Origin of the sequence: Pseudomonas alcaligenes, from assembly GCF_014490745.1 — a bacterium.
In the GTDB taxonomy this organism is placed as follows: Bacteria; Pseudomonadota; Gammaproteobacteria; order Pseudomonadales; family Pseudomonadaceae; genus Aquipseudomonas; species Aquipseudomonas alcaligenes_C.
In genome coordinates, this window is sequence record NZ_LZEU01000001.1 from 56364 (window position 1) to 282029 (window position 225666).

Here is a 225666-nt window from a genome sequence, read left to right on the forward strand (position 1 = left end):
GACCCTGGCCGAGCTGGGGGTGATCTTCCTGATGTTCTGCCTGGGCCTGGAGTTTTCCCTGCGCAAGCTGTTCAGCGTCGGCGCCACGGCCTTTATCGCCGCCGGCCTGGAGATCGGCCTGATGCTCTGGCTTGGTTACCAGATTGGCCAGTTCTTCGGCTGGAGCAGCATGGACTCGCTGTTCCTCGGCGGCATCCTGGCGATCAGCTCGACCACCATCATCATCAAGGCTCTCGGCGACCTGAAGATGAAGCACGAGCGCTTCGCCCAGCTGATCTTCGGTGTGCTGATCGTCGAGGATATCCTCGGCATCGGCATCATCGCCCTGCTCTCGGGCATCGCCCTGAGCGGCACGGTGGAGACCGGCCAGGTGTTCTCCACGGTCGGCAAGCTCAGCCTGTTCATGATCGTCGCGCTGGTCATCGGCATCCTCCTGGTGCCGCGTATCCTCGCCTACGTGGCGCGCTTCGAGAGCAACGAGATGCTGCTGATCACCGTGCTCGGCCTGTGTTTCGGCTTCTGTCTGCTGGTGGCCAAGCTGGAATACAGCATGGTGCTGGGCGCCTTCCTGATCGGCGCAATCATGGCCGAGTCGCGCCAGCTGCTGCAGATCGAGCGCCTCATGGAGCCTGTGCGCGACCTGTTCAGCGCGATCTTCTTCGTCACCATCGGCCTGCTGATCGACCCCAGCGTGCTGGTCGAATATGCCGTGCCGATCCTGGTCATCACCGCTGCGGTGATCATCGGCAAGGTGCTGTCCTGCAGCCTCGGCGCCTTTATCGCCGGCAACGACGGGCGCACCTCGCTGCGCGTCGGCATGGGCCTGTCGCAGATCGGCGAGTTCTCTTTCATCATCGCCGCGCTGGGCATCAGCCTGAAGGTCACCAGCGACTTCCTCTACCCGGTGGCGGTGGCCGTGTCTGCGCTGACCACCCTGTCCACGCCCTACCTGATCCGTGTCGCCGACCCGCTGGCGCAGCGCCTGGCCGGCTGGATGCCGGGGCGCCTGGCGCGGGTCTTCGGCCTGTATGGCGACTGGCTGCGCAGCATCCAGCCACAGGGCCAGAGTGCGCTGCTGATGGCGATGATCCGCAAGATCCTGCTGCAGGTGCTGATCAACCTGGCGCTGGTGATCGGCATCTTCTTCAGTATGGCCTGGTTCGCCGGCAGCCTGGCCGGCTACCTGGCGCCGTGGCTGGCCCAGGTCAACCTGCAGAAGGCGTTGATCTGGGGCGCCGCGCTGCTGCTCTCGCTGCCCTTCCTGATCGCCGCCTACCGCAAGCTCAAGGCCCTGGCCATGCTCCTGGCGGAAATGGCGGTGACTCCGGAAAAGGCCGGCCGGCACACGGTGCGCGCGCGGCGGGTGATCGCCGAGCTGATCCCGCTGCTGGCGCTGGTGCTGATCATGCTGCTGCTGATGGCGCTGTCGGCCAGCATCCTGCCCACCAGCGAGCTGCTGCTGGTGATCGGCCTGGTTGCCGCGGTGGTCATCGTGCTGCTGCGGCGCTGGCTGATCCGCCTGCACTCGCGGCTGCAGATCGCCCTGCTGGAGACCCTCGAACAGGGCCAGGATCAGCCGCACCCGTGAACCCTGTGCCCTGTCGTCGGCAGTGGCGCCATGGGTAATTATCCGGATCGACGACAGTGGCGGTTCCTGTCTTACACTCAATCAGTCCCTTCCCGGCCCGAGGAGTGTCCGATGGCGGACTACGGCAACACGCGCTTCCTGATCGTCGACGATTTCTCCGACTTCCGCAGCTCGGTCAAGGCCATGCTGCGCGACCTCGGCGCGCGCGACGTGGACACGGTCGACCGCGGCGAGGAAGCCCTGGCCATGTGCCGGCAGAAGCGCTACGACATCATCCTCCACGACTACAACCTGGGCAGCGGCAAGAACGGCCAGCAGGTGCTGGAGGAGCTGCTCGCCGGCAAGCTGATCAGCCACCAGTGCATCTTCGTCATGGTCACCGCCGAGAGCAGCCAGGCCATGGTGCTCAGCGCCCTGGAGCACGAGCCGGATGCCTACCTGACCAAGCCGTTCAACCGTGCCAGCCTGGCTCAGCGCCTGGACAAGCTGGTGGAGCGCAAGACTGCGCTGAAGCCGATTCTGCAGGCCCTGGACAAGCAGGATCCGGCCGCCGTGCTGGTCGCCTGCGACAGCCTCAGCCGCCAGGATCGACGTCTGGGGCCACTGTGCCAGCGCTACCAGGCCGGCGCCCTGCGCGACCTCGGCCGGCATGCCGAGCTGGAGAAACTGCTGACCGCGGTGCTCGCCGAACGACCGCTGCCCTGGGCCTACCTGGCCCTGGGCAGCCACCTGCTGGCGCGCAATGAACTGCCGCGGGCACGTGAGCTGTATGAACAGGCGCTGCAGGCCTTCCCCATGCTGCCCGGGCTGTACGACGGCCTGGCTGCGGTGCTGACAGCCCAAGGTGAAAGTCAGCGCGCCCAGGCGGTGCTGGAGGATGCAGTGAAGCTGTCGCCGCTGGCCATCCGCCGGCAGATGCAGCTGGGCAAGCTGGCCCTGGCCAACGAAGACTTCTCCAGCTCCTCCAAGGCCTACCGGCAGGCCATGGAGCAGGGCCGCAACTCGCGCTTCAAGACCCCGGAAAGCTACCTGGGGCTGGCCCAGGCGCTGATCGCCGAGTCTGGTGAGGCGACCCTGGACAAGCGCGTGCAGAGCGAGATCGGCCAGGCCCTGGGCGAGCTGGGCAAGCTCTACGCCGACGACCCGGCCCTGCAGGTGCGCGCCAGCCTGATGCAGGCCAAGAGCCTGCAGCACTCCGGCGATCCGCAGCAGGCCGCGCGCATCGCCGAGCAGGCGGCGGCGCGGATGGCCGAGCTGCCGCAGTTCTTCTCCGCCGAGGCGGCGCTGCTGGTGGCCGGGCAGTTGCGCGAGCTGGGCCAGGCGGCGGCCAGCGACGGCCTGCTGAAGAGCTGCGTGGAAATCTACGGCGACGACCCGGCGGTGATGCAGGGCATCGCCAAGCAGACCTCCGACCCGGCGATCCTGGCCGGCGGCCAGGAGGCTGTCGACCTCAACCGCCAGGGCGTGCGCAGCTATCAGCTGGGCCGCTTTGGCGATGCCCTGGAGCTGTTCCGCCGTGCCCTGGCGCAGCAGCCGAAGAACATCAGCATCGCCCTCAACACGGCGCAGTCGCTGCTGCGCCTGGCTGGGGAGAAAGCCGACCCGGCATTGCTTGAGGAGTGCCGCCAGTGCCTGCGCGCGGTGAGCATGATTCCCGCCAGCGACCCGCGCTACGAGCGCTACCAGCAGCTGCGCCAGCGGGTGGCCGAGTGATGGCGGGCCCCCGTGGTGGGTTGGATTTCTCCACGGTGATCGCCTCCACCGTGCACGACATGAAGAACTCCCTGGCCCTGCTGGTACAGGCGCACAGCCAGTGGCTGGCGCAGTTGCCGGCGGAGCTGGTGGCCGGGCGCGAGCACGGTGTGATCGAGTACGAGTTCGCCCGTCTCAACGGCATGCTGGTGCAGCTGCTCGGCCTGTACAAGCTGGGGGTCAACCAGCTGCCGGTGTGCCCGGCCTACCACGAGCTGGACGACTTCATCGGCGCCCAGCTGGCGCGTCACCAGGAGATCCTCGACAGCCGCGGCATCCAGGCCCGTGGCGAGGTGGCGGAATTCGACCTGATGGGCTTCTTCGACCAGGAGCTGCTCGGCTCGGTGGTGGCCAATGTCATCGCCAACTCCATCCGCTACGCGCGCAGCGCCCTGCTGGTCAGCGCCCGCGAGGAGAATGGCGGCGTGCTGCTGTGTATCAACGACGACGGCGCCGGCTACCCGGCGGCGATGCTCGAGCAGCAGGGTGACTATGTGCTGGGGCTCAACCAGAGCAGCGGCAGCACCGGCCTGGGGCTGTACTTCGCCGCGCGTATCGCCGAGTTGCACGAGCGCAATGGGGTGCGCGGGCGCATCGAGCTGGGCAATGGCGGGCCACTGGGGGGCGGCGAGTTCCGTATCTACCTGCCTTGAACAGATGGCCGCCGATGGCGGCGTTATCGCACCAGTTTGCTTCTTTTACTACCTCTATCCCGAATCAATATAAGGGCGCTTTGGGCCTGGCGGGCGCCATGTACTAGCGTGCCTCTTGTGCCTGTCGTCCCGCTTGGGCGGGAGCACCACGCAGCATGGAGGCGTTCGGCAGTAGCCCGTGCTCGTTACAACAAGAACAAGACGAGGACATGCCGATGAAACCTAACTTTCTGCTTGGCTGTGCTGCCGTGGCGGCACTGCTCCTGGCCACTCCGGCACACGCCGAGCTGGGTGACTACAGTGCCTGGAAGACCCTGCTCAACCTGACTGCGCCGCCGCCGGCGGACAACAAGGTCACCCCTGAACAGGGCCTTGGCCCCTACCCGCTGCTGAACAACCCGAGCGGCTTCAACTCCGGCTTCAAGCCAGGCAACTACTACGGCTGGCAGACCGTGCAGCTGGCCCCGCAGACCGGCGCGGTGTGCGGCAACGGCTCGCCCTACAAGTTCTTCGTCAACCGCGTGCCCAATACCAGCAACACCATCATCTACCTGGAAGGTGGCGGCGCCTGCTGGGACTACGCCAGTTGCACCGGGCAGACCGGCATCCGCGGCGCGCGCAACCCCGACGGCATCCCCGACGACTACATGAGCCTGCTCAACCCCGGCGCCAGCCTGGTCAGCCCGCTGGTGGTGCGTCTGCATCCCTGGACGCGCACCAAGCCGCAGAACTGGAACATGGTCTACGTGCCCTACTGCACCGGCGACATCTACTCCGGCGACAAGGTGGCGGTGTACAACGACCCGCAGAACCAGAAGCCGCCGCTGGTCTGGCACCACAACGGCCTGCGCAACACCCGTGCGGTGGTGGCCTGGCTGAAGAACAACCTGCAGCGCCCGGCCCAGCTGCTCACCACCGGCTGCAGTGCCGGCGGCGCCGGCAGCCTGACCAACTACGTGGGCATCCGCCAGGACATGGCGCCGAGCCGCGGCTTCCTGCTCGACGACTCCGGCCCGGTGTTCAGCGCCCCGCTGGGCAGCGACAGCGCGCAGTACCCGTCGCGTCCGCTGCAGGATCACATCCGTGCCGCCTGGGGCCTCAACGAGGGGCCGCTGCCCTACCTGCAGAGCCGCCTGCCGGGGCTCAATGCGGCTGACCTGGGCAGCCTGTATCCGGCGCTGGCCAGCAACCTGCCGGGCGACCGCCTGGGCCATACCCACTTCTGGGAAGACCTCAACTACTCGTCCTATTCCTACGAGCGCTTCTACCCGGAAATCGCCAATGCGCCGGACGCCGCCACCAAGGAGGCGCTGATCCATGCCAAATGGGATGTGGATACCGAGCGCCTGCGCGGCCAACTGGCCAACCTGGGCAACTTCGGCGGCTATTTCCCGCAGTACCGGGCGGTCAACGAGAGCCACTGCACCAGCATCATCGAGTTCGCCAACTCGGATATCCAGGAGCAGAACCTGGAGCTCGACCACTTCGTCAACAACCTGCTGGATGGCAGCGGCACGGTGCTGTCGGCCTCGGAGAGCAGTGATGCGGCGGATCGGGCCAAGCCGTTCAACCTGCTCTACTACGTGCTCGACCAGCTGCTCTAGTTACTGATAGGCCTGCTCCCGCGCCTCCTGCAGGCGCTGGCGCAGGTACTGGTCGCGGCTCAGGCCGTCGGGAATGCTGTCCATGGCCATGACTTCCTCGGCGATGCGCTTCTCCTCGACCTTGTACTGGGTGAAGCGCGGGTCGGGCGCCTTGGCCTTGGCTTCGCGCTGCTGGCTGAGGGCCTGGTAGCGGGCCACCAGGGCATCGCCGCGGGCCTTCTGTGCTTCCTCGTCGCCACCCTCGGCCTGGCTCAGGCCGACCTGCAGCAGCAACGCCTCGCTCAATGCCAGCTCGCCGGCCGCTTCGCGGCGGTCGATCTCCTTGGCCAGGGCGGCGGCGCGCTGCCGGCGCTGCGCCTCGTCCAGGCTGGCGGCGGCCTTGAGAAAGCCCTGGTAGTCGGCGGCGAACTGCAGGCGGGCCTGGTAGTTCTGCACGGCCGGATCGTTGCGCGCGGGGGCCTGATCCGCCGCTGCAGTGGCCGTTGCATCAGCGCGCGGCATGGCGGGGGCAGCTGTAGCGGGCGGGGTAGTGGCGTCCGGTTCGGCACTGCCAAGGCCGAGCCATAGGCCACTCGCGGCGGCGAGGCCGGCGAGCGTGGTGATCAGCAGGAGAGCAGTTGGCTTGGCCATGACCCGGAGTCCGTGAGGGGCAGCGCTTGCCAGTTAAGCCCATGGGCCGCGTGGCTTCCAGCATCGGGCGGGCTTCAGTCCGGCTTGCCGGGTACCTCTGCAGGCCAGTCCGTGCGCTGCAGACCCAGGTGTGGCAGCCAGTCCGCCGGTTGCTGGGGCACGGTTTGTCCCGGCCAGTTGGCGGGGCCGCAGTCCTTGTCGAAGCTGCGTGCCAGGCGCAGCCAGCTACGGTAGGCATCCTCGCCGGCCATGCCATGGCTGTTTTCCAGGCGCACCCACTGCAGGGCAGCCTGATGCAGCTCCTCGGCATCGCGCAGGCAGCGGCTGAAGTAGCGGTCGTCGATGGCCGCATAGGGCGAGGGCACTTCGCGCAGCCATTCCACCGTGCGCATCACGCCACCGATCAGCAGGACGCCGAGGAAGAACACCAGCAGGAAGCTGCCGAAGAAGGCGAGCATGGCCAGTTTCACCAGACGTTCCACGATGTCGGGTGACAGGTTGGCGAGCAAGCCCGCCCTCGGGCGCAAGGACAGGGCTCAGCTCTCCAGCCAGACGTCGCGGCACCAGTGCCACACCGAGTCCCAGCTTTCGTCGGTCAGCTCGCCTTCGTCGCCATCCCACAGCCAGACCTGGCCCTCCACATCCACCGCGTAGTAGTCGCGGCCGTCCTGGCATAGAGGCACCAGGTCGCGCGGCAGGCCGAGATCCCAGGCCACCGAGGCGACTTCCGGCAGGTAGGTGTGCGAGTGCGGGTCTGCTGCAGTCACTGGCTCCAGGCGGCCGTAGACCACGTCGCTGACCTTGAGCAGGAACTCGCGCAGCTCGAAGGGCAGGTGGATGAGGATCTGCTCCTGGATTTCCACCAGGGTTTCCTCTTCCGGCAGCTCCAGCGGTACCGGCACCGGCTCGTTGAGTTCGCGCAGTTGTTCGATGACTTCTTCCATGGCGGGCTCACCATCTGATGGGGCTGGGCTTTATACAGTAGCCGCTGGGTGGAGGAAAAAACTATTGTGGCGCCTGCCGCCGTGCGGCAGAAAAAAGCCCGGGCAGGCCCGGGCTTGTGGTGTGTCGGCAACCGCGACGAATTACTCGCTGACCACCGGCGTGCCGCTTGGCGCATTGCTGGCGAAGGTGATGGTCACCGTCGGGTCGAGCAGGCGCTGCACGGCGGTCTTCAGCGACCACAGCAGCACCAGCACGCAACCGGCTACGGCCAGTACATTGCCGAGGAAGTAGTACAGTGCGCCGGCGCTGATCAGGGCGACGATCAGCGAGAAGCGCGCGGCCTGCAGGCGGGTGAGTTTTTCCACGCTCATCCGCAGGCTGGCCGGCAGGGCGCGGGCGATCTGCTTGAGGGCGTGTTCCTTGACCGTGGCGTTGAGGAATTCCAGGCTCTCGCTGCTCTCCTTGCCGTCCACGCTGAAGGTCAGGTAGATGGTGTCGCGGAAGTGATCGCTAGTGACCTTGCTCACCGTGTTCAGGTCGATGACCTTCTGCTTGCACGCTACCTGGGCAACTATGGCCGCCAGGCCGGCGCCGCTCTGGTAGAGCTCCTGCACGTTGTCGGTGTGCTTGCTGTCGAAGCTGACCGACACCAGGTTGTGGCCATCCAGTGCCACCAGGCGGTCGTCCTCGATATCCAGCCAGCTGTTCTCGGTGTAGAAGCCTTCCGGCAGCTTGCCCTTGGGCTCGCGGCCGAACAGCAGGGTCAGGACGATGTTCAGCAGCAGTGCCAGGCCGATGACATAGGGCGCGGCATCGATGACCCGCTCCACCGCCGACTCATGAGCCTGGTGTTCGACCACGATCTGCGGCACGGCTTCTTCGGGCTTCTGCTCGGCAAACCAGACCTGCAGGCTTTCCTTGCCGCTCAGATCTTCGTACTCGCCATAGCTCAGGCTGTGCTCCTGCTGGTACTGGGTGCCACCTACCGCGTATTGGTAGCTGACCGAATAGACCTCACGGGTCTTCTTGCGGCCCTTGCGACCCCGGTATTCCTCTTCCTTGACGTCGAGGGAGGTGATGGTCGCCTCGGCGGCGACGTGGTGCTTGGTGCGTTCGATGGCCGCGACTTGCGCCGGGCCCTTGATAAAGTAGGCGAGGGTGAGACCCAGCAAGGCCAGCACGACCATGCTGCTGCGGATCCACAGTTTGCGTTTCTGCCCCGGGCTTCTGAGAGTTTTCGCCATGACTCATTCCTTTTTTAGTTATGTGTAGCGTCCGTGTACGGCGGGCAGGTTGGCGCTGCCCGGGGCGAGTATCAGAGGAAACATTCGCTTACGACAAGTCGCGGATGCCCAGAAACGCAAAAGCCCGGGCATGCCCGGGCTTTTTCACAGCAGGTTCGCCGACGATCAGCCGTTCTGGCGGATACCGGCCACCAGCCAGGGCTGGTTGTCGCCATTGCTGCGTTCCATGCGCCAGCTTTCGCTGAAGGCTTCGCCCTGGTCGAAGCGCGAGGTCTTGGCCACGCCACGGAAGGTCAGGGTGGCGACGGTCTTGTCGGCCAGTTCGTCGATGCCGTCCAGCTGTACCTCGAGGTCATCGATGTAGGTGGACTGGAAGCCGTCGCCCATGCTGGCGCGCTCGGTTTTGAGGAAACTGAGCATCTGCGGGGTGACGAACTCGGCGATCTTGTCCATCTCGGCCGCGTCCCAGTGCTGTTGCAGGGCCATGAAGTGCTCGCGGCCGGCTTCGACGAAGCGCTGTTCGTTGAACCAGCTCGGCGCGTTGAAGGCCGGGCGCGGGGCTGCGCCAGCGCTGCCGAAGATCGGCGCCTGGCCCTGCGGCATCTCGCGCTGGAACGGCGCCCCGGCGGCAGCCGGCTGGCCGTGCTGCTGGGCCTTGCGGGCGGCGATGAAGCGGAAGATGACGAAGGCGATCAGGCCGATGATCAGGAAGTCGAAGATCTGCATGCCCTGGAAGCCGTCACCCATGAACATCGAGGCGAGCAGGCCGCCGGCGGCCAGGCCGGCCAGCGGGCCGAGCCAGCGCGAAGCGCCACTGGTGGCAGGGCGTGCGCCTGCAGTGGCACCCGGCGCGGCGCTGGGCTGGGTGGCCTTGGGGGCTTCGGCCTGGCGGGTCTGGTGGGTCGGCGCGGAGCCGAAGGTCTTGCCGCCGCCCATGCGCCGGGCGCTGGCGTCGAGGCTGAGGGTCAGGCCCAGGCAGAGGCACAGGGCGATGCTGAGAAAGCGTTTCATGAGGAGATCCACTGGTGGGTATACGCGCGGTCATGCTGCCCAGTCAGGCAGGCAAAGGCCAGTTGCAGAGTGTTTCCGGATTTATGCGGGGGTGTTCGAGCCGGCGCCCGGCCCGGCTCAGACGCCGGGCGCAGGGGCGCTGGAGCCGGGCGGTGCGACACCGGGAGGCGCCGCGCCAGGCCCGTGGGGATCAGAAGTGGTAGGACGCGCCCAGGCGCACGCTCTGTTCGGTCAGGCGCTGGTTGTACTCTTCGTTCCACATGTCGACGCCGATGTCCTTTTGCGTGCCGTAGTCGGCGTAGCGGTATTCCACGCGCGCGGACAGGGCCTCGCTCAGCAGGTACTCGGCGCCGGCGCCGACCGTCTAGCCGCCCTGGCCATCGCTGTGGGATTCGCTGCGGTTGAGGAACTGCTTGTCGTTCCATTCGCGGTCGACCTGGGCGTAGGCGTAGCCGGCGGTGGCGAACAGCAGCAGGTCGGCACTCGGCAGGTAGCCGAAGCGAGCCCGCAGGGAGCCGGCGGCGGTGATCTCGCTGCTGGTGCTGTAGCCCGTGTCGGTGACGCCGTGGAATTCCTGGTAGGCGCTGTCTTCGCCGTCGATGCGGCCTTCGTAGTCCGCTTCCACGCCTACCAGCCAGTTGTTCTGCAGCAGCCAGTTGTAGCCGCCGAGAGCACCGTACTGCGCGCCGCTGGGGTTGGTTTCCTGGGTCCAGCCGGATTTCGTGTCGGTGGGCTGGTTGTAGCTGGTGCCTTCGTCCTGGGCCCAGGCATAGCCGGTGTAGAGGCCGGCATAGGCGCCTTCGAAGCCGGCGGCCAGGACGGGGAGCGGGGCCAGCAGGCTGGCCAGGAGAACAATGCGCTTCATCGATGATCCTTGTTTTTATAGGTGTGCCCGACTGTTCGGGCCGGGGTGGAGCGGGGTTAGAGGGCTTCCAGCTTGGCGTAGGCGAGCATCAGCCACTTGCTGCCCTCGGCCTCGAAGTTGACCTGCACCCGCGCCTGGGCGCCGCTGCCTTCGAAGTTGAGGATCACGCCGTCGCCGAACAGCGCGTGGCGCACGTGCTGGCCGAGGCGGAAGCCGGTATCCGGCACTTCGGCGTTGGCGAACATGCTGCCGCTGGGCTTGCTGGCGCCGGCGCCGCTGTAGGGGCGGCTGACGCTGTTGCTCAGGCGTACTTCCTGGATCAGCGCCGGGGGAATCTCGCGGACGAAGCGCGAGACCTTGTTGTAGGTCTCGCTGCCGTACAGGCGGCGGGTCTCGGCGTAGGTCAGCACCAGGTGCTGCATGGCGCGGGTCACGCCGACATAGGCCAGGCGGCGCTCTTCCTCGAGGCGGCCGGGCTCTTCCAGGCTCATCTTGTGCGGGAACAGGCCTTCTTCCATGCCGACCAGGAACACCATGGGGAATTCCAGGCCCTTGGCGCTGTGCAGGGTCATCAGCTGGATGCTGGCTTCGTGTTCGTCGGCCTGGGTGTCGCCGGCCTCCAGCGAGGCGTGGGTGAGGAAGGCGGCCAGCGGCGACAGGTCGTCGTCTTCGTCGTTCTCGAAGTTGCGCGCGGCGCTGACCAGTTCCTCGAGGTTTTCCACCCGCGCCTGGGCCTTCTCGCCTTTTTCAGCCTGGTGCCAGGCGATCAGCCCGCTCTGCTCGATGACGGTCTGGGTCATCAGGTGCAGCGGCATATCCAGCACTTTGGCGGCGAGGTTCTCGATCAGCTCGACGAAGGCGGCCAGGGCGCCGGCGGCGCGGCCGGGCAGAGCCTTGGCGGCGAGCAACTGCTGCATCGCTGTCCACATCGACAGGTCAGCGTGGCGCGCGTGCTCGCGGATCGCCTCGACGGTCTTCTCGCCGACGCCGCGGGTCGGCACGTTGATCACCCGTTCCAGGGCGGCGTCGTTATGCCGGCCGTCGAGCAGGCGCAGGTAGGCCACTGCGTTCTTGATCTCGGCGCGCTCGAAGAAGCGTTGGCCGCCATAGATGCGGTAGGGAATCTTCTCGCGCAGCAGGGCTTCTTCGAGCACCCGCGACTGGGCGTTGGAGCGGTAGAGGATGGCGATCTCGTTGCGCGCCAGGCCGTTCTTCAGCGCCCGCTCGATGCTCTCGACCACGTAGCGCGCTTCGTCATGCTCGTTGAAGGCGGCGTACAGGCACAGCGGTTCGCCGTCGCTGCCGTCGGTCCACAGTTCCTTGCCCAGGCGCCCGTTGTTGTTGGCGATCAGGGCGTTGGCGGCCTTGAGGATGCCGGCGGTGGAGCGGTAGTTCTGCTCCAGGCGGATCATCTGCGCGTCGGGGAAGTCGCTGCTGTACTGCTGGATGTTCTCGATCTTGGCGCCGCGCCAGCCGTAGATCGACTGGTCGTCGTCGCCCACCACCATCAGGCTCTCGCCGCCCTTGGCCAGCAGGCGCAGCCAGGCGTACTGCACGGCGTTGGTGTCCTGGAACTCGTCGACCAGGATGTGCTTGAAGCGCTGCTGGTAGTGCGCCAGCAGGCCCGGATGGTCGCGCCACAGGTCGAGGGCACGCAGCAGCAGCTCGGCGAAGTCGATCACCCCGGTGCGTGCGCAGGCTGCTTCGTAGGCCTCGTAGATCTTCAGCATGGTGGCGAGGAACAGGTCGCCGCCGGCCTGGATGTTCTTCGGCCTTAACCCCTCATCTTTCTGCCCGTTGATAAACCACTGCGCCTGCTTGGCCGGCCAGCGCTGCTCGTCCAGGCCCAGCTCGCGGATCACCCGCTTGACCAGGCGCTGCTGGTCGTCGGAATCGAGGATCTGGAAGTTCTCGGCCAGCCCGGCTTCCTGCCAGTGCGCACGGAGGATGCGGTGCGCCAGGCCGTGGAAGGTGCCGACCCACATGCCGTTGGGGTTCAGGCCGAGCATCTGCTCGATGCGGTGGCGCATCTCGGCCGCTGCCTTGTTGGTGAAGGTCACCGACAGGATGCTGTAGGGCGAGGCATTGACGATCTGGATCAGCCAGGCGATGCGATGCACCAGCACGCGGGTCTTGCCCGAGCCGGCACCGGCCAGCACCAGCTGGCGGCCGAGCGGGGCGGCCACGGCCTGGCACTGCGCGTCGTTGAGGGAGGCGAGGAGAAGTTCGGGGTCGAAACGGGCGGGATCATTTTGCATCGCGGCATTCTACGGGCCGGGGTAGGGAGCGGCAAACCGTGACCAGATCGATATGGATAGTCAGCGTACAGTTGTGCTGCCATTTGTCGATCCATGCTGCCAAAAAGCCTGCATAAGGCTTGGGCGAGCGCTCTAGCTCGGGTATGCTCGGGAAAATTTAGGCAAACCATTACAAGAAAATCGCCTATGACCAATCCCCCCAAGGGCTCCACGGCAGCCGTGCCGTCGGATGATGCGCGCGCCATTCGTCGCCAGTTCGCCACCGAGTTTGCGGTCGAGCGAACCCGTCTGCTTTATCAGGGCTCCCAGGTTCCCACCTTTTTCATGCTGCTCAGTGCCCTGGCCTGTGCCGGTCTGCTCTGGCAACCGCAGGGCGGCTTGCTGCTGGCCGGCTGGCTGGTGTGGGTGGTGCTGCTGGCGGTGCTGCGGCTGATCCAGATGGCCGCCTTCAATGCGGCCCTGCCGTCGCGCCAGGCCAATCCACAGTGGCAGCGCATGTTCCTGATCGGCGCCGGGGTGTCCGGCCTGACCCTGGCCTTCGCCGCGATCTTTCTGGTGCCGGCCGACCAGTTTCTGCAGCAGGCACTGGTCTACGGCCTGATCGCCGCCGCGATTCTGTCCGCCAGCATGGCCTACGCGGTCAGCCGTGCGGCGTTTCTGGTGTTTTCCCTGCCCTGTCTGCTGCCGGCGATCGGCTACCTGCTGTTCAGTGATACGCGCCAGCAGGTCTGGGGCGTGCTCGGCCTGATCCTGCTGCTGAGCCTGTGGGTGGTGGCCTGGCAGGTCAACCGCCTGATCCAGCACAGCCTGCTGCAGCGCTTCCAGAATCAGGCGCTGATCGAGCGCCTGCAGCATGCCCGCGAGAGTGCCGAAGGCCTCAACCAGGAGCTGGCCCGCGAAGTGGAGCAGCGTCGCCGTGCCGAGCGCGAGCTGCGCAAGGCCCACGGCGAGCTGGAAATCCGCGTGGCCCAGCGCACCCTGGAGCTGGACGACGCCAGCCACGCCCTGGGCAAGAGCGAGGCGCGCCTGGCCCTGGCCCTGGAGGCCAGCGAGCTGGGCCTGTGGGACTGGAACCTGCAGACCGACGAAGTGCACCACAGCCACCTGGAAGAGATCTTCGGCATCCACCAGGAGGAAGTGAAGGGCGTGCTGACCCACCTCAAGCCGCGCCTGCACCCGGATGACCTGTCCGTGCTGCGCCGGGCCCTGGTCGAGCACCTCAAGGGGCGCACCGACGGTTACTGCGTGGAGTACCGCGTGCGCCATGCCGACGGGCGCTGGCGCTGGGTCGAGGATCGCGGCCGGGCGGTGGAGCGCGATGAGCAGGGCCAGGTGCTGCGCATGCTCGGCACCCGCCGCGATATTACCGGGCGCAAGCTGCGCGACGAACAACAACGGCTGGCCGCTACGGTGTTCGAGGCGGCCAGCGAAGGCATCGTCATCCTCGATGCCGACTACCTGCTGCTGTCGGTCAACGAGGCGTTCAGCGAAGTCACCGGCTACCGCAAGGAAGAAGTGCTGGGCCGTAGCGTGGCGACCCTGATCAGCAGCCGCGATGCGCGCCGCCAGTACCAGTTGATCCGCCAGGAGCTGGAGCGCCACGATAGCTGGCGTGGCGAGTTGATCGAGACGCGCAAGAACGGCGAACTGTACCCGCAGTGGTTGCAGCTCAACGTGGTGCGCGATGCTCGCGGCAAGGTCAGCCATATCGTCGGCTTCTTCTCCGACCTGTCGTCGCGGCGGCAGACCGAGGAGCGCCTGCGTTACCTGTCGCACTACGACGAACTCACCGGCCTGGCCAACCGCAGCCTGTTCCGCGAGCGCCTGCACGAGGCCTGCGAGCGGGCGCGCCAGGATGACGGCCAGCTGGCCCTGCTGCACATCGATCTGGATCGCTTCAAGCTGCTCAACGACAGCCTCGGCCATGAAGTGGCCGATCAGCTGCTGCGGCAGATGGCCCGCCGCCTGACCCAGGCCGCGTCCGAGGCCAACACCATCGCGCGGCTGTCCGGCGACGAGTTCGCCATCCTTCTCGACGGCTTCGGCAGCCTGTCCGGCCTGGCGCGTACCGCCAGTCGCCTGCTGGCCAAGCTGCGCACGCCGATGGACGTGGGCGGTCACGAGCTGGTGGTCAGCGCTTCCATCGGCATCAGCCTGCTGCCGGACAACGCGCGGGAAATTTCCGCGCTGATCAGCCAGGCCGGCATGGCCATGCAGCACGCCAAACACCTGGGCGGCAACACCTTCCAGTTCTATACCGACAACCTGCAGGCCTGCACCCTGGAGCGCCTGCAGCTGGAGAACCAGCTGCGCAAGGCTATCGCCGACGGCCAGCTGGAAGTGTTCTACCAGCCCAAGCTGTGCCTGGCCGACGACAGCCTGAATGCCGCCGAGGCGCTGGTGCGCTGGCGGCATCCGGAGCTGGGCCTGGTGCCGCCCGGCGATTTCATCCCGCTGGCCGAGGAGACCGGGCTGATCGCGCCGATCGGCGAATTCGTCCTGCGCCAGGCCTGCCTGCAGGCCCGCGAGTGGCAGCGCCAGGGCCTGGTCGACCTGCGTGTGTCGGTCAACCTGTCGGTGCACCAGCTGCGCCAGGGCAACCTGATCAGCCTGGTACACCAGGTGCTCGACGAAACCGGCCTGCCGTCGCGCCTGCTCGAGCTGGAGCTGACCGAGAGCCACCTGCTGGACAACGTCGAGAACGTCATCAGTACTTTCCAGCAGCTGCGTGAGCTGGGGGTGAAGCTGGCAATCGACGACTTCGGCACCGGCTACTCCTCGCTCAGCTACCTCAAGCGCTTCCCGGTGGACTACGTGAAGATCGACCAGACCTTCGTCCGTGACCTGGCCGCCGGCGGCGAGGATGCGGCGATCACCCGCGCGATCATCGCCATGGCCCACGGCCTGGAGCTGAAAGTGGTGGCCGAAGGGGTGGAAACCCAGGCGCAGATGGATTTCCTCAAGGCCCAGCGCTGCGACGAGATCCAGGGCTACCTGATCAGCCCGCCGGTGCCGGCCGAGCAGTTTGCCCAGCTGCTGCGCGAGCAGGCGGAGCTGTGTTGAAGCGCAGCAGCAGGGCGTGATCCAGGTCGATATCCGCCGGTAGCGGCAGGTACACGATGTGGCCGTCGCCCGGCGCCACCGTGGTGGCCGTGCCATCGGCCTTCTCCAGCGCGCCGAGCAGGAAGTTCAGGTTGCCGCGTGGCGTCATCAGCTGCAGGTGGTCGCCAACGGCGAAGCGATTCTTCACCCGCACTTCGGCCAGTTCGCCACGCCGCTGGCCGGTGAATTCACCGACGAACTGCTGGTACTCGGCCAACGAGCTGCCGCGTTCATAGTTCTGGTACTCGTCGTGCACATGGCGACGCAGGAAGCCCTCGGTGTAGCCACGGTTGGCCAGGGATTCGAGATCGTCCATCAGGCGCAGGTCGAAGGGGCGCCCGGCCACGGCATCGTCGATGGCCCGGCGATAGGCCTGGGCGGTGCGCGCCACGTAGAAGTGGCTCTTGGTGCGCCCCTCGATCTTCAGTGAGTGCACGCCCATGGCCAGCAGCCGCCCGACATGCTGCACGGCGCGCAGATCCTTGGAGTTCATGATGTAGCTGCCGTGTTCGTCCTCGTAGGCTTCCATCAGCTCGCCCGGGCGAGTGGCATCCTCCAGCAGGAAGGTGCGCTCGGTCGGCAGGCCCGCGCCGAGGGTCGGCTGGCAGCTGGGGACGATGCCACCCAGTTCGTTCTCCTGGCCCTCATGGGCCTGGTACTGCCAGCGACAGGCATTGGTGCAGCTGCCCTGGTTGGGGTCGCGCTTGTTGAGGTAGCCGGACAGCAGGCAGCGCCCGGAATAGGCCATGCACAGGGCGCCGTGGACGAACACTTCCAGCTCCATCTGCGGCACCTGCTGGCGGATCTCGGCGATCTCCTCCAGAGCCAGCTCGCGGGACAGGATCACCCGGCTCAGCCCCTGGCGGCGCCAGAATTCCACGCTGGCCCAGTTCACCGCATTGGCCTGCACCGACAGGTGCACCGGCATCTCGGGGAAATGCTCGCGTACCAGCATGATCAGCCCCGGGTCGGACATGATCAGCGCATCCGGCCCCATGGCTAACACTGGCTCGAGATCCTTGAGAAAGGTCTTCAGCTTGGCATTGTGCGGCGCGATGTTGACCACCACGTAGAAGCGCTTGCCCTGGGCATGGGCCTCGGCGATGCCGATGGCCAGGTTGGCGTGGTCGAATTCGTTGTTGCGCACCCGCAGGCTGTAGCGCGGCTGCCCGGCGTACACCGCATCGGCGCCATAGGCGAAGGCATGGCGCATGGCCTTGAGGGTACCGGCGGGGCAGAGCAGTTCGGGGGTATGGATCGGCGACATGGCTGGGCCTGCATGGAAGCGGGCGCAGATAGTGCCCGGCGCGCCAGCACCGGGTTTTGATCCAGGGCAGTCTTCAGCGCGATGGCGCGCGGATCAGCCAGAGCACCCCGAGCACCACGGTCACGCCCAGCAGCAACTTGGCCAGGAAGAACATGCCGTCGACAGCGCCACCGGCCTGCCCGCCACCGGTAACGGCGCCAGCCAGGCCGGCCCCGCCGAGCAGGAAACAGAGGATGGAGAGGGCGAGTACGACCAGTGAGCCAATCAGCAGAGGGTTTTTCATGGATTCCATTCCTTGAAAAGAGTGGGTCGGTAATCAGAGTTCGAAACGGCGATTCGGGTGTTCGGCATCCAGACCCTGCTCAGGATGAGGGGGCAGCGGATGCTCCTTAGCCAGAGCGGGGAAGCGCAGCTCCGGGTTTTCCTCAACCTCGTACATGCGCGCCTTGTAGAAGTCGGCGAGTGGCTTGTTGGATTGGTAACCCCTTGTAAAAGCCGGGTCTGATTGCGGATTGAAGACTTCATAAAGCTGCATGAAGGCTTTTGTGCTTCCAAGCGCAGCGGCCCGCTGGTAGTAGAAGAGTGCCCGCGGTTGGTTGTTCTTGCTGATCTCATAGAACTGAGCGGTTTCGATGATGGCCTCGGGTACATCCTGGGCGCCCGCGCATTGGAAGTACTGCTCAGCCATTGGGCCGTCCTGCTTTTCCCGCGGTAGGGAGAAGGCGAAGTAGTTGCCCAGGGCGACCTGGGCCTGCGGGCTGCCTAGCTGAGCAGCTTGGAACATGTAGGAGCTGGCCATGTGTTCGTCGCGCAGCATGCCCTTGCCCCGCTCTGCAGAGACGGCCCAGTTGTAGTAGCCCAGCGGCACCTTGAGTTCGACCATGCGTTCGTAGAGGTCGAGCATCTTCTGGGTATCTTTCTCTACCCCTGGGCGCCCCGGCCAGCCAGTGCGATAGAGGCGAGCCAGGTTGTGCATGGCTTTCCAGTGATTCTTGGCAATGGCCTTTTCATACAGTTCGACGACGCGAGGCCAGTCGCGCAGATCCTTTTCCAGGCTCCGGGCTTCTTGAAACCAGACATCGGCCTCGGCATCCAGTGGAGGATTATGGTCTTTCTCGTAGGCGCAGGTGAAGGTGGGATAGGCCATAGCCGGTACTCCATGTATGGCGGCAAGAATGAAGAAGACAGTGCTTAGGGTTTTAGTCAGCCGCAGTCGCATAGGGCGTCTCCACATCCCAGAAGCGGGTTAGATGAGCGATCAGAGGTTGGTTGCTCGCTTTGTACTTCCAGTTCTTATTCATCACGGTGTCCCATCTTTCGAAGTTCAGCTTGGCGCTGCAAACGCCATCGCTACCATCGAAGGTTTCTTTGGCATGGAGATTCCAGAGCTCCTCACGGAAATGCCTAGCCAGTTTGGGATCAGGCGAGCACACTCCCAGTTCCGAATCGGTATGCATGCTGCGGGCGTTGATATTGGCAGAGCTGACCAGGCTGAACACGTCGTCTACCACCAGCAGCTTGGAGTGGATGTAGATATCGCGGAAACGGGCCTGCTGGTCTTGTTGCAGGCGACTACCCGGTTCTGGTGAGCAGGCGGTCAGGGTGCCGATGACCACTTTCAGGCCCGGTATATCTTCAAGGTCATAGGGTTTGGCATCCTCGTCTTCACCTTCCTTGGGCTTGGACAGTTCCTCGATCTCACTCTTTTTCAGCCCGCCCAGGCGTTCTTCCACCTCGGGGGTAACTCCTTGGGCCTCCAGCTCGGCTATTTCACGCTCCAGTTGAGCTATCTGTGCCTCTTCGCCAGCCCGGCCAGTGGGATGGGCTTTGATCGCCGCGAGGCGGCTGCGTTTGCGCAGCATCTTCTCGGCCAGGTCGCGCTGGGCCTGGGGCATCAACTGTTCCTGGCCGAGCCCCTGCATCATGCTGTAGGTGGAGCTGGAGTAGAAACCGCCGTTGGGGTTGTTGGTGGTCACGAACAGGTAGAGGTCGTCCTTGCGCCCGCGTTCCTTGTAGGCGGCGGCCAGGGTGCGTAGCTGCTGGGCGAACTCCGGGTAGCGAAAGTACTGGTTCTCCATGTAGATGTAATTGCGCGCGTTGCCGATGGCCTTGTGGTAAGCCTCGAGAATCGAGGTTTCGGCATTCTCCTGCGGCTGGGTACGGATGATCTGCGCCAGGTTGGCGCCGGGGTTTGCAAAGGCATCAGGCAGGATGGCTTTGCGCTGCTCCTTGAGTCCGTCGCTGAACCAGCGTTTGACCCAGAAGGTTTCCCTGTCCCAGGCACTGCTGAAGTTGTCGTTCAGATCATGCAGCAGCGATCCGCGCACCCGAGTGGAGATGTCCTGCCAGGGGCCAAAGCCTGGCGTGCGTCGGGCGCTGTGGTCATCGAACAGGTGGGCGCTGGTATCCCAGTAGTTGCGATGCATGTTGTGGCCCATGACGAAGCCCACGGCGGTGGCCGGGTCTTCGTAGTCCACCAGCACCATCTTCTGGTGGTGGCTGGCGAAGAAGGTCAAGGCGAGGATCTGCTTGTAGTTGAGATCTGGGGCTTCGCCAGACAACAGGCGGGTGAGGATGCTGAAGCGATCCGATTCCATGCGAAAGGTGGAGCCGCCAAAGAGTGGGATCAGGCCCTCGACGAAGCTGAAGTCGCGGGTACGGAATTCGACGTTCTGCATCCAGCCCTTGTGCACACGGCGGAACCAGTTGCGGGTGAACTCCTGATCCTGCGGGTTGAGCTTGGGGCCGCCGGAGCCGGACATGCCGCCATAACCCGTGGTGGCATCGGTGACTTCCTCGATGCGCTTGTCGATGGCTCGGTTTTCTCCTTCCAGTTGCGCGATGCGCCCTTGGGTATCGCGCTCCATGGCGGAGTCGTAGCTGGAGATCTCACCCCGTTGGCGACGTTGCCGAGAGCTCTCCAGTGTTGCCTGGAGACGCTCGATGGTGGCTTGGTTGTGCTGGTGCTGCATCTGCAGCCGGGTAATTTCTTCTGGCTGCTTGGCTGGCCTTCCGGCTGTCACCCCCGAGCCAGCGGCAGTGCCGCCGGAGCCCATCAGGCCATCACCGATCACGGTGTTTTCCATGATGTTGGCCAATGGGTTTTTCCAGATCAGCACCCGGCTTTTGACGCCAAAGCGGCCGCGCAGATCAAGCAGTTCGCCGATACGATCGCCCTCAGGCCTGAAGCGCATGGCCGGGTCGAAGCCCCAGCAGATGATCTCGACGCTCTTTTGAGCGGCCTGGATGGCGTCATGCACCGCACCAAAGGCGGTCTCGCCATTGATCAGTGGAGTGATCTCGATACCGGCGCGCGGCGGATAGAGGGCTTTGCGCGCGAACCAGTCCATGGTGGTGTTGCCGTCTTTGTACTGCTTGATATTGAGTTTCAGGGCCTGAGCGCTGTAGTCCGTAGTCATGTGGCTTCCTTGCGTGCACTCACGCCTTGGTTTCACCCGTGGGGTTCCATGAGGCGAGGCGATAGTCTTCTGCCGATTGCAGTGGTTCCAGTTGCTCGACCTGCGCCTGATAGTCGCGGTAACCGCGGCGAGCGAGGTTTTCTGCCAGCGGTGTGGCGGTCTCTTGGGCTTCTTCGTCGACCTCGATATCGAAGCGGTGGCCGTTGACCAGTTCGACCGAGTACTGGCGAGTACCCGGCAGGTGGTCGAAGACCAGCAGGCCGTCCTTGCCGGTCAGACCTTCCTGGATCTGCCGACCATCGGCATACAGGGTGTAGGGCTCGTTTTTGTAGCCGCGGTGTCCCGGCAGCGGGCTGATCAGCAGACTGAGCTTGTGGATAACGTCCGGGGCTGGCTGCGAGAGGGCTTGCTTGAGCAGTTTGCCGGCCTTGTCGGCGGCTGCCGGCAGCGGAATGATCGGCAGCATGCTGGTATTGCCGCTGCCCGCCCCCGGCGCCCCGCCCGAGTTGATCTTCACTGTCGCGCCGCTGAGGGTGATACCGCTGGCATCCAGTTTGACGAAGCTGCCGCCGGCCTTGAGGGTCAGTTCGCTGCCGGCTTCGAGGACAATCTTCAGGCCGGCGTTGAGGTGGATCTCGTTGCCGGCCTCGACGAACTGGCCGGTGCCGATCTTCACGTGCTGGTTGTTGGCCACGGTCAGGTGGTCGTCGGCGCGCAGTTCCACCTTGCGGTCGCGGTGGGTGGTGCGGTGCTCCTCGGCCTTCAGCTCGGTGTAGCTGTTGGCTTCCACCGTGTCGTGGCGTTCGTGGCCGATGCGGATCTTCTGGTCGTGCTCGACGTTCTCGTCCCAGTCCTTCTGCGCATGGATATAGATCTGTTCCTGGCCTTTGCGATCCTCGATGCGCAGCTCGTTGTAGCCGCCACCGCCGGGGCTGCTGAGGGTCTTGAACACGCTGCGGGTCTTGTTGGCCGGCAGGTCGTAGGGCACCACATGCTCGGCGTGGTACAGGCAGCCGGTGACCAGCGGCTGGTCGGGGTCACCTTCGAGAAAGGTCACCAGCACTTCCATGCCGACTCGCGGGATGGCGATGCCGCCGTAGCGATCGCCGGCCCAGCTGGAGGCCACGCGCAGCCAGCAGCTGGTCTTGTCGTCGGCCTGGCCGTGGCGATCCCAGTGGAACTGCACCTTGACCCGGCCGTACTGGTCGCAGTGGATTTCCTCGCCCTTGGGCCCGGTGACCACGGCGGTCTGGCTGCCGAGGATGCGCGCCTTCGGGTGTTGCAGGGGAGGGCGATAGGGGGTGTCCCAGGGGGTGGCGCTGAAGCGGTTGCGGTAGCCCTGATGGAAGTCGTCCGGGTTGCTGGATAGACCCTCACCCCCGGCCCCTCTCCCGGTGGGAGAGGGGAGAAAGCTGGTGATCGACTCTTCCAGTACCTGTGGCTGTTTGCCCTGGTGGTGGATCTCGTTGAGCAGCCACAGCTGGTTCCAGTCGGCACGTGGGTGGCCACTCAGGCCCAGAAAGTGGCCGCTGAGCAGCAGGGGCTGATCGCTTTCGCCTTCGGCCAGCTGGTAGTCGCTGCGGTGGCGCTCCAGGTTGCGCTGGGCCAGGTGCTTGCCGCGCGGGCGTTCAGTGAAGCGGCCGGGGTAGTCGTAGTCCTCCAGGTCGGGCTGGGCATCGCCCTTGTAGGCTGCCTCGAGCAGCAGGCGCGGCTTCTCGAAGTCGTAGTCGCGGCGGGTCACCCGGCTGGTGCGGGTGGCCAGGCGCAGGGCGAAGCGCTTGATCACCGGCTGGTCGGCGACCAGGCCGGAGTCCTGCTGATAGGTCTGCGCCGGCAGGCGTGGGAAGACCGTCTGGTCGTCGCCGAACACCAGCACATGGCCGTCCTGGCTGTGCTGGAAGTGATAGTGGATGCCTTCTTCCTCGCACAGGCGCTGGACGAAGTGCAGGTCGCTCTCGTCGTACTGCACGCAGTAGTCGCGCGCGGGGTAGCTGGCGCCGAGCTGGAAGCGGTAGGCGCCCTGGGCGATGCCGTGGTCTTCCAGCACCTGGGCGATGATCTCGGCCACGCTGAGTTGCTGGAAGATGCGCTGGTTGCTGCGATGGGCGAGGTAGGCCAGTTGCGGGCGCAGCACCAGCTGGTAGCGGGTCAGGCGCTGACCGGATTCACCGCGCCCGGCCTGGTGGATATAGGCATGGATGCCGTTGCCCTGGCTGGACAGGGCGAGGAAGGCGCGCTGGTGCAGCAGGCCTTGCAGATCGAGATCGGCCTGTTCGCTGACCAGTTCCAGGGTGAAGGCGAAGGGCTGGCTGAGCGCCTCGTGCCCGCTGAATTCGAGCACCTGCAGGTCGTGCGCGACGCCTTCGATGCTCAGGCTGAAATGGGTCTGGTTGGCTGGGGCGAACATCCTTGTTCCTCTTGCCGAAATGGCAGCGGCCAGGAGGCCTGGCCGCTGCGGTACTGCCCGAGTCCTTCGGGCCCGGGCATTCTCGACTATCACGTTGCCGCGTGCCTTGACCCAAGGCGCAAAACACTCGGCGACTGATCTCGATCAGCTGGCGATCGGCGAGCGCCAGTCGTCGGAGCCGGAAGTGCCGGACACTTCGTGAGTCCAGACGATCTTGCGGTAGGTGAAGTAGACGTCTTCCAGGTGGGTGAAGTGGGCCATGCCAGGATCCTGGCAGTTGGGCATGCGCGACTGCACGTCGACGATCACCGCGTCTTCCAGCTCGATGGTGTAGTAGTGCTCCTGGGTGCCGGTGGCGGAGGTGCGGTACCACTCGATGCGGCACTTGGAGAGGCGCTCGCCGGAGGTCAGCGAGTTGAAGATCAGCGGCGAGGATTTGTCGAACACCTTGGTGATCATCAGCGGCTTGTGCACGCGCTGGCCAGTCGGCTGGCCGGACTGCGGGTCGCGCGGGATGATCACCTGGTGGTTGAAGGCCTGTACCAGCACCTGGTCTTCATGACCTTCCTGGAAAATGTTGCCGACCGAGTCCTCGGTGAAGGTGCCTGCGGTGATCAGGCCCTGCTTGGTTCCTTCGAGGGTCATATACGCGGGTGTTGGCATGAGTGCTCTCCTTGCCTGGGTCATGGATCGTGTCTGATCCGGGAGCCGGGGCTATCTCAAGAGCTGTGCCAGGAAATATTTTTCCTTTTAGAACATATGGTTACGAGCTGGCTGGCGTGGCCGTGCGAGGACTCTGCCAAGCGCCGCACAAAAAGCTGTGCAAGGGCCTGCGCAGGCCTGTGCAGGAAGCTGCGCAGGCACCTGTTGCGCCTTGTGCGGCGGGGCTTGCAGGGTTGGCGATGGTGGCAGGTGCGGAGCGGGCTGCGCAGCAACTGGCGCAGTCAGTCCTGCCAGCTGCGCCCCTGCAGTTCCAGCAGGCTCTGTGCCTGTTCCGGGCCGTTGCTGCCGGCGGGGTAGGGGCGCGGGTTCTGGTAGTACTCCAGCCAGCCTTCGAGGATCGGGTCGACCCAGGCCCAGGCTGCCTCGACTTCGTCCCTGCGCATGAACAGGGTCGAGTCGCCTTCGATCACGTCCAACAGCAGGCGTTCGTAGGCGTCCCAGCGGCGCTTCTGCGGAAACACCTGGGCCAGGTTGAGATCCAGCTCCATCGGCGTCAGGCGCATGCCCTTGCCCGGGCTCTTGCCCATCAGCTGCAGGCTGATGCGTTCCTCCGGCTGCAGGCGGATCACCAGGCGGTTGGCCTGGCTGGCGTCGAACAGGCGGTGCGGCACCGGCTTGAACTGGATGACGATCTCCGAACACTTCTTGGCCATGCGCTTGCCAGTGCGCAGGTAGAACGGCACGCCGGCCCAGCGCCAGTTGTCGATTTCCACCTGCAGGGCGACGAAGGTCTCGGTATCGCTGTCGTTGTCGACCTGTTTCTCGAAGTAGTAGGCCGGCACTTCCTGCCCGCCGATCTTGCCGGCGGCATACTGGCCGCGCACGGTCTTGTCCTGCACGTCGAGGCCGGAGATGGGTTTGAGCGCCTCGAGGATCTTCACCTTCTCGTTGCGCACCGCCTCGGCATCGAAGCGTACCGGCGCTTCCATGGCCACCAGGCAGAGCAGCTGCAGCAGATGGTTCTGCACCATGTCGCGCATGGCGCCGGCGTGATCGTAGTAGGCGCCGCGATTCTCCACGCCGAGGGTCTCGTTGACGCTGATCTGCACGTGGTCGATCTGCCCGGCGCGCCATACCGGCTCGAACAGGGCGTTGGCGAAGCGCAGCGCCATCAGGTTCTGCACCGTTTCCTTGCCCAGGTAGTGGTCGATGCGGAACACCTGGGCTTCGCTGAACACCGCGCCGATGGCCGCGTTGATCTCGCGGGCCGACTCCAGCGAATGGCCGATGGGTTTTTCCAGGACGATGCGTGTGTTGTCGCCGGCCAGGCGGGCGATGGCCAGGTTCTCGGCGATGGCCTCGAACAGGTCGGGGGCGGTGGCCAGGTAGTAGATGCGTCCGCGCTGGCAGGCGCTGGCACCGAGGAACTTGCTCAGGCGGCCGAATTCGGCGCTCTGCGAGACGTCCATGGCCAGGTAGTCGAGGCGCTCGGCGAAGCTGGCCCAGGTGGCGTTGTCGAAGTCGCTGCGGGCCACCAGGGCGCGGCAGCGGCGTTCGGCCAGGGCCTGGAACTCGCTGCGGCTGAGGATGTTGCGGGCCACCGCGAGGATGCGCATGTCGGCGCTCAGGCGGCCATCGCGATGCAGGTGGTAGAGCGCCGGCAACAGCTTGTGCAGGGCCAGGTCACCGGTGCCGCCGAAGACCAGCATGTCGCAGGGGGTGTTCAAAGGGAGACTCCGACCGGGTTTGCCCGTGCGGGCAGGGCGCTCATGTAGTATAACTACAAGATCACTACAGCCCGATCATAACCCGAGTCCCGCCTGTGAATCTGCTGCAGCACATCGCCCAGTCCCGTCACCTGCTTCGCAAGTCCGAACTCAAGGTCGCCGATCATGTTCTGCAGGATCCGTCGGCGGTGATGCACAGCTCCATGGCCGACCTGGCCCACGAGGTCGGCATCAGCGAGCCGACCATCGTGCGCTTCTGCCGCGCCATCGGTTGCGGCGGCTTCCAGGATCTCAAGCTGAAGCTGGCGCAGAGCCTGGCGGCGGGGGCCAGCTTCGGCCAGTTCGCGATCCACGAGGACGACTCGGTCACCGATTTCAGCCTGAAGATCTTCGACACCACCCTGCACACCCTGATGGAGGTGCGCGAGCGCCTCGATACCCAGGCCCTGCAGAAGGCCATCAACGCCATCGCCAATGCCCAGCGCATCGAGTTCTACGGTTTCGGTGCGTCCGGCGCGGTGGCGGCGGATGCCCAGCACAAGTTCTTCCGCCTGCTGCTGACCGCGGCGGCCTACTCCGACCCGCATATGCAGGCGATGAGCGCGGTGACCCTCAAGCCCACCGACGTGGCCATCTGCATTTCCCAGTCGGGGCGCTCCAAGGATCTGCTGATCACCGCCAACCTGGTGCGCGAGTCCGGCGCCACCCTGATCACCCTGTGCCCGGGGCAGACGCCGCTGGCCGACCTGGCCGACGTCAACCTGGCCATCGATGTGCAGGAAGACACCGAGATCTACACCCCGCTGACCTCGCGCATCGCCCACCTGGTGGTGATCGACGTGCTGGCCATGGGCGTGGCCATGGCCCGCGGGCCGAGCCTGGTCAACCACCTCAAGAGCGTCAAGCGCAGCCTGCGTAGCCTCCGGTTGTCGCCCAAGTCGGTGCGTGCCGCAGAAGATTAAGCGCGGCTTCATCCGATCTTCACGCCGCTGTCGGCAAACCGTCATGGCCTGCTTCCATGCTGATGCTCCCCGCATTCGCACTGGAGCCGTGCCATGTCCCGCCATCACGCAGACCAGCAGCATTCCGCCAGCCGCAACCGCCGTCAGCAGGAAGACCTGCGCCGCATGCAGTTTCGCCGGGCGATCGAGGATTACTCCGAGAACCGTCGGCTTAACCAGGAGATCGCTGATTTTCCTGAGATGATCGCCGCCAGTTTCCCCTTCACGAATTCCCCTGCGCCGCTGCGAAGCGCTCGCCCAGTGCACTGATCTGCGCCCGTTCGGCGCGGATGAACTCGAGGAAGGCCTGGGCTACCGGCGACAGGCGTTTGCCGCGGTTGTGCACCACGCACCAGCTGCGCTGCAGCGGCAACTCCTCCACCGGCAACTCGCGCAGCAGCCCGGCGGCCAGCTCCAGGCGCACCGCATGGCGCGGCAGCAGGGCCAGACCGAGGCCGGCGATCACCGCCTCCACCTGGGACTCGGTGGAACCCACCTCCAGGGTCTGGGCGAAGTGTGCGCGCTTCTGGTGGCAGTACTCCTCGCAGGCCTTGCGGGTGCCCGAGCCGGGCTCGCGCACCAGCAGCGGGAAGGCGCTGAGATCGCTAAGGCGCAGGCGCTCCACCGAGCACAGCGGGTGGCTCGGCGGCGCCACGGCGACTATCGGGTTGGTGAAGAAGGGAAAGAAATCCAGCGCCAGCTCGCTGGGCACCTGCGACATGATCAGCAGGTCGTCGCGGCTCACCGACAGGCGCTTGACCGCTTGCGCATGGTTGACCACCACCAGCTGCAGGCTGACTTCCGGGTGTTGGGCGCGGAAGGCGGCGAACAGGTGCGGTACCAGGTACTTGGCGCTGGACTCCACCGCCAGCGAGAGCTGGCCCTGCAGTGAGCCCTGCAGGTCGGAGAGCTGCATGTCGAGGCTTTCCAGGCGGCCGAAGATGTCCTCGCTGGCCTTCAGCAGCGCCTCGGCGGCGGGGGTCAGGTAGAGCTTCTTGGCCACGTAGTCGAACAGCGGCTGGTCGATCAGCTCTTCCAGCTGGCGAATCTGCAGGCTCACGGCCGGCTGGGTGAGGGCCATTTCTTCCGCTGCGCGGCTGTAGGAGCGGCTTTCGCAGACTGCGCGGAATACTTGCAGTTGACGGAAAGTCATCCGCATCAATGACTTGCGCATTTTTCTCGACCGCCTGGCTGGGTTTCGAGGCTTAACTATAAGTCTTGGCTAATGGCTAACCCAACAAATATTGATTTTGGTTAATCACCACGTCGGCGTAGGGTAAATACAAGACCGCTACAAGCCGTACGGTCACCCGCCGACCGCTCTGCGGCGGTCGATTGTTCACGTGATCGAGGAACCAGGCTCGTGATCAAGAAAATCCTCATTGCCAACCGCGGCGAGATTGCCGTCCGCATCGTGCGCGCCTGCGCCGAGATGGGCATCCGCTCGGTGGCGGTCTACGCCGAAGCGGATCGCATGGCGCTGCACGTCAAGCGCGCCGACGAGGCTCACAGCATCGGCGACGACCCGCTGGCCGGCTACCTCAACCCGCGCAAGCTGGTGAACCTGGCGGTGGAGACCGGCTGCGACGCCCTCCACCCGGGCTACGGCTTCCTCTCGGAGAACGCCGAGCTGGCCGATATCTGCGCCGAGCGCGGGATCAAATTTATCGGCCCCAGCGCCGAGGTGATTCGCCGCATGGGCGACAAGACCGAGGCGCGGCGCAGCATGATCGCCGCCGGCGTGCCTTGCACCCCCGGCACCGAGGGCAACGTGGCGGATATCCACGAAGCCCTGCGCGAAGGCGACCGCATCGGCTACCCGGTGATGCTCAAGGCCACCAACGGCGGCGGCGGTCGTGGCATCCGCCGCTGCAATAGCCGCGAGGAGCTGGAGCAGGCCTACCCGCGGGTGATCTCCGAGGCGAGCAAGGCCTTCGGCCGCGCCGAAGTGTTCCTCGAGAAATGCATCGTCAATCCCAAGCACATCGAGGCGCAGATCCTTGCCGACAGTTTCGGCAATACCGTGCACCTGTACGAGCGCGACTGCTCGATCCAGCGCCGCAACCAGAAGCTGATCGAGATCGCCCCCAGCCCGCAGTTGACCCCCGAGCAGCGCGCCTATATCGGCGACCTCGCCGTGCGCGCGGCCAAGGCAGTGGGCTACGAGAACGCCGGCACCGTGGAGTTCCTGCTCGCCGAGGGCGAGGTGTACTTCATGGAGATGAACACCCGGGTGCAGGTGGAGCACACCATTACCGAGGAAATCACCGGCATCGACATCGTCCGCGAGCAGATCCGCATCGCCTCGGGCCTGGAGCTGTCGGTCAAGCAGGAAGACATCCAGTACCGCGGCTTCGCCCTGCAGTTCCGCATCAACGCCGAGGATCCGAAGAACAACTTCCTGCCCTCGTTCGGCAAGATCACCCGCTATTACGCGCCTGGCGGCCCCGGCGTGCGTACCGACACGGCGATCTACACCGGCTACACCATTCCGCCGTACTACGACTCCATGTGCCTCAAGCTGATCGTCTGGGCCCTGACCTGGGAAGAGGCGATGGATCGCGGCCTGCGCGCGCTGGACGACATGCGCCTGCAGGGGGTGAAGACCACCGCCGCCTACTACCAGGAAATCCTGCGCAACCCCGAGTTCCGCAGCGGCCAGTTCAACACCAGCTTCGTCGAAGCCCACCCGGAACTGACCAACTACTCGATCAAACGCAAACCGGACGAGCTGGCCCTGGCCATCGCCGCCGCCATCGCCGCCCACGCCGGCCTGTGAGGAACTGAACCATGGCTAAGAAAATCACGGTTACCGACACCATCCTGCGCGACGCCCACCAGTCGATCATCGCCACCCGGATGCGCACCGAGGACATGCTGCCCATCTGCGACAAGCTCGACAAGGTCGGTTACTGGTCGCTGGAAGTCTGGGGCGGCGCCACCTTCGACGCCTGCGTGCGCTTCCTCAAGGAAGACCCCTGGGAGCGCCTGCGCAAGCTGAAGGCCGCGCTGCCCAACACCCGCCTGCAGATGCTCCTGCGCGGGCAGAACCTGCTCGGCTACCGCCACTACAGCGACGACGTGGTGCGCGCCTTCGTGGCCAAAGCTGCGGTGAACGGCATCGACGTGTTCCGCATCTTCGACGCGATGAACGACGTGCGTAACCTGCGCGTGTCCATCGAGGCGGTGAAGGCTGCCGGCAAGCACGCCCAGGGCACCTTGAGCTACACCACCAGCCCGGTGCACACGGTCGACGCCTATGTCGCCCAGGCCAAGGCCATGCAGGCCATGGGCATCGATTCCATCGCGATCAAGGACATGGCCGGCCTGCTCACGCCGTTCGCCACCGCCGAGCTGGTCAAGGCGCTGAAGGCCGAGGTCGACCTGCCGGTGTTCGTGCACAGCCACGACACTGCCGGCATGGGCTCGATGTGCCAGCTGAAAGCCATCGAGGCCGGGGCCGACCACATCGACACCGCCATCTCCAGCTTCGCCTGGGGCACCAGCCACCCGGGTACCGAGTCGATGGTCGCCGCCCTGCGTGGCAGCGAATACGACACCGGCCTGGATCTGGCGCTGATCCAGGAAATCGGCATGTACTTCCACGCCGTGCGCAAGAAGTACCACCAGTTCGAGAGCGAGTTCACCGCCGTCGATACCCGCGTGCAGGTCAACCAGGTGCCGGGCGGCATGATGTCCAACCTGGCCAACCAGCTGAAGGAGCAGGGCGCGCTCAACCGCATCAACGAAGTGTTCGCCGAGATCCCGAAAGTCCGCGAAGACCTCGGCTTCCCGCCCCTGGTGACGCCGACCTCGCAGATCGTCGGCACCCAGGCAGTGTTCAACGTGCTGGCCGGCGAGCGCTACAAGACCATCACCAACGAGGTGAAGCTGTACCTGCAGGGCCGCTACGGCCAGGCGCCGGGCAAGGTCAACGAGAAGCTGCGCAAGCAGGCGATCGGCAGCGAGGAAGTCATCGACGTGCGCCCGGCCGACCTGATTCCGCCGGAGCTGGCCAAGCTGCGCGCCGAGGTCGGCGCCCTGGCCAAGTCCGAAGAGGACGTGCTGACCTATGCCATGTTCCCCGACATCGGCCGCAAGTTCCTCGAAGAGCGCGCCGCCGGCACCCTGACTCCGGAAGTGCTGCTGCCGATCCCCGAAGCCGGTGGCGTGGCCCCGGCCGGCGGCGAAGGTGTGCCGACCGAGTTCGTCATCGACGTGCACGGCGAGAGCTACCGCGTGGATATCACCGGCGTGGGCGTGAAGGGCGACGGCAAGCGCCACTTCTACCTGTCCATCGACGGCATGCCGGAAGAAGTGGTGTTCGAGCCGCTCAACGACTTCGTCGGCGGTGGCGGCAGCAAGCGCAAGCACGCCAGCGCTCCGGGCGACGTCAGCACCACCATGCCGGGTAATATCGTCGACGTGCTGGTGAAAGAAGGCGACGTGGTCAAGACCGGCCAGGCCGTGCTGATCACCGAAGCGATGAAAATGGAAACCGAGGTTCAGGCGCCGATCGCCGGTACCGTCAAGGCCATCCACGTGGCCAAGGGCGACCGCGTCACCCCCGGCGAAGTGCTGGTGGAAATCGAGGCCTGATCGGTCACGAGCAAGTCCCTGTGGGGAGCCGCGAGGCTCCCCTTTTTTATGCGCGGATTCCGCGCTGGGGCGGGCACAAAAAAGGGAAGCACTCGGCTTCCCTTTGGGCGGTGACGCGTTCGACTCAGCGCCAGAACGGCTTGCGGATTTCCGCTTCGCGCTGGTACAGGCTGATGCCGGCGTCGCTCAGCAGGCGCTCGTCCAGCTTGGCCAGTTCGCGGCGGCTGATGATACGGCGCTGCCAGAGCAGCAGGGTATCGAGCAGGTTGGTGGCCGAATGTTGGTGGATCAGGTCGGAACCGAGGGTACGTTCCATGGTGGACTTCCTTCCGCTTGTGGCGGGATCAGAGGGTGTTCTACTTGGAGCCTATTTTCCTGTCTTTGCGGTTAACTTTTTAGGCACAGCTGGGTGAAATTGCGCGGCTATTTATTAGCCTGCTTGCTAACTGTTCTGTTTTTATGCGCACAGCTGTACTGGTCACCAGTGAAATCTGGCGAGCGCCGTATTTGTGCAGGATTAAGTCCTGACTCAGGTTTGGTTGGCGGGATATTCGTTGCGGTACAGTTTTTTATTGCACTGGTTTGAGGCATATCTGTTTCTGTCGCAAAGTGCGGTGTGCCTGTCGCCGTTCTGGCAGTGGTCGGCCTACTGTCTGGCTTACAGTAGGCTGATCCAATCAGCCCCCGGTGCGCACAAGGAAAGCCCATGACCGACTCGACCCAGCAATTCGCCAGCGACAACTATTCCGGCATTTGCCCGGAGGCCTGGGCGGCCATGGCCGAGGCCAATAGCGGACACCAGCGCGCCTATGGCGAAGACCAGTGGACGGCGCGTGCCTCCGACCAGTTTCGCCAGCTGTTCGAGACCGACTGCGAGGTGTTCTTCGCCTTCAACGGCACGGCGGCCAACTCCCTGGCCCTGGCCTCGCTGTGTCAGAGCTACCACAGCGTGATCTGCTCGGAGACCGCCCACGTCGAGACCGACGAGTGCGGCGCCCCGGAGTTCTTCTCCAACGGCTCCAAGCTGCTTACCGCCAAGACGCTGAGCGGTAAATTGACCCCCGAATCGATCCGCGAGATCGCCCTCAAGCGCCAGGACATCCACTACCCCAAGCCGCGGGTGGTGACCCTGACCCAGGCCACCGAGGTTGGCACCGTCTACCGCCCCGAGGAAGTCCGCGCGATCAGCCAGGTGTGCAAGGAACTCGGCCTCAACCTGCACATGGACGGCGCGCGCTTCGCCAATGCCTGCGCCTCGCTCGGCTGCAGCCCGGCCGAGCTGACCCGGCAGGCCGGCGTCGACGTGCTGTGCTTCGGCGGCACCAAGAACGGCATGGCGGTGGGCGAGGCCATCCTGTTCTTCAACAAGGCCCTGGCCGAGGACTTCGATTACCGCTGCAAGCAGGCCGGCCAGCTGGCCTCGAAGATGCGTTTTCTCTCCGCGCCCTGGGTTGGCCTGTTGCAGAACGATGCCTGGCTGCACTACGCCAACCACGCCAACCGCTGCGCGCGCCTGCTGGCCGAGCTGGTGGCGGATGTGCCGGGGGTGAGCCTGATGTTCCCGGTCGAGGCCAACGGCGTGTTCCTGCAGCTCTCCGAGCCGGCGCTGGAGCGCCTGCGCGACTGGGGCTGGCGCTTCTACACCTTCATCGGCGCCGGTGGCGCGCGCTTCATGTGCAGCTGGGATACCGAGGAAGCGCGGGTGCGCGAGCTGGCGGCGGATATCCGTCGGGCGATGGCCTGATGACCGACGGCCACCTGCGCCACCTGCCGGTGCTGGAGGGCGAGCAACTGCTGGGCCTGCTGTCGATCGGCGACCTGGTCAAGGCCACCGTCGCCGAGCAGGACGGCCTGATCCAGCACCTGGAGCAGTACATCCGCGGCGCCTGAGGCGCCTATTCCTGCGCTGCTGCCTCGGTGGCCGGGGCGTCTTCGGCCTCCTTGGTCACTTCGCAAATGCCATTGGCGCCCTTTTTCCCGGTGTAGGACACGGTGGGCGTGCCTTTGCCATCCAGGCTGACGGAGATGGTCACGCCTTCGCCCTTGGCTTCGAAGTACTGCTCGCTGAACTTGTGCAGGGTGGCCTGCTTGTCGTTGATGGTCACCGGCCCGCCGGCCTTGGCCTGCACGCGGATATCGCTGGGGCAGGTGAAGTCGAGCTCGGGCAGGTTCTGGGCGCTGGCGGCAGTGGCAACAACCAGCAGGGGCAGGGCAGTCAGCAATCTATCCATGGCGGTGGCTCCTGGCAGTGGGCGCGGCGGGACGCACCCTAGATTGCTCACCTAAGCAGCCGCCCACGACCTTGTCCAACCCGTGCGACGCGGGCCGATGAGCTGCAGGCAGAAAAGCAAAACCGGCCCGCAGGCCGGTTTCGTCACGCGGCTCAGGCGGCTCAGTTGCCGGTCTTGACCTTGCTCCAGGCGCGGGTACGTGCACGCTCGGCGGCACGCGGCAGCGGCTCGAGGGTGTACAGGGTCTTCATCGCCTCGGCGCTGGGGTAGAGGTTGGGGTTGGTGCGGATCGCCTCGGCGACCAGGGCGGTGGCGTCCTTGTTCGGGTTGGGGTAGCCAACGAAGTCGGAGATCGGCGCGATCACCTGCGGCTGCAGGAGGAAGTTGATGAAGGCGTGGGCCTCGTCGATGTTCTTCGCGTCTTTCGGGATCGCCATCATGTCGAACCAGATCGGCGCGCCTTCTTTGGGCAGGCGCATGTCCACGGTCACGCCGTTCTTTGCCTGCTTGGCGTTGTTGGCGGCCTGGGAGAAGCTGCCGGAGTAGCCGACGGCCACGCAGATTTCGCCGTTGGCGATGTCGCTCATGTACTTGGAGCTGTGGAAGTAGCGCACGTACGGGCGGATCTTGCTCAGCAGTGCCTCGGCCTTGGCGTAGTCGGCCGGCTCCGTGCTGTTGGGCGGCAGGCCCAGGTAGTGCAGGGCGATCGGCAGGATCTCCGACGGCGAGTCGAGCAGGGTCACGCCGCAGTCCTTGAGCTTGCTGATGTTCTCTTCCTTGAACAGCAGATCCCAGCTGTTCACCGGCGCATTGTCACCGAGGGCGGCCTTGACCTTGTCCGGGTTGAAGCCGAGCAGCACGGTGCCGTACATGTAGGGCACGGCGTACTGGTTGCCCGGGTCGTTGGCCTCGATCAGCTTCATCAGCTGCGGGTCGAGGTGCTGCCAGTTGGGCAGCTTGCTACGGTCGAGCTTCTGGAACACGCCGGCCTCGACCTGCTTGGCGAGGAACACGTTGGACGGCACCACCAGGTCATAGCCGGAGTTGCCGGTGAGCAGCTTGGCTTCCAGTGCCTCGTTGGTGTCGAAGATGTCGTAGGTCAGCTTGATGCCGCTGTCCTGCTTGAACTTGGTCAGGGTTTCCGGGGTGATGTAGTCGAACCAGTTGTAGACCTTGAGTTCACGGTCGGCAGCCTGGACGGTTGCGGTGAGGGTGAGGCCGCAGATGGCGGCAGCGAGCAGTTTCTTCATCTTGTTGTTCTCCTCTGCGGGCTCAGGCGCCCTGGAAACCTTCGAGCACATTGACGGCGTTGATGCCGATTTCGGCCACTGCGTAGCCCCCCTCCATGACGAACAGGGTGGGCTTGCCCAGCGCGGCGATGCGCTGGCCCATGCGCAGGTAGTCCGGGCTGTCGAGCTTGAAGCTGGAGATCGGGTCGTTCTGGTAGGTATCCACGCCGAGCGATACCAGCACCACGTCCGCGTCATAGGCGGCGATGCGCTTGCAGGCGGTGTCCAGGGCGGCGCCCCAGACATCCCAGGCGCTGCCGGCGGCCAGTGGCAGGTTGAGGTTGTAGCCCTCGCCCGCGCCGGCCCCGGTCTCGTCGGCGTAGCCGAGGAAGTGCGGGTACTCGAAGCTCGGGCTGCCGTGGATGTTGGCGACGAACACGTCAGCGCGCTCGTAGAAAATCGACTGGGTGCCGTTGCCGTGGTGGTAGTCGACGTCGAGGATGGCCACGCGCTTGGCGCCCTGGTCGAGAAAGGCCTGGGCGGCGATGGCGACGTTGTTCAGGTAGCAGTAGCCGCCCATCACGTCGGCGCTGGCGTGGTGGCCCGGTGGACGGCACAGGGCGAAGGCGCTGCGTGCACCGGCGGCGACTTCACGCTGGGCGGTGAGGGCGACCTGGGCCGAGGTGTAGACGGCCTGCCAGGTGCCGGCGGTGATCGGCGCGAAGCAGTCGAAGCTGTGGAAGCCGTACTGGCCGTAGAGATCGTCCGGGCGCTTGGCGCGCAGATGGCGGGCCGGGAACACGCCGGGCAGGAAGTCGGCCGTGTTGCCCTGGGCGGCCCAGCCGGCCCAGGCCTTCTGCAGGAAATCCAGGTAATCGGCGCTGTGGATGCGCGCGATCGGGGTCAGGCCGAAATCCTCTGGCTCGCGAATCGCGCCGAGCTGCTGGGCCTTGACCCGGGCCAGCACATGGTCGGCGCGCGCCGGCATCTCGAAACAGGGCTGGAATTCACCGCCGACCATTTCGCCCTGGGCGTGGTGCAGGCGGTGGTCGTCGCTGTAGATGGTCAGCATGGTTGTTGTTCTCCTGACATGACGTCTGCCTGCATTGTTGGCAGGCCCGAGCGCCCGGGAAAACGACAGGAATGGCCAAGATGGGATAGATGTGGCCAATTTATGCTGGGCATAGCGGCCATATTTCTCTCATTTATCACGTGGTATCCGAGTCCTATGCGTTCTTTCCCGAACCTGCCCTCACAGCAAACCGCCATTCCCGCGTAGGCGGGGCAGCGGCTTTATCGCTGAACAGCGCTTGCGCTGGCCCGAAGGGGAATAATCCAGAGAGCGGTGGCACCTGGGCTCCCGTCTGCGCGGGAGCGACGGTAGATGGAGCGCGAGCCTGGCGCCAGATTACTAGCTGCGAAAGCGACTCGGTGGCAGGCCGCTCCAGCGCTGGAAGGCATGGCGGAAGCTGGCGGTCTCGCTGTAGCCCATGGCTTCGGCGATGCGGTGGATCGGCAGTTCCTGCTGCTCCAGCAGTTGCCGGGCCCGTTCGAAGCGTAGTTCGTCGAGCAGGCGCTGGTAGCTGCTGCCGGCTTCCTGCAGGTGGCGGCGCAGGCTGCGCGCCGAGCAGTTGAGCTGCTGCGCCAGTCCTTCCAGCCCCGGCGGATTGTGCAGTTGCGCGGCCAGGGCCTGGCGGCAGCGGCCGAGCAGGGTCTGGCGACTGACGAACTCGCTATTCAGGCGTTGGCAGCGTTCGCGCATGTCGCGCTGGGTCACCGTATCGGCCAGCGGCAGGCGCCGTTGCAGCCAGCTGGCGTCGAAGGCGAAGGCGTTGCGTTCGGCGTTGAAGCTGCAGGGGTTGGGGAAGCTGGGGCGGTAGTCGCGCTCGTAGGCCGGCGCGGCATGGCGGAAGTGGGCGGCGCGCAGCAACAGCGGGCGGCCGAGCAGGTCGTCGCAGACCAGCTTCATCGAGGCCAGGCAGAACTCGACGTTGAAGGTCAGCAGCTCCGGCAGGTCGCGGTAGCCGTCGGCGCACAGCCAGACCAGATCGCCTTCGCGCTGCAGGCTCAGCTCGAAGTAGGTGCCGAGCAGGGCCGGAAACTGCAGCGCCAGCTCCAGCGCATCGCCGAGGGTGGCACTGGACAGCAGGGCGTAGCCGAGCGGGCCGTAGGACGACACGTGCATGCGCCGGCCCAGTACCAGGCCGAGCTCGCGGCAGTGGGCCAGGGCGTTGGCGCAGACGCGCATTTCCTGGGCAGTGGTGATGCGGATGTCCGGGCGCTGCAGGTCGGCCGGGCGGATGCCGCTGCCCTGCAACAGCAGATCGGCGGGCACGCCACGTTCCTGGCCGATGCAGTCGAGCACCAGGACGATGGTGTGCAGGGTGGTCAGGTGCGAATGCAGCATGGTGCCAACGGTGTCAGCAAAATCCGCGCTGGGCAAGCTGTCACCCAGGGCAGTGCATGACGGGCATAAAAAAGCCCGCTCGATGAGCGGGCTTTTGCAGGGCAGCGGCAGCGGCAGCGGCGATCAGAACGCCGGCACTACGGCGCCTTTGTACTTGTCTTCGATGAACTTCTTCACTTCCGGGCTGTGCAGGGCCTTGGCCAGTTTCTGCAGGGCCGGCTTGTCCTTGTTGGCCGCGGCGACCACCAGGATGTTGACGTAGGGCGAGTCGCTGCCTTCGATCACCAGGGCGTCCTTGGTCGGGTTGAGGCCGGCTTCCAGGGCGTAGTTGGTGTTGATCAGGGCCAGGTCGACCTGGGCCAGCACGCGCGGCAGGGTGGCCGCTTCAAGTTCACGTACCTTGATGCCTTTCGGGTTCTCGGCGATGTCCTTGACGGTGGCGGTGATGCCGGCGTCGGCCTTGAGCTTGATCACCCCAGCCTTCTGCAGCAGCAGCAGGGCGCGGCCGCCGTTGGTGGCGTCGTTGGGGATGACCACGTTGGCGCCTTGCGGCAGGTCGGCGAGGTTCTTGATCTTGCTGGAGTAGGCGCCGAAGGGCTCCACGTGCACGCCGGCGATGCTCACCAGCTTAGTGCCGCGCGAGGCGTTGAATTCATCCAGGTACGGCTGGTGCTGGAAGAAGTTGGCGTCCAGGCGGCCTTCGGCAACCTGCACGTTGGGCTGCACGTAGTCGGTGAAGACCTTGACCTTGAGGTCGACGCCTTCCTTGGCCAGGGCCGGTTTGACGAATTCGAGGATCTCCGCGTGCGGCACGGCGGTGGCGGCAACGCTGATCGAGTCGGCGGCCTGGGCGGCAGCGGAGGTGAGGGCCGCAGCGGCGGCCAGGGCAGTCAGCAGTTTCTTCATGGTTCAACTCCTTGTGGGATTTTGGCGCGGGGTCCGACGGGTGGCCGGTCGCCCGCTGTTCTAGGTGTTGCGAATCCGGGGTTACTTGCGCGAGCTTTTTATTTCCTAGAAAAATGCACCACCAGCTTGTCACCGACGCTCTGCAGCACCTGCACCAGGATCAGCAGGAGGATCACGGTGACCGCCATCACGTCCGGCTGGTAGCGCTGGTAGCCGTAGCGCACGGCCAGGTCGCCAAGACCGCCGCCGCCGATCAGACCGCTCATGGCGGTGTAGGACACCAGGGTGATGGCGGTGACCGTGGTGGCGGCGATCAGCCCCGGCAGCGCTTCCGGCAGCAGGGCGCGGAAGATGATCTGCAGGGTGGTCGCGCCCATGGCCTGGGTCGCCTCGATGATGCCGCGATCCACCTCTCTCAAGGCGGTCTCCACCAGGCGGGCGAAGAACGGTGTGGCGCCGACCACCAGTGGCGGGATGGCGCCGGCCACGCCCAGCGAGGTGCCGGTGATCAGCACGGTCAGCGGAATCATCAGGATCAGCAGGATCACGAACGGCACCGAGCGCAGCACGTTGACCACCAGCGACAGCACGGCGTACAGCGCGCGCTGTTCGAACATCTGCCGCGGCCCGGTGAGAAACAGCAGCACGCCGAGCGGCAGGCCGAGCAGCACGGTGAACAGGGTGGCACCGCCAAGCATATTGAGGGTGTCGAGGCTGGCGTAGCCGATTTCCGGCCAGTCGACGTTGGGTAGCCAGTTGGCCAACAGTTGTTCGAGCATCAGCGCAGTACCTCCAGATGCACGTCGGCCGCCTGGAAGCGCGCCAGCGCGGCGTCGATGTCGCCGCCGGTCAGGGCCAGGGTCAGCTGGCCGTAGGGACTGTCCTTGATGCGGTCGATGCGCCCGGCGAGGATGCTGTAATCCACCCCGGTCTCGCGCGCCACGGTGCCCAGCAGCGGCGCGTAGGTGGCCTCGCCCTGGAAGGTCAGACGCAGGATCTTGCCACTGACATGGGCGAAGTCGTCGCGCTGCTCGTCTTCATCGATGTGCTCGTCTTCCTGGACGAAGCGGCGGGTGGTCGGGTGCTGCGGATGGAGGAACACCTGGGCCACCGGGCCCTGCTCGACTATGGTGCCGGCGTCCATCACCGCCACCTGGTCGCAGACCCGGCGGATCACGTCCATCTCGTGGGTGATCAGGACGATGGTCAGGCCCAGTTCGCGGTTGATCTCGGCCAGCAGTTGCAGCACCTGGGCGGTGGTCTGCGGGTCGAGGGCGCTGGTGGCCTCGTCGCAAAGCAGGATCTTCGGCCGGGTGGCCAGGGCGCGGGCGATGCCGACCCGCTGCTTCTGCCCACCGGACAGCTGCGCCGGGTACTTGCCGGCGTGCTCGCTGAGGCCGACGCGGGCCAGCAGCTCGGCGACGCGCTGGTCGATCTCGGCGCGGCTCAGTTCACCGGCCAGCTGCAGGGGCATGGCGACGTTGGCGGCGACGGTCTTCGACGACAGCAGGTTGAAGTGCTGGAAGATCATCCCGACCTGCTGGCGGAAGCGGCGCAGGCCGTTGGCGTCGAGGGCGGTGACGTCTTCGCCATCGATCTCGATGCGCCCGCCCGAAGGCTCTTCCAGGCGGTTGATCAGGCGCAGCAGGGTGCTCTTGCCGGCGCCGGAATGGCCGATCAGGCCGAACACCTGGCCGCGCTCGACGCGCAGGCTGGTGGGCTGCAAAGCGGGCACATCGCGCCCGGCGACCCGATAGGTCTTGTTGACGTGGTGAAACTCGATCACGGAGCGAACCTTGTGGGTACGGGGGAGTGAGAGCCGCAATCCGGTGGGCGCGGCGACTCCATCTAGCCTAGGCGGTTAGCCGAAAGCCGCGCATTTTAGCCGGTTTGTTTATGCGTTCTTAGTCTTTCTTGGCCGGAGTTGCTTCGGCAAAGGCATAAGCGCGCAGGGCGGGTGCAACCCGCGTGTCTGCCTCGCGGGTTACACCCGCCCTACAAGATGCTGCGGAGCTCGCGAGCTAGAGCCAGGCCAGGCGGGCGAGGCTCTTGCCCAACGACGCATGGCCGACGCGCAGCAGCTCCGGGAGGTCAGCCGTTGCTTTGCGGGCTCAGGACGAGGCGCGGCTCCTGATCCGGCTTGAGCACCGGGGAGAACTGCGGGGTGAAGCCGGGCTCGAGCTTCTTGATCCGCGCCGAGAGCAGGGCGGCGACGAAGGGGTAGTCCTTGGCCTCGCGCACTTCCAGGCGCACCGCACAGTCGAAGGCGACCACGTCGGCGGCGACCACGTCGAGCAGCTTGCGCAGGCCTTCGCGATCCTGGGCATCGAGCATCGGCATCGGCACGCTGCTGCTGGCGGCCTTGGGGTCGATCAGCTGGGCACGCGGCTTGGCCGCTTCTGCCAGCGCGGCGGCCTTGTCCGCCGCGGCCTGGCGGGCAGCCTGGGCGGCGGCTTCGCGCTCGGCGGCAGCTTTCTGCGCGGCGAGTTTCTGCTGCTGGGCGCGCTCGGCATCCTGCTTGGCCTTGGCCGCCAGCTCGGCGGCACTCGGTACCACTTTGGCCGGTGCCGGCGGCGTTACCGGGGCAGCCGGAGCGGCCTTTTGCGCCACGGCGGCCAGGCTCTGTTCGTATTGGCCCTTCAGGCCCGGGGCCTTGGCCATGTACGGCTTGGCCTTGGCCAGCGAGGCAGCGGCGGCAGTGGTGTCCTGGGCGGCGAGCTGGCGCTGGCCCTGCTTGAGGTAGGCGCCGGCCAGCTCGCGCTGGTACTGCTCGATGCGCACGTCGCTCTTGTCGACGTTCTGCTGCAGGGTGCTGAGGGCCTGCTCGGCGGCCTGCAGCTCGCCGCGATCGATCTGCGCGGAGACGCCGTTGAAGCCTTTGACCAGCTCATCGGTCGTCCAGTACTCGGCATGGGCCTGGCCCAGCAGCAAGCTCAGGGCGAATGTGGCGAGAGCTTGCTTCTTGCTGAAATTCATTTTGTGACCCGCTGGTTTTGTGTCGTTTCTGGTTGGGCAAAAAACGCCCAATCCTAGCGGGCCCGGCGGGGCAGGGCAAAGCCTACGAGGAAAATTGCTGCGGCTGATACCACGATAGAAGGCCCGGCGGGCGTGTCCTGGTACCAGGAAAGGCTCAAGCCCGCGCCTACCGCGAGCATGCCGAGGATGCTGGCGCCGATCGCCATCTGCTCCGGGGTACGGGCATGGCGCTGGGCGGCGGCGGCCGGAATGATCAGCAGCGAAGTGATCAGCAGCACCCCGACTATCTTCATCGCCACCGCGATCACCACCGCGATCAGCAGCATCAGTGCCAGGCGCAGGGCCGCCACCGGCAGGCCTTCGACCCGCGCCAGCTCCTCGTGCACGGTGATCGCCAGCAGCTGGCGCCACAGCGGCAGCAGCAGGGTCAGCACCAGCGCGCAGCCACCGAGGATCCAGGCCAGGTCGCTGCCGCTGACCGCCAGCAGGTCGCCGAACAGATAGCCCATCAGGTCGATGCGCACATTGTCCATAAAGCTCAGTACCACTAGGCCCAGCGACAGGGTGGTCGGCGCGAGGATGCCGAGCAGGGTGTCCGAAGCCAGTGGCTGGCGCTGCTGCAGGGTTACCAGCAGCACGGCCAGCAGCAGGCAGCCAGCGGTTACCGCCAGGGTCGGGCTGATGTCGAGCAGGAAGCCCAGGGCCACGCCGAGCAGCGCGGCATGCGACAGGGTGTCGCCGAAATAGGCCATGCGCCGCCACACCACGAAGGAGCCGAGCGGGCCGGCGACCAAAGCCAGGGCCAGGCCGGCGAGCAGGGCGTTGAGGAGGAAGTCAGGCATCAGTGTTTGCATCCCGGGCCGTGGACATGGGCCGGGCCGTGGATGGTCAGGCCGGGCTGGGCGACCACCGCGCCATGCAGGTCGTGGCTGTGGTCGTGGTGGTGGTGGTAGATCGCCAGGCTCTTGGCGTCCTGGCCGAACAGCTCGACGAAGGCCGGGTCGTTGCTGACCTGTTCCGGGTGGCCGGAGCAGCACACATGGCGATTCAGGCAGACCACCTGGTCGGTGGTGCTCATCACCAGGTGCAGGTCGTGGGAGACCATCAGCACGCCGCACTGGTGGCGGTCGCGCAGGCGGGTGATCAGGCGGTACAGCTCGGCCTGGCCGGCCACGTCGACGCCCTGTACCGGCTCGTCGAGCACCAGCAGCTGCGGTTCGCGCAGCAGGGCGCGGGCCAGCAGCACGCGCTGCAGCTCGCCGCCGGAAATGCTTTGCAGCGGGCTGTCGAGCACCTGCTCGGCGCCGACTTCGGCCAGCGCCGCCTGCACCGCGGCGCGGTCGACGCCGGGCACCAGGCGCAGGAAGCGCAGCACCGACAGCGGCAGGGTGGCGTCCACCTGCAGCTTCTGCGGCATGTAGCCGATGCGCAGGCGCGGCAGGCGCTGCACCGTGCCGCGGTCAGGCTTGAGCAGGCCGAGCACGGTGCGCACCAGGGTGGTTTTGCCGGCGCCGTTGGGGCCGATCAGGGTGACGATCTCGCCGGCGCGTACGGCCAGCTGCACCTCGTTGAGTACGGCCTGGCCGGCGAAGTCGACGCCCACGCCGTCGAGCTGGATCAGCGCCTGGCTCATTGCGGCTCCCGGCAGCCGGCGCACAGGCCGACGATTTCCACGGTCTGGCTCTCCACGGCGAAGCCGACTTCGCTGGCACTTTGCACTATGGCGTCCCTGATCGCCGCCTGCTCCAGCTCGATGGCCGTGTGGCAGGTCTTGCAGATGAGGAACTGGCCCTGGTGCAGCTCGCCAGGGTGGATGCAGCCGATAAAGGCGTTGAGCGAGGCGATGCGGTGCACCAGGCCGTTTTCCAGGAGGAAATCCAGCGCCCGATAGACGGTCGGCGGCGCGGCGCGACGGCCGTCTTCCTCGCTGAGCACGCCGAGGATGTCGTAGGCGCCCAGTGGCTTGTGGCTCTGCCAGACCAGCTCCAGCACGCGTTTGCGCAGGGCGGTCAGGCGCGTGCCCTGCTTGGCGCACAGCGCTTCGGCCTCGGCCAGGGCGCTGCTGACGCAGTGCGAGTGGTCGTGCGGCAGACAGGCCAGGGGCGTGTTGCTGGTCAGTGGCTTGAACATGACGAGGACGTCCGGGTGAAGAGACGTTATTCTATAACTCTTTGCCCGCCGAGTCTTGCCGTCGTGTCGCGTCTTTCCGCTCTTGTCCTGTTGTGCCTGTTTTCCCTCTCCGCCCGCGCCGAAGTGCAGGTGCTGACCAGCATCAAGCCGCTGCAGCTGATTGCCGCTGCCGTGCAGGAAGGCGTCGGCACGCCGGGCGTGCTGCTGCCGCCGGGCGCCTCGCCGCACCAGTTCGCCCTGCGTCCGTCCGATGTGCGCCGGGTGCAGAGCGCAGACCTGCTGTACTGGATCGGCCCGGACATGGAAACCTTCCTGCCGCGTGTCCTGAAAGGTCGCGAGGCTCCGGCGGTCGCCGTGCAGGGCTTGCCGGGCCTGACGCTGCGTCACTTCGGTGAAGGCGAGCACGAGCATGAGCACGACAGTGGCGAGGCCGATCACGACGAGCATGACCACGCCCACCAGCCCGGCAGCCTCGACGCCCACCTGTGGCTGCTGCCGGCCAATGCGCGGGTGATCGCCGCGCAGATGGCTGCCGACCTGGCCGCTGCCGACCCGGCCAATGCCGCGCGCTACCAGGCCAACCTGCAGGCCTTCGGCCAACGCCTGGATGCCCTGGATGCTCAGCTGAAGACGCGCCTGGCGCCACTGGCCGGCAAGCCGTTCTTCGTCTTCCACGAGGCCTTCGACTACTTCGAGGCGGCCTATGGCCTGCGCCATGCCGGGGTGTTCAGCGTGGCCAGCGAAGTGCAGCCCGGCGCCCGCCATGTCGCCGTCATGCGCGAACGCCTGCAGGCAGCCGGGCCGAGTTGCGTATTCAGCGAACCGCCGCTGCGCCCGCGTTTGGCGGAAACTCTCAGCGCCGGCCTGCCAGTACAGCTGGCCGAACTGGATGCCCTGGGCGCCCAGGCACAGAGCTACGAGCAGCTGCTGGATGGCCTGGCCGCGGGCATGGCGGCCTGCCTGCAACCGCTCTGACAAGGAGTCATGAATGCGCAGCAAGGGATGGCTGGGGCTGGCGGCGGCAGTGCTGCTGGCTGGCGTGAGCGCGGGGCTGGGTTACCAGGCCGCCCGCTGGCAGGCGGGGACGCTGGATATCCTCTGCCCCGGCGACTTTCGTGAATACCGCAGCGCAGTGGCGCTGGGCGATGCCGGCGGCATCCAGCTGCCGGCGGGCACCCGCCTGCGTGTGCGCTTCTGCGAATACAACGCGCAAGCGCAGCTGGAAGTGCTGATCGACAAGCGCGAGTTCAGCCAGCTGCAGCTGCAGGCCAATCCGCGCGGCGAGCGCTGGCTGTACAACCTGCAGCCAGCCTCAGAGGGCGAGCGGTAGGAGCTGGCTGACCTGCTGGCGCTGCGCCAGGCGGCGCTGGAACTCGTTGGGGTCCTTGACCAGCACGTCGCGGCCCTGGAAGCGTCGCACGGCGATCAGGCGTGACAGCCAGAAACGCAGGCAGGCGATGCGCAGCATGGCCGGCCACAGCTCGGCCTCGGCGCGCGTGAAGGGGCGCAGGGCGGCATAGGCGCCGAGCAGGGCGCGGGTGCGCGGCCCGTCGAGGCTGTCGTCGGCCTGCGAGCACCAGTCGTTCACCGTGATCGCCAGGTCGTAGAGCATCGGCCCCGAGCAGGCGTTGTAGAAGTCGATCACTCCGGCCAGCTGGTTGCCGTCGAACAGCGCGTTGTCGCGGAACAGGTCGGCGTGCAGGTTGGCTCGCGGCAGCGCCAGCAGGCGCGCTTTCAGCTCGGCCACTTCGTGCAGGCTGGCGCGCAGCAGCGGCAGCTGTTCGTCGTGCAGCTCCAGGGCCAGTACCGGGCCTTCCTCGAGCATCCAGTCGAGGCCACGGTCGCTGCGGCGTTCGAGGATCTCGCCCTGGGTCGCCAGGTGCAGGCGCGCCAGCCAGCTGCCAATCTCGGCGCAGTGGTGGGCGTTGGGCTGGCTGATGTGCTTGCCGGCCAGGCGCGGCTGCAGGATCGCCGGCTTCTCCGCCAGTTCGCGCAGGGTCTCGCCCTGCTGCGTCGGTACCGCGTAGGGTACCGGCAGGCCGGCCTGGTGCAGGCGTTCGAGCAGGGCGATGAAGAACGGCATGTCGGCCCGTGGCCCGCGCTCGACCAGGGTCAGCACATATTCACCGCCTTCCAGGCTGATGAAGAAATTGCTGTTCTCGGTACCGGCGCTGATGCCCTGGAAATCCTTCAGCCGCCCCAGCCCGTAGGGTTCGAGAAAGGCTTCCAGTTCGTGGCGTTCCAGGGGGGTGAAGACCGACATGATGGGGGTGTCCGTTAGTGAGCGATGAGCGGGGCGGTGCCCGCCCGGCGGGTCACCACTTAAAGATTTCCCAGGCCGGGATCAGCATGTCCGGGTCATCCGAGCGGATGAAATTGCCGTCGCTGCCATCGGCGCGCACCAGGAAGTAGGGCTTGCCGTTCTTCGGGGTGACCTTGATGGCGTAGAGAAAGCCGTTCTGCCGGTATTCCTGGATGGTCTTGTCGCCCTCCTGGCGGATCGTCACTTCCGGGTCGGCATCCGGTGCGTCGTCGGCGGCGATGGCATAGAGCGGGCTGACAGCCAGCAGGCTGGCGAGCAACAGGCGGTTGAGTACGCGCATGGTAACCTTGTCCCTTTGTCGTCAATGGTCGGTTCAGTTTACCCCCGGCCCTCAGGAAAAGGTTGATCCTGCGCATGTCTAACGCCCCTCTGGTTCTGGTCGACGGTTCCTCCTATCTCTACCGCGCCTTCCATGCCCTGCCGCCGCTGGCCAACTCCAAGGGCCTGCAGACCGGCGCGGTGAAGGGCGTGCTGAACATGCTCAAGAGCCTGCGCAAACAGTACCCGGACAGCCCCTTCGCGGTGGTGTTCGACGCCAAGGGCGGCACCTTCCGCGATGCCATCTTCGCCGAGTACAAGGCCAACCGCCCGCCGATGCCGGACGAGCTGCGCGGCCAGGTCGAGCCGCTGCATGCCAGCGTCCGCGCCCTTGGCTACCCGCTGCTGTGCGTCGAGGGCGTGGAGGCCGACGACGTGATCGGCACCCTGGCCCGGCAGACCGCGGCCCTGGGCCGCGACGTGGTGATCTCCACCGGCGACAAGGACATGGCGCAGCTGGTCTGCCCGCACGTTACTCTGGTCAACACCATGACCGGAAGCGTCTACGACGTGGATGGCGTGAAAGGGAAATTCGGTGTCGGCCCTGAGCTCATCATCGACTACCTGGCGCTGATGGGTGACAAGGTGGACAACATTCCCGGGGTGCCCGGCGTCGGCGAAAAGACCGCGCTGGGCCTGCTGGTCGGCGTCGGTGGCGGCCTCGATGTGCTCTACGCCAACCTCGACAAGGTGGCCGAGCTGCCGATCCGCGGTGCCAAGACCCTGCCGGCCAAGCTCGCCGAGCACAAGGAGATGGCCTACCTGTCCTACGAGCTGGCGACCATCAAGCTGGATGTCGCGCTGGATGTCGGAGTCGATGACCTTTATCCCGGTGAGCCCAACCGCGCGGCCCTGGTCGAGCTGTACAGCGAGCTGGAGTTCAAGGGCTGGCTGGACGAACTGCAGCGCGAGAAGCCCAAGGCCCGCCCGGCCACGGTGCCGGCGCCCAGTGGCGGCCTGTTCGATCAGCCCGAACCGGTGGCGGCCGAGGTGGGCGAGCCGGACGCAGAGCAACCGGCCGCCAGCGAATCGCGCTACGAAACCGTGCTGGAGCAGGCGCAGTTCGATGCCTGGCTGAAGAAACTGCAGGCGGCCGAGCTGATCGCCTTCGATACCGAGACCACCAGCCTCGACCCGCAGCAGGCGCAGGTGGTCGGCGTATCCTTCGCCGTCACTGCTGGCGAGGCGGCCTATGTGCCGCTGGCCCACTCCTATATGGGCGTGCCGGCGCAGCTGGATCGCGACGCGGTGCTGCGCGCGCTCAAGCCGATTCTCGAAGATCCGGCCAAGGCCAAGGTCGGCCAGCACGCCAAGTACGACATGAACGTGCTGGCCAATGCCTCGACGCCGATCATGGTGCAGGGCGTAGCCTTCGACACCATGCTCGAATCCTATGTGCTGGACTCCACGGCCACCCGTCACGACATGGACAGCCTGGCCATGAAGTACCTCGACCACAGCACCATCCGCTTCGAGGACATCGCCGGCAAGGGCGCCAAGCAGCTGACCTTCGACCAGATCGCCCTGGAACAGGCCGGGCCCTACGCGGCGGAAGACGCCGACATAACCCTGCGCCTGCACCAGTGCCTGTGGCAGAAGCTCGAAGCCACCCCGAGCCTGGCCAAGGTGCTGCGCGAGATCGAGATGCCGCTGGTGCCGGTGCTGGCGCGTATCGAGCGCCAGGGCGCGCTGGTCGATGCCAAGCTGCTCGGCGAGCACAGCGTCGAACTGGGCGAGCGCCTGGTCGAGCTGGAGCGCCAGGCCTTTGCCATCGCCGGCGAGGAATTCAACCTGGGTTCGCCCAAGCAGCTCGGTGCGATCCTCTACGAGAAACTCGGTCTGCCGGTGATCAGCAAGACCGCCACCGGCCAGGCTTCGACCGCCGAAGCGGTGCTGGCCGAACTGGCCGAGCAGGACTACGAACTACCCAAGGTGCTGATGCAGTACCGCAGCCTGAGCAAGCTGAAGAGCACCTACACCGACCGCCTGCCGGAGCAGATCAACCCGCGCACCGGGCGCATCCACACCAGCTACCACCAGGCGGTGGCGGCGACCGGGCGGCTGTCGTCGACCGATCCGAATCTGCAGAACATCCCGATCCGCACCGCCGAAGGCCGGCGTATTCGCCAGGCGTTCGTCGCGCCCCAGGGCTACAAGCTGCTGGCGGCGGACTACTCGCAGATCGAGCTGCGCATCATGGCCCACCTGGCCAAGGACGAGAGCCTGCTGGACGCTTTCCGCCATGGCCGCGATGTGCACCGCGCCACCGCCGCCGAGGTGTTCGGCGTGGCCCTGGATGAAGTCACCAGCGACCAGCGCCGCAGCGCCAAGGCGATCAACTTCGGCCTGATCTACGGCATGAGCGCCTTCGGCCTGGCCAAGCAGATCGGCTGCGACCGCAAGCAGGCGCAGGCCTATATCGATGTGTACTTCCACCGCTATCCCGGTGTGCTGGCCTACATGGAGCGTACTCGTGAGCAGGCCACCCAGCAGGGCTACGTCGAGACCCTGTTCGGTCGCCGCCTGTACCTGCCGGATATCCATGCGAAGAACCCGGCGCTGCGCAAAGGCGCCGAGCGCACCGCGATCAACGCGCCGATGCAGGGCACCGCGGCGGACATCATGAAGCGCGCGATGATCGCCGTGGATGCCTGGCTGCCGCAGTCCGGGCTGGATGCCAAGGTGATCCTGCAGGTACACGACGAACTGGTGCTGGAGGTTCGCGAAGACCAGATCGAGGCGCTCAAGGCCGGCCTGCTGCCGCTGATGAGCGGTGCCGCCGAGCTGGATGTGCCGCTGCTGGTCGAGGCGGGAGTCGGCAACAACTGGGATGAGGCGCACTAAGTGTGCCGCCGGCTGCGGCATAGGGTCGCAGTCGGCCTGGTTTTAGAAGCGTTTACGCATTAGCAATCGGCTGTTTATCGCAATGCGGTTTAAAAAAATCTGAACTATCTGCCAGGAACGCCGGTCAGAGTTTACGAATGGCACGAAGCCCTTCGATGCTCCTATGTGTGTTTAGTGTTGGCAGATCTCTGAACCCCGCCCTAGCGGTTCAGAATTGAACCCCGGTCTTCTCCCTCCCCATACGAAGCCCGGGGTTTTTTTTGCTCACGATTTGCTGCGCGTCGGCCATGCGGCGTTGAAATTGAGCTCGGGCTGCTCATTTACAGCCCGTAAACTCCGCGCCCTCGCTCAATTTCGCCTTGCCTGACCTTAGCTCGCGAAATCGTGATCGCCACCTTCCTCGGCTTCTTCAAGCAGCCCCATCCAGCCGGCCAGCACGGCCTGCGCTTCCTCGACGCCCTGGCGCTTGGGCGCCGAGAACAGCTGGATGCTGACACCCTCACCCCAGCCCTTGCGAATGTCCTGGCGCACCTTGAGCAGGGCGTTCTTCGCCGCGCCAAAGGTCAGCTTGTCGGCCTTGGTCAGCAGGATATGCAAACGCATGCCGCTGGCCTGCGACCAGTCGAGCATCATGCGGTCGAACTCGGTCAGCGGATGGCGGATGTCCATCATCAGGATCAGCCCGGCCAGGCTCTCGCGGCTGCTCAGGTAGGCTTCCAGGTGGCGCTGCCAGTGCTGCTTGAGCGGGATCGGCACCTTGGCGTAGCCATAACCGGGCAGGTCGACCAGGCGGCGCTCTTCGTCCAGCGTGAAGAAGTTGAGCAGTTGGGTGCGCCCCGGGGTCTTCGACGTACGCGCCAGGCTGGCGTGGGTCAGGGTGTTCAGTGCGCTGGACTTGCCGGCGTTGGAGCGCCCGGCGAAGGCCACTTCAAAGCCCTCATCGGGCGGGCACTGGTCGACCTTGGCCGCACTGATCATGAAGGTAGCCTGTTGGCACAGACCAATGATGGGATTCTTGGGTTGCATGGGAGGTTCCGGTTGGGGCGGGCGCCGCGTGAGGCGCGGCATGGTGTCGCTTCCGTTTCAGCGACGCCAGTATATAATGCCGCAGATTTTGTGTGCGCTTTGTCCCGTCCGTTGTCTCGGGAACGACCAAACCAGCTGCGCGATAGAACGCAGTTCGTTCCCGCCCCTGATGAGGTTGGCCCATGAAAAGAGCATTGGTTGGTGCGGTTGTCCTGTGTGCCCTGTCCGGTACGTTGCAGGCAGCGCAGGATGCCGAAGCGGTGTATGCCAAGGCCTGTTCGGCCTGCCACAATGGACAATTGCCGATGGCGCCCAAGCGGGGCGACAAGGCAGCTTGGGAGCCGCGGCTGGCCAAGGGCACCGATGCCCTGGTACAGAGCGTGACCAACGGTTTGAATGCCATGCCACCCCGTGGCCTGTGCATGGATTGCAGTGCCGAGGACTACCAGGCCGTCATCAAGTTGATGAGCGAGTAGTCCCGTAAAAAACTCTTTATACCTCTAGCCGTTATTGGATTAGCTGATGAACAAAGTACTCGTGAGCCTGCTGTTGACCCTGGGTGTCTCCGCTGCCGCGCATGCCGCCGACGCCATCGTCGGCGATGCCAAGGCTGGCCAGGCCAAGACCGCCGTGTGCGGCGCCTGTCACGGTCCGGACGGCAACAGCGCCGCACCGAACTTCCCGAAACTGGCTGGCCAGGGCGAGCGCTACCTGCGCAAGCAGATCCATGACATCAAGGGCGGCAAGCGCCAGGTGCTGGAAATGACCGGCATCCTGAACAACCTCAGCGAGCAGGATATCGCCGACATCGCCGCCTACTTCGCCAGCCAGAAGATGGGTGTCGGCGCTGCCGACCCGAAACTGGTCGATGCCGGTGAAGCGCTGTTCCGCGGTGGCAAGGTCGAAGAAGGCATGCCGGCCTGCACCGGTTGCCACTCGCCGAATGGCGCCGGCAACGCCGCTGCCGGCTTCCCGCACTTGGGTGGCCAGCATGCGACCTACGTGGCCAAGCAGCTGACCAACTTCCGCGAAGGCGAGCGCACCAACGATGGCGACACCATGGTCATGCGTTCCATCGCTGCCAAGCTGAGCAACAAGGATATCGCTGCGGTTTCCAGCTATATCCAGGGCCTGCACTGATCGCTGCGCGGGTGTGAAAAAGGGTGGCTGCGGCCACCCTTTTTTGTGCCCGCAAAACGCCCAGGCGCTGTGCTCTACACGGCGTCGGCAGCGTCTATTCCGGCATGTGCGGGCATATCGCCCGGGATCGCGCTGGGTACCAAGATGCAGGCATTGCTGGACGACATTCTCGAACAGGTTCGCCCCCTGCTGGGGCAGGGTAAGCTGGCCGACTACATTCCGGCCCTGGCCGAGGTGCCGGCCGAGCGCCTGGGCATCGCCGTGTGCGGGGTGGATGGCAGCCTGTACACCGCCGGCGATGCCAGCGAGGCGTTCTCGATCCAGAGCATCTCCAAGGTGTTCAGCCTGGTGCAGGCCATCCAGTATTCCGGCGAGGATATCTGGCAGCGTCTCGGCCACGAGCCGTCCGGCCAGCCGTTCAACTCGCTGGTGCAGCTGGAGTTCGAGCGTGGTCGCCCGCGCAATCCCTTCATCAATGCCGGCGCCCTGGTGATCTGCGACATCAACCAGTCGCGCTTCGCCGCGCCGGCCTTGTCCATGCGCGATTTCGTCCGGCGCCTGGCGGGCAACGCCCAGCTGGTGGCGGATGCCAAGGTGGCCGAGTCGGAGTACCAGCACCGCGCGCGCAATGCCGCCGCTGCCTACCTGATGCAGTCCTTCGGCAACTTCCACAACGAGGTGGAGGCGGTGCTGCGCAGTTATTTCCATCACTGCGCCCTGGCCATGAGCTGCGTCGACCTGGCCCGCGCTTGCGGCTTTCTGGCCAATCAGGGACGTTGCCCGCAGAGCGGCGAGGCGATCCTCACGCCGCGGCAGACCCAACAGGTCAACGCCATCATGGCCACCAGCGGGCTGTACGACGAGGCCGGCAACTTCGCCTACCGGGTCGGCCTGCCGGGCAAGAGCGGGGTGGGTGGCGGGATAGTCGCGGTGGTGCCGGGGCGCTTCAGCGTCTGCGTGTGGTCGCCGGAGCTGAACGCCGCCGGCAACTCGCTGGCCGGCCTGCGCGCGCTGGAGCTGCTCAGCGAGCGCATCGGCTGGTCGGTGTTCGCGCCGCTGGGGTGACGAGCCGCCCCCTTTCCCTAGGGAGAGGGGGGATCAGTCCGCCAGTTCGCCGCACAGGTCGAGGGGCAGCAGGCGCTCCACCTCGGCCAGGGGCAGGCCGGCGCCGAGCAGGCTGAACAGCTTGCCCAGCGCCGCTTCGCGGCCCATGCCGGCGCCGCTGACCAGGCCGCAGCCGGCCAGGGCGCTGCCGGCGGCGTACACGCCGAACTCGACATGGCCCTGCGGGCACTGGCTGATCGCCGCCAGCAGCACGCCACGGGCGCGGGCCTCGCGCAGGGCGGCGAGGATCTCCGGGTTGTCCGCGGGGCCGGTGCCGCTGCCGTAGCATTCCAGCAGCACGGCCTGCACGCCGCTGGCGAGCAGGGCGCGCAGCTGCTCGGCGGCCAGGCCGGGGAACAGCGGTTGCACGGCCAGGCGTACCGGCTGGCGTGGCTGGCGGTAGTGCAGCGCCGCCGGCAGCGCGGCCAGACGCTGGCCGTGGCGCGGCCGCTGGTGGTCGGCGAAGGCGTCGAACGCCTCGCTCTTCAGCTTGCTGGCGCGGGCGCCGTGCAGCAGCTGGCCGTTGAAATACAGGTGCACGCCAGGCGCCACGCCGCGGGCGAGCAGGGCCAGGGCGCCGAACAGGTTGGCCCAGGCATCGCTGCCGGCCACCCCGGCCGGCTGCATCGAGCCGGTCAGCAGCAGCGGTACCGGCAGGCCCAGCAGCAGGAAGCTCAGCGCCGCCGCGCTGTAGGCCAGGGTGTCGGTGCCATGCAGCAGCAGCACGGCATCGCAGCCGTCCGCGTCCACGGCCTGGACGATGGCGTCGCGCATGGCCAGCCAGTGGGCCTGGGTCATGTTGGCGCTGTCCAGTGGCGGGCTCAGCTCGCGAAAGCGCCAGCTCGGTACCGGGCGCTCGGGGTGTGCCGCCTGTTCGGCGCGCAGACGGGCTTCGAAGCCGGAGGCCGGGGCCAGGCCGGACTCACTCATCTGCATGCCGATGGTGCCGCCGGTGTAGAGCACCAGCAGGTTCTGCGATGGGGTCATGCGGATATCCGATCAGATAACGGCGGAGCGATTCTGCCCGAGTGTAACGGCGAACCGCCGGCCTTTGGGCAAGAAAAAGGGGGCTGTGCGCCCCCTTCTCTTGGTGCTGCCGAGAATCAGCGCTGGTGCAGGCTGTGGGCCAGGGCCACGCGCTCGTCGGCGGCTGCCGGCTGCGGGTTGGCCGGCCAGGCGCCAGGATCCAGCTCGAGGTCGGCGAAGCCTTGCGGGTCGAACACCGGGGTCTTCACGCCGGCGGCGCGCTGGCGGTCGTAGTCGCGCATCAGGCGCAGGCCGACTTTCAGCAGCATGGCCAGGGCGGCCAGGTTGACGAAGGCCAGGCAGGTCATGGTGATGTCGGCGAAGGCGAACACGGTGCCGAGGTTCTGCGCCGAACCCCACAGTATTAGCGCCAGCACCAGGCCGCGGTAGGTCAGCAGTACCGCGCGGCCACGGCCGAAGAGGAACTGCAGGCTGTTCTCGCCGAGGTAGTAGTTGTAGAGGATGCAGGTGAACACGAACAGGCTCAGCGCTACGCTGACGAAGATCCGCCCCCAGTCACCGACCACGGCGGCCAGCGAGTTCTGGGTCAGGACGATGCCGTCGCCTTCGAAGCCCGGGGTGTAGAAGCCCGACAGCAGGATCAGCAGGGCGGTGCAGGTGCAGATGACGAAGGTGTCGAGGAACACGCTGAACGCCTGTACCACGCCCTGCGCTACCGGATGGCGCACGGCGGCCACGGCGGCGACGTTCGGCGCACTGCCCAGGCCCGCTTCGTTGGCGAACACGCCGCGCTTGACGCCCATCACGATGGCGCTGCCGAGCAGGCCGGCGAAGGCCGGTTCGAGGCCGAAGGCGCTCTTCACGATGGTCACCAGCATGCCCGGCACCAGTTCGATCTGGGTGGCGATCACGTACAGGGTGACGGCGATGTAGGCCAGGGTCTTGACCGGCACCAGCAGGTCGGAGACGGCGGCGATGCGCTTGATCCCGCCGAGGAACACCAGGCCCAGCAGCACGGCCAGGGCGATGCCGGTGTACTGCACCGGGAAGCCGAAGGCGTTCTCCAGCGAGTGGGTGACGGTGAACGATTGCAGGCCGTTGAAGGCGAAGCCGTAGGTGACCAGCAGCAGGGCGGCGAAGGTCAGCGCCATCCAGCGCAGCTTGAGACCGTGCTGGATGTAGTAGGCCGGGCCGCCGCGGTACAGGCCGTCGCCGTCAGCGCGCTTGTACAGCTGGGCCAGGGAGCACTCGAAGAAGCTGCTGGACATGCCGACCAGGGCGGTCACCCACATCCAGAACACCGCGCCCGGACCGCCCAGGGTCACGGCGATGCCGACCCCGGCGATGTTGCCGGCACCGACGCGGCCGGCGAGGCTGAGCATCAGGGCCTGGAAGGAACTCAGCTGGCCGGCGCTGCCGCGGATGGATTCCTTGAACACGCTGAACATGTGGCCGAAATGGCGGAACTGGACGAAGCGCGAGCGCAGGGTGAAGTAGCTGCCCAAACCGACGATCAGCACGATCAGCAGTTTTCCGGACAGGAAATCGTTGAGCATTTCCAGCATGGCGAGGACCTCGATTCTTATTGTTCGAGTGGATAAGTGCGGCACAGCAAAAGCCGTGGGGGCGCATGGTCGACCCGCTGCCCGGTGGGGGCAATTTCGCGGGTCGCGGCGAATTGACGCGAGTTGATGCTATAGTGGCGTCACTTGCATCAGTCTGGTGGCCGCCATGTCCGAGCACCTCGGTGACAATCTCAAGCTGCTGTGCAGCCACTACCGCTCGATCGCCGAGGTTTGCCGCAAGCTGGCGATCAATCGCGCCCAGTTCAACAAGTACCTCAGCGGGCAGAGCCGGCCGACGGCCTACAACCTCAAGCGCATCTGCGATTTCTTCGGCGTCGAGGACTACGAGCTGGGCCAGCCGCCGGAGCAGTTCGCCCGCCTGATCGGCGCCCGTGGCGCCACGCCGGGCAAGGTTGCCGAAGGCGATCCGCTGCTGGAGCTGCTGCAGCCGCTGCGTGACAACGCCGGCAACCTCGGGCGCTATTGCGGCTATTACTTCGAATACTCCAACTGCATGTCGGTGCCGGGCTACATCCTGCTGTCGCTGGTGCACCTGCGCGAGGAGCGCGGCACCTTCCTGTTCGAGCGCCAGGAACGCCAGGAGCGCAGCCGCGCCGGCGAGGCCGAGGACTGGGTGCGCTGCCGCTACCTGGGCGCGGCCTTCCAGCTGCAGGATCGGCTGTTCCTGATGGACTACGAGTCGCTGACCATCAACGAGATGAGTCAGACCATCCTGATCCCCAGCTTCAAGAGCCGCATCAGTCGTCTCAATGGCCTGAAGACCGGGGTATCCAGCGGCGACGGGCGCAACCCGGCCTGCACCCGGGTGGTGTGGGAGTTCCTCGGCACCGAGATCAACCGGGTCAACGCCTACCGGCAGATCATGCTGTACCGCCCGGACGACCCGCGCATCGACCTCGACATTCGCCAGCGCCTGGCCGGGCCGCCGCTGTCCAACGGCCTGTTCGAGCTGGAATGACGGGCAAAAAAAGACCCGCCGAGAGGGCGGGTCAGAAGGGAAGACGTCTGGCCTGGTGAGCCTCAGACGTTTCGTTATCGCCTCGGGTGGTGGAGCCAGCCCGGGGTGAGCGATAAAACGGGATGGCCGAGGCCATCCCTAAAAGAGGCGTGGGGGTGCCTCTCGGTCGATGAAGGGTCAGCCCTGCAGCGGCACCAGACGCGGTGCGATCATGTTCTCCGGGCGCAGGATGTCGGCCAGGGTGGCTTCGTCCAGCAGCTTTTCCTCGCGCACCAGTTCCAGCACGCCGCGGCCGGTGTCCAGCGCGGTCTTGGCGATACGGGTGGCGTTCTCGTAGCCGATGTAGGGGTTCAGCGCGGTGACCAGGCCGATGGAGTTCTCCATCAGCTCGCGGCAGCGCTGCTCGTTGGCCGTGATGCCGTCGATGCACAGTTCGCGCAGCATATCCATGGCGCGGGTCAGCAGGCGGATCGAGTCGAGGATCTTGTAGGCGATCAGCGGCTCCATCACGTTCAGCTGCAGCTGGCCGCCTTCGGCGGCGAGGGTCAGCGCCAGGTCGTTGCCGATCACTTCGAAGGCCACCATGTTGACCGCCTCCGGAATCACCGGGTTGACCTTGCCCGGCATGATCGAGCTGCCCGGCTGGCGTGCCGGCAGGTTGATCTCGTTGATCCCGGTGCGCGGGCCGCTGGAGAGCAGGCGCAGGTCGTTGCAGATCTTCGACAGCTTGACCGCGGTGCGCTTGAGCATGCCGGAGAACAGCACAAAGGCGCCCATGTCCGAGGTGGCCTCGATCAGGTCGGCTGCCGGCACCACCGGATGGCCGCTGATGATCGCCAGGCGCTCGACGGCCAGCTTCTGGTAGGCCGGGTCGGCGTTGATCCCGGTGCCGATGGCGGTGCCGCCCAGGTTCACTTCGGTGAGCAGGGCCGGGGCCAGGCGCTTGAGGTGCTGCAGGTCTTCGCCGAGGGTGGTGGCGAAGGCGCGGAATTCCTGACCGAGGGTCATCGGCACGGCGTCCTGCAGCTGGGTGCGACCCATCTTCAGTACATGGCCGAACTCCAGGCCCTTGGAGGCCAGCGCCTGGATCAGCTTGTCCAGGGCGTTGAGCAGGCTGTCGTGGCCGAGCAGCAGGCCGACGCGGATGGCGCTCGGGTAGGCGTCGTTGGTCGACTGCGCCATGTTCACGTCGTTGTTCGGGTGCAGGTGCTGATACTCGCCCTTCTCGTGCCCCATGGCTTCCAGGGCGATGTTGGCGATCACCTCGTTGGCGTTCATGTTGGTCGAGGTGCCGGCACCGCCCTGGATCATGTCGACCACGAACTGCTCGTGGAACTCGCCCTGGATGATGCGTGCACAGGCGGTGCTGATCGCGGTGTGCTTGGCGGCGGACAGGTGGCCCAGCTCGCGGTTGGCATCGGCGGCGGCCTGCTTGACCATGGCCAGGCCGATCACCAGTTTCGGGTAGTGCGACAGCGGTACACCGGACAGTCGAAAATTCTGCACGGCACGCAGGGTCTGGATGCCGTAATAGGCCTCGGAAGGCACTTCAAGTTTGCCGAGCAGATCTTTTTCGATGCGGGTGGATGCAGCAGCGGACATGATGAGATTCATCTCTGATGGATACGGCGATTGCCGCGATGCCCAATAGAATGGGGCTTAACCCGTTTGTCGGCTAATGCTGTTAGAGGCTATGGTATGCACAAACGGCATAATGTCGCAGTGACCCAGCAGAAATGTCGCGCGTGCATAATATCGAACGCTTGTTGGGGTGCTGTTCCCCTTAGGCACACCTCTCCTAACGCAGCCAAGTCGCTGAAAGCCAAGCCGAGGAAGCAATGAACCTGGAAACCAAGTGGCTGGAAGACTTCGTCAGCCTGGCCGCCACCCGCAGCTTTTCCCAGGCGGCGGAAAAGCGCTTCGTCACCCAGCCGGCCTTCAGCCGGCGCATCCGCAGCCTGGAGGCGGCGCTGGGCCTGACCCTGGTCAACCGCTCGCGCACGCCGGTGGAGCTGACCGAGTCCGGCCAGCTGTTCCTGGTCACTGCGCGCAACATGGTCGAGCAGCTCGGCGAGGTGGTGCGTCACCTGCACAATGTCGAAGGCCAGCAGGGCGAGGTGCTGCAGATCGCCGCCGCGCACTCGCTGACCCTCGGTTTCTTCCCGGAATGGATCGCCCGCCTGCGCCGCGAGGGCCTGCCGCTGAATACCCGGTTGGTGGCGAGCAACGTCGGCGAGGCGATCCACGCCCTGCGCGAAGGTGCCTGCGACCTGATCCTCGCCTACTACGACCCGGACGCCGCGCTGCAGCTGGCGCCGGAGATCTTCCCCTCGCTGCACCTGGGCGCCACCTCGATGCTGCCGGTATGTGCGGTGGGCGACGACGGTGTGCCGCTGTTCGACCTCGACAGCGGGCAGAGCGTGCCGCTGCTGGCCTACAGCGCCGGCGCCTTCCTCGGTCGCTCGGTCAACCAGCTGCTACGCCAGCGCGCCCTGCGCTCCAGCACGGTGTACGAGACGGCGATGGCCGACAGTCTGAAGAGCATGGCCATGCAGGGCCTCGGTGTGGCCTGGGTGCCGCGCCTATCGGTCACCGCCGAACTGGCCCGCGGCGAGCTGGCCATCTGTGGCAGCGAACACTGGCAGGTGCCGCTGGAGATCCGCCTGTACCGCTGCGTGCTGTCGCGCAAGGCGGCGATCCGCCTGCTCTGGCGCAAGCTGGAAGGCGGTCTGGGGCAGGGCGCGTGACCGCCAGCTGACAAATGGTCACGGCGGGGGCGCGACGTCCGCCGCTTTCCGGTATACTGCGCCGCCTCCAGGCCCCATGCGGCCTGGCCCGCACATAACAAGCCACGCCGAATGCGTGGCTTGTTGGTTTTTGTCGCGCCGCAAGGCGCCCGAGCTAGAGGCAAAACGATGAGCGCACTGGTTGGCGTGATCATGGGCTCCAAGTCCGATTGGAGCACCCTCAGTCACACCGCAGAGATGCTGGAAAAGCTGGGCATCCCCTATGAAGTGCAGGTGGTGTCGGCCCATCGCACTCCCGATCTGCTGTTCCAGTACGCCGAGCAGGCCGACGGTCGTGGCATCCAGGTGATCATCGCCGGTGCCGGCGGCGCCGCCCATCTGCCGGGCATGTGCGCGGCCAAGACCCACCTGCCGGTGCTGGGTGTGCCGGTGCAGTCGGCCGTGCTGTCGGGCGTCGACTCGCTGCTGTCGATCGTGCAGATGCCGGCCGGCATTCCGGTCGCCACCCTGGCCATCGGCAAGGCCGGTGCGGTCAACGCTGCCCTGCTGGCGGCCAGCATCCTCGGCCACCAGCACCCGCAATTCCATGAGCGTCTGAAGCAGTTCCGCGACGAGCAGACCCAGACCGTGCTGGACAACCCGGATCCGCGTTCCTGAGCGAGGCCCAACAGATGAAGATCGGCGTAATCGGTGGCGGCCAGCTGGGCCGCATGATGGCTCTGGCGGGCACCCCGCTGGGCATGAGCTTCGCCTTCCTCGACCCGGCGCCGGATGCCTGCGCCCAGGCCCTCGGCGAGCATATCCGCGCCGACTACGGCGACCAGGAGCACCTGCGCCAGCTGGCCGACCAGGTCGACCTGGTGACCTTCGAGTTCGAGAGCGTGCCGGCCGAGACCGTGGCCTTCCTCTCCCAGTTCGTGCCGGTGTACCCGAGCGCCGAGGCCTTGCGCATCGCCCGTGACCGCTGGTTCGAGAAGTCGATGTTCAAGGATCTCGGCATCCCCACCCCGGAATTCGCCGATATCCAGTCGCAGGCCGACCTGGATGCCGCGGTAGCCGCCATCGGCCTGCCGGCAGTGCTGAAGACCCGCACCCTGGGCTACGACGGCAAGGGCCAGAAAGTCCTGCGCAAGGCGGAAGACGTGGTCGGTGCCTTTGCCGAGCTGGGCAGCGTGCCGTGCATCCTCGAAGGCTTCGTGCCGTTCACCGGCGAAGTGTCGCTGGTGGCCGTACGTGCCCGTGACGGCGAGACGCGCTTCTACCCGCTGGTGCACAACCGTCACGACAGCGGCGTGCTGGCCCTGTCCATCGCCAGCACCGCGCACCCACTGCAGGCGCTGGCCGAGGATTACGTCGGCCGTGTGCTGACCAAGCTGGATTACGTCGGCGTGCTGGCCTTCGAGTTCTTCGAAGTCGACGGTGGCCTCAAGGCCAACGAGATCGCCCCGCGGGTGCACAACTCCGGGCACTGGACCATCGAAGGCGCCGAGTGCAGCCAGTTCGAGAACCACTTGCGCGCCGTTGCCGGCCTGCCGCTGGGCTCCACCGCCAAGGTGGGCGAGAGCGCCATGCTCAACTTCCTCGGCAGCGTGCCGGAGGTGAGCAAGGTCGCGGCCATCGCCGACTGCCACCTGCACCACTACGGCAAGGCCTTCAAGGCCGGGCGCAAGGTCGGTCATGCCACCCTGCGCAGCAAGGACATGGCAACCCTCAAGGCGCGCATCGCCGAGGTCGAGGCGCTGATCCAGGGTTGAACCCTGCCGCTGTGCTCCGGTCACAACAAGGCGTGCCTCGCGGCGCGCCTTGTTCGTTTCAGGCCTCTCAAAAGGAGCACACCATGAGCATTATCGGCACTATTCTGATCGGCCTGATCGTAGGCCTGGTGGCCCGCTTCCTCAAACCCGGCGATGACAGCATGGGCTGGATCATGACCATCCTGCTCGGTATCGGTGGCTCGCTGGCGGCCACCTACGGCGGCCAGGCGCTGGGCATCTATGCGGCGGGGCAGGCGGCCGGCTTTATCGGCGCGGTGGTCGGCGCCATCGTCCTGCTGCTGCTCTACGGCGTGCTGAAAAAGAGCTGAGGCGGCTGGGAACCGGCCCGCGGCAGGGTTAGTCTTAGCCGCTTTGCCGAGCCGAGACCCGCGTATGCGCCGCCTTCTTCTGACCCTGCTGTTGCTGCCGCTGCTGGCCCATGCCGAACTGCCCGAAACCGACTGGCTGGAGCTGATGCCGGCCGAAGACCAGCAGGCCCTGGAGGCCATGCCGGAGATCAGCCACGACACGCCCGAAGCGGATGGCACCTTCGGCAGCCAGGGCGGGCTGAAGCAGCAGGACAAGGACATGCCGGCAGTGATGTATTCGGCCAAGACCGTGGCCGCGCTGAACGGCAAGGCGATCCGCCTGGGTGGCTACCCGGTGCCGCTGGAGAGTGACGCCAAGGGCCGCAGCACCCTGTTCTTCCTGGTGCCCTATCCGGGCGCCTGCATCCATGTGCCACCGCCGCCACCGAACCAGATCGTGCTGGTGCGCTATCCCCAGGGCATCGCCCTCGACGACATCTATGCGCCGCTGTGGGTCGAGGGGCCGCTGCACATCGAGACGGTCAGCAACGACCTTGCCGATGCCGCCTATGCCCTCGATGCCAGCCTGGTGCGGGTGGTGACCGACGACGATCTATAGGGGTTACCGCGGGTAGCGCGGGTTTTCCCGCCCTACGCCGGCTCGCTCCACAGGCTCAGGCCAAGGCTGTGGCTGGCGCCCGGTGCCAGCTCCAGGCAGTCGTCCCAGACATTCGCCGTCTCGATGCACAGCATGCGTTGCCAGGCGTCGTCGGCGAACTGCGACAGGCGCTTGGCCTTGTCGATCCACGGATTCCACAGCACTGCCGAGCGCGACTGGCTGGCCTGCAGGTGGATGCGGCGGCGCCAGCCGGCGTCGAACAGGCTCAGCTGCGGCGGTACGTCGAGGTAGATGCGGTCGGTCTCGCCGGCGAAGCTCAGCTCGCCCTGCTGGCGGCGTTCCTGCCAGCCGTCCAGGGTCTCGATGTAGCGGCAGCCGTCGAGGCCGGCGACGCTGACCTGACGGATGTCGCTGACGCCGAGGTAGGTGTGCAGCGCCTGGCTCAGGGCCAGCGGCTGGTCGCCATGGTTGCGGCTGCTCAGTTCCAGGTGCAGACGCTGGTCGAGGCGGATGCGCAGCTCCAGGCTGGCTGCCTGGGCCCAGTCGGCCAGCGGCTGCTGGCGGCTGTCGAAGGCGAAGCGCAGCTCCACCGCGTCGTCCTGGCTGTCGATGCCCAGCAGCTGCCAGTCGAGTCCGCGCACCCCGCCATGGGCTGCCGCCTGGGCCGGATTGGCGTGCTGCGCCTGCAGCGCCGCCGGGTTGCGCTGCAGGTCGCCGAACCACGGCCAGCACACCGGTACGCCACCGCGTACCGACTGGCCGCGGCGGTAGGCGGCCTCTTCGCTGAGCCAGATCAGTGGCGGCTGTTCGCCCTGCTGGAAGCGCAGCACCTGGGCGCCCTGTTGCGCCACCAGCAGCTCGCTGCGGCCCTGGCGTACGCGCCAGCAGACCAGCTCGTCGAGCTCCACCCGTTCAACCTGTGCCTGGCTCATGTGCCTGTTCTCCAAAGGGACTGCCTGCATTTGACCGCAGTGGCGGGCAAAGGCCAAGCGCGCAGAAAAACGCCGACTTGAAGTCGGCGTTGTCTATTCCGGGCTTATCCGCGTCGTGGCGGAACGGGGCGGGTGCGCCCGCTGCCGTCGATGGCGACGAACACGAACACCGCTTCGGTGACCTTGCGCCACTCGCTGGACAGCGGATCGTCGCTCCATACCTCGACCAGCATCTGGATCGAGCTGCGCCCGACCTCCAGAGCCTGGGTGTAGAAGGACAGCTGGGCGCCCACCGCTACCGGAACCAGGAAGGCCATGCGGTCGATGGCCACGGTGGCAACACGCCCGCCGGCCACCTTGCTGGCCATGGCGGTGCCGGCCAGATCCATCTGCGACACCAGCCAGCCGCCGTAGATATCGCCGAAACCGTTGGTTTCGCGCGGCAAGGCGGTGATCTGCAAGGCCAGATCGCCCTGAGGGATGGGGTCTTCCTGTTCGAGTTCGATCATGCTGCTGGGCCCCGCGGGTCGATTCTTATCGTTGGCTGTGTCGGTGGCAGGCTGCGACCCGCGCTGAGCGGGCCGTGCGCAGTATATAGAGGTGCGCGTCAAAGGACGACCGTGCAGTCCCGCTTTTGCCGGGGAAGCTGCAGCCTGGAGCCAAATTTGCTAGGGTGCGGCGCAGCCTTGCCACCTCATAAGAACGACGCCCTATGCCCAGCGAACTCGCCAGCGCCGCCCCCGTGGCGCGTCCCCTGATCCGCAGCGACTACAAGACCCTTTCGCTCTCCGCCCTGGGCGGCGCGCTGGAGTTCTACGACTTCGTCATCTTCGTGTTCTTCACCGCGGTGGTTGGCAAGCTGTTCTTCCCGGCCGACATGCCCGAGTGGCTGCGCCTGATGCAGACCTTCGGCATCTTCGCCGCCGGCTACCTGGCACGCCCGCTGGGCGGGGTGATCATGGCCCACTTCGGCGACCTGCTCGGGCGCAAGCGCATGTTCACCCTGAGCATCTTCATGATGGCGGTGCCGACCCTGCTGATGGGCCTGCTGCCGACCTACGCGCAGATCGGCATGGCCGCGCCGCTGCTGCTGCTGTTGCTGCGCCTGATCCAGGGCGCGGCGATCGGCGGTGAAGTGCCGGGCGCCTGGGTATTCGTCGCCGAGCACGTGCCGGCGCGGCATATCGGCTTCGCCTGCGGCACCCTGACTTCCGGGCTGACCTTCGGCATCCTGCTCGGTTCGCTGATGGCGACCCTGATCAACAGCCTGTACAGCCCCGAAGAGGTGCTGGACTGGGCCTGGCGCGTGCCGTTCCTGGTCGGCGGGGTATTCGGCCTGTTCTCCGTGTACCTGCGCCAGTGGCTGCACGAGACCCCGGTATTCGCCGAGCTGCAGCAGCGCAAAGCGCTGGCCGCCGAGCTGCCGCTCAAGGCCGTGCTGCGCGAACACCGCGCGGCAGTGCTGCTGTCGATGCTGCTGACCTGGGTGCTCACCGCCGGCATCGTGGTGGTGATCCTGATGACCCCGACCCTGCTGCAGAGCCAGTACGGCTTTGCCGCCGCTACGGCGCTGAAGGCCAACAGCCTGGCCATCGTCTGCCTCACCTTCGGTTGTATCGCCTCCGGCCTGCTGGCGGATCGCTTTGGCGCCGGGCGCACCTTCATCGGCGGCAGCCTGCTGCTGGCCGTGCTGTCGTGGACGCTCTACAGCAGCCTCAAGGCCCATCCGGACTGGCTGTTCCCGCTGTACGCCCTGACCGGCCTGGCGGTGGGGGTGATCGGCGCGGTGCCCTATGTGATGGTCAAGGCCTTCCCGCCGGTGGTGCGTTTCTCCGGGCTGTCGTTCTCCTACAACCTGGCTTACGCCATCTTCGGCGGCCTTACCCCGATGCTGGTGACCCTGCTGCTCAAGGCCAACCCGCTGGGCCCGGCCTATTACGTGCTGGCCCTGTGCGGCCTGGGGCTGGCCGTGGGTATCTACCTGGCCAGCCAGCGCCGCTGAGTTTGGGTAAGCGTAGGGCGGGTGAAGCCCGCGATGGTGCCACCGCGGGTTTCACCCGCCCTACCTAAAGCGCTGGCGCGCCGGTCAGGGCTTGGGTGTAACCCGCCAGACCTTGTTGCCGACATCGTCGGTTACCAGCAGGGCTCCCTGGCTGTCCTCGATCACGTCCACCGGGCGGCCCAGCGCCTCGCCGTCGGCGCTGAGGAAGCCGCTCAGCACGTCCACCGGCATGCCGTTCGGCTTGCCGTCCTTGAACGGTACGAAGATCACCTTGTAGCCGCTGTGCGGCTTGCGGTTCCACGAGCCGTGCTGGCCGACGAACAGGCCTTCGTCCATGCCCGGCAGGGCGCTGTGGCGAACGAAGGCGATCCCCAGCGAGGCGGTATGCGGGCCGAGGGCGTAGTCGGGCACCAGGGCCTTGGCCACCAGGTCGGGGCGCTGCGGCTGTACCCGCTCATCCACATGCTGGCCGTAGTAGCTGTAGGGCCAGCCGTAGAAGCCGCCGTCCCTGACCGAGGTGATGTAGTCCGGCACCAGGTCGCTGCCAATCTCGTCGCGTTCGTTGACTGCCGTCCACAGCGCGCCGCTGCGTGGCTCCCAGTCCAGGCCATTGGGGTTGCGCAGGCCGCTGGCGAACAGGCGCTTGGCGCCGCTGGCGCGGTCGACCTCCCAGATCGCCGCGCGCCCTTCCTCGATCTCCAGGCCGTTCTCGCCGACATTGCTGTTGGAGCCGACGGTCACGTAGAGCTTGCTGCCGTTGGGGCTGGCGATGACGTTCTTGGTCCAGTGGTGGTTGATCCCCGCGGGCAGTTCGGTGACCAGCGTTGGCGCGCCGCTGATCCGCGTCTGCCCTGCTTGGTAGGGAAAGCGCACCAGGGAGTCGGCGTTGGCCACATAGAAGTCATTGCCGACCAGGGCCATGCCGAAGGGCGAATGCAGGTTCTCCAGGAACGCCGTGCGCAGGTCGACCACGCCATCGTGGTCGCTGTCGCGCAGCAGGGTGATGCGGTCGGCGCTGGCCACCCCGGCACCGGCACGCTGCATGATCTTGCCGGCGATCCAGTCCTTGACGTTGAAGCCTTCGCCGCGCTGCGGCGCATTGCTCTCGGCCACCAGCACGTCGCCGTTGGGCAGCAGGTACAGCCAGCGCGGGTGGTCGAGGCCCTCGGCGAAGGCGTTGACCTGGGTGCCGGCCACCGCCGTGGGCTTGCCGCCGGCCGGCCAGCCCACGGCGGGGGCGATGTTCACCGTTGGCAGCAGGCCCGGGTTCGGCGGCGGCAGCTGCGGGTTGGGGCCGGTGCCGGCCTCCACGCTCAGCGTGGCTTCTTCGGCATGGGCCAGGCAGGCCAGGGCCAGCAGGCAGAACGGCAGCAGGCGAGGGCGTGGCATGGGCATGCTCCTGACGGTATTGGCCTGCAGCATACAAAATTGCACGGACCTGCCGGCCTTCATCCAATTGTCACAATCCAGTCATAGAGTGTTCATGCGGCCTGCGGATACTTGGGCCCGTTCCATCACAACCCCTTCCTGCTAGGAGCAAGGCATGAAACTCAAGCGTTTGATGGCGGCCCTGACTTTCGTCGCCGCTGGCGTAAGCGCCGCATCGGCGGTGGCTGCTATCGACCCGGCTCTGCCGACCTACGAAAAGACTTCCGGTGTATCGGGTAACCTGTCCAGCGTCGGCTCCGACACCCTGGCCAACCTGATGACCCTGTGGGCAGAGGACTACAAGAAGCTCTACCCGAACGTGAACATCCAGATCCAGGCCGCCGGCTCCTCCACCGCGCCGCCCGCCCTGACCGAAGGCACCGCCAACCTCGGCCCGATGTCGCGCACCATGAAAGACAACGAACTGCAGGCCTTCGAAGAGAAGTACGGCTACAAGCCGACCGCCATCCCGGTCGCGATCGACGCCCTGGCCGTGTTCGTGCACAAGGATAACCCGATCAAGCAGCTGACCATGCAGCAGGTCGACGGCATCTTCTCCGCCACCCACCTGTGCGGCGGTAGCGGCATCAAGACCTGGGGCGACGTCGGTCTGACCGGCGAGTGGGCCGACAAGCCGATCCAGCTGTTCGGGCGCAACTCGGTATCCGGCACCTACGGCTACTTCAAGGAAGAAGCCCTGTGCAAAGGCGACTTCAAGCCTAACGTCAACGAGCAGCCGGGTTCGGCTTCCGTGGTGCAGTCGATCAGCTCCTCGCTGAACGGCATCGGCTACTCCGGTATCGGCTACAAGACTGCCAGCGTGCGCGCCGTACCGCTGGTCAACAAGAAGGGCGAGACCGAAGAAGCCAACGAAACCAACGCCCTGTCCGGCAAATACCCGCTGGCGCGTTTCCTCTACGTCTACGTGAACAAGGCACCGAACAAGCCGCTGTCGCCGCTGGAAGCCGAATTCGTCAAGATGGTGCTGTCCAAGCAGGGTCAGGAAGTGGTGGTCAAGGATGGTTACATCCCGCTGCCGTCCAAAGTGGTTGAGAAAGCCTTGAAAGAAGCCGGCCTGTAATCCCCAGGCCCAGTGGCGCCGCGCCCATCCGTCGCGGCTGCCATGCGCTGACGCCCGCCCTCCTCTGGAGCGGCGGGCGTTGTCGCGTCACCACGCTGTAATCTTTCTGTCACACAAGACGGCTAGATTGAAGACCCTGCAAAACAAGCGGCCTTCGCCCGCGAGAATTCCTCATGAACGACCTGGCCAACAACAGCATGAGCGCTTCCTCGAACAGCCACCGGCTGGACTTCAATACCCCGGCCTTGCAACGCAAGCGCCGCATCCGCGCCCTCAAGGATCGCCTGGCGCGCTGGTACGTTTCCGTCGGCGGCCTGGCCGTGCTGGCCTGTATCACCCTGATCTTCTTCTACCTGGCCTACGTGGTCATGCCGATCTTCGCCGGTGCCGAGATCACCGCGCGCCCGGCCCAGCAGCCCAGCTGGCTGGCCGGCAAGGGCGAGGCCCTGCTGCTCGCCGTGGAAGAACAGAACAAGGTGGCCATGCGCCTGGAGCGCAGCGGCCAGGTGCAGTTCTTCGACCTGAAGAGCGGTGACGCCCTCAAGGATTACCAGCTGCCGCTGCCGGCCGGCGTCAGCGTGGTTTCGGTCAGCCAGGATCAGCCGGGCAGCCATCGCGTTGCCCTGGGTTTGTCCAACGGCCAGGTGCTGGTGTTCCAGCACGAGTACAAGGTCAGCTACCCGAACAACGTCAAGACCATCACTCCGGTGTTGCGCTATCCGTTCGGCGAGGCGCCCATCGCCCTCAACGCCGAGGGCCTGCCGCTCGAGCACGTGGCGGTCAGCGACAACGGCGACAGCCTGATGCTGGCCGGCTCCAACGGTGCCCAGCTGCAGCTGCTGGCGATCAGCCGTGAAGAGAACATGATGACCGGCGAAGTCAGCCTGGAGCAGGAGCAGATCGCCCTGCCGCAGATCGCCGACCCGGTCAAAGCGCTGGTCATCGACCCGCGCCAGCAGTGGCTCTACGTGCTCAACGGCAAGGCCACCGCGGATGTCTTCGACCTGCGCAGCAAGAGCCTCAACGGCCGCTACACCCTGCTCCACGGTGATGCCGCGGTGACCAGCGTGAGCCCGCTGCTCGGTGGCATCTCGCTGCTGATCGGCGACAGCCAGGGCGGCATCGGCCAGTGGTTCATGGTGCGTGATGCCGACGGCAAGTCCGCGCTGACGCCGATCCGCAGCTTCCAGCTGGATAACGCGGCGATCACCCAGATCCTCCCCGAGGAGCGCCGCAAGGGCTTTGTCGCCCTGGACGCGCAAGGTCAGGTGGGCATCTTCCACAGTACCGCGCACCGCACCCTGCTGACCGAGAAGGTTGCCGACGGTAGCGTCCTGGGCGCCCTGTCGCCGCGCGCCAACCGCCTGCTGCTGGCCAATGGCGCGCAGCTGCAGCGCTGGGTGATCCACAACCCGCACCCGGAAGTGTCGTGGAGTGCGCTGTGGGGCAAGGTCTGGTACGAGAGCTACGACGAGCCCAAGTACGTCTGGCAGTCGACCTCGGCCAACAGCGACTTCGAACCGAAGATGAGCCTGGCGCCGCTGACCTTCGGCACCTTGAAAGCAGCTTTCTACGCCATGCTGCTGGCCGCCCCGCTGGCCATCTGCGCGGCGATCTACACCGCCTACTTCATGGCCCCGGCGATGCGTCGCAAGGTCAAGCCGGTGATCGAGCTGATGGAAGCGCTGCCGACGGTGATCCTTGGCTTCTTCGCCGGTCTGTTCCTCGCGCCCTATGTTGAAGGTCACCTGCCGGGCATCTTCAGCCTGCTGTTGCTCACTCCGCTCGGTGTGCTGTTCGCCGCCTACGCCTGGAGCCGCCTGCCGGAGCGCATCCGCCTGCTGATTCCGGATGGCTGGGAGTCGGCGCTGCTGATTCCGGTGATCCTGCTGGTCGGTGCCGGTTCGCTGGGCATGAGCGGCCACCTGGAGAACTGGTTCTTTGGCGGCGACATGCGCCTGTGGATCAGCAACGACCTGGGTATCGCCTTCGACCAGCGCAATGCCCTGGTGGTCGGCCTGGCCATGGGCTTTGCGGTGATCCCGAACATCTACTCGATCGCCGAAGACGCCGTGTTCAGTGTGCCCAAGAGCCTGACTCAGGGTTCCCTGGCCCTCGGCGCCACGCCCTGGCAGACCCTCACCCGGGTCGTCATCCTCACCGCCAGCCCGGGCATCTTCTCGGCGCTGATGATCGGCCTCGGCCGCGCGGTCGGCGAAACCATGATCGTGCTGATGGCCACCGGTAACACGCCGATCATGGACATGAACATCTTCGAAGGCCTGCGCACCCTGGCCGCCAACGTGGCGGTGGAGATGCCCGAGTCTGAGGTCAACAGTACCCACTACCGCGTGCTGTTCCTCGCCGCGCTGGTGCTGCTGAGCTTCACCTTCGTGATGAACACCCTGGCGGAAATGATCCGTACCCGCCTGCGCAAGAAATACGCGTCGCTCTGAGAACTGGGAAGGTAGACGTCCGTGAAAAGCAAAGAGCAGAACCTCAAATCCTGGTTCAAGAGCGGTGCCCCCTGGGTCTGGATGACCGCCAGCGGCGTGTCCATCGCCGTGATCATGACCATCGGCCTGCTGTCGGTGATCGCCGTGCGCGGTCTAGGCCACTTCTGGCCGGCCGACGTGATCGAGGCCGACTACCAGGTGCCCGGCGAAGCCGCGCGAGTGATCGCCGGCGAGCTGGTGCAGAAGGAAGAAGTGCCGCGTGCACGCCTGGCCTCGGCCGGCATGCCGGTTGACACCAAGGGCGGCGAGTTCATGACCCGCGAGCTGTTCAAGGTCGGCAACCGCGAAGTGTTTGGCGCCGACTTCAGCTGGGTGGTCGCCGAGTGGCTGAGCAACGTGCGCCAGCCCGAGCAGCTGCTGACCCTGGAACGCCGCGAGTGGGGCAACTTCTATGGCTACCTGGTCAACGTCAAACAGGACGGCAAGGTGGTGGCCGATGGCGATGCTGCCTGGAACGAGCTGCAAGAGCGCCTGAAGCGCAGCGACGAGCTGTTCAAGCAGATCAGTCGCCTGCAGAAGAGCGACATCGGCCACATCAACTACGGCCTCGAACAGCTGCGCCTGCAGAGCCGCAAGCTGGAGTTGGAGAAGCGCCTGGACGCCACCGCCCAGGCTGACCTGGATGCCCGCCGCGCCGAACTGGATGCCCAGTACAAGGTGCTCGAGGCCCAGCTGGTCGAGCTTCACCAGCAGTTCAACCGCGACAGCGTGACGGTGCGTACGGTCGACGGTCGCGAGCAGGAAATCGGCCTGGGCAAGGTGGTGCACGCCTACCAGCCGAACGCCATGGGCGTCGCCACCAAGCTGAGCTTCTACTTCAGCAAGCTGTGGGAATTCCTCAGCGACGACCCGCGCGAGGCCAACACCGAGGGCGGCGTGTTCCCGGCGATCTTCGGCACCGTGATGATGACCCTGATCATGGCCGTGATCGTCACCCCGTTCGGCGTGCTGGCGGCCATCTACCTGCGCGAGTACGCCAAGCAGGGCCCGCTGACCCGCATCATCCGCATCGCGGTGAACAACCTGGCCGGCGTCCCGGCGATCGTCTACGGCGTGTTCGGCCTGGGCTTCTTCGTCTATGTGCTGGGCGGCTCGATCGACCGCCTGTTCTTCCCCGAGTCCGCCCCGGCGCCGACCTTCGGTACCCCGGGCCTGCTGTGGGCCTCGCTGACCCTGGCGCTGCTCGCCGTGCCGGTGGTGATCGTCGCCACCGAGGAAGGCCTGGCGCGCATCCCGCGGGCCCTGCGCGAAGGTTCCCTGGCCCTTGGTGCGACCAAGGCCGAGACCCTGTGGAAGGTGGTACTGCCGATGGCCAGCCCGGCCATGATGACCGGCATGATCCTCGCCGTGGCCCGCGCCGCCGGCGAAGTGGCACCGCTGATGCTGGTCGGCGTGGTCAAGCTGGCGCCGAGCCTGCCGGTGGACGGCAACTACCCGTTCCTGCACCTCGACCAGAAGATCATGCACCTGGGCTTCCACATCTACGACGTCGGCTTCCAGAGCCCCAACGTCGAAGCCGCCCGCCCGCTGGTGTACGCCACCGCGCTGCTGCTGGTGCTGGTGATCGCCCTGCTCAACCTGAGCGCGGTGTTCATCCGCAACCACCTGCGCGAGAAGTACAAGGCGCTGGATCATTGATGACTTGCGTCGCCGCGGCACCGGCCGCGGCGGCTTGAACGAATTGTTAGCGTAGGGAGCCTCCCATGCAGCACGAAGTACACACCCACGGTATCGACCTGGCCGCCCTTGGCCGGCAGAAGCAGGGCCTCAACCTGGCGCAGGAAACTGTCGCCCTGGAAGTGCCCGCCCTCAACCTGTTCTACGGCGACAAGCAGGCGCTGTTCGACGTGTCGATGAACATCCCGAAACAGCGGGTGACCGCCTTCATCGGCCCGTCCGGCTGCGGCAAGTCGACCCTGCTGCGCACCTTCAACCGGATGAACGATCTGGTCGACGGCTGCCGCGTACAGGGCGAGATCCGCCTCGACGGCCACGACATCTACAAGAAGGGCGTGGACGTCGCCGAGCTGCGTCGCCGCGTCGGCATGGTGTTCCAGAAGCCCAACCCGTTCCCCAAGAGCATCTACGAGAACGTGGTCTACGGCCTGCGCATCCAGGGCATCAACCAGAAGCGCGTGCTCGACGAGACCGTCGAATGGGCGCTGAAGAGCGCCGCCCTGTGGGACGAAGTGAAGGATCGCCTGCATGACTCCGCCCTCGGCCTCTCCGGCGGCCAGCAGCAGCGCCTGGTAATCGCCCGTACCGTGGCGGTGCAGCCGGAAGTGCTGCTGCTCGACGAACCCTGCTCGGCCCTCGACCCGATCTCCACCCTCAAGGTCGAAGAGCTGATCTACGAGCTGAAGAGCAAGTACACCATCGTCATCGTCACCCACAACATGCAGCAGGCCGCGCGGGTCTCCGACTACACCGCGTTCATGTACATGGGCAAGCTGATCGAGTTCGGCGACACCGACACCCTGTTCACCAACCCGGCGAAGAAGCAGACCGAGGATTACATCACCGGTCGCTACGGCTAACGCAGGACAGTCCCCTCTCCCTCAGGGAGAGGGTTAGGGTGAGGGAGTTCCAGATGGCTGGGCCTCCCACATCCGAACGCGGCCCGCCCCACCCCCTCTCCCGCGAGTGGGGGAGAAGATGCAAATCCCGGCTCAGGACTCTCACATGATCAACAAAGACAGCCTCACCCATCACATCTCCCAGCAGTTCAACGCCGAGCTGGAGGAGGTGCGCAGCCATCTTCTGGCAATGGGCGGCCTGGTCGAGAAGCAGGTCAACGACGCGGTCACCGCGCTGATCGACGCCGACTCCGGTCTGGCCCAGCAGGTGCGGGAGATCGACGACCAGATCAACCAGATGGAGCGCAACATCGACGAGGAATGCCTGCGCATCCTCGCCCGCCGCCAGCCGGCCGCCTCCGACCTGCGCCTGATCATCAGCATCTCCAAGTCGGTGATCGACCTCGAGCGCATCGGCGACGAGTCGTCGAAGATCGCCAAGCGCGCCATCCTGCTGTGCGAGGAAGGTGAGTCGCCGCGCGGTTACGTCGAGGTGCGCCACATCGGTGACCAGGTACGCAAGATGGTGCAGGAGGCGCTGGACGCTTTCGCCCGTTTCGATGCCGACCTGGCCCTGTCGGTGGCGCAGTACGACAAGACCGTCGACCGCGAGTACAAGACCGCCCTGCGCGAGCTGGTCACCTACATGATGGAAGACCCGCGCTCGATCACCCGCGTGCTGAACATCATCTGGGTGCTGCGCTCGCTGGAACGCATTGGCGATCATGCGCGCAACATCGCCGAACTGGTGATCTACCTGGTGCGCGGCACCGATGTGCGCCACCTCGGTCTGGCGCGCATGCAGGAAGAAGTGCAGGGCACCGCCAAGGGCGAATGAGTCACTGGGCAGACACCGGGCCGCGGCCCGGTCGTCTGCTGGGGAAATCACCGAGGCCTGCCAGTTGGCCTTGGGCCATCATCCGCAGCTATGCTTACCGACATTCTGTCAGGAGTGGTCGATGAGCAAAGTCAGCGTGCTGGTAGTGGACGACGCAACCTTCATTCGTGATCTGGTGAAGAAGGGGCTGCGCGATCATTTTCCCGGTATCCAGATCGAAGAAGCGATCAATGGGCGCAAGGCCCAGCAGATGCTCAGCCGGCAGCCGGTCGACCTGATCCTCTGCGACTGGGAAATGCCCGAGCTGTCGGGCCTCGAACTGCTCACCTGGTGCCGCGAGCAGGACAGCCTGAAAATCGTGCCGTTCATCATGGTGACCAGCCGTGGCGACAAGGAAAACGTCGTTCAGGCGATCCAGGCCGGCGTCTCCGATTTCATCGGCAAGCCCTTCTCCAACGAACAGCTGATCACCAAGGTGAAGAAGGCCCTGCACCGCGCCGGCAAGCTGCAGGCCCTGGCCGCCAGCGCGCCACCGAAGATGCTCAGCAGCGGCGCTTTCGCCAACGACTCGCTGGCTGCCCTCACCGGCGGCAAGAGCGAAGTGGTCAAGCCCGCCGCCAAGCCTGCCGCGCCGGCCGCTGCCGCTGCTTTTGCCAAGCCAGAAGCCGCGGCCAAGCCGGCGCCCAAGGCTGCCAGCGCAGCGCCCAGCGGCCGTGGCCAGGGCCAGCTGCGACTGCCCGGCGGCAGCATGGACTGCGTGATCAAGGCGCTCAGCCTCAAGGAAGCCTTGCTGGTGGTCAGGCGTGGCGAGCTGCTGCCGCAGGTGCTGGAAAGCGCGGTGCTCGATCTGGAGCAGGGCGAGGCCGCCGAGACCGCGCGCCTCAACGGCTACCTGCATGCGGTGGCGGCGCTGGAGCCGAAGCCGGACAGCGAATGGCTGCAGCTGACCTTCAAGTTCGTCGACCGCGACCCGCAGAAGCTCGACTACCTGTCGCGCCTGATTGCCCGCGGTAGCGCGCAGAAGCATTTCACCCCTGGCGCCTGAGCGCCACGCGGCAACGCCAACGGCGCCTCAGGGCGCCGTTGTGCATTCAGGAAAGGCCGTAGTGGATGGGCGAGGCGCGTAGGGCGGGTGAAACCTGCGTGCGACGCGCGGGTTTCACCTGCCCTACATGGCTGCAGCTCCGCGCGCTCTGGATTATCTCCCTTAGGGCCAGCGCAAGTGCTGTTCAGCGATACAGCTGTTCCTGCCTGCGCGGGAATGACGAGGCATGGGGGTACACAAGGGCATCCAACCCACGCCGTCATTCCCGCGCAGGCGGGAATCCAGCAGGAGCAACGGCAACTGCAGGAGCTGCTCTCCGCACTATCCGACAGCCCAAAAGCCACCGGTCGTGCGGAGCCGTGGTGGATGGATGAAGCGCCATCCGCTCTACGTGACTCAGCCCGCGAGCATGCGTCCGCACTCTTCCAGGTTGATATGCCACTGCATGGCTTCGCGCAGGATGTGCGGGGTGTGGCCGCCCTTGGCGCAGGCACGCACGAAGTAGTCGTTCAGCACGCCGCGGAAGTCCGGGTGCACGCAGTTGTCGATGATCGCCCGCGCCCGCTCGCGCGGGGCCAGGCCGCGCAGGTCGGCCAGGCCGATCTCGGTGACCAGGATGTCGACGTCGTGCTCGCTGTGGTCGACGTGGCTGACCATCGGCACCACGCTGGAAATCGCCCCGCCCTTGGCGATCGACTTGGTGACGAAGATCGCCAGGTGCGCGTTGCGGGCGAAATCGCCCGAGCCGCCGATGCCGTTCATCATTTTGCTGCCGCCGACGTGGGTCGAGTTGACGTTGCCATACAGGTCGAACTCCAGCGCCGTGTTGATGCCGATGATGCCCAGGCGGCGAACGATCTCCGGGTGGTTGGAGATTTCCTGCGGGCGCAGCACCAGCTTGTCCTTGTACTGCTCCAGGTTGCCGAACACCCGCGCGTTGCAGCGCTCCGACAGGGTGATCGAGCAGCCCGAGGCGAAGCGCATCTTGCCGGCGTCGATCAGCTCGAAGGTGGAGTCCTGCAGCACCTCGGAGTACATCACCAGGTCTTCGAAGGGCGACTCCAGCAGGCCGCACATCACCGCATTGGCGATGCTGCCGATGCCGGCCTGCAGCGGGCCGAGGTTGGACGGCAGGCGCCCGGCATCGACCTCGCGGCCGAAGAAGGCGATCAGGTGGTCGGCGATGGCCTGGGTGTCGGCGTCCGGCGCGGTGACGGTGGAGTAGGAGTCGGCCTGCTCGGTGATGACGATGGCGGCGATCTTCTCCGGCGGGATCGGGATGGCGCCGCTGCCGATGCGCTGCTCGGCGCTGACCAGCGGGATCGGCGTACGGGTCGGCCGGTAGGTCGGGATGTAGATGTCGTGCAGGCCTTCCAGATTGGGGTTGTGCGCCAGGTTGATCTCGACGATCACCTGCTCGGCGAAGATCGCGAAGCTGGCCGAGTTGCCCACCGAGGTGGTCGGCACTATGTGGCCGTCCTCGGTGATGGCCACCGCCTCGATCACCGCGATGTCCGGTTTCTTCAGTTGCAGGTTGCGGATCTGCTCGACGGTATCGGACAGGTGCTGGTCGATGAACATCACCTCGCCGGCGTTGATCGCCTTGCGCAGGGTGCTGTCGACCTGGAACGGCATGCGCCGCGCCAGCACGCCGGCCTCGGTGAGCTGCTTGTCGAGGTCGTTGCCCAGGCTGGCGCCGGTCATCAGGCTGATCTGCAGAGGCTGGCTCTTGGCTCGCTCGGCCAGGGCACGCGGCACCGCCTTGGCTTCACCGGCGCGGGTGAAGCCGCTCATGCCGACGGTCATGCCGTCTTCGATCAGGGCGGCCGCCTCGGCGGCGCTCATGACCTTGTCCAGCAGGGCAGGCAGACGGATGCGTTCGGCGTACATGGGGCAGTCCTCGGGCAGCGGAAAACAGGCCGGCAGTCTAGGCGCTGGGCCTGCGGGCGCCTGTTCGACCAAGGTCGGATTGAGCGCTCTGCCGCGCGCCTTTCGTCGGATAGCCGGGGAAAACCCCGCTGCGCTCTGCCGATTGCCGCACAGGCCACGGTGGCCGGGCTCGCCGCGCCGCGGGGGCGCTGCTAGTCTTCTCAGCCCCGGATACCAATAACCATTAAATTCCGCGAACTTATGCTAGGGCGTTCATTCATTTTCTTGGCGCTGCTGTTGGCCGCGAGTCAGGCCGGCGCGCTGACCATCTACAAGTATGTCGACCGCAACGGCACGGTGACCTACAGCGACAAGGCCGTGCCCGGCGCCCAGGTGTTCGTGTTCCGCGATCGCATGGTCGAGCGCCTGGACAACCTGGTGAAGCTGGAAACCAAGAAGCACGACGCCGGCGAGACCCTGCTGGTGCGCAACGACCTGTACGCCCCGGTGGAGATCGAGCTGGGCTTCAGCCGCGTGAGCAACGTGGTCGGCGCGCCCGAACAGCCGATTCGCTGGGTGCTGCCGCCGCGCAGCAATATCCGCCTGGCCACCCTGGCGCCGCTCGATCCGGCCCAGCCGATGCACTACAAGCCGCGCCTGCGCTACGCCATGGGCGACCCACGGCTGCAGCCGCTGCTGTTCCGCTACCCGCTGCCGTGGCGCGGCGGGCCGTTCAAGCTGACCCAGGGCGCCAACGGCAAGTACAGCCACTTCACCCCCAAGGGCCGCTATGCCCTGGATATCGCCATGCCGGTGGGCACGCCGATAGTTGCGGCGCGCGCGGGCATGGTGGTCAAGGTGGAGAACCACCAGAGCGGGCGCGGCAACAACCCGTCCGGCAACTATGTGCGCATCCTGCATGACGACGGCACCATGGGCGTGTACCTGCACCTGACCCGCGGTTCGGTGCGCGTGCAGGAAGGCCAGCGGGTGGAGGAGGGCGATTCCCTGGCGCTGTCCGGCAACACCGGCAACAGCACCGGCCCGCACCTGCACTTCGTGGTGCAGCGCAACGTCGGCCTGGCCCTGGAGTCGATCCCCTTCGACTTCGCCCAGCCGGTGGACAGCCTGCCCAACTTCGCCACGGCCACCGCCGCCCGGCACTAAAAACAGGCGGCCTGCCTGGCTCTGGTGCGCGCACCTGGGCCGGAGGCGCCGCCGGCTCCTTGCGACTGATCCTGTCCATTTCGCCAAGTTGCTGAATCGCTGCGGTTTTTTCTGTGCGTTCGGGAATTGGCGCGCGCCTGGCACCGGACTTGCAAAATCCCCCTCGAACGGGATGAGTCACCCGCGCCGGCAGCAGTCGGCTGGCGCTCATGACGCTTGGCACATTGGAGCTGCACCAGAGGCGAACTAGGGTTCCGGTCTACAGGAGTAGACGCTGGTCCGAGAGTTTTCCGGCCCTAAGGATCAGGGCTACACGGCGGGAGAAAAGCCCGGGAGACGTGACGTCATCCCGTGCCCGAATTCCAACGTGTAGGAGCAATGCCATGACCCTGCTGTCCCTGCGTTCGCTGCGCAAGACCCTGCTCTGCGCCAGTCTCGCCACCGTTGCCGGTGTGCTGCCGTTTACCGCCCAGGCCATCGAGAAGATGAAGATCGGCACCGTTGTCTGGGCCGGTTACGCACCCTTCTACGTCGCCGACGAACTCGACCTGTACAAGGCCCACAACCTCAAGGTCGAGCTGCAGTTCTTCAACGATCCGGCGCTGATTCCCTCGGCCATGGTCGGCAGCGCCCTCGACGGCGGCATGCTCACCTACGACCAGGTGGTCGGCGGTGCAGCCAAGGGCCTGAACCACAAGGTGGTGATGCCGATCGACTTCTCCAACGGCGGTGACGCCATTGTTGCCGACAAGTCGATCACCTCGGTGGCCGACTTCAAGGGCAAGAAGGTCGGCTTCAACCCGCTGTCGCCGTCCGACTTCCTGCTCGCCTACGCGCTGAAGAGCCACGGCCTGACGGACAAGGACATCAGCCCGGTGAACATGACTCCCGAGGGCATCCCCGGCGCCATGGCCAGCGGCAGCCTGCCGGTCGGCGTGACCTACGAGCCCAACGTGTCGCAGATCCTCGGCATGCCCGGCGACAAGTTCCACGTGGTGTATTCCTCCAAGGACGCCCCGGGCCTGATCACCGACGTGCTGGTGTTCGACGACAAGGTGATCGCCAAGCGCCCGGCTGCGATCAAGGCGCTGATCCAGGGCTACCTGGATGGCCTGGCCTACATGCAGAGCCACCCGGACGAGGCGGCCAAGATCATCGGCAAGGTGCTTGGCGTCAGCGCCGAGGAAGCCAAGGCGCAGATGAGCGGCGTGTACAACATCCCGCTGGCCGAGATGGGCAAGAACTTCACCCAGTCCGACGCCACCAGCTCGTTCTTCGGCAGCGGCGCGGTGATCGGCCAGCTGCTCAAGGACAACGGCCAGATCCCGGCCATTCCCGACTTCGCCAGCACCTTCGACGCCCAGTTCGTCGAGACCCTGAGCAAGTAAAAGGCGCTACCCCGTAGGCACCCTGACTACCACTGTCATCCCCGCGCAGGCGGGGATCCAGCCAGGCAGCGCAATGGATTCCCGCCTGCGCGGGAGTGACGAGGATTGAGGGCGGGTAGTTATCCACACCGCTCGGCGTTGCTCCAAGCCGACGAAGGTGGTTATCCAGGCCGCCCATGACTCCACCCGTAACCCGGAGGAACCCATGTCCACCCAGCTCTATCGCTACGCCGACGGCAAGCTGGCCAACAGCCTGGCCCTGGCCTACGCCTTCGGTGGCTACGCTGCCGGCTTCGCCCTGCTGTTCGCCGACAGCTGGCTGCTCAACCTGGCCGGCACCCTGCTGCTTGGCCACGCGATGATCATCGCCGCCTACCTGATTCACGAATTCGCCCACGGCACCATCTTCGCCAAGCCGCTGAACAACGAGCGCGCCGGCGAGCTGTGCAGCTGGCTGTGTGGCAGCTGCTACGCCGGCTTCCAGGACTTGCGCAAGAAGCACATGCGCCACCATGTCGACCGCGCCGACGTGATCACCTTCGACACCAAGCGCTTCCTCAACCAGCAGTGCCCCGGCTGGCTGCGCAAGCTGGTGCTGGCCGCCGAGTGGGCCTATGTGCCGGCGGTGGAGCTGATCATGCATTACTACGTGATCGTGCTGCCGTTCATCACCCGCAACGAGAAGCACCGTGCCAACCGGCGCAAGGTGGTGCTGACCCTGCTGCTGCGCACGGCGTTGTTCGCCCTGGTCGCGGCCGTGTCGCTGAAGGCTGTGCTGCTGTACTTCGTGGCCTGGTCGATCATGCTCACCGTGCTGCGCTTCACCGATGCCTACCAGCACACCTACGACGCCTTCGCAGTGCTCGAGGACAGCGGCAAGATCCCCGACGACAAGTTGCGCGACCGCCCCTACGAGCAGATGAACACCTTCAGCAACGTGGTCTCGGTGCGCTGGCCGGTGCTCGACCTGCTGCTGCTCAACTTCGCCTACCACAACGCCCACCACGAGAAACCGGTGGCGCCCTGGTACCGCCTGCCCAAACTGCACGCCGAGCTGTACGGCGACAGTTACGCCCAGGTGCTGCCGATGCACCTGCTGTTCAAGAGCTTCCACCAGCACCGCCTGCGCCGGGTGCTCGACGACGACTACGGGCTGGTCGAGCCGCAGGGCCCGCACCGCGCCGATGGCTTCTACGGCGCGGTTGGCGTGTCCTTTCTGACGGCGGTATGACGATGATCGATTACCGCGGCAAACAGGTAGTGCTCACCGGCGCCGCCAGCGGCATTGGCCGTGGCCTGGCGCGCGCCTTCGCCGAACAGGGCGCGCACCTGGAACTGCTCGATCGCAACGCCGAGGCCCTGGCCGCAGTGGCCGACGAACTGGCGCCGCTGACTGTGGTCAGCGCGGCCGCCGTCGACCTGGCCGACAGTGACTCCATCGCCGCCTATGCCGCCCAGCGCGGCGAGCGGCCGCTGGATGTGCTGATCAACAACGCCGGGGTCGAGTACGCCACCCCGCTGGCCGATCTCGGCGCTGCAGCCGATGCCCACTGGCAGGCGCTACTGGATAACAACGTGGCCTCCATGCTGCGCCTGACCCGCGCCCTGCAGCACCAGCTGCGCGCCGGCAGCAGCGTGATCAACCAGGCCTCGATCTGGGGCCTGAAAGGCGTGCCGGGCTTTTCCGCCTATGTCGCCAGCAAGCACGCGGTGATCGGCCTGACCCGTTCGCTGGCCTGGGAGCTGGGGTCGCGGCGCATCCGGGTCAACGCCGTGTGTCCGGGCTGGATCGGCACCGAGGCGGCGATGCGTTCGCTGCGGGTGATGGCCGCCGCCAGCGGGCGCAGCGAGGGCGAGGAGCTGGCGCTGATCCTCGCCGCCCAGGCGGTACAGGAACTGCTGACCCCGGCCGATCTCGCCGGTACTTTCCTGTTCCTCGGCAGCGCACTGGCTGCGCCGCTGACCGGGCAGGCGCTGTCGGTCAGCCATGGAGAGGTGATGCATTGAGTCGTGCAGGACAAGAGCGGCCATTGGCCGGACAGACCGCGCTGGTTACCGGCGCCACCCAGGGCATCGGCCGGGCCATCGCCCTGGCGCTGGCCGAGGCGGGCGCCGCGGTGTGGATCAACCATCTTGACCAGCCGCAGGCGGCCGCCGCGCTGGTGGCACGCATCGCCGCTGCTGGCGGGCAGGCGCGCGCGGTGCAGGCCGATGTCGGCTCGCGTGGGCAGGTCGCCGACATGTTCGGCTGGGTGCTCGCCGAGGGCGACCTCGACATCCTGGTCAACAATGCCGGGATCATTCTGGAGAAGCCCTTCCTCGAGACCAGCGAGGACGACTGGGCCAAGCTGCTCGGCGTCGACCTCACGGCGGTCTACCGCTGCTGCCGGCACGCCCTGGCGCATATGCAGTCGCGCGGCAGCGGCAGCATCGTCAACATCGCCTCGGAGCTGGGCCAGCTCGGCCGCGAACACTACGCCGCTTACTGCACGGCCAAGGCCGGAGTGATCGGCCTGACCAGGGCGCTGGCCCGCGAATTCGCCCCGGCCATCCGCATCAACGGCGTGGCGCCGGGCCCGGTGGATACGCCGATGGTTTCCGCCGACTTCATGAGCGCCGAGATGATCGCCCGCGAAACGGCGATCCCCGCCGGCCGCCTCGGTCGTCCGGAAGAGATCGCCGCCGCCGTGCTGTTCCTCGTCTCGCCCGGCGCCAGCTTCTTCCATGGGCAGATGCTCGGCGCCAATGGCGGCGCCTGGATGGGGGGCTGAGATGCGTACCCTGTTGCGACCTGAGCTGGTTCTGCTGCTCGGCGCCAGCTTCTGGGGCCTCGGCTGGCTGCCGCTGGAATACCTGGCCGGGCGCGGCCTGGCCGGCATGCCGGTGGTGCTCTACACCTACGGCCTGCTCAGCCTGCTGGCCATCCCGCTACTGTGGCGCCAGCGCGCCGCCTGGTGGCCGCAACGCCGCGCCTTGCTGGCGATCTGCGTATGCGGCGGCTGGGCCACGGCCGGGCTGGTCGGCGCGCTGTCGGAAGGCGACGTGGTGCGCGCCATGCTGCTGTTCTACCTGGCGCCGGTGTGGGGCCTGCTCGGTGGCTGGCTGCTGCTTGGCGAGCGGCTCACCGCATTGCGCGTCGGCGCACTGCTGCTGGCCATGCTCGGCATCGGCCTGACCCTGGGCATCAGCCCCGACACTTTCCGCCCGCTGACCCTGACCGACTGGCTGGCGCTGTCCGCCGGCCTGGCGTTCGCCCTCAACAACCTGGCTACCCGCGCCGCCGAGCGAGTGCCGCTGGCCAGCAAGGCGGTGGTGGCCTTTATCGGCAGCGCCGTGCTCGGCGGTCTGTTCTGCCTGCTGCAGGCCACGCCGCTGCCCGCCATCGGCGCGCCGCTGTGGGGGCTGATCGCCCTGTTTGGGGTGTTCTGGCTGGTCGCCATGGGCGCCGCGCAGTACGGCTTCACCCATGTCGAAGCCGGCCGCGCGGCGGTACTGGTGGTGGTCGAACTGCTGGTGGCGGTACTCACTGCCGCTTGGCTCGGCGAGCGCGAACTGGGCCTGCGCGAATGGTGTGGTGGCGCCCTGGTGCTGGCCGCCGCACTGCTGGCGGCGCGGCCGACAACGGAATCTTCTGCAGTGTTATGCGAGGCCAAACCATGAGCGTACGGATGGATCAGATCAGCTGGGTCGAGTACGAGCGCCGCGTGCGCAGCGATTCGCCCGTGGTATTCCTGCCCTGCGGCGCCACCGAGCAGCACGGCCCGCACCTGCCGCTGGGCACCGATGCGCTGCTGGCCAGCGCGCTGTGCGAGGACGTCGCCGCGCGCGTCGGCGGCCTGGTCGCCCCGGCCCTGTCCTACGGCTACAAGTCGCAGCCCAAGTGCGGCGGCGGCAACCATTTCTGCGGCACCACCAGCCTCGACGGGCAGACCCTGATCGCCCTGGTGCGCGACGCCGTGCGCGAGTTCGCCCGCCACGGCGTGACCCGCCTGGTGCTGGTCGACGGCCACTACGAGAACCAGTGGTTCGTCACCGAAGGTATCGAGCTGGCCATGCGCGAGCTGGGTCCGACGGCGAAGCTGCAGGTGATGCGCCTGGAGCACTGGGACTTCTGCAGCGAGCAGACCCTGGCCGACGTGTTCCCCGATGGCTTCCCCGGTTTCGCTCTGGAGCACGCGGCAGTGATCGAGACCTCGCTGATGCTGCACTACCTGCCGCATCTGGTGCGCATCGACCTGATCCCCGACGAACCACCGGCCGACTTTCCGCCCTACGACATGTACCCGAGTCGCACCGAGTGGGTGCCGCCGTCCGGCGTGCTGTCCTCGGCCAAGGGCTCGACGGCGGAGAAGGGCGCGCTGATGGCCGCCGACATCGCCGGCGGCATCGCCAGTGCGGTGCGCAAGGAGTTCGCCCTGTGAGCACGGCACTGATCGTCATCGATATGCAGCGCGACTTCTGCGCGCCGGGCGGTTACGCCGACCAGGCCGGTCTGGATATCGGCCTGCTGCGCGCGCCGATCCCGGCGATCCAGGCCCTGCTTGCTGCCGCCCGCGTGCGTGGCCTGCTGGTGCTGCACACCCGCGAAGGCCATCGCCCTGATCTGTCCGACCTGCCCGAGCCCAAGCGCCTGCGCGCGGCCAATGCCGGTGCGCCCATCGGCAGCCAGGGGCCGCTGGGCAGGCTGCTGGTGCGCGGCGAATACGGCCACGATCTGATCGACGAGCTGCAGCCGTTGCCCGGCGAACCGGTGATCGATAAGCCCGGCTACAGCGCCTTCGCCGCCACCGATCTGGAGCTGCTGCTGCGCAATCGTGGCATCAGCGAGCTGATCATCACCGGCGTCACCACCGAGGTCTGCGTGCACTCGACCCTGCGCAGCGCGGTCGACCGTGGCTACGCCTGCACCCTGGTCAGCGACGCCTGCGCCTCGGCCTACCCCGAGCTGCACGCCGCCGCCCTCGCCATGGTCGATGTGGAAGGTGGCCTGTTCGGCCGGGTGTGCGACAGTCGGCGTCTGCTCGCCGAATGGAAGGACGCCCCATGACCCAAGTGACCAAACTCTGGCCGCTGCTCACCGCCACCCACCGCTACGACAAGTCGATCTCCACCTGGCAGCGCGGCCACGGCCAGATGATCGAGGCGCCGATCCTCGCCTACCTGATCGAGACCAGGCACGGGCGCATCCTCTACGACGTTGGCTGCGACTACCAGAAGATCGCCGACCCGGCCCAGCGCGAACGCTGGTACGGCGGCTTCTCCATGGGCGCGCCGCAGATGAGCGAGGAACAGCGCCTGCCGGCGCACTTCGCCCGCCTCGGCCTGACCCCGGCGGACATCGACCTGGTGTTCCTCGGCCACCTGCACTTCGATCATGCCGGCGGCCTGTGTGAAGTCTGCGGCGCCGAGGTGCATGTGCACGCCGCTGAGTTGGCAGCGGCCAGGGCCCAGGCCGACGACGCCTATTTCGGCGACGATTTCGCCGGCGACTACCAGTGGAAGATCCAGACCGACGAGTACGAGCTGGTGCCCGGCGTGCGCGCGATCAACACCCCCGGCCACACCGCCGGGCACATGTCGCTGCTGATCGAGCTGCCCCAGGGCAAGCCGGTGATCCTCGCCGGCGACGCCGCCGACCTGACGGAAAACCTCGAGCAGGAAATCGCCCCCGGCACCCTCTGGCAGGAACGCGAGGACATGGCCATCGCCAGCATCCGCAAGCTCAAGGTGCTGGCTGCGGAAACCGGCGGCGAGCTGTGGCCCAACCACGACATGGCCTTCTACCGAGGGCTGCGGCAGTTCCCGGAGTTCCATTCATGAAACCCATTCCCGACGCCTACCTCGGCGTGTGGCAGCGCACTTTGCTGACCACCACCAGTGGCGTGCACGACACTGCCACCCAGGTCTATTGGCTGCAGACCGCCAGCCTGTTCGCCGACCTGCGCATTCCCCAACCGGCGCCCGCCAGCGCGGCTGAGCTGGCGACCCAGGCCGGTTTCGCCGGCGTTACCGAGATCAGCGGCGAGCTGTGTCAATGGCACCGCGCCATCGACTTCCAGCCGCCCAGCGGACGCGACGACATCGGCCGCATGCGCTTCGAGCGCCCCGACTACCTGCTTGAAGACGGCCTCGACGGCAGCTATCACGAAGTCTGGGAGCGCCTGCCGGAATCCCTCGGGCGCAACTGGGGCGTGTGGCTGGCGGCGTTCGACGGGCGCCAGGGCTGCCTGCTGCTGGCCGGCGACTACTTCCTGTTCGCCGCCTGCCGGGGCGAACAGCTGCCGCCCGCCGAGTCGCTCGGCGTGCTGCTGGAGCAGGGCCATGACGGCCGCCTGCTGGATTTCGAACTGTCCTTCGGCCGCCACCAGGGCGGCGCGCAACCCTGGCGCATCGAGCTGTCGACCCTGCCCGAGCGCCGCGGCCAGGCGCTGCTGCCGGCCACCATCGATCCCGATCAGCCCGACCAGTTGCTCACCCCGGCCGTGCTCGCCGGCCTCGGCGCCACGCCGCCGCTGGGTGGCTGGCAGGTACGCGAGCGACCGCTGTTTCCCGAGGAGGTAAGCCCATGACCGCCCATCAACCTTTGCCCACCCGTGAGGCCGGCGTGCCGCCGGCGCGCCCGAGCTGGTGGGTGATTCGCGGCGAGCTGCCGCGCGGCGCCGTCTGGTGCCTGGCCGGCGCCGGCCTGCTGTTGCCGCTGTTGCTGTGGTGGCTGGCCAGTTATCTCGGCCTGAGCAACCCGATGTTCATGCCCGGCCCGGATGCGGTGCTGGCGCGGGTCGGTCGCTGGTGGAGCGAGGAGGGCCTGCTCGCCGATATCGGCATCAGCGTGTACCGGGTCATGGCCGGCTTCGCCGCCTCGGCGCTGATCGCCCTGCCGCTGGGCCTGTACATCGGCACCTACCGCCCGGTACAGGCGTTCCTCGAACCACTCACCGACTTCATCCGCTACATGCCGGCGGTGGCCTTCATCCCGCTGATCATGCTGTGGGTCGGCATCGACGAAGGCTCCAAGGTGCTGATCATCTTTATCGGCACCTTCTTCCAGATGGTGCTGATGGTCGCCGAGGACGTGCGCCGCGTGCCCATGGCGCAGATCGAGGCGGCGCAGACCATGGGCGCCTCGCGCAGCGAGATCGTCAAGCTGGTGATCCTGCCGTCGGCGCGCCCGGCACTGCTCGACACCCTGCGCATTACCTGCGGCTGGGCCTGGACCTACCTGGTGGTGGCCGAACTGGTCGCGGCCAACTCCGGCCTTGGCTACGCCATCCTCAAGGCGCAGCGCTACATGCACACCGACAAGATATTCGCCGGGATCATCCTGATCGGCATCATCGGCCTGCTCACCGACCAGGCGTTCCGCTGGCTCGGCCGCGTGGCCTTCCCCTGGATGAAGAGGTAAGCGCCATGACTGACAGCAAGATCCAGATTCGCCACGTCGACAAGCTGTTCAAGAGCAAGGGCCGAGAGGTGCAAGCGCTGCAGGATGTCAGCCTGGATATCCGTGGCAACGAATTCATCACCTTCGTCGGCGCTTCCGGCTGCGGCAAGTCGACCCTGCTGCGTAGCATCGGCGGCCTGGAGCAGCACAGCGCCGGCTCGATCCAGGTCGACGGCGCGCCGATCCACGGCCCCGGCATCGACCGCGCCATGGTGTTCCAGCACTACAGCCTGTACCCCTGGCTGACGGTGATGGAGAACATCAAGTTCTGCCGCCAGCTCAAGGTGGTCAGCGACACCGTGCGCAACGATGCCGATGTGGAAGTCGCCAGCGGCCGCGCCGATGCACTGCTGACCCTGATGGGCCTGTCGGCCTTCGCCAGGGCCTACCCCAACCAGCTCTCCGGCGGCATGCAGCAGCGCGTGGCGATTGCCCGCGCGCTGATGCCCAAGCCGCAGATCCTGCTGATGGACGAGCCCTTCGGCGCCCTGGATGCGCAGACCCGCGAGGTGATGCACGACCTGATCCGCCATGTGCACCGGCTGGAGAAGAGCACCATCCTGTTCGTCACCCACGACGTCGAGGAAGCCATCTACCTCGGCGGCCGCGTGGTGCTGATGGCGCCGCGTCCGGGGCGCATCGACACCATCTACGAGGTGCCGCTGCCGGCCGAGCGCAATCAGGACATGAAGCTGGCGCCGGAGTTTCTCGCCCTGAAGAAGGAGATCCTCGGCCGCATCCGCGAGACCTCGGGGATGAACACCGACCTGGAGCTGCTGGAACAGCTGACCCGCACCGTGCCGGCCTGAGCGGCTGCTCCGGTACTGCTGACTTTCAGGCCCGTCATCCCCGCGCAGGCGGGGATCCAGGGTGCTTGACGGGAATGCGCCGGGTTGCCGGCCACTGGGTTCCCGCCTGCGCGGGAACGACGGTGGTGGAGCGAGTCGCTGCGCTGACACAATCAGCTGCACATGCGCGATGACAAGCCTTGTGCCCTGCGCTAGCGTCTGCGCACCCTCACCAAGGAGCAACAACGATGATTGGTTACGTGATGCTGGGCGTTGACGATCTGAACAAGGCCCGCGAATTCTACGACCCGCTGCTGGCCAAGCTCGGCGCCGTGCCCGGCGACTGGAGCAGCGAGCGCAGCACCTTCTATGTGAGCCAGCCGGGCAAGCCGATGTTCGCCATCACCAAGCCGTACGACGGCCAGCCGGCCAGTGCCGGCAACGGCACCATGGTCGCCCTGCCATGCGCCTCGCCGGCGCTGGTCGATGAAATCTACGCCTGGGTGCTGGCCAACGGCGCCCGCGACGAAGGCGCCCCGGGCGAGCGCGGCGGCGAAGGCAGCGGTTTCTACGGCTGCTACTTCCGCGATGCGCTGGGCAACAAGCTCTGCGTATTCCACTTCGCGCCCTGAGCGGGCGCGGGATCAGGGCGCAAGGCCCTGATCCGCTAGTGGCGGTCGGGCGCTAGTTCAGCGCCCGGCCGTGATCCAGATGCTGATCCACCAGCCATTTGCCGTGGGCCAGTGCCGCGTGCTGGGCGTTGTCCAGCTCGGCGAGAAAGCGCTGCTGCAGCGGCAGCGCCAGGCGCCGGGTAGTGTGCCCGTCGGGTTGGGTGATCTGGCAGCCGGCAGCCCAGGGCGTGGGAATGCCGGGGTGTTCGACAACGTCGGCGCGGATGGCGTGGTTGCGGTGGGTGCAGTGCAGCGTGGTCATGGCCGTACCTCCAGCTGGGCCGCCGGGCGTTGGCGCCCGAGTGCGCGGCGTGGGTGTCAGGCCCACCTTAAGGCACGCAGGCCGCCAGCCTGCTCGTAGCTGACCAAGGGTCGTGTCCGGCCTTAGCCGATTTGTCGTGGTTGACGCTAAAAAGCCTATGGCCCGGGCCTTTCAGCCTGCAGGCCTGATGGGGTGCGGGCGTGCAGCTTTTTCCTAGCCAGCGACTACAAAAAACATAATTTCGCGAATCCCCGGCTCTGAACAGAATGCGGCCAACACCCACAGATGGCCGCAACAGCAGAACATGCGCCGAGGAAGCAAGCCATGACCGACCTGAATCAAGCCGCCTTCGCGCAGCGCCCAGGCAGCAAGGTTGAACCCGTTGAAATCGACACCCTGGTGGTCGGTGCCGGCCAGGCCGGCGTGGCCGTCAGCGAGCACCTGAGCGCGCTCGGTGTGCCGCACCTGGTGCTGGAGAAGAACCGCATCGCCGAAGCCTGGCGCAGCGGGCGCTGGGATTCGCTGGTGGCCAACGGGCCGGTCTGGCACGACCGCTTCCCAGGGCGCGAATTCGACCTCGACGCCGACGCCTTCGCCCCCAAGGAAATGGTCGCCGATTACTTCGAGGCCTATGCCCGCCAGTTCAACGCACCGATCCGCACCGGCGTGGAAGTGCACAAGGTGGTGCGCAACGCCAACCGCCCCGGCTTCACCGTCGAGACTTCTGCCGGAGTGATTCAGGCCCGCCGCGTGGTCTCGGCCACCGGGCCGTTCCAGCGCCCGGTGATCCCGCCGATCGCGCCGCAGGATGAGCGCATCCTGCAGATCCACTCCGCCGCCTACCGCAACCCGCAGCAGCTGCCCGAAGGCGCCGTGCTGGTGGTCGGGGCCGGTTCGTCCGGGGTGCAGATCGCCGATGAATTGATGCGTTCCGGCCGCCAGGTCTACCTGTCGGTCGGTGCCCACGACCGCCCGCCGCGCAGCTACCGCAACCGTGATTTCTGCTGGTGGCTGGGCGTGCTCGGCCTGTGGGATCTGGAAGCGGCGCAGCCGGGCAAGGAACACGTGACTATCGCCGTGAGCGGTGCCCGCGGCGGCCAGACCATCGACTTCCGCCGCCTGGCCCATGAGGGCATGACCCTGGTCGGCCTGACCAAGGCCTTCAAGGACGGCGTGGTGAGCTTCCAGGACGACCTGGCCGACAACCTGGCGCGTGGCGACGAGAACTACCTGTCGCTGCTCGACGCCGCCGATGCCTATATCGCCCGCAACGGCCTGGATCTGCCGGAAGAACCGCAGGCACGGCAGACCTACGCCGACCCGGCCTGCGTCAGCCAGCCGATCCTCGAACTGGATCTGGCCCAGGCCGGCATCACCTCGATCATCTGGGCCACCGGCTACGCCGTGGACTTCAGCTGGCTGCAGGTGGATGCCTTCGACGCCAAGGGCAAGCCGCAGCACCAGCGCGGCGTGTCCAGCGAGCCGGGGGTGTACTTCGTCGGCCTGCCGTGGCTGTCGCGCCGTGGCTCGACCTTTATCTGGGGTGTGTGGCACGACGCCAAGCACATCGCCGGGCACATCGCCACGCAGCGCCAATACGCCGATTACCGCGATGCCGCGCAGCGTCAGGCCGACGCCGCGGCAGCCGCCCCCACTGTCAGAACCCTGGGAGTAAGTTGATGCCTACCCACACCCGCATTCGCATGTTCAACACCAAGGACACCTACCCCAACCAGTCCCTGGACAACGACCTGTGCCAGGCCGTGCGCGCCGGCAACACGGTGTACGTGCGCGGCCAGGTCGGCACCGACTTCAACGGCAACCTGGTCGGCCTCGGCGACCCGGCGGCCCAGGCCGAGCAGGCGATGAAGAACGTCAAGCAACTGCTCGAAGAGGCCGGCAGCGACCTCAGCCATATCGTCAAGACCACCACCTACATCATCGACCCGCGCTACCGCGAGCCGGTCTACCGCGAAGTCGGCAAATGGCTCAAGGGCGTGTTCCCGATCTCCACCGGCCTGGTGGTGTCGGCCCTCGGCCAGCCGCAGTGGCTGATGGAAATCGATGTGATCGCGGTCATCCCGGATGACTGGAATCAGTAAGGAGCGTCCATGACCTTTTCCATCGTCGGCCGCTGCGCCGAGACTGGCCAGCTGGGCATCGCCATCAGCTCGTCGAGCATCGCCGTCGGCGCCCGCTGCCCCTGGCTGCGCGCCGGGGTCGGTGCGGTGGCCACGCAGAACATCACCCTGCCGGCCCTCGGCCCGCAGGTGCTCGATCTGCTGGAAGCCGGCCTGGAGCCCTCGGCCGCTCTGGACAAGGCCCTGGGCAGCAACGGCTACGGCCAGTTCCGCCAGGTCACGGTGGTCGATAGCCACGGCGCTACCGCGCTGTTCACCGGTAGCGAGGCCCTAGGTGTGCACCATGCGCGGGCCGGCGAGCAGTGCGTGGCGGCCGGCAACCTGCTGAGCTCTCCGGGCGTGATCGACGCCATGGTCATCGCCTTCGAGCAGGCCGGCGGCTGCCTGGCCGAGCGCCTGCTGGCGGCCATGCAGGCGGCGCTGGACGCCGGCGGCGAAGCCGGCCCGGTGCATTCGGCGGCGCTCAAGGTGGTGGGCGAGCTGGTCTGGCCGATCATCGACCTGCGCGTCGACTGGGCCGAGCAGGATCCCATCGGCGAGCTGGCCGGCCTCTGGCGTGCCTACCAGCCGCAGATGCAGGATTACATCACCCGCGCCCTCGACCCGACCCAGGCGCCGAGCTACGGCGTGCCGGGCGACGAGTAAGCTTCGAACCACCCCCTCTCCCTCCGGGAGAGGGCCGGGGTGAGGGGCAACCCCGCCCACCACGGAGATACCTGGCATGTCCGACAGCCGCGCCCTGCTGGCAAAACTGATCGCCTTCGACACCACCAGCCGCGAGTCCAACCTGGCGCTGATCGAGTTCGTCCGCGACTACCTGGCCGGCTTTGGCATCGCCAGCCAGCTGCTATTCAACGCCGAGCGCACCAAGGCCAACCTGCACGCGCGCCTGGGCCCGAGCGGGGCGGGCGGGGTGATGCTGTCCGGGCATAGCGACGTGGTGCCGGCCGACGGCCAGGCCTGGAGCGTGCCGCCGTTCCAGCTCAGCGAGCGCGACGGCAAGCTCTACGGCCGTGGTACGGCGGACATGAAGGGCTATATCGCCTGCGTGCTGGCCGCCGTGCCGGCCTTGCTCGCCCAGCCGCTGCGCCTGCCGCTGCATATCGCCATCTCCTACGACGAGGAAGTCGGCTGCCTCGGCGTGCGCAGCCTGGTCGAACAACTGCGCGCCAGCCCCGAGCGCCCGGCCATCTGCATCATCGGTGAACCGACCGAGATGCGCCCGGTGCTCGGCCACAAGGGCAAGCTGGCGATGCGCTGCCAGGTGCACGGCGCCGCCTGCCACTCGGCCTATGCGCCGCAGGGCGTCAACGCCATCGAGTACGCGGCGCGGCTGATCGGCAAGCTCGGCGAAATCGGCCAGCGCCTGGCCGCGCCGGAACGCCACGACGCCCGCTTCGACCCACCCTACTCGACGGTGCAGACCGGCGTGATCAGCGGTGGCCGTGCCCTCAACATCGTGCCTGCCGAATGCCAGTTCGACTTCGAAGTGCGCGCCCTGCCGGCGGATGACCCGCAACAGGTGGCGGAGGAGCTGCAGGACTATGCCGCGCGTGAACTGCTGCCGCGCATGCAGGCGGTGCAGGCCGACACGGCGATCCGCTTCACCCCGCTGAGCGCCTACCCCGGCCTGTTCACCGACGCCCGCAGCGAAGCCGCCGAACTGCTGGCCCTGCTCAGTGGCTCGCGGGATTTTTCCACCGTGGCCTTCGGCACCGAAGGCGGCCTGTTCGACGAAGCCGGCATCGCCACCGTGATCTGCGGCCCCGGCAGCATGGAGCAGGGCCACAAGCCGGACGAATACGTCAGCCTCGATCAACTGGCCCAGTGCGACGCCATGCTGGCGCGGCTGGTGGCATGGCTGCAGCAGACGGCCTGAACCGATCACCTGTAGGCTATTCGCAGCTAGGCTTGCTGCTGTCCATCACCCGGGACGGCCCATCGGCTGCGGATACGCCATGACTACCAACGCAAACCGCTCCACCTTCAGCGCGACCTTGCGCCGTCCCGCCAAGCCCGGCGGCGATGCCTTCTGGGCCTTCGTCGTGCTGCCCGAGGCAGTGAGTGCCGAGTTGCCCCGCCGCGGCCGGGTAACGGTGGCGGTGTCGCTCGCCGACCAGCAGTTCCAGGCCACCCTCGAGCCGGACGGCCAGCTCAGCCACTGGTTGCCGCTCAGCCGGCAGCTGTGCGAGGCGGCCGGAGTGACGGCCGGCGACAGCGTCACCCTGGAGCTCATGACCCTGGCGCAGGAGCCGGAGCCCGAGGTTCCTGCCGATCTGCACGAGGCCCTGCAGGCCGCCCCGGCGGCGCTGGCGGTGTGGCAGGCGACCACCACCCTCGCGCGCCTGGACTGGATTCACTGGATCACCTCCGCCAAGCAGCCCAAGACCCGCGCCAAGCGCATCGCCGATGCCTGCGACATGCTGGCCTCCGGCAAGAAACGTGTGTGCTGCTTCGATCCTTCCGGCTACTACAGCAAGGCCTTTTGCGTACCCGAAGCGGCGGAATAAGCCCGCTGCAGAGCCGTGTGTCCTGTTCGATGAGGCCGGCATCGCCACCGTGATCTGTGGCCCCGGCAGCATGGGCCAAGGCTGCTCAACGCTAAAGCGGCTGTCGGAATGACGGAGTGAGAGGAATAACTCCGCGCCATACCCCCTACCTCGTCATTCCCGCGCAGGCGGGACAGCGGCTTTATCGCTGAACAGCGCTTGCGCTGGCCTGAAGGGGAATCATCCAGCAGCGCCAGCGCCAGACCTGCAGAAGAATCGGCCAGCCTTGTGCCAACCTCACGGCCCCAAGACCTACCTCACAATCTCCTCCCACAAGTCCCGCCACTCAGGATTGCTCGCCTCGATCAACCTCAGCTTCCACTCCCGTCGCCATTTCTTCAGCTGCTTCTCCCGCTCAATGGCGCCAGGCATGGACTCATGCATTTCGTAGTAGACCAACTGATGCACGTCATAGCGCTGCGTGAAGCCTTCGATACAGCCATCACGGTGTTCCCAGATACGTTTGATCAGGTCGCTGGTTACGCCAACGGAGAGCGTTCCATTGCGCTGGCTGGCGAGAATGTAAACGGCAGGTCCTTTAAGCATGGCTGTCCTTCCTGGACGTTGTTGTTCCTTCGGCAGCGCCTTGAGTGGCTGGAGAGTTTTGTATCAAGGCAGGCTCTGGAGTTGCCAACCTGGATTCCCGCCTCCGCGGGAATGACGAGGTAGGAGGTATGGCGCGGAGTTATGCCTCTCACTCCGTCATTCCCGCGAAGGCGGGAATCCAGTGGCCCGGCACAGATATCTACCCAGCCATCCACACCTGCAGTACCACCGCCCAAAGCCCAAGCACAGCCAGAAAATTGATCGTGAACACCAACCCGCGCAACCGAACATTGCTGGTGAATATCTGCACGCCACTATGCAACAACCGCCCACCGATAAACACCCAGGCCAGCACCACCGCCGCGGCACTATCCACCTGCGCCTGGATCAGCAGCAGACAGGCCGCATAGAAAAACAGCGGCCACTCGAACTGGTTGGACAGATTGGCGCTGATGCGCGGCTCGATCATCGCCCAGGGATTGGAACCATCCGCCCGCTGGCCAATACCCCAGATCTTCGGTGCGCGGGCAATGGTGAGCAGCACATAGAGCAGAGCGGCGAGTGCTACGTGGGCGGCCATGGGCAGAAGCAGGGGGCTTGGCATATGGACTCCAGGTGGTGGTTAGTTGGGCTTTGGGCTAAGTCGCGTAGTGCGAAAGTGTTGGAGCAAAGTGAGAGGCAGTTGAGAGCATTGCTAAACTTCGGCGGAAATGTAACCGGCTTTCAATTTGTGTTTCTTTGCAACTTCTGAGATGTGATCGTTTTGGCCTATTTCTTGATATAAGTCGGAAAGAATTTTTATTACTGCTTGCACCGCTGCTTCGTATTAATTTACTGAATTTATAAGTGAGTGCTCTGCAAGCGTTTATTGAAGATAGTTGATTGCGACATCAATTCGATCAATGGCCTCGTGGATGTGGCCATCGTTGAGTTCGTAGTTGTCAGTCATTTTACACCGGCGCTGCGCGGCTTTATTGCGCAGCGTCCTGTAGATTGATGGGTTGGGAAAGCTCTAGATATGCGCAATATCTAGAAATTCTCGGTGACCTTCCTAAAGAGGCACATCGGCTGAAACGTCTTGTTTGGCATTGGCTTTACGACAGCAACGAAATTCTTCGTATCCTCTGACTGACTATTTACCCCGATGTAGCTTTCGCCATTGAAGTTGAAAGGGGAAACGGTCGAATATCGAGCCCGGAAATATACAGATTCCTTTCCTCCTTGCTGCATCCAGAAACCAGCATCATCGCCTTTTTGAGAAAAGATGGGACAGTCACGAATTCCATATCGTGTGGCACTCATCTGGCAAGGAATAAGCCAAGAAGCTTCATCCATGGGTGAGGCGGGTACGCTTAGCTTTGTTGCAGAGCTTCCACGCTCAACAAGAAGCACAGACCCATCCATGTAATTTGATTCAAAGTTTCGGTGAAGAACACGATCAAGCTTTCCATCGTTGTCAAAGTCAAAAACACTTTCGCTACTGCCTGCCAACTCCGTGGGTAGCTCGGCTGAAGGACTGCCCCAATCGGGACGACGTAGTTTGATCGCCGCTTGATTTGGATAGGAGCCGAACGAATAGAAATCTCCTCTTAGCTCTTCAAGTGTGGCCTTACAGACTTCATGCGAGCCTGTCAGAAGCTCAATCGTACCAACGGTCGGAGCTTTCTGAGTTGAACGGGGGTATTCCAATTCGTCGCGAGGGAAACGCGATATATCTGGAAAATCTACACAGACTGACAGGGGCTGCCTCGATCTGGATTTTGAATTATTTTCACTCGTTTCTGGCTCAATAACTCGTTCTGTATGACATTTCTGAACTGATACATTCTGGTAACCAGAGAATTTGAAACTCACGTCAGGATTTTCGCTTTCTTCCCAGCAGTGCCCCGTAAACCAGATACGGGATGCGATCTTTCTTTTATTCACCCAAACGGAAGCAAAAACCTCAGGATCACCACCGCACATACCGTAGGGACGGGCCGCTCCTTCCCCGACCTTCGCACGAACTCTATTGCCTGAGGGAAAAATACACTCTGCAATTTCGCCCGGCTTGACAGTATAGGTAGCGCTTTGTGTTTTCCCCCCTCTTTGAAATTCCTTGATCGAGGCCGGTTCACCAACTCCTATTTTTGTTCCCTCAACTGAGACTGTCTCAAATTGAAATGTCTTGTAGTCTGAGTAACTGCATTGAATGGTTAGTGAGCGCGTAATGTCGTCATCGAACTCAGCAAAGGAATGTCCGGATGTGCCTAATAGCGCCAATCCAAGAACTACGGCTAAAGAGCGCTTCATTGCGGTTTCACCCTGTTGCTCAACTATCATTAGGCGACATCACTGTCGCATCACACACTGCAAGTGTGTTGGAAAATTCCCTGTCGCTAACTAAGTCGCTACGCACTCAAGGCTCTTCGTGGAGATCACGACAAACTGCGCAAGAAAATACGTCCAGCACGACAAGCCCGATGACCTAGCATCCGCTTGCTCATCCAAGTCTGACGCTACGGTTTTGCCATCCCGCTGTCCATCGGCCACTGAAACATTACCTTGAGTGTGCTGAAACCTGTCGGCTAGGGCCGGAGCGGACTCAGTCGCCGGGCGGTTGTTCTGCCGGTTTGGCCGGGGCCGCATACCAGTGTTCGCGTGGCACCCACTTGGCATCCTTGGGATCGCCCAGGTAGTGCGGCGACATGATCTGCACGCCGTACTGGTTGAACACATCCTGGATATTGGCGTGCAGCTGGCTCAGTAGCTCGGCGCGTGGGCGCGGTTGGGTGGGTAGGGCCAGGGCCACCAGGTGGTACTCCGGATAGAAGTCCGAGAGAGCCGTCTGGAATACCCGTGGTGCGGTCTTGTCGGAGATGCCGGGCGTGCGCAGGGCGGCTTCTATCAGCATGGCTTCGACCTGGCGCCAGGGGGTGTCATAGCCGATGGTGACCACCGTATCGACGATATAACCCTGGCCCTCCACGGCCCGCGAGTAGTTCTTGGTCACGCTGCCGGTGATCAGTGAGTTGGGTAGGGTCAGTTCTTCGCCCAGGCCGGTGCGGATGCGCGTATTGAACATGCCGACCTCGCTGACCGTGCCCTCGTATTCGCCGATGCGCACGTATTCGCCGGCCCGAAAGGTGTGTGAGTAAGTCAGGATCAGGCCCGCGGCCGCCTGGCCGACCACGCTGGAGGCGCCCAGGGAAATCATCAGGCCGACCAGTACCGACAATCCCTTGAATGCCTCGGTGCCGGCGCCCGGCAGGTAGGGGTAGGCCATCGCCAGGGCGAACAGCCAGATGGCCAGGGCGGTCAGGCGCATGGTGGGCTGCAGGGTTTCCTGGGTCAGCCAGTTGCGCGTCGGGCCGGGGCTGGCCAGGCGTCGCAGCAGGCTTCTGGAGAAGCTGCTGGCGGCGCGGGCGAGAACAAAGATGATGGCGGCAATCACCAGGCCCGGCACGGCATCGACGGTGTTGTTCAGCAGATAGAGTGCAACTTCCTGCAGGTAGCTGTTGAGGTTCTCGCCCCAGGGCCGGGTGTAGGGAAATTGCGACAGGACGAAGCTCAGCCATTCGTAGCTCAGCAGCAGGATCAGCAGCCAGCGCAAGCCCCAGAACAGACGGGTAATCACCGGGTAGAGCTGACGCGTGTCGATCAGTGGCGTCTGCCCCAGCTTCACGGCCAGGTTGTGCCGGTGCAGGAGGTGCGGCAGGCGCTCCAGCAGCCGGCGCCTGGCATAGGCGATAGCCGCGAGCAGCAGGGCATACACGCTGGTGGCGATGGCGCTGAACAGCAGTGCCCTGAGCATCAGCTGCAGGTTGCGTCCTTCGTGGGTTTCGCTGACGACCAGGCGCAAGTTGTCTGCCGCCGCCTGGGCCATGGTCTGGGCGGATGGATACAGCAGCGGATCGAGGTCTTGCGGGGTGACGAAAAAGGCCCGCTGGTCGCCCAGCAGCACCACATAGCTGTCGTGGATCGGCTCGATCCGCACCGCCGGCTCGTCCATATCGGCCAGCACATCGCGGATGACCTGTTCGGCCCGGTGCACCCGCTGCTTGGGGGCTTCGCCGAGCAGGCTGGCGCGAAACAGCATGATGCTGCGATTGGCGATCTTGAGTTCGACGGCCGGCTGCTCGGCGGTCTGCGCGACCAGGGGGACGGGTTCTGCCAGGCTCAGGCCGGGAAGGGCGGCGATCCAGCCAAGCAGTACGGCGCAAAGCAGTTTAGCCATGAGCAACTCCTGTAAGGGCAGCCGCCACGGCTGCCATCCAAGCCAAGGCAAGCTTATGGCAAGTGTGGCCAGTGTGCCTGGTTGCTGTTGCCGAAGCGGTGCTGCTGGGTGGGCCTCATTTGCCGGCGGGCGCCAACTGCTCCTTGCAGTACTCGACGAACAGCTGCGCCGGTTTGGTCAGCTGGGCGCGCTTGAGCCAGCCGGCGACCAGGGCGGAGCCGGTGACGTTTTCGCTGATGTCGATGCACACCACCTTCTTGCCGTCGTAGGTGCATTCCGAATGCGGCTTGGTGACCAGCACCGAGAAGCCGAAGCCCTGGCCGACCATACCGCGCACCATCTCGATGGAGGGCGAGCCGAAGACGATGTTGGGACTCAGGCCGAGTTCCTCGAACAGGCTGACGAAGTAGGTGCGGCTGGGTTGCACGTCGAGCAGGATCATCGGCTCCAGGGCCAGGTCGCGCAGCGAGACCTGGGCTTGGCTGGCGAAGCGGTGGCCTTCCGGCAGCAGGGCGTAGGGCCGTTGCGCCGGCATCAGTGGTTCGGTCTCGATGGTGCCGTCGAGGTCGTGCTCGTAGAAGATCGCCAGGTCGAAGCGGCCGCCGGTCAGGCCCTGCACCAGCTCCTGCTGTTCGCCGTCGTGCAGGCGGATTTCCACCCCCGGATAGCGTTCGCGGAAACCGGCGATCAGGCGCGGCAGGTACAGCGGGGCGACGGTCTCGAAGCAGCCGATGTCGATCTGTCCGGATACCACGTCGTTGTCGGCCAGGGCGTTCTGCTCGAACTCCCGGGACATGCGCAGCAGCTCCTGGGCCTTGCGGTAGAAGCGCGCGCCGCTGGGGGTCAGCGATACGCCCTGGGCGTGGTGGCGGATGAACAGCTGCACGCCGAAGCTTTCTTCCAGGCCCTTGATCGCCGTGGAGATCGACGGCTGGGCGATGTACAGCTTGCGCGACGCCTCGGCGACACTGCCGCATTCCACGGTGGTGACGAAGTACTTCAACTGACGCAGGGTATAGGAAGCCACAACAAACCTCGGTAGATCCGCTTGCGCTCACCATAGCGCGTTCAGGGCCGGTAGGCGGCAGGTGCTGGTGAGCATTTTGTTCGGCAGCGACGATATTTTTCCTGCTGCCGGCTCCTGTTCCGCCGGCCGGCGGGGAGCGATAGTTGCTTGCAAGAGCCGTACACGAAATCCTGACAGCTCAAACAGGTAATAAGGAGCTCATATGCGCTTGGCCCTTTGGCAAACCCAAGGCTTTCCCGGCGATGTCGCCGCCAACCTCGCCGCTATCGATGGCCAGCTGCGCGCCGCGGCTGCGGCCGGGGCGCAGCTGTTGCTGTGTCCGGAGCTGTGGCTGGGCGGCTACAACGTGCCGGCGCAGATGGCGGAGCTGGCCGAGGCGGCTGACGGCCCGGCGGCGCAGCAGCTCGCCGAACTGTGCCGCCGGCATGGCGTGGCGCTGTGCTACGGCTATGCGGAGCGCCACCCGCAGGGCGGCAAGCCGTACAACTCGGCGCAGCTGATCGACGTCGCCGGCCAGCGCCTGGCCAACTACCGCAAGACCCATCTGTTCGGGCCCATGGAGCAGGCGGTGTTCACTCCTGGCGAGCAGCTCGATGCGCCGTTCGAGTTCGCCGGCTGGCGGGTCGGCCTGCTGATCTGCTTCGACGTCGAGTTCCCGGAAAACGTGCGTCACCACGCCCTGGCCGGTGCCGAACTGGTGCTGGTGCCGACCGCGCTGACTCCGGAATACCGCGCGGTGCCGGAGCTGATCGTGCCGACCCGGGCGGTGGAGAGCCAGCTGTTCGTCGCCTACTGCAACCACAGCGGGATCGAGAACGGCCTGGCGTTTCTCGGCGGCTCCTGCGTGGCCGCGCCCGATGGTCAGCGCCTGGGCGCCCTGGCCGGTGGCGAGGGGCTGTTGCTGGTCGATCTCGACCGCAGCCAGCGTGGCGAATGGCAGGCGACTTTCCCCTATATGGCCGAGCGCCGCGCCGAGTTGTACGGCGCTTTGACCCGCCGCTGAGGGTGGTGCGCAAGGCGGCGCCGGGAGCGTTTTTCCACACTCCTAGCGCGCCGAAATAGTGCGCTCGACAGGTCGATTTCACCCGCTTCCGGCCGCTCGCTGACGCGCCCTCGCAAGCGCCCGGCGAGCGCTCTGGATGGCGCCTGCCCAGTCCCGGCGCGGCCTGCGTCGGAGTGCCCGGCGTAGCTGTGGACGCTGGGTCGACGGTGGCTGGCTGGCCCCGGCGCAAGCCTGCCCAACAAGCTGGCGTGCTGCCCTGTGCTGGTGCGGCGCAAGGCAGCTTTTTCGTATGTCCCGAAGACATTTTTAATATTTTTCCTATCCCCCGGTTTCGGCCACCATCGGTTCGCAACAGCAATCCAATTGCGAGAAGGGGATAGCGGTGTACGAGCTCAGTGACTGGCAACGACGTGCCGAACAGCAGCGCTTCATCGACCGGGCCATCATCAATGGTCGCCAGGTCGGCGCCGAGTCGGGCGCGACCTTCGCTTCGCGCAACCCGGCCACCGGCGCACTGCTGGCCAATGTCGCCGCCTGCGGTGCAGCCGATGTGGAGCTGGCGGTGCAGGCCGCACGGCAATCCTTCGAGGCCGGCAGCTGGTCGCGCTGCGCCCCGGGCGAACGCAAGGCCGTGCTGCTCAAACTGGCCGAGCTGATCCTGGCCAACCGCGACGAACTGGCCCTGCTCGATTCGCTGAACATGGGCAAGCCGGTGATGGACGCCTGGAACATCGACGTGCCGGGCGCCGCCGGGGTGTTCCGCTGGTATGCCGAAAGCCTCGACAAGCTGTACGACGAAGTGGCGCCGAGCGCGCCCAACGTGCTCGCCACCATCACCCGCGAAGCGCTGGGCGTGGTCGCCGCCGTGGTGCCGTGGAACTTCCCGCTGGACATGGCCGCCTGGAAGCTCGCCCCGGCCCTGGCCGCCGGCAACTCGGTGATTCTCAAACCGGCCGAGCAGTCGCCGTTCTCCGCTCTGCGCCTGGCCGAACTGGCCCTGGAAGCCGGCATCCCGGCCGGGGTGTTCAACGTGGTGCCGGGCCTCGGCGAGGAAGCCGGCAAGGCTCTCGGCCTGCACATGGACGTGGACTGCCTGGCCTTCACCGGCTCCACCGAAGTGGGCAAGTACTTCATGGCCTACTCGGCCCAGTCCAACCTCAAGCAGGTGTGGCTGGAGTGCGGCGGCAAGAGCGCCAACCTGGTGTTCGCCGACTGCCAGGATCTCGACCTGGCCGCGGAGAAGGCGGCCTTCGGCATCTTCTTCAACCAGGGCGAAGTGTGTTCGGCCAACTCGCGCCTGCTGGTCGAGCGCAGCATCCACGATGAATTCGTCGAGCGTCTGGTGGCCAAGGCCCGCGCCTGGCTGCCGGGCGACCCGCTGAACCCGGCCAGTGGCGCCGGCGCCATAGTCGAGGAGCGGCAGACCGCACGGGTGCTGGAGTTCATCCGCAGCGCCCAGGGCGAAGGCGCCCAGCTGGTCTGCGGCGGCCGTCAGCTCAGCTACAACGGCTCCAGCAACTTCATCGAGCCGACCATCTTCACCGGCGTGCGCCCGGACATGCGCCTGGCCCGCGAAGAGGTGTTCGGCCCGGTGCTGGCGGTCATGCCGTTCGACAGCGAAGAAGAGGCCGTGCGCCTGGCCAACGACAGCATCTACGGCCTGGCCGCCTCGGTGTGGAGCGACGACCTCAATCGCGCCCACCGCGTGGCGCGCGCCCTCAAGGCCGGCACCGTGTCGGTGAATACGGTGGACGCTCTCGACGTCAGCGTCCCTTTCGGCGGCGGCAAGCAGTCCGGCTTCGGCCGCGACCTGTCGCTGCACTCGTTCGACAAATACACCCAGTTGAAAACGACCTGGTTCCAACTCCGTTGAGTTGCGTACCGGCATGCCAGGAGCCCTTGCGATGACTGCCCAGATCAACCCGACCCGTTCCACCCAGGATTACCAGGCGCTGGATGCGGCCCACCACATTCACGCCTTCCTCGATCAGAAAGCGCTCAACGAGAAAGGTGCGCTGGTGATCGCCAAGGGTCAGGGCCTGCACCTGTGGGACACCGACGGCAAGCGCTACCTGGACGGCATGTCCGGCCTGTGGTGCACCGCGCTCGGTTACGGCCGCGAAGACCTCAACGCCGCCGCTACCCGCCAGCTGGCCGAGCTGCCGTATTACAACCTGTTCTTCCACACCACTCACCCGCGGGTGATCGAGCTGTCCGAGCTGCTGTTCAGCCTGCTGCCGGCCCACTACAGCCACGCGATCTACACCAACTCCGGCTCCGAGGCCAACGAGGTGCTGATCCGCAGCGTGCGCCGTTACTGGCAGATCCTCGGCCAGCCGCAGAAGAAGATCATGATCGGCCGCTGGAACGGTTACCACGGCTCCACCCTGGGCAGCACTGCGCTGGGCGGCATGGGCTTCATGCACGAGATGGGCGGCATGCTGCCGGACTTCGCCCACATCGGTGAGCCGTACTACTTCGCCGAGGGCGGCGACCTGAGCGAAGAAGCCTTCGGCCTCAAGGCGGCCCGCGAGCTGGAAGCCAAGATCCTCGAACTGGGCGCCGAGAACGTCGCCGCCTTCGTTGCCGAACCCTTCCAGGGCGCCGGCGGCATGATCTTCCCGCCGGCCAGCTACTGGGCCGAGATCCAGCGCATCTGCCGTCAGTACGATGTGCTGCTGTGCGCCGACGAAGTGATCGGCGGCTTCGGCCGTACCGGCGAGTGGTTCGCCCATGAGCACTTCGGCTTCCAGCCGGACACCCTGACCATCGCCAAGGGCCTCACCTCCGGCTACATCCCCATGGGTGGCCTGGTGTTCTCCAAGCGCATGGCCGAGGTGCTGGTCGACCGCGGCGGCGTGTTCGCCCACGGCCTGACCTACTCCGGCCACCCGGTGGCGGCGGCGGTGGCCATCGCCAACCTCAAGGCGCTGCGCGACGAAGGCATCGTCAGCCGAGTGAAGAACGACACCGGCCCGTACCTGCAGAAGCTGCTGCGCGAGACCTTCGCCAACCACCCGCTGATCGGTGACGTGCAGGGCGCGGGCATGGTCGCCGCGCTGCAGTTCGCCGAGGACAAGGCCAGCCGCAAGCGCTTCGCCAACGAGAACGACATCGCCTGGCACTGCCGCACCGTCGGCTTCGACGAAGGCCTGATCATCCGCTCCACCCTGGGCCGCATGATCATGGCCCCGGCACTGGTGGCGACCCACGCCGAGCTTGACGAGCTGGTGGAGAAAACCAAGCGCGCGGTGGATCGCACCGGCCGCGAGCTCAAGCTGCTCTAGACCGCGCACCGCCCTCTGCCGGTTGCGGCAGAGGAGCGTTTCACCCCAGGCCCCGCAGAGGGCCCTGTAATGCAGAGCCGCCGGCCAGGTGCCGGCGGACAGGAGAGGTTTTGGCCGAAATCGGCCCGCTGCCCCGAGATTTCAATAACTAAAGCCAACAGGCTGAGGGAGTGCTCCACATGAACAAGACCTTGCGCCACCGCATCGCCCGCTCTTTTGCATGTACCGCTCTGGCCGCCGGCATGGCCGCCACGGCCCAGGCCGGCACGCTGTCCATCGGCCATACCACCTGGGTCGGCTACGGCACCCTGTACCTGGCCCGCGACCTCGGCTACTTCAAGGAGCAGGGGCTGGACGTCGAGTTCAGCGTGATCGAGGAGTCGGCCATGTACATGGCGGCCCAGGCCTCCGGCAAGATTTCCGGCTCGGCCTCGACCATCGACGAGATCCTCAAGTACCGCTCCAAGGACTTCTGCTTCAAGGCAGTGGCCGCCCTCGATGAATCCCACGGTGGCGACGGCGTGCTGGTGGGCAAGGACGTGACCAGCCTCGACCAGCTCAAGGGCAAGGCCGTGGCGGTCAACGAAGGTTCGGTGTCGCAGTTCTGGCTGAGCTACCTGCTCAAGCAGAAGGGCATGAGCATGAGCGACCTGGAAATCCAGAACATGACCGCCGACGACGCGGCTACCGCCTTCATCGCCGGCCGCGTACCGGCGGCGGTGACCTGGGAGCCGCACCTGTCGCTGGTCAAGGCCAAGGGCCAGGGCAAGGTGCTGATCGACAGCACCGAGACCCCCGGCGTGATCGTCGACGTGGTGGCGCTGTCCTGCGATGTGGTCGACAAGCAGCCGGACGACGTCAAGGCGCTGGTCAAGGGCCTGTACAAGGCGGTCGAGTACACCAAGGCCCATCCGCAGGAGGCCTACGCGATCATGGCCAAGGGCGTCGGCGGCTACCTGTCCGATCCCAAGGATCTGGCCGAGGCCGCCAAGGGCGTGAAGTTCTATGACCAGGCCATGAGCGAGAAGCTGCTCGGTACCGCCGGCAAGTCGGGTGATATCGCCGAGATCATCAAGCTGGCCAACGAGACTTGGACCCAGCTGCAGGGCAAGACCTACGACGTGAAGTACGAAGACCTGGTGGATACCGCCTTCGTGACTCCCCAGTGATCGGCTACTGACTCTTCGTCCCGGCCGCGGCTGTTAGGGAAGTACAGAGCAAACGTCATTCCCGCGTAGGCGGGAATCCAGATGCTCCGTGGCACCTGGGCTCCCGCCTGCGCGGGAGCGACGGTAAATGAGTTGTTCGGCGTTTGCCTGGTTCGAGAAGTCATGAAGTACCCGCGCCGCCGCACCCTTCGAGGTGTGCGGCGGACATTCCTGCTGTTGATGTGGAGGTGGTTAATGGCCACGCAAAAATCCTGGCTGCAACGCTGCCTGACCCCCAAGGTCGAGCTGCCCGGCCGCCTTATTTTCGGCGCCAGCACCCTGTGCTGGTTGCTGGTGATCGGCCTGTGGGCCGGTCTGTCCTACGGCGGCGTGGTGCCGTCGATGTTCCTGCCGACCCCCGGCGATGTAGTGGCTGCCGCCGTGCGCCTGGCGGGCGATGGCACCCTCGGCAAGCACGTGTGGGCCAGTATCGAAGTGGTGATGATCGGCTTCATCGTCTCGTCCCTGGTGGCGGTGCCGCTGGGCCTGCTGATGGGCAGCTTCCGCATCGTTCAGGCGCTGCTTGAGCCGCTGGTGAACTTCATCCGCTACCTGCCGGTGACCTCCTTCGTGCCGCTGTTCATCCTGTGGATCGGCATCGGTCTTGAGCAGCGCGTGGCGGTGATCATCTTCGGCGTGTTCTTCCAGCAGCTGGTGATGGTTGCCGACGTCTCCAAGGGCGTGGCCAAGGATCTGGTCAATGCCAGCTACACCCTTGGCGCCAACCGCCGCGACGTGATCTTCCACGTGCTCGGCCCGGCCTCGCTGCCCGGCGTGCTCGACACCCTGCGCGTCACCATGGGCTGGGCCTGGACCTACCTGGTGGTGGCCGAGCTGGTCGCCGCATCCAGCGGCCTGGGTTACATCAGCCTCAAGGCCATGCGTGGCTTCCAGGTCGACGTGATCTTCCTCGCTATCGCCATCATCGGCCTGCTGGGCCTGGTGACCGACCAACTGTTCCGTCTGCTCCGACTGAGGATTGCCGCATGGGCGCACTAGCCGTTAAACCGCATATCGTGACTGCGCCGAGCGAGCACACCGATGCCCCGGCCCGTCTGCAGGTAAAGAATGTCAGCCTGCGCTACCAGTCGCCCAAGGGCGAGACCTTCACCGCCCTGGACAACGTGTCCTTCGAGGTGCCGGATCAGCAGTTCTCGGTAATAGTCGGGCCGTCCGGTTGCGGCAAGTCGAGCCTGCTCTACCTCACCGCCGGCCTGGCCGAGCCGAGCGACGGGGAAATCTACGTCGGCGGCAAGAAGGTCGAGGGGCCGGGCGCCGACCGTGGCATGGTGTTCCAGAGCTACACCCTGTTCCCCTGGCTGACGGTGCGCAAGAACGTCGAGTTCGGCCTCAAGCGCCGTGGCCTGCCGGCCAACGAGATCCGCTCCATCGTCGACTTCTACCTGGGCGAAGTCGGCCTGGCCAAGTTCGCCGAGCATTACCCCAAGCAGCTGTCCGGCGGCATGATGCAGCGCGTGGCAATCGCCCGGGCGCTGGCCAACGACCCGCAGATCCTGCTGATGGACGAGCCGTTCGGCGCCCTCGACAGCCAGACCCGTCTGCAGATGCAGCAGCTGCTGCTGCAGGTGTGGGGCAACAGCAAGAAGACCGTGGTGTTCGTCACCCACGACATCGACGAGGCGATCCTGCTGGCCGACCGCATCTACGTGATGGGCGCGCGGCCGGGGCGGATCAAGGAGATCCTGCAGGTGCCGATCGAGCGCCCGCGCCACCTCGACGTGGTCATGGAGCCGGAGTTCATCCGCATGAAGCGGCACATCCTCGAACTGCTCCACGACGACATGGAAGAGGTGCACTGAGATGACGGCCGAGCACGGCTTCGACTATCTGATCGTCGGCGCCGGCTCGGCCGGCTGCGTGCTGGCCAACCGCCTGAGCGCCGACCCGAGCGTGCGCGTGTGCCTGATCGAGGCCGGCGGCAGCGATGCCAGTCCGCGGGTACAGGTGCCGGCCGGCACCATCAGCCTGTACAAGAGCAAGGTGTTCAGCTGGAACTACTTTTCTGCGCCGCAGCGGCAGCTCAACAACCGCAGCCTGCACACCCCGCGCGGCAAGGCCCTGGGCGGCTCCAGCGCGATGAACAGCATGATCTACATCCGTGGCGATGCCAGCGACTACCAGCGCTGGGAAGCCGCCGGTTGCCCCGGCTGGGGCTGGGACGACGTGCTGCCGTACTTCAGGAAATCCGAGGGCAACCGCCTCGGCCAGTCGCTGCACTACCACGGCACCCAAGGCGAGCTGTGGGTGGACAAACCGCGCGATCCCAACCCGCTGTCCGAGTTGTATGTGCGCGCCGCCGCGCGTCTGGGCCTGGCGCGCAACGACGACTTCAATGGCGGCACGCTGGAAGGCGCGGGCATCTACAACGTCACCCAGAAGCATGCCCGGCGGCTGTCCAGCTACCGCGCCTTCGTTCATCCGCTGCGCGGGCGCGCCAACCTCAGCGTGCTCAGCGGCTGCGAGGTGCAGCGGCTGCTGCTCGATGGCAGCCGGGTGACCGGCGTGGAGCTGCGCCAGGGCGGCCAGACGCGGGTGCTGCAGTGCCGGCGCGAGACCATTCTGTGTGCCGGCGCGCTGGGCTCGCCGCACCTGCTGCTGAAGTCCGGCATCGGCCCGAGGGCCGAGCTGGAAGCCGCCGGCGTGGCCTGCCAGGTCGACCTGCCGGGAGTCGGCAAGAACCTCCAGGATCATATCGACGGGCTGGTCACCGTGCGTTCGCCGAGCCCACTGTCGCTGGGCTTTTCCCTTGGCTCGCTGGGCAAGGTGCTGGCCGCGCCGCTGCAGTATCTGGCGCGGCGGATGGGCTGGCTGACCACCAACTACGTCGAGGCCGGCGGCTTCGCCCGCACGCCGCTGGCGGACGGGCTGGCGGATGTGCAGATGCACTTCGTGCCCGGTTATCGCAGCCATCGCGGTCGCCTGTTCGAGTGGGGTCACGGCTACGCCATCCACACCTGCGTGCTGCGCCCGCAGAGCATCGGCGAGGTGCGCCTGGCGGCCGACCGCAGCCTGGCCATCGACTTCAACTTCTTCAGCGACGAGCGCGATGCCCGGGTGCTGGTGGAGGGGGTCAAGCTGGCGCGGCGGATTCTCGCCCAGCCGGAGTTCGATGGCCTGCGCGGCGCCGAAATGCTGCCGGGGCCGCAGGTGCAGACGGATGAGCAGTTGCTGGCGCACCTGCGCCAGTACGCGGCCACGGTGTTCCACCCGGTGGGCACCTGCAAGATGGGCACGGACGAGCTGGCGGTGGTGACCCCGCAGCTGCGGGTACGCGGGCTGGACAACCTGCGGGTGGCGGATGCCTCGATCATGCCGACGCTGATCAGCGGCAACACCAACGCGCCGTGCATCATGATCGGCGAGAAGGCCGCCGATCTTATCCGCGAGCACGCGGCGCCGGCAGTCGCGGCGCAGCGGCAGGTGCTCAGTCCAGCTTGAGCACCTTGGCCAGGACGATCTTCGGGCCTTTCATCTTCTTGATGATCACCCGCAGGCCTTCGCCGTCGACCACTTCTTCCTCTTCCGGCACCCGGTTGAGGCTTTCGTAGACCAGCCCGGCCAGGGTCTCGGCCTCGAGGTGGTCGAGGTCGATGCCGAGCAGGCGCTCGATCTTGAACAGCGGGGTGTCGCCGCGTACCAGCAGCTTGCCTGGCTGGTAGGCGAGGATGCCGCGCTCGGCCTTGTGGTGTTCGTCCTGGATATCGCCGACCAGGGCTTCCAGCACGTCTTCCATGGTCAGGAAGCCGACCACCTTGCCGTCGGCCTCTTCGACCAGGGCGAAGTGCGCGCCGCCCTGGCGGAACTGTTCCAGCAGGCTGGACAGCGGCATGTGCTTGGTCACCCGCTCCAGTGGATGGAGCAGCTCGGTGAGCTTGAACTTGGACGGCAGCATCTCGAACAGCGACAGCTGCAGGAGCAGATCCTTGATGTGCAGCAGGCCGACGAAGCTGGCGGTTTCCTCGTCGTACACCGGGAAGCGGCTGTACTTGTGGCGGCGGAACAGGCTGAACACTTCATCCAGCTTGGCGTTGCTGTTGAGGTAGACCAGATCCTCGCGCGAGTTGGCCCAGTCCACCACTTCCAGTTCGCCCATTTCCACGGCCGAGGCCAGCACGCGCATGTCCTGGTCGCTGGGGTCGCGGGCGCGGCTGGAGTGGAGGATCAGCTTGAGTTCGTCGCGGCTGTAGTGGTGCTCGTGGTGCGGCCCCGGCTCGCCCTGGCCGGCGACGCGCAGGATGGCGTTGGCGCTGGCGTTGAGCAGGTAGATGGCCGGGTACATGGCCCAGTAGAACAGGTACAGCGGCGCCGCCGTCCACAGCGACAGCAGCTCGGGTTTGCGGATTGCCCAGGACTTCGGTGCCAGTTCGCCGACCACGATGTGCAGGTAGGAAATGATGAAGAAGGCGAAGAAGAAGGCGATGCCGTGAACCAGCTTCTCCGACTCCACGCCGAGCATGCTCAGCAGCGGGGTAAGCAGTTCGGCAAAGGCCGGCTCGCCAACCCAGCCGAGACCGAGGGAGGCCAGGGTGATACCCAGCTGACAGGCCGACAGGTAGGCGTCGAGCTGGTTGTGCACGGTGCGCAGGATGTGTCCGCGCCAGCCGTTTTCCTCGGCGATGGCTTCGACCTTGGTCGCGCGCAGCTTGACCATGGCGAACTCGGCGGCAACGAAGAAGCCGTTGAGCAGAACGAGGAAGAGGGCGAACAGCACGAGGCCGATATCGGCGAAATAGGTGGCGGCGGAGTGACTAGAGGAGGGATCCATTGGGGGGTAGGGGTGACCAGAGAAGGCTAAAGGGTGGCGGCAGATGCAGGCGATTGCAAGTCGCAAAAGCCGGCACGATGTTTCTGCCGGCTCAGGCCGGCTGGCGGGTGGCGACCTGCTGCACGGGGAAATGGCAGGTGAAGGTGCTGCCCTTGCCCGGCACGCTGGCGATGTCCAGGCGCGCGCGGTGGCGCAGCAGCACATGCTTGACGATGGCCAGGCCGAGGCCGGTGCCGCCGGTGTTGGCGGCTCGGCTGGAGTCGACCCGGTAGAAGCGCTCGGTGAGGCGCGGCAGGTGCTTGGCCTCGATGCCGATGCCGTTGTCGGAAACGCTGAAGTGCGCGCCCTGTTCGTCGCCCCACCAGCGGATGCGGATCTCGCCTTCTTCCGGCGAGTACTTCACTGCGTTGAACACCAGGTTGGAGAAGGCGCTGCGCAGCTCGGCCTCGCTGCCCTTGAGCTTGAGGCCGGCGTCGGCCTCCAGGCTGATGCGGTGGTTGCGCGTGGCGGACAGCGCCTGGGCGTCGTTCTTGATCGACAGCAGCAGGAGGTCGACCGCCACCGGCAGGTTGTCCGAGGGGTAGTCGGTGGCTTCCAGCTTGGCCAGCAGAAGCAGGTCATTCAGCAGGTTCTGCATGCGCGCGCCTTGCTGCTGCATCTGCTGCAGGGCGCGCAGCCAGCGTGGATTCACGTTCTCGACGTTGTCCAGCAGGGTTTCCAGGTAGCCGGTGATCACCGTCAGCGGCGTGCGCAGCTCGTGGGAGACGTTGGCCACGAAGTCTTTGCGCATCTGTTCCAGCTGGTGCAGGCGGGTGACATCGCGCACCAGCATCAGGTGCTCGCGGTTGCCGTACTGGGTGATCTGCACCTGCAGGCGCAGGCGGTCATTGATCGGCGAGGGCAGCTCCAGGGTGTCGCGGTAGTTGCCCTGCTCGAAGTACTCCTTGAAGCGCGGGTGGCGCAGCAGGTTGCTGATCGGCTGGCCACTGTCCTGCGGAGTCTTCAGGCCGAGCAGGGTTTCCGCGGCGCGGTTCCACCACTCCAGGTTGCCGTCGCTGTCGAGCATGATCACCGCATCGCGCAGGGCCGCAGTGGACTCCTGCACGCGGTCGATCACCGCCTGCAGGCGGCCGCGCACGCGCTGGTCGCGGCGTTGCAGGTGGTAGATGCTGTCGAACACTTCGCCCCACAGGCCGTAGCCTTCCGGCGGGGCCTCGTCGGCCTGGCGCTCGCTCAGCCACTTGTGCAGGCGCAGCAGCTGCTTGAGGTGCCACAGCAGGTAGCCGCCCAGGCCCAGTACCAGGCACCAGGCGTACTGGCCGCTGAGCAGGCCGAGCAGGCCGCAACCGGCGAGCAACAGCAGCAGGCGGCGTGCCAGGGCGCCGCGCCAGTTTTGATTCACCTAGCGCTTCCTTTCGTGACTGCAGGCAAGCCGGACGGCTCAGCTCTTGGTGGAGAAACGATAACCGGTGCCGCGCACCGTTTGCACCAGGTCTTCGTAGACCTCGCCGAGGGCCTTGCGCAGGCGGCGGATATGCACGTCGACGGTGCGCTCCTCGACATACACGTTGCCGCCCCAGACCTGGTCGAGCAGCTGGCCGCGGGTGTAGGCGCGCTCCTGGTGGGTCATGAAAAACTGCAGCAGGCGGTATTCGGTGGGGCCCATCTCGGCCGGCTTGCCGTCGATGGTGACGCGGTGGCTGATCGGGTCGAGCAGCAGGCCGCCTACTTCGATCGGCGACTCGCCGTCGTTCGGCGCGGCGCGGCGCAGCACGGCCTTGAGGCGGGCGACCAGCTCGCGCGGCGAGAACGGCTTGGTGATGTAGTCGTCGGCGCCGACTTCCAGGCCCTGGATCTTGTTGTCCTCTTCGCCCTTGGCGGTGAGCATGATGATCGGGATGTCGTCGGTCAGCTCGTCGCGCTTGAGCCGGCGGGCCAGCTCGATGCCGCTGGTGCCGGGCAGCATCCAGTCGAGCAGGATCAGGTCGGGCTTGCGGTCGACGATCAGGGCGTGGGCCTGCTGGGTGTTTTCCGCCTCCAGGCAGTCGTAGCCGGCCATTTCCAGCGCCACCGCGATCATCTCGCGAATCGGCGCTTCGTCGTCAACGATCAGGATGTTCTTGCCAACCATGGGTTCCCGCCTCGGTTTATCTGTCTGCGCCGCATTAGATAACGGAATTATTGCAGCGATGTGACAGGCCTGCGGCAGCCGCTGATCTAGCGCAGCGCATAGTCGATGACGATGCCCAGCAGGATCGCCAGGCCGGCCCAGTGGTTGTGCAGGAAGGCGGCGAAGCAGGCCTGCGGCTCGCGCTCGCGAGTGCTCCAGAACTCCCAGGCGAAGCAGGCGGCGGCGCCGCACAGGCCGAGGAAGAACCAGATGCCCAGGCTGAAACGCGCGCCGGCCATGGCCAGGCACAGCAGGGCCAGGCCCTGCAGGGTGAGGATGATGACCCGGTCGGCGTCGCCGAACAGGATGGCGGTGGATTTGACCCCGATCTTCAGGTCGTCCTCGCGGTCGGTCATCGCGTAGTAGGTGTCGTAGGCCACCGTCCACAGCAGGTTGGCCAGGTACAGCAGCCAGGCCGCCGGCGGTGGCAGCTCGCCGGTCACCGCGCTGAAGGCCATCGGCATGCCCCAGGAGAAGGCCGCGCCAAGCACCACCTGCGGGTAGAAGGTGAAGCGCTTCATGAACGGGTAGCAGGCGGCCAGGGCCAGGCCGCCGAACGACAGGAGGATGGTGGTCAGGTTGGTGAACAGCACCAGCACGAAGCTCAGCGCCACCAGCACGGCGAACAGGGTCAGCGCCTCGCGCACGCTGATCTTGCCGCTGGCCAGCGGGCGTGCCTGGGTGCGCGCCACGTGGCCGTCGAAGTGGCGGTCGGCGTAATCGTTGATCACGCAGCCGGCGGCGCGCATCAGTAGCACGCCGGCCACGAAGATGAACAGCAGGCCGGCACTCGGTACGCCCTTGCTCGCCACCCACAGGGCCCACAGGGTCGGCCACAGCAGCAGGTAGATGCCGATCGGCTTGTCCAGGCGCATCAGCTGGATGAAGTCCCAGGCGCGCGGGTGCAGGCGGTTCAGCGATTGCAGCAGGGTGGTGTACATCGGCGGCTCTCCGGACACGATGCGGCGATTATACGGGCAGGGCGCCAGGCTGTAGGAGCGAGCTCTGCTCGCGAAGCGGACGCAGCGCAAAAATCGCGAGCAAAGCTCGTTCCTATGAGTGCCCGGCGTGCTGCCAGAAGGTCGGCAGGAATACCTCGGCCACCAGCACGCCGAGGCCGTCGCGCCAGAAGCACGAGCGGCGGCCCCACAGGCGTTCCTCGCGCACCTCGGCGGGCAGCCAGGCGGCCGGGTAGCGACACACCTGCAGCTCCTCGCGGGAGAAGGCGCGGTCGCTGAACAGCAGCTCGCCGAGGGAGCGGCTGCCGAGCTTGCCGAGGTCGAGCCCGGAGCCTTCCAGGGCGCTGCGTGCGGCCACGCTGCGGGCGAACACCCAGGCCTGGCCGGCGCCGCGCAGGAACACCTCGCGCACCCAGCCCTGGCTGCCGGCCGGCAGCTGCAGGGCGGCACACTCGTCGACGCGCAGCACCTGCCAGCCCTGCTGCAACGGCAGCACGCTGAACTGCCCGGCGCTCAGTGCGGTCAGGCGGCGGGTCAGCGAGTCGCGATCGAACAGCCAGTCGCGCTGGAGCGGCGCGGGGGCCGGGTGCAACTGGGCGGCATTCAGCCAGCGGGGCGGGTGGGCGAGCGAGGCGGGGGGCACGGCAACGGCTTCGGCTGAGTCGGGAGGCGCGAGCTTAACATGCCCGTTCAGCTCGCTGGGGCTTGCGCAGCGGCGCGCGGGCCAGTAAAAAGCCTGCTGATTTTTTGACCAGGCATCCGCCCGCAGAGGCGGCGCCTGCAGCCCGAACGACGAGGTGGATGCGATGAAGAAGTGGCAATGTGTGGTCTGCGGCCTGATCTATGACGAGAGCCAGGGCTGGCCGGATGACGGCATTGCTGCCGGCACCCGCTGGGAAGACGTGCCGGCCGACTGGCTGTGCCCGGACTGCGGCGTCGGCAAGGGCGATTTCGAGATGATCGAAATCGCCTGATCAACGGCCCGTACAGGGCCAGCAAGACCCGGTGAACGGCGGCCCCAGGGCCGCCGTTTGCATTTTCGGCGCGGGATGACGGGCGACCGCTGGTCAGGATCGGCGCCGGGCAAGTGGGCCGAACAGCCTCTAAAACGGGGATTTGTCGGGCTTTTGGCGAGAACGTCACTGGTTCTGTCGTAAACGCCATGTCATTGCCCGAACAAACCGTTCCAGCGGCACTGGCGCAGTGCCGGATGGCGTGCCATCCTCCCTCGGGTCTGCCGCAGCGCAGAGCTGTTGCGGCGCCTTGGGCGCTGTTCCGGACGGACAGCACGGACACAAAAACAACAAACCGTCAAAGAGGCATCTATGCGTAAACCTGAACTCGCCGCGGCTATCGCCGAAAAGGCAGATCTGACCAAAGACCAGGCCAACCGCGTTCTCAACGCCGTTCTGGAAGAAATCACCGGCGCCCTGAACCGCAAGGACAGCGTGACCCTGGTGGGCTTCGGCACCTTCCTGCAACGCCATCGCGGTGCCCGCACCGGGAAAAACCCGCAAACCGGTCAGCCGGTGAAGATCAAGGCCAGCAACACCGTTGCCTTCAAGCCGGGTAAATCGCTGAAAGACGCCGTCAACTAAGCACCCCGCATCCGGGGTCGCCAGGCCCCGGATCACCCGCTGCATAGCCTGCTTCGCGCAGGATGTAGTCCTCCTCGCAAATCGCTACAATGCGCCGCCGATTTCCCCCCCAATTCGAGGCTGCGCCATGAAATTCCGCTTTCTTCTCTGGATGCTGGGTCGCCTGATGGCCAAGGCCAGCCGCACCAATCCCGAGTTCCAGCAGCAGCTGGCCGGCAAGGATCTGGTGTTCCAGTTGCACACCCTGGACGGCAAGGTCTCCCGCCAGTTCATCATCAAGGATCAGCGCGTCAGCAGCCGTGCCGGCAAGGCGGGCGAGCCGGCGTTCGCCATCGGCTTCAAGGATGCGCTGTACGGCTTCGCCACCATGCAGGCGAAGAACAAGCAGCTGGCCTTCATGCAGGGCATCCAGAACAAGGACATCCAGATCCAGGGCAACCCGGCACTGGTGATCTGGTTCCAGGGCCTGCTCAAGTACGTAGTGCCGAAGAAAAAGAAGGTCGAGCCGAAAAAGGCCGCCTGAGTCCTGCGCGCGCAGATGCCGGCCGGCATCTGCGGCGTTCCCCGCGCGTCGCCGAAGCTGGCGCCAAGCCCCATGCCAGAGCTGGTCTGGCCGCCTGGCATTGACTAGGCTGAAGATATTTCCATGGAATCCCCCGGCATGCGTCTGCTGACTTTCATCCCCCTGTTGTTTGCCCTTGCCAGTGCCCAGGCGGCCGAGCCGAGCCCGGTGCTCGACCAGGTTCTGGATCTGGCCGGAGTGCGCCTGCTCTGCGAGCAGACTGCGCCGCTGCTGCAGCGCGGCATGCCGGCCAAGCAGCAGAAGCAGCTGGCCCAGGCCTTCGCCGCCGGCCCGCTGTGCGCTGACCTGGCCCGCCAGCTGAGCCGCGAGCTGCCCAAGGCGCAGCTGGATGAGGCGTTGGCGCTGCTCAATAGCCCGCTGGCCCGCCACTTCACCGAGGCCGAGCGCGCGGTGGGCACGGATGGTGGCCTGGCTGCCTATCGTGCCCAGCTGGGCGAGCGCCCGCCGCGCCAGGATCGCCTGGAGCTGGTACGCCGCCTGGACAAGGCCGCGCACACCACCGACCTGGCCACCCTGCTGCGCTACGAAGTGGGCAAGACCCAGGCGCTGCTGACCCTGCGCAGCCGCGGCAAGAACATCGACGAGAAGGCCCTGGGCGAGCAGACCGCGGCCCAGGTCGCGCCGCTGCGCGCCTCCAGTGCCAGCGGCGTGGAGGCCTTCATGCTGTACGCCTACCGGCGTACCCCCAGCGCGCAGCTTGGCGAGTACGCCGCGCTCTACGAGCAGGCACCGCTGCGCGCGGTGCTGGAGGCCAGCACCCGTGCCCTGCCCAAGCTGTTTGCCGAACGCCGCGCCAAGCTCAAGTAGGGGCCGCACCGGATCACCAACAAGGGGCCGTGAGGCCCCTTTGTTTTGTCCGTTAAAAGCACGAGCCAGTGTTGGCCTGGCCGCACGCGGCGCCCTGTGATCGGCGCACAGCCGGGTAGGGCGGGTGAAACCCGCGTTGCCAGTGGCGCGGGTTGCACCCGCCCTACGACTCGCTTACCAACACAAAGCCTGAATCGCAGGCAAAAAAAGGCCCGCAACCTTGGGTTGCGGGCCTCAAAGAAACGCCTGGCCTGGTGAGCCTCAGGCGGGTTCTGAGCGTCGCCCCGCAGGAGAGCAAGGGCGACGCGGCAGAGTGGTTACGCCAGTTCGTCGAAGCACTCGGCGACGATGGCGATGCCCTTCTCGAGCTGGGCATCAGGGATGGTGACCGGCATCAGGAAGCGAATGACGTTGTAGTAGGTGCCGCAGGACAGCAGGATCAGGCCCTTGTCGCGTGCACGGGCAACGATCTTGCCAACCAGCTCGGCGGCCGGCTTGCTGTGGTCGCCGCCTTCGAACAGCTCGATGGCGACCATCGAACCCAGGCCGCGCACGTCGCCGATCACCTTGTGCTTGGCGGCGATGGCGTTGAGGCCGGCCTTGAGCTTCTCGCCCACGGCTTGCGAACGCTCCAGCAGTTTCTCTTCCTCGAACACTTCCATCACGGCCAGGGCCGCGGCGCAGGCGATCGGGCTACCGGCATAGGTACCGCCCAGGCCGCCCGGGGCGATGCTGTCCATGATCTCGGCCTTGCCGCAGACGCCGGAGATCGGGAAGCCGCCGCCGACCGATTTGGCGAAGGTGGTCAGATCAGGCACCACGCCCAACTGCTCGGTGGCGAAGAAGGTGCCGGTACGGCCAGCGCCGGTCTGTACTTCGTCGGCGATCAGCAGGATGCCGTGCTGGTCGCACAGGGCGCGCAGGCGCTGCATGAACGGCTTGGAGTTGACGTAGAAACCGCCTTCGCCCTGTACCGGCTCGATGATGATGGCGGCGATGTCTTGCGGCTGGGCGTCGTTCTTGAAGATGCGTTCGATGCTGGCGATCGACTCGTCTTCGCTCACGCCGTGCAGCGGGCACGGGGCCAGGGCACGGAACACGCCGCCCGGCATCAGGCCCATGCCGGCGGAGTAGGGCACCACTTTACCGGTCAGCGACAGGGTCATCATGGTGCGGCCGTGGTAGGCGCCGGTGAAGGCGATCACGCCGGCGCGGCCGGTGGCGGCACGGGCGATCTTCACGGCGTTCTCGACGGCTTCGGAGCCGGAGGTGACCAGCAGGGTCTTCTTGGCGAAGTTGCCCGGTACGCGCTTGGCGATCTCTTCGCACAGGGCGATGTAGGGCTCGTAGGCCAGCACCTGGAAGCAGGTGTGGGTCAGCTTGGTCAGCTGTTCCTGCACGGCAGCGATCACTTTCGGATGCAGGTGACCGGTGTTCAGCACGGCGATACCGCCGGCGAAGTCGATGTACTCGCGGCCGTCGACGTCCCACACGGTGGCGTTCTCGGCGCGCTCGGCGACGATCGGGTGGATCTGGCTGACGCCACGGGCCACAGCGGCCTGGCGACGTTGCAGGAGGGATTCGTTCTTGCTCATGGTGTCCTCATAAGCCGCTCTTGTGCGGCCCGGTCCAAGGATGATGACGGTTGCCGGGAGCGACAGCTAACGATGATCGAACTGTCGCGCACCTGCAGGCCCGTCGCAGGGTTCGCCGGTGCCACCACCGGAAACGCCGACGCCGGGTGACCACGGCTCCTGCCTGTCACCCGACACCCACGGAAATTCTTGACTTAGATACCGCCGAGGCAGAGGTACTTGATCTCCAGGTAATCCTCGATGCCGTACTTGGAGCCTTCGCGGCCCAGGCCGGAGGCCTTGACGCCGCCGAACGGCGCTACTTCGTTGGAGATCAGGCCGGTATTGATGCCGACCATGCCGTATTCCAGGGCCTCGGCCACACGGAACACGCGACCCAGGTCACGGGCATAGAAGTAGGAAGCCAGGCCGAACTCGGTGTCGTTGGACATGGCGATCACGTCGGCTTCGTCCTTGAAGCGGAACACCGGCGCCAGCGGGCCGAAGGTTTCTTCCTTGGCCACGGCCGCAGTGTTCGGCACGTTGATCAGAATGGTCGGCTCGAAGAAGCTGCCGCCCAGAGCGTGCGGTTTGCCGCCCATGGCCAGGGTGGCGCCTTTGCCGAGGGCGTCTTCGATGTGCTCTTGCACCTTGGCCACAGCCTTGTTGTCGATCAGCGGGCCGGTGGTGGTGCCGGTTTCCAGGCCGTTGCCGATGTTCAGCTTGGCCACGGCGGCTTTCAGCTTGTCGACGAAGGCGTCGTACACGCCGTCCTGTACATACATGCGGTTGGCGCACACGCAGGTCTGGCCGTTGTTACGGAACTTGGAGATCAGCGCGCCTTCCACGGCGGCATCCAGGTCGGCGTCGTCGAAGACGATGAACGGTGCGTTGCCGCCCAGTTCCAGGGACACTTTCTTGATGTCCTTGGCGCATTCGGCCATCAGCTGGCGACCGATTTCGGTGGAGCCGGTGAAGCTCAGCTTGCGCACGATCGGGTTGCTGGTCAGCTCGTTACCTACGGCGCCGGCGCTGCCGGTGACGACGCTGAACACGCCGGCCGGAATGCCAGCACGCTCGGCCAGCTCGGCCAGGGCCAGAGCGGAGTACGGAGTCTGCGAAGCGGGCTTGAGCACCATGGTGCAGCCAGCGGCCAGGGCCGGGCCAGCTTTACGGGTGATCATCGCGGCCGGGAAGTTCCACGGAGTGATGGCGGCGGTAACACCGATCGGCTGCTTGATGACGATCAGGCGCTTGTCCGGCTGGTGGCCCGGAATCACGTCACCGTAGACGCGCTTGGCTTCTTCAGCGAACCACTCCAGGAAGGAGGCGGCATAGGCAATTTCGCCCTTGGCTTCGGCCAGCGGCTTGCCTTGCTCCAGGGTCATCAGACGGGCCAGATCGTCCTGGTTTTCCATCATCAGTTCGAACCAGCGGCGCAGCTTGCCAGCGCGCTCTTTGGCGGTCAGTGCACGCCAGGCCGGCAGGGCGCGGTCGGCCGCTTCGATGGCGCGGCGGGTTTCAGCAGCACCCATCTTCGGCACGCTGCCGAGGATTTCGCCAGTAGCCGGGTTGTTGACTTCGAGGGTCTGGCCGCTGTCGGCGTCCTGCCAGGTGCCGTCGATATAGGCTTGCTGACGGAACAGCTGGGCGTCTTTCAGTTGCATATTGTTCTCCTGGTGCGCGGCGCCGACGGGGCATCAAGCAAAAAAGCGGGCAGCCGAATGCGGCCGCCCAGCGTTTGAAATCTCAAACGAATCCTAGGGCCAGCGTCGACAAAGGGCAAGAGCGACGTTCGATAAAACCAACAAAATAGCCAAAAAGAATGAGCGACCCCCCAGCCTTGGTGATTTTCTCCTTAGCTGTGTCCCCGCCAGGGCAGGCCTGCGTTGTACGGGAATCGGGGTGCGCGGGCGGTGCGTACAGCAATGTTCAATATTCAGAACGTTTGTGCCGGCGCCGCTGTAGTGCCGTTCGCTCTGCGCTACAGGCGCCGCGCAGGCGCTCGCGGTACTGGCTCGGGCTCTGCCCGTTCCAGCGTTTGAAGGCGCGGCTGAAGCTGCTGCTGTCGGCGAAACCGAGCAGGTAGGCGATCTCGCTGATCGAGCAGTCGGCGCTCTGCAGATGTTGCACGGCGAGGGCGTGGCGGGTGTCGGCGAGCACCTGTTCGTAGCTGCTGCCTTCGTCGCTGAGGTGGCGTTGCAGGCTGCGCAGGCTCAGGTGCAGACCGTGGGCCAGGGCTTCGGCGGACGGCTCGCCGTTTGGCAGGCATTGCTCCAGGGCGCGGCGCAGGCGGCGCACCACGGTGTCCGGTTGCAGCGCTTCGAGGCGCTTCTGCAGCACCGTCTCGTTGTGCGCGGCCAGCTCGGGGTTGCCGTCTTCCAGGGGGCGGTCGAAGTCGGCGCGGGCGAAGCACAGCATGTCTTCGGCGGCGGCGAAGTGCAGCGGCGCGCGGAACACGTCCAGCCAGGGTTGCGGGTCGGCTGGTGGCGGGCGGCGCAGGTGCACGGCCAGTGGCGCGTAGTTGCGATCCAGGCGATTGCGGCAGGTGCGTACGTAGATGGCGGCGAAGGCGTCGATGGCCTCGGGGGCCGGCGCCAGGGCGCCCGGCGGCAGGCGCAGGTGCAGTTCGCAGACTTCGCCTATTTCGCGCAGCTCCAGCTCCAGGGCATCGCTGACCACCTGGTGGTAGCGCACGATGCGCTCGAAGATCTCGCGCAGGCTGCCGCTGGCCACCAGGGCCAGGCCGAGGGCGTGAAAGGTGGTGGGGGCGACATGCCGCGAGGTGCTCAGGCCCAGCGCCGGATCGCCGCTGGCGGCCACCGCCAGTTGCCACAGACGGGTGGTGGCGGACAGCGGGTAGCGCGCATTGGGGTCGTCGAGCTGGCTCGGGTCGAGGCCGGCCTGCTGGCACAGCGCGGTACTGTCCAGGCCGAGCGAGTCGAGCTGGCGGCGCAGGGCGCGAGTCCAGCTGGCCAGGGTGGAGGCTTCAGTCATGCAGGTTGGCATTCTCGGTCAACAGGTTGGCGTTGTCGGTCAGGCGGCTGACGGCGGCGGCGCGCACTCTAGCCTGGCCTGATTACTACAACGATCCGTGGCGCCCCGCATGGCGCCGCTACAAGAGGATGCGTGCATGACCCCGACTCCTGCAACCCATGCCCTGCACAATGACCAGCAGCGCGCCGCCCACATCCGTAGCGTGGTGATGGCGCGTGGCGAGGAGCTGCGCCAGCGCTACCCTATCCTGCAGCACCAGGACGCCCTCGGCGCCGCCATCCTGGCCTTCGCCCTGGCCGGCATGCTCGGCTCGGCCTGGCTCTACCTGGAAGGTGCTATCGCCTGGTGGGCCTGCCTGCTGGCCAATGCCTTCTTCGCCTCGCTGACCCACGAGCTGGAGCACGACCTGATCCACTCCATGTACTTCCGCAAGCAGCGCGTGCCGCACAACCTGATGATGGCGCTGGTGTGGCTGGCGCGGCCGAGCACGATCAACCCGTGGATTCGCCGCCACCTGCACCTCAACCACCACAAGGTGTCCGGCAGCGAGACCGATATCGAGGAGCGCGCCATCACCAACGGCGAGCCCTGGGGCATCGCTCGCCTGCTGATGGTCGGCGACAACGTGATGTCCTCGCTGATCCGCTTGCTGCGCGCCAAGACCTGGGCGCACAAGAAGATGATCGTCAGCCGCACCCTCAAGGGCTATGCGCCGCTGGGCCTGCTCAACTGGAGCACCTGGTATGTGTTCCTCGGCTTCCATCTGATCGACTTCATCGCCAGCCTGGCCGGCGCGCCGATCGCCTGGTCGGCCACCACCCTGAGCGTGATGCATGGCGTGACCATCGCCGTGGTGGTGCTGGTCGGGCCCAACGTGCTGCGCACCTTCTGCCTGCACTTCATCAGCTCGAACATGCACTACTACGGCGACATCGAGGCCGGCAACGTGGTGCAGCAGACCCAGGTGCTCAACCCCTGGTGGCTGTGGCCGCTGCAGGCGTTCTGCTTCAACTTCGGCAGCACCCACGGCATCCACCACTTCGTGGTCAAGGAACCCTTCTATATCCGTCAGCTGACCGCGCCGGTGGCGCACCAGGTGATGCGTGAGGCCGGGGTGCGTTTCAACGACTTCGGCACCTTCGCCCGCGCCAACCGCTGGCAGCCGCTGAACAAGCCGGCCGCTGAATCCGCGCAGACCGCCTGATCCCTCCCCCCCGGCCCCTCTCCCGGCGGGAGAGGGGAGCCGCACTGCTCGAAGACCCCATGAATATCCTGATCGTCCACGCCCATCCCGAGCCGCAGTCCTTCTGCACGGCGATGAAGGACCTTGCCGTGACCACCCTGCAGCAGGCCGGGCACAGCGTGCAGGTCTCCGACCTGTATGCGATGAACTGGAACCCGGTGGCCAGCGCCGCCGACTTCCAGCAGCGCAGCAACCCGGACTACCTGGTCTATGCCCTCGAACAGCGCCACGCCCATGGCCAGCAGGCGCTGGCCGCCGACATCGCCGGCGAGCTGGACAAGCTGCTCTGGGCCGACCTGCTGATCCTCAACTTCCCGCTGTTCTGGTGCTCGGTGCCGGCCATCCTCAAGGGCTGGATCGACCGCGTGCTGGTCTCCGGCGTGTGCTACGGCGGCCTGCGCTTCTACGACCGCGGCGGCCTGGCCGGCAAGCGCGCGCTGCTCAGCTTCAGCCTTGGCGGCCAGCAGCACATGTTCGCCGATGAAGAAGCCGTGCACGGCGCCTGGGAGCCCATGCTGCGCCCGCTGCAGCGCGGCACCCTGGCCTACACCGGGTTCAGCGTGCTGCCGCCGTTCGCCGCCTACCATGTGCCCTATATCAGCCAACAGGGGCGTGAAGACATTCTCGAGCAATACGCCGACTACCTGCTTCAGCTGGAAAGCCTCGAACCGCTGGGCTTCCCCTCGCTGGCCGACTTCGACCGCCACCTGCACCCGCTGCGCAGCCAGGTGCCGGTATGAAGCGCTGGATCTGCGTGATCTGCGGGCTGATCTACGACGAAGCCGCCGGCTGGCCGGACGACGGCATCCCCGCCGGCACGCCCTGGGCCGAGGTGCCGGATGACTGGCTGTGCCCGGATTGCGGGGTGAGCAAGGCCGATTTCGCCATGCAGGAGCTCTGAGCAAAAGCCCCGACGGCCCGCATGGACGCCTGCCCATCGGATGCGTATGATTGCGCCCCGCAACGCACCAGTAGCTCAGCTGGATAGAGTACTGCCCTCCGAAGGCAGGGGTCGTGGGTTCGAATCCCGCCTGGTGCGCCAGACTGCAATAAAACGAAGGCCCCGTGGCAGATGCCCGGGGCCTTCGGCGTTTGTGCGTCGGCGGATTAGGTCGGGATGGCGCTGTCGGGGCCGGCCTGGCGCTCTGCCTGGTGGGCCCGGAACTCCTGCAGCTGGGCGGGCAGGGCCTGCAGCACGGCCTGCAGCAGGTTGTTCAGGTAGTGCTCGGCCTGGGCCTGATCCCAGTGCTGTCGGCGCTGCTGTTCACGCTCGATGGCGGCGCTACTGAGCAGGCGCAGGTCGAGGCGGCAGATGCCGGCGACTTGGTCGCGGTGGTCGCGCAGCAGCCCTTCGCAGGCGCGCCAGCCGGTGTCCAGGCGCGGCGGCAGGTAGATCTGCGCCCGCAGCGTCTGGCCGGTGCCGTCCTGGCAGGCGAGGCTCAGCTGTTCCGCCAGTTCGCCGTTGTCGGCCAGCGGGCAGTAGAGCACCTGGTCGATGGCCCGGCTGAAGGGGCCGGACGGGCGCTGGCGGCTTTCTTCCAGCACATGGCGCTGCTCGCCGAGGCTCAGCTGCAGCTCGAGCGGTGCTGCGGCGAAGGCCTGGCCGTTGAGCAGGCTGACCTCGAACAGGCTGATGGCCAGGGTGTCGCCCTCGGCACTGCCCGCCTCGCGCCAGCCCAGGGCCAGCTGCGCCAGCAGGGTGTCGCCAAGGTTGCCGAGCAGCTGTTCGGTGAGCAGGTTGAGTTGCCAGTTGAAGTCGCTGGGCTGGGCGCTGCTGCGCAGGTTCGGGCCGTGGGGGCGGGCGAGCAGGTCGAAGAAGGCGCTGGTGGCACTGTGCGCGTCGGCGTTGGCCAGGTTGCTCTGGCGCAAGGCCGGCGGGCGCTGGCGCACCTGCTGCAGGGCGCTGCCCAGCAGCTGCTGGCCCAGTTGCACGGCGAGGCGCTCCAGCAGTGGTGCCAGCTCGTCCTGGTGCAGCCCGGCGATATCGTTGTGCAGCTCGTGGTACAGGCTCTGGGTGAGGGCGAGGAAGCCCGGCGCGATGTCGGCATGGGCGCCGATATCGGGCATTTCCGCACTCACCGCCAGGTAGGTGCCGGCGCCGCCGACCAGGTAGCCGGCCGGCTCCGGGCCGGGCTCCAGCAGCAGGTCGTAGAGCTGCTCGTCGGCGCTGCCGCTGCCCTCCAGTGGCTGCAGCTGGCGCAGCGGGTAGGCTTGCGGGCTGCCGTCCGCGGTCAGACGCAGCAGCGGGCTGCCGGCGCCCAGCGGGGCGATGCCCAGCGCGGCCAGGCCGGGGATGCGCGCGTTGAGCAGCAGCGGGTCGATGCTGCACAGCGCCGGTTGGCCGGCCTGGGGGAAGCGCAGAAAGGGGTGGGTGGCCGTGACCGCGATCGGCAGCTCGTCGAGCCGATACAGCGCGCGTCCGGCCCGCCACGGCCGGGCGACCAGGGCCAGGCGCCGCGGCCCGGCAGTGGTGGCCAGTTGCGCGCCGGGTTGCAGGGTCTCGATCGGTCGTTCGCTGCCATCGGCCAGCAGCACGCCGGTGCCGGCGGCGAAGCAGCAACCGCCCCCGCCAGTGTCCCGGTAGCCGGTGCCGGGCTGGCCATTGGCGGTGAATTCGTAGGAGTTTTCCTCGTCCATGCACGACATCGAACGGGCGCCCGGGTAGTAGGTGCAGACCCGCTCCAGGATGCCGGCGCGGGCGGCGCCGGCGATATCGTTCCAGTCGAGCCGGCGGCGGCCCGGGTCGGTGGTGGACATCCAGCTGTTGTAGGTGAGCCAGGTGCCGGCATCGACGTTGCCGGGCAGCGGCACCTGCAGGCTGGCCAGGCTGCTTTTCACACTGGCGATGATGCCGTTGATGCTGCTGCTCGGGCTGCCAAGGATGCTGAGCTTGACCCAGTGGTGCCACAGCAGCCAGTCGAAGTTGGGCAGGCCGCCCTGGCCGTGGTACTGCACGGCCAGGGCGTTGAGGTAGTTGCTGCTCTGCAGCTGGGCGCTGTAGGCAGCCAGGGCCTGGGGTTTGTCCGGGCAGTCGTTGTAGGCCTGGGTGAAGGGCGCATAGCCCTGTTGCAGGGCCACGGCATAGAGCGGCAGGGCGCTGCTGGTGATCTGCGCGTTGCAGTTGTTGACGGCGTTGTCGATGTCCCCGGACTTGAGCTGTTTGCGCAGGCTCGAGGTGATGTTGTACATCGCCTGGCACAGAGTGGCGACGGCGAAGCCGGACCAGAAGTCGTCGTTCAGGCCGGTACTGCCGCTGACGTTGTCGGTGTAGGCGGCCGGCGTGTAGCCGGGAAAGAAGATGTCGCGAAAGCTCGGCCCGGCGGAGCGGGGCCACGGCTGGGTGTGCTTGCCCGGCGTGGCCCCTTCCAGGCGACTGAGCAGGGCCGCCTTGGCCACGACCCCCACGGGGTTCGCGCCGAAAGCGGGGAGGGCGGTGAACATCGCTTCTACAGGATCGTTGGACATGCTGGCGGCCCTCCTGGCTCAGGCTACGGCGAACTGCAGATCGTCATCGGCGCGGCGCAGCAACACCGGCGGGACGAAGATCTGCACGCGTACCGAGAAACTGCAGTCGGTACTGCCGTAGTCGTTTTTGACGGTCAGCTTGTAGCTCTGCGCCGCCATGCCACGGGGTGCCACCCCGGTTTTCTGCGAGATGGCGCCGCTGCTGGCGTCGAACTGCAGGAAGTCCGGCAGTGCCGGATTGATCTCCCATTTGCGCGGGGCGCTGCCGGGCTGGCCGAGGAAGGGCGTGATGCGCTGGTCGCGGTTGTAGTCCCACAGGTCGAAATCGCGGATCGCCAGCAGGCTGGGGGCCATGGTGGTGAGGGCCACCGTCCAGGCCGTGCCGTTGCTGCCGGTAGAGACTGTCTGGCCGTCGCTGTTGAGGTAGAGCTTCTGCTTCTGGTCGTTCCAGTAGCAGTTGTAGAAGCGGAACTTGGCAGCCACCAGGGTGCCCTGGCTGTCGAACTGCGGGTCGCCGGCATACTCGCTGGCCCACAGCTGCTGGCTGGCCTTGTTCGTGTCGGCGATGGGCGGCACGGCACAGACCTTCTTGTTGTCGTCCAGGGTGAGGATCACCAGCTTCTGCCGCGGCGTGTTGTTCACCGTCTCGCCACCGAGCGCCAGCAGGGTGGAGAGGGTGGTGCGGCCGAGGGCATCGGAACCGAGGAAGAAGTCGGTGCTGAAGTCCAGCTTCTGCGCGCCGATGCCCAGCGAGCCATCGGTGTTGAAGGTCAGCGTCTGCTGGTAGTTGCCGTTGTACTGCAGGCCGATGCCGACCAGTTTCGGCGAGGTCTGGTTGGCGGCGCCGCCGGTGATGTTGAGGGCATCGATGGCGGCCTTGTCCTCCATGTAGAAACCGGCCTTCTTGGCCTGGTCTTCGGCGAATTTCTGGATCGGCGTCTTCTGTGGACGGAAGGCCAGTACCAGCAGGATGATCGCCCCGGCGATCGCCGCGAAGGCCGCCAGTACCGCCACCCCGGAGGCGATGGTGGCCACCGCCAGGCCGCCGATGACCTCGACGCCGGCGGCCCCCAGCGCCCATTCACCGAGAATGGCGATCAGCTCCAGCGACGCCGAGGCCAGCAACAGGGCGTTGCCGGCGGTCTCCAGGCCGGACTCCGAGTTGGCGATGGCAATGGCACTGAGCACGATGTTGGCCACCGCGAACAGCGCGCCGAGGCGGGTGGCGATGAACTCGTCGAGGTTGCGCCCGAAGATCTTCGCCACCACCCCGAGGTCTTCTTCCGCGCCGGCGACCAGCAGCTTGGCCTCCAGCGAGGCGTCGCGCACCAGCCAGCGCGACAGGCCGTTGCTGCCGCGGGTATTGGCCAGCTCCAGCACATCGTTCTTCCATACGCTCTTGAAGAACGAGCCCCAGGTGTTCTCCGTGCGGAAGATGGTGGTGTAGGCGGTGCCCCGGCGGATCACGGTGCCGAGCAGCTGGGCGAACACCTGCATGCCGCCGAGCACCACCTGGGTGCGCTGGGCATCGCTGAGGTTCTTCCAGTCCATCACCCCGTAGACAAAGGCAGCGATGCCCACGGAGGCGGCGGCCAGGGTGATCGCCTTGGCCGCGAGCAGGCTGACCTTGCTGGTGATGGGCCAGCTGGCGGCGAACTTGGCGGCCAGCTGTTCCCACTCGTAGATGCCGGCGAAGCTGGCGGACAGGCTGGCGAAGGTGTCGAGCACCTCGCGGATCTGCCCCTGCTGCTGGGCCTCGCGCAGCTGACGGATCATGTCGAGGATCTGCGGGTCGGTGGAGTTGCCGTACTGCTTGATGAACTCGCTGATGACCTTGTCGACCGAGTAGGCGTACTGATCCATGTTGCCGCTGTAGTCGATCAGGGTCGGCAGGATGTTGCCGATCTGGAAGGTCTGGATCACCTGGGTGTACTGGTTGCAGAAGAAGCCGCTGGGGTCGAGCACGTTGAGCACGGCCAGGTTGGTCTGCACGCGCTGGGCGAAGGCCGAGCCGTCGAGACCGGTGTTGCTGTTCAGCGAGATCATGCGCAGGTAGTTGAGGGCCGAGGGCTGGGTCGAGTAGCGGAACATCAGGTAGGCCCAGTACAGGCTCTGTTTACCCTTGCTGGCGGCCTCGGTGACCATGGTGATCAGCTCGTCGATCTGCTTCTGGTCACCGGTGACGGTGGCGCGAATCTGGGTGATCCAGCTGGCCAGATCCTGGTCGATCAGCGGCGCGTACTGGCCGTTGTTGTCGATCTGATCCTGGAGGAACAACGCGGTGTCGGGGAACTGCATGCGCCAGCGGTTGGCATACAGCTGCGGCGACTGGGCCTGGTACACCTCGTCGATGGCCACCTGCTGCGACAGCCATTTGCCGGCGCGGTCGCCGTTCAGGTAGGGCGCGCCGGGGTCGTCGGTACGCGCCAGGGCGCTGCTCAGGTAGGCCACGCTGAGGCTCTTGTACCAGTCCTGCGGCAGCTGGCCCTTGGCCCCCTTGATGGCGGCGATGGCCTTGAGTTCGGCGCTGAGCTGCGGCGGGTTGGGCGAGATGAATTCGCTGCGCAGTTCGGGATCCATGTAGTACTGCAGGATCAGGTAGAAGTCCTGCATCGAGTTGTCGCGCACCACCTCGCTCCACACCTTCTTCGGCACGCCGTGGCTGTCCACCGTGGTTTGCTGGAACGGCGACATGCCGAGCAGGGTATGGATGTTCAGCGGGGTGCCGGCCAGCAGCTGGTTGTGCAGGGAGCTGCGGGTGCTGGCGATGGTCTGGCGCAGGCTGGCCTGTGGCGCGCTGAGGTGGTCGGCCAGGCGTACCAGCGAGGCGGCGCAGTGACGCTTGCCGACCCCGGCGTGGCTGCCGTTGAGTATGCGCTCGCCATTCTCGGAGAACTCCAGATGGCCATCGGCACCCAGGCCGCTGGCCTGGGCCTGGGCGGCGCTGAGGCCCTGCCAGATGAGGCGGTTGCCCTGCACCCGGGAATTGGCCACGGCCTGGCCGTCGATCACCAGCTGGCCGTCGTGTACCTGCACCAGGCCGCTGTGCTGGCCGCTGGTGTGGTCGATCAGGCCGTAGAAGCCGGCGATGGCCGGGTTGTCGACTATGCCGCGGATGGCGTAGGGCGTACCGAGGATGGTGTTCTCGCCGGTCAGGTAGGCGCCCTCGAAGCTGCTGGCGAAGCCGTCGAAGTTGAAGGCCAGCTGGTAGGGGAACACGCTTTTCACCGGGCTGCTGCCGCGGTCGTCGGCGTCCGGGTTGACGCCCTGGTTGGCGCTGAAGATCAAACGGAACTCCGCGGTGAGCAGCAGGGTGAAGTCGAAGTCCGGCTGCGGCGCCCAGTCGGTGCGGGTCTGCAGGTCGGAGAATTCCACCAGCACATGGGGGTCGGGCTGGCCGATGAAGGGGCCCTTGTCGGTCAGGCCGTAGGTGAAGCGCAGGGCCTGGTCGATCCAGGTGGCGTTCTTCCACTCGGCGGATTTCACGTCCCAGTTCAGCTTGGGCCCGCTGGCGTCGCCGGATACGTACTGCCCGGCATTGGCCGATACGGCACAGGTGTAGGACACCGGCTTGAGGTCGATCTCCACCGAGAAGTGCGCGTCGCCGCGGGTGATGTAGCCGTAGCCCTTGGTGTGGTCGGGGAGCAGCTCGATGCGCCCGCTGACCGCCTGCGCGCCGCTGCCCTGGTGCCAGCTGAGCAGGTGGTTGTGCGGATCCCAGTCCAGCGCCTCGCGGGCGATCGGCTGGTCGCCCAGCAGCAGGTGATCCTGGCTGCGATCCTGTGGCGCCGGCGTGAGCAGGGTCAGCAGCTCGGCGCCCAGCGGGCTGCTGCCGACGAAGTTGTTCAGCAGCTTGATCGAATAGGTGCGGGCGAACTGGTGGCGGGCCGCCAGCAACGCGCCGGTATGGGTGTGCTGCGGGTTGACTGCGCGGCGGGTGCGCAGTTGCAGACGGGCCAGTTCGCTTTTGTTGATCCCTTTCATGGCAAACCTCTTCGAAGTGGAATGACGACCCTCGGCCGGGCCGAGCGGGCTCATGCAGCCAGGGCATCTGGCCCGGGCTCGAACGCACAAGGAGAGGCTGCCCGGCGGCCGCACAGCAGGCGGCGGGGGCGACGCGGCGCCGGCTCGGCGTACCCGCGGCGGGTCAGTGCGCGTGGGCAGTGACCGGGGCGGGCGGCTGGCGAGCCGGTTGCACGGCAGATGAAGGGGTAGATCGAACCTGAACAGGTAATGCGGAAATAATGCATCCATTCATCAAGCGAACTCCTTGTACCCGGCCGGATCGCCCGTTCAGCAGGCAGCCCGGTGCGGGTCAGCGCCAGCCAACGGCTGTCCTGATGGCGCTGTGTAGATCGGTTTAGCCGACCAGGCAGGGCCGTCAAGCTAGCCAAGGGCCAGTATCGGCAGCGCCTTCGGCGATGTTCTTGTGCCTGTCGAGGCTTCTGGCACGGGGCTTTCAGGTCAGTCTGCCGGTTCCTGAGGGCAAGCCCCGGCGAGTGCCGTTCCGGGCGGCAGGTGGCGGATTCCGGGGCCTGCGGCCCGGTCGAGAATGCTTAGACGGTTTGACGATCAGGTAGCCCGTTCTAATCGCCAACCGGCGAATCTGCCCTTGGGCCGGGGCGCTGCGGCGATTGTTTCGTCCGGGGTAATGATCTATCACCCATCCGTGCGCTTATCCGCCCCTGCCGCACTGCCTAGAATCCTCCTGCCGCCCGGGTTCACGGGCGTTTCGCGCCAAATCAGCAGGATCATCCACAGTGTCGCGTCACCTTGTGCAGGGACTGGCGTTCGTCGGCTCCTTCGTCGTTTTTGCCGGCCTCGCCGGCTGCATCAGCACCCATGGCATCGCCCCCCGCCAACAGCGCCTCGGCAACCCCGAACTGGCCAGCGATGCGGCCATTCAGGAGGCCGCCAAGGCCGCGCAGTGGCCGCGCCAGCACTGGTGGCAGGACTACCGCGACCCGCAGCTGGACGCCTGGATCGCCCGCGCGCTGGATGGCAGCCCGAGCCTCGATGAAGCCACCGCGCGGGTGCGCCTGGCCATGGCCATGGCCGGCGCGGCGGAGGCCGTCGAGGCACCGCAGGTTGGCGCGGATATCTCGCTGAGCCGCCACCGCTGGCCGGACGACTACTTCTACGGCCCCGGCGAGCTGGCCAAGACCACCAGCTGGAACAACAACGCCGCCCTCGGCCTGAGCTACGCCCTCGACCTCTGGGGCCGCGAGCGCAGCAACAGCGAGCGCTACCTGAACCTGGCGCAGATGGCCGCCGCCGAACTGCGGGTGGCGCAGCTGGAGCTGGAGAGCAACATCGTTCGCACCTACATCCAGTTCTCCCTGCACCATGCCGAGCGCGACATCGGCCTGGCCCTGCTGCACCAGCAGGAGCAGATCCTCGACCTGGCCCGGCGGCGCCTGGCCGGCGGCCTGGGTACCCAGTTCGAGGTCAGCCAGGCCGAGGTGCCGCTGCCCGAGACCCGCCGCCAGCTGGAAGCGCTCGACGAGGCCATCGCCCTCGACCGCAACCGCCTGGCCGCCCTGGCCGGCCAGGGGCCGGGTGCCGGCGCCGTGCTGCAGCGCCCGCGCCTGAGCCTGGCCGGCCAGCCGGGGCTGCCCAGCCAGCTGCCGCTGGAGCTGCTCGGCCATCGCCCGGACGTGGTTGCCCGGCGCTGGCAGGTGGCCGCCGAGGCGCAAGGCGTGGAGGTGGCGCGCGCCGACTTCTATCCCAACGTCGACCTGGTCGCCAGCCTTGGCTACAGCGCGGTGGGCGGCGGCATGCTGGAGTTCTTCAAGGGCCAGAAGTCCAGCTGGGGCATCGGCCCGGCGATTTCCCTGCCGATCTTCGACGGCGGCCTGCGCCGCGCCCACCTGGGCGAGGCGGCGGCCGGCTACGATGCAGCGGTGGCGCAGTACAACCAGACCCTGGTCGGTGCCCTGCGCGAGATTTCCGACCAGCTGATCCGCCTGCACTCGCTGCGCCAGCAGCAGGATTTCGCCGCCGCCTCGGTGGCCAGTGCCCAGCGCACCTACGACATCGCCACCCAGGCCTACCGCGGCGGTCTTACCGACTACCTCAACGTGCTCAATGCGCAGTCGCGCCTGTTCCAGCAGCAACAGGTCGAGCAGCAGGTGCAGGCCGCGCGCCTGGCAGCCCACGCCGGCCTGCTGGTGGCCCTCGGTGGCGGCCTGCTGGAGGCGGCGGACAGCCCGGCCGAGGCGCAGCTGCAGCCGCACAGCGTGGCCGTACGGCCGCAGGCCGCGCGCTGAGATGGGCGCGCCCCTGTCCCTGCGCCCGGCGAGCGCTGGCGAACGCCTGCAGCGTGCCCTGTACGAGTGGGCACGCAGCGATGGGGTGACCTGGCTGTACATCGCCAAGGTGCTGCTGGCCGCCCTGCTGACCCTGTGGCTGGCCCTGCGCCTGGAGCTGCCGCAGCCGGGCACGGCCACCGTTACCGTGTTCATCGTCATGCAGCCGCAGAGCGGCCAGGTGTTCGCCAAGAGCTTCTACCGCCTGCTCGGCAGCCTGGTCGGCCTCGGCGTGATGCTGCTGCTGATCGCCCTGTTCGCCCAGGAGCGGGTGCTGTTCCTGCTCGCCGTGGCCCTGTGGATCGGCCTGTGCACCGCCGGTGCCGCGCGCTACCGCGACTTCCGCGCCTATGCCTGCATGCTTGCCGGCTACACCGCGACCCTGGTCGGCCTGCCCGCCGCCGAGCAGCCGGACATCGCCTTCATGCAGGCAGTGTGGCGCCTGCTGGAAGTTGCCCTGGGCATTCTCTGCGCCAGCGTGGTGAGTGCCACCCTGTGGCCGCAGACGGCCAGTGCGGCCCTGCGCAATGCCCTCTACCAGCGCTTCGGCAGCTTTGCCGAGTTCGCCCTCGCGCACCTCGATGGCGGTGCGCGGCCGGCCTTCGAAGCGGCCAGCCTGGCGTTCGCCGCGCAAACGGTGAGCCTGGAAACCCTGCGCAGCGCCACCGGTTTCGAAGACCCGCACATGCGCCTGCGCAGCGGTCGCCTGGCCCGCCTGAACAGCGAGTTCATGCGCCTGAGCACCCGCTATCACGCCCTCCACCAGCTGCTCGAACGCCTGCGCGGGCAGGGCGCCGAGGCCGTGTTGCAGGCCCTGCACCCGAGCCTGCAGCGCCTGCGCGAGATGCTCGAGCCCTGGCGCGGGCGGCCGCTCACCGACCGCGACGCGGCCAGCCTGGCCGCCCAGCTCGACGCCCAGCGCCCGGGGCTGATGCAGGACATTCGCCTGGCCCGTGCCGCCCTGCGCGTGGAGCCCGAGCAGCGGCTCGACTTCAACACCGCCGCCGAGCTGCTCTATCGCCTGGCCGACGACCTCCACCAGTACGCCCAGACCCACGCCTCGCTGGCTGCCCACCGCCACGCGCGGGAGGACTGGCCGCACCGCTTCGCGACCAAGGCCAACCTGCTCGCCGCCCTGGTGGCTGGCGCACGCACTGCGCTGATGGTGCTGCTGCTCGGCCTGTTCTGGATCGCCACCGCCTGGCCCAGCGGCAGCACCTTCGTGCTGATCGCCGCAGTGGTGGCGGCGCTCAGCTCGAGCGCCGCCGACCCGGCCAAGCTGGCCATGCAGATGGCCGCGGGCACCCTGCTGGCGGCGCTGCTCGGCTTCGCCGTGACCTTCTTCGTGCTGCCGCACCTGGACGGCTTCCCGCTGCTGGCCCTGGCCCTGGCGCCGGTGTTCGCCCTCGGCGTGTTCTTCACCCTGCGCCCGCGCTGGGCTGGCGCCGGCCTCGGCCTGCTGGTGTTCTTCAGCTTCGGCGCGATCCCGGCCAACCTGGCGCTGTACGACCCCGGGCGCATGCTCAACACCTACCTGGCCATGCTCCTGGCCCAGCTGCTGGCCGCCGCCTTCGCCGCCGTGTTGCTGCCACCGACCAGCGCCTGGCTATGGCGGCGCCTGCAGCGTGACCTGCGCCTGCGCGTGGTGCAGGCGGTCAGCGCGCGCCTGGCGGGGCTGCAGCCGGCCTTCGAGAGCGGCACCCGCGACCTGCTCAGCCAGGCCTACGGGCTGGCCGCGCGCAACCCGCAGGTGCAGCGCGACCTGCTGCGCTGGATGCTGCTGGTGCTGGAAATCGGCCATGCGGTGATCGAGCTGCGCCACGAGCAGGAAGCCCTGCCGGCCCAGCCCTGCTACGCCGAGGACATGCCCTGGCGCCTGGCGGTGCGGGTGCTCGGCCGGGCGCTGATCCGCCTGTTCGTGCAGCCCTCGGCGGGCAACCGCGGGCGTGCCCTGGCGGCGGTCGAACAGGCCATCGCCACCACCCGGCGCACCGCCGAGCCTTGCGCGCCGGACTTCGAGAGCTCGCCGCTGCGCCGGGTGCTCAGTTACCTGCACTTCATCCGCAGCTCGCTGCTCGACCCGCAGTCGCCGCTGTACCCCAGTTCCCCAACCGGAATCCCGCGCCATGCTGCCTGACGGTCTGCCCCGCGAAATCGCCCTGCACGGCCTGTACATGCCGACCCTGACCCTGCTGTTCGTGGTCGCCGCCGTGCTCTGCTGGTGCCTCGACCGCCTGCTGGCCGGCGCCAACCTGTACCGCTTGGTCTGGCACCCGGCGCTGTTTCGCGTGTGCCTGTTCGCCTGCCTGTTCGCCGGCATGGCGTTGCCCCTCTACCGCTAACCACGAGCCGACCATGACCCTGAAATCCGTCTTCAGCCTGCTGGCGACCCTGCTCATCCTGCTGGCCGCCACCCTGCTCGGGCGCAGCCTGTGGCTCAACTACATGGACAGCCCGTGGACCCGCGATGGCCGTGTGCGTGCCGACATCATCAACGTCGCCGCCGATGTCTCCGGCATCGTGGTGGCGGTACCGGTGCGCGACAACCAGCAGGTGCGCAAGGGCGACCTGCTGCTGCAGATCGACCCCGAGCACTACCGCCTCGCCGTGCAGCAGGCCGAAGCCCTGGTGGCTTCGCGCCGCGCCAGCAGCGCCATGCGCCGGCAGAACGCCAGCCGCCGCGCGGCGATGGACGAGCAGGTGGTTTCGCGCGAGAGCCTGGACGATGCCAGCAACCTGGCCGCGGCGGCGGCGGCCGACCTGCAGCAGGCCGAGGCGGCGCTGGCGGCGGCGCGTCTCAACCTGCAGCGCACCGAAGTGCGCGCCGCGGTGGACGGCTACGTGACCAACCTCAACGTGCACCCCGGCGACTACGCGCGGGTTGGCGAGGCCAAGATGGCCCTGGTCGACCAGCACTCCTACTGGGTCTACGGCTACTTCGAGGAGACCAAGCTGCCGCACCTGGCGGTCGGCGACCCGGTGGAGCTGCAGCTGATGAGCGGCGAGCGCCTGGACGGCCATGTCGAGAGCATCGCCCGGGCCATCTACGACCGCGACAACCCGGCCAGCCGCGAGCTGGTGGCCGACGTCAACCCGACCTTCAACTGGGTGCGCCTGGCCCAGCGCGTGCCGGTGCGCATCCACCTCGACCGGGTGCCGGACGGCGTGCTGCTGGCAGCCGGCATCACCGCCACGGTGATCGTCCACCCGGCGGCCGGCGCCGCGGCGGGCGGCTAGCTGATGACCGGAACCAGCTGGCGGATGCGCTCCTGGTTGCCGCGCCACCAGGGCAGCAGGGCATCGCCGGGCATCGGCTTGGCCAGGAAGTAGCCCTGCGCCTCGCCGCAGCCGAGACTGCGCAGCAGCTGCCAGTCCTCGCGGGTTTCCACGCCTTCGGCAACGACCCGCAGGCTGAGCTTGCGGGCGATGTCCAGGGCGCTTTCCAGGAGAATGCGCAGGTGCAGGCTCTGGCTGGCACCGTTGACAAAGGCGCGGTCGACCTTGAGCTCGGTGCAGGGCACCCGTGACAGCTGCAGCATGCAGGAGAAACCGGTGCCGTAGTCGTCCACCGACAGGCCGAAGCCTTTCAGGCGCAGGCGCGCCAGGGTGCCGAGGGTGGTGCCGAGGTCGGTCATGATGGCGCTCTCGGTGATCTCCAGGATCACGTAGCGCGGCTCGATGCCGCTGGCGCTGACCCGGTCGATGATCGCGTCGGCCAGCCGCGAGTCGGCCAGCGAGCGCGCCGAGACATTGATCGAGAAACTCAGCGGCAGGCCGGTGGCGTGCCACTGGCGGCAATAACGCAGCGACATGTCGAGCATCTGCAGGGTCATCTCGGAGATGTACTGGCTGCGTTCGATTAGCTCGATGAAGCAGGCCGGGGTGAGCAGGCCGTACTGTGGGTGCTGCCAGCGGATCAGCGCCTCGACGCCGTTGAGGGCGCCGTCGGCGAGGGCCACCTTGGGCTGGAAGTAGGCGACGAACTCGTGGTTGTGCAGGGCGCGCTGCACGTCCTGTTCATCCAGGTGCGGGCCCTGGGGCTGCTGCTCGTCGCTTTCCGTGCGCAGCTGCACGGCGGAGAAACGGCTCAGGCTGCCCAGCAGCTGCTCGCGCAGCAGCGGTTTCTGCAGCACGCCGAGCAGGCGCAGGCCAAGGCTCTTGCCCATGCTCTCGACCACGTTGAGCAGCACGCTTTCGCGGGCGCTGGCCACTATCACGGCCGGATCCAGGCTTAGCCGGGCCAGTTCATGGAGCACCTGCACGCCGTCCATGCCGGGCATTTCCAGATCCAGCACCAGGGCTTCGATCTGCGGATTGGTCTTCAGTTGGGCTATGGCGTCGAAGCCATCCACTGCCTGCAGCACGTTCTCGATGCCCATGTCGCTGCACAGTTCGGCCATGAACTGGCGCTGTACTTCACTGTCATCGACCACCAGCAGGTGCTGGGGCAGTCTGTTCGGAACCATCGTGCGTGCTCCCTAGCGCCAGCTCATTACGACTCGGGGAATGTCGTCCAGCGAGATCACCTGATTCACGCCGCCTAGTTTGATCGCCTCTTTCGGCATACCGAATACCACGCAACTCTCTTCGTCCTGGGCGCAGGTGTGCGCCCCGGCTTCATGCAATTCCTTGAGCCCGCGGGCGCCGTCGTCACCCATGCCGGTCATGATCACCGCCAGGGCATTACGCCCAGCCTGCACCGCTGCCGAGCGGAACAGCACGTCGACTGACGGCCGGTGACGGCTGACCAGCGGGCCGTCCTTGACCTCCACCAGGTACTGCCCGCCGCTGCGCTTGATCAGCATGTGCCGCCCACCGGGGGCGATCAGCGCGCGGCCCGGCAGCATGCGGTCGCCGTCCTGGGCCTCGCGCACTTCGATGGCGCACAGCGAGTCGAGGCGCTCGGCGAAGCTGCGGGTGAACTTCTCCGGCATGTGCTGGACGATGGCGATGGCCGGCGCGTTCACCGGCAGCTCCACCAGCACCTGCTCCAGCGCCTGGGTGCCGCCGGTGGAAGTGCCGAGCAGGACGATCTTCTCGGTGGTGCGCTGGTTGAGCAGGCCGCTGCTGGGCAGCTCCACCAGGGCCTCGGCGCCGAGCTTGGGCGCCTTGCTCAGTGGCGCGCTGGCCGGTGCCTTGGCGCGTACCCGCGCCTTGGCCGCCGTGCGGATGGCGGTGAGCATGTCCTGGGCGCTGTCCTGGAGAAAATCGCGCAGGCCCATGGTCGGCTTGGTGATCACCTCCACCGCGCCGGCGGCCAGGGCCTGCAGGGTAATGTCGGCGCCCTTCTCGGTGAGGGTCGAGCAGATCACCACCGGGGTCGGCCGGGTGGCCATGATCTGGCGCAGGAAGGTGATGCCGTCCATGCGCGGCATCTCCACGTCGAGCAGGATCACGTCGGGCCACACCCGCTCCATCTTCTGCTGGGCCAGCAGCGGATCCATGGCCGCGCCGACCACCTCGATGTCCTTGTGCGGGGCCAGCAGCTGCTGCATCACCTCGCGCATCACCGCCGAGTCGTCGACGATCATCACCTTGATGCTCATTGCGGCAGCTCCTCCAGAGCCTTGATCGCCAGGGTGCCGCCGCGGCGTACCCAGACCTCGCCGGTGCTGAGGTCGAAGCGCAGGTAGCGGTAGCCGTCGCCACCCAGGTCGCGGCTGACCACGTGCAGGCCGGCGCTGTCGGCCAGGTGCTCGACGAATTCGATGTTCTGCTCGCCGATCTCCTGGCGCAGGCTGGAGCCGGGGTTGCTCAGGGTGCGCGAGCCGCCGAACAGCTTGACCTCGGCCTCGGCCAGTTTCAGGGCGTGGGCGCGCGCCTGTTGCTTGAGCCAGATCCAGGCTTCGCCACCGTAGCGGCCGTCGAGGTCACGCGCATGTTCGGCGACCCGGCGCTTGCCGGGCAGCTGGAAGTGGCACATGCCGCCTTTGCGCGCCTTGGGGAACCACAGGACGATGGCCACGCAGGGGCCGAGCAGGGTTTCCACGCGCAGCTCGCCGCTGCCAAAGTACAGGTCGCCGGGGTTGAGGAAGCGCTTGCTGCTCATTGCGCCACCTTGCGGTAGATCGACGAGGTCACCAGCTCCAGCGGCAGGCGGGTATCGTGCAGCGCCTCGGAATGGCCGACCATCAGCCAGCCGCCGGGTTTGAGGCGTTCGACCACGTTGTGCAGCACCCGCTGCTTGGTCGGCATGTCGAAATAGATCAGCACGTTGCGCAGCAGGATCAGGTCGAACTGGCCCAGCTCCGGGGCCGCCTGGGTCAGATTGCCGGGGCGGAACTCGACCCGTTCGCGCAGGCTGCGCTCCACCAGGAAGTAGCCGTGGTAGCGGTCGCGGCCCTTGAGGCAGTAGCGCTTCAGGTAGTGCTGCGGAATCCGCTCGCCGCGCGCCATCACGTACAGGCCGCGACGCGCGCTGCTCAGCACCTGCTGGCTGACATCGGTGCCGATCACGCTCCACGGCTGACGGCTGCGCCCGCTGTCGAGCAGCATGGCCAGGGTGTAGGCCTCCTCGCCGCTGGAGCTGGCCGCGCTCCACACGCGGAAATCACTCTGCGTGGCCACCTGCGGCAGGATCTTCTGCTGCAGGAAGTCGAAGTGCTTGGGTTCGCGGAAGAAGTAGGTCTCGTGGGTGGTGATCAGGTCGATGGCCACCTCCAGCTCCGTCGCGCCGGCCGGCGAGATCAGGTGCTGGTAGTACTCGCGGTAGCTGCCCATCTGCAGGGCGCCGAGGCGCTTGGACAGACGCCCGCAGATCAGCGGCTTCTTCACCGGCGGCAGCTGGATGCCGACGCGCTGGTAGAACAGCTGCTGAAGTTGGCGAAACTCCGGCTCGCTCAGGACGATGTGCGAAGCCGAAGCTGGAGTCATGCTCATGCCGCCATCCGCCATACGCGCCTCACGGAGCCGGCTGGTCGAGTTCGCCGACCAGTTGCGCCAGTTCGTCGAGCGACAGCGCCTGGGGGATGTCCAGGACGATGACGAACTGCTCGTTCTGCTTGAGGATGCCGGCGATGAAGTCGGCACGAATACGTGCGCCGAACGCCGGGCGGGTTTCCAGCTGGTGCCCCTCCACGGCCAGCACTTCGTTGACCGCATCGACGATGATGCCGATCAGCTGCTGGTTGTCGTCCTGGGTGACCTCGACGATGACGATGCAGGTGCGCTTGGCGATGCTGGTGCGTTCGCGGCCGAAGCGCACCGACAGGTCGATCACCGGTACCACCGCGCCGCGCAGGTTGATCACCCCGCGCAGGAAGGGCGGCACCAGGGGGATTTCGGTGAGGCTGCCGAACTCGATGATCTCGCGGATGTGCTCGATCGGCAGGGCGAACAGTTCGTTGCCCAGGGTCAGGGTGAGGAACTGCTGGGTCAGCGGCGTTTCCGCCACGGCGGGCGGGCGGCCTGGTACCTGGGCTGGCAGGGTGGTCATCGCGCTACTCCTAGAAGCGGGTAAAGGCCGACTCGTCGATCTGCTCGTCCTGCACCTGGCGGCGCAGCGGCTGTACCGGCTTGCCGCTCGGCACGGCCTTGCGCGGCCGCCCGCCCTGGCTGGCGGTGCTGCTGTGCGGGCTGCCTTCGGCCAACTGGAAGAACTGGATCATCTCCTGCAGCTGCACGGCCTGGCCGCTCATCTCCTCGGAGGTGGAGGACAGCTCCTCGGAAGCCGAGGCGTTGACCTGGGTGGTCTGCGCCAGCTGGGTGACGGCCAGGTTGATCTGCTCCAGGCCGGTGTTCTGCTCGCGCGAGGCCGAGGAAATTTCCTGCACCAGGTCGGCGGTCTTGCGGATCGATGGCACCATCTGGTCGAGCAGCTGACCGGCACGTTCGGCCAGGGTCACGCTGTCGCTGGCCACCGCGCCGATCTCCTGGGCGGCCACCTGGCTGCGTTCCGCCAGCTTGCGTACTTCGGCGGCCACCACGGCGAAGCCCTTGCCATGGTCACCGGCGCGCGCCGCTTCGATCGCCGCGTTGAGGGCGAGCAGGTTGGTCTGGTAGGCGATGTCGTCGATGATGCCGATCTTGCCGGCAATCTGGCGCATGGCGTTGACCATCTCGCGTACCGCCGCGCCGCCTTCCTCGGCGTCCTTGGACGACTGGCTGGCCATGCTGTCGGTAACCTTGGCGTTCTCGCTGTTCTGCGCCACGGTGGCGGCGATTTCCTCGACGGAGGCGCTGGTTTCCTCGACGTTGGCCGCCTGTTCGGAGGCGTTCTGGCTCAGCGCCTGGGCCGAGGCGGCCACCTGTTCGGAGGCCGAGGCCAGGGAGTCGGCAGTCATGCGCACGTCGCCCATGATCGAGCGCAGCTTCTGCACCATCTGCTGCAGGCTGAACAGCATGCTGGTCTGGTCGCCGTTGCGCAGGGCGATGGCCACCGTGAGGTCGCCGGCGGCCACCCGCTGCAGGGCCTTCTCGGCATCCGCCGGCTCGCCGCCGACCTGGCGCACGATCATGCGGGTGACCAGCATGCCGATCAGTACGGCGAGGACGAAGCCGCCGATCATCAGGCCGATCATCAGGTTGACGATGCTGTTGGTGATGGCGGTGGATTCGGTGTTGACCTGTTCCGCGGTCTTGTCGTTGATATCCACCAGATGGCTGACCGTCTCCAGCAGCTTCTCGAAGATCGGCCGGGTTTCCTGGCGGATCAGCTGGTCGGCGGCCTGGTGGTCGCCGGCCTTGAGCAGGGCCATGACCTTGTCGGCCGACTCGCGGTAGGCCGGCAGTACCTTGTCGTATTCGGCAATGGTCTGTTCTTCTTCCGGGGTCAGCACGGTGTTGCGATAGGCCGTGAACGCCTTGTCGATGGTCTCGTTGGACTTCTGGTTCTTGCTGTCCTGCTCGCGGGTCTGTTCGACCTCGTTGAGCGCCAGGGCCACGTACAGGCGGCGGTAGTGCTGGATGGTCTCGGACTTGACCTGGCCGAGGTCGCGGATCGGGATCAGGCGGTCGAAGTAGATGCTGCTCATCATGCCGTCGACCTGCTTGAGCTTGGCCGTGCCAAAGCCGCCGATGACGAGCGAGACCAGCGCGACCAGCAGGAAGGAAACGGTCAGTTTGGTTGCAAGGCGTAGCTGAGTGAACCAGCTCATGGGTGTCTCCTGGTTATTGTTCTGCATGCAAAGGGGGAGCGAGCGGGGCCGGCTGGCGACCTAGCTGGTTGGCCTGGTGGGTGATCTTCTGCACCAGGTGGGCGACATCGAGAATCAGGGCGACCCGGCCATCGCCGAGGATGGTCGAGCCGCTCAGGCCGGAAACGCTGCGAAACAGGCTGCCGAGCGGCTTGATCACCGCCTGGAATTCGCCGATCAGCTGGTCGACCACCACGCCGGCGCGGCTCTGGCCGAACTGCAGGACGACCAGGCTCTCGCGGATGCCGACGGCCGGCGGCAGGTCGAACAGGTCGCGCAGGCGCACATAGGGCAGGGCCTCGCCGCGCAGGCTGAGCAGGTCGTGCTGGCCTTCCTGCTCGCCGAGGTCGACGCATTCGATGACCTGATCCAGCGGCAGGACGAAGGTCTCGTCGGCCACCTTGACCTGGAAGCCGTCGATGATCGCCAGGGTCAGCGGCAGGCGGATGCGCACCGTGCTGCCCAGGCCGAATTCGCTGAGCACCTCGACCTCGCCGCGCAGCTGTTCGATGTTGCGCCGCACCACGTCCATGCCCACGCCGCGGCCGGAGAGGTTGGTGACCTGCTCGGCGGTGGAGAAGCCGGGTTCGAAGATCAGGCGGAATACTTCGTTGTCGCTGAGCACCTGGTCGGCCTGCACCAGGCCCTTCTCGATGGCCTTGGCCAGGATGCGCTGGCGATCCAGGCCGCGGCCGTCGTCGCTGACCTCGATGGCGATGCTGCCGGACTCGTGGTAGGCGTTCAGGCGCAGGGTGCCGCGGGCGGTCTTGCCGGCGGCCAGGCGCGCCTCGGAGGGTTCGATGCCGTGATCCATGGCGTTGCGCACGATGTGCATCAGCGGGTCGGCGAGCTTTTCCACCATCGACTTGTCCAGCTCGGTGTCGGCACCGGTGATCAGCAGCTCGATGTCCTTGCCCAGCTCCTTGCTGATGTCGCGCACCACCCGCGGGAAGCGCTGGAACACTTCGCCGATGGCCACCATGCGCAGCGACAGCGAGGCATCGCGGATGCGCTCGACCAGGGTGGCGACGCCTTCGTTGGCCTCGGCCATGGCCGCCGGGTCGCCCTGGCGCAGCGACAGGCTGGCGGCGGCGCCGGCGATCACCAGTTCGCCGACCAGGTTGATCAGCTGGTCGAGCTTGCCCACTTCGACCTTGATGAATACCTGCTCGTGGGCGCGTTTCTCCTCGGCCTGCTTCTGCTTGTGCAGGGCGGCGGAGACCACCGGTGGCGCCACCAGCTGTTCCTCCACCAGCAGGGTGCCGAGCGGTGGCGCCGGCTGCGGCGCGGCGTTCTGCAGATCGAGCACATGCTGCAGTTCATGGGCGGTGAGGGCACCGCTGCGCACCAGGATCTCGCCCAGGCGGCCGGGCGATTCCGGCAGGCTGGCGATCAGGCGGATGTAGGCGTCGATGGCGCTGTGCGGCGGCAGGATCAGCAGCTGGCTGTCTTCGCGGATGAACTCGAAGGCATCCTCGATTTCCTGCTTGGCGGCGCTCGACTCGAACTCGATCTCGAAGCCCAGGTAGCTGCTTTCGGCATCAAAGCCGGCGGCGTCGGGGATGTATTCGGTGAGGGTGTGCAGGTAGACGATGCGCCCGAGCTTGCTCAGGTAGCGCAGGAATGACAGCGGGTCGAGGCCGTGGCGCAGCACGTCGACCTTGGGTCGCAGGGAGATGTGCCAGAGGTCGCTGCTGACCGCCTCGCCTTCCAGCACGTCGACCCGGCCTTCGGCCTGGGGCATGGCCAGGGTGCTGAGCTGGCTGGTCGGCTCGGCGGCCGCAGCCGCTTCGCCAGTCTCACCCTGGAGCAGGCACTGGTTGAGCTGGTCGAGCAGGTAGGCGCGCAGTTCGGGGTTGGGCTCGATGGCTTCCTGGCCGTCCTCGACCGCAGTGAGCAGGCTGCCGATGTAGTCGCTGCAGGTCAGCAGCAGCGAGAGCATGCTGCCGTCCAGCGGCTGCTCGCCGTTGCGTACCTGATCCAGCAGGCTTTCCACCACGTGGGTGAAGTCGATCAGCGAGCTCAGGCCGAACAGCCCGGCCGAACCCTTGATGGTGTGCGCGGCGCGGAAGATGGCGTTGACCCGGTCGGTGCTGTAGCCGCCGTTCTCGATCTCCAGCAGCGCTTCTTCCATGGCCACCAGCAGTTCGCGGCCTTCCTGCACCAGGGCGCCGCGGGCTTGGTCGAGGTTCATGGGCGCTCTCCCGGGCTGTCGAGCGGTATCACCAGCGGGTCACCCAGTTCGGCCACCAGGTTGAGCAGGTCGAGCACCTCGCGCACGCTGTGCGAGTGCTGCACGAAGGTCAGTTGCTTGTTGCGCCGCTGCGCCTCGCGCTTGAGCATCAGGAGGATCTGCACGCCGCTGCTGTCGAAGTCCTGCACGTTGGCCAGGTCGATATCCAGCTGCTGGTGCTGGCCGAGCAGGTCGAGCAGTTCGTCCTTCAACTGGTTGGCGTGGTAGATGTTGAACTCGCCCTGTACCGCGGAAATGTACCGCCCGGCTTCTTCACGACTGTGGATCTCGGCCATGGCAGCCAACCTCAGGGCAGAATCAGTTTGGATACGGCATCCAGCAGTACCGGCGGCTGAAACGGTTTGACCACCCAGGCGCGCACGCCGGCGGCCTTGCCCTCGGCCTTCTTGGCCTCGCCGGCTTCGGTGGTGAGCATGATCACCGGGGTGAACTTGTAGGCCGGCAGCTGCTTGGCCGATTTGACGAAGGTGATGCCGTCCATGTTCGGCATGTTCACGTCGGAGACGATCAGGTTGATCTTGCGGCCGTCCAGCTTGCTCAGCGCATCCTTGCCGTCGCAGGCTTCCAGCACGTCATAGCCGGCGCCCTTGAGGGCGATGCCGACGACCTGCCGGAAGCTGGTCGAGTCGTCCACGATCATTACGGTCTTGCCCATTGGCTCGCTTCCTGTGTTCTGGCGGATGGTTCAGAAGAAAGTCACCGACGACTGCTCGACGCCGGCGGAACCCTGGCCGCTGTGCACGCGTTGCTGCTCGAGGGTGGTGTAGCTGGCTTCCAGCACCCGCAGCCATTCGCTGCTGGTGGGCGGCGGTTCCTGGCCCAGGTTGGCCTGCAGGCGCTGGATGTCCTGGGTGACCTGGGCAATGATCTGGCTGACCCGATCCTGGAACTGCAGGTCGACCAGCACGCCGCTCACCGTGTGCTCGACTTCCTGGCTGTTGCTCTGCAGCAGTTGCAGGCGCTGTTCCAGCTGGCTGAGGCCGCTGCCGAGCTCGCCGAGCACGTGGCCGACGATGCGCTCGGCTTCCTCGATGCTGCTGCGGCTGCGGCTCGACATCTGTTCAGCATGGGCGACCATGGCTTCCATGGCACGACCCATCACCTGCACCTTCTCGGTGATCTTGGTGCCGGTGTCGCCGGACAACGACGACAGCTTGCGCACTTCGTCGGCCACCACCGAGAAGCCGCGGCCGCTCTCGCCGGCGCGGGCCGCCTCGATGGCTGCGTTGAGGGCCAGGAGGTTGGTCTGCGAGGCGATCTTGGCGACGTCCTCGGCCATCCCGTGCAGCTCGCTGACGAAGCTGCCCAGCTCGCGGATTTCCACCAGGAAACGCTCGCGTTCCTGGTCGGAGTCGCCGAGGGCCTTGACCGCCTGGGGCAGGGCCACCTGGGCCTCGCGCAGCACGCTGGAGACATCCGCCCCCTCGCCGCTATTGCCGAAGTCGAGCACCTGGCGCATCTGCTGGCTCATGTGGATGAATTTTTCGGTCAGGCCGCCGGCGGCGCTGTAGGTCTGGCCCTGGGCCAGCTCGATATGCCGGATCCATAGCGGCAGCACCGCATCGAGCAGCTCGCGCAGCCCCTGCAGGTGGGCGCGGGTCTGTTCCAGTTCCGTGTCGTTGCCGCTGGCGACGTGGCTGGCGGTGGGGGCGGCGGGGCGCTGGCCGAGCAGCAGGGCGAGCCAGCCGAGCAGCAGCAGGGCGATCAGGGCGCCTTGCCACCAGATCGGGGCCAGCCATAGACAGGCCACCGGAATGGCCACCACACCAAGCAACAACCAGGGACGCGAAGTCAGGGTCAGCAGCCGTGGGCGTTCGACCATGGAGAGTTCTCCGGGCAACGGGGGGAGGATCACGCGACCAGCCTTATTTCTTATAGTTAAAGCCAGGGCAGTTCGTCGGGTTTTCGTCGGCGACAGCCGGCCAGGCCGATCAGTGGCAAAATGCCACTGGGCCTTCCAGTACATGCAGCTTATGCAAACGGCGCGCAGGCGCTTATCAGCGTTTTGCGGAGCGGCTAGGTAGTTTTACCGAGCCGTTTTCAGGCGGGGTTCACTCATCGAGCTTGATGATGCCGCGGCGCAGGGCATACAGCACCAGGCTGGCCAGGTCGCGGATGCCCAGGCGATCCATGATTTGCGCACGGTGGGTGTCCACGGTCTTCACGCTGAGGTTGAGGATGAAGGCAATTTCCTTGTTGCTCTTGCCCTTGGCCAGCCAATAGAGCACTTCCTGCTGGCGGTTGGTGAGCAGCTCGAGGGGCGCTTCCACGCTGTGCCCGGCGGCGGCATCGATCACCTGACCGGCCACCCGCGGGCTGAGGTAGCGGTGGCCGCTGAGCACGGCCTGCAGGGCCAGCTGCAGTTCGATCACCGCGGCGTCTTTCAGCAGGTAGCCGGAGGCACCCATCTGCATGGCCTTGATCACGTAGTCGCGGGTGTCGTGCATGGACAGCAGGATCACCGGCAGCTCGCTCCAGCGCGAGCGCACCCGGGTCAGCGCCTCCAGGCCCGAGCAGCGGCGCATGGTCAGATCCAGCAGCAGTACATCCGGGCTGTGCACTTCGAGCAGGGCGATCACCTGATCCCCATCGTTGCCCTCGGCAACCACCTGATAGCCGGCTTCCACCAGCAGCGAGCGAATTCCGGCCCTGACCAACTCGTGGTCATCAACCAATACAACCCTTGCGGGCATTCTTTGACTCCTCAAACCGGGCTTTCCCCTGCCATGACGGGTATCGACGCCTCCTTCTGTCGATACGGCAACCGTGCTACCCAGCTCAGTGGATTCTTGTTCTTTCCCCCCACGAGCGGGGCGCATGCTGCTTGAAGCGCTGCGTACTGGCAATCAGCCAGTTACTGAGGCCGAAATCGCCGTTTTTCGCCGCCTACAGGCGGAAAAAGACGCGATCCGGCGGCGCCAGTGTGCCGTAAAAGTGGCCGTCTGCCAGCTACCTTTTGGACTATTTTGTCCACTCTGGTCTAAAAGTTGACTGAATGGTTAGGAGGCGTCACGTTTGCTTTTCTGGGGCGCGGGGGCCGCTTGCGGCGCAGCCGCTGTGTGCCCGGCAGTCGAGGGCCCGGCCTGGGTCAGCAGCCACTGGTAGAAGGTCTGCGCCGACGGCGACAACTTGCGGTGGCGGGCGTGCACCAGGTAGTCGTGGCGCCCGCTGTGCAGGCGCAATGGCCCGACCTGGCGCAGGGTGCCGGCCGCCAGCAGGTCGTGGGCCATGAAGTCCCAGCCCAGGCCGACGCCCATGCCCTGCAACACGGCGTTGAACGCCAGGGTGTTCTGGTTGAAGGTCAGTGCCGAGCGCGGCGGCCGGTAGTCGACGCCGAAGTGGCGGAACCAGTCGCGCCAGTCCATGCAGTCCCAGGCCGAGGAGTCGAGCTGGATCAGCGGCAGCGCCTGCAGCTGCTCGAGGGTCTCCACGGGGCCGATATCCAGGCTGGCGTGGCAGATCGGGAACACCACCTCCGGGTACAGCGGCTCGCCGTGCAGGGTGCTCCAGGCGCCGTCGCCATACAGGATGCCGAGGTCGCAGCGCGCGCAGCTGCTCTCGTTGACGTCGTTGGTCGACTGGATGTTGATGGTGATCTGCGGGTGCAGGCGGTTGAACGCGACGATCCGCGGGAACAGCCAGTAGTGCGCCACCGACTGGGTGCAGGTGATGCTCACCGCCTGCTGGCTGTGTTCGGTGCGGATGGCGCTGACGGTGGCCTGCAAACGCTGCAGCAGGGGGCCGACCTCGGCATACAGTGCCGTGCCGGCGGCGTTCAGGCTGATGCCGCGGGCCTGGCGCTCGAACAGCGGCACGCCGAGGCTCTGCTCCAGGGCCTTGATCTGTTTGCTCACCGCGCCCTGGGTCAGGTACAGCTCGCTGGCGGCACGGGTGAAGCTGCCGTTGCGCACCACCGCCTCGAAGAACAGCAGGGTTTCCAGGGGTGGGAGCTGCTTGCTGAGCCGGCTCATGGATGGCGCTCCGTGGGGAAGAAGACTGGCAAAGCCTAACAGAGACATTCCTATATGGAATGACTGAGTGCCCGCTATTCGTTTGTCGAGAGTGTCAGGGCCCCATAGCCTGAGCCCTGAGTTCGCCTTCTGCCGGCGAGCCTATGGGAACAGCTATGAGTATGAAACAAGGTGTGATGTTCGGTGGCCTGGCCGGCGCGGTCTGGGGTCTGGTATTTCTTGCGCCGCTGCTGCTGGGCGATTTTCCGCCCCTGCTGCTGAGCTGCGGGCGCTTCCTGATGTATGGCCTGGTCGCCCTGCTGGCGACCCTGCCGATAGCTCGCGAGCTGCTGGGCAAGCTGCGCTGGAGCGATGTGCCGACCCTGCTGCGCCTGGCCCTGACTGGTAACCTGCTGTACTTCGTGCTGCTCGCCGAGGCCATCCAGCGGGTGGGCGTGGCGCCGACCTCGCTGATTATCGGCGTGCTGCCGCTGACCGTGACCCTGCTTGGCCGCCATGAGCACGATGCGCCGCCGCTGCGCCAGCTGGTCGGGCCGCTGCTGGCGATCCTGGCGGGCATCCTGTGCATCAACCTGGAGACCCTGGCTGGCGCCGCCGCGCGGCAGCAGTCGCTGCTCGACCAGCTGCTCGGCCTCGGCTGCGCGGCGCTGGCGCTGGCCAGCTGGAGTTTCTTCGTCACCGACAATGCGCGCTGTATGAAGCGCCAGCAGCGCTTCGGCAGCAACGAGTGGTCGCTGCTGCTGGGCCTGGCCACCGGCTTGCTGGCCGCGCTGATCTGGCTGGGCGCCTGGCTGCTGGGCTTCGACAGCCTGCAACCGCCGCTGAGCGCCGAGCGCTGGCAGAGCTTCTGGCTGATCAACGCGGGGCTGGCGGTGGTCGCCTCCTGGCTCGGCTACGCCTTGTGGAATGCCTGCGCACAGCGCCTGCCACTGACCCTGAGCGGCCAGATGGTGGTATTCGAAACGCTGTTCGCCCTGGTCTACGGCTTCATCTACCTGCAGCGTCTGCCGAGCGCCCTGGAGCTGCTGGCCATCGCCCTGCTGCTCGGCGGGGTGGCGTTGTCCGTGTGGCGCCACCAGCAGCTGGCGGCGCGCAGTGCGCTGCCGGCTGCCGCCTGAGGCTCAGCCGATCCAGCCCTCGGCCTTGGCCCGGGCCACCGCTTGGGTGCGCCGTTCCACGCCGAGCTTGACGTTGATCCGCCGTGCGTGGGTCTTCACCGTGTGCAGGGAGATGTACAGCTGCTCGGCGATCTGCAGGTTCGAGCAGCCCTGGGCGATCAGCTCCAGCACCGCCAGCTCGCGCTTGCTCAGCAGCGATTCGCGCGGCTCCAGTGCCAGGTTCGGCGGGGTTTCCGTGGGCAGCAGGAAGTGCTGCCAGGTGGCTGCCGGCAGCACCCGCTCCAGCCACTCGCGGCGGCGTTGGTAGAGACTCTGCAGCGGACGGCGCAGGGTCAGGCGCTCGGCTTCGGCGACGGCCTGGCGCAGGCTGTCGTCGGCCTCGCGCTGCTCGCCGAGGAACTGCGCCTCGGCCAGGCTCAGGCTGCATTCGGCAGCCAGGCGGCGATGGCCGGAGTGCTGGAATTCCGCCTGCAGGCTGCGCAGCTCGGCGCTGGCGGCGGCCTGCTGGCCGAGCAGCAGGCGGGTGTGGGCGTTCAGGTGGCGGGCACGCAGCTGCAGGTCATAGAAGCCGGACGGGGCCAGCAGGCGTTCGTTGAGCATGCGCTGGCACACTGCCTGGAAGCAGGCCAGGGCGTTGTCCAGTTCGCCCTGCTGCAGCCACAGATGGCCCTGGCTCAGCAGCAGCACCTCGCGGTAGCGCACTTCCGGTACCTGCAGCCACTGCATCTGCCGTTCGGCCTTGCGCAGCAATTGCTGGGAGCGCTCGAACTGGCCGCGCAGGGCGGCCAGCTCGGCCAGGCCCTGGTAGCCGAACAGCAGGTAGGCGTCCTCGCACTTCTCTGCCTCGGCGAGACCGGCTTGCAGGACTTCGTCGGCTTCCAGGGTGGCGCCCTGGGACGCCAGCAGGCTGCCGCGCAGCAACAGCAGGCGGGCCAGCATGGGCCCGCGCAGGTCGGCGCTGCGCAGTTCCTGGATGGCCTGCTCGGCCTGCTCCAGGGCCCGCCCCGGCTCGCCGAGCATGGCCAGGAAGTGGCTGCGGTCGACGCTCAGCAGCGCCTCGAACAGGCGGTTGCCGCGCTGGCGCGCCAGGCGCAGGCCCTCGCGGTTGTGCTGCTGGGCATTGTCCAGGTCGCCTTCGATCATGGCCTGCTGGGCCAGGGCCTGGTGGCAGAGGATGCGTTGCGCCCAGCCGGATTCGTTGAGCACTGCCAGCGCTTCCAGGCAGTGCTGGCCGGCGCTGCGCAGGCCGCGCTGGCGCTGCAGCACGCCGAGTACCGCCTGGTACTGGGCGATCAACTGCTGCTGGCGGCGGGCGTCGGGTTGCGGCAGGAAACGGCTGAGCCCGGCGATGCACAGGTCGGCCTCGTCCAGGCGCGCGCAGATGATCAGGGCCCAGGCGTGCAGCATGATCAGCCGCGGGGTGCTGGCGAACAGGCTGGCCGGCAGCTCGTCGCGCCAGTGCAGGAACTGGGCGACGCTATGGCCGATCAGCAGCTGATCCTGGCCGTAGCGCTGCAGGTAGTTGGCCGCCACTTCCGGCTGCTCGGCCCACAGTGCGTGTTCCACCGCCTCGCGCACTTCGCCGCGCTGGGCAAACCACTGGCAGGCATGCACGTGGGCCTGGTGTGGCGTCAGGCTGCCGGGCAGCTGCTTGAGCATGGTCGCCAGCGGGCGCCACAGGCGGAACCACTTGCCGCAACCGTCCAGGCTGCGCAGGAACAGCTGGCGCTGGCGCAGCTGCTCGAGCACTGCGGGGCCGCTTTCGTCTTCCAGCAGGTGTTCGCACAGCGCGGTGCAGAAGCGCGGCATGTGGGCGAGGATGCGCAGGGCGTGCAGCAGGGGCTCGGGCAGCTCGCTGAGCACTTCGCGTTGTAGATAGTCGAGCAGTAGCGGGGTGCCGGCGTTGAGGCGCTGGGTCAGGTTGTGCGCGTCGCCGTCGATCAGCAGCAGGCAGATGCCGGCCAGCCAGCCTTCGCTGTGTTCCAGCAGTTGCTCCAGCAGTTCGTCGGGCAGCTGCAGCTGGCGCTGGCGGAGCAGACGCTGCAGTTCGTCGTTGTCCAGGGCCAGGCTCTGCGCGTCGAGCTCCAGCAGGTCGCCCTGCAACAGCAGGCGCGGCAGGTTCCAGGCTGGCCGGCGGCGCCCGCTGATCCACCAGCGCAGGGTATGCGGTGCGCGTTCCAGCAGGTGGTCGAGGCAGGCGTCCAGCTCGGCGCAGGGCTGCCGCGGGTAGTCGTCGAGGATGATCCACAGCGGCTGTTCGACCCGGCCGAGCAATTGGCTCAGTTCGGCACAGGGGTCGCCTTCGCCGGGGCTCATCTGCAGGGCGGCGGCGACCCGGGCGAGCAGCTCCGCGGGGCTCAGCGGGTGGCCGAGCAGGTCGAGCCAGACCAGGCGGGTGTTGTTGGCGGCCTGGCGGGCGCATTCGTTGAGCAGCACGCTCTTGCCGAAACCGGCGGCGGCGCTGATCAGGGTCAGACGGGCGTCGCTGGCGAGCAGACGCTGGCTCAGACGCTGGCGGGTGATGTGGCCGACCGGCAGGCGCGGCAGGGCGCTGTCCTGGGGGCGGTGGCGCGCGGCCATGGGCAGGGCGCGGACATTGTCATGCATGTGCTGGCCTCGACGCTGTTCTTGTGTTTGTACGGTCGATGGGGACTCAATTGATCATACGGGGTTCTGCAGTCGGCACTATCGGCTGAATAGTGCACTAATTGCCGCATCAATAATGCTGCCGTGTGGCGATAAAAAAGGCGACCGCAAGGGTCGCCTCAAGTTAGGAGCAGCGTTGTGTGGCGGTCTAGCGGACGCCGGCGTTGCGCAGGGCTGCCGGGGTGAAGTCGGCCATCGAGCTCTTGATGTCGAACTGCACGAAGCTCTTCTCTTCGTTGCTCATGCCGACGGTGATGTAGCGCCCGGCGATGATGTCGTACAGCCCTTCGAAGGCATAGGCCGGCACCTTGCGCGAGTAGTACGGCATCATCTTCGCCTCACCCACGCGCCACAGCTGGCCACGGCCGTCGTAGAGGTCGGAGAGGGTGATGGTCCAGGAGTCCTCGTCGACATAGAAGCGGCGCTTGGCGTAGATGTTGCGCTCGCCGGCCTTCAGCGTGGCTTCCACCACCCACACCCGGTGCAGCTCGTAGCGCGCCAGATCCTGGTTGGTATGGCCGGCCTTGAGGATGTCGCTGTACTTCACGCTCGGCGAGGCGATGCGGTAGTTGTTGTAGGGGATGTACAGCTCCTTCTTGCCCACCAGCTTCCAGTCGTAGCGATCCGGCGCGCCGTTGAACATGTCGAAGTTGTCCGAGGTGCGCAGACCGTCGGCGGCGGTACCCGGGCCGTCGTAGGCCACCTGCGGGGCGCGGCGCACGCGGCGCTGACCGGCGTTGTAGATCCACGCCATGCGCGGCTCGGCGATCTGATCCAGCGAGTCGTGCACCAGCAGCACGTTACCGGCCAGGCGCGACGGGGCAGTGACGCGCTGCTTGAAGAACAGCAGGGCGTTGGCTGCCTTGGCCGGGGCGATGTCGCTCATGCCATCCGGGAAGGACACTTCGTCCTGGAAGTTGACCGCGCTGTAGGTGCCGTTGGTCTGCGGCGAAGCCTGGATGTACTGACGACGGATGTTGCCGCCGCGGTAGCGGGTGATGTGGTTCCACACCACTTCCAGGCCGTTCTGCGGGATCGGGAAGGCGTAGTAGCGGCTGTCGGTGAAGTCCTTCAGGCCGTTGCCACCTTCCATCAGCGTGGTCTTGGCCGCGCTGACCTTGATCCGCGCCTCGATGTCCGGCGGCAGGTTGGCCGTACGATGGGTGACGAACACCGGCATCTTGTAGGTTTCCGGATAGCGCTTGAACAGCGCGATCTGGCCCTCGGACAGCTTGTCCTTGTACTGGTCGAGGTTCTGCGCGGTGATGGTGAACTGTGGCTGCTCGTTGGGGAACGGGTCGCCGAGGAAGCCGTTGGCGTCGACCGCCGCGGCGTTGGTCGGCAAGCCGCCGTCCCAGGCCGGGATAGTGCCGGCGGCGTTGCCGGCCTTTTCCGCGCCGATCGGCGTCAGGCTGCTGCCGAGCTTGGCCACTTCGTCCGCCGACACCGCCGCCAGCACGCTGCTGGCGAGCAGGGACAGGGTGAGCGCCGTGATCAGTTTGCTTGTTGTTTTCATAGACTGATTCTCTGTGGAGCCGGAATTAGAAGTTCACGCCAACGCTGAGCGCGACGAAGTCGCGATCGGTCAGGGTGTTGTAGTCGCCATCGAAGAAGTTGGTGTAGCTGAGGCTGGCGGTGTAGGTGTTCAGGTACTCGGCATCCACGCCAATACTGGCTGCCTTGGCGCCTTCGTTGAACACCGGGCCGTAGCCGTCCACATCGTGGGAGAAGGCGACGTTGGGCTTGAGGTTGACCCCGGCGAACACGTCGTTGTAGTCCCAGATGGCGCGGGCGCGGTAACCCCAGGAGGTGTTGGTGTAGAAGCCGTGGGTGCCGTAGTCCGCCAGCGCATCGGTGTTCGACACGTCGGTGCCGTGCGGCGAGCCATAGATCGAGTCGCGGCCGTAGGCCACTTCGTCGCGGTGCTCCAGGCCACCGATGGCTGTCACGCCGACTTCACCGACCAGGGTCAGACGCTCGGCGCCCATGACCTGATCGAAGAAGTGGGTGAGGGTGGTCTGTGCCTGGGTCACTTCCTTGCGGTTGTAGCCCTTGCTGACCATGCCGGCGGTGTCCAGGGCGCCGGCGAAACCGCCGTTGGTTAGGCCGGCGACCACGGTGTTGGCCAGTTTGGCGGTCATGTCGGTGCCGTTGATGTTCAGCGGCATGTTCGGCCGGTAGCTGATCTCACCCGACCAAGCGGTGCCGGTGGGCAGCGTGGTGGAGAAGCTCAGGCCGTACAGGCGGATATCTTCCGGGTAGGTCAGGGCATAGCTGCCGCGACCCAGCAGGATCGGTTTGGCCAGCGCGCCGCCCAGGGTGGTCAGAGCGGCGGTGATGTCCGCCTCGTTGGCATTGGTGAACACCGCGCTCGGCGTGCGGCTGTGGTAGTTCATGAAGTAGGCGGCGTACTCGGTCTCGTCGCCCAGCCAGCGCAGGGCGGTACCCCACTGGCCGGAGTCGCGGGCGTCGTGGTCGCCACCGCGCGGCACGATCAGGCCTTCGTCGGTGATGTTCACGCCGCTCAGAGCACTGCTGGCTGCCGCGCCGAAGGCGCCCGACTTGGCAGCTTGGATCGAGGCGATCGAGCTGGGGCCGAGGATGGTGTAGTTGGTGTCGCAACCATCGGCGATGACATCGGCGCTGGAGAAGAAGGTGCCGCAGTTGTCGGCGACGGTCTGATCCCATTCCAGCTGGTAGAAGGCTTCGGCCGACAGCTGATCGGTGATCGACTGCGACATGTAGAACATGTTGACCGGGATCAGGCCTTCCTTGATCTCGGCACCCGGACGGCGGAATGCCGCGGCGTCGATCGGGTTGATCGAGTTGATGCTGTTGCCGATGAAGGTGCTCTCACCCCAGCTCACCACCTGTTTGCCCAGGCGTACGCTGCCCGGCAGTTCGGCGATTTGGTAGTTGTGGTAGACGAAGGCGTCGAGGATCTGCGCGCCGGAGGCCTGGGCGGCTTCCTTGCGGTTGTGGTCGTCGATGTCCTTGAACAGGCGGCTCTCGTCCTTCAGTTCGAAGTCGTACCAGTACTTGCCGCGAATGAATACGCCGGTATCGCCGTATTTCAGTTCGAGGTCGTGAATGCCCTTGAAGATCTTCGAGAAGGTCTCGCCGCGCTTGAAGTTCAGGCGCCCGTCGTCACCGGTCTGGGTGTAGCCGGTGCCACCGTTGGCGGCGCCGATCAGATCCTTGTCCGGCTTGGCGGTGGACCAGCTGGAGCCGATCGAAAGCGACGAGTCGAGCTGACCCTCGATTTCCCCGATGGTGAAGTTGACGGCGTAGGCCGGAGCGGCACTGCCGAGGGCGATTGCAAAGGCGAGGGCGTGTGGCTGGAAGATTCCGGGCCGTGTTGTTTTTGTCATGCGGCTCTCCGTGGATGGGGGTGGAACTGTGCAGAACCCTACGCAGGGGATGACAGGCGGATAAGCGCACCAAGGGAGGATTTGTCCTGTAGCTCGAAAGTATGAAAGGCCTTGCCGGGGCTGGATCGTCGCAGGCATCAACACCGGGCTGAATGCGCCTCCATCAGCGCCGTTATGGCTGATGCAAAAAGCCCCGCAGAGCGGGGCTTGAGTAGGCAGGGAGGGTGGCGGTCAGGCGCTTTTCAGCTGCCCCGCGGGGGCTTCTTCGCGGGTTTCCGGGGCCCACTGCTGGAGCAGCTGGCGGCTGGCCCGGTAAGGCTTGAGCCCGGCCCAGAGCAGGACGATGGCGGCCAGCACCGCGCTGGCGGTGACGATCAGCAGCGAGTAGCGCAGCGCCTGGTCGTCGGCGAACACGAAGTCGGTGACCAGGGCCACGCAGGTCGGGCCGAGGCCGAGGCCGAACAGGGTGACCACGAACAGGTAGATGGCCGAAGCCTGGCCGCGCATCGAGTTGGGCATGATCTCCTGGATCGCCGCCGGCGCCACGCCGAACGGCATGCTCAGGAAAAAGATGGTCGGCGCCATCAGCACGCTGGCGGCCACGGCGCTGTCCATCAGCGGGAAGGCCAGCACGCAGGGCAGGGCGCCGAGCGCCGCATAGAGGCCGACGCGCAGGTTGGCGTCGGTCTGCCCGCGGCGGGCCAGCCAGTCGGCCAGGCGCCCGCCGCAGACGATGCCGATGCAGCCGAACAGCGCCACCAGGCTGCCGTAGACGATGCCCACCTGGCCGGCATCCCAGCCGTAGGTGCGGATGTAGAAGCTGGGAATCCAGGCGCCGCTGCCGTAGCCGGCCAGGGACAGGCCGGCGAAGCCGAAGTTGTGGCACAGCACGGTGCGCCGGTTGCGGCGGATATAGCGGCCGACTTCGCTCAGCGGCACCGTCACCCCGGCGCCGATGCCGCGCCGCGTTGGTTCGCGCACGGCCAGCATGAGTAGGCTGAACAGCACCCCGGCGGCGCCGAGGATCAGGAAGATCAGCTGCCATGGGCGTACTTCGCCGACTATTGGCAAGTGCAGGTCGCCCTGGGCCGAGGCGAAGGTGATCACCAGGCCGCCGAGCAGGAAGGCCAGGCCGGAGCCCAGGTACACCCCCATCGAGTAGACGCTGATGGCGGTGGCGCGGCGCTCGGCCGGGAAGCTGTCGGCGATCAGCGAATAGGCGGCCGGCGACAGGGCCGCCTCGCCGACACCGACGCCGATCCGGCACAGCAGGAACTGCCAGTACAGGCGGGCCATGCCACAGGCGGCGGTGGCCGCGCTCCAGAACAGCACGCCGATGGCGATCAGGCCGCGGCGGCTCCTGGTATCGGCCAGGCGTCCGAGGGGGATGCCGCAGACGGTGTAGAACAGGGCGAAGGACAGGCCCATCAGCAGGCTCATCTGGGTGTCGCTGATGACCAGGTCGCGGCGGATCGGGCCGACCAGCAGGTTGAGGATCTGCCGGTCGATGAAGGACAGCACGTAGGCCACCATCAGGATCACCACGGTGGTCCAGGCGGACAGGCTGGAGGGGTAGCCGTTGTTCTTGTTAGTCACGGGCAGGCTCCACAAGGTGGTTTGGGAGCTGGCAGCTTAGGTCGATATCAGTCCGGCTTAGTATCGCGCCGAGGTGTTATCAGTGTGCTGAATCTGCGCGCTGGCCTGCGGCGAATAAGCGCTGCCAGGGTGTGCGGCACAGCAGAGTCAGTGGTGGGCAAAACCGGTTAAAGTGAAGCCTTCTCCAAGGATCAGGCGGGCAACATGCCGATTTATGTCGCAACGGGGACGCCGCGGCCGGAATCTACCGCAACGGCGGCGGCGAGCCCGGCCGGCAGCCGCCAGGCCAAGCTGGCCGAGCGGGTGGCGGCGGCCATCCAGCAGGACATTGCCGCCCTCGGCTGGCCGCTGGGGGCGCTGTTCGGCACCGAGGCGCAGCTGTTGCAGCGCTATGCCGTCAGCCGCGCCACCCTGCGCGAGGCGATCCGTCAGCTGGAGCGTCATGGCGTGGCCAGCATGCGCCGCGGCAGCAACGGCGGGCTGGTGGTGCAACAGCAGGCCGGCGATGCGGCGGTGCTGGCGCTGGCCACCTACCTGGAGCTGACCGACGTCAGCTATGGCGAAGTCTATGAGGCCCGCGAGCTGATCGAGTGCCAGGTCGCCGAACTGGCCGCCGAGCGCCTGCAGGATGGCGACATCGCCCCGGCGCGGGTGCTGATCCGGCGTTTGCAGGCGCCGCCCGATGCCGACTTCGCCTGCGAACTGCAGCTGCACGTGGCGATCCGCGAGTTCGTCTGCCGGGTGGCCGACAACCCGGCGCTGGCGCTGCTGCTGGAGGCGCTGTGCTACGTCACCATCAACAGCCGTACCCTGCAGCGCCACGAGACCCGGCAGCAGATGCAGGCGGTGTTCGACGACTACCGGCGCTTCAAGCTGCGCCTGCTGCAGGCGGTGGTCGCCGGCGACGGGCATGCCGCCCAGGAAAGCGTGCGCGAGCAGCTGGCCTTCAGTCGGCGCCTGATCGAACGCCTGCGCGGCAGCCTGTGCCGCGGCCCGAGCAGCGATGTCAGCAGTCTGGAGGCGGTGCCGGTGGTGGCTATCCGCAAGCTCTACGACAAGAGCGCGCACCGCCTGGCCGTGGTGATTGCCCGCGGTATCGCGGCGGCCGGCCTGCGTGCCGGTGCGCGCCTCGGCGCCGAGCCCGAGCTGCAGGCGCTGCACGGGGTTAGCCGGGCGGTGCTGCGCGAGGCGGTACGTGTGCTCGAGCTGCATGCGATCCTGCGCAGCCGCCGCGGCCAGCAGGGCGGGCTGATCGTGCAGACGCCGGATCCCAGCTACACCATCGGCCTGTCCATCGCTTACCTGCGCCACAGCGGCATGCCGCGCCAGCCCTGCTTCCGCGTGTGGCGTTCGCTGCTGCTGGCGGCGGCCAGCCTGGCGGCCGCGCGCCTGGATGACGCCGGGCGGGCTAGCCTGCTGGCGCTGTGCGAGCGTCTGCGCGGTGGTGGTGCGGTGGATTGCCTGGTGGCGGGCAGCGAACTCGACCGGGCGATTGCCGAACTCAGCGGCAATCGGGCCCTGGCCCTGCTGGTGCATGTACTCGGGCCCCTGGCCGACAGCTATCCGCAGCAGTTGTCCGCCGGCGCCATGCAGCAGCTGGGCGGCTTGCGCCTGGCGCTGGCCGAGGCCCTGCTCGAACAGCATGCCAGCCTGGCGCGGCGCGCCATGCTGCGTTACATGCAGTTCCTCGAAGATCGTCTGGCTGCTGGCGAGTTGCTGCTGGCGACCTAGACCACGCCGGCGCTGCGCAGGCTGGCGATGGCCGCGCTGTCCAGGCCGAGCAGGCGTTGCAGGATCGCCTCGCTGTGCTCGCCGAGCAGCGGCGGCGCCAGGCGGTAGTCCACCGGGGTGGCGGACAGGCGCAGCGGGCTGGCCACCTGTGGGGTGACGCTGCCCAGGCCGTTGGCCAGCTCCACCCGCAGGCCGCGGGCCTGCACCTGCGGATCGGCGAACACCTGGGCCAGGTCGTTGATCGGCCCGCAGGGCACGCCGGCCTCCTCGAGCAGCGCCACCCATTCGGCGGTGGTCTTGAACACCGTGGCCTGGCGCAGCAGCGGGATCAGTTCGGCGCGGTGGGCGACCCGCGCCTTGTTGCTGGAAAAGCGCGAGTCGTCGGCCAAAGCCGGAAGGCCGGCGACCTCGCAAAACTTGCGGAACTGCCCGTCGTTGCCCACGGCGAGGATGAAATCGCCATCGGCGGTGGGGAAGTCCTGATAGGGAACAATGTTCGGGTGGGCGTTGCCCAGGCGCTTGGGCGCGCTGCCGGTGGCCAGGTAGTTCATCGCCTGGTTGGCCAGGCAGGCCACCTGCACGTCGAGCAGGGCGACGTCGATGTACTGGCCCAGGCCGCTCTGCTCGCGGGCGTTCAGCGCGGCCAGCACGCCGACCGTGGCGTACAGCCCGGTGAGGATATCGGTGAGGGCCACGCCGACCTTCATGGGGCCGGCGCCTTCCTCGCCATCGGGCTTGCCGGTCAGGCTCATCAGTCCGCCGAGGCCCTGGATCATGAAATCGTAACCTGCCCGCTTGGCGTAGGGCCCGTTCTGCCCGAAGCCGGTGATGGAGCAGTAGATCAGTCGCGGGTTGACCGCTTTCAGCGAGTCATAGTCGAGGCCGTAGGCCTTGAGGCCGCCGACCTTGAAGTTCTCCAGCACCACGTCGCACTGCGCGGCCAGTTCACGCACCAGGCGCTGGCCCTCGGGCTGGGTGAAGTCGAGGGTCAGCGACTGTTTGTTGCGATTGGCGCACTGGAAGTAGGCCGCCTCGCGGCTGTCGTTGCCGGCGGCGTCCTTGATGTAGGGCGGGCCCCAGTGGCGGGTGTCGTCGCCGGTACCCGGGCGCTCGACCTTGATCACCTCGGCGCCGAGGTCGGCGAGAATCTGCCCGGCCCAGGGGCCGGCGAGCACGCGGGACAGGTCAAGGACACGGATATGCGACAGGGCGCCAGGCATGGGAACCTCACGGGCAGGCGAATGGGTTAGGCAGCCCCCTCTCCCGGCGGAGAGGGGAGCAGGGGTCAGAAGAACGCCTGGATGCCGGTCTGCGCGCGGCCGAGGATCAGCGCGTGCACGTCATGGGTACCTTCGTAGGTGTTGACCACTTCCAGGTTGACCAGGTGCCGGGCCACGCCGAATTCGTCGCTGATGCCGTTGCCGCCGAGCATGTCGCGGGCCATGCGCGCGATGTCCAGGGCCTTGCCGCAGCTGTTGCGCTTCATGATCGAGGTGATTTCCACCGCGGCGGTGCCTTCGTCCTTCATCCGCCCCAGGCGCAGGCAGCCTTGCAGGGCCAGGGTGATCTCGGTCTGCATGTCGGCCAGCTTCTTCTGGATCAGCTGGTTGGCGGCCAGCGGGCGGCCGAACTGCTGGCGATCCAGGGTGTATTGGCGGGCGGTGTGCCAGCAGGCCTCGGCGGCGCCCAGGGCACCCCAGCTGATGCCGTAGCGGGCGGAGTTGAGGCAGGTGAACGGGCCGCGCAGGCCACGTACGTCAGGGAAGGCGTTCTCTTCCGGGCAGAACACGTTGTCCATCACGATCTCGCCGGTGATCGAGGCGCGCAGGCCGACCTTGCCGTGGATCGCCGGGGTGCTCAGGCCCTGCCAGCCTTTTTCCAGGACGAAGCCACGGATCTCGCCGGCATCGTCCTTGGCCCAGACCACGAACACGTCGGCGATCGGGCTGTTGGTGATCCACATCTTGGCGCCGGTCAGGCGGTAGCCGCCGTCGACCTTCTTGGCGCGGGTGATCATCGAGCCCGGGTCGGAGCCGTGGTTCGGCTCGGTCAGGCCGAAGCAGCCGATGTATTCGCCGGACGCCAGTTTAGGCAGGTATTTCTGCTTGGTGGCTTCGTTGCCGAACTCAAAGATCGGCACCATCACCAGGGACGACTGCACGCTCATCATCGAACGGTAGCCGGAGTCGATGCGCTCCACTTCGCGGGCGATCAGGCCGTAGCACACGTAGTTCAGGCCGCTGCCGCCGTAGACTTCGGGAATGGTCGCGCCGAGCAGGCCGGTTTCGCCCATCTCGCGGAAGATCTTCGGGTCGGTCTGCTCATGGCGGAAGGCTTCCAGCACGCGCGGGGCCAGCTTGTCGGCGGCGAACTGCTCGGCGCTGTCGCGCACCATGCGTTCTTCTTCGGTCAGTTGCTGATCCAGCAGGAGCGGGTCGATCCAGTTGAAGCTTGCCTTGGCGGCCATGGTGGAGTCCTCGAAGCGGGCAGTGAAGGCCGGCGGCGCCTGTGGGCCTGGCCGGTCGATGGACAAAGACTAGGCCCGCCGGGCGCCTTGGGCAAACGAGGATTTCGCACGCTGTTGTGCGATTTACTCACTCCGAGATAGCCTGATAAGGCATTTTTATCTTCAGCAAGTGAGGTCATGGCATAGATGCGCCGCAAGATCCCCAGCACCGCTGCCCTGGTGGCCTTCGAGTCGGCCGCCCGCCACCAGAGCTTCACCAAGGCCGCCGACGAGCTGGCACTGACCCAGAGTGCGGTGTGCCGGCAGATCGCCGGGCTGGAGGAGTTCCTCGGCATCGAGCTGTTCCGTCGCTCGCGGCGCGGGGTGAAGCTGACCGAAGCGGGCCTGGCCTACAGCCGCAAGGTGGCGGCGCAGCTGGATGCAGTGGAGCGCGACACCCTGGCCACCATGGGCCGCCAGGGCGCGGTGGCCATCGAGCTGGCGGTGGTGCCGACCTTCGCCACCCAATGGCTGGTGCCACGGCTCAAGGCCTTCCAGCAGCTGCATCCAGAAGTGACGGTGCACCTGACCAACCGCACCCGGCCGTTCCTGTTCGCCGATACCGCCTTCGATGCCGCCATCTACTTCGGCGACGGCGAGTGGTCGGGCACCGAGGCCCATGTGCTGATGCCCGAAGAACCCGTGCCGGTATGCAGCCCGGAGCTGCTGGGTGGGCGGGTACAGTTCGCCGCCAGCGAGCTGGCCGAGCTGCCGCTGCTGCAGCAGAGCACCCGGCCCTATGCCTGGCGCCAGTGGTTCGCGGGCCAGGGCCTGAGCGTGCCGCACGACCTGGGCGGGCCGCGCTACGAGCTGTTCTCTATGCTGGCTCAGGCCGCCGCCCACGGCATGGGCGTGGCGCTGATTCCACCCTTTCTGATCCAGGACGAGCTGGCCGCGGGGCGCCTGGTGCCGGCCCACCCGGCGGTGCTGCACAGCAGCGACAAGGCCTATTACCTGATGATTCCCGAGCGCAAGGCCGAGTCCGCTGCGCTGCGTGCCTTCCGTGACTGGCTGCTGGCGGCGGCGCGCGACTACCGCGCGCAGCAGGCATGAAAAAGCCGGGCCATGGCCCGGCTGCTAATGTCTGCGCAGGTGGGGCTTACGGGGTGCCGGCCAACTGGTTGATGGAGATCCACTGATCGGTCAGCGAGCGCGCGTGGCGATCCACGGTGGTCGGCGCGAAGGCGCGGCCGGAGGCGCTGGCCAGGGCATTGCTGCCGCTGTTCATGTCCATCAGCGCGGCGCGCAGGAAGTTCCAGCGGGTCTTGACCTTGGCATTGCCCGGGTTGTTCTTGTCGTCCAGGGCGGCCATTTCCTGATCGATCTCCGGCACCAGCACGCGCTCGTCCTGGCCCAGGTAGTTGTCCGGCTGCTCGCGGGCGATTTCGAAGGTACCGATGTAGGAGCGGCTCAGGTACTGCACGGCGAGGTATTCGACCTTGGCCGGCAGCTCGCCTTCGGCGGTGGCACCGGGTACGGCGCGGGTGACGGTGAGCAGGGCACGCAGCGAATCAGCCAGCTCCTGCGGATAGCGCCAGGGCATGTTGTCTTCTTTGGGGCCAAAGGAAACACCCAGGCGTAACTGGGTAACAAGTTTGGTGGTCAGGCCGGGAATTTCCGAACTGCTGCTCATGGCCGTCTGGGCGGCGCTCTCCAGGTTGGCGATGTCCTTCTCCAGACGAGCCAGGTGGGCTTCCTGGAAACCTTCGCCGCGCAGCAACAGCAGGCTGCTGGTGGCTCGGCAGGCATACACCTGGACTTGCTCGGCGGCCGTCATGGGGGCCGAGAAAGCATGTGCCGAAAGGCTTGAGAAAAGCCCGATCAGGAGGATAAAAAACAGACGAAACAAAGGGTTACGGTTCATGCCGTGGTGCTCCTTATTATTCTTGTGAACCGCGGGATCTTTGACACTGGACAGCGTGCCACGCAGTTCCAACAGCCTACTGCGCTTGTCATAGCAAAGGATGAGCCAAAAGAGTGATTTGCGTCGCAATGTTGGCGATCAATAGTTGTCGCTCAATAGCATGTGCTACGCCGGTTTTTCTCCGCAGATCGCGACAACTGCTCCGGATAAACACAAAGCCCCGGCACGGGGCCGGGGCTTTTCAGGAGCGGGCGAGGGCGGCTTACAGGGCGCTGTGGGCCTGCCAGACCTTGGGCTTGAAGTAGAGGGTCTCGCCACGTGCCAGGCCGGTCAGGCTGTCGTGATCCTTGACCACTTCGGCCTCGATCAGCTCGTCCTGGCCGGCGACCTTGAGAGTCACCCGGGTGATCGCGCCGAGCGGGCGGATATCGCGCACTTCCGCGCTCTGGTGCTCGGCTACCGCCTCGCGTGACAGCGACACTTCGTGCGGGCGGAACAGCAGGTGCTGGTTGTCGCCGATATGCAGGCGGTTGGAGTCGCCGAGGAAGTGGTAGACGAAGTCGCTGGCCGGGCTCTCGTAGACCTCGCCCGGCGCGCCGATCTGCTCGATCACGCCCTTGTTCATCACCACGATGCGGTCGGCCACTTCCATGGCTTCTTCCTGGTCGTGGGTGACGAACACGCTGGTCAGATGCACTTCCTCGTGCAGGCGCGCCAGCCAGCGGCGCAGCTCCTTGCGCACCTTGGCGTCGAGGGCGCCGAAAGGTTCGTCGAGCAGCAGCACCTTGGGCTTCACCGCCAGGGCACGGGCCAGGGCGATGCGCTGGCGCTGGCCGCCGGAGAGTTGCTCCGGGTAGCGGTCGGCCAGCCAGTCGAGCTGCACCATGCCGAGCAACTCGTGTACCTGCTTGGCGATTTCCGCTTCGCTGGGGCGCTCGTGCTTGGCCTTCATGCGCAGGCCGAAGGCGACGTTGTCGAACACTGTCATATGACGGAACAGCGCGTAGTGCTGGAACACGAAGCCGACGTTGCGATCGCGCACGTCGTGCTGCGACACGTCTTCGCCGTGGAACACGATATTGCCGGTGTCCGGAGTCTCCAGGCCGGCGATGATGCGCAGCAGGCTGGTCTTGCCGCAGCCGGACGGGCCGAGCAGGGCCACCAGCTCGCCGCTGTTAATGTCCAGATTGATGTCGTTGAGCGCACGGAAGGCGCCGAAATTCTTGGTGACGTTGCGGATTTCGATCGACATGAAACTTACTCCTCGTCGTCTGCGGATTTCAGACGGGACAGACGCGCTTCGCTCCACTGCTTGAGCAGCAGGATGATCAGGGCCAGGGCCAGCAGCATGCTGGCCACGCTGAACGCGGCGACGTGGTTGTATTCGTTGTAGAGAATCTCGACGTGCAGCGGCAGGGTGTTGGTGAAGCCGCGGATATGCCCGGACACCACCGATACCGCGCCGAACTCGCCCATGGCCCGCGCGGCGCACAGCACCACGCCGTAGATCAGGCCCCATTTGATGTTGGGCAGGGTCACGTGCCAGAACATCTGCCAGCCGTTGGCGCCAAGCAGGCGCGCGGCTTCCTCTTCCTGGGTGCCCTGTTCCTGCATCAGCGGGATCAGCTCGCGGGCGACGAAGGGCACGGTGACGAACACGGTCGCCAGGACGATGCCCGGCAGGGCGAAGATGATCTGGATGTCATGCTCCTGCAGCCACTTGCCGAAGAAGCCCTGGGCGCCGAACAGCAGCACGTAGATCAGACCGGCGATCACCGGCGAGACCGAGAACGGCAGGTCGATCAGGGTCACCAGCAGGCTCTTGCCGGTGAACTCGTACTTGCTCACGCACCAGGCGGCGGCCACGCCGAACACCAGGTTGAGCGGCACCGAGATGCCCACGGCGAGCAGGGTCAGCTTCAGCGCGGACAGCGCGTCCGGCTCGATCAGGGCGCTGAAGAAGGTGCCCAGGCCGAGCTTGAGCGCCTCGTGCAGCACCACCAACAGCGGCAGCAGCAGGAAGATCGCGAAGGCCAGCCAGGCCGTGACTATCAGGGCGATGCGCCCGGCACGGTTGCCGCGGCGGGCAGCGTTGGCCGCGGCGGCGGCCGACAGGGTTGTCGAAGTCATGGCGGCCTCCTTACGGGCGTTCGATGCGGCGCTGCAGCAGGTTGATCAGCAGCAGCAGGATGAAGGAGACCACCAGCATCAGCACGCCGATGGTGGTGGCGCCGTGGTAGTCGTACTGGTCGAGCTTGACCATGATCAGCAGCGGCAGGATCTCGGTCTTCATCGGCATATTGCCGGCGATGAAGATTACCGAGCCGTACTCGCCGACGCCGCGGGCGAAGGCCAGGGCGAAGCCGGTCAGCCAGGCGGGCAGCAGGGCCGGCACCAGGATATGGCGGAACACCTGGAAGGGCTTGGCACCCAGGCAGGCGGCGGCCTCTTCGACTTCGCGCGGGATGTCGGCCAGTACCGGCTGGATGGTGCGCACCACGAAGGGCAGGGTGACGAAGGTCAGCGCCAGGGTGATACCCAGCGGGGTGTAGGCGATCTTGAAGCCGAGCCAGGCGGCGATCTGCCCGACCAGGCCGGCCGGGGCGTACAGCGCGGTGAGGGCAATACCGGCAACGGCGGTCGGCAGGGCGAACGGCAGGTCGATCATAGCGTCGATCAGCTTGCGTCCGGGGAAGTTGTAACGCACCAGCACCCAGGCCAGCAGGGTGCCGATCAGCCCATTGAGAATGGCGGCGTAGAGTGCGGTGGAGAAACTCAGTTTGAGTGCGGCGACGACGCGAGGTGCGCTGACGATGGCCCAGATCTGTTCCCAGCTGAGCTGGGCGGCGTGGACGAACATGGCACCCAGGGGAATCAGCACCAACAGGCTGAGGTACACCAGGGTGTAGCCCAGCGTCAGCCCGAAGCCGGGTATGACGGGGGAAATGCGGCGTGACATTGTCTGTCCCTTATTCCGTTGTGGAGCGCCGTAGAGCGGAATACACCCGCGTGAGCCGGTGTTGCGGTTAGAACCTGTTCACGATCTTCTGTCCGTCGGCCATACCGCGTCAAAAACAGGCTCGGAATGCTCATTTACAGCTCGTAAACTCCGCTTCCTCGCCGGTTTTTTCCTTGTCTGGCTCTAGTCCAAAAGGTCGTGAGCAGGTTCCTCGCCCGCGATTGTTCCGCCCTACACACCAAAAAGCCACAGGTCGAGGGTATCGGCCTGTGGCTGCTTTCAGTCGCTTACTGCGCCTGGTAGATCTTGTCGAAGATGCCGCCGTCATTGAAGAACTTCGGTTGGGCTTCTTTCCAGCCGTTGAAGTCCTTGTCGATGGTGACCAGCTTCAGCTGCGGGAACTGCTTGGCGTACTCGGCCGCGACCTTGGCGTCACGCGGACGGTAGAAGTTCTTCGCGGCGATGCGCTGGCCTTCTTCGCTGTACAGGTACTGCAGGTAGGCAGTGGCCACTTCGCGGGTGCCTTTCTTGTCGACGTTCTTGTCGACTACGGCCACCGGCGGCTCGGCGAGGATGGACAGGCTCGGGGCAACGATTTCGAACTGGTCGCCGCCTTGCTCTTTCAGGGCCAGGAAGGCTTCGTTTTCCCAGGCCAGCAGCACATCGCCGATCTGGTTGTTGACGAAGGTGATGGTCGAGCCGCGGGCGCCGGTGTCCAGTACCGGTACGTGCTGGTACAGCTCTTTCACGTATTCCTGAGCCTTGGCATCGCTACCGTAGGTCTGCTTGGCCCAGGCCCAGGCGGCCAGGAAGTTCCAGCGCGCACCGCCGGAGGTTTTCGGGTTCGGGGTGATGACTTCCACGCCCTTCTTGGTCAGGTCGCCCCAGTCCTTGATGCCTTTCGGGTTGCCCTTGCGTACCAGGAACACGATGGTCGAGGTGTACGGGGTGCTGGACTGCGGCAGGCGGGTCTGCCAGTCCTCGGGGATCAGCTTGCCGATCTTGTTCAGCTCGTCGATATCACCGGCCAGGGCCAGGGTCACCACGTCGGCCTTGAGGCCGTCGATCACGGCGCGAGCCTGTTTGCCCGAGCCACCGTGGGATTGCTGGACGGTGATGGCTTCGTGGCCTTCGGCCTGCCAGTGCTTGTTGAAGGCGGCGTTGTATTCCTGGTACAGCTCGCGGGTCGGGTCGTAGGACACGTTGAGCAGTTCGGTGGCAGCGAAGGCCGGGCTGGCGATCAGGGCGCTGGCCAGGGCGGCCAGGGCGAAATTGCGAATGGACATGGTGTAGCTCCTAGAAATATTCGGTCTTGTTCAGGTTGGTGCGTTGGCTGTCGGGGCCTTGCGCTCAGCTACACATTCGTTGGCGGCGTGTGGGCATGCTCGTGGCCTTCTTCGTGCTCGGGTTCATGGTTCACCTCCTCCGGTTGTCCAGTCGGCTTGCGTGGCGCGCCGATCAGGCGTGCTTGCTGTTCTGGGCCTGCAGGCGGAATTTTTCCTTGCGCTCGATCTGCACGATCTGGGCGTTGTGCACGGTGATCTCCACCGAACCGAAGCGCAGGTTCTGCAGGGCTACCTGGATTTCACGCAGGATGCCGGCTTCGTCCTGGCCTTCGACGCTTCTGAGGGTTGCGCTCATGACTCTGCTCCTTGGATGGGGCCCCTGCGATTGGGTGGGTGGCGGGGCGTGGAGCAGATAGTAAGGAGAGAAGTTTTATTCTTAAAAATACTATTTAAGAATTTTAATATTCTTTTTGGTTATTTTTGATGGCGGCCGGCCATTGCCATGCGCATTGCACGCGGGGCCGTGGGGGGAATTTGGCGGATTGCCGGGCAAAAAAAGGCCGTTCGGGGGGGCGAGCGGCCAATACAAGACGTCAGCAAAGGAGCAGTCGGACGTCAGGAGGGAAGGGCGAGAGCAGAGTGATCAGCTGTCGCGGGCAGTTTCGTCCTGACCGGCCTGAGCCTGTTTGGCTTCGGCGGCGTCGGCTTTGGCGGTCTGCTCGGCGGCCTGGTGCTGGCGGGCCTGCAGGGCAGCCTGGAAGTCGCTCATCGACTGGCTGGTTTCAGCCAGGCTGAGCTGAGAGAAAAACAGGGGAAAAGCAGCGAAAATGGCAGTAAGAAGCAGGTTAACGCGCATATCTTGATCCTCCACGGGACTCTTTCGAACTCGGGAGCCATGGTAGGGAGAGGCGCGTGGGGGAAAAACCGCCGTTTCGGCGATTTACCGTTACCTATTGGGTAATAATTTGCTGGCGTCGGCCCAGTGAGTCGGGTCGTCGACTATCGCTTCGTCCTGGGCGAACAGCGGCGGCAGCTCGGCCTTGAGGAACTCCACCCAGCTCTTGATCTTGGCATCGAGGAAGCGCCGCGACGGGTATACCGCGTAGATGTTGCGCTCGCGCAGGCGGTACTGCGGGAGGATGCGCAGCAGGCTGCCGTCGCGTAGCGGCGGCGCGGCGACGAACGACGGCAGCAGGCAGAAGCCCATGCCGGCCTGGGCCACGCGGATCAGCGACTCGGCGATATTGACCTGGAAGCTCTCCTGCGGCAGGGCGTCATAGTCGCCGTTCTCGTCGCTGAGCAGCCAGGTGTCCGGGTAGAGCAGGTCGAGCAGGCGCAGGTAGCTGTGCTGCTGCAGATCCGCCGGGGTCTGCGGCACGCCGCGCTGGCGCAGGTAGTCGGCGGCGGCGCAGACCACGCTGTACATGGGGCCGAGCAGTTGGGCAACCATCTGCGAGTCGGGCAGTTCGCGGGCAAAGGCGATCACCACGTCGTAACCGTCTTCGATCACGTCGGGATCGCGCTGCGACAGGGTCAGTTCGACCACCACCTCGGGGTAGCGCTCGTGGAAACGTGCGATCAGTGGGGTCAGGTGTTGCAGGCCGAGGCCGATCATGCAGTGCACGCGCAGGCGGCCGCTGGGCTTGAGATGCGCGCCGCGGGCCTCGGCGGCGGCCTCGTCGACCTCGCCGAGAATCTGTCGGCAGCGCTGCAGGTAGCGCTCGCCCACCTCGGTCAGCGCCAGGCGCCGGGTGGTGCGGTGCAGCAGGCGGGCTTCGAGCTGCTGTTCCAGTTCGGAGACCAGCCGCGACACCTGGGCGGTGGACAGATCCAGGGCCTGGGCGGCGGCGGTGAAGCTGCCGCTGTCGATGACCCGGACGAACACGCGCATGCTGTGCAGGGTGTCCATTGTTGCTTCCTGTGTAAGGCAAATTCTCGATGGCCAGAGTATCCCAGCGCGGCGAAAAAGACATTGTCCCTAGGCGCTATTGACGTTTCGACCCGTGCGCCAGTGTCGCGTGCCGATCCTGAGCATGTTCGTCGGCCGGCGGTGATACCGCGGCGGGCTGCCAGGGTTCCTCGGCTTCTGACCGTTTGGTTATTTTTCAGCCATCCGTCACATCGGTCATGGCTGCCCATCGCCAGCCCGCTGCTGGCCGCTTAAGCTCGGACTAGACAGTTTCACCGAGAAGGTTGGGGCCATGGGCGACGACAGCCGCGAGCCTAGCGAGATCGAACAGCTGACCCTGGCGCTGCTGCACAGCCGTGGCGAGGTGGAGCGCCTGCGCGAGCGCGAGCAGCTGGTCAGCAACCTGCTGGGCAGCGTCAACGTGGTGCTGTGGGCGTTCGACTGGGGGCAGCAGCAGGTGGTCTACGTCAGTCCGGCCTACGAGACGGTGTTCGGCCGCTCGGCGGCGCTGCTGATGGCCAGCTACGACGAATGGCGCAACAGCATCTACCCGGACGACATGGAGTTCGCCGCGCAGAGCCTGGCCTCGGTGATCGATCTGGGGGCGGTGGAGCAGCGTGAGTACCGCATCATCCGCGGCGACGGGCAGATCCGCTGGCTCAGCGACAAGTGCTTCGTCAGCCCGCGCGGCGGCTCTGGCGGCACGCCGCTGGTGGTTGGCATCGCCGAGGACATCACCGAGAAGAAGGAGCTGCAGGGCGAGCTGCACCGCCTGGCCACCACCGACGTGCTGACCGGGGTGAACAACCGCCGGCACTTCTTCGAACAGGCCACGGCGCTGTTCGACGAGGCGTGCAGCAGTGGCCGGCCGCTGGCGTTCATGCTGCTCGACATCGACGACTTCAAGAAGATCAACGACAACTACGGCCACCAGCTCGGCGATCGTGTGCTGCAGCGCGTGGCCCACTGCGGCGCCTACGTGCTGCGCCGCGATGACCTGTTCGGGCGCATCGGCGGCGAGGAGTTCGCCGGTGTGTTCCCCGGCTGCGACCTGCAGCAGGCGCTGCAGGTGGCCGAACGGCTGCAGCGCGAGGTGCAGCGCCTGCAGTTCAGCGTCGAGGATGCCAGCTTCGGCGTGACCATCAGCCAGGGCCTGACCAGCCTGCGTCCCGGTGACGACCTCGACGACCTCTATGCCCGCGCCGACGCGGCCATGTACCGCGCCAAGCAGCAGGGCAAGAACTGCATCGTGCTGGACTGAGAAGAGGAGCACCGTCATTCCCGCCTGTGCGGGAATGACGAGGTGAGGATTACAGCTGGAACGGCGAGGCGGCCAGCACCACACCGGTTTCCTCGGCGTAGTCGTCCCAGTGCTCGATCAGCGCAGCCAGTTTTTCCGGCTCGTTCCTGGCCAGGTCGGTGGTCTCGCCGGGATCCTGGCTCAGGTCGTACAGCTGCCAGCTGGCCGGACCCAGCGGTTTGGGGATGTACACCGCCTTCCACTGGCCCTTGCGCACGCCGCGCATGCCGAACAGTTCCCAGCCGGTCACCGTGTCTTCGTCGTGCACTTCGCTGGTCTCGCCGCTGAGGTAGCCGAGCCAGGACTTGCCGCGCAGCGCCGCCACCTCGCGGCCGTTCCAGCGGGTGCCGGGGTGGCGTACGCCGGCCAGGTCGAGAATGGTCGGGGTGACGTCCATCACCGTGCTGAAGGCGCCACTGATCTGCCCGCCCTGGCGGGCGAATTCCGGGTAGCGGATCAGCGCCGGCACGCGGATGCCGCCCTGGGTGGTGAAGGCCTTGAACAGCTTGGACGGCGCGGTAGCTGCCTGCGCCCAGCGCGGGCCGTACCAGACGTAGGAGTTGGCGTTGCCGATGTTGTCCAGGCTGTTGTCGTAGTGCGTATCGAGGAAGCTCTGCAGGTTCGGGCCGAACTTGGGGAAGGCTTCCAGCAGCGCGCCCTCGGCACCGTTGTCGGAGATGAACAGGACGAAGGTGTTGTCCAGCTGGCCCTGCTGGCGCAGGTAGTCGACCACCCGGCCGATGTTCCAGTCCATGCGCTCGACCATGGCCGCGTACACCTCCATGGTGCGCGCCGAGATCGCGCGTTTCTCCGGAGTCAGCTTGTCCCATTCCTGGGGCAGCGCGATCACCGGGTGGGCCTGCACGTCCTCGGCCACCAGGCCGAGCTGCTTGAGCCGTTGCAGGCGTTCCTGGCGCAGCGCCTCGGGGCCGGCGTCGTAGCGGCCCTTGTACTTGGCCACCACTTCCTGCGGCGCCTGCAGCGGCCAGTGCGGCGCGGAGAACGGCAGGTAGGCGAAGAACGGCCGGCTCTGGTCGCGCTCCTTGAGGTACTGGATCAGCTTGTCGCCGAAGGCGTCGGAGGAATAGAAACCCTCGGGCAACTGGTCGACGAACTGGTCGTCCTCGATGTACAGCGCCGGCGTCGACTTCAGCACGCCTGGGGTGTTCTCGTCGTAGGGCGGCTCGAAGCCGTAGTGGTTGGCGGCGCCGGGCAGCAGCGAGAAGGAGCGCTCGAAACCGCGCGCATGGGGCGCCAGCTCGGGCTTGAGGCCCAGGTGCCACTTGCCGGCCATCAGCGTCTGGTAACCGGCCTCGCGCAGCAGCTCGGGCAGGGCCACCACGCGCTCGTTGAGGTAGCCCTCGTAGCCGGGTTGGCCGATCTGCTCGGGGGCGATGGCCTCGGCCATGGCGCCGATGCCGGCGATATGGTGGTCAGTGCCGGTGAGCAGCATCGAGCGGGTCGGCGAGCAGGTCGGCGCCACGTGGAAGTCGGTCAGGCGCAGGCCGTTGAGGGCCAGGGCGTCGAGGTTGGGCGTGGCGATCTCGCCACCGAAGGCGCCGAGATCGGAGAAGCCGAGGTCGTCGGCGACGATCAGCAGGAAGTTGGGACGCTTGCTCATGCGAGTCTCACGAAACTAGGGTGGTTCGCCGGCAGGGCCGGCGGGCGGAAAAGTCAGTAGGCGATGGAGGCCAGCGGCAGGTCTTCGACCCGCGGCGGCGGGGCGCGGTAGTCGCCGTCGCCGGTCAGCTCGAACAACAGGTCCTCGCGCAGCTGGTGGAAGTCGTAGCTGCTGCGGTTGCGCGGGTGTGGCAGGTCGACCTCGACGATGCGCTTGATCCGCCCCGGGCGCGGTGCCATCACCACCACGCGGTCGGCGAGGAAGATCGCCTCCTCGACATCGTGGGTGACCAGCAGGCTGGTGATGCCGGCGCGCTTGCGGATGGCCAGCAGCTCGTCCTGCATCTGCTGGCGGGTCAGCGCGTCGAGGGCGCCGAAGGGTTCGTCGAGCAGCAGGATGCGTGGGCTGGCCACCAGGCCGCGGGCGATGGCCACGCGTTGGGCCATGCCGCCGGAGAGCTGGTGCGGGTAGGCCCGCTGGAAGCCATCCAGGCCGACCAGCTGGATGAATTCCTCGACCCGGCGGAAGCGTTCGGCCTGGGTCAGGTCTTCGTTGACCAGGCCGAGGTTGATGTTCTGCTCCACGGTCAGCCAGGGGAACAGGCGGTGCTCCTGGAACACGATGCCGCGCTCGCTGCCGATACCGGCGATGGCCTTGCCGGCGACCTCGATGCGGCCGTCGAACTGGCGATCCAGGCCGACCAGCAGACGCAGCAGGGTCGACTTGCCGCAGCCGCTGGAGCCGAGGATGGCGATGGACTCGCCCTCGCGGATATCCAGGCTGAATTCGCGGATCGCCTCCAGCTCGGCGAAGTGCTTGCTCACTGCGCTGAAACGCACGAGCGGCGGCGCCGGCGGCAGGCCAAGGAGGATGCGGGGGTCATGCAGGGTCAGGCTGTTCATGCGGTTCTCCAGCGCGTGGCGCGCGCTTCGATCAGTTGTCCGAGGCTGTTGAGCAGGGCGCCGGTGATGCCGATCAGCAGCATCCCGGCCATCACCTGATCCATGCGAAACAGTTGCTGTGCGCCGATCATCAGGCTGGCGATGCCGCCGTCCGAGGGCATGAAGTACTCGGCGCCGATGGTGCCCAGCCAGGCGAAGATCAGCGCCAGGCGCAGGCCGGCGAATAGCGCCGGGGCGATGCCCGGCAGCACCAGGCGCAGCAGGCGCTGGCGGCGGTCGAGGCGCAGCACGCGGGCGGCCTCGTCGAGTTGTGGCGAGAGGGCGGCGATGCCGCGCTGGCTGGCGATCAGCAGCGGAAAGAAGGTGGCCAGGCCGACGAACACCAGCTTGGCCAGTTCACCCAGGCCGAACCAGGCAGTGAGCAGCGGCACCCAGGCGAAGATGGCGACCTGACGCAGCGCCGACAGGGTCGGGCCGAGCAGCCGTTCGGCCGGGCGCCACAGGCCGAGCAGCACGCCGAGCAGCAGGCCCAGGCTGCCGCCCAGCAGCAGGCCGGCGACGGCGCGGCCCAGGCTGAGCAGCAGGCCTTTGGCCAGACTGCCGTCGGCCAGGCCCTGCCAGGTGGCCTGCAGCACCGCCAGCGGACTGACGAGGATCTGTGCGTCGACCCAGTCGGCACTGCAGGTCAGTTGCCACAGGGCAGTCAGTGCCAGTGGCAGGTACCAGGCCTGCAGGCGCTGCCAGCCGCGCCCGGAAGGTACGCGGCGGAATTCGGCGGCCGGCGGGTGCGGCCAGTACAGCAGGCGGCCGTCGAGCCACTGGATGCCGCGATCCAGTACCACGCCGAACAGGCCGATGATCAGGATGCAGACGAACACTATGTCGAGCATGAACAGCTGGCGACCCCAGACCATCAGGTAGCCGAGGCCTTCGCTGGAGGCCAGCAGTTCCACCGCCAGCAGCGAGGCCCAGCCAGTGGCCAGGGCCAGGCGCAGGCCGGCCATGAATGAGGGCAGCGCGGCGGGGATGGTCAGCCGCCACAGGCGCAGGTGCAGCGGCAGGCGCAGCACGGCGGCGGCCTCGCGCAGGCGCGGCTGGGCGTCGCGCACGCCGACCAGGGTATGGATGGTCACCGGCACTATGATGGCCTTGATCAGCACCACCAGCTTGAGCGCCTCGCCGATGCCGAACAGCAGCATGAACAGCGGGATCCAGGCCAGGGTGGGAATCTGCGTGAGAGCGGCGAAGCTCGGGTAGACCAGGCGTTCGGCGCGCGGGCTGGCCCCCAGCAGGCTGCCCAGCAGCACGCCGCTGGCGACCCCGCCGAGCAGGCCCCAGGCCAGGCGCTGCAGGCTGATCGCCAGGTGCTGCCAGAGCTCGCCGCGGCCCAGCTCCAGCAGGGTCTGCCAGACCAGCGCCGGTGCCGGCAGTACCTGTTCGCTCATCCACTGGTAGTGACTGGCGCCCTGCCAGAGCAGTAGCAGGGTAAGCGGCAGCAGCCAGGGCAGCAGATGGCCGGCTCCGCGCCGCCAGTGCCAGGCGGGCAGGGAATAGGGCAGGGCAAGGGCGGGGCTGTGGCTCATGTCAGTGGCCCCCTTGTGAATCGCTATAAGCAGATGGTGTAAAAGGCATATAAAAACTCTCATCAATTCTTTTGAGCGATAAGAGAGGCCATTTAAAGGAGCTCGGCGAGAGCTCGGCCAATGCCTTTGCCGAATATTTTTTATGCCTTTGCTGCATCTGGCCTGGCGGCCGCGTGCCGACTGATTTAGGTGTTTTGGTTACTAAAAAATAATTTTTTATTATTTATTTCTTATATCTCGGACATGCCTAAGTGCAGCGCCAAGGGATGCCGCGAGCATCCAGCCCTGCATCAAGGAGCCCCGTGCCATGAAAAGCCTGTTCGATTCCTTCGTCGTGTTGTTCGCCACACCGGCGCTGATCGGCTTGCTGGCTTACCTGCCACCGCCCGAGGTGGCCAACAAGGTGAAGTCCGCCGGCATGACTGTCTTTGCGCTGCTCGCCACGCCGGCGCTGCTCGGCCTGCTGGCCTACCTGCCGTCCGCCCAGGCGGCGGAGCAGCCACAGACCATTCGCATCGCCGTGCCCGACCTCAGCGCCGGTAGTCAGCACAGCGGCGGCGGGGTGGTGGATGTGCTGCGCAGCCAGCAGATCTTCGAGCAGGAATTCGCCGCCGACGGCATCAAGGTGCAGTGGACTTTCTTCAAGGGCGCCGGCCCGGTGATCAACGAGGCGTTGGCCAACGGCCAGGTCGACTTCGCCTACCTTGGCGACCTGGCGGCCATCATCGGCAAGGCCAATGGCCTGGATACCCGTGTGCTCAGCGCCTCGGCGCGCAACGTGCGGCTGTACCTGGGCGTGGTGCCGGGCTCGGCGATCAAGACCCTGGCCGACCTCAAGGGCAAGCGCGTGGCGATCTTCCGCGGCACCGCCAACCAGTTGTCCTTCGCTGCCGCCCTGGCCAGCCAGGGCCTCAAGGAACGCGACCTGCAGGTGATCAACCTGGACTTCAACGCCGCCAGCGCCGCTCTCGCCGCCAAGCAGATCGACGCCACCTGGGGCGCCGGCAACCTGATCGCCCTGCAGCAGCGTGGTCTGGCCGAGCTGCCGCTGAACACCGACGACCTCAAGGGCGTGGGCAGTGTGCAGGCGGTGCTGCTCGGTACCGGCGCCTTCGTCGACCAGCACCCGGACATCACCGCGCGGCTGCTCAAGGCCCAGCAGAAGGCCGTGCAGTGGCTGCGCAACGAGGCCAACAAGCAGGCCTACGTGGAGCTGGTCTCCGGCCTGGCCAGCTACCCGCAGGTGCTGATCCAGAGCGATCTGGATAACGCCAGCTTCAGTGCCATCTTCGATCCGCGGCTGGATCCGGCCTTCCTCGCCAGGCTGCAGGCAAGCGTCGACCTGGCTGCCGAGCAGCGCCTGATCCGCAAGGGCTTCCAGGTGAGCACCTGGAGCCAGCCGCAATTCCTCGATGCCGCCCTGCAGGCCCAGGCCGCCGAGGTACAGGCCCAGCGTTAAGGGGGGAGTGGACGCGAAGGAACGCAGACCGCGGCCCAGGCCGCGGTTTTTTTATGCCCGCGCAGACGCCGGCCAGGCAATGCTTCGTTGAACATTTTTTAACCTGTTTTTCACACGAGCCCGCCTAAGGTGCGCGGGCCGGCTGCCTCCTGCGCCGGACGCCATGCACGTTCCGACTACGGGAGCTACCGGATGAATAAATTGCCGCAAATCACCCTGGCCTTCTGGGTGATGAAAATCTGTGCCACCACCCTCGGCGAAACCGCCGGCGATCTGCTGTCGATGACCCTCGACGTCGGCTATGCCGTCAGTTCGCTGATCCTCATCGGCCTGTTCCTGGTCGCCCTCAGCGGCCAGCTGATGAGCCGTCGCTACCTGCCGGCGCTGTACTGGACGGTGATCCTCGCCACCAGCACGGCCGGTACCACCATGTCCGACTTCATGGATCGCACCCTGGGCCTGGGCTATGCCAGTGGCTCGGCGATCCTCGTCACCCTGCTGCTGTGCGTGCTCGGGCTGTGGCGCCTGAGCGAGAAGTCGCTGGCGGTGGACAACATCGTCAGCCGCCGTGGCGAGCTGTTCTACTGGGGCGCGATCCTGGTTTCCAACACCCTGGGCACGGCCCTGGGCGACTACCTGGCGGACGACTCCGGCCTCGGCTTCGCCGGCGGCGCGCTGCTGATCGGCAGCCTGATCGCCGTGGTGGCGCTGGCCAAGCAGTTCACCCGCATCTCCAGCGTGGCGTTGTTCTGGATCGCCTTCGTGCTGACCCGCCCGTTCGGCGCGACCCTCGGCGATGTGCTGACCAAGACCCACGAGAAAGGCGGGCTGGATTTCGGCACCGTGGGCTCCTCGGCGATTCTCGCCGGTGTGCTGGTGGTGCTGGTGTTCTTCGCCATGCGCGCCGAGCGCCGCGAGCAGCCGGACAACCGCCTGCAGGGTGCCGATCTGGCCTGAGTGCGGTCGTAGGTCAACCCAGCGCCCGGACATTTGTCCGGGCGCTGGCGTTTCAGGCCGCCACCGCCTCGGCCTGGTCGCGATCGAGCTGCACCAGTAGCTCGATCATCGCCCGCGCCGCCGGCGACAGGCGAAAGCCGGTGCGGGTGACGATGCCGCAGCGTGCGCTGAGGCTGTCCAGGTTGGTCGGCAGGTTGCGCAGGTACAGCTGCACCAGTTCGCCACGGCGCAGCGGTTCATCGATGGCCTCGCGAGTGGCGATGCCGATGGCGTCGCTACGCCGTACCAGCTCTTCCAGCAGGGCGAAGTGCTCGCACTCCAGCTGCGGGTCGAAGCTGGTCTTGCCGCTGAGATTGGCCAGCAGCTTGCGCACGCCCATGGGAATACGCGTGGCGGCCAGCGGGTAGTCGAACAGGTCGTTGGTCGACAGGCTCTCCTTGGCCAGCAGCGGATGCCCGGGGCGGCAGAAGAACAGGCCGGGGCGCGGGCGCAGCGCCTGGGTCTGCACGCTGGGGTCGGCCTCGAAGTGGCGGATGTCGGCGATGAAGAACTCGATCTCGTCGCGCCCCAGACTGCGGCTCAGGCTCTCCCAGTTGTTCACCTCGAAGCGTGCGCGGATGCGCGGGTAGCGCTGCATGAACTGCAGTAGGGCCTCGGGCACCAGCTTGGCGGCCAGCGCCGGGCCGCAGCCGAAGCGCAGCTCGCCGGCATCCAGCTTGGTCATCTGGTTGATCTCGTGGGCCAGGTTGCTGGCGCCGCGTACCAGGGTCAGGGCGTGCTGCAGCACCACCTGGCCTTCCGGCGTGGGACGCAGATCCTTGCTCGCGCGATCCACCAGGACACAGCCCAGTTCATGCTCGAGGCCCTGGATGCTGCGGCTGAAGGCCGGCTGGGTAATGCCCATGGCATCGGCTGCGCGGACGAAACTGCGGTGCTCGTGGAGGGCGAGAAAGTAGCGGAGTTGGCGCAGATCCATGATGCGTTCCCGGCATTGAAAATATAGGTAGAAGGCATTTGTGCCGTCCTGGGTGCTGGTTTTAAATGCAGGCTCTTATTCCGTCAATCTAAGTAAATCAATATAAATAGATCAAAAAGGAATATTGATATGGCCAGCAATCAGGGGGGAGCCCGATGAAACAGCCAGCTGCATCACCCGTTCTGCGTGAGTCCATGCGCCGCTGTCGCTGACCGCGCGCTGAGCCGCCTGCGGCGCGCTCGCCACTTTCCACTAGCGAATTTCACCAGTGCGCCGGGCGCGCGCTGCGGCTCGTTATCGCCCGGTTTTCGGGCCGGGCCCCCAGAACAGGAACACCACACATGCCTCATAGCCGAACGCCGCGTATCGCCAGACCTCTGGCTCTGCAACGCCTGAATACCCCGGAATATGCCCTGACCCTGCTGCTGGCCCTCGGTGGCCTGGCCGCACCGGGTCATGCCTGGGCCGCGGAAGCTGAAACGCCGAGTGCTGAAGAGGCGGTGGCGCTGGACAAGGTCACTGTCACCGCGCGGCGTCGCGAGGAAGACGTGCAGGACGTGCCGACGCCGATCACCACCCTGAGCGGCGCCACCCTGGAACAGCAGAAGGTGTACAAGGTGCAGGATCTGCAGCAGGTGCTGCCGAGCGTCAACGTCGCCTTCATCCACGCCCGCCAGTCGAGCATCGCGGTGCGCGGCATCGGCAACAACCCGGCCAGCGACGGACTGGAAGGCAGCGCCGGGGTGTACCTGGACAACGTCTACCTGGGCCGCCCGGGCATGGCTGTGTTCGACCTGCTGGACATCGAACAGCTGGAGCTGCTGCGCGGCCCGCAGGGCACCCTGTTCGGCAAGAACACCACCGCCGGCGTGCTCAACATCAGCACGCGCAAACCGACCTTCACCCCCGAGCGCAGCATCGAGGTGTCCGGTGGCGAGCGTGGTTACTTCCAGGGCAAGGGCACCGTCTCCGGTGGCCTCACCGAGACCCTGGCCGGGCGCCTGTCGGCCTACCGCACTCGCGACGATGGCTTCATCGACAACACCTACAACGGCGATGACCTCAACGGTGGCGAGCGCGAAGGCGTGCGTGGCCAGCTGCTGTTCGAACCGAACGACGACTTCAACCTGCGCTGGATCAACGACTACAACGCCGAAGACTCCAGCAACGGCACCATGGTGCTGTACGGCGCGCCGCAGCGTTACTGGGATCGCGCCGCGCTGGCCGGTGCCGCGCCGCATCGCGACCCGGACGACCACAAGGTCAACATCAACGGCCGCCAGCACGTCAGCGTGCACCAGGGCGGCAGCTCGGTGGAGGCCAACTGGAACCTCAACGGCGGTTACACCCTGACCTCGATCAGCGCTTACCGCTACTGGCACTTCACCCCGGCCAACGATGAAACCCTGAATGTCGCGGCGATCAACAACACCGGGGTGGAAGTCCACGACCGCCAGTTCTCCCAGGAAATCCGGCTGGCCTCGCCCACCGGCGGCGCCTTCGACTACGTACTGGGCAGCTATATCTTCAACCAGAACCTGGGCAACAAGACCTTCACCGACTACGGCCCGAAAGCCGACCTGTTCCTCACCGGTGCCAACCCGGGGATCTTCAACAACGTCTACAGCAAGGCCAACGGCAAGGTCGAGACCGACAGCTTCGCGCTGTTCGGCCAGGGCACCTGGCACCTGACCGACAAGCTCGACTTCACCGCCGGGGTACGCGGCACCTACGAGGAGAAGCAAGCCAAGGTCGAGCGCTTCGCGCCCGAAGGTGGCGCCGCCCTGCCGCCGGCGCTGCAGGCAATTCGTAACCGCCAGCTCGGCGCCTACGACTCCGGCGACCTCAACCTGCACAACGCTGCACCGTCCGGCCTGCTCAGCCTCAGCTACAAGTTCACCGACGACCTACTCGGCTACGCCTCGCTGTCCCATGGCGAGAAGTCCGGCGGGGTCAACCTGGCCGTGGCCAGTGCCCCGACCCTGGGCGCCGACTCGCTGCTGGTCGGCCCGGAGCGTGCCAACGATGCCGAACTGGGCTTCAAGAGCACCCTGCTGAACAACCGCCTGCTGTTCAACGCCAACATCTTCTGGACCGGCATCCACGGCTACCAGGCCACCACCCTGACCACCACTGCCAGCTCGCCGACCCCGGTGTCGGTACTGGCCAACGCCGGCAGCGTGCGTTCACGCGGCGTCGAGTTCGAAGCAACGGCCCTGCCGATTCGCGGCCTGACCCTCAACGTCAACGGCTCGTACAACGACGTCACCTACCTCAGCTTCGAGAACGCGCCGTGCCCCGGCGAGGTCAGCACGGTCACCCCGACCGCCACCTGCGACCTGACCGGCGAGCGGGTGGTCGGCGCCTCGAAATGGATCGGCAACCTCAACGGCGAGTACGCCTGGCAGATCGACAACGGCATCAAGCCCTACATCAACGCCGGCTACTCCTACCGCTCCGAAGCCGAAGGCACGCTGGACAACTCCGACCTGTCGAAGATCGACGGCTACGGCCTGGTCAACCTGGCCGCCGGTGTGCGCACCGACCTCGGCGACGGCCAGCTGGATACCTCCGTGTGGGTCAAGAACGCCACCGACACCGACTACTACCTGAGTGCCTTCGCCTACATCAACGGCGCCTACACCGCCTCCGTGGGCCAGCCGCGCACTGCAGGTGTATCCCTGCGTTACGACTTCTGACGTGCCGTCACGCAAATCTCAAGCAAGGAGAAATGACATGAGTAACGCAGCCATCGCTATCGAACCCGCAGTACAGCTCGACATCCACCCGGTTGCCGGACGCATCGGCGCGGAAATCCGAGGCATCAGCCTGTCCGGCAGTCTGGACGCGGCCACGGTCGAGGCCATCCAGGCCGCCCTGGTGGAGCACAAGGTGCTGTTCTTCCGCGGCCAGCACCAGCTCGACGACCAGGCCCAGGAAGCTTTCGCCAAGCTGCTCGGCGAACCCATCGCCCACCCCACCGTGCCGGTGCGCGCAGGCACCCATTACCTGCTCGAGCTGGACGGCGCCCAGGGCCACCGGGCCAATTCCTGGCACACCGACGTGACCTTCGTCGACTCCTATCCCAAGGCCTCGATCCTGCGCTCGGTGGTGGCCGCCAAGGCCGGTGGCGACACCGTCTGGGCCAACACCGAAAGCGCCTACCAGGATCTGCCGGACAGCCTGCGCGAGCTGGCCGACAAGCTCTGGGCGGTGCACAGCAACGAGTACGACTACGCCGCGATCAAGCCCAGCGTCGACCCGGCACGTCTGGAGGAGTACCGCAAGGTGTTCGCCTCCACTGTCTACGAGACCGAGCACCCGCTGGTGCGCGTGCACCCGGTGAGCGGCCAGCGCAGCCTGCTGCTCGGCCACTTCGTCAAGCGCATCAAGGGCCTGTCGCAGGGCGACTCGCAGCGCCTGTTCGACATCCTCCAGGGCCACGTGACCCGCCTGGAGAACACCGTGCGCTGGCGCTGGCAGGAAGGCGACGTGGCGATCTGGGACAACCGCGCCACCCAGCACTACGCCGTCGACGACTACGGCCAGCAGGATCGCATCGTGCGCCGCGTGACCCTGGCCGGCGATGTACCGGTGGCCCTCGACGGCCGCCGCAGCCAGACCACCCGCAAGGGCTGAACCGGGAGACTGTCATGAGCAACAACGTCAGCGCATTGCGTCAGGAACAGGTCACGGACGGCCTGCGCATCGTGCCTCTGAACGCCCCGCTGGGTGCCGAGGTGCATGGCCTGGATGGCCGCCAGGATCCCACGGCCGAGCAGATCCTCGCCCTCAAGCAGGCTCACCGCGAGTACCAGATCCTGATCTTCAAGAACCAGCAGCTGGACGATGCGCAGTTCCTGCGCTTCGCCTCCTGGTTCGGCTCGGTGTTCCAGCCGCACCCGGACTTCGCCGTGCTGTCCTCCGGCGACGACGGCAAGGCGCCGGATATCGTCAAGGTGGCCAACACCGGCGACGGCGAACTGGGCAACTTCGCCCTACCGGCACACACCGACCACCAGTGGACGCCGACCCCTTCGGCCGGCTCGCTGCTGTATGCCCTGGAAGTACCAGAGCAGGGCGGCGAGACCAGCTGGACCAACCTGGCCCTGGCCTACCGGGCTCTGGACGAAGCTACCCAGCGCGAGATCGATGAGCTCAAGCTGATCAACTACAACCCCTTCGTGCGCATCAAGAACGGCGGCTATGGCGGCGGCTTCGTCACCTACCGCACGCCGGACATCGAGCCGATCCAGGGCACCGAGCACCCGCTGGTGCGCACCCATCCGGAAACCGGCAAGCGCCTGCTCTACCTCAGCGTGCACACCGAGGTGGAGATTCCTGGCTACGACCCGGAGCAGGGCGCGGCGCTGATCGCCCGCCTGCGCGAGCACCTGCACAACCCGCGCTTCTCCTATACCCACAAGTGGGAAGTGGGCGACATCGTGTACTGGGACGACCAGGCCACCCTGCATGCGCGCAATGCCTTCCCGGCCACCCAGCGGCGGCGCATGAAGCGCATCAGCCTGGCCGGCAGCCGGCCGTTCTGACCAATCTGCAACGCTTGCCTACCTCGCGGCGCACCCATCCCGGGTGCGCCGTTTTTTTACGCTATGTCCCAGCTAGGTGTTGTATCGGCGTGTCCCCCACTGGATCCCCGCCTGCGCGGGGATGACGAGGCAGAGGGGAAGTCCTGCAGAGAACCGTCAGTCCTGCGCAGGCGGGAATCCAAGGAGCAGGCGACTACAACGCATAGATGAGCGACCACATAGGTGCTGTGCTCGCATGTTTCCTGGGTTATTCCCCTGCGGGCCAACGCTAGCGCTGTTCAGCGATAGAGCCGCTGTCCAGCTTGCGCGGGAATGGCGGAGCCGGTGAATGACGCCACGGCTCATCCTTACCTCGTCATTCCCGCGCAGGCGGGAATCCAGAGCGGCGCTGGGTGGTTTGCACCTGGCTGGCCGAAGCCAGGCGCTTTCCATGCCTTGCAGGCAATTTTCCCATGCCTCAAAGGCATTGAAAGATAAAAATCTTTTTAAATCAGTTATTTACGATTTATATATTCCATAAAGAAATTAACAACTAATTAAAGATTACTTTATGAGATAAGACGCCTCGCTAATCATCTGCACCAAGGCCGAGCCGCTCTGCCATGGGCGTTTCGCGGATCGGCACCGAATGCAGAAGCGATTTTCAGGAGTCTTGCCGATGGGCAATGTCCACAAAGCCGATCTCGCCGCCGACGTGCTCTGGCGCGACGCGCGCAGCCCCGGCGAAGTGCTCGATCTGGGTGTCTCGCTACGCCAGGCCCTGGGCCTGCAGCGCCACTTGCCCAAACCTGGCAAGCCGGTGCTGGGCCGGCGCGAGGCCGTACTGCTCGGCCTGTTCGCCCTGACCCTGCACGGCGCGGTGCTGCATTGGCTGGCCAGCCGGCCCGAGCCGGTGCTGCCGGAAGTGCCGGTGGAAATCCCGCCGATGACCATCGAATTCGCCGCCCCGCCGCCTCCGCCACAAGTGGTCGAACCGCCGCCACCGGTGGTCGAGGAGCTGGCCGTGAAGCCGCCACCGCCCAAGCCGGTGCCGAAGCCCAAGCCGCAGCCGCCCAAGCCGAAACCGCTGCCCAAACCGGTCGAGCAAGCGCCGCAGCCGAAGCAGGAAACGCCACCGCCACCAGCTCCGGTCGCTCCGCCAACGCCGGCGCCGGTCAAGGAAACACCGCCGTCGGCCAACGCCGCGTACCTGAAGAACCCGGCGCCGGAATACCCGTCGCTGGCCCAGCGCCGCGGCTGGGAGGGCACGGTGCTGCTGCGGGTGCATGTGCTGGCCAACGGCAAGCCGAGCGATATCCAGATCCAGAAGAGCAGTGGCCGTGACGCCCTCGACGAAGCGGCGGTACGCGCCGTCAAACGCTGGAGCTTCGTCCCGGCCAAGCGTGGCGACGTGGCCCAGGAAGGCTGGGTGACGGTGCCGCTGGACTTTCGTTTGAACTGACTGGCCGTTTGCACTGAATTGAACCGAATCGACTGAAATACGTTTTACGAGGAACGCATCATGAATCTGTTAGTGGACTCCCCCCTGCAATCGGTCGAGCACAGCGTCATCTGGCTGCTGATCGGCTTCTCCGTCCTGACCTGGGGCCTGGCCCTGATCAAGGGCATCCAGTTCGCCCGCCAGCGCTTCCAGGATCGCAAGTTCCTCAAGCTGTTCTGGAGCGCCACCAGCCTGGACTCCGCCGCCGAACTGGGCCAGCAGCACACCGGTGCGGTGGCCCATGTGGCCCAGGCCGGCTTCGCCGCGATCCAGGTGCACGACGGCCAGCAGCCGGGCGACCTGAGCCAGGCGATCAACCACCAGGATCGCCTCGAACGTGCCTTGCGCCAGCAGATCCAGCGTGAGCGTCGCTCCCTGGAAAGCGGCCTGGCAGTAGTCGCCAGTATTGGTAGTACATCGCCCTTTATCGGTCTGTTCGGCACCGTCTGGGGCATCATGGAAGCGCTCAAGGGCATCAGCCTGGCCGGCAACGCCAGCCTGGAAACCGTGGCCGGGCCGATCGGCGCCGCGCTGGTCGCCACCGGCGTGGGTATCGCCGTCGCCGTGCCGGCGGTGCTGGTTTACAACTACTTCCTGCGGCGCCTCAAGCTCACCGCCGCCGACCTCGACGACTTCGCCCACGACTTCTACAGCCTGGCGCAGAAGAGCGCGTTCAAGGTCATCGTCCATCCTGCCGGCAAGCGCAGCGTGGGCGGCAACCAACCGGTGAAGGAGGCGTCCTGACATGGCCTTTTCAACCCAGGACAGCGACGAGGTTCTCTCCGAGATCAACGTCACCCCGCTGGTCGACGTGATGCTGGTGCTGCTGGTGGTGTTCATCGTCACCGCGCCGCTGCTGACCAACTCGATCCCGATCAACCTGCCGAAGACCGAAGCCGTGGCCCCACCGGATCAGAAAGACCCGCTGGTGGTGAGCATCGACGGCGAAGGCAAGCTGTTCATCAACAAGGACGAAATCCAGCCCGAGCTGCTGCAGAGCAATCTGGAGCAGGCCAAGGCCAAGGACGCCGAACTCAAGGTGCAGCTGCAGGCCGACGACCAGGTCGACTACGGCCAGGTGGCCAAGGCCATGGCCGCTATCGAGAAAGCCGGCATCACCAAGCTGGCGGTGATTACCGCTCGCTGAGAACGGATTTGGCTCGGACGCGAACCTGTCACATACCGTCTCTAGACTGGCGGCATCGGGTTCCTCCAGACCGCAACGGTTCGTGGGGCCGCTCTTTCCAGGCAGGGGGGGCGGCCCCTTTTTTATTCAGTACAAGGAGTTCCCGATGACCACGCTGTTCATTTCCCCCGGCGCCTGCTCGCTGGCTTCGCATATCGCCGTTCTTGAGCTGGGTCTGCCGATCCAGATCGAGAAGGTCGCCCTGCGCACCCCGGACTCGCCGATCCACGCGATCAACCCGCTGGGCCGCGTGCCGGCCCTGCAGCTGGACGATGGCACCCTGATCACCGAGAACAGCGCGATCCTGCCGTACCTGGCCGACCAGGTGCCGGGCACGCCGCTGTTCGCCCCGGCCGGCAGCGCCGAGCGTGCGCAGATCCAGAGCTGGCTCGGCTACCTGGCGGCGGAAGTGCACGCCGCCTCGTTCCGCCCGCTCAACCGCCCGGAACGCTACTCGGCCGACGCAGCCGCCCATCCGGGCATTCGCGCCCAGGCCCAGGTGCAGCTGCTGCAGGCCTTCCAGCATATCGAGCGGCACCTGCAGGAGCGCCAGTGGCTGGTGGGCGAGCGCTTCACCCTGGCCGATGCCTACCTCGGCATCTTCACCACCTGGCTGCTGCGCATTGGCGGCCCGTTCGCCGAGCTGCAGGCCATCGCCCGCCTGCGCGAGCAATGGCGCGCCCGCCCGGCGGTGCAGCAGGCGCTGCAGGCCGAAGGACTGCTGTAAATCCCGCTGCTGTGTAGGGTGGGTGAAACCCGCGTAGCCGTGCTCGCGGGTTGCACCCGCCCTACGTCTGGCCCTGGTGCTAGCATGTTCCGGCCGCCATCATTTGCAGGAACCCCGCATGTCGCCATCCTCCGTCGAGCCGGCCTTCGGCGATCTGTTCGACACGCCGCTGGGTAGCCTGTTGGCCCTGGTGGACGAGCAGGGCGCCCTGCTGCGTCTGGACTTCCCGCCGGAAGACCAGCCGCTGACCATCTGGCACGGCTATGCCTGGCAGCGCGACACGGCGGCGGTGGCCCCGGTCGCGCGGCAGATCGGTGAGTACTTCGCCGGCCAGCGCCGGGTCTTCGATCTGCCCCTGGCGCCGCGCGGCAGCGCCTACCAGCACCTGGCCTGGCGCCATCTGCGCGAGGTGCCTTACGGCGTCACCCTGACCTATGCCCAGCTGGGTGAGCGCCTGTTGCCGCACAAGACCTCGGCCCGCGCCATCGGCCGGGCCAATGCGCTCAACCCGATCTCCATCATCGTGCCCTGCCACCGCATCATCGGCACCGACGGCAGCCTCACCGGCTATGCCGGTGGCCTGGCGCGCAAGCAGGCGCTGCTGGAGCTGGAAGGGGTGCTGAGGCCGGGCAGTCAGGCCCAGCTGTTCTGAGCGGTAGGGGCCGGCTGCCGCTCTCCCGTAGGGTGCGCCATGCGCACCGCCGCGCTCGCTGAGGCCTTTGGTGCGCGCAGCGCACCCTACACAAAGTGGGCCCGCAAAGCGTGCAAACAGGCTTTGGCAGGGCAACCCTCCATGCAAGCTGCGCGCTGTCTGTTTTCCGGGGAGGGCAGGCGCGGCTTGCGCTACCATGCCGCGCCGAAATCCCTGCCCAACCCGCTGGCCGCCTATGTCCACCACCCTGTACACCGACCTGTCCGCCTACTACGACCTGATGTGCGCCGACATCGACTACCAGGCGCAGAGCCACAGCGTGCGCCGCCTGCACCAGCTGTTCGGCACCGCAGGGCGCAACCACCTGGATCTGGCCTGCGGCACCGGCCCGCATGTGCGGCATTTCCTCGACTTCGGCTACCGCAGCGCCGGCCTGGACATCAACCAGCCGATGCTCGACATCGCCCAGCAGCGCTGCCCCGAGGCGCAGTTCAGCTGCCAGGACATGGCCGACTTCACGGTCGATCAGCCGCTGGATCTGATCACCTGCTTTCTCTACTCGATCCACTACAACGCCGGGCTGGCCAAGCTGCGCCAGTGCCTGGCCAGCGTGCACGCCGCGCTCGCCGAGGGCGGGGTGTTCTGCTTCAACGCGGTGGACAAGCACCAGATCGACAACCGCTCCTTCGTCCGTCACACGGTGGAGCACGACGGCAGCCTGTTCGCCTTCGGTTCCGGCTGGTACTACGGCGGCGAGGGCGAACGCCAGGCGCTGCGCTTGAGCATCGACAAGACCACGGCCGGGCAGACCCAGACCTGGCACGACGAACACCCCATGGTCGCTCTCAGCTTCGCCGAGCTGCAGGCGCTGCTGCAGCCACAGTTCGAGGTGCAGGTGTTCGAGCACGACTACGAGAAGATCACCCCCTGGGGCGGGGCGTCGGGCAATGCGCTGTTTGTCTGCGTGAAGCGCTAGGCCGCTAAACCAGCGGGAGCTTCAGGCGCAGGCGGGTGAGGTTTTCCTGATCGTCCGTCTCCAGCGCCAGGCTGCCCTTCTGGGCTTCGGCGAGGAGCTTGGCGGAGTAGGTACCCAGGCCCGTGCCACCTGGTTTGCCGTGGCTGGCGTATTTCTCGAAGAACTGCGGCCGGAAAGCCTCAGGTACTGCCGGCTGGTTTTCCATGATCAGTTCAATGCAGTCGGAGCGCAGCAGTTCCAGGTGCACCCGACTCTGCACGGGGGCTGCCTCGCAGGCGTTCTTCAGCAGGTTGTTCAGCAACGAGAAGCACAGCAGCTGATCGGCATTGGCCTGCAGCGGCGCCAGCTTGGTTTCATCCTCGACCACCAGCTCGATGGTCAGTTTCTTCGCCTGGTAGGTCAGCCTGGCCGAGTCGCACAGGCTGCGGGTCATCGCCAGCAGGTCGACCGACACGGGGTGCAGCACGAAGCGGCCGGTCTCGATCTTGTGCAGGTCGCCGGCTAGGTTGATCATCCCCAGCAGGTTCTGGCAGTCGGCTTCCAGGCTATGCAGGATCTGCAGCTGGCGTGGCAGCAGGTTGCCACCTTCGAGCAGGCCGCGGGCCAGCCCCAGGATGTTGCACAGCGGCGCCTTGAGGTCGTGGCGGGACAGGCTGTTGGCCTCCTCGCGCAGGCGCTCCAGCTCCAGCATGCTGTCGTACTCCTGCTGCAGCGCGTTGCGCTGCTCGACCAGGCGCAGCAGGTTGACCACCCGCAGGTGCAGTGCCTTGGGATTCACCGGCTTGCTGACGAAGTCCACCGCGCCCAGCTCCAGGCCGCGCAGCTGCGCCGCCTTGTCGGTCATGGCGGTGATGAAGATCAGCGGAATCTGGCTGGCGCTCGGGTGGCTGCGCAGGCGTTGGGCCAATTCGAAGCCATCCATGTGCGGCATCATCACGTCCAGCAGGAGCAGATCCGGCGGCGTTTCCGAGGTGCAGATGGCCAGCGCACTGCTGCCATCGCGCGCCGCCAGCACCCGGTACTCGTCCTGGAACAGGCCGACGATCAGGGCCAGATTGTCCGGCACATCGTCCACCACCAGCAGGGTCGGGCGGCGCTCGGCGCGCGGCTCGGGAGCGCGCATCGGCTCCTCGGCAACCGGCGGGCGTGGCAGCTGCGGCCGGTGGCTCATGGCCCGGGTGATGCGCTGTGCCAGGTCATTGGCGGTGTAGGGCTTGATCAGGATGCTGCTGACGCCGGCGGCAACGGCCTCGGTAATCTGCGCCCGCGAGCTTTCCGCAGTGATCATGATGAAGGGCAGGGAGGCCAGCTTGGGATCGCTGCGCACCTCGCGCAGCAGCGTGAGGCCATCCATGACCGGCATGTTCCAGTCGGAAACGATCACGTTGACCTTGCGCAAGCGCAGGGTTGCCAGGGCCTCGGCACCATTGTTGGCCAGCAGGATGTGCCGGGCGCCGAGCCGCTCGAGCTGGCTGCTATTGACCTTGCGCATGGTGTCGGCGTCATCGACGACGAGGAAAACGGTTTCGGCGGTAATCATGCTGCCTGCCACTCCGCAGTCGCGAGAGGGAAATCCAGGGTGGCGATACAGCTACCCCGTGGCTCCCGAGCTCTTCTTGAGCCTTATCTGGGCCGTCTCGCTGCATAAACCGGCAGGGCAGGCGGCTGAATCAATCTTAGATCGACCTGGCCAGCCTGCCCGTGGATATCCGCAGCAGGGATGAGCAGACAAGACGCCGGGATGGCGATATCGGTATGGGTTCTTAGTTGTGCGCGGCTGAATGCTTTACGGCGTGCGCAGTAATTGCACGTTGTTATTGATCAGGGTTTGCAGGATTTCCAGCGAGCCATTGATGGCAAATTGCACGCCCATGCACACGAGCAAGAAACCCATGAGGCGGGCTACCGCATCAATGCCTGACGGGCCGGTGATCTTCATGATCAGGTCGGATGCGCGCAAACACCCCCAGAGTATGAGTGCGGTCACCAGGAAGATTAAGGGCGGTGCGACCTGGATGACCCAGGAGGGGAAGGTCGTATTGTGCTTGAGGGTGGCAGAGGCACTGATGATCATCGCGATGGTGCCTGGCCCGGCAGTGCTGGGCATGGCCAGCGGGACGAAGGCAAAGCTGGCTCTGGGTGCCGTGCCGTTGCCAGGGGTCGATGCCTGGGCCGGCTGCGGGAACAGCATGCGCGCGCCAATAATTATCAGAATCCCGCCGCCGGCGATCCGTAGCCCCGGTATGGAGATATTGAAGACATTCATGATCAGCTCACCGACGTAGTAGGTGACGGTCATGATCAGAAAGACATTCAGTGCGGTCAGCAGCGCCTGCCGGTTCTTTTCTTCGCGACTAAGCCCTTGGGCGAGCGCCAGGAACAGGGCCACTGTCGTGGGTGGGTTGATCAATGGCAGCAAGGCCAGCAGCCCCAGAACAATGGCGTCGAATAAGTCGCCCATACCCCGTCACCCTGAAATTGTTCTGCTGAATTTCCGCCAGTGCCTGACGGCGGCAGTGCGTCTGCTCGGTCTCGCCTCAATATAGACCTTGCCCGGCCCATGCCCGGGTTGCGACCAGTCAGGCCATATCGCTTTGGCTGAACTCCTCGGCGAGGAAGTCGATCAGGGTGCGCACCGAGGGCAGCAGGCCACGGCGCGAGGGGAAGATGGCGTGGACGATGCCGCACTTGGGCGACCAGCCCGGCAGCATTTCCACCAGGGTGCCGGCGGCCAGGTCATCGCGTACCGCCACCCGCGGCAGGTGCACGATGCCGACACCGGCCAGCGCGCCGTTGCGCAGGGCCAGCAGGTCGTCGGTGATCATCCGCGGCTGGTGCGCGATCACCAGCCGCCCATCGTCCGGGCCCAGCAGTTCCCACTGGTAGTCGCGCTGCGCGCCCCCCCAGTGCAGGCTCGGCAGGTGCCCCAGTTGCTCGGGGCTGAAGCCCTCCGGCAGCGAGGCCAGCAGCGCGGGGCTCCCCACCAGGCACTGGGTGCTGGCGCCCAGCACCTTCATCACCATGTCGGTGTTCTCCAGCGGCGGGAAGCGCACCCGCAGGGCGACGTCGAAGCCATCGTGGAGCAGATCCACCCGGCGGTTGGTGCTCTCGATATACAGCTCCACCAGCGGGTACTTGAGCATGTAGCGGGTCAGCATCGGCCCGACCCAGGAGTTCAGCAGCGTGGTCGGGCAGGCCAGGCGCACCAGGCCGCGCGGCTCGCTGCGATTGCGCTCGATGACCTCGGCGGCGCCCTCGGCCTCCACGCGCATGGCCACGCAGCGCTGGTAGTACTCCTGGCCGATCTCGGTGAGTGACAGGTGCCGGCTGGTGCGGTGCAGCAGGCGCACGCCGAGGCGTTCCTCGAGCAGGGCGATGCGCCGGCTGAGCTTGGACTTGGGCATGTCCAGCGCGCGCCCGGCAGCGGCGAAGCCGCCTTGCTCCACCACCTGGGTGAAGTAGTAGAGGCTGTTGAGGTCTTCCATATATCGTTCTCCAAATGGAACGCTAGAGGCAATTTTTGCAGTCTAGCGCGCCAAAGGTCTCGAATTTAATCTTTCTTCCATGCAGTGACGCACTGCAAGGCGAAACCAGACACCGGCCCAGCCGGAACCCATTGAAAGCAAATCGAGGACTTCACCATGACCAACGCCACCTACAACCGCCTGGACAAAGACAACGCCGTCGTTCTGCTGGTCGACCACCAGGCCGGCCTGCTGTCCCTGGTACGCGACATCGAGCCGGACAAGCTCAAGAACAACGTGCTGGCCCTGGCCGACCTGGCCAAGTTCTTCAAGCTGCCGACCATCCTCACCACCAGCTTCGAAACCGGCCCCAACGGCCCGCTGATCCCCGAACTGAAAGAGCTGTTCCCGGATGCGCCGTACATCGCCCGCCCCGGCCAGATCAACGCCTGGGACAACGAAGACTTCGTCAAGGCGATCAAGGCCACCGGCAAGAAGCAGCTGATCATCGCCGGCGTGGTTACCGAGGTGTGCGTGGCGTTCCCGGCGCTGTCGGCGATCGAGGAAGGTTTCGATGTGTTCGTCGTCACCGATGCTTCCGGCACCTTCAACCAGATCACCCGTGACTCCGCCTGGAGCCGCATGACCCAGGCCGGCGCGCAGCTGATGAACTGGTTCGCCGTGGCCTGCGAGCTGCACCGCGACTGGCGCAACGATGTGGAAGGCCTGGCCAAGATCTGCTCCGACCATATCCCGGACTACCGCAACCTGATCACCAGCTACAGCGCCCTGACCGCGGGCAAGTAAGCCGCACCACGAAAAAAACCGGAGCCTGATTCAGGCTCCGGTTTTTCTGTTCAGGCGCGGTTAATACCTCAATGCGAACGTTCGAAGCGCTCGCGCGTGGCCCGCAGTCGCGGCAACGGCAGGCTGACCAGGATCGCCAGCGCCAGCAGGCCGACGCCGAGCAGCGGCAGGTTGCCCAGGCCGAGGTTGATGCTCAGCCACAGGCCGCCGAAGTAGGCGCCGCTGGCATTGCCCAGGTTGAACGCGGCGTGGCTGAGGGTGGCGGCCAGGCTGGCGGATTCGCCGGCCTGTTCCACCAGCAGCAGCTGCAGCGGCGAGGAGATGGCGAAGCTGGCCACGCCCCAGGCAAACAGCAGGGCCAGCACCAGCGGCGCCACATCCATGCACAGATACAGGCCGAGCAGGCACAGGGCGCTGCCGCCGAAAGCCAGCGGCAGGGCGAAGCGCACGCCCTTGTCGGCCAGGCGCCCGCCGAGCAGGTTGCCCAGGGTCAGGCCGATGCCGAACAGCAGCAGCGCGGCGTTGCTGTGCGAGGCGCTGAAACCGCCGACATCGCGCAGCAGCGGGCTGATGTAGGTGAACACGCCGAACAGCGCCACCGACGACAGGCAGCACACCAGCAGGGCATGCAGCACCGGCAGGCGCAGGATGCCGCTCCAGGCGCCGCCGGCGTTGCGTGGCGGCGCCGGCATACGCGGCAGCCACAGGGCCTGGGCCAGCAGGGCGAGCAGACCGATCAGCGCGACCACGGCGAAAGTCACCCGCCAGCTGCTGGCCTGGCCGAGCCAGGCACCGAGCGGCACGCCGAGTACGTTGGCGATGGTCAGGCCGCTGAGTACCAGGGCCATGGCCGAGGCGCGCCGGTGCAGCGGCGCCAGCTCGGCGGCCAGCAGCGTGGCACAGCCGAAGAAGCCGGCGTGGCTGACGGCAGTGAGCATGCGCATGGCGATCAGCCAGTGATAGTCCGGGGCCAGGGCGCAGCCGAGGTTGCCCAGCGCGTAGCTGCCCATCAGCCACAGCAGCGCCTGTTTGTGCGGCAGGCGGCCGAGCAGCGGGCCGAGCAGCGGCGCGCCGATCACCACGCCCATGGCGTAGGCGCTGACCAGCAGGCCGGCGGCGGCCAGGCTGACGTTGAGGTCGGCGGCGACTTCGGGCAGCAGGCCCATGATGATGAATTCGCTGCTGCCGACGACAAAGCCGCCGAGTGCCAGGGCCAGCAGCGGCAGGGAGAGCAGGGTACGCGGGTGCATGGCGGCGATCCGGAAAAAACGGGCGAGCGAGGTAAAAAACTGTCCGACTGCTCAGGTTGTGCGGGGCCGCGACTATACGCGATCAGGCGCTTTCCCGGGCGACCAGTCGGCAGCACGGCAGATTCAGGCGCGGCGTCGGCCACGCTGTTCTGCACGAAGGCGATGAATCGGTAGCCCTTGTCCAGTCGTAGGGCGGGTGCAACCCGCAGGATCCCTCTCGCGGGTTGCACCCGCCCTACGCGAGCGATCCGTTCAGTCCGGGGTCAGGGCTTCCGGCGGCTGGCCGGGGGTGAAGTGCAGCTCGCTCAGGGCCAGGTTGCGGAAGGGCTTGAGCGAGGTGTCGGCCTCGATGGAAAACACATGGCCGCCCACTGCCCAGACCGATACCGAGGCCGCCAGCGCGCCGGCGCTGAGCAGGCCGCTGCCGAGGATGAACTCCTCGCGGTTGTCGAACAGCACGGCCGCCGGCCAGTTCACCCGCAGCCAGCGCATGCGGTAGAACTCCACTTCGCGCCAGTCGAGCAGGCGCTGCACCTTGTTGATCAGCTGGACTTGTTCGGCGAACGGCTGGCGCAGCCTGGCCGGCAGGCCGGCGCCGACCTGGGCCAGGATCAGCCGCTCATAGGGCAGCAGGCGGGCGGGAAAGTCTGCCATGTTCATGCCCATCTCCCTGTACGCGAGGTTCTGCAGCAGACGCTACTGAATAGCCGGGCCTGCTGTCCATCGGCGCGACGGTCAGCGTGCATCTGCTGCTGACCCCGCTGCAGGCCTGGCCTCCGGGCAGGGCGGCCAGGCGTTCGCTCAGGCTGCGCGCGTGGCGGCTGATCACCAGGGGTACCAGCGGCTTGCCGGAGCGGCCCAGGCGCGCGCGTCCGGCATTGTCGAAGTCGCCGAGGGCGGCACGCAGGTAGCGCCAGTCGGCCTGCACCCGGCGTTCCTGGCCGGGGATCTGCTGTTCCAGCAGGGGCATGGCCTGGCCCATCTCATTGTCGAGGCTGGCCAGCAGCTGCTCGCCGCTCTGGTTGACGTAGTGCGCATCGGGGCTCGGGGTGATCTCGAAGTAGCCGAGGTAGGCCTGGCCGACGTACTGGGTGGCCAGGTATTCCAGCTTCAGCGCGGTACCCAGCGGCGTCTCCGGTGTCTGCCCGTCGCGCGCCTCGGCGGCCTCCAGCAGGCCGACCAGGGCGCGGCTGAGCTGGCCGGGATACTGCCAGGGCAGGTCGTCTTCGCGGGGGCCGAAGGTCTGGCCTTCGGCGAGGCTGGCGAGCAGCTGCTGGTAGGGCTGCTGCAGGGCTTGCTGGTTGTCCGGGGCGAGCTGGGCAAAGGCAGCCTGCAGGGCCGCACGGTCGCCGTCGTAGCGCTGCTGGTGCTCGGGTTGCAGGCCTTCGCCGCGCAGCAGCATGAAGCTGTTGGTGGTGCGGCAGGCACTGAGCTGCAGCAGCTCCAGCTGGGCTTCGGCCTGGGCCGGCTGAAGGATGAACAGGGCCAGCCAGAGGCCGGCCAGCGACAGGGGAAATCGGCGCATTGTGGTTCTCTTCAATGAGGGGCGCGGGTGCCGCGGGGCGGCCCGGATTTCACGTGCAGTAGCGTGCCGCGCGAGTGGCGGCCTCGGGACTCTACGACGCAGGCAGGCCCCGGCCTATTGCCGAAAAGGCATGGCCATGCGTTTCGCTGATAGTGGCAAAGTGGCGCTACGGCGGGGCTTTCAGGCCTGGTGGTCGAGGAGGAACTTGCTGAGGAACTGGCGCGTGCGTTCTTCCTGCGGTGCGCTGAACAGCGCCTTGGCCTCGCCCTGTTCGACTATCACCCCGTGGTCGATGAAGATCGCCCGGTTGGCCACGTCGCGGGCGAAGCTCATCTCGTGGGTGACTATGACCATGGTGCGTTTTTCCTCGGCCAGGCCGCGGATGGTGGCGAGCACTTCGCCGACCAGTTCCGGGTCGAGCGCCGAAGTCGGCTCGTCGAACAGGATCACATCCGGCTGCATGGCCAGCGCGCGGGCAATCGCCACCCGCTGCTGCTGGCCGCCGGACAGGCGCTTGGGATAGGCGTCTTCCTTGCCGCCCAGGCCGACCTTGGCCAGCAATGCGCGGGCCCGTTCGATGGCCTGGCCGCGCGGCTCCTTCTTCACCTGCACCGGGCCTTCGATGACGTTCTCCAGGGCGGTGCGATGGGGGAACAGGTTGAAGTTCTGAAACACGAAGCCGACGTGCTGGCGCAGCTGGCGGATCAGCCCCTGCTGGGCCTTGAGCGGCTGGTCGGCATCGATGTGGATGGCGCCGACGCTGATCTGCCCGCCGCTGGGTTGCTCCAGCAGGTTGAGGCAGCGCAGCAGGGTGGTCTTGCCCGAGCCGCTGGGGCCGATGATCGCCAGCACTTCGCCGGGGGCGATGTCGAGGTCGATGCCCTTGAGCACCTCCTGGCCCTTGAAGGATTTTTTCAGGTTGCGCACGGAAATCATCAGGCGTCCTGCTCGTGGCGGTTGACCCGGTCTTCCAGGCGACCCTGGAAGTACGCCAGCACGCTGGCCAGCAACCAGTAGATCAGCGCGGCGGCCAGGTACATGGTGAAGATCTCGAAGGTGCGCGCGGTGATCAGCTGCGCCTGGCGGAACAGCTCCGGCACCTGGATGGTGGCGGCCAGGGCGGTGTCCTTGACCAGCGAGATGAAGCTATTGCCCAGCGGTGGCAGGGCGGTGCGCGCGGCCTGCGGCAGCACGGCGCGGTACAGGGTCTGTGCGCGGCCCATGCCGATGCTGGCGGCGGCTTCCCACTGGCCACGGTCGATGGAGGCGATGGCGGCGCGCAGGATCTCGGCGGTGTAGGCCGCCATGTTCAGCGAGAAACCGATCAGCGCGGCCGGCAGTGGATCGAGCTGGATGCCCAGCTGCGGCAGGCCGTAATAGATCATGAACAGCTGTACCAGCAGCGGCGTGCCACGGAAGAACGATACGTAGATCCGTGCCAGCCACTGCAGCGGCCAGTAGCCGTACAGCCGCAGCAGGGCCAGGCCGAAGCCCAGCAGCAGGCCGAAGAACATCCCGCCGAGGCTGAGGATCACCGTCCACAGAGCGCCCTTGAGCAGGAAGGGCAGCGAGTCCAGGGCCAGCTGCAGGCTGCTGTCGATCATTGGGTGACGTCAGCCTTGAACCATTTATCGGAGAGCTGTTTCAGGGTGCCGTCGGCGCGCAGCTTGGCGATGGCGTCATTGATCGCGGCGAGCAGTTGCGGGTTGCCCTTGCGCAGGGCGATGCCGGCTTCCTGGCGGGAGAAGGCGTCACCGGCCACGGCCAGGCGGCCACCGGTTTTCTCGACGATTTCGAAGGCGGCCAGGCGGTCGACCAGGATCGCGTCGATGCGGCCGACATTGAGATCCTGAAGCTTGGTCGGATCATCGTCGTAGGTACGAATGTCGGCTTGCGGCACGTTGTCTTTCAGCCACTGCTCGTAGTTGGTGCCGAGGCCGACACCGACTTTCTTGCCGGCCAGGTCGGCGGCGCTCTTGATGCTGTCGCCATCGGCCTTGCTGGTCAGCGCCTGGATGCCGGAGACGGTGTAGGGCGTGGAGAAGTCGTACTTCTGCTTGCGCTCCTCGGAGATGGTCACCTGGTTGATCACCACGTCCAGGCGCTTGGATTCCAGGGCGGCGAGGATGCCGTCCCACTTGGTCGGCTGGAACTCGGCCTTGACCCCCAGCTGCTTGGCCAGGGCGTTGGCGAAGTCGACCTCGAAGCCGGTCAGCTGGCCGTTTTCATCCTGGTAGTTGAACGGCGGGTAGGTGCCTTCCAGGCCGACCTGGATCGCCCCCTTGGCCTTGATCTCGTCCAGCAGGTCGGCGGCGGACGCCGGGGCGATCAGGCTGGAGCCGAGCAACAGGCTCAGGCTACCGAGGAGGAAATGACGACGCAGAGTAGTGAATTTCATGGCAGGCCTCTCGCTGGGCGGGGGTGAAAGTCGGGCAACTCTAAAGCCGGATTTTTATTCGATAAAATAATTAGAAATTATCTAGTGCTTTCTTAGTGGAATATGCAGGCAGCGCTCACAGCGCCCATGGATGATAGGCGAACAGCGCCGGGGCGCCGCCCGTATGCAGGAACAGCAGCGGCCCGTTGCCGGGGAAGGTGCCGCTGGCCAGGCCATCGAGCAGGCCGGCGAAGGCCTTGCCGGTGTACACCGGATCCAGCAGCAGGCCTTCCTGCTCGGCCAGCAGGCGGATCGCCGCCAGGGTGCCGGCATTCGGCTCGCCATAGCGCGGGGCGAAATGCTGATCCCACAGCTCGATGTTCAACCCGGCCGGTAGCGCTACCCCGAGCAGCTCGGCGGTGCGTTGCAGCAGGCCTTCGACCTTGGGCCGCTGGGTCGCATCCGGGCGCGACACGGTGACGCCGACCACCCGGCTGCCGGGGCGCGCATGCTCCAGCGCCAGGGCCAGGCCGCTGTGGGTGCCGGCACTGCCGGAGGCCAGCACCACGGCGGCGAAGTTCTCGCCGCTGGCCTGCATCTGCCCGGCCAGCTCCAGGCCGGCGCGCACATAACCGAGGGCTCCGAGGGCGTTGGAGCCGCCTATGGGCACCAGGTAGGGCTTGCGCCCCTCGCTGCGCAGGCGCTCGGCGGCGGCCTGCAGCAGCGCGTCGGCATTGTCCAGGTTGGCCACTGCCTGCACTTCTGTGCCAAACAGTTCGAGCAGCAGGCGGTTGCCGTTGTTCAGGTAATTGTTCTCCACGGTGCCCAGCGGATTCTCCAGCAGGGCCAGGCAACCCAGGCCGAGCTTGGCCGCCAGCGCGGCGGTCTGGCGTACATGGTTGGACTGGATGGCGCCGGCGGTGACCAGCACCTCGGCGCCCTGGGCCAGGGCTTCGGCAGCCAGGTATTCGAGCTTGCGCGCCTTGTTGCCGCCGAGAGCCAGTGGGGTGAGGTCGTCGCGCTTGATCCAGATATCGCGGTTCAGATGGCGCGACAGGCGCGGCAGGTGTTCCAGCGGCGTGGCGCTGGGGATCAGTTCGAGACGGGGAAAGCGGGCGAGGGCGTCGGTGAGCATGGGGGCAGCGCTATGCAAACGGGAGAGAGGGTTGAATGTAGATGATCGGGCTCGGTGCGTCCTCGTTGCCACGACTCTTGCGGGGCTGGCGTGCGCATCGATTTATATTCATTAAAGTTTGGCAAGAATAATAAATAATTATTTTTTGGAATATGAGAGAGGCATAGAGTGGCTCTCAACGCGGCGCGGCAGCCCTTCTGCCCAGCCCCGACTAGCCAACTAGAGGACGAGCCATGCCTGCCCCCGCTCAGCTATCCGCTGTCAGTACCCAGCGCCCCGTCGACTTGCGCGCGGTGCTTGCTGTGACCCCCGAGGAACTACTCGAGCGCGGGCGTACCCGTGGCCGCGAAGCCGGCAACCTGTATGCCGGCAGCTTCTATCCGCCGGAGGCCTGGGCCCTGGTGCAGGCCGGTACGGTGCAGCTGGTGGATGTGCGCACCGCCGAGGAACTGAAGTTCGTCGGCCATGTGCCGGACAGCCTGCACGTGGCCTGGCAGACCGGCCCGGCGATGATCAAGAACCCGCGCTTCCTGCGTGAACTGTAGAACAAGGCCGGCCGCGACGTGCCGCTGGTGCCGCTGGTGCTGCTGTGCCGCAGCGGCAAGCGCTCGGCCGCCGCCGCCGCCGCAGCCGCTGCCGCGGCGGCCGGCTTCAGCCAGGTGTTCAACGTGCTGGAAGGTTTCTAGGGCGACCTCGATGCCCAGCAGCAGCGTGGCGACTCCGGCGGCTGGAGGCTGTGGGGCCTGCCTTGGGTACAAGACTGACACGGGGGAAGGGGTTGCTGCGCGTCGGCGTGACTGCGTTAGAACTGGCCTCGCTCTAGCTCGCTAACCCCTTGAATGTGCTTAACCCGTTTTCTTCATCGTTATCGTTTTGGGCAGGCCGCCCATGGGCGGCCGGCAAGGAGCCCGCATGTCCAAGAAACTTTCTGCCGAGCTCGACGGCCTCACGCCAACTCCGCTGGATGCCGTGGCCAAGCCGGTCAACTGGCAGCTCGACGAGATAGTCGGGCAACTGCGCGCGGCGCGTGCCGAGTGGGCGGCAAGCCGCTGGTGTGGTTCGACAACGCCGCCACCACGCAGAAGCCGCGCCAGGTGATCGAGCGCATCAGCTACTTCTACGAGCACGAGAACTCCAACATCCACCGCGCCGCGCATGAGCTGGCAGCGCGTGCCACCGACGCCTACGAAGGCGCGCGGAGCAAGGTGCGGCGTTTTCTCGGAGCGCGTTCGGAGGAGGAGATCATCTTCGTGCGCGGGGCCACGGAAGGCATCAACCTGGTGGCCAACACCTTCGGCCGCAAGTTCATCGGCGCTGGCGACGAGATCATCGTCTCGCACCTGGAGCACCACGCCAACATCGTGCCCTGGCAACAGCTGGCCGCCGAAGTGGGCGCGAAGATCCGGGTGATTCCGGTGGACGACACCGGGCAGATCATTCTCGAGGAGTACGCCAAGCTGCTCTGCCCGCGTACCAAGCTGGTGTCCGTCACCCAGGTCTCCAACGCCCTGGGCACGGTGACGCCGGTGGCCGAGATCATCGGCCTGGCCCATGCGGTCGGTGCGCGGGTACTGGTGGACGGCGCGCAGTCGGTCTCGCATCTGCGGGTCAACGTGCAGGCGCTGGATGCCGATTTCCTGGTGTTCTCCGGGCACAAGATCTTCGGCCCCACCGGCATCGGCGTGGTCTACGGCAAGAAGGATCTGCTGGAGCAGCTGCCGCCCTGGCAGGGCGGCGGCAACATGATCGCCGACGTGACCTTCGACAAGACGCTGTACCAGCCAGCCCCGGCGCGCTTCGAGGCCGGCACCGGCAATATCGCCGACGCGGTGGGCCTGGGCGCGGCGCTGGACTATGTCGAGCGCATCGGCCTGGAAAACATCCAGCGCTACGAGCATGACCTGCTGGTGTACGCCACCCGTGGCCTGCAGGGCATTCCCGGCCTGCGCCTGATAGGTACCGCTGCGCACAAGGCCAGCGTGCTGTCCTTCGTGCTCGACGGCTACCGCACCGAGGAAGTCGGCGCCGCCCTCAACCGCGAAGGCATCGCCGTACGCTCCGGCCACCACTGCGCGCAGCCGATCCTGCGCCGCTTTGGCGTCGAAGCCACGGTGCGACCATCACTGGCGTTCTACAACACCATCGGCGAAGTCGATCTGCTGGTGGCCACCGTACAACGGCTGGCCAGCCGGCGCTGAGGCGTTAAAACAAAAGCCCCCGATCCACAAGATCGGGGGCTTTTTATTGGGTGGCTTCGGCCAGATGCAGTCACTTGCTTATCGAACGTGCCAGACAGCTCATGCATCCGCGATCAGGTAAGGAGCGACAGGGATCGCCACCTACCCGCATCCTTTGATACCTGCGATATCTGTGTGCGCTGACCGCGTTGCGAGGTCGCACTTTCCTGCTTCCAGGCTGAGCCTGGGTGGCCGCTCAGGTTCGTCAGTTTGGCAGCATGTCCACCAGCAGGCGCAGGTAGGAAGTCATCGCCTGGCCTCCTACGGTTCCTTTATAGCCCTGGCTGTCGAACGTGGTGCTCTTGACCAGGTTGACGCGGTAACGTGGGTTGGTCTCATAGGTGCGGCCCAGGGTGCTGGTGGAGCGGCTGTTGAAGAGGTCGGCACTCACTTTGACGAACTCGCGCGGCTTGTTACGACCATTGCTACCGCTGTTGTTCGGGCTGCTGAAAATATCGCCGGTAGCGGTCATCGCCGAGCTGTACTGCTCGCGGCCACGCAGGCTGGTTTTTGCGCTGGCAATCACGAACTGCCCACTATCCGGACGGTACTTGTCGCCGCTGGTCAGGTAGCTGGCCAGCACGTCGTACAGGGCCCAGCTGCTGCCGCTGCCAAGCTCGGCATTGCGCAGGTCGAAGATAAACACACCGCCCGTGCCGATCACCTCCATTTCCATCTGGCCGAGGCTGGCATTGTTCTGCACCAGCAGACCGGTGTTCTCGTCCACACCGAAGGCGAACGGCACGTTGGTGTAGTCAGCCAGGCGCACGATGCGGCCCTGGCGACCGCGCTCGCTGAAGTGGGTATCGAGCAGGCCGTAGTTGAAGAAGCCAAAGCCACCGTCTGGGTCATAAGACAGATCATCGCCAGAAGGCGTGGTGTACGGCCCATAGCGCAGCGCCTCGTAGCTCTCCCCGCCGGTCACCATCGGCCCGCCGACCATGATCGCCGTACCGGCGCTGGTACCGGCCAGCACGGCACCTGCCGCGTACCGGCTGCGAATGGCCGCCAGGGCGGGGGTGTCGCCACGACTGGCGGTCTGCAGGGTCTGCACCAGGCGGGACTGGTCGCCGCCGCCGAAGAAGAAGCCGGTCATGCCGTTGATCTGGCTGACTACCGTCGGATTGCTGCTGTTGGCGATGTTGTCCAGGTCTATGGGAATCCATTCCGCCTTCACCGCGCCGTAATTTTTCAGCAGGTTGGCGTAGTACGCCCCGTTGGCCTTGGAGTTGGAGGCGCTGGCAGTGCCAGCATTGGCATCCTGGCTCTCGGGGATGGAGGCGGCAGTGATTACGCCGATCTTGGCCTGACCGCTACCGCCGGCCAGCTGGATGAAGCGTTGGTAGATGGCCGTGTTGTCGTCCTTGAGCCCACCGCCAACCAGCAGCAGCGCTCCAGCTGCGTGGCTGAAACCGGGGAGCAAGGCGAACATCAGGCCTGCCAGGCGACACAATTTACTCAGTCTCATCTTCAGTTCTCCGTGGCTGCAGTCAGCTGCAGCTTTGTTGTGGATGTTGTGCAACGGGTACTGCGAAAACTGCCCATCAATAGACGCTGAAGCGGGGGAAGTACTGCCGCTCGATGCGGCGATACACGCCGTTCTCGAGGATCACGGCCAGGGCCTGGTCGAGGCGTGTACGCAGGGCGTCATCGCCCTTGCGCACGGCGATACCCTGGCCCTTGCCAAAGAACTTGGGTGCCTTGACGGCGTTACCGACGCGCTCGAAACCCTGGCCAAGCTCGGACTGCAGGAAGCCGAAGTAGCCTGACACCGCGTCGTCCAGAACAAGATCCACCTCACCACGCTGAAGGGCCTGGTAGGTCTCCGCGGCACTGGCGAAACGCACGATGGGCAGGAACGCCTCGTAGCGGGCGGTGAGGAATCGGTCATAGGTGGTTTCGCGCTGTACGCCGATGCGTTTTCCGATCAGGCGCCGCGGGGTGATGATCACCTCGTTGACCGTGTCCTCACGGGCGAAAAAGAATGCCGGGGTGTGCGCGTAGTGGTGGGTGAAGTCCACCAGGGCCTGGCGTTCTTCGGTGATCGACATCGAGGCCAGGATCAAGTCCGTACGCTGCTCCTGCAGCGCAGGAATCAGGTCGTCCCAGGCAAAGCGCTGCAGCTCGCAGCGAGCCTGCATCTGCACGCACAGGGCGTTGGCGATGTCGACGTTGAAGCCTTTGAGGCGCCCGTTCTGGTCGATCTCCTCGAAGGGTGGGAACTGTCCTTCCATGGCAATGCGCAGCGTTTCGGCCTGGGCCGAAATCGCCATGAACATGGCAAGCAATAGACTCACAAATCGCATGGTTCACTCCTGGAAGAAAAAAGGCGCCGGGCAGGCGCCTCAAGGTCAAAGGAGCAATCGAGCAGACCTCGAATCAAAGCTGCCGAACTCCGCGCATGAGGTACGGAGGCCGGCGCCCTAGGGTCGGCCCGCAATTGGAAGTGCGGGCCGCAACATCAGAGGATGCTCAGCGGGTAGTCGACGATCACCCGGAACTCGTGCAGATCGCCTTCGCCCTGGTCGCCATTGGCGTAGTGGAAAGCCTGGCGCAGGCGTACCGAGAGATCCTTGGCTGGACCTTCCTGAACCACGTACTTGATATCGAGGTCGGTCTCGCTGTGCTTGCCATCGGCACCGTAGTAACCGACGTAGCCGCCATTCACATCGGCGTCGGTACCATCGATGTCGCTACCCTTGACGTACGTGACCTTGGTGGTCAGGCCGGGAACACCCATGCCAGCCCAGTCGTAGCCATAGCCGATACGCCAGGACTTCTCGTTGGGCGCGTTGAAGTCGGAGTACTGCATGGAGTTGGCGAGGAAAATCGAGTCGCCACCGACATAGTCGAACGGGGTGTCGCCGTTGACACGCTGGTAGGCCAGCAGGATCGAGTGCGAACCCAGGCCATAGGTGGCTGCCAGGCTGTAGGTGGTGTTGCTGATGTCACCCTGCAGGGCATCACCGGTATCGCTGGTGCGGTACAGGTTGAAGTCGAAGTTCAGGCTCTGCCCTTCGCTGATGCCCAGGGTGTAGTTCAGGTTGCCGTAGTACTGGTTCCACGTATCCTCGAAGCGCGAGGCATACAGGCCCACGGTCAGGTCGTCATTGACGGTGTACCAGCCACCGGCGAAATCGATGGTCTCGCCGATCTCACCGCTGCCGTAGTTGAGGTACAGCTCATCGTCGCTGTTGGTCGAGTTGCGGTTGTTGTAGGCGGTGAAGTGGCCCGCCTCCAGCGCCAGACCGTCGATCTCGCCACTGGTCACGTGGAAGCCCGTGGCGGTTTCCGGCAGCAGGCGGCTATGCGCGGTGGCGAATACCGGCGCCTCGGTACGCATCTCGCCGTACTTCAGCACGGTCTCGGAGATACGCAGCTTGGCGGCACCGCCGGCCTCGCCGTATTCATCCTGGGCACGCCCGTCGTCGCCGACCGGCAACAGCCCGGTACCGGTACGCCCGCGCCCGCTGTCCAGCTTGATGCCCATGTAGCCGTAGGCATCGGCGCCGAAGCCGACGGTACCCTGGGTGAAGCCCGAGGCGAACTCGGCCATCACGCCGTGCGCCCACTCCTCGCGGTAACTCTGGCTCCCCGGCTTGTTCTTGAAGTCGCGATTGAAGTAGTAGTTGCGGTTCAGCAGGCTCAGTTCGCTGTCTTCGACAAAGCCCTTGGCGTCAGCCTGGCCGGCCAGGGCCAGCTGGGTGCTGGCCGCCGCGACCGCCAGGGCGAGACAGCTGAATTTCACGAGGTTCATGCCTTACTCCATTGTTAGTGTTGTTGGCGGGCCCGAGGCCCATTGGGTTTTGCTAGGTCAGACAAAGAGTTCCGTAGTGAACACCTCTGGACGACTGCCCCGGCTGATGACCGCCTCCAGGCACAGGGTCGATTCGCCATCCGGCCAGCACACGAAGTAGCCGGCCGTCTTCGGCTGCTTGAGCTTGAACTTCCACTCGAGCTCGGCGAGTCCGCCGACATCGCGCCAGCACTGCTGCAGGTCGATCACGGAAAAGAATCCGGCCGGTGTCTGCACCCGCTCCAGCACGCGAGCCTCGGCGGCTAGCAAGTCCTGGGTGGCGATCTCGTGCTCGTGCAGCAGCTTGTCCAAGGCGAACAGCTCCAAATTGTTCAGTTGCATCGGTAACTCTCGTTTTTGCTTTTTTGCGGGCGACAGCCGCCAATCCGCCCTGCGCGGCAGGGCGAAGTCGGCGTTGCTTCAGGTGATCAGCTCGGTTTGGCGAGTCCGATCAGGCGGGCGAGGCTGTGTGCAGCCTCTTCCCGGCTGATGGTTTTCTGCGGCTGGAACAGGCCGGAGTCAGCGCTCATCCAGCCTTCACCGACCAGCAGTTCGGCGGCTTCGATCGCGGCAGGGTCGACACCGTTCAGATCCTTGAGCGAAGCGCGGCGCTCCAGGCTGGTCTTGGTGAAACCCTCGACCAGCGCCTTGCAGGCCAATGCCCATTCCGCCCGGGTGACTTCGCGCTGGCCCTCGAAACGCTCGCCGCTGGACAGCCAGCCATTGGAGACTGCCACCTCGATCTGCTCGCGCAGTGGGTGCCTGGGCTCGATATCGGCAAGTTTGGGCAGCTTGTCCAGAACCGGTTCGGCGGCCAGGGTCATCTGCAGGGCATTGGCCAGCTCGTAGCGGGTCAGCGCGCGCTTGGGTTCGAAACGGTTGTCGCTGTTGCTGGTCATCAGGCCGCGGAAGCTCACCGCGCGCACGGCGTCAGGCCAGCGACTGGCGACGGTGTCCTGGGGATCGCTGCGCGCCGGATCGTGGAGCAAGGCATCCACCGGAGCGATGTCCAGTCGCACGTTCTGCACCGTGTAGTTGGTCAGCGAGTCGTCGAAGCGGCTGTGCGCCTGGAAGCCAGTGTCCTCGCTGAACTCGAAGCGATAGCCGTAGTGATAGCCGTTGGCCGGGTTGTAACGGGTCATCAACCCGAGCTGGCGGGTAGCCGTGTTGTCGGCCAGGCCGTAAAGCACCGCGCGCGACATGGCGGATACCGCGGACATATCGGTGAGCAACTGGTTGCCCACCAGGTATTCGTTGCCGCTGGCGATTGCTTCCTTGCCCTCGGCAGGCTGCACCTTGCCGCTGGCAAGGTCGTAACGGTCGCCGCGGCCGAGCATGGCCAGGTGCACGTTCTGCAGGCGTGTACCGTACAGGCCGAACTGTTTCTGCGCCTGGCTGGCATCCATCACCGTCAGGTAGCCCTCGCCCAATACCTGCAGCTGGCCACCGGGCTGCACCCAGATTGCCGTGTTGGTATCCAGGCCGAAACCCTTGGCTGGCCGCTGGCCAACCAGATAGCTGGCCATGCGCGCCGCGCGGCCGGTGCTGGTTTCCTCGATCTGGTCGAAGTGCTGGTCGATGATGCCGGCCTGGAACAGGCCGGCACCTTTGAGCAGCGCCGTGCCGCGCTGATCGGCCTTGGCCGCCACGCCGAAGTCGAGGGTATCCATGACCACGCCGTAAGCGGTCGGCATGGTCGCCCCGAGAATGCTCGCCCCGGCGCTGGTGCCGGCGACTACACCGCCCTTGTCGAACACCTGGCGTACCGCTTTCAACGTCAACGATTCGCTGCCGTCGGCGTTGTACAGGGCGCGGGCGATGCGCGCCTGGTCGCCACCGACGAACCACACGGCGCTCGCCTCGTTCAGCGGCTTGAGCACCGCCGGGTCGTTCATGGTGCTCTGATAGTTCTGCTTGTCGATACCGACGATGCTGATCTGCGCTGCGGGTACGCCCAGGGCCTGCAGCTCGGCCTGGAAGCGTTTGCTTGAACCGAGGCTGCCGCTGGCCGTGGGCATGATGGCGATGTGCGCCCGCGCGGTGCCGCCGGCCAACTCGATGAGCTTCTGGTACACCTCGGTATTGCTGGCTCGCAGCATGCCGCCGACAGCCAGGAGGTGGCCTTCGGCCTGGGTCGGCGCGCAATGGCCGGCAAGAATCAGGGCGGCGAGCAGCGCGCCCGGCTTGGTCTGCATTCTCATTTCTTATTGCTCTTCTTCTGAGTACGGAGTGTTTGGCACACAACGAATTGACTTGTTTATTTTCATAAATAAGACAATTTGAAACGTTGTATACCAATAAAATTCCGCAATCAACCCCAGCGAGCAGGAACAAAATCGACCAAAAAGACAGATTTATGAGCGCATAACCGCTCTAAGGCGGCACTTTTATCCATGCTGCCCGCGTGAAATTATTTTTTCACAAAACAACATCATTGACACAATATTGTCTTGCCTCTAGCTTTTGCTGACACAAAACGTGTCACCCCTTGCTCGCAACACACTCAAGCCAGGCCGCCTGATATGCGTGGCTACTGGGGCACGGGCTCACAAGGCCCGTGCTTGGACATTCGCCTGCAGGCGAATCACTGCACCTCACCCGAGAGGGTGGCCAACCATCCGCAACTGGAGTCATAAGATGAACAAGATTGCTCTGCTCGGCGCCCTGGCACTCTCAGCCTGCGCCTCTCTGGCACAGGCTCAGGAAACCCTGCGTATCGGAATCGAAGCGGCCTACCCACCCTTCGCCTTCAAGACGCCGGAAGGCCAGATCAGCGGTTTCGATTACGACATCGGTAATGCGCTGTGCGCGCAGATGCAGGTCAAGTGTGAGTGGGTCGAGCAAGCCTTCGACGGCTTGATTCCCTCGCTCAAGGTGCGCAAGGTCGACGCCGTGCTGTCGTCCATGTCGATCACCCCGGATCGCCTGAAGTCGGTGGACTTCACCAAGAAGTACTACCACACCCCCGGCAAGCTGGTGATGAAGGCCGGCAGCGAGGTCAAGGATCCGCTGAGCGATCTCAAGGGCAAGCGGGTCGGCGTGCAGCGCGCCTCCACCTATGATCGCTACGCCAGCGACAAATTCGCCGAAGCCGGCATCGAGGTGGTGCGCTACGGCTCGCAGAACGAAGCCTTCCTCGACCTGAAGTCCGGACGTATCGATGCGTCGCTGGCCGACGTGGTGAACATCAGCGAAGGCTTCCTCAAGACTGACGGTGGCGAGGGCTTCGCCCTGGTCGGCCCGGACTTCAACGACCCGAAATACTTCGGTAACGGCGCGGGCATCGCCGTGCGCAAAGGCGATGCCGCCACTGCCGAGAAGTTCAGCAATGCCATCGCCGCTCTGCGTGCCAACGGCAAGTACCAAGAAGTCCAGGGCAAGTATTTCGCCTACGACATCTACGGCCAGTAAGAGCCCGCTGCACAGGGGTGTCCGGCCTGTCCGGATGCCCCTTTTTTCTGCCCACGTACCAGGTAAGCCATGTTTCGAATCGATCACCCCCTGCCGTGGAACAGTCCCGGTACTGAGCGCTTTCTGAGCGTACTGCATTTCGGCCAGGGGCCGCGCAAAGCCTACATCCAGGCAGCTCTGCACGCCGACGAACTGCCCGGCATGCGCGTTGCCGTAGCCCTGCGCGAACGCCTCGCCGCGCTGGAGGCGAACGGCCGCCTGCTGGGCCGCGTAGAGCTGGTACCGGTGGCCAATCCGATTGGTCTGGCCCAGATGTTCCAGTCGACCCACCAGGGACGCTTCGACTTTTCCAGCGGCAAGAACTTCAACCGTGATTTCCCTGACCTGAGCGCCCTGGTCACCCCTCTGCTGCACTCGCAGCTGAGTGAGGACAGCGCCGCAAACCTGGCCCTGATACGCGAGCTGATGGTTCGTGCCCTGCAGGATCTGCCGCCGGCCGCAACGCCCTTCGAAGGGCTGCAGCGCCTGCTCCTCGGTCACGCCTGCACGGCCGACCTGGTGCTGGATCTGCACTGTGATTTCGAGTCGGTCATGCTGCTCTACGCCCTTCCTCAGCTGTGGCCACGGCTGTCCGGACTGGCCTCCCACCTGGGGGCACAGGCCGCGCTGCTGGCTGAAGACTCAGGTGGTCAATCGTTCGACGAAGCCTGCGCCACGCCGTGGCTGAAGCTGGCCGCTGCCTTTCCCGGCGCGGCCATTCCCAGCGCTTGCCTGGCGACCACCATTGAGCTCGGTGGCATGGCCGATACCGAGGCGCCGCGGGCAGAGGCAAATGCAGAGGCCATCCTCGCCTTTCTCGCCGAGCAGGGCTTTATCGACGGCAGCTGGCCGAGCCAACCGGCACACCAGTGCTCGGCAACACCCTTCGCGGGCGCCCAATACGCCTATGCCCCGCACCCGGGTGTGGTCAGCTACCTGCAGCCGCTGGGCGCGCGCGTTGCCGTGGGCGACCCCCTGTTCGAGGTCATCGACCCGCTCTCCGGCGCCCACAGCATTGTGCGAGCCACCACCACGGGGCTTCTCTATGCCCGGGAACGCCTGCGTTTCGCCCAGCCGGGCCTGTGGCTGGCCAAGGTGGCCGGGGCCGAGCCCATCCGCAGCGGCCGCCTGCTGAGCGACTGACGCTGCTGTAAGTCCAGCCATCGGATACACTCCGGCACCACCCTAGACAACGCCGCCGCTTACTATGAATCCAGCGCCGAACGACCTGACCGTCTACACCTCTCCGGTAATGCGCAAGCTGGCATCGGCTTCGCCCGATCTGCAGCCGTCTTTGCGCAAGGTGGCAGACTTCATTCTTCGTCATCCGCTGAAGGCGGCCACTCTGACCATCGAAGAGCTGGCGCAGGAAACCTCGACCTCCGCCGCGGCGGTCAACCGCCTGGCCCGCGCCCTCAAGCTGAGCGGCTTCAGTGCCCTAAAGGCGGCCCTGGTCAGCACCCTGCAGGATCTGGTGTCGCCGGTGGACAAGCTGCGCAACGAAATGGCCCAGCGTCCGGACGGCGCCTTCGGCCTGCACGAACAGATCCAGGTGGCCAGCGGCAACCTCGGCGCCGCCGCGAACAGCAACAGCCCCGCGACCTTTGAAGCCTTCGTCGACTGCCTGACCAAGGCTCGGCGCATCTACATACTCGGCTTCGGCAATAGTGCCTACATGGCCGGCCTGGCCGCCGCCAACCTGGTGCCCTACTGCGCGGACGCCGTTGCCATCAGCATGGAAGGCGGCAACGAAAACGCGGCCTATCGCCTGGCCGCCATCACCGAAAACGATGTGCTGCTGGCCATCTCGCTGCCGCGCTACTCGCTGGATACCATTCATCTGGCGCGCTTCGCCAACGAGCGCGGGGCACGCGTGCTGGCCATCACCGACACCCCCGCCTCACCCCTGGTGCGCCTGGCCGAGCATGTGCTGTTCGCCCCCGCCGATCACCCGATGCTGATCAGCTCCAACACAGTGGTACTGGCACTGATCGAGAGCCTGGTCGCCGCGGTGATGACGCGCAACAAGGAGGCGGTAAAGCTGGCCGCCGAGCTCACGGAAAGCGTGCTGTCGTACCTGCACATACCGGCAGAGCAACCTCGCGCGCGCAAGACCATGCGCAAACGCAAGGACTGACTGGGGGCTTCGCGGTTTACTTGCGCAGCGCGTTTTCATCCTCGCCGATCAGCGTTGCACCCCAGATACAAAGCAGCTGTGCCGGCTCCAAAGAGATGCCACTGACGCGTGCTGCGCCTGGCGACGGCTGACACAGCCGTAGCGCAAAGAGTCCCCGGCCAGCCGAGTCTTTTTCTGCTCGGCAATGGCCTATAAATGTCCGCGCTTCACGCTCCCGTCAGCTCCCCCAGCAGCTCGTCGCGCTGCTTCTGCAGGCGCGGCGCGTTGCGTTCGCGCGGGTGCGGCAGGTCGACCTGCACTTCATGCTTGATGCGCCCCGGGCGGGCGTCCATGACGATCACCCGGTCGCCCAGGTACAGCGCTTCCTCGACATCGTGGGTGACCATGATCATGGTGCTGCGCTGCTGCACCCAGATGCGTTGCAGCTCGCGCTGCAGGTGCACGCGGGTCAGGGCGTCGAGGGCGCCGAAGGGCTCGTCGAGCAGCAGCACCTTGGGCTGGGTGATCAGCGCGCGGGCAATTGCCGCGCGCTGCGCCATGCCGCCGGAGAGCTGGTGCGGGTAGGCCTGTTCGAAGCCGGTAAGGTTGACCAGGGCCAGGTGCTCGGCCACCCGCTCGGCCTTTTCCTGCTTGCCCAGACCCTGGTTCTGCAGGGCCAGGGCGACGTTCTGCTCGACGGTTTTCCAGGGGAACAGGCGGTGATCCTGGAACACGATGCCGCGTTCCAGGCTGGTGCCGGAAACGGCTTTGCCATCCAGCAGGATCTCGCCCTCGTACTCGTTCTCCAGGCCGACGATCAGGCGCAGCAGCGAGGATTTGCCGCAGCCGCTGGCGCCGACGATGCTGACGAACTCGCCGGGGCGCACCTGCAGGTCGATGTTCTGCAGCACCGGCAGGGCCTTGCCGTCGATGCGGTATTGCTTGTTCAGCCCGCGGATATGCAGGGCGCCGGACAGGCTCTGTTCGCTGCCGGTCAGGGGCGGGTGGAGAAGTGCATTCATCGGAGTACCTATCAACGAAGATTGCGCCAGCGCAGCAGGTGGCGGCTGAGGCGGGAAAACAACTGGCTCATGGTGTAACCGAGCAGGCCGATGCACAGCACGCCGATCACCACCACTTCCATGCGCGAGCCGGTCTCGGCGTTCATCATCAGGTTGCCCAGGCCCATGCCGGTGGAGAGGAACAGCTCGCAACCCACCGAGCTGACCCAGGCGAATGCCAGGGCATGCAGCACGCCGTTGCTCAGGCTCGGCAGGGCGCTGGGCAGCAGCACCTGGGTGAACTGCTGCAGCGGGGTCAACGCATAGATGCGGCCGACCTCGCGGTAGCGCGGCTCGACATGGCTGAAGCCCTCGAAGGTGTTCAGGGTCATGGGGTAGAAGGCGGCCAGGCTGACGATCAGCACCTTGGAGAACTCGCCGCTGCCGAACCACAGCGCCAGCAGCGGGATCAGACCGAGGATCGGCACCTGGCGCAGGGTGTGGTAGAGCGGTGCGAGCAGGCGTTCCGCGAGGCGCGAGAGCGCCATCAGCGCGCCGATGGCGAAGCCGGCCAGCACCCCGTAGAGCAGGCCCAGGCAGGTGCGCTGCAGGCTGGCCAGGGTGCTCAGCCACAGCTCGCCGCTGGCGACCAGTTCGGCCAGGCCGGCGCCGATCTGGCTCAGCGGCACGAAGGCGTAGGCATGGCTGGCGCTCTGGCGCGACAGGTATTCCCAGCCGGCCACCAGCAGCAAGGGCAGGAGCAGGCCGCGCAGGGGTTTGAGGTAACGCAGGGCGAGAGTCATGGGCGTGGCTTCCAGCGGAACAGGTGTTTTTCCAGCAGGCGAAAGCCGTAGTCGAGGATGAAGCCGACCAGGCCGGTGACCAGCACGCCGACCATCACGATGTCGATGCGCATCATCTGCCGGCTCATCTCGATCATCTGCCCCAGGCCGCTGTCGGCGGCCAGCAGTTCGGCCGCCACCAGCACCATCCAGGCGCGGCTGAGGCTGATGCGCAGGCCGGTGACGATGGGCGGCGCGGCGGCGGGGAAGGCCACGTCCTTGAGCAGGCTCCACAACGGCAGGCGATACACCGCGGCGACGTCGAAGTAGCTGCGCGGGATGCCCTTGACCCCTTCGCTGGCGGCCAGCGCCACCGGGAAGAAGGCGGCCTTGGTGACGATCAGCACCTTGAAGGTTTCCTCCACGCCGAAGAACAGGATGAACATCGGGATCAGCGCGATCGAGGGGATCTGCCGCAGGGTATGGAACAACGGCGCGCAGTAGGCCTCGACGTTCTTCGACAGGGCCATGGCGGTGCCGAACAGCAGGCCGCTGCCGGCACCGATGGCGAAACCGATGGCCAGGCGGCTCAGGCTGTTCTGCAGGTGTTCGCGCAGTTCGCCGCTACCGAGCAGTTCCAGGAACGCTTCATAGACATGCTGCGGCGGTACCAGCAGTTGCGACGGGTACCAGCCGGCGTTGGCCACCAGGAACCAGGCCAGCAGCACAGCCAGCGGCGAGAGGAACCAGCTCAGGCGGGTGAAGGTTGGCTGCAGCATCTCAACCCTCCTGCCCGAGAATCGGTGCGGCCAGCGGTTGCCGGCGTTGCTTGCGCAGCCAGCAGAACAGCGCGGCGAGCAGCACCAGCGGAATCCAGCAGAGGAACAGGTTGCCGAGGCCGACGAAGTGGCTGATCAGCCCGCCGAGCATGGCCCCGGAGAAACCGCCGAGCATGCCGGCCAGGTTGAACAGCCCGGAGATCTTGCTCTTGTCGACGCTGTGCTCGCCGAGCTGGGCCATGTTGACCAGGTGGATCAGCGCCGCCGCCGCACTCAGCAGCACCCCGCCGGCGGCCAGCAGCCAGTAGCCGTGGGCGCTGCCGAGCAGCAGCAGGCCGGCCAGCGCGGCGCTCAGGCTGGCGATATAGGCAAAGCGCCGGCCGCTGCGTTCGATCAGGTAGCCGAAGCCGAACAGGCCAGCCACCGAGGCCAGGCCCTGGATCATCACCAGGCTCACCGCCTCGCTCTGCGACAGCCGCGCCACGTCCATGGCGAGGAGGATGATGAAGGTGCCGAACAGCGAGTTGGTGGCGCCGGATAGCAGCTCGATCAGGCAGCTTTCGGCGATCTCCACATGCTCGAGCATGGCCCTGACCTGAGCGAAGATGCCGCCCAGTTCGGCGGCCGTGTCGGCCTGCACCGGGACGATCTGCTCGCCCTCCCAGAAGCCCAGGCTGTATACCGCCATCAGGCCGAAGCACAGGCCGATCACCACGAAGCCAAAGGTGAAGCCGCTGCTGCCGCTCAGCCAGTTGCCCAGCAGCGGGCCGAGCAGGCCCATGCCCAGGGTCAGCGAGCCGCGGTACCAGCCGGCCTTGTCGTTGCCGATGCGCTTGAGTTGACGCAGGAACGCGCTGTTCATGGCAACGATGCGGAACGGGATGCACAGGCCGATCAGCAACCGGGCGAAGGCCAGCCACAGCCAGCCGCCGAACAGCGGGATGGCCAGGTTGAGCAGCATCGGCCCGAGGCTGGCGAGGAAGTACACGCGGCGCGCGCCGTAGCGGGCGATGACGAAGCCGGCGGGCAGGGTCAGCAGCACCATGCCCAGCGACTCCATCGCCGAGATGAAGCCGAGCTGCATGGCGTTGGCGCCGATCTCGATGGCGTACAGGGTGGTGATGATCTTCGCCATGCCGATGGTGGCGCCGCTGAAGGCGGCCAGCAGCATGAAATTGGCGAGGAAGGCGCCGGGCCGGCCGCCGTTTTCAGATGGCGACATTGACCGTCTCCAGCAACTGCTCGAAGGGCCGTGGCTCGATCCACTGGCGCACGTCGAATCCGCGCGGGATGAAGTCCCAGCGCTCGAGGAAATTGGTGAGATCCTGCAGCGCGCCGATCGAGCGTTCGGCCAGGTTGGTCTGCAGGCGCAGGTGGGCGTCGTCGCCATAGGCGTTGGCCACCCAGTACTCGCTGGTGTTCAGCTCGCGGGCGAGGAAGCGCCGGGTTTCCTCGGGATGGGCCCAGGCCCACTGCTCGGCGCGCAGCACGGTCTGGAGAATCAGCGTGGCGGCGTCGAAGTGCTGGTCGAGCAGGTGCTGGTCGACGGTCAGGGTGCGCGGCGTGCCGATATTGGCGCGGATCAGCGGGTCAGGGTGCGAGCCGACATCCACCACTACGCGCAGGCCGAATTCGTCGGCCAGCTGCAGGCCGTGGGCGCCCTTGAGGAAGATCGCGTCGATGTCGCCGCGCAGCAGGCCGATCAGCTCGTTGTTGCGCTGGCGCACGCGGTTGCCGTTGAAGGTGATCTGCGCGCCGTAGACGTGGCGCACCGGGTCGTCGCTGTAGGTGCCGCCGTAGGGGTAGTCGACCAGCTCGACCTCATCGACGCGCAGGCCTTCCAGGCTCAGGGCGTTTTCCAGGCCGCGCAGGGCCTGGGCGCGGGTGAAGTCGATCTGCACGTTGGCCCATTTGGGCAGGCCGAAGCGGCGGTTCTTCAGGTCGCGGATGCTGTGCACGCCGCTGTCGGGGCTGGTCACCAGCAGTTGCACTTCGTCGCCCCAGGACAGGCCGATCACCCGCGTGGCGCGGCCCGTGGCCCTGGCCCAGATGGCCGGAATATTGCCGCCGTGGCGCACCGAGTTGTGCAGGTGATGGTCGTAGTGGGCTTCGCGCACTTCGCGGTCGGAGGACTCGCGCAGTGCCTGGATGCGCGTGCCGAGCGGCTGGAAGGCTTGCGCCAGGCGGCCGGATTCGACGGCAATGCCGAGCCCGGTGGGAACCGGGCTGTGGGTGTACCAGAGGGTGTCCAGGGGTGTGCTCATAAACTAACGGGGTTCCACAAAAGCCTGGCCCCGCGACCGTTGTCGGTGCGGGGCAGGGGAAGTCAGCCGGCGCGTTTGGCGACTGCGCTGCGCAGGGTTTCCAGCGGGCGCGGGTCGATCCAGTCGCGCACCGAGAAGGTCTGCGGGATGAAGGCCCAGCGCTGCAGGAAGTCGGTGAAATCCTGCAGGGCGACGATGGAGCGCTCGTCGAGGTTGGTGCGCAGGCGCTGGTGGGCGTCGTCGCCGTAGGCCTGGGTCACCCAGAACTCGCTGCTGTTGGTCTCGCGGGCCAGGTAGCGGTGGGTGTCGTCCGGGTGGGTCCAGGCCCATTCCTCGGCGCGCAGCACCGAGCTGAGGATGCCGACCGCGCTGTCGTAGTGCTGCTCGAGCAGGTTGAGGTCGACGCTCAGGGTGCGCGGCGTGCCGTTGTTGGCGCGGATCAGCGGCTCAGGGTGCGAGCCGGTGTCGATCACCGTGTGCAGGCCGAACTGCTGGGCCAGCTGTGCGGCGCTGGCGCCCTTGAGGAAGATCGCGTCCACCTCGCCACGCAGTAGGCCGACCAGCTCGGCGTTCTGCCCGCCACGCCGGCCACCGAAGGCGGCCAGGCCGTTGCGGCTCTGCGCCGCTTCATCGCTGAAGGTGCCGCCCTGCAGGTAGTCGACCAGTTCGACGTCGCTGACTTCCAGGCCGTCCAGCTTCAGTGCGTTTTCCAGGCCACGGATGGCCTGGGCGCGGGTAAAGTCGATCTGCGCGTTGGCCCAGTTGGGCAGGCCGAACTTGCGGCCCTTGAGGTCCTTGGCGGTTTTGATGCCGCTGTCCGGGGTGGTCAGGATCAGCTGCACCTCGTCGGCCCAGGACAGGCCGATCACCCGCGTTTCGCGGCCGCTGGCGCGGGCCCAGATGGCCGGGATGTTGCCGCCGTGGCGGACCGAGTTCTGCAGGGTATGGTCGAAGTGCGATTCGCGCACCGCCTGGTTGTCCGACTCGCGCAGCGACTTGATGCTGGTGCCCTGGGCGCCCAGGGTTTCCTCCAGCCAGCCTTTCTGCACGGCGATGCCAAGGCCGGTCGGAACCGGGCAGCGGGTGTACCAGAGAGTGTCCAGTGGTTTACTCATGATGGGCTTCCTTGCTGATCAGGCGCGCTTGAGCGCAGTGGGTTGGCTGTCGGTTTGGCTTGTGCGGGCGTGTACCAGCGGCAGGACTTCCTGGCCAATGCGCAGGGCCTCTTCCAGGTGCGGGTTGCCGGCCAGGATGAAGGTCGAGAAACCGGCATCGCGGTACTCGGCCAGGCGCTCGGCGACGTTCTCGTGGCTGCCGACCAGGCCCACGGTCGGGCCCGGCTTGGCCTTGCCGAAACCGGCCCACAGGTTGGGGCCGAGGATCAGGTCGTCGAAGCGCTCGACGTTCTGGTGGTAGGCGGTCTGCCGCGCCGCGCCGACCGAGTCGGAGCCGCTGGCGAAGCCCTTGATGAAGGCGCTGGTCTTGGCGTCGATACGCTCGTACTGGCGGCGCAGCTCGCTCCAGGCGGCCTCTTCGGTCTCGCGGGCGAACAGGTCGATACGGATGCCGAAGCGCACCTCGCGGCCCTGCTTGGCGGCCAGCTCACGCACGCGCTCGATGTGCGGCTTGAGCTTGTCCACCGGCTCGGCCCAGTTCAGGTAGACGTCGGCATGCTTGGCCGCGACGTCCAGCGCCGGGTCGGAGAAGCCGGAGAAGTACACGCCGGGCTTGCGCTCGTTGCGCAGGCCGAGCGGCAGCGCACCGTTCTCCAGCTGGTAGATATCGCCCTGGTAGCTGAACTGCTCGTTGCTCCACAGGCCGTCAATGATGTCGAGGAACTCGCCGGTGCGCTGGTAGCGCTTGTCGTGTTCGAGGAAGTCGCCGTTGGCGCGCTGGCTGGCCGGGTTGCCGCCGGTGATGATGTTCCACTCCAGGCGACCACGGCTGAGGTTCTGCAGGATCGCCGCCTGCTGCGCGGCGTAGGCCGGCAGGGTCCAGGTGGCCTGGAAGGCGATCAGGAACTTGATCCGCCGGGTCTCGCGGGCCAGCGCGGCGGCGGCGATCCATGGCTCGGGGCCGGTGGGCAGCAGGGCGCCTTCGAAGCCGGCGATCTCGGCCGCTTTCGCCACCTGGGCGATGTAGTCGATGTAGGTGAAGCCATCCGGCTCGCCGTTGGGCAGACGGCCCGGGGCGATGTTGCCGGGGCGGTGGTGGGCCGCGCCGCGGTTGTTCTTGTCCGAGGCCAGGTAAGGGCCATCGCTACCCAGCGGTAGACGCCAGAAAAATTCGGTGCTCATGGCAGTGCTCCAGTGCTGCTTGACGGGTACCCGCAGCGACTCGGCGCCCAGGTTGCCAGGACTAGAGCAAGGCCTGTGCCGAAAGGCTGGAGGCCACGGGCTGCGTGGCTTGCAAGCCTTTCAGTGGTGGCCACTGGCGGGGTATTGCTGGTACAGCAGCACCCCGCCAGCACTGGCTGCTGGGACGGCAGCAGGAATGCGCTAAAGAGCTATGGAGTTATCGGTGAATAATTTCAACTTATTGAAATAGAAGGGTTTTTATTGCTGGCACAAGTCCTGCTCTGGAGCCTGTCAGAGCCGCGCAAGCAGGCGCGACTTACGACTAGCCTAGACAGGAGCTTCACCATGACCGCCAGCCTCACCCCGCAACAACTCGCCCAGCTCGACCAGGCCAAGCGCGATTTCGCCAAGGCCTTTCGCGTGCTCAAGGAGACCCGCACGCTGACCGCCACCAACACCTACCAGGCCTATGTACGGGTGCCGGACAGCGACCTGGTGATCGCCCTGCACGCGCCGGGCCCGTGGGCCGATGACGAGGAGATCCGCGCCGTGGTGGCCAGCTACGACGGCGACGTGGTGCTCGATGAAACCCTGGAAGGCAGCTCGCCGCTCAGCGGCAGCAAGGCCGGTGGCAACGGCAAGCGCTATGCCGGGGTGTTCCAGAACCGCGCCGAGGTCAACGTGGTGATCCACGTGCACACGCCTTACCTGGGCGGCTGGGCCAGCGCCCACCGCGTGCTGCCGATCCGCTACGCCGCTTCCCAGCGCGTGACCCTGGCCCGCGAGCTGCCGCTGTACCTCAATCGGCGCCAGCCGGAGCACGCCTTTATCGTCGAACAGCTGGAAGCCAACCCGCACACCCCGGCGATTCTCGAAGCCAACGGCGGCGCGACCTTCTGGGGTACCAGCATCATCCAGGCCTCCAAGCTGATTCTGCTGATCGAGGAAGGCGCCTACTTCCAAGGGCTGGCGGAAATCTTCGGCGGTTCGCAGGAGTTCGGCCCCGGCGTGCTGGAACAGCAGTGGAAAATGACCGGCCTGTGGGGCCAGGGCCAGAAGCTGCTGGAGCAGGCGGCCTGATCGAGCACTGCATGAAAAAGCCCTCGCGAGAGGGCTTTTTTAATGGCTGTGTACCTGTTCGCTGTTGAATCACCCCTCCCGGCCGGTTAGTCCTGCGCGCCTGGATTCCCGCGCAGGCGGGAATCCAGTGGGCTGGCGCGGTGTAACACCGCAGGCGGGTTTTCTCGCCGGCAACATGTAATGGCGACGTCGAGAGGAAGCGTTTGGATCAGTGCTGGCCAGGGTCTCTGTCCTGTCAGTCGCAGTAGGGCGGGTGAAACCCGCGTTGTTCCGGCGCGGGTTGCAGCCGCCCTACAGATCAAGCGTTGGGCTGCGCCAGATCAGGGCTGGCGGGCCAGGTTCTGCGCGCTGTCCGGCCAGTAGTGCTGCAGCTGCAGATCCTTGAGGCCCTGCTCGACGAAGCGTGGCTCCAGCAGTTCGTCGACCTTGACCTCGCCACGGATCAGCTTGGCCTTCTGGCTATAGGCGATGCCGTCGATGTAGTGCTGTTTCAGCGCCTGGTCGTACAGCGGGGTGAAGTGGTTGCTCCAGGGCTCGCCGGCGGCTTCGCGCTGCAGCACGCTGAGCGGCTGGCCGGATTGCGCCAGGTAGTTCTGGTAGGTGTCCTGGTTGGCATCCTGGGCGGACCAGTAGGCAGCCTTCAGGTAGGCGGTGACCACCAGCTGGGTCAGCTCCGGCTGCTGGGCGACGAAGTCGCTGGCGCCCCACAGCTCGGCGCGCATCTTCCAGTCCAGCGGGGCCTGCTTGCTCGACCAGATGATCTTGCCGACCTGCTTGTCTTCCAGCAGGAAGGCGTCGCTGAGGGTGAAGAAGGCGTCCACCCGCCCGGCGCTGAGCGCGGCGCCGCCGGCCTGCGGGTTGAGGTTGAAGATGCGGAAGTCGTCGAAGCCGAGCTGGTTGGCCTCGATCAGCTTGGCGAACGACAGCTCCCACGGCCGGCCACGGTGCAGGGCGATGCGCTTGCCCTTGAGGTCGGCGATCGATTGCGCGCTGGAGCCGTTGGGCACCACCAGGTAGACGTGGTTACCGCTGCCGCCCGGGGCGATCAGCTTGGTCGAGACGCCCGAGGCGTTGGCGATGATCGACGGCAGGTCGCCGTAGAAGGCGAAGTCGATACGCTTGTTGGCGAACTCCTCGTTGACGAAGGTGCCGACCGAGGCGGTGGCCGCCGGTACCCATTGCAGCTTGATGTTGCGCTTGGCCAGTTCCTGCTCCAGCCACTTGTCGCGATCCATCACATAGGCCGGGCCGTTGAAGGTGACCTTGCCGGCGTTGGCGTAGGCCACGGTGGCGATGCGCAGGGTCTGCGGTGTTTCGCTGGCAACCGCCTGGGTGACCAGCAGGGCCGCCGGCAGTAGCGCCAGGCGGCGCAGCAGGCGGGTCAGGGTTGATCTGTGCATAGCGATATCCTCGCTGGGAAGCCCGCAACCGCAAGGTCACGGGCGGGGTGGATCAGAAGTCGGTGGTGACCGAGAGGCCCGCGGTGCGCGGGTCGCCGAACATCACGGCGGCGGTCTGGAAGCCGCCCGGCAAGGTGTGGTTGCGGTATTCCTTGTCGGTCAGGTTGTTGACGTAGGCGGTGACGCGGGTGGTGTCGCCCGGCAGCTCGTAGGTGACGCGCGCGTTGCCCAGGGTGTAGCCGCCGCTACGCATGTTCTGGCTCTGGTCGTTGGAGAAGAAGTACTGGCGGCTGCGGGTGTTCCAGTCGGTGCCGAGCACCACGGCGCCGCCGACGTCCAGCGGGATGCGGTAGTCGGCGCCGAGTACCGCCGAGACGTTCGGCGCGCGGACGAACTTGTTGCCCGAGTAGTCGTTGCTGCCGGAGGTGTAGTCGGTGAACTCGGTGTGCAGCAGGCCGAGGGCGAAGTTCAGGTGCAGGTTTTCCACCGGGATGGCTTCCAGCTCGAACTCGGCGCCGTAGGCCTCGCCCTGGGCACCATTGGCCAGCCGCGACACGGTCTGGTTGTTCACTGCGGTCACGATGTTCAGCTGGATGTCTTCGTAGTCGTAGTAGAAGACGCTGGCGTTGGCGTTGAGGCGGCCGTCCAGCCATTCCGACTTGAGGCCCAGCTCGTACGAGGTGAGGTACTCCGGATCCACCGTGGCCACGGTTGCCTGGCTCACCGCGTTGGTGTTGTAGCCACCGGAGCGGAAGCCATAGGCGTAGCGGAAGTACACCCGGGCGTTGTCCGAGACGCGGTATTCCGGGGTCAGGTCGTAGGTGTAGTCGCTCCAGGTATTCTCCTCGTCCTGGGTGGCGTTGACCCGCAGCGGCGAGGTGACGTTGCCGACCTGCCACCAGTCGTCGCCGGCGAAGTTGGCGGCGCCCTGGTTCTGCAGGCGGCGCAGGTCGATGTCCTTGGTCTCGCGGGTCCAGCGCAGGCCGGCGGTGAGGCTGAAGTCATCGGTGAAGTTGTAGGTGCTGCTGCCGAACAGCGCGTAGCTCTCGGTGCCCTGGTTGAAGCGGGTGTTGTTGTACGAGCGTGGGATATACGGGTTGCTCAGCGCTGCGCTGGCGTTTTCCGAGTCCAGGTCTTCGTTGAAGTAGTGGAAGCCGAGTACCCAGTTCAGGCGATCTTCGCGCGGCGAGGCGAGGCGGAACTCCTGCGACCACTGCTTGCTGTCGGCGTAGCTGTAGCTGCGCTGCAGTTCCAGCGGGGTGTTGTCGCTGTCGGTCAGGCCGTCGCGCTTGAAGTGCTCGAAGGCGCTGATCGAGGTCAGCTCCAGGTCGCCGAGCTGCCAGACCAGGTTGAGGTTGGTGCCGGCCTGGTCGATGTCCGCTTCGTACTTGGCGTTGAAGTTGGCTTTGCCCTGTTCGGGATCGATATGGTAGCCGAAGGCATTCTTGCCCCCCGGCCGCAGGCCGTAGCTGACCGTGCCGTAGCTGGCGGTGTCGTGGTAGCTGCGCGCATGCAGGTTGAGGTTGGCGTCCAGGGTGTCGGACAGCCGCGCGGCGAACTGCAGGCGTACGGCATCGTCTTCCAGTGCACCTTCGTCGTTGTCGTCGTTGAGGTTCTCGACATAGCCGTCGCGGCCCTGGTGACGGAACGACACACGGGCGGCCAGGCGCTCGTCGACCAGCGCATCGCTCACCGCGCCCTCGACCACGCGATTGGCGTAGTCACCGACGTCGACCTTGAAGTAGCCATCGGGATCGAAGGTCGGGCGGCGCGAAATGAAGTTGATCGCGCCAGCCGTGGTGTTCTTGCCCCACAGCGTGCCCTGCGGGCCGCGCAGCACTTCGACGCGCTCCTGGTCGAAGAGGGGGAAGCCCGTGGCGCTGATGTTGGCGATGTACACGTCGTCGACATAGATGCCCACCGGGCTGACGGTATTGGCGCCCTGGTCGCCGGTGCCGAGGCCGCGAATCCACCAGCGCGGGCGGCCGTGGCCGTCGGTGGTGCCGGCGGAGGCGTTGGGAATGTAGCGGGTCACTTCGTTGGCCGACTGCAGCGAGTCGTCGCGGATCTTGTCGCCGCTGAGCACGGAGATCGGTGCCGGTACTTCCTGCACGCTTTCTTCGCGCTTCTGTGCGGTCACCACCACCTTGGCCAGGGTCGGTGAGCTGCTTTGCTCGCTGCCGTCTTGCTCGGCACTCTGTGTGCTGGCCGGCGCTGTTGCGTCGGCGGCGTAGCCCTGGCTCAGGTACAGACTGGCCAGCCCGCCCAGCCCCCAGGCGATGGCGACGGAAAGTGTGGTGCGTTTGAACATGTTGCCCCCAATTGCGGATAGGACGCAGCGCTGGCCGGTGATCCGGCGGCGGCGTCGAACGATTCGTGTCGGTAGATGCGTTGCGCTGGTGTGCTGGCTCACGCGGGCGGCCTCTCATGGGCCGTATGACGCTATCGCAACAACCGTACCGAGTCGGGTTATGGGCTTTTATTGTTTTTATCTACATGATTTTTAAGGATTTATATTCCTGTGGCGGCATTTTTTGCGTGCTTGTCGGGGTCTGCTCAGGCAGCAGTCGCTGCTGAACGATTGCTGCCAGGGAAGCAGTCCATGGTGGGAATTCGACATATCTCCGTATGGAATATGTAAATGATTAATTATGATTTTTTAATTATAAAAATATCGGCCACTATCCCGGCGACTGCCTATCAATGGATCTGCCGACATGTCGTTGCTCACTCACCCTCAAGCCCGTGAACTGACCAAGTCGGTTCGTGCCACGGTGCTGGTGTTCAAGGATCCGCGCTCGCAGGAGCTGCTCAATCGCATCGAGCGCCTGGCGCCCAGTGAGGCCAACGCCCTGATCATTGGCGAGACCGGCACCGGCAAGGAGCTGGTAGCCCGGCATATCCATCACCTCAGCCGGCGCGGCAAGGCGCCATTCGTGGCGGTGAACTGCGGCGCGTTTCCGGAAAGCCTGGTGGAGAGCGAGCTGTTCGGCCACGAGAAGGGCGCCTTCACCGGGGCGGCGAGCAGCAAGGCCGGCTGGTTCGAGGCGGCCAACGGCGGCACCCTGTTCCTTGACGAGATCGGCGACCTGCCGCTGAACATGCAGGTCAAGCTGCTGCGCGTGCTGCAGGAGCGCGAGGTGGTGCGCCTCGGTTCGCGCAGCCCGATCCCCATCGATGTGCGCCTGGTGGCGGCGACCAACGTCAACCTGGCCGATGCGGTGGTGGCCGGGAATTTTCGCGAGGATCTGTTCTACCGCCTGCACGTGGCGACCATTCGTTTGCCACCGTTGCGCGAACGGCCGGGCGACATCCTGCCGCTGGCCGAGTTCTTCGTCGATGAACACTGCCAGCGCCTCGGTTACCAGCGCGCCACCTTGAGCAACGAAGCGGCGCGCAAGCTGCTGACCCATAGCTGGCCGGGCAATATCCGCGAGCTGGAAAACGCCATCCACCATGCGCTGCTGGTCTGCCGCAACCAGCAGGTACAGCCCGGCGACCTGCACCTGGCCGACATGCGCCCGAGCAGCAGCCGCGCGGAACTGAGCCATGGCACGGCGTCCTTGCCGGCACCGGAGCTGAGCCTGGAAGCGGCGCTGACGGCGCTGTACGAGAAGAACCTGCCGGAGCTCTACGAGCACATCGAGGAAACCATCTTCCGCAGCGCCTACCGTTTCTGCCACGGCAACCAGTTGCAGACCGGCCGCCTGCTGGGCATCAGCCGCAACATCGTGCGGGCGCGACTGGAGAAGATCGGCGAACTGGAGCCCTCGACGCGCAGCGCTGCGTTGTAGCGAGGCCTAACCTGAAGCCCCCGGTCGCTGGATGCGGCCGGGGGCTTTTTTGTGGCCGGCAATCGGGCGTTGGGCTAGCGCAGACCGGCACATCAACGAGGATGGTCGCGCGCTGCATCACCCGGTGCACCGGACGGTTGTCCCAGAAGACCATGTCGTTGCCCGGCCAGCGCCAGCGCATGCTGAATTGCGGGCCACTGATTGCCGGGCCTAGCGCAGTATTAGACTAGGGCCAAACGCTACGCTGTTAGCGGCTCGGCCCACTCTGCAGACTGGCGGTGATCGTGGACAGGTTTCAGGAAATGAAGGTGTTGTTGGCGGTCGCGGAAGCGGAAAGCTTTGCCGGGGGCGCCAAGCTGATGGGTATGTCGCCTCCGAGCGTGACGCGGGTGATCGCGGGGCTGGAAAATCGCCTCGGCACCCTGCTGCTGGCCCGTAGCACGCGCAGTCTGCGCCTGACCGAGGCGGGCCGGCGCTATGTGGAGGACTGCAAGCGCATCCTGCTCGACCTGGAGGAAGCCGACGAGCTGGCCGCCGGCAGCAGCAGTCGTGTGCGCGGCAACCTGAGCGTGACGGCGCCAGTGATGTTCGGCGAGTTGTTCCTGATTCCGCTGATCACCGAATACCTCGCAGAGCACCCGGAGGTGTCGATCAACGCCCTCCTGGTGGATCGCCTGGTGAGCATGGTCGACGAGGGCCTGGACGTGGCGGTGCGCATCGGCAAGCTGCCCGACAGCGGCCTGCAGGCGATCCGGGTGGGCGCCATCCGCCCGGTGATCTGCGCCGCTCCGGCCTTTCTCGACCGCGTTGGCCGACCCCAGGCGCCCAAGGATGTGCTGAGCGCGCCCATCGTCATGTCGTCGGCCAGCAGCCTGCTCACCGACTGGCAGTTCAACGGCGTGCAGGGTGCTCTCACCCTGCACCCCAAGCCGCGCTTGCTGGTCAGCTCCAACCAGGCCGCAATCAATGCCGCGCGCATGGGCTGGGGGCTGACGCGGGTGCTGTCGTACCAGGTCGCCGAGCTGGTGGCCAAGGGCGAGTTGGAGATCGTCCTCGAGGACTACGAAACCGCGGCGCTGCCGGTGCACGTGCTGTACCAGGGCGACAGGCGCATTTCGGCCAAGGTGCGTACCTTCGTCGACTTCTGCACCCAGCGCTTCCAGCAGGATCCGGCGTTGCAGTCGGCGACGGTGGCCTGAGGCATGAGCCGCTACCGGCAGATGCAGGTGTTCGATGCCGTGGTGCAGGCCGGCAGCCTGGCCGCCGCCGCGCGCCAGCAGGAACTGTCGGTGGCGACCATCATGCGCACCATCGACGCGCTGGAGGCACGCCTGAATTCCACCCTGCTGATTCGCGGGCCGCGCGGGGTGAGCCTGAGCCCTGCCGGCGAGCAGTTCGCCCTGAGCTGCCGGCAGATCCTCGAACAGACCGAGCAGGCCGAACGCTCGGCGGCCGGTGTGCACGCCTGCTCGGGCGGACAGCTGACGCTGGCGCTGCCATTGCTGATGGAGCACCAGGTGCTCACGCCTATCGCGCTTGCCTACCTCGACGCCTTCCCCGACGTGCAGCTGGCCACCCGCGCCAGCCACGGCACGCCCAGGCTGCTGGAGGAGGGCATCGATGTGGCGCTGGTGGTCGGCCAGCTGGCCAACTCCTCCGAGTTTGCCCAGTCCCTCGGTGAGGTGCGGCCGATCATCTGCGCTGCACCCGGCTACCTGGCCCAGTGGGGCCAGCCGCAGACCCCGGACGACCTCAAGGCCCACCGTGCGGTGGTCGCCTCGGCTCCCGGCTACGACGCGCCCTGGCAGTTCCGTTGCGAGCGCAACACGCGCCAGGTCAAACCCAGGCCGGTGCTGACCTGCACCACCCAGCGCGCGGCCATCCACGCTGCCGTCCTGGGCCTGGGGCTGATCCGCTGCATGAGCTACGAAGCCCATGCCGAGCTGCAGAGCGGCCTGCTCGAGCCGGTGCTGCAGCCCTTCGCCAGCGCCGGCGTGCCGGCGCAGCTGATCTACCGCCACGGCCGCCGCGCCGAGGCGCGGGTGCGCAGCTTCATCGACTTCGCTACGCCACGGCTGCGCGCCCACCCCGCCTTCTGCGGCTGACGTACCCGCGCCACTCTTTCAGAAAACGGAATTATGGATTGCCCAGCGTGGTGATTCTGCTTGCCCCTGCATGGGCGCAGCATGGCTCCAACAGCGCAACACCCCCGCACAGTGCGCTGACCACTCACACAAGTAACGGAGCCACGATCATGACCAACGCCATCAAACTCTACCGCCACCCGCTGTCCGGCCACGCCCATCGCGTCGAGCTGATGCTCTCGCTGCTCAACCTGCCCACCGAGCTGGTGTTCGTCGACCTGGCCAACGGTGCGCACAAGAAGGCCGAGTTCCTGGCCATCAACGCCTTCGGCCAGGTGCCGGTGATCGATGACAACGGCACCCTGCTCAGCGACTCCAACGCGATCCTGGTCTACCTGGCCAAGCGCTACGGCAGCGGCAGCTGGCAGCTCAATGACCCGCTGCACGAGGCACGCGTACAGCGCTGGCTGTCGGTCGCCGCCGGTCAGGTTGCCTACGGCCCGGCAGCTGCACGACTGATCACGGTGTTCGGCGCGTCCTTCAATGCCGACGAGGTGATCACCCGTGCTCATGCCCTGCTCAAGGTGATGGAGACCGAGCTGGCGGCCAGCCCGTTTCTCGCCGGCAGCGAGCCGAGCATCGCCGATGTCGCCAACTACAGTTACATCGCCCATGCCCCGGAAGGCAACGTCTCGCTGGAGGCCTACCCGAACGTGCGTGCCTGGCTGCAACGCATCGAAGCCCTGCCTGGTTTCGTGCCGATGCAACGCACCGCCGCAGGTCTGCAAGCCAGCTGAGTGTCGACCCGGCTGCCGGGTTTCCCGGCAGCCCTCTCGAGGAGCGCCGCTATGGATCATCTGCCCAAGCACCGTACATCGCCCTGGCATGCCGGTGAGCGCCAGCTGCAGGAAGCCGTGCACGCCACCGAGCGCATGGAAGTGCTCGGGCAGAAGGTCATCCGCGACTACATGCCCGACCAGCACCGCGAGTTCTACCACCAGCTGCCGTTCATGGTGGTCGGCGCGGTGGATGCCGACGGCCGTCCCTGGGCGACTCTGCTCGAAGGGCCGGAAGGCTTCGTCACCTCGGCCGATCCGCAGCACCTGTTCCTCGCCAGCCAGGCCGATCCGCAGGATCCGGCGGCCGCCGGCCTGCAGACTGGCAGCGCCATCGGCATGCTCGGCATCGAGCTGCATACACGCCGCCGCAACCGCATCAACGGCGTGATCCAGCAGGCCTCGGCCGCAGGCTTTGCCGTGGAGGTCGAGCACTCCTACGGCAACTGCCCGAAGTACATCCAGGAACGCTCCTACACCCGTGTCACCGTGCCGGCAAACGGCAATCCGCCGCGCCAGGACTTCAGCGGCCTGGACGATTACAGCAGCGCACTGATCCGCGCCGCCGACACCTTCTTCATCGCCAGCTACGTCGAGCATGACGACCACAGCCGCTCGGTGGACGTCTCCCATCGCGGCGGCCGTGCCGGCTTCGTCAGGGTCGAAGGCAACCGCCTGACCATTCCCGACTACGCCGGCAACCTGTTCTTCAACACCCTCGGCAACCTGCAGGCCAACCCGATCGCCGGCCTGCTGTTCGTCGACTTCGCCAGCGGCAACGTGCTGCAACTCAGCGGGCGCACCGAGCTGCTGCTCGACAGCCCGCTGATCAAGGCCTTCGAAGGCGCCGAGCGGCTGTGGACGGTCGAGGTCGAGCACGTAGTAGTGCGCCCGGCCGCCGTGGGCATCCGCTGGCAGTTCCACGACTACGCCCCGACCAGCCTGGCCACCGGCACCTGGGCGGAGACCGAGGAGCGCGTGCGCCAGTACGAGCAGCGCCGGCAATGGCAGCAATGGCGCGTGGCGCGGGTGCAGCAGGAGAGCAGCGACATCCGCTCGCTGTTCCTCGCCCCGCTGGACAACGCCAGCGTGACCTTCGCCGCCGGCCAGCACCTGCCGATGCGCCTGCAGGCCAGCGACGAGGCCCTGGTCAGAACCTACAGCGTCTCCAGCGCGCCATCCGACGGGCATATCCGCATCAGCGTGAAACTGCAGGGCAAGGCCTCGCGCCACCTGCACGAGGACGTCCAGGTTGGCGATCTGCTGGAGGTGCGTGCACCGCTGGGCAGCTTCACCCTGGTCGATGAAACCGAGCGGCCGGTGGTGCTGATCGGCGCCGGTGTCGGCATCACCCCGATGGTGTCCATGGCCCGCGAGCTGGTGGCACAGAACCGCCAGCACCAGCGCGCGCGCCATATCCATCTGTTCCACAGCGCCCGCAGCCTCGCCGACTTGCCTTTCCGCGAAGAGCTGAGCGTGCTGCAACAGCAGGCGGACGGACTCCTGCATATCCACCGCGCCCTGAGCAGCCCCGGCGCCGAGGCGCATCTCGAACGCGACTACCAGCTGGCCGGCCGCCTGAGCTTCGCCCAGGTCAAGGCGCGCCTGCCGCTGGACGACTACGACTTCTACCTGTGCGGCCCCAGCGGTTTCCTGCAGGACATGTACGACGGCCTGCGCGGTATCAACATCCCCGACCAACGCATCCACGCCGAGGCCTTCGGCCCCTCCGCCCTGCGTCGCTCGCAGAGCGAACAGCCGCCGAGCCTGGAGCAGCCGCCGGCGGCCACGCTGCCGGTGCCGGTGTACTTCTCCGCCTCGGCCACCGAGGCGCGCTGGAAGCCCGACAGCGGCAGCCTGCTGGAGCTGGCCGAAAGCCGTGGCCTGAGCCCCGAGTTCAGTTGCCGGGGCGGCTCGTGCGGCACCTGCGCCGCCAGGCTGGTCAGCGGCGCCGTGCACTACCCCAATCCGCCGGCGCAGTTGCCGGACGGCGACAAGGTGCTGATCTGCTGCGCCATACCGGCGCAAACCGAAGACAGCCCGCAACCCCTGGTGCTGGATATCTGACGAGGAGGCCGCGAGATGAACAGAACAGATTTGCGTAGCTGGGAAATGCAGCCGTCCGTGCAGTGGCACGACGCGCCCACAGCTTCGTCACCGAGCCGTGACGTCATGGAGTGGGAGGCGAACCTGCTGCTGCCGCAGATGGCCGCCGCGCTGGAACACCCCTGCGCCGCCGTATCGGCCAACCGCCTGCTCAGCCTGTGGCGCGCGCTGCGCACGGGCATTCGTCAGCCAGTCGCCGGCGCGGCGCGCCACTGAACGCCCCCAATCCCCTTCGCCAACAGGAGCAAATCCATGTCCACGCCCGAAATCCGCCAACCAGTGCCGCCCTTTACCCGCGAGACCGCCATCCAAAAAGTGCGCATGGCCGAGGACGGCTGGAACAGCCGCGATGCGGCCAAGGTGGCGCTGGCCTATACCGCCGACACCAAGTGGCGCAACCGCGCGGAGTTCGCCAGCAGCCGCGCCGAGGCGCAGGCGTTCCTCAGCCGCAAGTGGAACAAGGAGCTGGAGTACCGCCTGATCAAGGAGCTGTGGGCCTTCAGCGAGAACCGCATCGCCGTGCGCTACGCCTATGAATGGCACGACGACTCCGGCAACTGGTTCCGTTCCTACGGCAACGAGAACTGGGAGTTCGCCGACAACGGCCTGATGGCCCACCGCTTCGCCTGCATCAACGACCTGCCCATCAGCGAGGCCGAGCGCAAGTTCCGCTGGCCGCTGGGCCGCCGCCCGGACGACCATCCGGGGCTGTCGGAGCTGGGGCTGTAACGTCCGCCTGAGGATGGCCGGTCAGACCGGCACATCCCCCAGGATGGTGGCTCGGTGCATCACCCGGCGGGCCGGGCGGTAGTCGTCGACCGCGTAGTGCTGGGTGATGCGGTTGTCCCAGAAGGCCACGTCGTTTTCCTGCCAGCGCCAGCGGATGGTGAACTCCGGGCGGGTGCTGTGGGCGAACAGGAAGCGCAGCAGGGCATCGCTTTCCGCCGCCTCCAGCTCGTTGATGCGGTTGGTGAAGCCGTCGTTGACGAACAGCCCCTTGCGCCCGGTGACCGGGTGGGTGCGCACCACCGGGTGGATCACCGGCGGATGGGTGCGTTGCACTTCGTGGTAGTGGGCCAGGGCTTCGGGGGTGTTGCCGAAGCGCTCCAAGGGGAAGGAACGGGTGAAGTCGTGGGTGGCGGTAAGGCCGTCGAGCAGCTGCTGCAGGGGCTTGGACAATGCCTCGTAGGCCGCGCTGCTGCTGGCCCACAGGGTGTCGCCGCCATAGGCCGGCAGCTGCTTGGCGGCCAGCACGGCGCCGAGCGCCGGGGTCGGCAGGAAGGTCACGTCGGTATGCCAGATGGCGTTGTCGCGCACGTCGGTGACGGCGGTATCGAGCACCAGCACTTCCGGCTGCTCGGGGATGTTCGGATAGAGCGGGTGGATATGCAGATCGCCGAACTGCGCGGCGAAGCGCGCCTGCTGTTGCGGCTCGATCGGCTGGGCGCGGAAGAACAGTACCTGGTGGGCCAGCAGGGCCTGTTCGATGGCCTGCTGGTTGGCGTCGGTGAGCGGCTGGCGCAGGTCGATGCCGCCGACTATGGCACCCAGGGAGGGGCTCAGGGGAGTGATG

Annotated in this window: 205 protein-coding genes, 1 tRNA gene, 1 pseudogene and 1 riboswitch (2 of these 208 running past the window's edge); of the genes and pseudogenes, 98 read left to right on the forward strand and 109 right to left on the reverse strand. The window is 66.2% G+C overall.

The genetic code is table 11. From position 1 onward, the window contains the following. The 4 genes from A9179_RS00260 to A9179_RS00275 form a co-directional block, all read left to right on the forward strand. On the forward strand, positions 1-1588 hold the 3' portion of the coding sequence (locus A9179_RS00260; RefSeq protein WP_187803866.1) for a cation:proton antiporter. It extends 176 nt beyond the left edge of the window; the window shows 1588 of its 1764 coding nt (coding positions 177-1764); its start codon lies off the left edge, out of view; the stop codon is at positions 1586-1588. 111 nt (positions 1589-1699) lie between these two features. Beyond that, the gene (locus A9179_RS00265) at positions 1700-3301 is read left to right on the forward strand and encodes a tetratricopeptide repeat-containing response regulator (RefSeq protein ID WP_187803867.1); all 1602 of its coding nucleotides are present in this window, start codon (positions 1700-1702) and stop codon (positions 3299-3301) included. Next, complete coding sequence (locus A9179_RS00270) at positions 3301-3993, forward strand: sensor histidine kinase (RefSeq protein ID WP_187803868.1); 693 nt, start codon at positions 3301-3303, stop codon at positions 3991-3993. The genes A9179_RS00265 and A9179_RS00270 overlap by 1 nt, the downstream gene beginning before the upstream one ends. A 209-nt stretch (positions 3994-4202) precedes the next feature. Then, on the forward strand, positions 4203-5597 hold the full coding sequence (locus A9179_RS00275; protein WP_187803869.1) for a pectin acetylesterase-family hydrolase: 1395 nt from the start codon (positions 4203-4205) through the stop codon (positions 5595-5597). Here the strand turns inward: A9179_RS00275 and A9179_RS00280 are convergent, their stop codons facing one another. From A9179_RS00280 to uvrD, 8 genes are all read right to left on the reverse strand, one after another. Then, on the reverse strand, positions 5598-6227 hold the full coding sequence (locus A9179_RS00280) for a hypothetical protein (protein WP_187803870.1): 630 nt from the start codon (positions 6225-6227) through the stop codon (positions 5598-5600). A gap of 74 nt (positions 6228-6301) precedes the next feature. Further along, a complete protein-coding gene (locus A9179_RS00285) occupies positions 6302-6736 on the reverse strand; it encodes a hypothetical protein (RefSeq protein WP_187803871.1) in 435 nt (144 codons plus the stop codon). A 27-nt stretch (positions 6737-6763) separates the two neighbouring features. Beyond that, positions 6764-7171, reverse strand: coding sequence for an SMI1/KNR4 family protein (locus A9179_RS00290; RefSeq protein ID WP_187803872.1), 408 nt, complete (start codon positions 7169-7171; stop codon positions 6764-6766). Between the two features lie 141 nt (positions 7172-7312). Then, entirely contained in the window at positions 7313-8416 is a 1104-nt protein-coding gene (locus A9179_RS00295; RefSeq protein ID WP_187803873.1) for a DUF3592 domain-containing protein, read from the reverse strand. Positions 8417-8581: 165 nt separating this feature from the next. After that, entirely contained in the window at positions 8582-9427 is an 846-nt protein-coding gene (locus A9179_RS00300; RefSeq protein ID WP_187803874.1) for a Tim44 domain-containing protein, read from the reverse strand. Positions 9428-9617: 190 nt separating this feature from the next. Beyond that, positions 9618-9740, reverse strand: coding sequence for a hypothetical protein (locus tag A9179_RS00305; protein ID WP_394354692.1), 123 nt, complete (start codon positions 9738-9740; stop codon positions 9618-9620). Between the two features lie 51 nt (positions 9741-9791). Then, complete coding sequence (locus A9179_RS00310; protein ID WP_187803875.1) at positions 9792-10292, reverse strand: outer membrane protein; 501 nt, start codon at positions 10290-10292, stop codon at positions 9792-9794. 56 nt (positions 10293-10348) lie between these two features. Then, positions 10349-12550: a DNA helicase II gene (gene uvrD / locus A9179_RS00315; RefSeq protein WP_187803876.1), complete on the reverse strand. Its 2202-nt coding sequence runs from the start codon at positions 12548-12550 to the stop codon at positions 10349-10351. Between the two features lie 186 nt (positions 12551-12736). Here uvrD and A9179_RS00320 point away from each other — a divergent pair, with 186 nt between their 5' ends. Next, on the forward strand, positions 12737-15613 hold the full coding sequence (locus A9179_RS00320) for a putative bifunctional diguanylate cyclase/phosphodiesterase (RefSeq protein ID WP_187803877.1): 2877 nt from the start codon (positions 12737-12739) through the stop codon (positions 15611-15613). Here A9179_RS00320 and trhP read toward each other — a convergent pair. From trhP to zwf, 7 genes are all read right to left on the reverse strand, one after another. After that, positions 15549-16919, reverse strand: coding sequence for a prephenate-dependent tRNA uridine(34) hydroxylase TrhP (gene trhP / locus A9179_RS00325; RefSeq protein ID WP_187803878.1), 1371 nt, complete (start codon positions 16917-16919; stop codon positions 15549-15551). The genes A9179_RS00320 and trhP overlap by 65 nt on opposite strands. Positions 16920-16992: 73 nt before the next feature. Further along, entirely contained in the window at positions 16993-17202 is a 210-nt protein-coding gene (locus tag A9179_RS00330) for a hypothetical protein (protein WP_187803879.1), read from the reverse strand. A gap of 33 nt (positions 17203-17235) precedes the next feature. Next, positions 17236-18066 carry a tetratricopeptide repeat protein gene (locus tag A9179_RS00335; protein WP_187803880.1) on the reverse strand — a complete coding sequence of 277 codons (831 nt, stop codon included), beginning with the start codon at positions 18064-18066 and terminating at the stop codon, positions 17236-17238. A gap of 52 nt (positions 18067-18118) precedes the next feature. Next, complete coding sequence (locus A9179_RS00340; protein ID WP_187803881.1) at positions 18119-20338, reverse strand: phospholipase D-like domain-containing protein; 2220 nt, start codon at positions 20336-20338, stop codon at positions 18119-18121. A gap of 19 nt (positions 20339-20357) precedes the next feature. After that, positions 20358-22745, reverse strand: coding sequence for a type VI secretion system Vgr family protein (locus tag A9179_RS00345; RefSeq protein WP_187803882.1), 2388 nt, complete (start codon positions 22743-22745; stop codon positions 20358-20360). A gap of 144 nt (positions 22746-22889) precedes the next feature. Then, positions 22890-23408 carry an Hcp family type VI secretion system effector gene (locus A9179_RS00350; protein ID WP_187803883.1) on the reverse strand — a complete coding sequence of 173 codons (519 nt, stop codon included), beginning with the start codon at positions 23406-23408 and terminating at the stop codon, positions 22890-22892. A gap of 281 nt (positions 23409-23689) precedes the next feature. Further along, positions 23690-25117 carry a glucose-6-phosphate dehydrogenase gene (gene zwf / locus A9179_RS00355; RefSeq protein ID WP_223123258.1) on the reverse strand — a complete coding sequence of 476 codons (1428 nt, stop codon included), beginning with the start codon at positions 25115-25117 and terminating at the stop codon, positions 23690-23692. 113 nt (positions 25118-25230) lie between these two features. Here zwf and hexR point away from each other — a divergent pair, with 113 nt between their 5' ends. Both hexR and A9179_RS00365 read left to right on the forward strand, forming a co-directional pair. Beyond that, positions 25231-26097 carry a transcriptional regulator HexR gene (gene hexR, locus A9179_RS00360; RefSeq protein ID WP_187803885.1) on the forward strand — a complete coding sequence of 289 codons (867 nt, stop codon included), beginning with the start codon at positions 25231-25233 and terminating at the stop codon, positions 26095-26097. Positions 26098-26190: 93 nt separating this feature from the next. Beyond that, positions 26191-26406 (forward strand): PA3496 family putative envelope integrity protein, encoded by a 216-nt coding sequence (locus A9179_RS00365; protein ID WP_187803886.1) that lies wholly within the window; start codon positions 26191-26193, stop codon positions 26404-26406. Here the strand turns inward: A9179_RS00365 and A9179_RS00370 are convergent. Then, positions 26360-27310, reverse strand: coding sequence for a LysR family transcriptional regulator (locus tag A9179_RS00370; RefSeq protein WP_187803887.1), 951 nt, complete (start codon positions 27308-27310; stop codon positions 26360-26362). The genes A9179_RS00365 and A9179_RS00370 overlap by 47 nt on opposite strands. Positions 27311-27499: 189 nt before the next feature. Here A9179_RS00370 and A9179_RS00375 point away from each other — a divergent pair, with 189 nt between their 5' ends. Further along, positions 27500-28915 carry an acetyl-CoA carboxylase biotin carboxylase subunit gene (locus A9179_RS00375; RefSeq protein WP_187803888.1) on the forward strand — a complete coding sequence of 472 codons (1416 nt, stop codon included), beginning with the start codon at positions 27500-27502 and terminating at the stop codon, positions 28913-28915. Positions 28916-28926: 11 nt separating this feature from the next. Continuing rightward, positions 28927-30735, forward strand: coding sequence for a sodium-extruding oxaloacetate decarboxylase subunit alpha (gene oadA, locus A9179_RS00380; RefSeq protein WP_187803889.1), 1809 nt, complete (start codon positions 28927-28929; stop codon positions 30733-30735). A 124-nt stretch (positions 30736-30859) separates the two neighbouring features. Here oadA and A9179_RS00385 read toward each other — a convergent pair whose 3' ends face one another. Beyond that, the gene (locus A9179_RS00385) at positions 30860-31051 is read right to left on the reverse strand and encodes a DUF1127 domain-containing protein (protein ID WP_187803890.1); all 192 of its coding nucleotides are present in this window, start codon (positions 31049-31051) and stop codon (positions 30860-30862) included. Positions 31052-31441: 390 nt separating this feature from the next. Between A9179_RS00385 and A9179_RS00390 the strand changes: the two genes are divergently transcribed. Continuing rightward, complete coding sequence (locus A9179_RS00390; protein WP_187803891.1) at positions 31442-32479, forward strand: threonine aldolase family protein; 1038 nt, start codon at positions 31442-31444, stop codon at positions 32477-32479. Continuing rightward, positions 32476-32625 (forward strand): annotated as a pseudogene (locus A9179_RS00395) (CBS domain-containing protein); the annotation flags it as partial. The gene A9179_RS00390 and the pseudogene A9179_RS00395, both read left to right, overlap by 4 nt. 5 nt (positions 32626-32630) lie before the next feature. On the opposite strand, the gene A9179_RS00400 reads toward A9179_RS00395, so the two are convergent. From A9179_RS00400 to A9179_RS00450, 11 genes are all read right to left on the reverse strand, one after another. Continuing rightward, entirely contained in the window at positions 32631-32966 is a 336-nt protein-coding gene (locus A9179_RS00400; protein ID WP_187803892.1) for a hypothetical protein, read from the reverse strand. Positions 32967-33127: 161 nt separating this feature from the next. Next, entirely contained in the window at positions 33128-34216 is a 1089-nt protein-coding gene (locus tag A9179_RS00405) for a polyamine ABC transporter substrate-binding protein (protein WP_223123154.1), read from the reverse strand. A gap of 22 nt (positions 34217-34238) precedes the next feature. Beyond that, positions 34239-35267 (reverse strand): histone deacetylase family protein, encoded by a 1029-nt coding sequence (locus A9179_RS00410; protein WP_187803894.1) that lies wholly within the window; start codon positions 35265-35267, stop codon positions 34239-34241. 339 nt (positions 35268-35606) lie between these two features. Beyond that, the gene (locus A9179_RS00415) at positions 35607-36602 is read right to left on the reverse strand and encodes an AraC family transcriptional regulator (RefSeq protein ID WP_187803895.1); all 996 of its coding nucleotides are present in this window, start codon (positions 36600-36602) and stop codon (positions 35607-35609) included. 123 nt (positions 36603-36725) lie between these two features. After that, the gene (locus A9179_RS00420) at positions 36726-37508 is read right to left on the reverse strand and encodes a MetQ/NlpA family ABC transporter substrate-binding protein (protein ID WP_187803896.1); all 783 of its coding nucleotides are present in this window, start codon (positions 37506-37508) and stop codon (positions 36726-36728) included. A 98-nt stretch (positions 37509-37606) separates the two neighbouring features. Beyond that, on the reverse strand, positions 37607-38287 hold the full coding sequence (locus tag A9179_RS00425; protein WP_187803897.1) for a methionine ABC transporter permease: 681 nt from the start codon (positions 38285-38287) through the stop codon (positions 37607-37609). After that, positions 38287-39294: a methionine ABC transporter ATP-binding protein gene (locus A9179_RS00430; RefSeq protein WP_187803898.1), complete on the reverse strand. Its 1008-nt coding sequence runs from the start codon at positions 39292-39294 to the stop codon at positions 38287-38289. Before A9179_RS00430 ends, A9179_RS00425 begins: the two co-directional genes overlap by 1 nt. Before the next feature lie 305 nt (positions 39295-39599). Next, complete coding sequence (locus A9179_RS00435) at positions 39600-40484, reverse strand: hypothetical protein (RefSeq protein WP_187803899.1); 885 nt, start codon at positions 40482-40484, stop codon at positions 39600-39602. A gap of 53 nt (positions 40485-40537) precedes the next feature. Beyond that, a complete protein-coding gene (gene znuB, locus A9179_RS00440; protein WP_187803900.1) occupies positions 40538-41326 on the reverse strand; it encodes a zinc ABC transporter permease subunit ZnuB in 789 nt (262 codons plus the stop codon). Beyond that, positions 41326-42117, reverse strand: a complete 792-nt coding sequence (znuC, locus tag A9179_RS00445) for a zinc ABC transporter ATP-binding protein ZnuC (RefSeq protein WP_187803901.1) — start codon at positions 42115-42117, stop codon at positions 41326-41328. Before znuC ends, znuB begins: the two co-directional genes overlap by 1 nt. Beyond that, a complete protein-coding gene (locus tag A9179_RS00450) occupies positions 42114-42614 on the reverse strand; it encodes a Fur family transcriptional regulator (RefSeq protein WP_187803902.1) in 501 nt (166 codons plus the stop codon). Before A9179_RS00450 ends, znuC begins: the two co-directional genes overlap by 4 nt. A 63-nt stretch (positions 42615-42677) precedes the next feature. On the opposite strand from A9179_RS00450, the gene A9179_RS00455 reads away from it, so the two are divergent. Next, positions 42678-43589 (forward strand): zinc ABC transporter substrate-binding protein, encoded by a 912-nt coding sequence (locus A9179_RS00455; RefSeq protein ID WP_187803903.1) that lies wholly within the window; start codon positions 42678-42680, stop codon positions 43587-43589. 13 nt (positions 43590-43602) lie between these two features. Further along, on the forward strand, positions 43603-43944 hold the full coding sequence (locus A9179_RS00460; protein ID WP_187803904.1) for a hypothetical protein: 342 nt from the start codon (positions 43603-43605) through the stop codon (positions 43942-43944). On the opposite strand, the gene A9179_RS00465 is transcribed toward A9179_RS00460, so the two are convergent. Beyond that, positions 43927-44877: a homoserine kinase gene (locus A9179_RS00465; protein WP_187803905.1), complete on the reverse strand. Its 951-nt coding sequence runs from the start codon at positions 44875-44877 to the stop codon at positions 43927-43929. The two genes, A9179_RS00460 and A9179_RS00465, sit on opposite strands and share 18 nt — an antisense overlap. 52 nt (positions 44878-44929) lie before the next feature. Next, positions 44930-45217 carry a DUF2782 domain-containing protein gene (locus tag A9179_RS00470; RefSeq protein ID WP_187803906.1) on the reverse strand — a complete coding sequence of 96 codons (288 nt, stop codon included), beginning with the start codon at positions 45215-45217 and terminating at the stop codon, positions 44930-44932. 74 nt (positions 45218-45291) lie between these two features. Between A9179_RS00470 and polA the strand changes: the two genes are divergently transcribed. After that, a complete protein-coding gene (gene polA / locus A9179_RS00475; RefSeq protein ID WP_187803907.1) occupies positions 45292-48099 on the forward strand; it encodes a DNA polymerase I in 2808 nt (935 codons plus the stop codon). Between the two features lie 369 nt (positions 48100-48468). Here polA and yihA read toward each other — a convergent pair whose 3' ends face one another. Beyond that, a complete protein-coding gene (gene yihA, locus A9179_RS00480; protein ID WP_187803908.1) occupies positions 48469-49125 on the reverse strand; it encodes a ribosome biogenesis GTP-binding protein YihA/YsxC in 657 nt (218 codons plus the stop codon). Between the two features lie 182 nt (positions 49126-49307). On the opposite strand from yihA, the gene A9179_RS00485 reads away from it, so the two are divergent. From A9179_RS00485 to glsB, 3 genes are all read left to right on the forward strand, one after another. Then, a complete protein-coding gene (locus A9179_RS00485) occupies positions 49308-49601 on the forward strand; it encodes a c-type cytochrome (protein ID WP_187803909.1) in 294 nt (97 codons plus the stop codon). A gap of 46 nt (positions 49602-49647) precedes the next feature. Continuing rightward, positions 49648-50265: a c-type cytochrome gene (locus A9179_RS00490; protein WP_187803910.1), complete on the forward strand. Its 618-nt coding sequence runs from the start codon at positions 49648-49650 to the stop codon at positions 50263-50265. 144 nt (positions 50266-50409) lie between these two features. Next, positions 50410-51330, forward strand: a complete 921-nt coding sequence (gene glsB / locus A9179_RS00495; protein WP_187803911.1) for a glutaminase B — start codon at positions 50410-50412, stop codon at positions 51328-51330. Positions 51331-51363: 33 nt separating this feature from the next. On the opposite strand, the gene A9179_RS00500 is transcribed toward glsB, so the two are convergent. Together A9179_RS00500 and A9179_RS00505 are read right to left on the reverse strand one after the other, a co-directional pair. Further along, positions 51364-52356: an asparaginase gene (locus A9179_RS00500; protein WP_187803912.1), complete on the reverse strand. Its 993-nt coding sequence runs from the start codon at positions 52354-52356 to the stop codon at positions 51364-51366. Positions 52357-52472: 116 nt separating this feature from the next. After that, a complete protein-coding gene (locus A9179_RS00505; protein ID WP_187803913.1) occupies positions 52473-53921 on the reverse strand; it encodes an alanine/glycine:cation symporter family protein in 1449 nt (482 codons plus the stop codon). Between the two features lie 166 nt (positions 53922-54087). Here A9179_RS00505 and A9179_RS00510 point away from each other — a divergent pair, with 166 nt between their 5' ends. Further along, positions 54088-54900: a helix-turn-helix domain-containing protein gene (locus A9179_RS00510; RefSeq protein ID WP_187803914.1), complete on the forward strand. Its 813-nt coding sequence runs from the start codon at positions 54088-54090 to the stop codon at positions 54898-54900. A 177-nt stretch (positions 54901-55077) separates the two neighbouring features. On the opposite strand, the gene aspA is transcribed toward A9179_RS00510, so the two are convergent. After that, entirely contained in the window at positions 55078-56502 is a 1425-nt protein-coding gene (aspA, locus tag A9179_RS00515) for an aspartate ammonia-lyase (RefSeq protein ID WP_187803915.1), read from the reverse strand. A gap of 236 nt (positions 56503-56738) precedes the next feature. Between aspA and A9179_RS00520 the strand changes: the two genes are divergently transcribed. From A9179_RS00520 to A9179_RS00540, 5 genes are all read left to right on the forward strand, one after another. Then, a complete protein-coding gene (locus A9179_RS00520) occupies positions 56739-57647 on the forward strand; it encodes a LysR substrate-binding domain-containing protein (RefSeq protein ID WP_187803916.1) in 909 nt (302 codons plus the stop codon). Positions 57648-57815: 168 nt separating this feature from the next. After that, a complete protein-coding gene (purE, locus tag A9179_RS00525; protein WP_187803917.1) occupies positions 57816-58304 on the forward strand; it encodes a 5-(carboxyamino)imidazole ribonucleotide mutase in 489 nt (162 codons plus the stop codon). 14 nt (positions 58305-58318) lie between these two features. Next, positions 58319-59401, forward strand: a complete 1083-nt coding sequence (locus tag A9179_RS00530) for a 5-(carboxyamino)imidazole ribonucleotide synthase (protein ID WP_187803918.1) — start codon at positions 58319-58321, stop codon at positions 59399-59401. An 83-nt stretch (positions 59402-59484) separates the two neighbouring features. Continuing rightward, complete coding sequence (locus A9179_RS00535) at positions 59485-59730, forward strand: GlsB/YeaQ/YmgE family stress response membrane protein (protein ID WP_187803919.1); 246 nt, start codon at positions 59485-59487, stop codon at positions 59728-59730. Positions 59731-59794: 64 nt separating this feature from the next. Then, positions 59795-60328, forward strand: a complete 534-nt coding sequence (locus tag A9179_RS00540) for a DUF3299 domain-containing protein (RefSeq protein ID WP_187803920.1) — start codon at positions 59795-59797, stop codon at positions 60326-60328. A 32-nt stretch (positions 60329-60360) separates the two neighbouring features. Here A9179_RS00540 and A9179_RS00545 read toward each other — a convergent pair whose 3' ends face one another. Further along, positions 60361-61260, reverse strand: a complete 900-nt coding sequence (locus A9179_RS00545) for a D-hexose-6-phosphate mutarotase (protein WP_187803921.1) — start codon at positions 61258-61260, stop codon at positions 60361-60363. Between the two features lie 104 nt (positions 61261-61364). Next, positions 61365-61769, reverse strand: a complete 405-nt coding sequence (locus A9179_RS00550) for an acyl-CoA thioesterase (protein ID WP_137974555.1) — start codon at positions 61767-61769, stop codon at positions 61365-61367. Between the two features lie 203 nt (positions 61770-61972). Between A9179_RS00550 and A9179_RS00555 the strand changes: the two genes are divergently transcribed. Next, positions 61973-63262: an MFS transporter gene (locus A9179_RS00555; protein ID WP_187803922.1), complete on the forward strand. Its 1290-nt coding sequence runs from the start codon at positions 61973-61975 to the stop codon at positions 63260-63262. Between the two features lie 84 nt (positions 63263-63346). On the opposite strand, the gene A9179_RS00560 is transcribed toward A9179_RS00555, so the two are convergent. After that, complete coding sequence (locus A9179_RS00560; protein WP_187803923.1) at positions 63347-64651, reverse strand: PQQ-dependent sugar dehydrogenase; 1305 nt, start codon at positions 64649-64651, stop codon at positions 63347-63349. A 154-nt stretch (positions 64652-64805) separates the two neighbouring features. Here A9179_RS00560 and A9179_RS00565 point away from each other — a divergent pair, with 154 nt between their 5' ends. The 6 genes from A9179_RS00565 to A9179_RS00590 all read left to right on the forward strand — a co-directional run bounded on the left by A9179_RS00565 (position 64806) and on the right by A9179_RS00590 (position 72746). Next, on the forward strand, positions 64806-65771 hold the full coding sequence (locus tag A9179_RS00565) for a PstS family phosphate ABC transporter substrate-binding protein (protein ID WP_187803924.1): 966 nt from the start codon (positions 64806-64808) through the stop codon (positions 65769-65771). Between the two features lie 173 nt (positions 65772-65944). Beyond that, positions 65945-68227 (forward strand): ABC transporter permease subunit, encoded by a 2283-nt coding sequence (locus A9179_RS00570; RefSeq protein ID WP_187803925.1) that lies wholly within the window; start codon positions 65945-65947, stop codon positions 68225-68227. Positions 68228-68308: 81 nt separating this feature from the next. Next, a complete protein-coding gene (pstA, locus tag A9179_RS00575; RefSeq protein ID WP_223123262.1) occupies positions 68309-69925 on the forward strand; it encodes a phosphate ABC transporter permease PstA in 1617 nt (538 codons plus the stop codon). A gap of 65 nt (positions 69926-69990) precedes the next feature. Further along, positions 69991-70824: a phosphate ABC transporter ATP-binding protein PstB gene (gene pstB / locus A9179_RS00580; protein WP_187803927.1), complete on the forward strand. Its 834-nt coding sequence runs from the start codon at positions 69991-69993 to the stop codon at positions 70822-70824. Positions 70825-70969: 145 nt separating this feature from the next. After that, positions 70970-71701: a phosphate signaling complex protein PhoU gene (phoU, locus tag A9179_RS00585; RefSeq protein WP_187803928.1), complete on the forward strand. Its 732-nt coding sequence runs from the start codon at positions 70970-70972 to the stop codon at positions 71699-71701. Positions 71702-71822: 121 nt separating this feature from the next. After that, positions 71823-72746, forward strand: coding sequence for a response regulator (locus tag A9179_RS00590; RefSeq protein WP_187803929.1), 924 nt, complete (start codon positions 71823-71825; stop codon positions 72744-72746). A 396-nt stretch (positions 72747-73142) separates the two neighbouring features. Here the strand turns inward: A9179_RS00590 and A9179_RS00595 are convergent, their stop codons facing one another. Beyond that, on the reverse strand, positions 73143-74636 hold the full coding sequence (locus tag A9179_RS00595; RefSeq protein ID WP_187803930.1) for an acetyl-CoA hydrolase/transferase family protein: 1494 nt from the start codon (positions 74634-74636) through the stop codon (positions 73143-73145). A gap of 240 nt (positions 74637-74876) precedes the next feature. On the opposite strand from A9179_RS00595, the gene A9179_RS00600 reads away from it, so the two are divergent. The 13 genes from A9179_RS00600 (at position 74877) to A9179_RS00660 (ending at position 86031) form a co-directional block, all read left to right on the forward strand. Beyond that, positions 74877-75782 (forward strand): peptidoglycan DD-metalloendopeptidase family protein, encoded by a 906-nt coding sequence (locus A9179_RS00600; protein ID WP_187803931.1) that lies wholly within the window; start codon positions 74877-74879, stop codon positions 75780-75782. A gap of 235 nt (positions 75783-76017) precedes the next feature. Then, positions 76018-76120: riboswitch (guanidine-I (ykkC/yxkD leader) on the forward strand. A gap of 51 nt (positions 76121-76171) precedes the next feature. After that, the gene (locus A9179_RS00605) at positions 76172-77170 is read left to right on the forward strand and encodes an ABC transporter substrate-binding protein (protein WP_187808462.1); all 999 of its coding nucleotides are present in this window, start codon (positions 76172-76174) and stop codon (positions 77168-77170) included. Between the two features lie 205 nt (positions 77171-77375). Continuing rightward, on the forward strand, positions 77376-78401 hold the full coding sequence (locus A9179_RS00610) for a fatty acid desaturase family protein (protein WP_187803932.1): 1026 nt from the start codon (positions 77376-77378) through the stop codon (positions 78399-78401). A gap of 2 nt (positions 78402-78403) precedes the next feature. Continuing rightward, positions 78404-79177: an SDR family NAD(P)-dependent oxidoreductase gene (locus A9179_RS00615; protein WP_262410491.1), complete on the forward strand. Its 774-nt coding sequence runs from the start codon at positions 78404-78406 to the stop codon at positions 79175-79177. A gap of 23 nt (positions 79178-79200) precedes the next feature. Beyond that, positions 79201-79941 (forward strand): SDR family NAD(P)-dependent oxidoreductase, encoded by a 741-nt coding sequence (locus A9179_RS00620; protein ID WP_187803934.1) that lies wholly within the window; start codon positions 79201-79203, stop codon positions 79939-79941. A gap of 1 nt (position 79942) precedes the next feature. Then, a complete protein-coding gene (locus A9179_RS00625; protein ID WP_187803935.1) occupies positions 79943-80830 on the forward strand; it encodes a DMT family transporter in 888 nt (295 codons plus the stop codon). After that, positions 80827-81591, forward strand: a complete 765-nt coding sequence (locus tag A9179_RS00630) for a creatininase (RefSeq protein ID WP_187803936.1) — start codon at positions 80827-80829, stop codon at positions 81589-81591. Before A9179_RS00625 ends, A9179_RS00630 begins: the two co-directional genes overlap by 4 nt. Then, complete coding sequence (locus tag A9179_RS00635) at positions 81588-82217, forward strand: cysteine hydrolase family protein (protein WP_316851804.1); 630 nt, start codon at positions 81588-81590, stop codon at positions 82215-82217. Before A9179_RS00630 ends, A9179_RS00635 begins: the two co-directional genes overlap by 4 nt. Continuing rightward, positions 82214-82990, forward strand: coding sequence for an N-acyl homoserine lactonase family protein (locus A9179_RS00640; protein ID WP_187803937.1), 777 nt, complete (start codon positions 82214-82216; stop codon positions 82988-82990). Before A9179_RS00635 ends, A9179_RS00640 begins: the two co-directional genes overlap by 4 nt. Next, positions 82987-83739, forward strand: a complete 753-nt coding sequence (locus tag A9179_RS00645; protein WP_187803938.1) for a hypothetical protein — start codon at positions 82987-82989, stop codon at positions 83737-83739. The genes A9179_RS00640 and A9179_RS00645 overlap by 4 nt, the downstream gene beginning before the upstream one ends. Beyond that, positions 83736-84572, forward strand: coding sequence for an ABC transporter permease (locus tag A9179_RS00650; RefSeq protein ID WP_187803939.1), 837 nt, complete (start codon positions 83736-83738; stop codon positions 84570-84572). Before A9179_RS00645 ends, A9179_RS00650 begins: the two co-directional genes overlap by 4 nt. A 5-nt stretch (positions 84573-84577) precedes the next feature. Further along, entirely contained in the window at positions 84578-85420 is an 843-nt protein-coding gene (locus tag A9179_RS00655; protein WP_187803940.1) for an ABC transporter ATP-binding protein, read from the forward strand. Positions 85421-85647: 227 nt separating this feature from the next. Continuing rightward, entirely contained in the window at positions 85648-86031 is a 384-nt protein-coding gene (locus A9179_RS00660) for a VOC family protein (RefSeq protein WP_187803941.1), read from the forward strand. A 52-nt stretch (positions 86032-86083) separates the two neighbouring features. Here the strand turns inward: A9179_RS00660 and A9179_RS00665 are convergent, their stop codons facing one another. After that, entirely contained in the window at positions 86084-86332 is a 249-nt protein-coding gene (locus tag A9179_RS00665; protein ID WP_187803942.1) for a hypothetical protein, read from the reverse strand. A 324-nt stretch (positions 86333-86656) separates the two neighbouring features. On the opposite strand from A9179_RS00665, the gene A9179_RS00670 reads away from it, so the two are divergent. From A9179_RS00670 to A9179_RS00690, 5 genes are all read left to right on the forward strand, one after another. Next, a complete protein-coding gene (locus A9179_RS00670) occupies positions 86657-88012 on the forward strand; it encodes a flavin-containing monooxygenase (protein WP_187803943.1) in 1356 nt (451 codons plus the stop codon). Continuing rightward, positions 88012-88434, forward strand: coding sequence for a RidA family protein (locus tag A9179_RS00675; RefSeq protein ID WP_187803944.1), 423 nt, complete (start codon positions 88012-88014; stop codon positions 88432-88434). The genes A9179_RS00670 and A9179_RS00675 overlap by 1 nt, the downstream gene beginning before the upstream one ends. Before the next feature lie 9 nt (positions 88435-88443). Next, positions 88444-89118: a DUF1028 domain-containing protein gene (locus A9179_RS00680; RefSeq protein WP_187803945.1), complete on the forward strand. Its 675-nt coding sequence runs from the start codon at positions 88444-88446 to the stop codon at positions 89116-89118. Positions 89119-89194: 76 nt separating this feature from the next. Further along, positions 89195-90352: an acetylornithine deacetylase gene (gene argE, locus A9179_RS00685; protein ID WP_187803946.1), complete on the forward strand. Its 1158-nt coding sequence runs from the start codon at positions 89195-89197 to the stop codon at positions 90350-90352. A 79-nt stretch (positions 90353-90431) separates the two neighbouring features. Then, on the forward strand, positions 90432-90983 hold the full coding sequence (locus A9179_RS00690) for a YdeI/OmpD-associated family protein (protein WP_187803947.1): 552 nt from the start codon (positions 90432-90434) through the stop codon (positions 90981-90983). Between the two features lie 291 nt (positions 90984-91274). Here the strand turns inward: A9179_RS00690 and A9179_RS00695 are convergent, their stop codons facing one another. The 5 genes from A9179_RS00695 to A9179_RS00715 all read right to left on the reverse strand — a co-directional run bounded on the left by A9179_RS00695 (position 91275) and on the right by A9179_RS00715 (position 96811). Next, entirely contained in the window at positions 91275-91568 is a 294-nt protein-coding gene (locus A9179_RS00695; protein WP_187803948.1) for a GIY-YIG nuclease family protein, read from the reverse strand. A gap of 199 nt (positions 91569-91767) precedes the next feature. Further along, positions 91768-92172: an MAPEG family protein gene (locus A9179_RS00700; protein ID WP_187803949.1), complete on the reverse strand. Its 405-nt coding sequence runs from the start codon at positions 92170-92172 to the stop codon at positions 91768-91770. Between the two features lie 425 nt (positions 92173-92597). After that, complete coding sequence (locus A9179_RS00705; protein WP_187803950.1) at positions 92598-93890, reverse strand: hypothetical protein; 1293 nt, start codon at positions 93888-93890, stop codon at positions 92598-92600. Positions 93891-94152: 262 nt separating this feature from the next. Beyond that, positions 94153-95784 carry a mechanosensitive ion channel family protein gene (locus tag A9179_RS00710; RefSeq protein WP_187803951.1) on the reverse strand — a complete coding sequence of 544 codons (1632 nt, stop codon included), beginning with the start codon at positions 95782-95784 and terminating at the stop codon, positions 94153-94155. 115 nt (positions 95785-95899) lie between these two features. Beyond that, the gene (locus tag A9179_RS00715) at positions 95900-96811 is read right to left on the reverse strand and encodes a LysR family transcriptional regulator (protein ID WP_187803952.1); all 912 of its coding nucleotides are present in this window, start codon (positions 96809-96811) and stop codon (positions 95900-95902) included. A 202-nt stretch (positions 96812-97013) separates the two neighbouring features. Here A9179_RS00715 and A9179_RS00720 point away from each other — a divergent pair, with 202 nt between their 5' ends. The 7 genes from A9179_RS00720 to A9179_RS00750 all read left to right on the forward strand — a co-directional run bounded on the left by A9179_RS00720 (position 97014) and on the right by A9179_RS00750 (position 105768). Continuing rightward, the gene (locus A9179_RS00720; protein WP_187803953.1) at positions 97014-97814 is read left to right on the forward strand and encodes a carbon-nitrogen hydrolase family protein; all 801 of its coding nucleotides are present in this window, start codon (positions 97014-97016) and stop codon (positions 97812-97814) included. Positions 97815-98196: 382 nt separating this feature from the next. Beyond that, a complete protein-coding gene (locus tag A9179_RS00725; protein WP_187803954.1) occupies positions 98197-99687 on the forward strand; it encodes an aldehyde dehydrogenase in 1491 nt (496 codons plus the stop codon). A 31-nt stretch (positions 99688-99718) separates the two neighbouring features. Then, positions 99719-101101 (forward strand): aspartate aminotransferase family protein, encoded by a 1383-nt coding sequence (locus A9179_RS00730; protein WP_187803955.1) that lies wholly within the window; start codon positions 99719-99721, stop codon positions 101099-101101. Between the two features lie 179 nt (positions 101102-101280). Further along, on the forward strand, positions 101281-102270 hold the full coding sequence (locus tag A9179_RS00735; RefSeq protein WP_187803956.1) for an ABC transporter substrate-binding protein: 990 nt from the start codon (positions 101281-101283) through the stop codon (positions 102268-102270). Positions 102271-102504: 234 nt separating this feature from the next. Beyond that, the gene (locus A9179_RS00740) at positions 102505-103308 is read left to right on the forward strand and encodes an ABC transporter permease (protein WP_187803957.1); all 804 of its coding nucleotides are present in this window, start codon (positions 102505-102507) and stop codon (positions 103306-103308) included. Further along, positions 103296-104129, forward strand: coding sequence for an ABC transporter ATP-binding protein (locus A9179_RS00745; protein ID WP_187803958.1), 834 nt, complete (start codon positions 103296-103298; stop codon positions 104127-104129). Before A9179_RS00740 ends, A9179_RS00745 begins: the two co-directional genes overlap by 13 nt. A 1-nt stretch (position 104130) precedes the next feature. Continuing rightward, on the forward strand, positions 104131-105768 hold the full coding sequence (locus tag A9179_RS00750) for a GMC family oxidoreductase (protein ID WP_187803959.1): 1638 nt from the start codon (positions 104131-104133) through the stop codon (positions 105766-105768). On the opposite strand, the gene A9179_RS00755 is transcribed toward A9179_RS00750, so the two are convergent. The 5 genes from A9179_RS00755 to A9179_RS00775 form a co-directional block, all read right to left on the reverse strand. Beyond that, entirely contained in the window at positions 105755-107095 is a 1341-nt protein-coding gene (locus A9179_RS00755) for a hemolysin family protein (protein WP_187803960.1), read from the reverse strand. The two genes, A9179_RS00750 and A9179_RS00755, sit on opposite strands and share 14 nt — an antisense overlap. A gap of 91 nt (positions 107096-107186) precedes the next feature. Next, positions 107187-108497, reverse strand: coding sequence for a phosphate regulon sensor histidine kinase PhoR (gene phoR, locus A9179_RS00760; RefSeq protein ID WP_187803961.1), 1311 nt, complete (start codon positions 108495-108497; stop codon positions 107187-107189). A 39-nt stretch (positions 108498-108536) separates the two neighbouring features. Beyond that, on the reverse strand, positions 108537-109226 hold the full coding sequence (gene phoB / locus A9179_RS00765; RefSeq protein ID WP_187803962.1) for a phosphate regulon transcriptional regulator PhoB: 690 nt from the start codon (positions 109224-109226) through the stop codon (positions 108537-108539). Positions 109227-109312: 86 nt separating this feature from the next. Next, positions 109313-110206: a 4-hydroxybenzoate octaprenyltransferase gene (gene ubiA, locus A9179_RS00770; RefSeq protein WP_187803963.1), complete on the reverse strand. Its 894-nt coding sequence runs from the start codon at positions 110204-110206 to the stop codon at positions 109313-109315. A 112-nt stretch (positions 110207-110318) separates the two neighbouring features. After that, positions 110319-110867 (reverse strand): chorismate--pyruvate lyase family protein, encoded by a 549-nt coding sequence (locus tag A9179_RS00775; protein WP_187803964.1) that lies wholly within the window; start codon positions 110865-110867, stop codon positions 110319-110321. Positions 110868-111030: 163 nt separating this feature from the next. On the opposite strand from A9179_RS00775, the gene A9179_RS00780 reads away from it, so the two are divergent. The 4 genes from A9179_RS00780 (at position 111031) to A9179_RS00795 (ending at position 113212) form a co-directional block, all read left to right on the forward strand. Beyond that, the gene (locus A9179_RS00780; protein WP_187803965.1) at positions 111031-111198 is read left to right on the forward strand and encodes a rubredoxin; all 168 of its coding nucleotides are present in this window, start codon (positions 111031-111033) and stop codon (positions 111196-111198) included. A gap of 351 nt (positions 111199-111549) precedes the next feature. Beyond that, a complete protein-coding gene (locus tag A9179_RS00785; RefSeq protein ID WP_160077751.1) occupies positions 111550-111822 on the forward strand; it encodes an HU family DNA-binding protein in 273 nt (90 codons plus the stop codon). A gap of 127 nt (positions 111823-111949) precedes the next feature. Next, positions 111950-112345, forward strand: coding sequence for a helicase (locus tag A9179_RS00790; protein ID WP_187803966.1), 396 nt, complete (start codon positions 111950-111952; stop codon positions 112343-112345). Positions 112346-112483: 138 nt separating this feature from the next. Beyond that, on the forward strand, positions 112484-113212 hold the full coding sequence (locus A9179_RS00795) for a hypothetical protein (protein ID WP_187803967.1): 729 nt from the start codon (positions 112484-112486) through the stop codon (positions 113210-113212). A 317-nt stretch (positions 113213-113529) separates the two neighbouring features. Here A9179_RS00795 and gabT read toward each other — a convergent pair whose 3' ends face one another. From gabT to A9179_RS00810, 3 genes are all read right to left on the reverse strand, one after another. After that, positions 113530-114807: a 4-aminobutyrate--2-oxoglutarate transaminase gene (gene gabT, locus A9179_RS00800; RefSeq protein ID WP_187803968.1), complete on the reverse strand. Its 1278-nt coding sequence runs from the start codon at positions 114805-114807 to the stop codon at positions 113530-113532. Between the two features lie 194 nt (positions 114808-115001). After that, a complete protein-coding gene (gene gabD, locus A9179_RS00805) occupies positions 115002-116453 on the reverse strand; it encodes an NADP-dependent succinate-semialdehyde dehydrogenase (RefSeq protein WP_187803969.1) in 1452 nt (483 codons plus the stop codon). 265 nt (positions 116454-116718) lie between these two features. Further along, complete coding sequence (locus A9179_RS00810) at positions 116719-117783, reverse strand: AraC family transcriptional regulator (RefSeq protein ID WP_187803970.1); 1065 nt, start codon at positions 117781-117783, stop codon at positions 116719-116721. Positions 117784-117919: 136 nt separating this feature from the next. On the opposite strand from A9179_RS00810, the gene A9179_RS00815 reads away from it, so the two are divergent. The 4 genes from A9179_RS00815 to A9179_RS00830 all read left to right on the forward strand — a co-directional run bounded on the left by A9179_RS00815 (position 117920) and on the right by A9179_RS00830 (position 120068). Beyond that, positions 117920-118987 (forward strand): fatty acid desaturase, encoded by a 1068-nt coding sequence (locus A9179_RS00815; protein ID WP_187803971.1) that lies wholly within the window; start codon positions 117920-117922, stop codon positions 118985-118987. Between the two features lie 59 nt (positions 118988-119046). Further along, positions 119047-119766: an NAD(P)H-dependent oxidoreductase gene (locus A9179_RS00820; protein ID WP_187803972.1), complete on the forward strand. Its 720-nt coding sequence runs from the start codon at positions 119047-119049 to the stop codon at positions 119764-119766. Then, positions 119763-119927 carry a rubredoxin gene (locus A9179_RS00825; RefSeq protein ID WP_187803973.1) on the forward strand — a complete coding sequence of 55 codons (165 nt, stop codon included), beginning with the start codon at positions 119763-119765 and terminating at the stop codon, positions 119925-119927. The genes A9179_RS00820 and A9179_RS00825 overlap by 4 nt, the downstream gene beginning before the upstream one ends. A gap of 64 nt (positions 119928-119991) precedes the next feature. Then, a tRNA-Arg gene (locus tag A9179_RS00830) sits at positions 119992-120068 on the forward strand. A gap of 65 nt (positions 120069-120133) precedes the next feature. Here the strand turns inward: A9179_RS00830 and A9179_RS00835 are convergent. Both A9179_RS00835 and A9179_RS00840 read right to left on the reverse strand, forming a co-directional pair. Continuing rightward, on the reverse strand, positions 120134-122491 hold the full coding sequence (locus A9179_RS00835; RefSeq protein WP_187803974.1) for a hypothetical protein: 2358 nt from the start codon (positions 122489-122491) through the stop codon (positions 120134-120136). Between the two features lie 18 nt (positions 122492-122509). Then, a complete protein-coding gene (locus tag A9179_RS00840; protein WP_187803975.1) occupies positions 122510-126475 on the reverse strand; it encodes a hypothetical protein in 3966 nt (1321 codons plus the stop codon). A gap of 776 nt (positions 126476-127251) precedes the next feature. On the opposite strand from A9179_RS00840, the gene A9179_RS00845 reads away from it, so the two are divergent. Genes A9179_RS00845 through A9179_RS00860 form a run of 4 tightly spaced genes read left to right on the forward strand, consistent with a single transcriptional unit; the run spans position 127252 to position 132036 of the window. After that, positions 127252-128760 carry an efflux transporter outer membrane subunit gene (locus A9179_RS00845; RefSeq protein WP_394354693.1) on the forward strand — a complete coding sequence of 503 codons (1509 nt, stop codon included), beginning with the start codon at positions 127252-127254 and terminating at the stop codon, positions 128758-128760. 1 nt (position 128761) lies between these two features. After that, entirely contained in the window at positions 128762-130936 is a 2175-nt protein-coding gene (locus tag A9179_RS00850; RefSeq protein ID WP_187803976.1) for an FUSC family protein, read from the forward strand. A 4-nt stretch (positions 130937-130940) separates the two neighbouring features. Then, positions 130941-131141: a DUF1656 domain-containing protein gene (locus A9179_RS00855; RefSeq protein ID WP_187808465.1), complete on the forward strand. Its 201-nt coding sequence runs from the start codon at positions 130941-130943 to the stop codon at positions 131139-131141. Positions 131142-131154: 13 nt separating this feature from the next. Then, the gene (locus A9179_RS00860) at positions 131155-132036 is read left to right on the forward strand and encodes an efflux RND transporter periplasmic adaptor subunit (RefSeq protein WP_187803977.1); all 882 of its coding nucleotides are present in this window, start codon (positions 131155-131157) and stop codon (positions 132034-132036) included. Here the strand turns inward: A9179_RS00860 and A9179_RS00865 are convergent. The 12 genes from A9179_RS00865 to A9179_RS00920 form a co-directional block, all read right to left on the reverse strand. Then, positions 132033-133265, reverse strand: a complete 1233-nt coding sequence (locus A9179_RS00865) for an EAL domain-containing response regulator (protein ID WP_187803978.1) — start codon at positions 133263-133265, stop codon at positions 132033-132035. The two genes, A9179_RS00860 and A9179_RS00865, sit on opposite strands and share 4 nt — an antisense overlap. 12 nt (positions 133266-133277) lie before the next feature. Then, on the reverse strand, positions 133278-134345 hold the full coding sequence (locus A9179_RS00870) for a protein-glutamate methylesterase/protein-glutamine glutaminase (protein ID WP_187803979.1): 1068 nt from the start codon (positions 134343-134345) through the stop codon (positions 133278-133280). Then, positions 134342-134848, reverse strand: a complete 507-nt coding sequence (locus tag A9179_RS00875; protein WP_187803980.1) for a chemotaxis protein CheD — start codon at positions 134846-134848, stop codon at positions 134342-134344. Before A9179_RS00875 ends, A9179_RS00870 begins: the two co-directional genes overlap by 4 nt. Next, entirely contained in the window at positions 134845-135678 is an 834-nt protein-coding gene (locus tag A9179_RS00880; RefSeq protein WP_262410496.1) for a CheR family methyltransferase, read from the reverse strand. The genes A9179_RS00875 and A9179_RS00880 overlap by 4 nt, the downstream gene beginning before the upstream one ends. Before the next feature lie 22 nt (positions 135679-135700). Further along, complete coding sequence (locus A9179_RS00885) at positions 135701-136234, reverse strand: chemotaxis protein CheW (protein ID WP_187803981.1); 534 nt, start codon at positions 136232-136234, stop codon at positions 135701-135703. 10 nt (positions 136235-136244) lie between these two features. Beyond that, positions 136245-137894, reverse strand: a complete 1650-nt coding sequence (locus A9179_RS00890; protein ID WP_187803982.1) for a methyl-accepting chemotaxis protein — start codon at positions 137892-137894, stop codon at positions 136245-136247. A 13-nt stretch (positions 137895-137907) separates the two neighbouring features. Then, entirely contained in the window at positions 137908-140127 is a 2220-nt protein-coding gene (locus A9179_RS00895) for a chemotaxis protein CheA (protein ID WP_187803983.1), read from the reverse strand. Further along, on the reverse strand, positions 140124-140462 hold the full coding sequence (locus A9179_RS00900) for an STAS domain-containing protein (RefSeq protein WP_187803984.1): 339 nt from the start codon (positions 140460-140462) through the stop codon (positions 140124-140126). The genes A9179_RS00895 and A9179_RS00900 overlap by 4 nt, the downstream gene beginning before the upstream one ends. Before the next feature lie 11 nt (positions 140463-140473). Further along, complete coding sequence (locus A9179_RS00905; protein ID WP_187803985.1) at positions 140474-140842, reverse strand: response regulator; 369 nt, start codon at positions 140840-140842, stop codon at positions 140474-140476. 30 nt (positions 140843-140872) lie between these two features. Then, positions 140873-142009, reverse strand: a complete 1137-nt coding sequence (locus tag A9179_RS00910) for a methyl-accepting chemotaxis protein (RefSeq protein ID WP_187803986.1) — start codon at positions 142007-142009, stop codon at positions 140873-140875. Between the two features lie 229 nt (positions 142010-142238). Further along, positions 142239-142880 (reverse strand): response regulator, encoded by a 642-nt coding sequence (locus tag A9179_RS00915; protein WP_187803987.1) that lies wholly within the window; start codon positions 142878-142880, stop codon positions 142239-142241. A 306-nt stretch (positions 142881-143186) separates the two neighbouring features. Next, on the reverse strand, positions 143187-144158 hold the full coding sequence (locus A9179_RS00920) for a LysR substrate-binding domain-containing protein (protein WP_187803988.1): 972 nt from the start codon (positions 144156-144158) through the stop codon (positions 143187-143189). Positions 144159-144313: 155 nt separating this feature from the next. On the opposite strand from A9179_RS00920, the gene A9179_RS00925 reads away from it, so the two are divergent. After that, the gene (locus A9179_RS00925; RefSeq protein WP_316851805.1) at positions 144314-145276 is read left to right on the forward strand and encodes a DMT family transporter; all 963 of its coding nucleotides are present in this window, start codon (positions 144314-144316) and stop codon (positions 145274-145276) included. A gap of 3 nt (positions 145277-145279) precedes the next feature. Here the strand turns inward: A9179_RS00925 and A9179_RS00930 are convergent, their stop codons facing one another. From A9179_RS00930 to A9179_RS00945, 4 genes are all read right to left on the reverse strand, one after another. After that, positions 145280-147883, reverse strand: coding sequence for a LuxR C-terminal-related transcriptional regulator (locus A9179_RS00930; RefSeq protein ID WP_187803989.1), 2604 nt, complete (start codon positions 147881-147883; stop codon positions 145280-145282). Between the two features lie 187 nt (positions 147884-148070). Continuing rightward, the gene (locus tag A9179_RS00935) at positions 148071-149438 is read right to left on the reverse strand and encodes a DUF1329 domain-containing protein (protein WP_187803990.1); all 1368 of its coding nucleotides are present in this window, start codon (positions 149436-149438) and stop codon (positions 148071-148073) included. A gap of 25 nt (positions 149439-149463) precedes the next feature. Beyond that, positions 149464-151293, reverse strand: a complete 1830-nt coding sequence (locus A9179_RS00940) for a DUF1302 domain-containing protein (protein ID WP_187803991.1) — start codon at positions 151291-151293, stop codon at positions 149464-149466. 231 nt (positions 151294-151524) lie between these two features. Next, positions 151525-152889: a spinster family MFS transporter gene (locus tag A9179_RS00945; RefSeq protein ID WP_187803992.1), complete on the reverse strand. Its 1365-nt coding sequence runs from the start codon at positions 152887-152889 to the stop codon at positions 151525-151527. Between the two features lie 204 nt (positions 152890-153093). Between A9179_RS00945 and A9179_RS00950 the strand changes: the two genes are divergently transcribed. Next, positions 153094-154620 (forward strand): GntR family transcriptional regulator, encoded by a 1527-nt coding sequence (locus A9179_RS00950; protein ID WP_187803993.1) that lies wholly within the window; start codon positions 153094-153096, stop codon positions 154618-154620. Here the strand turns inward: A9179_RS00950 and A9179_RS00955 are convergent. Then, positions 154617-155840, reverse strand: a complete 1224-nt coding sequence (locus tag A9179_RS00955; RefSeq protein WP_187803994.1) for a CaiB/BaiF CoA transferase family protein — start codon at positions 155838-155840, stop codon at positions 154617-154619. The genes A9179_RS00950 and A9179_RS00955 overlap by 4 nt on opposite strands. A 65-nt stretch (positions 155841-155905) precedes the next feature. Then, positions 155906-157087, reverse strand: a complete 1182-nt coding sequence (locus A9179_RS00960; RefSeq protein ID WP_187803995.1) for an acyl-CoA dehydrogenase — start codon at positions 157085-157087, stop codon at positions 155906-155908. Between the two features lie 186 nt (positions 157088-157273). On the opposite strand from A9179_RS00960, the gene A9179_RS00965 reads away from it, so the two are divergent. Next, entirely contained in the window at positions 157274-158179 is a 906-nt protein-coding gene (locus A9179_RS00965) for a LysR family transcriptional regulator (RefSeq protein WP_187803996.1), read from the forward strand. Positions 158180-158225: 46 nt separating this feature from the next. Here the strand turns inward: A9179_RS00965 and A9179_RS00970 are convergent, their stop codons facing one another. The 8 genes from A9179_RS00970 to A9179_RS01005 form a co-directional block, all read right to left on the reverse strand. Continuing rightward, positions 158226-158990: a hypothetical protein gene (locus tag A9179_RS00970; protein WP_187803997.1), complete on the reverse strand. Its 765-nt coding sequence runs from the start codon at positions 158988-158990 to the stop codon at positions 158226-158228. Between the two features lie 262 nt (positions 158991-159252). Beyond that, positions 159253-160242 carry a sulfate/molybdate ABC transporter ATP-binding protein gene (locus A9179_RS00975; RefSeq protein WP_187803998.1) on the reverse strand — a complete coding sequence of 330 codons (990 nt, stop codon included), beginning with the start codon at positions 160240-160242 and terminating at the stop codon, positions 159253-159255. A gap of 5 nt (positions 160243-160247) precedes the next feature. Further along, positions 160248-161120: a sulfate ABC transporter permease subunit CysW gene (cysW, locus tag A9179_RS00980; RefSeq protein WP_187803999.1), complete on the reverse strand. Its 873-nt coding sequence runs from the start codon at positions 161118-161120 to the stop codon at positions 160248-160250. A gap of 10 nt (positions 161121-161130) precedes the next feature. Then, positions 161131-161949, reverse strand: a complete 819-nt coding sequence (cysT, locus tag A9179_RS00985) for a sulfate ABC transporter permease subunit CysT (protein ID WP_187804000.1) — start codon at positions 161947-161949, stop codon at positions 161131-161133. A 287-nt stretch (positions 161950-162236) separates the two neighbouring features. Next, positions 162237-163235 carry a sulfate ABC transporter substrate-binding protein gene (locus A9179_RS00990; RefSeq protein ID WP_187804001.1) on the reverse strand — a complete coding sequence of 333 codons (999 nt, stop codon included), beginning with the start codon at positions 163233-163235 and terminating at the stop codon, positions 162237-162239. A gap of 172 nt (positions 163236-163407) precedes the next feature. Beyond that, positions 163408-163590 carry a sulfur starvation response protein OscA gene (oscA, locus tag A9179_RS00995; RefSeq protein ID WP_187804002.1) on the reverse strand — a complete coding sequence of 61 codons (183 nt, stop codon included), beginning with the start codon at positions 163588-163590 and terminating at the stop codon, positions 163408-163410. A gap of 288 nt (positions 163591-163878) precedes the next feature. Continuing rightward, positions 163879-164091, reverse strand: coding sequence for a hypothetical protein (locus A9179_RS01000; RefSeq protein WP_187804003.1), 213 nt, complete (start codon positions 164089-164091; stop codon positions 163879-163881). A 90-nt stretch (positions 164092-164181) separates the two neighbouring features. Beyond that, complete coding sequence (locus tag A9179_RS01005) at positions 164182-165144, reverse strand: LysR family transcriptional regulator (RefSeq protein WP_187804004.1); 963 nt, start codon at positions 165142-165144, stop codon at positions 164182-164184. Positions 165145-165436: 292 nt separating this feature from the next. Here A9179_RS01005 and A9179_RS01010 point away from each other — a divergent pair, with 292 nt between their 5' ends. Then, positions 165437-166405, forward strand: a complete 969-nt coding sequence (locus tag A9179_RS01010) for a GGDEF domain-containing protein (RefSeq protein WP_187804005.1) — start codon at positions 165437-165439, stop codon at positions 166403-166405. Positions 166406-166454: 49 nt separating this feature from the next. Here A9179_RS01010 and A9179_RS01015 read toward each other — a convergent pair whose 3' ends face one another. The 3 genes from A9179_RS01015 to A9179_RS01025 are packed head-to-tail and all read right to left on the reverse strand — an operon-like array spanning position 166455 to position 170550. Continuing rightward, positions 166455-168065, reverse strand: coding sequence for an arylsulfatase (locus A9179_RS01015; RefSeq protein WP_187804006.1), 1611 nt, complete (start codon positions 168063-168065; stop codon positions 166455-166457). A gap of 53 nt (positions 168066-168118) precedes the next feature. Then, a complete protein-coding gene (locus A9179_RS01020; protein WP_187804007.1) occupies positions 168119-168967 on the reverse strand; it encodes an ABC transporter ATP-binding protein in 849 nt (282 codons plus the stop codon). Then, positions 168964-170550, reverse strand: a complete 1587-nt coding sequence (locus tag A9179_RS01025; RefSeq protein ID WP_187804008.1) for an ABC transporter permease — start codon at positions 170548-170550, stop codon at positions 168964-168966. The genes A9179_RS01020 and A9179_RS01025 overlap by 4 nt, the downstream gene beginning before the upstream one ends. Positions 170551-170968: 418 nt before the next feature. Between A9179_RS01025 and A9179_RS01030 the strand changes: the two genes are divergently transcribed. Both A9179_RS01030 and A9179_RS01035 read left to right on the forward strand, forming a co-directional pair. Further along, entirely contained in the window at positions 170969-172009 is a 1041-nt protein-coding gene (locus tag A9179_RS01030; protein ID WP_187808468.1) for an ABC transporter substrate-binding protein, read from the forward strand. Between the two features lie 192 nt (positions 172010-172201). Further along, on the forward strand, positions 172202-172966 hold the full coding sequence (locus A9179_RS01035; RefSeq protein WP_187804009.1) for a COG4705 family protein: 765 nt from the start codon (positions 172202-172204) through the stop codon (positions 172964-172966). Positions 172967-173018: 52 nt separating this feature from the next. Here A9179_RS01035 and A9179_RS01040 read toward each other — a convergent pair whose 3' ends face one another. After that, on the reverse strand, positions 173019-173942 hold the full coding sequence (locus tag A9179_RS01040) for a LysR family transcriptional regulator (RefSeq protein ID WP_187804010.1): 924 nt from the start codon (positions 173940-173942) through the stop codon (positions 173019-173021). Between the two features lie 341 nt (positions 173943-174283). On the opposite strand from A9179_RS01040, the gene A9179_RS01045 reads away from it, so the two are divergent. The 9 genes from A9179_RS01045 to A9179_RS01085 all read left to right on the forward strand — a co-directional run bounded on the left by A9179_RS01045 (position 174284) and on the right by A9179_RS01085 (position 183513). Next, on the forward strand, positions 174284-176641 hold the full coding sequence (locus tag A9179_RS01045) for a TonB-dependent receptor (protein ID WP_187804011.1): 2358 nt from the start codon (positions 174284-174286) through the stop codon (positions 176639-176641). Between the two features lie 37 nt (positions 176642-176678). Next, entirely contained in the window at positions 176679-177581 is a 903-nt protein-coding gene (locus A9179_RS01050; protein ID WP_187804012.1) for a TauD/TfdA dioxygenase family protein, read from the forward strand. A 14-nt stretch (positions 177582-177595) separates the two neighbouring features. Then, positions 177596-178492 carry a TauD/TfdA dioxygenase family protein gene (locus A9179_RS01055; protein WP_187804013.1) on the forward strand — a complete coding sequence of 299 codons (897 nt, stop codon included), beginning with the start codon at positions 177596-177598 and terminating at the stop codon, positions 178490-178492. Between the two features lie 658 nt (positions 178493-179150). Further along, the gene (locus A9179_RS01060) at positions 179151-179933 is read left to right on the forward strand and encodes an energy transducer TonB (protein ID WP_187804014.1); all 783 of its coding nucleotides are present in this window, start codon (positions 179151-179153) and stop codon (positions 179931-179933) included. Positions 179934-179993: 60 nt separating this feature from the next. Further along, positions 179994-180716: a MotA/TolQ/ExbB proton channel family protein gene (locus tag A9179_RS01065; protein WP_187804015.1), complete on the forward strand. Its 723-nt coding sequence runs from the start codon at positions 179994-179996 to the stop codon at positions 180714-180716. Position 180717: 1 nt separating this feature from the next. Then, positions 180718-181119, forward strand: coding sequence for an ExbD/TolR family protein (locus A9179_RS01070; protein ID WP_187804016.1), 402 nt, complete (start codon positions 180718-180720; stop codon positions 181117-181119). Positions 181120-181264: 145 nt separating this feature from the next. Then, on the forward strand, positions 181265-181885 hold the full coding sequence (locus tag A9179_RS01075; protein WP_187804017.1) for a glutathione S-transferase N-terminal domain-containing protein: 621 nt from the start codon (positions 181265-181267) through the stop codon (positions 181883-181885). A gap of 118 nt (positions 181886-182003) precedes the next feature. Continuing rightward, positions 182004-182537, forward strand: coding sequence for a methylated-DNA--[protein]-cysteine S-methyltransferase (locus tag A9179_RS01080; protein WP_187804018.1), 534 nt, complete (start codon positions 182004-182006; stop codon positions 182535-182537). A gap of 235 nt (positions 182538-182772) precedes the next feature. After that, positions 182773-183513 carry a class I SAM-dependent DNA methyltransferase gene (locus A9179_RS01085; protein ID WP_187804019.1) on the forward strand — a complete coding sequence of 247 codons (741 nt, stop codon included), beginning with the start codon at positions 182773-182775 and terminating at the stop codon, positions 183511-183513. 4 nt (positions 183514-183517) lie between these two features. Here the strand turns inward: A9179_RS01085 and A9179_RS01090 are convergent, their stop codons facing one another. From A9179_RS01090 to A9179_RS01100, 3 genes are all read right to left on the reverse strand, one after another. Then, entirely contained in the window at positions 183518-185053 is a 1536-nt protein-coding gene (locus A9179_RS01090; RefSeq protein ID WP_187804020.1) for a hybrid sensor histidine kinase/response regulator, read from the reverse strand. A 246-nt stretch (positions 185054-185299) separates the two neighbouring features. Then, the gene (locus A9179_RS01095) at positions 185300-185974 is read right to left on the reverse strand and encodes a MarC family NAAT transporter (protein WP_187804021.1); all 675 of its coding nucleotides are present in this window, start codon (positions 185972-185974) and stop codon (positions 185300-185302) included. A 118-nt stretch (positions 185975-186092) separates the two neighbouring features. Next, the gene (locus A9179_RS01100; RefSeq protein WP_187804022.1) at positions 186093-186998 is read right to left on the reverse strand and encodes a LysR substrate-binding domain-containing protein; all 906 of its coding nucleotides are present in this window, start codon (positions 186996-186998) and stop codon (positions 186093-186095) included. Between the two features lie 156 nt (positions 186999-187154). Between A9179_RS01100 and ycaC the strand changes: the two genes are divergently transcribed. Further along, the gene (ycaC, locus tag A9179_RS01105) at positions 187155-187784 is read left to right on the forward strand and encodes an isochorismate family cysteine hydrolase YcaC (RefSeq protein WP_187804023.1); all 630 of its coding nucleotides are present in this window, start codon (positions 187155-187157) and stop codon (positions 187782-187784) included. Between the two features lie 68 nt (positions 187785-187852). Here the strand turns inward: ycaC and A9179_RS01110 are convergent, their stop codons facing one another. From A9179_RS01110 to A9179_RS01140, 7 genes are all read right to left on the reverse strand, one after another. Continuing rightward, entirely contained in the window at positions 187853-189034 is a 1182-nt protein-coding gene (locus A9179_RS01110) for an MFS transporter (RefSeq protein ID WP_187804024.1), read from the reverse strand. A 252-nt stretch (positions 189035-189286) separates the two neighbouring features. After that, a complete protein-coding gene (locus A9179_RS01115) occupies positions 189287-189694 on the reverse strand; it encodes a hypothetical protein (RefSeq protein WP_187804025.1) in 408 nt (135 codons plus the stop codon). After that, the gene (locus A9179_RS01120; RefSeq protein WP_187804026.1) at positions 189654-190559 is read right to left on the reverse strand and encodes a hypothetical protein; all 906 of its coding nucleotides are present in this window, start codon (positions 190557-190559) and stop codon (positions 189654-189656) included. Before A9179_RS01120 ends, A9179_RS01115 begins: the two co-directional genes overlap by 41 nt. Before the next feature lie 180 nt (positions 190560-190739). Beyond that, positions 190740-191495 (reverse strand): L-cystine ABC transporter ATP-binding protein TcyN, encoded by a 756-nt coding sequence (gene tcyN / locus A9179_RS01125; protein WP_187804027.1) that lies wholly within the window; start codon positions 191493-191495, stop codon positions 190740-190742. Then, on the reverse strand, positions 191495-192163 hold the full coding sequence (tcyL, locus tag A9179_RS01130; RefSeq protein WP_187804028.1) for a cystine ABC transporter permease: 669 nt from the start codon (positions 192161-192163) through the stop codon (positions 191495-191497). Before tcyL ends, tcyN begins: the two co-directional genes overlap by 1 nt. Then, positions 192160-192957, reverse strand: coding sequence for a cystine ABC transporter substrate-binding protein (tcyJ, locus tag A9179_RS01135; RefSeq protein WP_187804029.1), 798 nt, complete (start codon positions 192955-192957; stop codon positions 192160-192162). Before tcyJ ends, tcyL begins: the two co-directional genes overlap by 4 nt. A gap of 115 nt (positions 192958-193072) precedes the next feature. Then, the gene (locus A9179_RS01140) at positions 193073-194071 is read right to left on the reverse strand and encodes a D-cysteine desulfhydrase (protein ID WP_187804030.1); all 999 of its coding nucleotides are present in this window, start codon (positions 194069-194071) and stop codon (positions 193073-193075) included. Between the two features lie 233 nt (positions 194072-194304). Here A9179_RS01140 and A9179_RS22900 point away from each other — a divergent pair, with 233 nt between their 5' ends. From A9179_RS22900 to A9179_RS01155, 4 genes are all read left to right on the forward strand, one after another. Further along, complete coding sequence (locus tag A9179_RS22900) at positions 194305-194616, forward strand: rhodanese-like domain-containing protein (RefSeq protein ID WP_262410498.1); 312 nt, start codon at positions 194305-194307, stop codon at positions 194614-194616. Positions 194617-194634: 18 nt separating this feature from the next. Further along, complete coding sequence (locus A9179_RS22905; RefSeq protein ID WP_262410499.1) at positions 194635-194757, forward strand: rhodanese-like domain-containing protein; 123 nt, start codon at positions 194635-194637, stop codon at positions 194755-194757. 226 nt (positions 194758-194983) lie between these two features. Next, positions 194984-195169 carry a hypothetical protein gene (locus A9179_RS01150; RefSeq protein WP_187808663.1) on the forward strand — a complete coding sequence of 62 codons (186 nt, stop codon included), beginning with the start codon at positions 194984-194986 and terminating at the stop codon, positions 195167-195169. Next, positions 195124-196269, forward strand: coding sequence for a family 2A encapsulin nanocompartment cargo protein cysteine desulfurase (locus A9179_RS01155; protein ID WP_316851806.1), 1146 nt, complete (start codon positions 195124-195126; stop codon positions 196267-196269). Before A9179_RS01150 ends, A9179_RS01155 begins: the two co-directional genes overlap by 46 nt. Before the next feature lie 244 nt (positions 196270-196513). Here the strand turns inward: A9179_RS01155 and A9179_RS01160 are convergent, their stop codons facing one another. The 5 genes from A9179_RS01160 to A9179_RS01180 all read right to left on the reverse strand — a co-directional run bounded on the left by A9179_RS01160 (position 196514) and on the right by A9179_RS01180 (position 202305). Further along, positions 196514-197776 carry a cyanophycinase gene (locus A9179_RS01160; RefSeq protein ID WP_187804031.1) on the reverse strand — a complete coding sequence of 421 codons (1263 nt, stop codon included), beginning with the start codon at positions 197774-197776 and terminating at the stop codon, positions 196514-196516. A gap of 76 nt (positions 197777-197852) precedes the next feature. Then, complete coding sequence (locus A9179_RS01165; protein WP_187804032.1) at positions 197853-198614, reverse strand: transporter substrate-binding domain-containing protein; 762 nt, start codon at positions 198612-198614, stop codon at positions 197853-197855. Between the two features lie 155 nt (positions 198615-198769). After that, the gene (locus A9179_RS01170; protein ID WP_187804033.1) at positions 198770-200065 is read right to left on the reverse strand and encodes an OprD family porin; all 1296 of its coding nucleotides are present in this window, start codon (positions 200063-200065) and stop codon (positions 198770-198772) included. A gap of 57 nt (positions 200066-200122) precedes the next feature. Further along, the gene (locus A9179_RS01175) at positions 200123-200446 is read right to left on the reverse strand and encodes a hypothetical protein (protein ID WP_187804034.1); all 324 of its coding nucleotides are present in this window, start codon (positions 200444-200446) and stop codon (positions 200123-200125) included. 86 nt (positions 200447-200532) lie between these two features. Further along, positions 200533-202305 carry a cyanophycinase gene (locus A9179_RS01180; RefSeq protein ID WP_187804035.1) on the reverse strand — a complete coding sequence of 591 codons (1773 nt, stop codon included), beginning with the start codon at positions 202303-202305 and terminating at the stop codon, positions 200533-200535. Between the two features lie 436 nt (positions 202306-202741). Between A9179_RS01180 and A9179_RS01185 the strand changes: the two genes are divergently transcribed. The 3 genes from A9179_RS01185 (at position 202742) to A9179_RS01195 (ending at position 205691) form a co-directional block, all read left to right on the forward strand. Further along, entirely contained in the window at positions 202742-203515 is a 774-nt protein-coding gene (locus tag A9179_RS01185; RefSeq protein WP_187804036.1) for an ABC transporter substrate-binding protein, read from the forward strand. Between the two features lie 69 nt (positions 203516-203584). Next, positions 203585-204697, forward strand: a complete 1113-nt coding sequence (locus tag A9179_RS01190) for a succinylglutamate desuccinylase/aspartoacylase family protein (RefSeq protein WP_187804037.1) — start codon at positions 203585-203587, stop codon at positions 204695-204697. Between the two features lie 64 nt (positions 204698-204761). Continuing rightward, positions 204762-205691 carry a MurR/RpiR family transcriptional regulator gene (locus A9179_RS01195; protein WP_187804038.1) on the forward strand — a complete coding sequence of 310 codons (930 nt, stop codon included), beginning with the start codon at positions 204762-204764 and terminating at the stop codon, positions 205689-205691. A 206-nt stretch (positions 205692-205897) separates the two neighbouring features. On the opposite strand, the gene A9179_RS01200 is transcribed toward A9179_RS01195, so the two are convergent. The 7 genes from A9179_RS01200 to A9179_RS01230 form a co-directional block, all read right to left on the reverse strand. After that, positions 205898-206692: an ABC transporter ATP-binding protein gene (locus A9179_RS01200; protein ID WP_187804039.1), complete on the reverse strand. Its 795-nt coding sequence runs from the start codon at positions 206690-206692 to the stop codon at positions 205898-205900. 11 nt (positions 206693-206703) lie between these two features. Next, a complete protein-coding gene (locus tag A9179_RS01205; protein ID WP_187804040.1) occupies positions 206704-207474 on the reverse strand; it encodes an ABC transporter permease in 771 nt (256 codons plus the stop codon). After that, positions 207471-208232, reverse strand: a complete 762-nt coding sequence (locus A9179_RS01210; protein WP_187804041.1) for an ABC transporter permease — start codon at positions 208230-208232, stop codon at positions 207471-207473. The genes A9179_RS01205 and A9179_RS01210 overlap by 4 nt, the downstream gene beginning before the upstream one ends. Position 208233: 1 nt before the next feature. Then, the gene (locus A9179_RS01215; protein ID WP_187804042.1) at positions 208234-209454 is read right to left on the reverse strand and encodes an MFS transporter; all 1221 of its coding nucleotides are present in this window, start codon (positions 209452-209454) and stop codon (positions 208234-208236) included. Beyond that, positions 209441-210496: an ABC transporter substrate-binding protein gene (locus A9179_RS01220; RefSeq protein WP_187804043.1), complete on the reverse strand. Its 1056-nt coding sequence runs from the start codon at positions 210494-210496 to the stop codon at positions 209441-209443. The genes A9179_RS01215 and A9179_RS01220 overlap by 14 nt, the downstream gene beginning before the upstream one ends. Positions 210497-210558: 62 nt before the next feature. Further along, positions 210559-211611 carry an ABC transporter substrate-binding protein gene (locus A9179_RS01225; RefSeq protein ID WP_187804044.1) on the reverse strand — a complete coding sequence of 351 codons (1053 nt, stop codon included), beginning with the start codon at positions 211609-211611 and terminating at the stop codon, positions 210559-210561. Positions 211612-211629: 18 nt separating this feature from the next. Continuing rightward, a complete protein-coding gene (locus A9179_RS01230; protein ID WP_187804045.1) occupies positions 211630-212793 on the reverse strand; it encodes an LLM class flavin-dependent oxidoreductase in 1164 nt (387 codons plus the stop codon). Between the two features lie 345 nt (positions 212794-213138). Between A9179_RS01230 and A9179_RS01235 the strand changes: the two genes are divergently transcribed. Further along, a complete protein-coding gene (locus tag A9179_RS01235; RefSeq protein WP_187804046.1) occupies positions 213139-213873 on the forward strand; it encodes a class II aldolase/adducin family protein in 735 nt (244 codons plus the stop codon). 320 nt (positions 213874-214193) lie between these two features. Here the strand turns inward: A9179_RS01235 and A9179_RS01240 are convergent, their stop codons facing one another. Next, positions 214194-215273 (reverse strand): ABC transporter substrate-binding protein, encoded by a 1080-nt coding sequence (locus A9179_RS01240; protein WP_187804047.1) that lies wholly within the window; start codon positions 215271-215273, stop codon positions 214194-214196. A 52-nt stretch (positions 215274-215325) separates the two neighbouring features. Next, entirely contained in the window at positions 215326-217584 is a 2259-nt protein-coding gene (locus tag A9179_RS01245) for a TonB-dependent receptor (RefSeq protein ID WP_187804048.1), read from the reverse strand. A gap of 406 nt (positions 217585-217990) precedes the next feature. On the opposite strand from A9179_RS01245, the gene A9179_RS01250 reads away from it, so the two are divergent. The 7 genes from A9179_RS01250 to A9179_RS01280 all read left to right on the forward strand — a co-directional run bounded on the left by A9179_RS01250 (position 217991) and on the right by A9179_RS01280 (position 224822). Beyond that, the gene (locus A9179_RS01250; protein WP_187804049.1) at positions 217991-219067 is read left to right on the forward strand and encodes a sigma-54 interaction domain-containing protein; all 1077 of its coding nucleotides are present in this window, start codon (positions 217991-217993) and stop codon (positions 219065-219067) included. A gap of 302 nt (positions 219068-219369) precedes the next feature. Further along, a complete protein-coding gene (locus tag A9179_RS01255) occupies positions 219370-220266 on the forward strand; it encodes a LysR family transcriptional regulator (protein WP_187804050.1) in 897 nt (298 codons plus the stop codon). A 3-nt stretch (positions 220267-220269) separates the two neighbouring features. Next, positions 220270-221172 carry a LysR family transcriptional regulator gene (locus A9179_RS01260; protein ID WP_187804051.1) on the forward strand — a complete coding sequence of 301 codons (903 nt, stop codon included), beginning with the start codon at positions 220270-220272 and terminating at the stop codon, positions 221170-221172. Between the two features lie 149 nt (positions 221173-221321). Next, positions 221322-221948, forward strand: a complete 627-nt coding sequence (locus tag A9179_RS01265) for a glutathione S-transferase family protein (RefSeq protein ID WP_187804052.1) — start codon at positions 221322-221324, stop codon at positions 221946-221948. Positions 221949-221999: 51 nt separating this feature from the next. Continuing rightward, positions 222000-224054, forward strand: coding sequence for a pyridoxamine 5'-phosphate oxidase family protein (locus tag A9179_RS01270; protein WP_187804053.1), 2055 nt, complete (start codon positions 222000-222002; stop codon positions 224052-224054). Between the two features lie 15 nt (positions 224055-224069). Next, a complete protein-coding gene (locus A9179_RS01275) occupies positions 224070-224309 on the forward strand; it encodes a hypothetical protein (RefSeq protein ID WP_187804054.1) in 240 nt (79 codons plus the stop codon). 36 nt (positions 224310-224345) lie between these two features. Next, positions 224346-224822 carry a nuclear transport factor 2 family protein gene (locus A9179_RS01280; RefSeq protein WP_187804055.1) on the forward strand — a complete coding sequence of 159 codons (477 nt, stop codon included), beginning with the start codon at positions 224346-224348 and terminating at the stop codon, positions 224820-224822. A gap of 21 nt (positions 224823-224843) precedes the next feature. On the opposite strand, the gene tauD is transcribed toward A9179_RS01280, so the two are convergent. Further along, a protein-coding gene (tauD, locus tag A9179_RS01285; protein WP_187804056.1) for a taurine dioxygenase crosses the window boundary here: on the reverse strand, positions 224844-225666 show its 3' portion. Its footprint extends 11 nt past the window's final position; the window shows 823 of its 834 coding nt (coding positions 12-834); the start codon falls outside the window, past its right edge — the gene reads right to left on this strand; its stop codon occupies positions 224844-224846.

Bases quoted from the DNA above. Each gene is read 5' to 3' on its own strand.
- A9179_RS00670 (WP_187803943.1), top strand. From the start codon at position 86,657: ATGACCGACCTGAATCAAGCCGCCTTCGCGCAGCGCCCAGGCAGCAAG.
- A9179_RS00365 (WP_187803886.1), top strand. From the start codon at position 26,191: ATGTCCCGCCATCACGCAGACCAGCAGCATTCCGCCAGCCGCAACCGC.
- cysW (WP_187803999.1), bottom strand. From the start codon at position 161,120: ATGACTTCGACAACCCTGTCGGCCGCCGCCGCGGCCAACGCTGCCCGC.
- A9179_RS01240 (WP_187804047.1), bottom strand. From the start codon at position 215,273: ATGCACAGATCAACCCTGACCCGCCTGCTGCGCCGCCTGGCGCTACTG.
- A9179_RS00700 (WP_187803949.1), bottom strand. From the start codon at position 92,172: ATGCCAAGCCCCCTGCTTCTGCCCATGGCCGCCCACGTAGCACTCGCC.
- A9179_RS00465 (WP_187803905.1), bottom strand. From the start codon at position 44,877: ATGTCGGTCTTCACCCCCCTGGAACGCCACGAACTGGAAGCCTTTCTC.
- A9179_RS00370 (WP_187803887.1), bottom strand. From the start codon at position 27,310: ATGCGCAAGTCATTGATGCGGATGACTTTCCGTCAACTGCAAGTATTC.
- A9179_RS00625 (WP_187803935.1), top strand. From the start codon at position 79,943: ATGCGTACCCTGTTGCGACCTGAGCTGGTTCTGCTGCTCGGCGCCAGC.
- A9179_RS00425 (WP_187803897.1), bottom strand. From the start codon at position 38,287: ATGCTCGAACAACTGTTGGCCAACTGGCTACCCAACGTCGACTGGCCG.
- A9179_RS00645 (WP_187803938.1), top strand. From the start codon at position 82,987: ATGAAACCCATTCCCGACGCCTACCTCGGCGTGTGGCAGCGCACTTTG.
- A9179_RS00335 (WP_187803880.1), bottom strand. From the start codon at position 18,066: ATGGCCTATCCCACCTTCACCTGCGCCTACGAGAAAGACCATAATCCT.
- A9179_RS00590 (WP_187803929.1), top strand. From the start codon at position 71,823: ATGAGCAAAGTCAGCGTGCTGGTAGTGGACGACGCAACCTTCATTCGT.
- A9179_RS00570 (WP_187803925.1), top strand. From the start codon at position 65,945: ATGAACGACCTGGCCAACAACAGCATGAGCGCTTCCTCGAACAGCCAC.
- A9179_RS01200 (WP_187804039.1), bottom strand. From the start codon at position 206,692: ATGAATGCACTTCTCCACCCGCCCCTGACCGGCAGCGAACAGAGCCTG.
- A9179_RS00470 (WP_187803906.1), bottom strand. From the start codon at position 45,217: ATGCGCGTACTCAACCGCCTGTTGCTCGCCAGCCTGCTGGCTGTCAGC.
- A9179_RS00755 (WP_187803960.1), bottom strand. From the start codon at position 107,095: ATGGATCCCTCCTCTAGTCACTCCGCCGCCACCTATTTCGCCGATATC.
- znuC (WP_187803901.1), bottom strand. From the start codon at position 42,117: ATGAGCCAGGCGCTGATCCAGCTCGACGGCGTGGGCGTCGACTTCGCC.
- oscA (WP_187804002.1), bottom strand. From the start codon at position 163,590: ATGAGCGCAACCCTCAGAAGCGTCGAAGGCCAGGACGAAGCCGGCATC.
- A9179_RS01020 (WP_187804007.1), bottom strand. From the start codon at position 168,967: ATGAACAGCCTGACCCTGCATGACCCCCGCATCCTCCTTGGCCTGCCG.
- A9179_RS00920 (WP_187803988.1), bottom strand. From the start codon at position 144,158: ATGAGCCGGCTCAGCAAGCAGCTCCCACCCCTGGAAACCCTGCTGTTC.
- oadA (WP_187803889.1), top strand. From the start codon at position 28,927: ATGGCTAAGAAAATCACGGTTACCGACACCATCCTGCGCGACGCCCAC.
- A9179_RS00385 (WP_187803890.1), bottom strand. From the start codon at position 31,051: ATGGAACGTACCCTCGGTTCCGACCTGATCCACCAACATTCGGCCACC.
- A9179_RS00545 (WP_187803921.1), bottom strand. From the start codon at position 61,260: ATGAGCCAGGCACAGGTTGAACGGGTGGAGCTCGACGAGCTGGTCTGC.
- tcyN (WP_187804027.1), bottom strand. From the start codon at position 191,495: ATGATTTCCGTGCGCAACCTGAAAAAATCCTTCAAGGGCCAGGAGGTG.
- A9179_RS00310 (WP_187803875.1), bottom strand. From the start codon at position 10,292: ATGAAGCGCATTGTTCTCCTGGCCAGCCTGCTGGCCCCGCTCCCCGTC.
- A9179_RS00530 (WP_187803918.1), top strand. From the start codon at position 58,319: ATGAAGATCGGCGTAATCGGTGGCGGCCAGCTGGGCCGCATGATGGCT.
- A9179_RS00895 (WP_187803983.1), bottom strand. From the start codon at position 140,127: ATGAACCTCGACCAAGCCCGCGGCGCCCTGGTGCAGGAAGGCCGCGAA.
- A9179_RS00935 (WP_187803990.1), bottom strand. From the start codon at position 149,438: ATGAAAACAACAAGCAAACTGATCACGGCGCTCACCCTGTCCCTGCTC.
- phoB (WP_187803962.1), bottom strand. From the start codon at position 109,226: ATGGTTGGCAAGAACATCCTGATCGTTGACGACGAAGCGCCGATTCGC.
- A9179_RS00600 (WP_187803931.1), top strand. From the start codon at position 74,877: ATGCTAGGGCGTTCATTCATTTTCTTGGCGCTGCTGTTGGCCGCGAGT.
- A9179_RS00390 (WP_187803891.1), top strand. From the start codon at position 31,442: ATGACCGACTCGACCCAGCAATTCGCCAGCGACAACTATTCCGGCATT.
- A9179_RS00660 (WP_187803941.1), top strand. From the start codon at position 85,648: ATGATTGGTTACGTGATGCTGGGCGTTGACGATCTGAACAAGGCCCGC.
- A9179_RS00925 (WP_316851805.1), top strand. From the start codon at position 144,314: ATGAGTATGAAACAAGGTGTGATGTTCGGTGGCCTGGCCGGCGCGGTC.
- A9179_RS00650 (WP_187803939.1), top strand. From the start codon at position 83,736: ATGACCGCCCATCAACCTTTGCCCACCCGTGAGGCCGGCGTGCCGCCG.
- A9179_RS01100 (WP_187804022.1), bottom strand. From the start codon at position 186,998: ATGGAAGACCTCAACAGCCTCTACTACTTCACCCAGGTGGTGGAGCAA.
- A9179_RS00300 (WP_187803874.1), bottom strand. From the start codon at position 9,427: ATGAAACGCTTTCTCAGCATCGCCCTGTGCCTCTGCCTGGGCCTGACC.
- A9179_RS01115 (WP_187804025.1), bottom strand. From the start codon at position 189,694: ATGAACATGGCAGACTTTCCCGCCCGCCTGCTGCCCTATGAGCGGCTG.
- A9179_RS00785 (WP_160077751.1), top strand. From the start codon at position 111,550: ATGCGTAAACCTGAACTCGCCGCGGCTATCGCCGAAAAGGCAGATCTG.
- A9179_RS00280 (WP_187803870.1), bottom strand. From the start codon at position 6,227: ATGGCCAAGCCAACTGCTCTCCTGCTGATCACCACGCTCGCCGGCCTC.
- A9179_RS00505 (WP_187803913.1), bottom strand. From the start codon at position 53,921: ATGCTGGAAATGCTCAACGATTTCCTGTCCGGAAAACTGCTGATCGTG.
- A9179_RS01025 (WP_187804008.1), bottom strand. From the start codon at position 170,550: ATGAGCCACAGCCCCGCCCTTGCCCTGCCCTATTCCCTGCCCGCCTGG.
- A9179_RS00705 (WP_187803950.1), bottom strand. From the start codon at position 93,890: ATGATAGTTGAGCAACAGGGTGAAACCGCAATGAAGCGCTCTTTAGCC.
- zwf (WP_223123258.1), bottom strand. From the start codon at position 25,117: ATGCTGGTCTTCGGCGGCACCGGTGACCTGGCCCTGCACAAGCTGTTG.
- A9179_RS00970 (WP_187803997.1), bottom strand. From the start codon at position 158,990: ATGAACCGTAACCCTTTGTTTCGTCTGTTTTTTATCCTCCTGATCGGG.
- A9179_RS00795 (WP_187803967.1), top strand. From the start codon at position 112,484: ATGCGTCTGCTGACTTTCATCCCCCTGTTGTTTGCCCTTGCCAGTGCC.
- A9179_RS01265 (WP_187804052.1), top strand. From the start codon at position 221,322: ATGACCAACGCCATCAAACTCTACCGCCACCCGCTGTCCGGCCACGCC.
- A9179_RS00910 (WP_187803986.1), bottom strand. From the start codon at position 142,009: ATGGTCGAACGCCCACGGCTGCTGACCCTGACTTCGCGTCCCTGGTTG.
- A9179_RS00320 (WP_187803877.1), top strand. From the start codon at position 12,737: ATGACCAATCCCCCCAAGGGCTCCACGGCAGCCGTGCCGTCGGATGAT.
- A9179_RS00860 (WP_187803977.1), top strand. From the start codon at position 131,155: ATGACCCTGAAATCCGTCTTCAGCCTGCTGGCGACCCTGCTCATCCTG.
- uvrD (WP_187803876.1), bottom strand. From the start codon at position 12,550: ATGCAAAATGATCCCGCCCGTTTCGACCCCGAACTTCTCCTCGCCTCC.
- A9179_RS00665 (WP_187803942.1), bottom strand. From the start codon at position 86,332: ATGACCACGCTGCACTGCACCCACCGCAACCACGCCATCCGCGCCGAC.
- A9179_RS01120 (WP_187804026.1), bottom strand. From the start codon at position 190,559: ATGCGCCGATTTCCCCTGTCGCTGGCCGGCCTCTGGCTGGCCCTGTTC.
- A9179_RS00885 (WP_187803981.1), bottom strand. From the start codon at position 136,234: ATGACCACCCTGCCAGCCCAGGTACCAGGCCGCCCGCCCGCCGTGGCG.
- A9179_RS01010 (WP_187804005.1), top strand. From the start codon at position 165,437: ATGGGCGACGACAGCCGCGAGCCTAGCGAGATCGAACAGCTGACCCTG.
- A9179_RS01275 (WP_187804054.1), top strand. From the start codon at position 224,070: ATGAACAGAACAGATTTGCGTAGCTGGGAAATGCAGCCGTCCGTGCAG.
- A9179_RS00565 (WP_187803924.1), top strand. From the start codon at position 64,806: ATGAAACTCAAGCGTTTGATGGCGGCCCTGACTTTCGTCGCCGCTGGC.
- A9179_RS01065 (WP_187804015.1), top strand. From the start codon at position 179,994: ATGAATCTGTTAGTGGACTCCCCCCTGCAATCGGTCGAGCACAGCGTC.
- tcyJ (WP_187804029.1), bottom strand. From the start codon at position 192,957: ATGAAATTCACTACTCTGCGTCGTCATTTCCTCCTCGGTAGCCTGAGC.
- A9179_RS01095 (WP_187804021.1), bottom strand. From the start codon at position 185,974: ATGGGCGACTTATTCGACGCCATTGTTCTGGGGCTGCTGGCCTTGCTG.
- A9179_RS00975 (WP_187803998.1), bottom strand. From the start codon at position 160,242: ATGTCGATCGAAATCCGCAACGTCACCAAGAATTTCGGCGCCTTCCGT.
- A9179_RS01000 (WP_187804003.1), bottom strand. From the start codon at position 164,091: ATGCGCGTTAACCTGCTTCTTACTGCCATTTTCGCTGCTTTTCCCCTG.
- trhP (WP_187803878.1), bottom strand. From the start codon at position 16,919: ATGTCGCCGATCCATACCCCCGAACTGCTCTGCCCCGCCGGTACCCTC.
- argE (WP_187803946.1), top strand. From the start codon at position 89,195: ATGTCCGACAGCCGCGCCCTGCTGGCAAAACTGATCGCCTTCGACACC.
- A9179_RS00640 (WP_187803937.1), top strand. From the start codon at position 82,214: ATGACCCAAGTGACCAAACTCTGGCCGCTGCTCACCGCCACCCACCGC.
- A9179_RS00865 (WP_187803978.1), bottom strand. From the start codon at position 133,265: ATGGTTCCGAACAGACTGCCCCAGCACCTGCTGGTGGTCGATGACAGT.
- A9179_RS00265 (WP_187803867.1), top strand. From the start codon at position 1,700: ATGGCGGACTACGGCAACACGCGCTTCCTGATCGTCGACGATTTCTCC.
- polA (WP_187803907.1), top strand. From the start codon at position 45,292: ATGTCTAACGCCCCTCTGGTTCTGGTCGACGGTTCCTCCTATCTCTAC.
- phoU (WP_187803928.1), top strand. From the start codon at position 70,970: ATGATCAACAAAGACAGCCTCACCCATCACATCTCCCAGCAGTTCAAC.
- A9179_RS01235 (WP_187804046.1), top strand. From the start codon at position 213,139: ATGACCGCCAGCCTCACCCCGCAACAACTCGCCCAGCTCGACCAGGCC.
- A9179_RS00880 (WP_262410496.1), bottom strand. From the start codon at position 135,678: ATGAGCATGACTCCAGCTTCGGCTTCGCACATCGTCCTGAGCGAGCCG.
- A9179_RS00870 (WP_187803979.1), bottom strand. From the start codon at position 134,345: ATGAGCATCAAGGTGATGATCGTCGACGACTCGGCGGTGATGCGCGAG.
- A9179_RS00415 (WP_187803895.1), bottom strand. From the start codon at position 36,602: ATGCTGCATTCGCACCTGACCACCCTGCACACCATCGTCCTGGTGCTC.
- A9179_RS01195 (WP_187804038.1), top strand. From the start codon at position 204,762: ATGAATCCAGCGCCGAACGACCTGACCGTCTACACCTCTCCGGTAATG.
- A9179_RS01175 (WP_187804034.1), bottom strand. From the start codon at position 200,446: ATGCAACTGAACAATTTGGAGCTGTTCGCCTTGGACAAGCTGCTGCAC.
- A9179_RS01225 (WP_187804044.1), bottom strand. From the start codon at position 211,611: ATGAGTAAACCACTGGACACTCTCTGGTACACCCGCTGCCCGGTTCCG.
- A9179_RS00540 (WP_187803920.1), top strand. From the start codon at position 59,795: ATGCGCCGCCTTCTTCTGACCCTGCTGTTGCTGCCGCTGCTGGCCCAT.
- A9179_RS01080 (WP_187804018.1), top strand. From the start codon at position 182,004: ATGTCGCCATCCTCCGTCGAGCCGGCCTTCGGCGATCTGTTCGACACG.
- A9179_RS00350 (WP_187803883.1), bottom strand. From the start codon at position 23,408: ATGCCAACACCCGCGTATATGACCCTCGAAGGAACCAAGCAGGGCCTG.
- A9179_RS01245 (WP_187804048.1), bottom strand. From the start codon at position 217,584: ATGTTCAAACGCACCACACTTTCCGTCGCCATCGCCTGGGGGCTGGGC.
- A9179_RS01255 (WP_187804050.1), top strand. From the start codon at position 219,370: ATGAAGGTGTTGTTGGCGGTCGCGGAAGCGGAAAGCTTTGCCGGGGGC.
- A9179_RS00815 (WP_187803971.1), top strand. From the start codon at position 117,920: ATGACCCCGACTCCTGCAACCCATGCCCTGCACAATGACCAGCAGCGC.
- A9179_RS22900 (WP_262410498.1), top strand. From the start codon at position 194,305: ATGCCTGCCCCCGCTCAGCTATCCGCTGTCAGTACCCAGCGCCCCGTC.
- A9179_RS00990 (WP_187804001.1), bottom strand. From the start codon at position 163,235: ATGTCCATTCGCAATTTCGCCCTGGCCGCCCTGGCCAGCGCCCTGATC.
- A9179_RS00840 (WP_187803975.1), bottom strand. From the start codon at position 126,475: ATGAAAGGGATCAACAAAAGCGAACTGGCCCGTCTGCAACTGCGCACC.
- A9179_RS00780 (WP_187803965.1), top strand. From the start codon at position 111,031: ATGAAGAAGTGGCAATGTGTGGTCTGCGGCCTGATCTATGACGAGAGC.
- A9179_RS00410 (WP_187803894.1), bottom strand. From the start codon at position 35,267: ATGCTGACCATCTACAGCGACGACCACCGCCTGCACCACGCCCAGGGC.
- A9179_RS00340 (WP_187803881.1), bottom strand. From the start codon at position 20,338: ATGACTACGGACTACAGCGCTCAGGCCCTGAAACTCAATATCAAGCAG.
- tcyL (WP_187804028.1), bottom strand. From the start codon at position 192,163: ATGATCGACAGCAGCCTGCAGCTGGCCCTGGACTCGCTGCCCTTCCTG.
- A9179_RS00435 (WP_187803899.1), bottom strand. From the start codon at position 40,484: ATGAATTTCAGCAAGAAGCAAGCTCTCGCCACATTCGCCCTGAGCTTG.
- A9179_RS00420 (WP_187803896.1), bottom strand. From the start codon at position 37,508: ATGAAGAAACTGCTGACTGCCCTGGCCGCCGCTGCGGCCCTCACCTCC.
- pstB (WP_187803927.1), top strand. From the start codon at position 69,991: ATGCAGCACGAAGTACACACCCACGGTATCGACCTGGCCGCCCTTGGC.
- A9179_RS00850 (WP_187803976.1), top strand. From the start codon at position 128,762: ATGGGCGCGCCCCTGTCCCTGCGCCCGGCGAGCGCTGGCGAACGCCTG.
- A9179_RS01280 (WP_187804055.1), top strand. From the start codon at position 224,346: ATGTCCACGCCCGAAATCCGCCAACCAGTGCCGCCCTTTACCCGCGAG.
- A9179_RS00900 (WP_187803984.1), bottom strand. From the start codon at position 140,462: ATGGCCGAGATCCACAGTCGTGAAGAAGCCGGGCGGTACATTTCCGCG.
- A9179_RS00735 (WP_187803956.1), top strand. From the start codon at position 101,281: ATGAACAAGACCTTGCGCCACCGCATCGCCCGCTCTTTTGCATGTACC.
- A9179_RS01090 (WP_187804020.1), bottom strand. From the start codon at position 185,053: ATGATTACCGCCGAAACCGTTTTCCTCGTCGTCGATGACGCCGACACC.
- A9179_RS01230 (WP_187804045.1), bottom strand. From the start codon at position 212,793: ATGAGCACCGAATTTTTCTGGCGTCTACCGCTGGGTAGCGATGGCCCT.
- A9179_RS00905 (WP_187803985.1), bottom strand. From the start codon at position 140,842: ATGGGCAAGACCGTAATGATCGTGGACGACTCGACCAGCTTCCGGCAG.
- A9179_RS00820 (WP_187803972.1), top strand. From the start codon at position 119,047: ATGAATATCCTGATCGTCCACGCCCATCCCGAGCCGCAGTCCTTCTGC.
- A9179_RS00825 (WP_187803973.1), top strand. From the start codon at position 119,763: ATGAAGCGCTGGATCTGCGTGATCTGCGGGCTGATCTACGACGAAGCC.
- A9179_RS01005 (WP_187804004.1), bottom strand. From the start codon at position 165,144: ATGGACACCCTGCACAGCATGCGCGTGTTCGTCCGGGTCATCGACAGC.
- A9179_RS00485 (WP_187803909.1), top strand. From the start codon at position 49,308: ATGAAAAGAGCATTGGTTGGTGCGGTTGTCCTGTGTGCCCTGTCCGGT.
- A9179_RS00450 (WP_187803902.1), bottom strand. From the start codon at position 42,614: ATGTTCAAGCCACTGACCAGCAACACGCCCCTGGCCTGTCTGCCGCAC.
- glsB (WP_187803911.1), top strand. From the start codon at position 50,410: ATGCAGGCATTGCTGGACGACATTCTCGAACAGGTTCGCCCCCTGCTG.
- A9179_RS01160 (WP_187804031.1), bottom strand. From the start codon at position 197,776: ATGAGACTGAGTAAATTGTGTCGCCTGGCAGGCCTGATGTTCGCCTTG.
- A9179_RS00710 (WP_187803951.1), bottom strand. From the start codon at position 95,784: ATGGCTAAACTGCTTTGCGCCGTACTGCTTGGCTGGATCGCCGCCCTT.
- A9179_RS00520 (WP_187803916.1), top strand. From the start codon at position 56,739: ATGAACCTGGAAACCAAGTGGCTGGAAGACTTCGTCAGCCTGGCCGCC.
- A9179_RS00345 (WP_187803882.1), bottom strand. From the start codon at position 22,745: ATGTTCGCCCCAGCCAACCAGACCCATTTCAGCCTGAGCATCGAAGGC.
- A9179_RS01055 (WP_187804013.1), top strand. From the start codon at position 177,596: ATGAGCAACAACGTCAGCGCATTGCGTCAGGAACAGGTCACGGACGGC.
- ycaC (WP_187804023.1), top strand. From the start codon at position 187,155: ATGACCAACGCCACCTACAACCGCCTGGACAAAGACAACGCCGTCGTT.
- A9179_RS00275 (WP_187803869.1), top strand. From the start codon at position 4,203: ATGCCGATGAAACCTAACTTTCTGCTTGGCTGTGCTGCCGTGGCGGCA.
- A9179_RS00940 (WP_187803991.1), bottom strand. From the start codon at position 151,293: ATGACAAAAACAACACGGCCCGGAATCTTCCAGCCACACGCCCTCGCC.
- A9179_RS00400 (WP_187803892.1), bottom strand. From the start codon at position 32,966: ATGGATAGATTGCTGACTGCCCTGCCCCTGCTGGTTGTTGCCACTGCC.
- A9179_RS00690 (WP_187803947.1), top strand. From the start codon at position 90,432: ATGACTACCAACGCAAACCGCTCCACCTTCAGCGCGACCTTGCGCCGT.
- A9179_RS00750 (WP_187803959.1), top strand. From the start codon at position 104,131: ATGACGGCCGAGCACGGCTTCGACTATCTGATCGTCGGCGCCGGCTCG.
- yihA (WP_187803908.1), bottom strand. From the start codon at position 49,125: ATGCAACCCAAGAATCCCATCATTGGTCTGTGCCAACAGGCTACCTTC.
- A9179_RS00490 (WP_187803910.1), top strand. From the start codon at position 49,648: ATGAACAAAGTACTCGTGAGCCTGCTGTTGACCCTGGGTGTCTCCGCT.
- A9179_RS00630 (WP_187803936.1), top strand. From the start codon at position 80,827: ATGAGCGTACGGATGGATCAGATCAGCTGGGTCGAGTACGAGCGCCGC.
- A9179_RS00595 (WP_187803930.1), bottom strand. From the start codon at position 74,636: ATGTACGCCGAACGCATCCGTCTGCCTGCCCTGCTGGACAAGGTCATG.
- A9179_RS01185 (WP_187804036.1), top strand. From the start codon at position 202,742: ATGAACAAGATTGCTCTGCTCGGCGCCCTGGCACTCTCAGCCTGCGCC.
- A9179_RS01030 (WP_187808468.1), top strand. From the start codon at position 170,969: ATGACTGTCTTTGCGCTGCTCGCCACGCCGGCGCTGCTCGGCCTGCTG.
- A9179_RS01220 (WP_187804043.1), bottom strand. From the start codon at position 210,496: ATGAGCACACCCCTGGACACCCTCTGGTACACCCACAGCCCGGTTCCC.
- A9179_RS00950 (WP_187803993.1), top strand. From the start codon at position 153,094: ATGCCGATTTATGTCGCAACGGGGACGCCGCGGCCGGAATCTACCGCA.
- A9179_RS00915 (WP_187803987.1), bottom strand. From the start codon at position 142,880: ATGCCCGCAAGGGTTGTATTGGTTGATGACCACGAGTTGGTCAGGGCC.
- A9179_RS00460 (WP_187803904.1), top strand. From the start codon at position 43,603: ATGCGCAGCAAGGGATGGCTGGGGCTGGCGGCGGCAGTGCTGCTGGCT.
- A9179_RS01070 (WP_187804016.1), top strand. From the start codon at position 180,718: ATGGCCTTTTCAACCCAGGACAGCGACGAGGTTCTCTCCGAGATCAAC.
- A9179_RS01110 (WP_187804024.1), bottom strand. From the start codon at position 189,034: ATGCACCCGCGTACCCTGCTCTCCCTGCCGCTGCTGGCCCTGGCACTC.
- aspA (WP_187803915.1), bottom strand. From the start codon at position 56,502: ATGTCCGCTGCTGCATCCACCCGCATCGAAAAAGATCTGCTCGGCAAA.
- A9179_RS01085 (WP_187804019.1), top strand. From the start codon at position 182,773: ATGTCCACCACCCTGTACACCGACCTGTCCGCCTACTACGACCTGATG.
- A9179_RS00655 (WP_187803940.1), top strand. From the start codon at position 84,578: ATGACTGACAGCAAGATCCAGATTCGCCACGTCGACAAGCTGTTCAAG.
- A9179_RS00960 (WP_187803995.1), bottom strand. From the start codon at position 157,087: ATGGCCGCCAAGGCAAGCTTCAACTGGATCGACCCGCTCCTGCTGGAT.
- A9179_RS00550 (WP_137974555.1), bottom strand. From the start codon at position 61,769: ATGATCGAACTCGAACAGGAAGACCCCATCCCTCAGGGCGATCTGGCC.
- A9179_RS01250 (WP_187804049.1), top strand. From the start codon at position 217,991: ATGTCGTTGCTCACTCACCCTCAAGCCCGTGAACTGACCAAGTCGGTT.
- A9179_RS01190 (WP_187804037.1), top strand. From the start codon at position 203,585: ATGTTTCGAATCGATCACCCCCTGCCGTGGAACAGTCCCGGTACTGAG.
- A9179_RS00680 (WP_187803945.1), top strand. From the start codon at position 88,444: ATGACCTTTTCCATCGTCGGCCGCTGCGCCGAGACTGGCCAGCTGGGC.
- A9179_RS00835 (WP_187803974.1), bottom strand. From the start codon at position 122,491: ATGTCCAACGATCCTGTAGAAGCGATGTTCACCGCCCTCCCCGCTTTC.
- A9179_RS00295 (WP_187803873.1), bottom strand. From the start codon at position 8,416: ATGGCGAAAACTCTCAGAAGCCCGGGGCAGAAACGCAAACTGTGGATC.
- A9179_RS00610 (WP_187803932.1), top strand. From the start codon at position 77,376: ATGTCCACCCAGCTCTATCGCTACGCCGACGGCAAGCTGGCCAACAGC.
- A9179_RS01270 (WP_187804053.1), top strand. From the start codon at position 222,000: ATGGATCATCTGCCCAAGCACCGTACATCGCCCTGGCATGCCGGTGAG.
- A9179_RS00270 (WP_187803868.1), top strand. From the start codon at position 3,301: ATGGCGGGCCCCCGTGGTGGGTTGGATTTCTCCACGGTGATCGCCTCC.
- A9179_RS01260 (WP_187804051.1), top strand. From the start codon at position 220,270: ATGAGCCGCTACCGGCAGATGCAGGTGTTCGATGCCGTGGTGCAGGCC.
- A9179_RS00790 (WP_187803966.1), top strand. From the start codon at position 111,950: ATGAAATTCCGCTTTCTTCTCTGGATGCTGGGTCGCCTGATGGCCAAG.
- A9179_RS00675 (WP_187803944.1), top strand. From the start codon at position 88,012: ATGCCTACCCACACCCGCATTCGCATGTTCAACACCAAGGACACCTAC.
- A9179_RS00740 (WP_187803957.1), top strand. From the start codon at position 102,505: ATGGCCACGCAAAAATCCTGGCTGCAACGCTGCCTGACCCCCAAGGTC.
- A9179_RS00510 (WP_187803914.1), top strand. From the start codon at position 54,088: ATGTCCGAGCACCTCGGTGACAATCTCAAGCTGCTGTGCAGCCACTAC.
- A9179_RS00875 (WP_187803980.1), bottom strand. From the start codon at position 134,848: ATGAGCAGCAAGCGCTTCCTCAACCCCGGCGACCTGTACTTTGGCAGC.
- A9179_RS01215 (WP_187804042.1), bottom strand. From the start codon at position 209,454: ATGTCGCCATCTGAAAACGGCGGCCGGCCCGGCGCCTTCCTCGCCAAT.
- A9179_RS00930 (WP_187803989.1), bottom strand. From the start codon at position 147,883: ATGCATGACAATGTCCGCGCCCTGCCCATGGCCGCGCGCCACCGCCCC.
- A9179_RS01150 (WP_187808663.1), top strand. From the start codon at position 194,984: ATGTCCAAGAAACTTTCTGCCGAGCTCGACGGCCTCACGCCAACTCCG.
- A9179_RS01210 (WP_187804041.1), bottom strand. From the start codon at position 208,232: ATGCTGCAGCCAACCTTCACCCGCCTGAGCTGGTTCCTCTCGCCGCTG.
- A9179_RS00955 (WP_187803994.1), bottom strand. From the start codon at position 155,840: ATGCCTGGCGCCCTGTCGCATATCCGTGTCCTTGACCTGTCCCGCGTG.
- A9179_RS00730 (WP_187803955.1), top strand. From the start codon at position 99,719: ATGACTGCCCAGATCAACCCGACCCGTTCCACCCAGGATTACCAGGCG.
- A9179_RS00695 (WP_187803948.1), bottom strand. From the start codon at position 91,568: ATGCTTAAAGGACCTGCCGTTTACATTCTCGCCAGCCAGCGCAATGGA.
- A9179_RS00555 (WP_187803922.1), top strand. From the start codon at position 61,973: ATGCCCAGCGAACTCGCCAGCGCCGCCCCCGTGGCGCGTCCCCTGATC.
- pstA (WP_223123262.1), top strand. From the start codon at position 68,309: ATGACCGCCAGCGGCGTGTCCATCGCCGTGATCATGACCATCGGCCTG.
- cysT (WP_187804000.1), bottom strand. From the start codon at position 161,949: ATGTCACGCCGCATTTCCCCCGTCATACCCGGCTTCGGGCTGACGCTG.
- A9179_RS01180 (WP_187804035.1), bottom strand. From the start codon at position 202,305: ATGAGAATGCAGACCAAGCCGGGCGCGCTGCTCGCCGCCCTGATTCTT.
- ubiA (WP_187803963.1), bottom strand. From the start codon at position 110,206: ATGTACACCACCCTGCTGCAATCGCTGAACCGCCTGCACCCGCGCGCC.
- A9179_RS00290 (WP_187803872.1), bottom strand. From the start codon at position 7,171: ATGGAAGAAGTCATCGAACAACTGCGCGAACTCAACGAGCCGGTGCCG.
- A9179_RS00890 (WP_187803982.1), bottom strand. From the start codon at position 137,894: ATGAGCTGGTTCACTCAGCTACGCCTTGCAACCAAACTGACCGTTTCC.
- A9179_RS01140 (WP_187804030.1), bottom strand. From the start codon at position 194,071: ATGCTCACCGACGCCCTCGCCCGCTTTCCCCGTCTCGAACTGATCCCC.
- A9179_RS01165 (WP_187804032.1), bottom strand. From the start codon at position 198,614: ATGCGATTTGTGAGTCTATTGCTTGCCATGTTCATGGCGATTTCGGCC.
- A9179_RS00810 (WP_187803970.1), bottom strand. From the start codon at position 117,783: ATGACTGAAGCCTCCACCCTGGCCAGCTGGACTCGCGCCCTGCGCCGC.
- A9179_RS00405 (WP_223123154.1), bottom strand. From the start codon at position 34,216: ATGAAGAAACTGCTCGCTGCCGCCATCTGCGGCCTCACCCTCACCGCA.
- A9179_RS00535 (WP_187803919.1), top strand. From the start codon at position 59,485: ATGAGCATTATCGGCACTATTCTGATCGGCCTGATCGTAGGCCTGGTG.
- purE (WP_187803917.1), top strand. From the start codon at position 57,816: ATGAGCGCACTGGTTGGCGTGATCATGGGCTCCAAGTCCGATTGGAGC.
- gabD (WP_187803969.1), bottom strand. From the start codon at position 116,453: ATGCAACTGAAAGACGCCCAGCTGTTCCGTCAGCAAGCCTATATCGAC.
- A9179_RS01035 (WP_187804009.1), top strand. From the start codon at position 172,202: ATGAATAAATTGCCGCAAATCACCCTGGCCTTCTGGGTGATGAAAATC.
- A9179_RS01205 (WP_187804040.1), bottom strand. From the start codon at position 207,474: ATGACTCTCGCCCTGCGTTACCTCAAACCCCTGCGCGGCCTGCTCCTG.
- A9179_RS00965 (WP_187803996.1), top strand. From the start codon at position 157,274: ATGCGCCGCAAGATCCCCAGCACCGCTGCCCTGGTGGCCTTCGAGTCG.
- A9179_RS00500 (WP_187803912.1), bottom strand. From the start codon at position 52,356: ATGACCCCATCGCAGAACCTGCTGGTGCTCTACACCGGCGGCACCATC.
- A9179_RS00720 (WP_187803953.1), top strand. From the start codon at position 97,014: ATGCGCTTGGCCCTTTGGCAAACCCAAGGCTTTCCCGGCGATGTCGCC.
- A9179_RS01075 (WP_187804017.1), top strand. From the start codon at position 181,265: ATGACCACGCTGTTCATTTCCCCCGGCGCCTGCTCGCTGGCTTCGCAT.
- A9179_RS01040 (WP_187804010.1), bottom strand. From the start codon at position 173,942: ATGGATCTGCGCCAACTCCGCTACTTTCTCGCCCTCCACGAGCACCGC.
- gabT (WP_187803968.1), bottom strand. From the start codon at position 114,807: ATGAGCAAGAACGAATCCCTCCTGCAACGTCGCCAGGCCGCTGTGGCC.
- A9179_RS01050 (WP_187804012.1), top strand. From the start codon at position 176,679: ATGAGTAACGCAGCCATCGCTATCGAACCCGCAGTACAGCTCGACATC.
- A9179_RS01170 (WP_187804033.1), bottom strand. From the start codon at position 200,065: ATGAACCTCGTGAAATTCAGCTGTCTCGCCCTGGCGGTCGCGGCGGCC.
- A9179_RS00330 (WP_187803879.1), bottom strand. From the start codon at position 17,202: ATGAAAAACCCTCTGCTGATTGGCTCACTGGTCGTACTCGCCCTCTCC.
- A9179_RS01060 (WP_187804014.1), top strand. From the start codon at position 179,151: ATGGGCAATGTCCACAAAGCCGATCTCGCCGCCGACGTGCTCTGGCGC.
- A9179_RS01015 (WP_187804006.1), bottom strand. From the start codon at position 168,065: ATGAGCAAGCGTCCCAACTTCCTGCTGATCGTCGCCGACGACCTCGGC.
- A9179_RS01045 (WP_187804011.1), top strand. From the start codon at position 174,284: ATGCCTCATAGCCGAACGCCGCGTATCGCCAGACCTCTGGCTCTGCAA.
- A9179_RS00615 (WP_262410491.1), top strand. From the start codon at position 78,404: ATGATCGATTACCGCGGCAAACAGGTAGTGCTCACCGGCGCCGCCAGC.
- znuB (WP_187803900.1), bottom strand. From the start codon at position 41,326: ATGCCTGACTTCCTCCTCAACGCCCTGCTCGCCGGCCTGGCCCTGGCT.
- A9179_RS00745 (WP_187803958.1), top strand. From the start codon at position 103,296: ATGGGCGCACTAGCCGTTAAACCGCATATCGTGACTGCGCCGAGCGAG.
- A9179_RS00560 (WP_187803923.1), bottom strand. From the start codon at position 64,651: ATGCCACGCCCTCGCCTGCTGCCGTTCTGCCTGCTGGCCCTGGCCTGC.